The following is a 223,329-nucleotide window of genomic DNA, read 5'->3' as shown; positions in this document are numbered from 1 at the left end:
GCGTACATCACGGCTTCCTGCAGGGCGGTGGCGCCGATGCCGAAGCCGTAGCGCAGCACCACCACGATGGCGGTGCCGAGCACCAGGAACAGGGTCAGCCAGGCGCAGGCGCGGCCGAGCAGGGCGTTCGCCGCGCCAAGCGCGTCGGCGATGCGAAGTAGCGGGGGAGTGGACATCGTGGGTCCTTCTTGTTGTCGGTGCGGGCGAGGCGGGCCGTTCGTGGCGGCCGGGTCGGCGATTCTCGCAGCCGCGGGGCGGCTGCGGCAATCTACCTACGACTTTAGTCGAAGCGTCTAGGCTAGAGAGTCGGTAACCCCTAAGGTTATGGGGCTCAGTTCGACCCGGGCGATCCTCTGGTCAGACCATTTGAACCGCGTCGCCGGTTCCACAACAAGAAATAAGGAGTCTTGCATGAAACGTCGTGACATCCTCGCCGCCGCCGGTGTCGGCCTCGCGGCTACCGCGTTGGCCGGCTGCAACAAGCAGGCCGAGACCAGCTGCGAGCCGCAGCAGGGCGGTGGGGGCGAGACCTTCACCTGGAAGATGGTCACCTCCTGGCCGAAGAACTTCCCCGGTGTCGGCGTCGGCGCCGAGCGTTTCGCCAAGCTGGTCAACGAGATGAGCGGCGGGCGCCTGACCGTCAAGGTCTACGCCGCCGGCGAGCTGGTGCCGGCCCTGGAGGTGTTCGATGCGGTGTCGCGCGGCACCGCCGAGCTGGGCCATGGCGCGCCCTACTACTGGAAGGGCAAGGTGCCGGCCGCGCAGTTCTTCTGCGCCCTGCCGTTCGGCCCGAACGCCGCCGAGATGAACGCCTGGCTGTTCAAGGGCGGCGGCATGCAGCTGTGGGAGGAGGTGTACAAGCCGTTCGGCGTACTGCCGATCCTGTGCGGCTCCACCGGGGTGCAGACCGCCGGCTGGTTCAACAAGGAGATCAACTCGCCGGCCGACTTCCAGGGCCTGAAGATGCGCACCCCGGGCCTGGGCGGCGAGGTGCTGACCAAGATGGGCGGCACCGTGGTCAACCTGCCGGCCGGCGAGATCTTCACCGCCCTGCAGACCGGCGCCATCGACGCCACCGAGTGGATCGGCCCGTACAACGACCTGGCCCTGGGCCTGCACAAGGCAGCCAAGTACTACTACACCCCGGGCTGGCAGGAGCCCAACGTGACCTTCGAGCTGGACGTCAACCTCAAGGCCTGGGAGACCCTGCCGGCCGACCTGCAGGCCATCGTCCGCGCCGCCGCCCGCGACGTCAACGCCGACATGCTCGACGACTACAACGCGCGCAACATGGAGGCCCTGGAGACACTCAAGAGCGAGGGCGTGGAAGTGCGCCGCCTGCCCGACGAGGTGCTGGCCAGGCTCAAGCAGGTGGCCACCGAAGTGGTCGAGGCCAGCGCCGCCGCCGACCCGGCCGCGGCCAAGGTCTACGAGGCGCAGAGCGCCTACTTCAAGCGCCTGCAGGCCTATGCCAAGGTCGCCGAGGAGGATATCTACCAGATCCGTGGCTGATCGGCGGCGCAGTAACGAGAAGGCCGGTGGAGCGATCCACCGGCCTTTTTCATGTCTGCGCCAACCCTCTCGCGGCCATCCGGGCCGTTCGCCCCTCTACGCAACGATTCCGTTCGCCCTCCTGCAAGGGGCGTTTGCTGCTGCCTGAAAGGCCGCGCGGGCACAGCAGGACAGCCGATGGCTGAACGCGCGATGTGTCAGGCGGTGCGGAGCCGAGTCCCCGTCAGGAGGCCGAGTGGAGGTGTCGCGCAGGGGAGCGAGCCGCAAGGATGCGGCGAGAGGCATAACGGGCCAGGGATGGCCCGTGTATGCCGGCCCCCGGAGCGGCGCCGGAAGGAGGGAAGTCTGGCCGCAGGCCAGACCCGGATGTCGGGGTGCCCTTCTTCTTTGGTTACTTTCTTGTTGGGCAAGCAACAAGAAAGTGACTCGCCCGGTGGGGCGAAAACAGAACCATCCGCCAGCACGGAAAGCGGCAAACAGGCCACTAGGGGCACACAATCTTGCCTGCCCTGGTCCTCGCACTGGCGCGAAGCCTCTTCCCCATTACCCCGCAGGCGGGCCTCAGATCGCCTCGCTCCACAGGCTCAGGCGCAGCTCGTGGCTGGCGCCGGGGGCCAGCTCGATGCAGTCGTCCCAGGCGTTGGCCGTCTCGATGCACAGCATGCGCTGCCAGGCGTCCTCGGCGAACTGCGACAGGCGCTGGGCCTTGCCGATCCAGGGGTTCCACAGCACCGCCGAACGCGAGCCCTCGGCCTCCAGCAGGATGCGCCGGTTCCAGCCGGCATCGACCAGGGCCAGGCGCGTCGGCACGTCCAGGTAGATGCGGTCGGTCTCGCCGGCGAAGGCCAGGGCGCCGGCCTGGCGGCGTTCCTGCCAGCCGTCCAGGGTGTCGATGTAGCGGCAGCCGTCCAGGCCCAGCACGCGGCTCTGGCGGATATCGCTGACCGCGAAGTAGCTGTGCAGGGCCTGGCTCAGGTGCAGCGGGGCGTCGTCCAGGTTGCGGCTGTTCAGGCTCAGGTGCAGACGCTGGTCGAGGCGGATGTCCAGGCGCAGCTCGGCGGCATGCGGCCAGTGCGGCAGCGGCTGCTGGCGGGTGTCGCAGAGGAACTGCAACAGCACCGCCTCGCCCTGCTGCTCGATGCCCAGCAGTTGCCAGTCCAGGCCGCGCACGCCACCGTGGGCCGGCGCCTCGCCGAGGCTGTCGTGCAGCGCCTGCACCGGCAGGGGATTGCGCGCCAGGTCGCCGAACCAGGGCCAGCACAGCGGCACGCCACCGCGCACCGCCTGGCCATGCTGGTAGCCGGCCTGCTCGCTGAGCCAGATGATCGGCGGCTGATCGCCGTGCTGGTAATGCAGGACCTGCGCGCCCTGCTGGGCCACCAGCAGTTCGCTGTCGCCCAGGTGCACGCGCCAGCAGGTCAGCTCACCCAGGTCCACTCGTTCGATTTGCGCTTGGCTCATGGCCGGCTCCAGAGGGTCGATGACCCATTTGAGCGCAGCTCGGGGCAAAGGCCAAGGGCCATGCAATATGCCGACACGCGGTCGGCGTATTGCGCGGCTCAGCCGCGGCGCTGGGGAACCGGGCGGGTGCGGCCGCTGCCGTCGATGGCGACGAAGACGAACACCGCCTCGGTGACCTTGCGCCACTCGCTGGACAGCGGGTCCTCGCTCCACACCTCGACCAGCATCTGGATCGAGCTGCGGCCGATCTCCAGCACCTGGGTGTAGAAGGACAGCTGCGCGCCCACCGCCACCGGCACCAGGAAGGCCATGCGGTCGATGGCCACGGTGGCCACCCGGCCGCCGGCGACCCGGCTGGCCATGGCGGTGCCGGCCAGGTCCATCTGCGACACCAGCCAGCCGCCGTAGATGTCGCCGAAGCCGTTGGTCTCGCGCGGTAGGGCGGTGATCTGCAGGGCGAGGTCGCCCTGGGGGATGGGATCTTCCTGTTCGAGTTCGATCATGGCGGGTGCTGCCCCAGATTTTCTTATGATTGGGAGCGGCCAGCGGGCCTGGCTGGCCAGAGGCGCAGTATATAGGGCCGCGCGGCGGCGCACGACCGAGCGCTTGCGCATTTCTGTCGAAGGATAGAGCGAATCTGCGCAATTCCGGGGGCGTTCATGTAATTGTCACAATCCATTCATAGAGTGTTCATGCGGCCTGTCGATACTTGGGCCCGTTCCATCCAACCCCTTCCTGCTAGGAGCAAGGCATGAAACTCAAGCGTTTGATGGCGGCCCTGACCTTCGTCGCCGCTGGCGTAAGCGCCGCTACGGCGGTGGCCGCCGTCGACCCGGCCATCCCCGCCTACGAAAAGACCTCCGGCGTGTCTGGCAACCTGTCCAGCGTCGGCTCCGACACCCTGGCCAACCTGATGACTCTGTGGGCCGAGGAGTACAAGAAGAACTACCCGAATGTGAACATCCAGATTCAGGCCGCCGGTTCTTCCACCGCGCCGCCCGCTCTGACCGAGGGTACCTCCAACCTCGGCCCGATGAGCCGTGAGATGAAGGACAACGAGCTGCAGGCCTTCGAAGAGAAGTTCGGCTACAAGCCGACCGCCATTCCGGTCGCGGTCGACGCCCTGGCCGTGTTCGTGCACAAGGACAATCCGATCAAGTCCCTGGACATGGCTCAGGTCGACGGCATCTTCTCCGCCAACCGCCTGTGCGGTGGCAGCAACATCAAGACCTGGGGCGACCTGGGCCTGAGCGGCGAGTGGGCCGACAAGCCGATCCAGCTGTTCGGTCGCAACTCGGTATCCGGCACCTACGGCTACTTCAAGGAAGCGGCCCTGTGCAAGGGCGACTTCCGCGGTAACGTCAACGAGCAGCCGGGTTCGGCTTCGGTGGTGCAGTCCATCTCCAGCACCGTCAATGCCATCGGCTACTCCGGCGTCGGCTACAAGACCGCCAGCGTGCGGGCCGTGCCGCTGTCGAAGAAGGGCGGTGAAGCTTTCGAGGCCAACGAGGCCAACGCCCTGGCCGGCAAGTACCCGCTGTCGCGCTTCCTGTTCGTCTACGTGAACAAGGAGCCGAACAAGCCGCTGAGCCCGCTGGAAGCCGAGTTCATCAAGCTGGTGCTGTCCAAGCAGGGTCAGGAAGTGGTGCTCAAGGACGGCTACATCCCGCTGCCGCTCAAGGTGATCGAGAAGGCCAAGCAGGACGCCGGTCTCTAAGCCGAGCCGTCTAGGCATAGCGCCGGACTGAGCCCGCCACCCCTCACGGGGCTGGCGGGCTCAGTCGCGTCGTCTCTCTGTAATGTTTCTGTCACAAAGGCTCGCTAAATTGTGCCCTCCTGCACAGTAAGCGGTGCCGCACCCGTGGCGCCCCGAGAAATCCTCATGAATGACCTGGCTAGTAACGGCATGAGCGCGACATCGAACGGGCAGCGAATCGATTTCGATACCCCGGCCCTGCAACGCAAGCGGCGCATCCGTGCCCTCAAGGATCGTCTCGCCCACTGGTATGTGTCCATCGGCGGTCTGGCCGTTCTGGGCACCATCACCCTGATCTTCTTCTACCTCGCCTATGTGGTCGCTCCGATCTTCTCCGGTGCCGAGTTGGAGGCGCGCAAGGCCCAGCAGCCGAGCTGGCTGAACGGCCAGGACGAGGCCCTGTTGCTCTATGTGGAGGAGCAGAACAAGGTGGCCATGCGCCTGGCGCGCAGCGGCCAGGTGCAGTTCTTCGCCCTCAAGGATGGCGCGCCGCTCAATAGCCAGCAGCTGCCGTTGCCGGCCGGCGTCGACATCGTCTCCGTGGGCCAGGATCAACCGGCCAGCCACCGCGTGGCGCTGGGGCTGTCCAACGGCCAGGTGCTGGTATTCGAGCACCGCTACAAGGTCACTTATCCGAACAACGTCAAGACCATCACCCCGGTGCTGGAGTACCCCCTGGGCGAGGTGCCTGTCACCATCGATCCCCAGGGCCGTGCCCTGGAACACGTGACCGTCAGCAAGGGCGAGGACGGCGTGCTGCTGGTCGGCTCGCATGGTGCCGAACTGCAGGTGCTGTCGATCACCCGCGAAGAGAACATGATGACCGGCGAAACCACGATCAGCGAGGAGCGCATCGCGCTGCCGCAGATCGCCGAGCCGATCAAGGCGCTGGTCGTCGACCCGCGCCAGTTGTGGCTGTACGTGATCAATGGCAAGGCCAACGCCGATGTCTTCGATCTGCGCAGCAAGCAACTCAACGGCCGCTACAAGCTGCTGCAGGGCAACGCCGAAGTCACTGTGGTCAGCCCGCTGCTCGGCGGTATCTCGTTGATGATCGGCGACAGTCGCGGTGGCATCGCCCAGTGGTTCATGGTCCGCGACGCCGACGACAAGTCCGCGCTGACCCACATCCGCTCCTTCCAGCAGGGCGATGCGGCGATCACCCAGATCCTCCCCGAGGAGCGCCGCAAGGGCTTCGTCGCCCTCGACGCCGAGGGCAAGCTGGGCATCTTCCACAGCACCGCGCAGCGCACCCTGCTGGTCGAGGCGGTCGCCGAGGGCTCCGCCATCGCCGCCCTGTCGCCGCGTGCCAATCGTATCCTGGTGGAGGCGAACGGCCAGCTGCAGCGCTTCGTGGTCGACAACCCGCACCCGGAGATCTCCTGGAGCTCGCTGTGGAGCAAGGTCTGGTACGAGAGCTACGACGAGCCCAAGTACGTCTGGCAGTCGACTTCGGCCAACAGCGACTTCGAGCCCAAGATGAGCCTGGCGCCGCTGACCTTCGGCACCCTCAAGGCGGCCTTCTACGCCATGTTGCTGGCCGCCCCGCTGGCCATCTGCGCGGCCATCTACACCGCCTACTTCATGGCCCCGGCCATGCGCCGCAAGGTCAAGCCGATGATCGAGCTGATGGAGGCGCTGCCGACGGTGATCCTCGGCTTCTTCGCCGGCCTGTTCCTCGCCCCCTATGTGGAGGGTCATCTGCCGGGTATCTTCAGCCTGCTGCTGCTCACCCCGGTCGGCGTGCTGCTGGCCGCCTATGCCTGGAGCCGCCTGCCGGAGCGCGTCCGTCTAGTGATTCCGGATGGCTGGGAAGCGGCCCTGCTGGTGCCGGTGATCCTGCTGGTCGGCACCTTCTCGCTGAGCATGAGCGGCCACCTGGAGAACTGGTTCTTCGGCGGCGACATGCGCATGTGGATCAGCAACGACTTAGGGATAACCTTCGACCAGCGCAACGCCCTGGTGGTCGGCCTGGCCATGGGCTTCGCGGTGATCCCGAACATCTTCTCGATCGCAGAAGACGCCGTGTTCAGCGTGCCCAAGAGCCTGACCCAGGGTTCCCTGGCCCTCGGTGCCACGCCCTGGCAGACCCTCACCCGGGTGGTGATCCTCACCGCCAGCCCGGGCATCTTCTCCGCCCTGATGATCGGCCTCGGTCGTGCGGTGGGCGAAACCATGATCGTGCTGATGGCCACCGGCAACACGCCGATCATGGAGGTGAATATCTTCGAGGGCCTGCGCACCCTGGCCGCCAACGTGGCGGTGGAAATGCCCGAGTCCGAGGTTGGCAGCAGCCACTACCGCGTGCTGTTCCTCTCCGCGCTGGTGCTGCTGGCCTTCACTTTCGTGATGAACACCCTGGCGGAGCTGATCCGCACCAGCCTGCGCAAGAAGTACGCCTCGCTCTGAGAACTGGGAGTAGTCCGTGAAACGCAAAGAACAAACCTTCAAGGCCTGGTTCAAGAGCGGCGCCCCCTGGGTCTGGATGACCGGCGGCGGCGTGGCCATCTCGGTGATCATGACCCTGGGCCTGCTGGCCGTGATCGCCGTGCGCGGCCTCGGCCACTTCTGGCCGGCCGACATCATCGAGGCCGATTACCAGGTGCCGGGCGAAGCCGCCCGCATCATGGCCGGCGAGCTGGTGCAGGAAGAGCAGGTGCCGCGCGCACGCCTGGCCGCCGCCGGCCTGCCGGTGGACGTTCAGGGCGGCGAGTTCATGACCCGTGAGCTGTTCAAGGTCGGCAACCGCGAAGTCTATGGCGCCGACTTCAGCTGGGTGGTCGCCGAATGGCTGAATGATCCGCGCACGCCGGCAAACATGCTGGCCATGGAGCGCCGCGAGTGGGGCAACTTCTACGGCTATCTGGTCAACGTCAAGGAGCGCGGCCAACTGGTCGGTGAGGGCGAGGCCGCCTGGGACGAGCTGCAGGAGCGCATCGCCCGGGTCGACGAGCTGCACGGCAAGCTGGTCAGGCTGGAGAAGAAGGACATCGGCCGGATCAACGCCGCGCTCGAGCGCCTGCGCCTGGAGAGCCGCGGGCTGGAGCTCAAGGGGCAGCTGGACGCCACCGCCCAGGCCGACCTGGACGCCCGCCGCAGCGAGCTCGATGCCCAATACCAGGTGCTCGAGGCCCAGCTGATCGAACTCAACCAGCAGTTGGCGCGCGACAGCGTGACGGTGAGAACCGCCGACGGCCGCGAGCAGGAAATCGCCCTGAGCAAGGTGGTGCGCGCCTATCAGCCCAACGCCATGGGCCTGGGCGCCAAGTTCGGCTTCTACTTCGCCAAGCTGTGGGAGTTCGTCAGCGACGACCCGCGCGAGGCCAACACCGAGGGCGGCGTGTTCCCGGCCATCTTCGGTACCGTGATGATGACCCTGATCATGGCGGTGATCGTCACCCCGTTCGGCGTGCTGGCGGCCATCTACCTGCGCGAGTACGCCAAGCAGGGCCCGCTGACCCGCATCATCCGCATCGCGGTGAACAACCTGGCCGGCGTGCCGGCCATCGTCTATGGCGTGTTCGGCCTGGGCTTCTTCGTCTATGTGCTGGGCGGCTCGATCGACCGCCTGTTCTTCCCCGAATCCGCGCCGGCGCCGACCTTCGGCACCCCGGGTCTGCTGTGGGCCTCGTTGACCCTGGCGATCCTCGCCGTGCCGGTGGTGATAGTCGCCACCGAGGAAGGCCTGGCGCGTATCCCGCGGGCCCTGCGCGAAGGCTCCCTGGCCCTCGGCGCGACCAAGGCCGAGACCCTGTGGAAGGTGGTGCTGCCGATGGCCAGCCCGGCCATGATGACCGGCATGATCCTCGCCGTGGCCCGCGCCGCCGGCGAGGTGGCGCCGCTGATGCTGGTGGGTGTGGTCAAGCTGGCGCCGAGCCTGCCGCTGGATGGCAACTACCCTTACTTGCACCTGGACCAGAAGATCATGCACCTGGGCTTCCACATCTACGACGTCGGCTTCCAGAGCCCCAACGTCGAGGCCGCGCGGCCGCTGGTGTACGCCACCGCGTTGCTGCTGGTGCTGGTGATCGCCACCCTGAACATGAGCGCGGTGTTTATCCGCAACCACCTGCGCGAGAAGTACAAGGCGCTGGACCATTAACAGCCGCTGCAAGCCGCCAGCTTCAAGTGGAAGCGACCCCGGCTTGGCTTGTAGCTTGAAGCTTGCAGCTTGCCGCTGCGAACGGAGTGAGCCCCTATGCAACACGAAGTACAGACCCACGGTATCGACATGGCCGCCCTCGGTCGGCAGAAGCAGGGCCTCAACCTGGCCGAGGAAACGGTCGCCCTCGAGGTGCCGAACCTCAACCTGTTCTACGGCGAGAAGCAGGCGCTGTTCGACGTGTCGATGAACATTCCCAAGCAGCGCGTGACCGCCTTCATCGGTCCGTCCGGCTGCGGCAAGTCGACCCTGCTGCGCACCTTCAACCGCATGAACGATCTGATCGACGGCTGCCGCGTCGCCGGCGAGATCCGTCTCGACGGCCACGACATCTATCACAAGGGCGTCGATGTGGCCGAGCTGCGCCGGCGCGTCGGCATGGTGTTCCAGAAGCCCAACCCCTTCCCCAAGAGCATCTACGAGAACGTGGTGTACGGCCTGCGCATCCAGGGCATCAACCAGAAGCGCGTGCTCGACGAGACGGTCGAGTGGGCGCTGAAGAGCGCGGCGCTGTGGGACGAGGTCAAGGACCGCCTGCACGAATCCGCCCTCGGCCTGTCCGGTGGCCAGCAGCAGCGCCTGGTGATCGCCCGTACCGTGGCCGTGCAGCCGGAAGTGCTGCTGCTCGACGAACCTTGCTCGGCGCTCGACCCGATCTCCACCCTCAAGGTCGAGGAGCTGATCTACGAGCTGAAGAGCAAGTACACCATCGTCATCGTCACCCACAACATGCAGCAGGCGGCGCGCGTGTCGGATTACACCGCCTTCATGTACATGGGCAAGCTGATCGAGTTCGGTGACACCGATACCCTGTTCACCAACCCGGCGAAGAAGCAGACCGAGGACTACATCACCGGCCGTTACGGCTAGTCGCGCAGAGCGCGACAGCTCCAAGCTTCAAGCCACAAGCTGCAAGAGATGCGATGAGCGAGAAGCCGAAGAACGATACGAACCACTTGAAGCTTGCGGCTAATGGCTTGCAGCTTTCGCGGAGCGAACCCCGATGATCAACAAAGACAGCCTCACCCATCATATCTCCCAGCAGTTCAACGCCGAGCTGGAGGAAGTGCGCAGCCACCTCCTGGCCATGGGCGGTCTGGTCGAGAAGCAGGTCAACGACGCGGTCACCGCGCTGATCGAGGCCGACTCCGGCCTGGCCCAGCAGGTGCGCGAGATCGACGATCAGATCAATCAGATGGAAACCAATATCGACGAGGAGTGCATCCGCATCCTCGCCCGTCGCCAGCCGGCCGCCTCCGACCTGCGCCTGATCATCAGCATCTCCAAGTCGGTGATCGACCTCGAGCGCATCGGCGACGAAGCCTCGAAGATCGCCAAGCGCGCCATCGAACTGTGCGAGACCGGCGAGGCGCCGCGCGGCTATGTCGAGGTACGCCATATCGGCGACCAGGTGCGCAGGATGGTGCAGGAGGCGCTGGACGCCTTCGCCCGCTTCGACGCCGAGCTGGCGCTGTCGGTGGCGCAGTACGACAAGACCGTCGACCGCGAATACAAGACCGCCCTGCGCGAACTGGTCACCTACATGATGGAAGACCCGCGCGCCATCAGCCGCGTGCTGTCGATCATCTGGGTGCTGCGTTCGCTGGAGCGCATCGGCGACCACGCGCGCAATATCGCCGAGCTGGTCATCTACTTGGTGCGCGGCACCGACGTGCGCCACATGGGCCTGGCGCGCATGCAGGAAGAGGTGCAGGGCGGCAAGAGCGAGTGAGGCGGGGCCGTCCGAGCGCTTGCGCGCCCGGGCGGTTGGCCTTGGGCCAGCATACACGGCTATGCTTGTCGCCAATGAGGGCGGGAGTGGCCGATGAGCAAAGTCAGTGTAATGGTGGTGGACGACGCGACCTTTATTCGCGATCTGGTGAAGAAGGGTCTGCGTGATCACTTCCCCGGCATCCAGATCGAGGAAGCGGTGAATGGGCGCAAGGCCCAGCAGATGCTCGCTCGTCAGCCGACCGACCTGATCCTCTGCGATTGGGAGATGCCGGAGATGTCCGGCCTCGAACTGCTCAGCTGGTGCCGCGAGCAGGACAGCCTGAAGACCGTGCCCTTCATCATGGTCACCAGCCGCGGCGACAAGGAGAACGTGGTCCAGGCCATCCAGGCCGGGGTCTCCGACTACATCGGCAAGCCCTTCTCCAACGACCAGCTGGTAACCAAGGTGAAGAAAGCCCTGCACCGCGCCGGCAAGCTGGCCGCCCTGGCCGCCGGCGCGTCGAGCAAGGCGCCGCTGACCTCGGCCCTGGCCAATGACTCGCTGGCCGCCCTGACCGGTGGCAAGGCCGAGGTGGTCAAGCCAGCCGGCAAGCCGGCCAAGCCCTCTGCCGCCGCGACCGAGGCCGCCGCGGCTTTCGCCAAGCCGGCGAGCAAGCCGGCGGCCAAGCCCTCCGCCAGCAGTGGCGGGCGTGGCCAGGGCCAGCTGCGCCTGCCCGGCGGCAGCATGGCCTGCGTGATCAAGGCGCTGAGCCTCAAGGAGGCGTTGCTGGTGGTCAGGCGTGGCGAGCCGCTGCCGCAGGTGCTGGAAAGCGCGGTGCTCGACCTGGAGCAGGGCGAGGCGGCCGAGACCGCGCGCCTCAACGGCTACCTGCACGCGGTGGCGGCGCTGGAGCCCAAGCCCGACAGCGAGTGGCTGCAGCTGACCTTCAAGTTCGTCGACCGCGACCCGCAGAAGCTCGACTACCTGTCGCGCCTGATCGCTCGTGGCACGGCGCAGAAGCACTTCGTGCCGGGCGCCTAATGGCGTTCACGTTCGGGTGCCTGTGCGGTGCGCGCGGCGAGGGGCGTGAGTCCGGCGCCAAACTGGGCTGTTTGATCAGCCAGTAGACCTCTGACCGACCGACGGCGGTGAGGTGCTTCACAGCCCGGCCGCCGCCTCCTCGCATGGGGCCCATGGCGCTGCTAGTCTTGCCAGTCCCGGATACCAATAACCACTCGATCCGTGAAGTCATGCTAGGGCGTACATTGCTTTTCTGCGCAGCGTTGCTGGTCGCCGGCCAGGCCAGTGCGCTGACCATCTACAAATATGTCGACAGGCACGGCACCGTGACCTACAGCGACAAGGCCGTGCCCGGCGCCCAGGTGTTCGTGTTCCGCGACCGCATGGTGGAGAAGCTGGACAACCTGGTGAAGCTGGAGACCAAGAAGCACGCCGCCGGCGAGACCCTGCTGGTGCGCAACGACCTGTACGCCCCGGTGGAGATCGAGCTGCGCCTGGGCCGGCTGGTCAACGCCGTCGGCGCTCCGGACGAGCCGATTCGCTGGGTGCTGCCGCCGCGCAGCCAGATCCGCCTGGCCACCCTGGCGCCGCGCGAGGCCGGCCAGCCGATGAGCTACAAGCCCAGGCTGCGCTACGCCATGGGCGATCCGCGCCTGCAGCCGCTGCTCTATCGCTACCCGCTGCCCTGGCGCGGCGGGCCGTTCCGCCTGACCCAGGGCGCCAACGGCAAGTACAGCCACTTCACCCCCAAGGGGCGCTACGCCATGGACATCGCCATGCCCGAGGGCACGCTGATAGTCGCCTCGCGCGGCGGCATGGTGGTGAAGACCGAGAACCATCAGAGCGGGCGCGGCAACAACCCCTCGGGCAACTACGTGCGCATCCTCCACGACGACGGCACCATGGGCGTCTACCTGCACCTGATGCGCGGCTCGGTGGCGGTGCGCGAGGGCCAGCGGGTGGCGGCCGGCACGCAGATCGCGCGTTCCGGCAACACCGGCAACAGCACCGGCCCGCACCTGCACTTCGTGGTGCAGCGCAACGTCGGCCTGGCCCTGGAGTCCATCCCCTTCAATTTCGCCCAGCCGGTGGACAGCCTGCCCAATTTCGCCGTGGGCGGCGAATAGACCTTTCGTCGGTGCGCGCGGCCGGTGCCGCGTCGAGGTCTTATGGTGGTCCTTGCGTGGCAAGCGCCCGGCGCTTGCAGTTCGGCCGCCCGGTGCGGCGCTCAGCAGGGAGGTTCAGCCCATGAACAACATGCACTGTGTCTATCGCGAGCACGCCATCCAGGCCCGTGTCTTCGAGCACCCCGGCCTGCCCACGCCCTGGGAGGGCGCCTGTCAGATCACCCTGCCGGACGGGCACAGCACCCGGCGCATTCCCCTGCCGCTGAACTACGGCTTCCTCTCCGACCTGGAGAGCGCCCAGCGCGCCTCGCTGGCCCACGGCAAGTGGCTGGTCGACCAGCACCTGGACCGCGGGCGCGAACTGCCGAGCTGATCAGCCCAGCTTGAGCACCTTGGCCAGGACGATCTTGGGCCCCTTCATCTTCTTGATGACGATGTTCAGGCCCTCGGTCTCCAGCACCTCGTCCTCTTCCGGCACCCGGTTGAGACTCTCGTAGACCAGCCCGGCCAGGGTCTCGGCCTCGATATGGTCGAGGTCGATGCCGAGCAGGCGCTCGATCTTGAACAGCGGGGTGTCGCCGCGTACCAGCAGCTTGCCCGGCTGGTAGGCGAGCACGCCGCGCTCGGCCTTGTGGTGCTCGTCCTGGATGTCGCCGACCAGCACCTCCAGCACGTCCTCCATGGTCAGGAAGCCGACCACCTTGCCGTCGGCCTCCTCGACCAGGGCGAAGTGCGCGCCGCCCTGACGGAACTGCTCCAGCAGGCTGGACAGCTGCATGTGCTTGGTCACTCGCTCGAGCGGCCGCATCAGCTCGGCCAGGTTGAACTTGGACGGCAGCATCTCCAGCAGCGACAGCTGCAGCAGCAGGTCCTTGATGTGCAGCACGCCGACGAAGTTGCCGCTGCCCTCGTCCCACACCGGGAAGCGGCTGAACTTGTGGCGGCGGAACAGGGCGAACACCTCGTCGAGTCCGGCGTTCTGTTCCAGGTAGATCAGGTCCTCGCGTGAGTTGGCGCAGTCCACCACTTCCAGCTCGCCCATTTCCACGGCCGAGGCCAGCACGCGCATGTCCTGGTCGCTGGGGTCGCGGGCGCGGCTGGAGTGCAGGATCAGCTTCAGCTCGTCGCGGCTGTAGTGGTGCTCGTGGTGCGGCCCCGGTTCGCCCTGGCCGGCGATGCGCAGGATGGCGTTGGCGCTGGCGTTGAGCAGGTAGATGGCCGGGTACATCAGCCAGTAGAAGGCGTACAGCGGCGCGGCGGTCCACAGCGACAGCAGCTCGGGCTTGCGGATCGCCCAGGACTTGGGCGCCAGCTCGCCGACCACTATGTGCAGGTAGGAGATGATGAAGAAGGCGACGAAGAAGGCGATGCCGTGCACCAGCTTCGCCGACTCGATGCCGAGGGCCGACAGCAGTGGCGTGAGCAGTTCGGCGAAGGCCGGCTCGCCGACCCAGCCGAGACCGAGGGAGGCCAGGGTGATGCCCAGCTGGCAGGCGGACAGGTAGGCGTCCAGCTGGTTGTGCACGGTGCGCAGGATGTGCCCGCGCCAGCCGTGCTGTTCGGCGATGGCCTCGACCTTGGTCGCGCGCAGCTTGACCATGGCGAATTCGGCGGCGACGAAGAAGCCATTGAGCAGAACGAGGAGGAGGGCGAACAGGACGAGGCCGAGATCGGCGAAGAGGGAGGAGAGGCTAAGACTGGAGGGGTCCATGGTGGATGACGGTGGCGAAAGATCGCTACAGGGTGGCGGCTGCCGGCGGCGATTGCAAGCCGCTCAAGCCAGCGCGTTGCGCCGGCTGAGCTGCTGCACCGGGAAATGGCAGGTGAAGGTGCTGCCCTGGCCCGGCACGCTGGCGATATCCAGGCGTGCACGATGGCGCAGCAGCACGTGCTTGACGATGGCCAGACCGAGCCCGGTGCCGCCGGTATTGGAGGCGCGGCTGGAGTCGACCCGGTAGAAGCGCTCGGTCAGGCGCGGCAGGTGCTTGGCCTCGATGCCGATGCCGCTGTCGCTGACGCTGAAGTGGCCGCCGTGCTCGTCGCCCCACCAGCGGATGCGGATCTCGCTCTCGTCCGGGCTGTACTTGACAGCGTTGAACACCAGGTTGGAGAAGGCGCTGCGCAGTTCCGCCTCGCTGCCCTTGAGGCGCAGGTGGGCATCGGCCTCCAGGACGATCCTGTGGTTGCGCGCGCCGGACAGGGCCTGGGCATCGTTCTTGATCGACAGCAGCAGCAGGTCGACCGCCACCGGTTGGCTGTCCGAGGGGTAGTCGGTGGCCTCCAGCTTGGCCAGCAACAGCAGGTCATTCAGCAGGTTCTGCATGCGCGCGCCCTGCTGCTGCATCTGCTGCAGGGCGCGCAGCCACCTGGGGTTCACTTCTTCGACGTTGTCCAGCAGGGTCTCCAGGTAGCCGGTGATCACCGTCAGCGGTGTGCGCAGCTCGTGGGAGACGTTGGCCACGAAGTCCTTGCGCATCTGTTCCAGCTGGTGGATGCGGGTGACGTCGCGGACGAACATCAGGTGCTCGTTGTTACCGTAGCGGGTGATCTGCATCTGCAGGCGCAGGCGGTCGTTGATCGGCGAGGGCAGCTCCAGGGCCTCCTGGTACTGGCCGGCCTCGAAGTACTCCTTGAAGCGCGGATGGCGCACCAGGTTGGTGATGGCCTGGCCGCTGTCCTGCGGGGTCTTCAGGCCGAGCAGCTGTTCGGCGGCGCGGTTCCACCACTCCAGGTTGCCGTCGCTGTCGAGCATGATCACCGCGTCGCGCAGGGCGGCGGTGGACTCCTGCACGCGGTCGATCACCGCCTGCAGGCGGCCGCGCACGCGCTGGTCGCGGCGTTGCAGGTGATAGATGCTGTCGAACACCTCGCCCCACAGGCCGTAGCCCTCGGGCGGCGCGTCGTCCGGCTGGCGTTCGCGCAGCCAGCGATGCAGGCGCAGCAGTTGCTTGAGGTGCCACAGCAGGTAGCCGCCGAGGCCGAAGGCCAGGGCCCAGGCGTATTCGCCGCTGACCAGGCCGACCAGCCCGCAGGCCGTTATCAGCAACAACAGGCGGCGCGCCAGGGCGCCGCGCCAGTTTTGGTTCACCTAGCGCATCCTTTCTCTGTGCAGGCGGGAGAAGAGGCTCAGCTCTTGGTGGAGAAACGATACCCGGTGCCGCGCACCGTCTGCACCAGATTTTCGTAGGCCTCGCCGAGGGCCTTGCGCAGGCGACGGATGTGCACGTCGACGGTACGCTCCTCGACATAGACGTTGCCGCCCCAGACCTGGTCGAGCAGCTGGCCGCGGGTGTAGGCCCGCTCCTGGTGAGTCATGAAGAACTGCAGCAGGCGGTATTCGGTGGGGCCCATCTCGGCCGGCTTGCCGTCGATGGTGACGCGGTGGCTGATCGGGTCGAGCAGCAGGCCGCCGACCTCGATCGGCGCCTCGCCGTCGCTCGGCGCGGTGCGGCGCAGCACGGCCTTGAGGCGGGCCACCAGCTCGCGCGGCGAGAACGGCTTGGTGATGTAGTCGTCGGCGCCGACTTCCAGGCCCTGGATCTTGTTGTCCTCTTCGCCCTTGGCGGTGAGCATGATGATCGGGATGTCGTCGGTCAGCTCGTCGCGCTTGAGCCGGCGCGCCAGCTCGATGCCGCTGGTGCCCGGCAGCATCCAGTCGAGCAGGATCAGGTCGGGCTTGCGGTCGACGATCAGGGCGTGGGCCTGCTGGGTGTTTTCCGCCTCCAGGCAATCGTAGCCGGCCATCTCCAGGGCCACTGCGATCATCTCGCGGATGGGAGCTTCGTCGTCAACGATCAGGATGTTCTTGCCAACCATGGGTCGAGCCTCGGGTCGTCTGTCATGCCGCCGCATTAGATAACGGAATTATTGCAGCGATATGACAGCTCTGCGGCGGGCTTTTGCTCAGCGCAGCCCATAGTCCAGCACTATGCCGCCGAGTATCGCCAGGCCGGCCCAGTGGTTGTGCAGGAAGGCGGCGAAGCAGGCCTGCGGTTCGCGCCCGCGGGTGCTCCAGAACTCCCAGGCGAAGCAGGCGGCGGCGGCGAACAGGCCGCACAGGAACCACAGCCCCAGGCCGAAGCGCGCCCCGGCCATGGCCAGGCACAGCAGAGCCAGGCCCTGCAGGGTGAGGATGATCACCCGGTCGGCCTCGCCGAACAGGATGGCGGTGGACTTCACGCCGATCTTCAGGTCGTCCTCGCGGTCGGTCATCGCGTAGTAGGTGTCGTAGGCCACAGTCCACAGCAGGTTGGCGATGTACAGCAGCCAGGCCTCCGGCGGCGGCAGATGGCCGCTGACCGCGCTGAAGGCCATCGGCATGCCCCAGCTGAAGGCCGCGCCCAGCACCACCTGCGGGTAGTAGGTGTAGCGCTTCATGAAGGGATAGCAGGCGGCCAGGGCCAGGCCGCCGAAGGACAGCAGGATGGTGGTCAGATTGGTGAAGAGCACCAGCACGAAGCTCATCGCCACCAGCACGGCGAACAGCGTCAGGGCCTCGCGCGGCGTCACCCGGCCGTCGGCCAGCGGCCGCGCCCGGGTGCGCGCCACGTGACCGTCGAAGTGGCGATCGGCGTAGTCGTTGATCACGCAGCCGGCGGCGCGCATGAACAGGGTGCCGAGGACGAAGATCAGCAGCAGCTTGAAGTCCGGCAGACCCTTGCTCGCCACCCACAGGGCCCACAGGGTCGGCCACAGCAGCAGGTAGATGCCGATCGGCTTGTCCAGGCGCATCAGCTGGACGAAGTCCCAGCTGCGCGGGTGGACGCGGTTGAGGGCGAGCAGGAAGGATTGGTACATCGGCGGGTCTCCGGGCCAGATGCGGCGATTATAGGGGCAGTGCCCGCCATGGCAGCGAGCCTCGCGCGCGAAGCGGGGCGGCCCGCACAAATTGCGCCTGCCGCGTAGGGTGAATGTCCGCGGGGCGCGTCGTGGCCGCAAGCTGCGCGCGGTTTTCGGGCTAGGCCTGGGCCGCGCGCTCCCAGAACGGCGGCAGAAACACCTCGGCCACCAGCACGCCGAGGCCGTCGCGGCGGAAGCACGAGCGTCGCCCCCAGAGCTGCTCGGCGCGCGCCTCGGGTGGCAGCCAGGCGGCGGGATAGCGACAGGCCTGCAGCTCGCCGCGGACGAAGGCGCGGTCGCTGAACAGCAGCTCGCCCAGCGAGCGGCTGCCCAGCTTGCCCAGCTCGAAGCCGGAGCCCTCCAGGCCCTGGCGCGGCGCCACGCTGCGGGCGAATACCCAGGGCTGGCCGGCGCCGAGCAGGAACACCTCGCGCACCCAGCCCTGGCTGCCGTCCGGCACCCGCAGGGCGGCGCATTCGTCGGCGCGCAGCACCTGCCAGCCCTGCTGCAGCGGCCGCACGGCGAAGCGCTCGGCGCTCAGGGCGGTGAGGCGGCGGGTCAGCGAGCCCTGGTCGAACAGCCAGTCGCGCAACAACGGCGCGGGGGCCGGGTGCAGTTGCGCGGCGCTGAGCCAGCGGGGCGGGTGGGCGAGGGCGGAGGAGGGCACGACAGCAGCTTCGACGACCGTGGAAGGCGGCGAGCTTAGCACGACGAGGCCCGACGCCAGACACTTGCGCGCTGGCGCCCATATCAGTACAAAGCCTGTTGTTTTTTTGACCAGGGCTGGGTCCGCCAGAGACCGCCCGCGATGAGGTAGAGCATGAAGAAGTGGCAATGCGTGGTCTGTGGCCTGATCTATGACGAGAGCCAGGGTTGGCCCGACGACGGCATCGCCGCCGGCACCCGCTGGGAAGACGTGCCGGCCGACTGGCTGTGCCCGGACTGCGGTGTCGGCAAGGCCGATTTCGAGATGATCGAGATCGCCTGATCGCCTAGCGCAGCGCGACCAACGGCGGCCATGGCCGCCGTTTGCTTATGCGCGCCCGGCGCAGCGAGCGCGCCGGGCATTTCGGGAGGTCGATCAACTTTTGGCTGAAATGGCGCATGTTCTGTCGTGTTCGACGTGTTCATGCCCGGTTTAAGCGCTCGGCAGCACTGGCGCAGTGCCGGATGGCGTGCCATCCTCCCCGGGTCTGCCGCAGCGCAGAGCCGTTGCGGCGCCTTTGGCGCTGTTCCGGACGGACAGCACGGACACAACAACAACAAACCGTCGAAGAGGCATCTATGCGCAAACCTGAACTCGCCGCGGCCATCGCCGAGAAGGCCGACCTGACCAAAGACCAGGCCAATCGAGTACTCAACGCCGTGCTCGAAGAAATCACCGGCGCGCTGAACCGCAAGGACAGCGTCACCCTGGTTGGCTTCGGCACTTTCCTCCAGCGCCACCGCGGTGCCCGCACCGGCAAGAACCCGCAGACCGGTGCGCCGGTCAAGATCAAGGCCAGCAACACCGTGGCCTTCAAGCCGGGCAAGTCCCTGCGCGACGCCGTCAATTAATCGCAGAGCGCTTTATCCTCTGTGGATGGGTAGCTAAAGGCGCTGGCTAAGCGGTAGCTCTGTTCACTTAGGAATTTGAGCTACAACCGAGGCTTCCCCAAGAATCCGATGCCAGATTCCCTGGCATCGGATTTTTCATGCCCGTTCAACCGCCGTGCATTGGGCCGGCGGTGTCTTTAACGTCGGCGCCCAGGGTTTCGTCTCGGATTGCCTGCCGGCTAAGAGTGACGGGACGGAGGGGCATCCCGGTTGAATGGCTGGTAAAGGAAGGCACAGGCCATCGCCACGCCTGCGTGATTCTCATGAGCTTGTCGAGTCGCTATCGCTTCAGTCGAGCAATGTCGCCTGCTACCTGAGATGGCCTGAGCCGCAGACTCTAGGCCAACTGTTTTCATAACCGGACGCTCTACCAGCGATGGCAATTGGCCGTATCGCGCCTGCATTTCGAACGACGTTTGCTCGAAAAATCATACTTAAGAATGACCTGAAAAATCCCAATTCTGATCACTTATCAGCCTACTGGTCGGGGAGTAGGTTTCACGGCGCATCCTGCAAATTTTGGAGAGCCGTATGAGAACAACAATAGGCCCCGGAGCCTTCCAGCCGCACATTCTCGCTCTGGCCGTTGCCCTAGGCTGCACCGCCCAAGCGCAAGCCGTCACATTCAATCTTGGTGAAGTCGAAGGGCAGCTCGACTCTGCGTTGTCGATCGGTGCCAGTTGGTCGATGCGCAGCGCCGACCGCGATCTGATTGGCCCCAACAATGGTGGCCAAGGGCAGTCGCAGACTGCCGATGATGGCCGTCTCAACTTCAAGAAGGGCGAGACCTTCTCGAAGATCTTCAAGGGCATCCACGACTTGGAGCTGAAGTACGGCGACACTGGCGTCTTCTTGCGTGGCAAGTACTGGTATGACTTCGAGTTGAAGGATGAGGAGCGTCTGTTCAAGGACATCAGCGATAGCAATCGCAAGGAGGGGGCCAAATCCTCGGGTGCGGAGTTGCTCGACGCTTTCGTCTACCACAACTACGCACTAGGCGATTCGCCCGGTTCGGCGCGACTCGGAAAGCAGGTGGTCAGCTGGGGCGAGAGCACCTTCATTGGCAACAGCATCAATGCCATCAACCCGCTTGACGCTGCCGCCTTGCGCCGCCCCGGTGCCGAGATCAAAGAGGGGCTGATTCCTGTCAACATGTTCTATGTCTCTCAGACGTTGACCGACAGCCTCTCGGCCGAGGCGTTTTACCAACTAGAGTGGGATCAAACGGTCGCCGACAACTGTGGAACCTTCTTCGCCACATCCGACGTCTCGGCCGATGGTTGCGACCGTAACAACACCGTAGGCTCATCGGCGATTGCGCCACTGCAACCAATCGCAGCTGCCCGGGGGCAGGGGTTCGAGGTGACGTCGGAAGGTGTGGTCGTACCGCGCGGTGGAGACCGCGATGCGCGTGATTCTGGCCAGTTTGGCTTGGCATTACGCTGGTTGGGGGATGAGACCGAGTACGGCGCCTACTTCATCAACTACCACAGTCGAACTCCCGTCTTTAGTACACAAACTGCGGGCTCCGGAACTCTCGCTGCATTGCCGGGGATACTCGCCGCGACACCAGCGCCAGCCCGCTCCGGGTTGGCGCAGAGCGTAATGCTCGGCAATGGCAGCTACTTCCTCGAGTATCCAGAAGATATCCGTCTATACGGATTGAGCTTTTCCACCAGTCTGCCCACGGGCACTGCCTGGTCCGGAGAGTTGAGCTACCGGCCGAACATGCCGTTACAGCTGAACAGCACCGACCTCACGCGGGCGCTGCTCAACCCGATCGCCGGCGGCGCCGCGTCACCCATCGAGACCGCGCCGGGAGCAGAGAACACCGGCTACCGTCGCAAGGAGGTGACCCAGGTACAAACCACCTTCACCCATTTCATCGATCGAGTCATGGGTGCTTCTCGCCTGACTTTGGTGGGCGAGCTCGGCGCTACCCGTATCGGCGGGCTCCCCAGCTCCGAAGCCGACGGGCTGCGTTTCGGCCGAGACTCGGTGTTCGGTAGCTTCAGCCAGGATCCGCATGGCTTTTATACCTCGACCTCCTGGGGGTATCGCGCCAAGGCAACCTGGGACTACAGCAACGTCATCGCCGGAATCAATCTCAGGCCCAGCCTGTCCTGGTCGCATGACGTGGATGGTTACGGCCCGGTGTTCAATGAAGGTAGTAAGGCGGCCAGCATTGGGCTTGATGCCGAGTACCGCAATACCTACACGGCCAGTCTGTCCTACACCGACTTCTTTGGTGGCGAATACAACTCGGCCATCGATCGTGACTTCCTCGCCATCAGCTTCGGCGTGAACTTCTGATCCAGCCTTCACAGAGAATTAGTCATATGAAAGCAATCAACAAACTCGTCACGGCCTTCGCCTTGTCCATGCTAACGAGCAGCGTCGTCGCCGCAGTGTCGCCCGAGGAGGCAGCCAAGCTCGGGGCCAGCCTGACGCCCCTGGGGGGCGAGAAAGCCGGCAATACCGACGGCAGCATTCCGGACTGGAACGGTGGCCTCGGCAAGGGGGCGGGCAAGGCCGATGAGCGAGGCTTTCTTGCCGACCCCTTCGCCGACGAGCGGCCGCTGTTCACCATTACGATCCAGAATCTCGACCAATACAAAGAACGGCTTTCCGCGGGTCAGGTAGCGATGTTCAAGCGCTACCCGGAGACCTACAAGATGCCGGTCTATGTCACGCATCGCACGGCGGCGGCGCCGGCAGCGATCTACGAGGCGGCCAAAATTAGCGCAACCCGAACCGAGCTGATCGAGGGAGGGAATGGGCTGAAAAACTTTACGGATAGCCGCTACTACCCTTTCCCCATCCCGCAGAATGGACTGGAGGTGATCTGGAACCACATGACCCGTTACCGCGGTGGTAACCAGGTGCGCAGTACGGTGCAGGCGACGCCGCAAACCAACGGCGACTTCACACCGGTGTACTTCGACGAAGAGGTCGCGTTCCCGGACGGTATGCCGGACCTGTCGGCGGACAAGGCCGAGAACGCTTTGTTGTTCTTCAAGCAACGAGTCACCGCACCGTCGCGCTTGGCGGGTAACGTACTGCTGGTGCACGACTCCCTCGACCAGATCAGGGAGCCGCGCATGGCCTGGCTCTACAATGCCGGCCAGCGCCGTGTCCGCCGCGCTCCCCAAGTGGCCTACGACGGCCCCGGCACGGCCGCCGACGGACTGCGTACTTCGGACAATCTGGACATGTTCAACGGTGCCCCGGATCGCTACGAGTGGAAGCTGGTAGGCAAGCGGGAGATGTTCATCCCCTACAACAACTACCGCCTCGAGTCCCCGCAGTTGAAGTACGCCGACATTCTCAAGGCCGGCCACACCAACCAGGAGTTGGCGCGCTACGAGTTGCACCGGGTGTGGGAAGTCGAGGCGACCTTGAAGGCCGGCGAGCGGAATATTTATGCCAAGCGCCGCTTCTTCGTCGATGAGGACTCCTGGCAGATCGCCGTGTCCGAACTCTATGACGGCCGAGGCCAACTGTGGCGAGTCGGCCAGAGCATGTTGTTGCAGAACTACGCTGCCGAGACACCTATCAATGCCTTCGAGGCACTCTACGACCTGATGAACGGGCGCTATGTGGCGTCCGGTCTGAAGAACGAAGAGAAACGATCCATCACGTTCGGCACCCAGGCCTCGATCAAGGATTTCACTCCTGCGGCATTGCGCAACGCCGGCGTGCGCTGAACCTTTGCGGTTGCTCCTGTATTTGGCGGCCCTTTGGGGCCGCTTTTTTCTGTGCGGGGCCGACAGGCATAATCGGGGCAATGGCTATCGGTCAAACTGGCAGCCGAACAAGAGGCGGCCAAAGCGATGTCAGACGAGGTTCATGCTATTTACCCGCTGAGCGAGGCTAATCTGCAATCCTGCACGCTACCCCAACTGCCGGCAGCCTGTGTTTCCCGGCCACGGTTGAGCCAGCGCATGCTCGCTCGCGATTGTCGGTTGAGCCTGATTTGTGCTCCCGCCGGTTATGGCAAAAGCGTGCTGCTCAACGAGTGCATGCGCCAGGCCAGGCCCAATACTCGTCTGATCTGGATCGACTTGTTGGGGCATCCGACCGGCGTGGCCGAATTGTTGATGCGCATGGCTACTGCCCTGCATCAAGAAGTTGGCGATGGTGCTCCCGAGGTTGAGCTTGCCCAGTTGCTCGTCCGCCAGGAGCAGCCGCTTTGGATAGTGCTGGATGACTATCCCAGACAACCCAGCGAAGAACTCGATGCATGCTTGGGGCAGCTGCTTGAGCGTGCCCCCCACAACGTGCGCTGGTGGATCAGTGGGCGCCGGCGGCCTACTTGGAGCTTCCCGCGCCTGCTGCTGCAGGGCGATCTACTGGAACTCGGCGCCCATGATCTGGCTCTCGATCAGCAGGAGCTGGCGGCTCTGCTGGACAGGCATCGAGTGAAACTACCCGTCGAGCAGCGCACCGCGCTGCTGGAGTTCAGCGAGGGGTGGTTAGCAGCTATCTGTCTGCCGCTACTCCAGGGCGAGTCGGAGAATCTGGCCGAGCGTCTGGCGGCCTGTCCATCTCTGCTGGAGGAGTACATCGCTCGCGAAGTGTTGGCCGATCTTTCCCCCTGCCTGCGCCAGGAACTGGCTGTGTTGGCCTACATGCCAAGCTTCTGCGTAGAGCTATGCGCATGCCTGGAGACAGGTGATGGGCAGGCCTTCGTCGAACTGCGCCAACGCCAACTGTTGATTCATGACCAAGGTCGCCCTGGCGACTGGTTTCGCCTGCCGCGGCCATTACTGGCAATGCTCAAGCGCCAGCCGGGCAGCCTTGCACCGCTCGTCGCCCACGAGCGGGCGAGCCGTTGGTTTGCCGCCCGGGGGGAAGTGCGTGAGGCGGTGGAACATGCGCTCTGGGCCGGGCAGCCGGAAGTGGCCGCAACCTATCTGCAGCAATTCGGCCAGGACAAACTGCTGCTCGGGCAGAACGTCGCACAGTTTCTTGGTTGGCGCGACGAACTGCCGGCCGGCGTGTTCGCCAGCACGCCACGACTGATCACGTTGCAGGCTTGGGCGTTGATCATCTGTGCCCGGCTGGATGAGGTGGACGCCTGCCTCGTTGACCTCGCTCGCTTCCTGCCGCAACCCGATGCCCGCCGTCAGCAACAACTGCTGGCACAGTATCAGACGGTGCAGGCGGTGCTGCAGCGCCAACTCGCCCGCCGGGGGGCGCGCCAGCATGCCCTAGAGGCCTTGGCGATGCTGGCGCCGACGGCTTGGTCGGAGCGCGTGCTGTGCTTCCAGGTCCTGACTCAGCAAGCGTTGGCCGAGAACGATTTGCCGGCCGCCCGACAGTACAACAATGACGGTCTACGACTGGCCCGCCAGCGCGGCAACTTGCCATATGAGTCGCTGCTCAGTATCGAGCGCGTTCACCTGTTGATGCTTCAGGGCGAGAGCGATAGGGCGCTTGAGCAGGTCGAGCAGTCGCTGCAGGACATGCTGGAGGTCGGGCGGCGTGGGCCGGTGCTGGTGCGTTTGATGGTGCTGCGCGGCAAGCTGCTCGCCAGTCGGGGGCGGGACGAAGAGGCGGAGCATGCCCTGCGCGCGGCCCTGGTAGAGGCCGAGCGCTGCCAGGATGCCTATCTGCTGTACGGTTACCTGGGCTTGGCGGAGCTCGCGGCAGAGCGGGGCGAGTTCGATCGGGCGCAGCAACTACTGCGCAAAGTCGAACGACAGATGCACTGGCTGCAAGTGCCGGAGGTGCGCTATTACGGGGCGCTGCAACACGTCCAGGGGCTGCTGTGGCTGCATCAAGGGGAGGCCGGCAGAGCGCTCGAATGTTTCCAGCAGGTTCAGCGGCATGCCCAGAGTCTCGAGTTGCTGGCGCCTTCTGGCTTCTATGATCTGCCGTTGCGCAATCGCCTCTGTCTGCATTTGGCGGAGGCCCGACTGGGGAGTGGCGTGCCCTCCGTTACCGCGCTTCAGACTCTCGAACAGGAGTGTTTGGACTCGGACCAGCGGAGCCTGGCTTGTGAGTGCGCGGTGGCTCTGGCCGAAGCACAGTTGCTCGCCGGGCAAGCCACGGTCGCGAACAGGTTGTTGCAGCAAGCCTTGGATGTGGCGCGAGGCCTCGGCCTGCTGCGCCCGTTGCGCGGGTTGCTGCGACATCAGCCCGAGTGGCTGAGCGCTGCGCTTCCGCCCCCAGGCGAACGACAGGGCTGCCTCGCCCTGCTCGACCCTTCTCCTGGCGAGTCCCCGCTGAGCAAGCGCGAGGATGCGGTGCTTCGCTTGATCGCCCAAGGCTATTCGAACCAGCAGATAGCCGAGCAGCTCTGCGTCTCCTTGCATACGGTGAAGAGCCATGCGCGGCATATCAACGTCAAGCTGGGCGTCGAGCGTCGTACCCAGGCGGTCGCACACGCCAAGTCCCAGGGTTGGCTGAGCTAAGCGCCCGGCTCTTACCGTCCCCCTTCCCGCCCCGACGAAACAGGGTGCCGCCAATAGCGGTTACCCCTGCCGCCTCTGCTCGTTTGGTCGGACTGGATAGGAGTATGTGCGAGGAAATTTCTGACGAAACCGTAAAAAATCTTGCATAAGTTTCGCAGTGCGAAATATATTTCCGAAAAATTCGGAGGTGTTTATGTCTGCGATAGTGCATTTCGAGCGACGGGCCAACCTGGCCTTGATCACCGTGAACAATCCGCCGGTCAATGCTTTGGGATTGGCGGTTCGCCAAGGCCTGCTGCGAGCCTTCCATGAAGCCGAAGCGGATTCCCAGGTTGAGGCCATCGTGCTGCTCTGCGCCGGCAATACCTTTATGGCCGGCGCCGATATCAAGGAATTCGGCCTGCCGCCCCAGGCGCCGAGCCTGCCCGAGGTAGTTGCCGCCATCGAGGCCTGCAGCAAGCCGAGCGTGGCGGTGCTGCATGGCAGCGCCCTGGGCGGAGGTCTGGAGGTGGCCATGGCCTGCCATTACCGCGTGGCCCTGAGTAGCGCTCGGCTCGGTCTGCCGGAGGTCAAGTTGGGGTTGTTGCCGGGGGCGGGCGGCACCCAGCGCCTGCCGCGTTTGGCAGGTGTGGCCAAGGCCCTGGAGATGATCGTCGGCGGTGCGCCGATCACCGCGGGCGAGGCGCTGGAGTGCGGCATGCTAGATGCCTTGGTCGAGGGCGAACCGGCCGAGGCCGGCCGCGCCTTCGCCGAGCGTCTACTGCGCGAGGGCCACGGCGTGCGCCGCACGGGTGAGTTGCACCTGGCCGCCGACGCGGAAACGGCGGCGCTGCTGACGGCCAAGCGCACCGAGGTGATGCAGCGTATGCCGGGGTTGTTCTCGCCGCTGCGCTGCGTGGCGGCGGTCGAGGCCGCCTTGCTGCTGCCGTTTGCCGCAGGGCTCAAGCGCGAGCGCGAACTGTTCCAGGAGTGCCTGGCTTCGTCGCAGCGTGCCGCCCTGGTGCACGCCTTCTTCGCCGAGCGCCGGGCCGGCAAGGTGCCCGGCCTGGCGGTCGACACACCGATCCGCGCGGTCGCCAGCGCGGCGGTGATCGGCGGCGGCACCATGGGCGTGGGCATCGCCCTGTGCTTCGTCAGCGCGGGTATCCCGGTCAAGCTGCTGGAGGTCGATCGGGCGTCCGCCGAGCGTGCCCTGCAGCGCGCCCGCGATACCCTGGCCGCCAGCGTCAAGCGCGGCAGCCTGAGCCAGGAGACGCTGGAGCAGCGGCTGCAGCTGATCGACGGGGTCTGCGATTACCAGGCCCTGGCCGAGGTGGACTTGGCAATCGAGGCGGTGTTCGAGGACATGACGGTCAAGCGCCAGGTGTTCGAGCGCCTGGACGCCGTGTGCAAGCCGGGGGCCGTCCTCGCCTCCAACACCTCGTCGCTGGATCTGAACGCGATCGCCGCCTTCACCCGTCGCCCGCAAGATGTAGTCGGCCTGCATTTCTTCAGCCCGGCCAACGTCATGCGCTTGCTGGAAGTGGTGCGTGGCGAACAGACCTCGGACGAGGTGCTGGCCAGCGCCCTAGCCCTGGCCAAGCGCCTGAAGAAAGTCGCCGTGGTGGTGGGCGTGTGCGACGGTTTCGTCGGCAACCGCATGATCTTCCAGTACGGCCGCGAGGCAGAGTTTCTGCTGGAAGAAGGCGCTACTCCCGAGCAGGTCGATGGCGCACTGCGTGACTTCGGCATGGTCATGGGGCCGCTGGCCATGCGCGACCTGTCCGGCCTGGATATCGGCCTGGCGATCCGTCAGCGCCAGCGTCAGGCCCTGTCCGCCGAGTACCCGCTGCCGCGCCTGCTGGACAAACTGTGCGCCGCCGGCATGCTCGGGCAGAAGAGCGGCCAGGGCTTCTACCGCTACGAGGCCGGTTCGCGCACGCCGCAGCCCAACCTCGAGCTGCAGCCTCTGCTGGAAGCCGCCTCGGCGGAGCAGGGCATCGAGCGCCGGGCGCTCGACGAGTCCTACATGGTCGAGCGCCTCGTATTCGCCCTGGTCAACGAGGGCGCCAAGATTCTCGAAGAAGGCATCGCCCAGCGCGCCAGCGACATCGACCTGATCTACCTGAACGGTTACGGCTTCCCGGCCCATCGCGGCGGGCCGATGTTCTATGCCGACCAACTCGGCCTGGACGAGGTGCTGGCGCGCATCCGCGAATTTCACGAGCGCTTCGGGGCCTGGTGGCAGCCGGCGCCGCTGCTGCAAAGACTGGCCGCCGAAGGCCGCACATTCAACGACTTGGAGGCCGGCCAATGACCGATGCCGTGATCGTCTCCACCGCACGCACGCCGATCGGCAAGGCGTTTCGCGGTGCCTTCAACAACACCCATGGCGCGGTTCTGGCCGGCCATGCGATTCGTCACGCGGTGGCGCGCGCGGGTATCGATCCGCAGCTGATCGAGGACTGCGTACTGGGCTGCGGCCTGCCCGAGGGCGCCACCGGCAAGAATATCGCCCGCCTGGCCGCGGTGGCCGCCGGCCTGCCGCTGGGCGTCGCCGGGGCCACGGTCAACCGCTTCTGCGGCTCTGGCCTGCAAGCCATTGCCCAAGCCGCCCAGGCGATTCGCAGTGAAGGCGTGGCGGCGATGATCGCCGGTGGCGTCGAGTCGATCAGTCTGGTGCAGCCGCACCTCAACCAACAGCACCTTCAGGAGGCCGGGCTGATGCGGCTCAAGCCCGACCTGTGGCTGCCGATGATCGACACCGCCGACATAGTCGCCCAGCGCTATGGCGTCAGTCGCGAGGCGCAGGATCTGCTCGCCCTGCAAAGTCAGCGGCGCACCGCCGCGGCCCAGGCCGCCGGGCGTTTCGCCGCGGAGATCGTTCCGCTGCCCTCAATCAAGCTGGTCAAAGACAAGGACAGCGGCGAGATCAGCGAAGAAGCCGTGACCCTCATCCAGGACGAATGCAACCGCCCATCCACCAGCCTCGACGGCCTGCGCGCCCTGGAACCGGTGCGCGGTGAAGGCAACTTCGTCACCGCCGGCAACGCCAGCCAGCTGTCCGACGGCGCCAGCGCCTGCGTGCTGGTCGAGGGACGTTTGGCCGAGCGCCTCAACCTGCCAGCGCTGGGCATCTTCCGCGGCTTCGCCGTGGCCGGTTGCGAGCCGGACGAGATGGGCATCGGCCCGCTGCTGGCGGTGCCGCGCCTGCTCAAACGTCACGGCCTGACGGTGGACGACATCGGCCTGTGGGAGATCAACGAAGCCTTCGCCTCGCAGGTCATCCATTGCGCCGAAAAGCTCGCCATCGACCCGCAGAAACTCAACGTCAATGGCGGCTCCATCGCCATCGGCCACCCCTATGGTATGACCGGCGCGCGCATGACCGGCCACGCGTTGCTCGAAGGCAAGCGGCGTGGCGTGCGCTTCGTCGTGGTCAGCATGTGCATCGCCGGCGGCATGGGTGCCGCCGGCCTGTTCGAAATCGCCTGAACACCGGGCAACGAGGAGACTCCATGAACATCAACTATTCAGCCGAGGAGCTGGCCTTCCGCGACGAGGTCCGCGCCTTCCTCGCCGCCGAACTGCCCGCCGACATCGCCGCCAAGGTACGCCTGGCCAAGCACCTGTCGAAACAGGACCACCAGCGCTGGCAGAAGATTCTCAGCGCCAGGGGCTGGTATGCGCCGGGCTGGCCGGTGGCCTACGGCGGCACCAACTGGGGCGCCGTCGAGAAGCACATCTTCGACGAGGAATGTGCCGCCGCCGGTGCGCCGCGCCTGGTGCCGTTCGGCGTCAACATGGTGGCTCCGGTGATCATCAAGTTCGGCAGCGAGGCGCAAAAGGCCCACTATCTGCCGCGTATTCTCGATGGCACCGACTGGTGGTGCCAGGGCTATTCCGAGCCGGGGGCCGGCTCCGACCTGGCCAGCCTGAAGACCCGTGCGGTGCGCGATGGCGATCACTACATCGTCAACGGCCAGAAGACTTGGACCACCCTCGGCCAGCACGCCAACTGGATCTTCTGTCTGGTGCGCACCGACCCCGAGGCGCAGCAGCAGCGCGGCATCAGTTTCCTGCTGATCGACATGGCCACGCCGGGTATCAGCGTGCGGCCGATTATCACCCTGGATGGCGAGCACGAAGTCAACGAAGTGTTCTTCGACAACGTGCGGGTGCCGGTGGAAAACCTGGTGGGCCGCGAGAACGACGGCTGGACCTGCGCCAAGTACCTGCTCACCCACGAACGCACCGGCCTGGCCGGCATCGGCGCGTCCAAGGCGTCGCTGGCTCACCTCAAGCGCATCGCCAGCCGCGAACTGCGCGATGGTCGCCCGCTGCTCGACGACCCTCTGTTCCGTGCCCAGGTGGCCGAGGTGGAGATGCAACTGCGCGCCATCGAGATCAGCACCCTGCGCATCTGCGCCGCGGCGGCCCAGGGCGGCGTGCCGGGCACCGAGAGCTCGGTCCTCAAGGTCAAGGGCACCGAGATTCGTCAGGCCATCAGCCACCTGCTGCGCAAGGTGATCGGCCCCTACGCCCTGCCGTTCCTCGAAGACGAACTGAATCTGGAAGGCAGCGCCGAGCCGCTGCACACCGAGTACAGCGCTGGCCTGGCCGGGCAGTATTTCAACCTGCGCAAGTTGTCGATCTTCGGCGGCTCCAATGAAATCCAGAAGAACATCGTCGCCAAGATGATGCTCGAGCTGTAAGGGGGAAAATATGGACTTCAAACTCAGCGATGAGCAGCAGATGCTGCAAGACACCGCCGCCCGCCTGGTGCGCGATACCTACAGCTTCGAGGCGCGCGAACGGCACGCCAAGAGCGAGCTGGGCTACAGCGCCGAATTCTGGGCGCAGCTCGGCGAGCTGGGCCTGACCGCCGTACCCTTCAGCGAGGAGCTCGGCGGTTTCGCCGGTGGCGGCGTGGAAACCATGTTGGTGATGACCGAGTTGGGCCGCGGCCTGTGCCTGGAGCCGTACCTAACCTCCGTCATTTTCGCCGGCGGCCTGCTGCAGCAACTCGGCAGCGCCGAGCAACAGGCCGAACTGCTGCCCGGTATCGCCAGCGCTAGCCTGCAGGTGGCGGTGGCCTGCGAAGAGCCGCAGAGCCACTATCAGCTGCATGACGTGCAGACCCGCGCCAGCCAGCGGGACGGCGGTTGGACCCTGACCGGGCGCAAGGCCGTGGTGGTCGGCGGGCACAGCGCCGACTGGTTGCTGGTCAGTGCCCGCACCGCGGGCGCGGATCGCGACGAGTCCGGCATCGGCCTGTTTCTGGTCGATGCCCAGGCTGCCGGGGTGACGCGCCGCGGTTACCCCTGCGCCGATGGGCCGAAAGCCTGCGAACTGTGGCTGGACAATGCCCCGGCGCAAGTCGTCGGTGAGCCGGGCGCGGCCTTGGCGGCGCTACGCTACCAGCAGGGCCGCGCCATCGCCGCCCAGTGCGCCGAGGCCCTGGGCAGCATGCAGGAGGTCTGTGATCTGACTCTGGACTACCTGAAGACGCGCAAGCAGTTCGGCCTGCCCATCGGCAAGTTCCAGGTACTGCAGCACCGCATGGTAGACATGCGCACCGAGCTGGAGCTGGCGACCTCCATGGTCATTCTCGCCGCCTGCGTCGCCGACCAGGCAGACAGCGTCGAGCGTTCGCGCGCACTGAGCAACGCCAAGTTCATCTGTGTCCGCGCCGGACGCCTCATCGCCGAGCAGGCGGTGCAGTTGCACGGGGGCATCGGCATGACCTGGGAATACGTGCTGGCCCACCACGCCAAGCGCCTGGTGCTGCTCAGCCATCAGTTCGGCGACGACGATCATCACCTCAGAGCCTATTCGGCGTTGCTGGACGTCGCCTAGAGCCGCGTCCGTTTCCGCGTCATCGGGTACCGGGCCGTGCAGGGCCCGGTTCTTTTTAAGGAGTTGCCAATGAAAGTCCTCGTAGCCGTCAAACGAGTGGTCGACTACAACGTCAAGGTCCGCGTCAAAGCGGACAACTCCGGCGTCGACCTCGCCAACGTCAAGATGTCGATGAACCCCTTCTGCGAGATCGCCGTGGAAGAAGCCGTGCGCCTGAAGGAAAAGGGCGTGGCGAGCGAGATCGTTGTCGTCACCATCGGCCCGAACGCCGCTCAGGAGCAGCTGCGCACCGCACTGGCCCTGGGTGCCGACCGCGCCATCCTGGTCGAGACCGGCGAAGAGCTGAATTCCCTGGCCGTCGCCAAGCTGCTCAAGGCCGTGGTCGACAAGGAGCAGCCGCAGCTGGTCATCATGGGCAAGCAGGCCATCGACAGCGACAACAACCAGACCGGCCAGATGCTGGGCGCCCTGACCGGCTTCGCCCAGGGCACCTTCGCCTCCAAGGTCGAAGTGGCTGGCGACAAGGTCAATGTCACCCGTGAAATCGACGGCGGTCTGCAGACCGTTGCCCTGGCCCTGCCGGCGATCGTCACCACCGACCTGCGTCTGAACGAGCCGCGCTACGCTTCCCTGCCGAACATCATGAAGGCCAAGAAGAAGCCGCTGGACGTGGTCACCCCGGACGCCCTGGGCGTTTCCACCGCCTCCACCGTCAAGACCCTGAAAGTCGAAGCTCCGGCTGCCCGCAGCGCCGGCATCAAGGTCAAGTCCGTGGCCGAACTGGTCGAGAAACTGAAGAACGAGGCGAAGGTAATCTAAATGGCTATCCTGGTTATCGCTGAACACACCAATTCCGCCCTGGCCGCTGCCACTCTGAACACCGTGACCGCTGCCGCTAAGATCGGTGGCGACATCCACGTTCTGGTCGCAGGTAGCGCCTGTGGCGCCGCCGCCGAAGCCGCCGCCAAGGTCGCCGGCGTGTCCAAGGTCCTGGTCGCCGACAACGCCGCCTTCGCTCACCAGCTGCCGGAGAACGTCGCTCCGCTGATCGCCGAGCTGGGCAAGGGTTACAGCCACGTGCTGGCCCCGGCCACCACCAACGGCAAGAACTTCCTGCCGCGCGTCGCTGCCCTGCTGGACGTCGACCAGATCTCCGAGATCATCGCCGTCGAGAGCGCCGACACCTTCAAGCGTCCGATCTACGCCGGTAACGCCATCGCCACCGTGCAGTCCAGCGCGGCTGTGAAGGTGATCACCGTGCGTACCACCGGTTTCGACGCCGCTGCCGCCGAAGGCGGTTCCGCTGCCGTCGAGGCCGTTGGCGCTGGCGCCGATGCCGGCAAGTCGTCCTTCGTCGGCGAAGAGCTGGCCAAGTCCGACCGTCCGGAACTGACCGCTGCCAAGATCGTCGTATCCGGCGGCCGTGGTATGGGTAACGGCGACAACTTCAAGCACCTGTACGCCCTGGCCGACAAGCTGGGCGCCGCCGTCGGTGCCTCGCGTGCCGCCGTCGACGCCGGCTTCGTGCCGAACGACATGCAGGTCGGTCAGACCGGCAAGATCGTCGCGCCGCAGCTGTACATTGCGGTCGGCATCTCCGGTGCCATCCAGCATCTGGCCGGCATGAAGGACTCCAAGGTTATCGTCGCCATCAACAAGGACGAAGAGGCGCCGATCTTCCAGGTCGCCGACTACGGCCTGGTGGCCGACCTGTTCGAAGCCGTACCGGAGCTGGAAACGCTAATCTAAAAGTGGCGGCCCGCCTGGCGGGCCGCCTACAACAATCAGGATCGGCCCACGATCCGCCGATAGCCCCCAAAGCCAGGATTTCTGGCCTGTGGAGTCGTGTATGTCTGGCTATCCTTTGCTGCCCAAGATGCGTGCGGTTCTACTCTGCTTGGTTTGTCTCGGCTGTATGTCGGCCGTGGCGAGTGAGACTGTGGACTGGTACGTCTGGCCGATACCGGGTGTGGTTAACGTCGAACATGGCGAGCCAACGGATGGCCTGGCCATGGAAGTGCTTGCCCAGGTGCTGGAGCATTTGCCGATGTCGGCCCGCTTTCACTTGGGCAATCGCGCTCGTCTGCAGCAGGACATGGCCCAAGGCGTATCGCTCTGTTCCCTGCCGTTGCTGCCCGAGGCGCGCAGCGATGCCATCGGTTATTTCATCCCGTTGTTCGCCAGCACGCCGATTCAGGTGGTGGTACGTCAGAGTCAATTGGCCGAATTCCCAATAGCCCAGGGGCAATTGTCGCTGGCCGACTTACTGGCCGACCCGGCTCTGCGCGGCGGTCTGGCCAAGGCCAGAACCTATCCGGCCAAGTTGCAGCAGCAGATTGAGGAGGGCGTGCGACAGGGGCGCATTCAGCGCATTGCGACGGCCATGAGCGGCGACAATCTGCTGCTGATGCTGGCCCATGGTCGCTTCGACTTCGCTCTGGAGTACGCCAGCATCATTCAAGCGTTGCGTAGCCGTCAGAGCAGCGGCGAGCCACTGGTCAGCGTGCCCATCCGCGAGGATCGCGAACTATCGAGCATCGGTATCTACTGCACCCGTAATGCTTGGGGGCGGCAGTTGGCCCTGCAGTTGGATGCGGCCATACGGCAGGCCTTTGCCGATCCCGCCAGAGTGCTGGCGCTGCATGCGAAGTGGCTGCCGGCGGAGAGCTACCAGGTCTACCTCGGTGACTTCGAGGCGTTCTATCGTCAGCGTGCGCAACGGCCGCTGGAACTGCTGCCGGACTGAGGCTGCCGGCGCCTTCGGTACGGCAGCCTCGCGTGCAGTCTCGCTTAGCTGGCTCGCACTACGTCGGCATGCGACTGAGACGAGGCTGGGCGCCATTGCTGCAGCCGGTCCAGGCTGTCGCGATAGTGCTTCAGGCCAATCCCCAGCAGCAGCAAGGCGCCGATCAGGACGGTGCTGGTGACGATCAGCAGCGAGTAGCGCAAGGCCTGGTCGTCGCCGAAGACGAAGTCGGTGACGAGCGCCACGGCCGTGGGGCCGACCCCGAGGCCGATCAAGGTGATGATGAACAGGTAGATGGCCGATGCCTGGCCGCGCATGGAGTTGGGCATGATCTCCTGGATAGCCGCCGGGCCGACGCCGAAGGGCATGGCGATAAAGAACACATGCATGGCCATCAGCGCCATGGCCAGCGGACCGCTGCTGGCCAGGTACAGCAGGTTGAGCGGCAGGGTGCAGAGGGCCGCGATCATCGCCACGCGCAGCGGTGCGTCGCTATGGCCACGACGTTGCAGCAGGTCGGACAGGCGCCCGCCGACTATGATGCCCAGCGAGCCGAACACCGCCACCACCGAACCGTAGAGCATGCCCACCTCGCTGGCCGACCAGCCGTAGGTGCGGATAAAGAAGGTGGGAATCCAAGTGGCGCCACCGTAGGCGGCGAAGGCCAGGCAGGCGAAGCCGAAGTTGTGGCACAGCACGGTGCGGCGATTGAGCTTGAGGTAGCCGGCCACCTCGCTCAGCGGCACTTCGACGCCGGCGCCCACGCCCTTGCGCGAAGGCTCCTTGATCGCCAGCAGCACCAGGGTGAACAGCGCCCCGGCCGCCCCCAGCACCAGAAAGATCAACTGCCAGGGGCGCACTTCGCCGAGAACCGGCAGCATCACATCACCCTGGGCCGAGGCGAACTTGATCACCAGGCCGCCGAGCAGGAAGGCTAGGCCGGAGCCGATATAGATGCCCATGGAATACACGCTCATCGCCGTGGCACGCAGGCTAGGCGGGAAGCTGTCGGCGATCAGCGAATAGGCCGAGGGCGATAGCGCCGCCTCGCCGACGCCGACGCCGACGCCGACGCGGAAGGTGAGAAATTGCCAGAAGGTTTTCGCCGTGCCGCACAGGGCGGTCATCAGGCTCCAGAGCAGCACGCCGCCGGCGATCAGGCCACGGCGGCTCCTGCGGTCGGCCAGGCGCCCCAGGGGGATGCCGCACACCGTGTAGAACAGGGCGAAGGACAGCCCCATCAGCAGGCTCATCTGCGTGTCGTTGATTAGCAGGTCGCGACGAATCGGCTCGACCAGCAGGTTGAGGATCTGCCGGTCGATAAAGGACAGCACGTAGGCCAGCATCAGGATGGCGACCGTCAGCCAGGCGCGGGTGCTCGATGGGTAGCCGTTGTTGTTGTGCATGGAAAGGCTCCAAGGGAGAGCGGGTGTACCGCGGAGCCGCCACTTTCTCCTAGAAAGCCCAGTGCATCAATACAAAATGGCACTAAATTCCATTTTTTGTATTTATGATTTCGCTGTGCGGAATGTGTTAGGCGCCAAGGCTCTCGATATCCCGCGCCAGCATAGCCAGTTGCTGAGCCAGGCCGCCTTTCAGGGCCTGCTCGCTGAGCTGGAAGGAGGGGGCCCCGCAAGTCAGCACCATGATGTTGCCGTCGGCCAGGCGCAGCGGCACACCGGCGGCGATCACGTTGCGATCCCAGTCGCCCAGGGAGAAGCAGTAGCCGTGCTCCTCGTACTCATGGAAAGAGGCCTGCAGAGAAGCCAGCAGAGGCGGCCAATCGTCGCCGTGTTTGGTGGCCAGGGCATCGAGCAGGTGCCCGCGTTCCTGCTCCGGGGTCGCCGCCAGGTAGGCCCGGCCGGCTGCCGTGGTGGCCAGCGGCAGGCGTACGCCGGCGTCCATACGCAGGGTGGTCAGTTCCGCCGGCCGGCAGTTCTCCACATAGATCATCGACAGGCGGTCGCGGCAAGTCAGCCCCACCGTGGTGTTGGTGCGGCGGGCGAAGTCATCCATATAGGGCTTGGCCAACTGGCGGATGCGCAGGTTGGAGACATAGGCGTAGCCCAGGGCCAGTACCCCCGAATCCAGCTGGTACTTCTCCAGATGCGGCGCATAGCTGAGGTAGCCGAGCTTGGTCAGGGTGTAGGTCATGCGCGACACCGTGGGCTTGGGTAGCCCGGTGAGCCTGGCGATGTCCTGGTTGCCCAGCACCACCGAGCCGTGGGTGAAGGCGCGCAGCACGTCCAGGCCGCGGGCCAGGGCCTCGACGAACTTGCGGTCTTTGGCTTCGAGGTTGTCGTCAGTGTCTTCGCTCATGGGGTGTCCGGCTAGAGGTTGAGGCGTGCGCACCTTAGCAGATCATATCCATTCGGGCAGCGCATCGCGGAGTTGTAGAGATAAAGGTCTATCCAATTTCTGTTATTTTGGTATTTTATTCCGCAGAGCAAAACAATAATTCACAGAGGTGAGCGTCATGTCTACTCCTGCTCAGGGCTATGTGACCAAGGAACTGGCTTGCCAGGGCTGGCAGAACATCCACGACCTGCTCGACCGGGCCTGTGCCAGGCATCCGCAGCGGGTCGCCTTCTCCTGTGCCGAGCAGTGCCTGACCTACGCGCAGTTGCAGGCCCATGCCGATGCGTTCGCCCGCTACCTGCGCCATGCTCTTGGTTTGCAGCCGGGAGATCGTCTGGCACTGCAGCTGCCTAACGGCCTGCACTATCCAATCGTCACCTATGGCACGCTCAAGGCCGGCCTGGTGTTGGTCAATACCAATCCGCAGTACACCCCGCTGGAAACCGCGCACCAGCTGCGCGACTCCGGGGCCAGGGCCATCGTCGTGCTCGACCGCCTACTGCCGCAAATGCGCGCGCTGCAAGGCGAAACTGCCATCGAGCACCTCATTCTCTGCCGCGTGGACGAGCTGGATAATCCCGGCCACGACGGCGCCGAAGCCGATGCCCCGTGGTTGATGCAGGCGCTGCGTCTGGGCCGAGGACTGCCCGCGGTAGAAACCGTGGCTGGGCTGGAGCGCCTGGCGTTGTTGCAATACACCGGCGGCACTACCGGGGTCGCCAAGGGGGCGATGCTCAGCCACTACAACCTGCTGGCCAACGTGGCGCAGACCCTGGAGCTGTTTGATCGCCCCGGCCTGCTGGAGCCGGAAATCGACGCGCGCATCGCGCCGCTGCCGCTGTACCACATCATGGCCTTCGCCACCAACTGCCTCAGCGCGGTGGCCATGGGCCTGCACACCATACTGATCCGCGACGGGCGCAACTTGGACGAAATTATCGAAGCCATGCAGCGCCATCCTTTCAGCCTGCTGACCGGGATCAACACCCTGTTCGTCGGCCTGATGAGTCACCCCGGCTTCTCCTCGATCGATTTCTCCCGGCTGAAATGGGTCACCGCCGGTGGCGCACCGCTCAACCAGGAGGTGGTGCGGCGCTGGCTGGAGCTGACCGGCGCGCCGATCCGCGAAGGCTTCGGCCTGACCGAGACCTCGCCGATCGTGTCTACTTCCACCAGCGTCAGCCCCCATCGCGAGGGCTATATCGGCCTGCCACTGGTGGACACCGAGCTGCGCACTGTGGATGACCACGGCGCCGACTGCCCGCCCAACGAGCCGGGCGAGCTGTGGATACGTGGCCCGCAGGTGATGCGGGGCTACTGGCAGCGTCCCGAGGACAGCGCCCAGGTGCTCACCGATGACGGCTGGCTGAAGACCGGCGACGTCGCGGTGCTGGACGAGTCGGGTTTCCTCAAGATCGTCGACCGCAAGAAGGACATGATTCTGGTGTCCGGTTTCAACGTCTATCCCAACGAGATCGAGGACGCGGTGATGCGCCATCCCGGCGTGCGCGAGTGCGTGGCCGTGGGCGTGCCGGACGCGCGCAAGGGCGAGGCGGTCAAACTCTATGTCAGCCTCAAGGACGTCGGCCTCGATGCCGCCGCGCTGCTGGCCCACTGCCGCCTGTTCCTCACCGGCTACAAGGTGCCGAGCAGCATCGAGATCCTCGATGAGTTACCGAAAAGCGCGGTGGGCAAACTGCTGCGCCGCGAGTTGCGCGATCTCGCCCGCCGAGGGTAGAGCGCAGGGCGGACATGCCGGGGTTGCCAGCCATGGGCCAAATTGAGCGAGGCATGGCGTCACTACAACTGGGCCAAGCCCGGCAACAGCAGCAGGAACGGCAGCGCCATCAGCGCCAGTCGGCCGTTCCAGCCCAGGGACAGCTCGCGCGCGGAGATGCCGCTGAGGCGCTCCAGCAGCAGCGCCGAGGGGCCGAATGGCGATAGCAGCATGGCCAGGGCGAAGCCACTGACCAGCGCGATGGCCGGACCCAGCGGGGCGATACCGAGATGCGCCAGTTGCGCCAGCAGCGCGGCCAGCAGATTGAGACTGACGATGGGCGCGATGCCGAACAGGGCCAGGGCGGGGATGCCGAGCAGCAGGCCGATCTCCAGTGCATGCAGCAGCCAGGGGGCCTTCAGCAGCGGCGCGGCCAAGCCCTGCAAGGGGACAAGCTGGGCAACTAGGCCGCCGAGCAGTGCCGAACACCCGAAAATGAATACCTCGTTGCGCTGGCCGTCGAGGGTACGGGTCAGTTCTGCCTGCGCCTTGGCGACGGATGTCCAGTGCAGCAGGCAGCCGAGTACGCCGATGGGGATGGTCAGCATCGCCGCCTGACTCGGATTGAGCGGTGTGTACAGCGCCAGCAGGACAATTGCCGTGCAGCCGAGCAGCGCCCCCGCCAGCGGTTTGCCCCAGGCCACTCGTGCTGCGGGCCAGGGTAGTTCGGGCAGGGCGCGCAGGTTTCGGTGCTCGCCGCGCCAACTGAGTAGTAGCAGGAGCAGTGCGGTGATGGCGCCGAAGGGCAGCAGATCGATCCAGCCCAGATGGGGGATTTCCCGCCCGATGATCGCCATGGTCACGCTGGTGGGGGCCAGTAGCGGCACCAGGGCGAAGCCGCGCAGAGCGCAGCTGATCACGCCGCGCTGGGCGTTTCGGCGGGTCTCGGCTCCGACGCCGGGAGCATCCAGCTGTGGCCGGAGGGTGGCATAGAGCAGGTTGAGCATGCCGAAACTGAGTAACGCCCCCAGTGCCAGTGCGCCGCCCAGATAGCGCGGATAGAGCAGTGCTCGCGGACCATTGAGCAAGGCCCGATGCAGTTCGCCGAGTTGTGGCAGGCGGGCTATCAGGCACTGGATAAGCCCCAATGCGGCAACGAAGCTGGCGTAGTAGGCGAAGGTCGCCGCCAGCCCCCGTGTCGCTGCCAGGCTGGGCTGGTGCAGGCCCCACAGGCCGGCGACTGCCAGGGTTATCAGGCCCAGCCGGCGCGGGTAGGGCAACAGCGAGCGCCAGTGCGCCAGAAAGAACGCCCCGTAAAGGCCGGCGGACAGCATCGACGCCCAGTCCAGCCCGGTGGATAACGCCAGCAGTTCGCAGGCCAGGGCACTGAGCAGCAGCGAGACTGTGGCGGTCGAGCCGAAGGTGTGGGCTGAGGGTGGGGGGCTCGGCATATCTACCTGATTTATTCCGGTTGGCTCTTGTAAAGACGGCGACTTTTCTTAATTATTAAAACGTAGTTTTGCACAGTGAAACAAATGTCGCGTTTTATCGTTGCGAGGGGCGGATGATTTCTTCCATTGGGGTAATCGGTGCGGGTGCTATGGGGCGGGGTATTGCCCAGCTATTCGCCAGTGCCGGACGGCAGGTGCTGCTGTTCGATCAGAATACCGAGGTGCTGGAGCAGGCGCTGACCTTCAACCGTCAACTGCTCGAACGCAGTCAGGCCAAGGGGCGTCTGAGCGAAGACGAACTGCAGGCGGTTCTGTCTCGCATGCAACCGGTGTCCAGCTTGGACGAATTGGCCGATTGCGATCTGCTGATCGAGGCGGTGGTGGAGCGGCTCGAGGTCAAGCAGGCACTGTTCCTCGAGCTGGAGGACAAGGTGCCGGCTGACACGATCCTCGCCAGCAATACCTCGTCGCTCTCGGTGACCCGCATCGCCAGCGCCTGTCGGCACCCCGAGCGAGTGGCCGGCTTCCACTTCTTCAACCCGGTGCCGCTGATGAAGCTGGTCGAGGTGGTGCGCGGCGAACGCACCGATCCTCAGGTAATAGTGCGCTTGGTGGAACTGGCCGAGCAGGCCGGGCACTTCCCGGCCATCACCCCGGACACTCCCGGCTTTCTGGTCAACCATGCCGGGCGCGCCTATGCCACGGAAGCCCAGCGTCTGCTGGTTGAGGGTATTGCTACGCCGCAGCAGATCGACCGCATCCTGCGCGACGGCCCGGGCTTTCCCATGGGGCCCTTCGAGTTGGCGGACCTGACCGGTTTGGATATCTCCCATGCGGTGATGGAATCGATCTTCGAGCAGCACTACCAGGACCCGCGCTACAGCCCCTCCAACTTGGCTGCGCAGCGGGTGGCCGCGGGTCTATTCGGGCGCAAGAGTGGCGAGGGCTATTACCGCTACGAACAGGGGAAAGCCCTGCGCGAGATGGAAATCGCGGTCCCGCGGGTTGCGCTGGAACGACCGTTCTGGCTGGACTGCGCCGATCCGGCGTTGCGCGCTCGCCTGCGGCAGCTGTTGCAGGCTGCCGGCGTGCAGTTGGAAGAAGGGCACGAGCCTTCGGTCAGCGCCATCTGCCTGGTGACGCCGCTGGGCGAGGATGCCAGCAGCTGCATCCAGCGCCTGGGGCTGCCGGCGCAGAGCACCCTGGCTGTGGAGACCCTGTGCGATTTCGACAAGCGCCGGGTGCTAATGCGCCAACCTGCGCTCGATCCTGCTGTGCTGGCCCAAGCTCGCTGGGCGCTGGGCCACGATGGCGTGCCGGTAGAGGTGATCAACGATTCGCCTGGCTTCGTCACCCAACGGGTGATCGCCAGTGTCGTCAACCTGGGCTGCGAGATCGCTCAACGGCGCATCGCCGACCCTTACACCCTGGAGCGTGCCATTCCCTTGGCGCTTGGTTATCCACTCGGGCCGCTGGGCTTCGGCGAGCACTATGGCGCGGCGCGCATCCTGCGAATTCTGCAGAACATGCAGGGCTGCTACGGCAATGAACCGCGCTACCGCCCCAGCCCCTGGCTGCGCCGTCGTGTGCAACTGGGCTTACCCCTGACCACCGCCGAGGAATAGAAGATGCTTGATGCCTACATCTATGCCGGACTGCGCACCCCCTTCGGTCGCCATGGCGGTGCGCTGGCCAGTATCCGCCCGGATGATCTGGCCGCCGAGGTGATCCGCGCCCTACTGGCCCGCACCGGTATCGCAGGCGAACAGATCGAGGACGTGCTGCTGGGCAACACCAACCAGGCTGGCGAGGACAGCCGCAACCTGGCCCGGCATGCCGCGCTACTGGCCGGTTTGCCGCCCAGCGTGCCCGGGCAGACGGTCAACCGACTGTGTGCCAGCGGTCTGGCCGCGGTGGTGGATGCGGCGCGGGCGATCAGCTGCGGCGAGGGCGAACTGTATCTGGCCGGTGGGGTGGAAAGCATGTCGCGCGCGCCGCTGGTGCTGGCCAAGGCGGATAAGGCCTACAGCCGCGACTTCCAGATGTATGACAGCACCATCGGCGCACGCTTCCCCAATCCACGTCTGGTCGCCCAGTACGGCAACCACAGCATGCCCGAGACCGCCGATAACGTGGCCCGCGATTACGGCATCGATCGCGAGCAGGCCGATCTGTTTGCCGCTGCCTCCCAGGTCAAGTACGAGGCCGCGCGCCGGGATGGCTTCTTCGCCGGCGAGATTGTGCCGCTACAAGTGAGCACCGGACGCAAAACACCGCCGTGCCTGGTCGAACGGGACGAGCATCCGCGTCCGGACAGCAACCTGGAGGCCCTGGCCCGCCTGCAGCCGCTGTTTGAGGGCGGCGTGGTGACTGCGGGCAACGCCTCCGGAGTCAATGACGGCGCCGCCGCACTGCTGATCGGCAGCCTGCAGGTTGCCGAACTCTATGGCCTGCAACCCATGGTGAGGATTCTCTCGGCTGCGGCGGTAGGGGTCGAGCCGAGGGTCATGGGTATCGGCCCCGTGCAGGCGATCGTCAAGGCACTGGCGCGGGCCGGGCTTGAACTGGCGGACATGGACGTGATCGAGATCAACGAAGCCTTTGCCGCCCAGGTGCTGGGCTGTCTCAAAGGGTTGGGCCTGGCGCTGGACGACCCGCGGGTCAACCCCAATGGTGGTGCCATCGCCCTGGGCCACCCCTTGGGTGCATCCGGCGCGCGTCTGGCGTTGACCGCGGCGCGGGAGTTGCAGCGCCGCGGCGGGCGTTATGCCGTGGTCAGCCTGTGCATCGGTGTCGGCCAAGGGCTGGCCATGGTGATAGAGAGGGCTTGAGGATGGGAGAGCCGCAACTGCCCGGGCCCGGGGCGATATCCATGCCATCGGCTCAGGGCGAGGCGACCAGCGCACGCATTCGCCGTGCGGCTATGCATTTGATCGGGCAGCAAGGCTTCGCGGCAATGAGCATGCGCCAGCTGGCGGTGCGGGTCGGTGTTCAAGCTGGGAGTTTGTATCGCTATTTTCCCAGCAAGCACTGCCTGCTCTTCGAGCTGCTGTGCGAGCAGTATCACGACTTATTAACCGCCTGGCAGCATGCCCAACCCGTGGGCTCATCTGTTGAGCACACCTTGGGTGCTTTCGTGGAACACCATCTGACTTGGCATGAAGAGCGGCACCGGCAGGGGGCGCTTCTCGATCCGCTCGAAGTGCGCAGCTTGGCGGGACGGGACAGGGCTATGGTTCTGCAGCTGGCCCGACGCTACCACGAACAGCTTCAGCGGCTCATCGAGAGTGGGGTGCGTCAGGGGTGCTTTCGCTGCACTGACGTAGCCCTCGTTGGCGATGCCATTCTGACAATGCTTCAAGGCGCTTGTCGTGACGGTACGGAATACCTCGCCATCCGCCGTGCCGACTATCGCTTGCTGACGCTCAAGCTGCTGAGTTAATGGTGGTCTGTTCACATCGATGCGCGACCGAGCGCCCAGGTGGTTTGTCTGGTCCTATCCAGCGTCGTTGAAAGGATGAGTGGATCGTGAGCGACCAGGTCTAAACGCTCGTCAGCCGATACCTGATAGGTATCGGGAGCGTGCGCATGAGTTCAACGCACTTGTCACTGGCTTTATCGTGGGCGATGCAGGACTTGCGAAGTAGAAGCCCGCACGCGCCCGCCAGACGGGATGTAGTGCGCCGCGCCATCCGCTACAATGCGCCGCCGATTTCACCACCCCGAGGCCGCGCGTCATGAAATTCCGCTTTCTTCTCTGGATGCTGGGCCGCCTGATGGCCAAGGCCAGCCGCACCAATGCCGAGTTCCGGCAGCAGCTGGAGGGCAAGGAGCTGGTCTTCCAGCTGCACACTCTGGACGGCAAGCTGGCCCGCCACTACCGCATCCGGGGTCAACGTGTCAGCAGCCATGCCGGGGAGGCCGCCGAGCCGGCCTTCGCCATTGGCTTCAAGGACGCCGCCTACGGCTTCGCCACCATGAACGCCAAGAACAAGCAGCTGGCCTTCATGCAGGGCATCCAGAACAAGGACATCCAGATCCAGGGCAACCCGGCGCTGGTGATCTGGTTCCAGGGCCTGCTCAAGCATGTGGTGGCGAAGAAGAAAAACAAGACCGAGCCCAAGAAGGCGGCCTGAGTCGCAGTCCCGCTCTGGTTCGCCTGGGGCTTGTTGCGCCGTGGCGCCGGCTGCCCCTAGGCTGGGCCTTTTCCCCGGAAGTACCCCTATGCGCCTGCCCCTCGCCCTCGTCTTGCTGCTGTCTCTGGTCGGCCCCGCCCGCGCCGCCGATGCCACGCTCGAGCGCGTGCTGGAGCTGGCCGGCGTCACGCTGCTGTGCGAGCAGACCGCGCCACTGCTGCAGCGCGGCATGAGCGCCGAGCAGCAGAAGGCCCTGGGCCGGGCCTTCGCCGCCGCGCCGCTGTGCGCCGATCTGACTAGGCGGGTGGCGCCCGCGCTCAAGCCTGCGCAGCTGCAGGAGGCGCTGCAACTGCTGGAGAGCCCGCTGGCCCGGCACCTCACCGCCGCCGAACGGGCGGTGGGCGAGGATGGCGGCCTGGCCGTCTATCGCCAGCAGCTGCAGGAGCGCCCGCCATTGGGCAGGCGCGTGGAGCTGGTGCGGCGTTTGGACAAGGCCGCCCACACCACCGAGCTGGCCACCCTGCTGCGTTACGAGGTGGGCAAGACCCAGGCCCTGCTGGCCCTGCGCGCCCGTGGCGGCGATCTCGACGAGCAGGCCCTGGGCGAGCAGACCGCCGCCCAGCTGGCGCCGCTGCGCGCGTCCAGCGCCCAGGGGGTGGAGGCCTTCATGCTCTACGCCTACCGGCAGACCCCCAGCGACCAGCTCGAGGAGTACGCCGCGCTGTACGAGCAGGCGCCCCTGCGCGCGGTGCTGGAGGCCAGCGCCAAGGCGCTGCCGGCAGTTTTCGCGGCGAGAAGGGCGCAGCTGAAATGAGATCACCCCTCTCCCAGCGGGAGAGGGGTGAGGGATTTCCGGACTGCTCCGGGTTGCCTGTGGCGCCCTCACCCCAACCCTCTCCCAGAGGGAGAGGGAGCAGTCAGTGCGGGTGGTTGAACTGCGAGGCCAGCTCGCGCAGCGCCACCTCGGCCTGCAGCACCTTGTTCAGCGCCTCCTCGGCCTTGTCGCGGCTCAGCCCCAGGCGCTCGAACAGCTCGTCGGGCAGCTCGTGCTGCGGGCCGGTGCCGATGCCGTGGCTGCGCAGCAGGTTGACCGCCAGGCACACCAGGTTGGGGTAGGCGGCGTGGGGGCCGTCGTAGTCCGGGTCGTGCTGGAAGCGCAGGGCGCTGGCCAGTTCCTCCGGCATGTCCCAGAAACGCATCAGCCAGGCGCCGATCTGCTCGCGGGTGATGCCCAGTAGGTGCTGCTCGATATAGCCGGCGGTGAGGTGCGGGTTGACCTCCAGATGGCGGCAGATCAGCGAGAAGTGCGGCGGGAAGACGTGGGCCAGGACCAGATAGCCGAAGTTGTGCAGCAGCCCGGCGAGGTAGGTCAACCCGGCCTCCGGGCGCTGCGCGCGGGGCATGGCGCGGGTCAGGCCCTCGATCACGGCGGCGGTGTAGATCGCCTGTTGCCAGTAGGGCGTGGCCTGCTGCGGCTGGTCCTTGGGCAGGCTGAGGGTCTTGCCCAGGGCCAGGCCGAGGGCCAAGTTGATCACCAGGTCGAAGCCCAGCACGCGGACGATGGCGTCCTCCACCGAGCGAATCTTGCCCGGCGCGGCGTAGTAGGGCGAGGCCGCCCAGCTAACCACTTGGGCGGCCAGGGCCGGGTCGGTCTCGACCACGCCGGTGATGTCGTCCACCGTGGCGTCCGGGTCGACGCGCAGCTTGATGATCTTCTGCGCGGTCTCCGGCAGCGGCGGAATCTCGATGGTCTCCTCCAGGCGCTGCTGGATGCGCCGGGCGGTGAAGGCCTGCACCGCCTGGGTGATCTCGGCGCGGTCGTCGTCCGGGCGGTCCAGGTTCGGGCTAATGTCGGCGAGCGGCTCGCCGAAGCGCGCGGCGCTGGCCTTGGCCAGGAGGATGGCCTTGTAGTGTTCGCTGCCGATCTCCAGCAGCACGCCCGGCTGGCCGGACTCCACCAGCAGGCTGGGTTCCTGCAGCAGGCGCTCGTCGTACAGGCAGGGTGAACTGGTCAGCGGCGGCAGGCCGGGCAGCACGCCGAGGCTGTGCTTGGCCAGCATGCGTTCCATGCGCTCGGGTTTGACCGCCACCAGCTTGCGCCCGGTCAGCTCGGCCAGGCGGTTGAGGTCGAGCAGCTGGCTCTGCGGGAACAGCACCAGCAGGGCGCCGACCGCGTCCTCCAGCAGTGCCGCCTGGACCCGGCGGCTGGCGGCCAGCGCCGGATGCTCGGGGCGGATATGGCAGGGCACGCCGAGCTTCTCCAGCAGCTGGAGGATCACCGCCGGCGGGCGCGGCGCGGTGTCTGGGGCGAAGGCGACTTCGGTCATGGGCGGTATCCGGCGGAAACTACGTGTCGTCCTGAAGTATAACCAGCGCATCCGCGGTGGCGCTCGGCCACCGGACGGGCGACCAACGGTAGTCCGTGCGCCGCGTCACACCTGACCATACTGCTGGCCGTGGCGCAACCAGCGCTCGAGCAGCGGCGCCACATGCTGCGGCCAGCGCGCCAGCAGCTCCTGGGCCGCCTCGCGCACGGCCGGCAGCAGCTCGGCGTCGCGCATCAGGTCGGCGACCTTGAACTGCAGCAGGCCGGTCTGGCGGGTGCCGAGCATCTCGCCGGGGCCGCGCAGTTCGAGGTCCTTCTCGGCGATGACGAAGCCGTCGCAGGTCTCGCGCATGATGCCCAGGCGCTCGCGGCCGAGTTGCGACAGCGGCGCGTGGTAGAGCAGCACGCAGTGGCTGGCGGCGCTGCCGCGACCGACCCGGCCGCGTAGCTGGTGCAGCTGGGCCAGGCCCAGGCGCTCCGGGTTCTCGATGATCATCAGGCTGGCGTTGGGCACATCGACGCCGACCTCGATCACCGTGGTGGCGACCAGCAGCTGCAGCTCGCCGCGCTTGAACTCATCCATCACCGCGGCCTTCTCGGCCGGCTTCATGCGTCCGTGGATCAGGCCGACGCGCAGCTCGCCCAGCGCGGCGGAGAGCTCCTCGTAGCTGGTCTCGGCGGCCTGGCAGGTGAGTTCCTCGGATTCCTCGATCAGGGTGCATACCCAGTAGGCCTGGCGCCCCTCGCGGCAGGCGGCGCGGACCCGCTCGATCACCTCGCTACGGCGGCTGTCGGCCACCAGCAGGGTGTTCACCGGGGTACGCCCGGGCGGCAGCTCGTCGAGGATCGAGGTGTCCAGATCGGCGTAGGCGCTCATCGCCAGGGTCCGCGGGATCGGCGTGGCGGTCATGATCAGCTGGTGCGGGCAGAGGCGGCCGTCGACGCCCTTCTGGCGCAGCGCCAGGCGCTGCTGCACGCCGAAACGGTGCTGCTCGTCGATGATCACCAGCGCGAGTTTCTGGAAGCGCACTTCCTCCTGGAACAGCGCATGGGTGCCGACCACCATGGGCGCGCCCTCGGCGATCTGCGTAAGCGCCGCCGCGCGGGCCTTGCCCTTGAGCTTGCCGGCCAGCCAGGCGACCTCGATGCCGAGCGGCGCGAGCCACTTGCCGAAATTGAGGTAGTGCTGCTCGGCGAGGATCTCGGTGGGCGCCATCAGCGCCACCTGGTAGCCGGCCTCCAGCGCCTGCAGCGCGGCCAGCGCGGCGACCACCGTCTTGCCGGCGCCGACGTCGCCCTGTACCAGGCGCAGCATGGGCTCGGCCTGGGCCAGGTCGTAGGCGATCTCGGCGCCGACGCGCTGCTGGGCGCCGGTCGGGGCGAAGCCCAGGTTGGCGAGGAAGCGCTGCGGCAGCTGGCGGGCCGGCGGCAGCACCGGCGCGGCCTGGGCGCGGATCTGCTCGCGCAGGCGCTGCAGCGACAGCTGGTGGGTCAGCAGCTCCTCGAAGGCCAGGCGCTGCTGGGCCCAGTGCTGGCCCTCGGCCAGCTCCGCGACGTCGGCGTCCGGCGGCGGCCGGTGCAGGTAGCGGATGGCCTGATCCAGCGGGCCCAGCTGGTAGTCGCGGGCCAGCTCCGGCGGCAGCCAGTCCGGCAGGCTGTGCGGGCCGAGGCGGGCCAGGGCCAGCTGGCTCAAGCTGCGCAGGCGCTGCTGGGTGAGGCCCTCGGTGGTCGGGTAGATGGGCGTCAGGCTCTGTTCCACCGGCGCCGGCTCGTCGCCGCTCTGCGCGCGGTATTCCGGATGGTAGATCTCCAGGCCGGTGGCACCGGGGCGCACCTCGCCGTAGCAGCGCAGGGCGGTGCCGCGCTTGAGACCGTCCTTCTGCGCCTGGCTGAAGTGGAAGAAGCGCAGGGAGAGGGTGCCGCTGCCGTCCTGCAAACGTACCAGCAGGCTGCGCCGCCTGCCCATGACCACGTCGGCGCCGGCCACCACGCCCTCGACCACGGCGTCCTGGCCGGGGCGCAGGGCGCCTATGGGGGTGATGCGGGTGCGGTCCTGGTAGCGCAGCGGCAGGTGGAACAGCACGTCCTGCAGGCTCTCCAGGCCGACCCGGGCGAGTTTCTCCGCCAAGGCGGCGCCGACGCCCTTGAGCGTGGTGACCGGGACCCGCGCCAGCTCGGTCATGCCGAAACGGCTTCACCCTGGGGGCGGGCCACCGAGCACAGGCGGATGGAGTCGGCCAGCACCTCGATGGCCTTGGGCCGCGGGAAGCTGGCGCGCCAGGCGATGGCCACGGTGCGGTAGGGCGCCGGCGCGGTCAGCGGGCGCACGGCGATCACTCCGGCGGCGTAGTGGTGGCTGTCCACCGCGGAGAACGGCAGGATCGAGATGCCCAGGCCCGAGGCGACCATGTGGCGGATGGTCTCCAGCGAGCTGGACTCCACCGTGGTGTGCTTGGCCGAGTCCTCGCCGCCCTTGCGCAGGCTGGGGCAGGCCTCCAGCACCTGGTCGCGGAAGCAGTGGCCTTCGCCGAGCAGCAGCAGGCTCTTGTCGTTGAGCATCTCGGTGTCGATGCTCTCGCGCTCGGCCCAGGGGTGGCCGGCCGGCAGCAGGGCGAAGAAGGGTTCGTCGTACAGCGGCTTGGTCAGCACGTCGGCCTCCTGGAACGGCAGGGCGATGATGATGGCGTCCAGCTCGCCGGTCCTGAGCTTGTCGCGCAGGGTGTGGGTGAAGTTCTCCTCGATATACAGCGGCATCTGCGGGGCGACCCGGTGCAGCTGCGGGATCAGGTGGGGAAACAGGTAGGGCCCGACCGTGTAGATGGCGCCGATCTTCAGGGGCGCGGTCAGCTGGTTCTTGCCGGCCTGGGCCAGCTCGCGGATGCCCTGGGCCTGCTCCAGCACCTTCTGCGCCTGGGTGACTATGCCCTCGCCGACCGGGGTCAGGCGCACCGCGCTCTTGCTGCGCTCGAAGATCAGCACGCCGAGCTCGTCCTCCAGCTTCTTCACCCCAACCGACAGGGTCGGCTGGCTGACGTGGCAACGCTCGGCGGCGCGGCCGAAATGCTGCTCCTGGGCGAGGGTGACGATGTAGCGCAATTCGGTGAGGGTCATAGTCAAATTCCATTGAGATGCGCTCAAGCATAGCGAGTGCATTCGATGGAACCAACCGGCCGGCCGACAAAGATGCGGCCGCTTCGGGAGAAGTGCCCGCCGCGTGGCTCAGCGGGTCAGGGTGAAGTTGAGCGGATAGTCGACCGACAGGCTGTTGCCGCTCAGCACCTTGGCCGGCGGCGGCGGCACCGGGCTGGCCTGGCGCAGCTGGCGCTGCACGTCGCGGTCGAAGGCGGCGCGCGCGGTGGAACTCTTCACCTCACTGGCGAGGATGCGGCCACGGCCATCGACGGTGAAACTGACCAGCAGGGCATGCTTGCTGCCGGCACGGTTGAAGCGGCGCTCGCGCTCCGGATAGTGCAGGCGCTTGCTCAGGTAGGCCTGCAGCTTGGCCATCCACAGGGCCTTCTCGCGGTCGATCTCGCCCTGGGTGTTCTGCCGCTGCGTCGGCGCTTTCACCGGCGCGGCGCTCTGCTCCTGGCTCGCCACCTTGGGCGCCTCGGGCTGCGGCTTGACCTCGGGCTTGGGCGCTTGCGGCTCGACCTTGGGCTTGGGTTTGGCCACGACCAGCCTGGGTTTGGGCGCCTCGACCAGCTCGGGGATGGGGTCGGGTTGCGGTTCGGGCTCGACCCGCGGCTGTGGTGGAGTGGGCTGCGGCGGCGCCACCGGTTCCAGCTCGACCAGCATGGCCGCCGGCTCCAGCAGCACCGGGGTGGCCGCCGGGCGCCACAGCAGGGCGGCCTGGTACAGGGCGATGTGCAGCCCGACCACGGCGAGCAGGCTGAGGGCCCAGAGCGGCAGACGACGCGCCTGGCTCATCGAGTGCCGACCGTTTCCAGGCCGACCAGGCCGATCTTCAGGTAGCCGGCGCCGCGCAGGCCGTCCATCACCTGCATCAGGTCGGCATAGTCCACGCCCTTGTCGCCGCGCACGAAGATGGTCTTGTCCTTGTCGGCGCCGGTCAGCTTGTCCAGCGCGGCGCCGAGCTGGCTCGGGTCGATCTGCTGGTCGTCCAGGTACAGGCTGGTATCGGCCTTGATGCTCAGGTAGACCGGCTTGTCCGGCCGCGGCGTCGGCTGGGCGGTGGAGGCCGGCAGGTCGATCTTGACGTCCACCGTGGCCAGTGGCGCGGCGACCATGAAGATGATCAGCAGCACCAGCATCACGTCGATGAAGGGGGTGACGTTGATCTCGTGGTTTTCCTGGAGGTCGTCACCGCCCTCGTGCAGATGCAGGCCCATGCCTCATACCGCCTTGGCGATCGGCTGGGCGCGCTCGCCGCTCGGCTGGTCGAGGTCGCGGCTGACCAGCAGCAGGACCTGGGCCGAGGCGTCGGCGACCTGCGCCTTGTAGCCGGCGATGGAGCGGGCGAAGACGTTGTACACCACCACGGCCGGGATCGCCGCGACCAGGCCCAGGGCGGTGGCCAGCAGGGCCTCGGCGATGCCGGGGGCGACCACGGCGAGGTTGGTGGTCTGCGACTCGGCGATGCCGATGAAGCTGTTCATGATGCCCCAGACGGTGCCGAACAGGCCGACGAAGGGCGCGGTGGAACCTATGGTGGCGAGCACGCCGGTGCCCTGGCTCATGGCGCGGCCGCTGGCGGCGACCAGGCGCTCCAGGCGGAAGCTGACGCGCTCCTTGATGCCTTCCTTGTCGCGGCAGCCGGCGGACAGGCGCAGTTCCTCGCGGGCGTCCTCGATCAGCAGGGCGCTGAAGCTGTGTTTGGCGCGCGCCCGCTCGGCGGCCTGGGCCAGGCTGCGGGCGGCCTTCAGGTCGGGCAGCTCGCGGCGCAGGCGGCGGCGGGCGACCAGCAGTTCCAGCCCCTTGGCGACCCATACGGTCCAGGTGAGGATCGAGGCCAGTACCAGGCCGATCATCACGCCCTTCACCACGCGGTCGGCGTTCTGGTACATGCCCCAGGGCGAGAGGTCGTGCAGCACGGGTTCCTCGGCCGGCTCGGCGCTGGCGCCGTCCAGCGCCTCGACTGCGGCGAGCAACTGCTCGGCGTCGGCGATGTTGTTCTGTTGCAGGAATGCCTGGCGAGCGGTTTCGATTTGCTTGGCGCTGGCCTGCTCGCCCAGGGCGTCCAGCCTGGCCTTGAGGGCCTCGGCCTGCGGATGGGCGGGCGCCAGGGGCTCGGTGGCGCTGGCGGGCCCTGGCTGGGCGAGCGCGGCGGCCTCTTCGGCCAGCGCGCCGAGCGGCAGCAGCAGCCCCAGCAGCAGGGCGGCCAGGGACAGGCGAGGGGCGAGGGTTGGCTGGGCGCGGAGGGCGGTAGAATTCATGCTGGCCGGACCTGAAGTGGGGGAGCGAGGGCGAGGCGAAACGCGACCCCGCGCAAAGACGGCCTGCATTATTGCAAGTAATTCTTGTTTATGAAAGCGACGCCCGGCTGCCGGGTGCCCCGAGACACAGGCTCTGCGAGGTTCTTCGAGATGGTTCCAACCCTGATGATTGTCGGCTGCGGCGATGTCGGCGGCCGCCTGGCGCGCCGCATGCTCGCCGCCGGCTGGACCACCCATGGTCTGCGCCGCGATGTGGCGCGCCTGCCGGCGGGCGTGCTGGCGGTGCCCGGCGACCTGCAGAGCGACCAATGCCCCGCGGCCTGGCCGCAGGGCGAGCTGGATTACCTGGTGTACTGCGTAGCGGCCAGTCAGCACGACGAGGCCGGCTACCGCAGCGCCTACGTCGACGGCCTACGCCGTGCACTGGCCTGGCTGGCCGAGCGCGGCCAGCGGCCGCGGCGCCTGCTGTTCGTCTCCAGCAGCGGGGTCTATGCCCAGCGCGGCGGCGAGTGGATAGACGAGGACTCGCCGGCCGAGGCCGAAAGCTATTCGGGAAGGATCATGCGCGAGGCCGAACGTCTGGCACTCGACTCGGGTCTGCCGGCCAGCCTGGTGCGCCTGACCGGCATCTACGGGCCGGGCCGCGAAAGGCTGCTCAACCAGGTGCGCCAGGGCTACCGGGTGGCCTGCGAGCCGCCGCTGTACGCCAACCGCATCCATGCCGAGGATGCCGCCGGCCTGCTGGCCCATCTGCTCCAGGCCGATGCCGCCGACACGCCGCTACAGCACTGCTATCTGGGCGTGGACGACGAACCGGCGCCGCTGCATGAGGTGGTCGGCTGGCTGCGCGAGCGCCTGGGCGTGACCGCATGGGCGGAGCAGGACAGCGTGCGCCGCGCCGGCAGCAAGCGCTGCAGCAACGCGCGGGCCAGGGCCCTGGGCTGGGCGCCGCAGTATCCCAGCTACCGCGAGGGCTATGCGGCGGTGCTGGCGGGGGAGTTCGGCTAAGGCTGGCGCTGGTTTCCCTCTCCCCTCGGGAGAGGGTGCCCGCAGGGCGGGTGAAGGGCGGTCTGCAGTGCCCTCACCCCGGCCCTCTCCCGGAGGGAGAGGGGGTTGGTCCTACCATGCGGGGCATACCGAAGCGGCCAGAAACAATCCGCCCGCCCCGGAGCAGTGCTCAGTCGCGCTGCAGCAGCCAGGCCTGGCGCCCGGGGCTGTATTCCGGCACTTCGTCCGGCGCGGCGCGGTTGAGCGCCTGGAAGATGCGCAGCCGATCGCCGTCGCGCTGGAACAGCCAGGGCGCGCCCCGCTCGCCCAGTTGCAGCCACAGGCTGTCGTGCTCGCCGGCCATCGAGGCGCAGTCGCCGGCCAGGCACAGGGCATAGCGTTCGGCGCCGGGCAGGCCCTCCAGGCGACCGTCCGGGTGGAACAGCACCAGGCCGCCCTGGCCGACGCCCTCGCGGATGCTCCACTCGCCGCCCAGGTAGGCCTGGTACAGCGCCCACTCGAAGCTGCTGCCCAGCGGCGCGCCGGGTTCGGCCGCGTGGGCGGGGCGGGCGAACTGCTGCTCGGGGCCGTAGGCGCTGGCCTCCTGGGTCAGACGCTCGCCGTGCAGGCGCAAGCGCTCCTGGTAGTTGCCCGGGTAGTCCACCGTCAGCTGGCCGTCCTCGCTCATGCCGAGGCGCCCCTCGGGCGCCTCGAAGCCATTGCTGTAGCTGGCCAGACCGCGTTGGGCGTCGAGCCGCCATTCGAGCACCGGGCCATAGGCCAGCAGCGCCTCGCGCAGCGGCCCACCCTCACGGGCGGCCTCGACTATCGGCTGGTTGATCCAGGTGCCGTCCGGGCTCTGCGGTCCGGCACAGCCGGCCAGCAGGCCGGCGCAGAGGGCGATTGCCAGCGTGTGGCGCATGGCTCAGTCGATGACCAGGATGCCGTCCATCTCCACCTGCGCGCCGCGCGGCAGGGCGGCTACGCCGATGGCGGCGCGGGCCGGGTAGGGCTGCTCGAAGTAGCGGCCCATGATCTCGTTGACCTTGGCGAAGTGGGACAGGTCGGTGAGGAAGATGTTCAGCTTGACCACGTCCTTGAAGCTGCCGCCGGCCGCTTCGATCACCGCCTTGAGGTTCTCGAACACCTGCACGGTCTGCTCCTCGAAGCCCTGCACCAGCTCCATGCTCTGCGGATCCAGGGGGATCTGCCCGGACAGGTAGACGGTGTTGCCGGCCTTGATCGCCTGCGAGTAGGTGCCGATGGCGGCGGGGGCGTTGGGCGAAGTGATGACGGTCTTGCTCATGGGAACTCCGATTCCGATGGGGTTGTTGTTCTGCGGCAGCGTGCCCTCAGGCGCGCATGCGGGTGATGCGGATGACGCCGGCCAGGGAGCGCAGCTTCTTGATGACGCGCGCCAGGTGCACGCGGTCATGCACGCTGATGACCAGCTGGACCACGCTGATGCGGCCGTCGCGCTCGTCCATGCCGATCTTCTCGATATTGCCGTCGGCGGCGGCCACCGTGCTGGCCAGCACGGCGATCAGGCCGCGCTGGTGCTCCAGCTCGACGCGCAGTTCGACGTTGAACTCGCCGGCCACGTCCTTGGCCCAGTTGAGCTGGATGCACTTCTCTGCGTTGTGGCGGATCTCGGCGATGTTCTTGCAGTTCTCCAGGTGCACCACCATGCCCTTGCCGGCCGACAGATAGCCGACGATGGGGTCGCCGGGGATCGGCGTGCAGCACTTGGCGTAGCTCAGCACCAGGCCCTCGGTGCCACGGATGGCCAGCGGCCCGTCCGGGCTCGGCGCCGCCTCGCCGTTCTCGGCCAGCAGGCGGCGGGCGACCACGTAAGCCATGCGATTGCCCAGGCCGATGTCTTCTAGCAGGTCCTCGAGCACTTCCAGGCGGTACTCGCCGAGCACGGCCTGGATGCGCTCCGGCGCGATCTTCTCCAGGTGGCTGTCGAAGCCGGTGAGGGTCTTGTTCAGCAGGCGCTCGCCCAGGCTGATGGACTCGGAGCGGCGCTGCAGCTTGAGGGCGTGGCGGATATGGGTGCGCGCCTTGCCGGTGACCACGAAGTTGAGCCAGGCCGGGTTCGGTCGTGCGCCGGGGGCGGTGACTATCTCCACCGTCGAGCCGCTCTCCAGGGCCTGCGACAGCGGCGCCAGGCGGCGGTTGATGCGGCAGGCGATGCAGCTGTTGCCGACGTCGGTGTGCACCGCGTAGGCGAAGTCGACCGCGGTGGAGCCCTTCGGCAGCTCCATGATGCGGCCCTTGGGCGTGAACACGTAGACCTCGTCGGGGAACAGGTCGATCTTCACGCTCTCGATGAATTCCAGCGAGTTGCCGGCGCGCTGCTGCATCTCCAGCACGCCCTTGACCCACTGGCGCGCGCGCGCGTGGTTGCCCTTGGGCGCCTCGTCGGCATCCGACTTGTACAGCCAGTGGGCGGCGATGCCGTTGTTGGCCATCTCCTCCATCTCGCGGGTGCGGATCTGGATCTCGATGGGCACGCCGTGCATGCCGAACAGGGTGGTGTGCAGCGACTGGTAGCCGTTGGCCTTGGGAATCGCGATGTAGTCCTTGAAGCGGCCGGGCAGGGGTTTATACAGGTTGTGCACGGCGCCGAGCACGCGGTAGCAGGTGTCGACCTTGTCGACCACGATGCGGAAGGCGTAGACGTCCATGATCTCGTTGAACGCCCGGCGCTTGCCGCGCATCTTCTGGTAGATGCTGTAGAGGTGCTTCTCGCGGCCGATCACCTCGCCGTGCAGGCCCTCGCGGGCGAGGCAGGCGGTGATCGATTCCTCGATCTTGGCGACGATTTCCTTGCGGTTGCCCCGCGCGCGGCGGACCGCGGCGCGGATGCGCTCGGAGCGCATCGGGTGCATGGCCTTGAAGCCGAGGTCCTCGAACTCCACGCGCATGCTGTGCATGCCCAAGCGGTTGGCGATGGGCGCGTAGATTTCCAGGGTTTCCTTGGCGATGCGCCGGCGCTTCTCGCCGGACAGCACTTCCAGGGTGCGCATGTTGTGCAGGCGGTCGGCCAGCTTGACCAGGATCACGCGGATATCGCGGGCCATGGCCATGGCCATCTTCTGGAAGTTCTCGGCCTGGGCCTCGGCCTTGGTCTCGAAGTTCATCTGGGTCAGCTTGCTGACCCCGTCGACCAGCTCGGCCACGGTTTCGCCGAATTGCGCGTGGAGCGCCTCCTTGGCGATGCCGGTGTCCTCGATCACGTCGTGCAGCATGGCCGCCATCAGGCTCTGATGGTCCATGTGCATGTCGGCGAGGATATTGGCGACGGCGAGCGGATGGGTGACGTAGGCCTCGCCGCTGCGGCGGCGCTGGCCGTCGTGGGCCTGCTCGGCGTAGAAGTAGGCGCGGCGGACCAGGTTGACCTGATCCGTGGCCAGGTAGGTCGAGAGTCGGTCGGCGAGGGTGTCTATGCTCGGCATGGGTTCACCCCTTGCCGAGACGGCGTTGTACCCGGAGCCGCAAGACGTCGACCAGGCATAGGCTTACAGAGGCTCGTTGGCCTCTTCCTCGAAGGCGGCGGCGAACAGCGGCTCTTCCTCGACGATGTCTTCCTGGGCGACGAACTCGGCGTCGACCAGGTTGCCGGCGATCTCGCGCAGGGCGACCACGGTCGGCTTGTCGTTTTCCCAGGCGACCTTCGGCTCCTTGCCGCCGGTGGCCAGCTGACGGGCACGCTTGGTGGCCAGCATGACCAGCTCGAAGCGGTTGTCTACGTTCTCCAGGCAGTCTTCAACGGTAACGCGGGCCATGATGTTCCTCGTGGCAAATAGCAGATAAGGCTGGGCCCGGATGGGCGAGCGGACTGAATATTGTAAAGCAGCGACAAGCGACAAGCTACAAGCAGGCGTTGAACGGCCTTGCTTTTACTCGCGGCTTGTGGCTTGCGGCCGCTGTCAGGCCAGCAGCTCGCCCAGCAGCCCGGCATGGCGCTGCGACTGGGCGTTGACCAGCAGCTGGTTGGCACGGAACACCGCGCGCAGGTCCTCCAGGGCGTGGCCGAAGTCGTCGTTGATCACCAGGTAGTCGTACTCGACATAGTGGCTCATCTCGGCGACCGCGTCGCGCATGCGCCGCTCGATGATCTCGGCGCTGTCCTGGCCGCGCTGAGTCAGGCGCTGGCGCAGCGCCTCCTGGGTCGGCGGCAGGATGAAGATCGACTTGGCCTGCGGCATCAGCTTGCGTACCTGCTGCGCGCCCTGCCAGTCGATCTCCAGGATCAGGTCGAAGCCCTCGGCCAGGGTCTGCTCGACCCACTTCTGCGAGGTGCCGTAGAAGTTGTCGAAGACCTGGGCGTGCTCGAGGAACTCGCCGCGCTCGATCATGGCGGTGAAGCTCGCGTGGTCGACGAAGTGGTAGTTGACCCCGTCCTGCTCGCCCGGGCGCATGGCGCGGGTGGTGTGCGACACCGACACGCGGGTGCGCGGCTCGCTGTCGAGCAGGGCCTTGACCAGGCTGGTCTTGCCGGCGCCTGAGGGGGCGGAAACGATGTAGAGGGTGCCGGTAGTCACGGTCATCTGTCTGTCCTGAGTGGGCCGGGGCTTATTCGATATTCTGGACCTGCTCGCGCATCTGCTCGATCAGGACTTTCAAGTTGACCGCAGCCTGGGTGCTGCGCGGGTCGAAGGCCTTGGAACCGAGGGTGTTGGCCTCGCGGTTGAGTTCCTGCATGAGGAAGTCCAGGCGCCGGCCGGCGGCGCCGCCGGCCTTGAGCACGCGGCGCACCTCGGCGACGTGGGTGGCGAGGCGATCCAGCTCCTCGGCCACGTCGCTCTTCTGCGCCAGCAACACCAGCTCCTGCTCCAGGCGCTGCGGGTCCAACTCGGCCTTCATCTCGGCGAAGCGCGCTTCGATCTTCTGCCGCTGGCCCGCCAGCATCTCGGGGATCAGCGTGCGCAGGGCGGCGACTTCCTCGAGGATGGCATCCAGGCGCTCGCCCAGCAGCTTGGCCAGCTCGGCGCCCTCGCGGGCGCGGCCGTTCTTCAGCTCGCCCAGGGCCTGCTCGAACAGTTTGAGGGCGGCGGCGTTGAGTGCCTGCGGGTCGGCGGCGTCGGCCACCAGCACGCCGGGCCAGGCCAGCACTTCCAGGGGGTTGAGCGGGGCCGGCTGGCGGATCAGCGCGGCCACCTGCTCGGCGGCGTCGACCAGCTGGCGGGCACGCTGCTCGTCCACCTGCAGGCTCTTGCCGGCGTTTTCCTCGGCGAAGCGCAGGGTGCACTCCACCTTGCCGCGCGACAGGCCCTGGCGCAGGGCCTCGCGCACCGCGCCTTCGAGATCGCGGAAGGCGTCCGGCAGGCGCAGGTGCGGTTCCAGGTAGCGGTGGTTGACCGAGCGCAGTTCCCAGCTCAGGGTGCCATTGGCTTCGGCGCCTTCGGTGCGGGCGAAGGCGGTCATGCTGTGCACCATGGGAAGACCTCGTGGCGATGAATGAGGCGCCGGATTGTAGCGCAGAGCGACGGCCGGCCCAATCTGGCCCGACGCGGCGCTATAATGCCCGCAGGTTCGGGCGTCGCCGCGTCCGAGATTTCCGCTTTTCGATAGGTACCAGCAGATGAAACGTCCCAGCGGCCGCGCTTCCACCCAGTTGCGCTCCGTGCGCATCACCCGCAACTACACCAAGCACGCCGAGGGTTCGGTGCTGGTCGAGTTCGGCGACACCAAGGTGGTCTGCACCGCCAGCGTCGAGGCCGGCGTGCCGCGCTTCCTCAAGGGCCAGGGGCAGGGCTGGCTGACCGCCGAGTACGGCATGCTGCCGCGCGCCACCGGCGAGCGCAACGCGCGCGAGGCCAGCCGCGGCAAGCAGGGCGGCCGCACCCTGGAGATCCAGCGCCTGATCGGCCGCTCGCTGCGCGCCGCGCTGGACATGAGCAAGCTGGGCGAGAACACCATCTACATCGACTGCGACGTGATCCAGGCCGACGGCGGTACCCGTACCGCCTCCATCACCGGTGCCATGGTGGCGCTGGCCGACGCCCTGAAGGTGCTGAAGAAACGCGGCGCGCTCAAGGGCGAGCCGCTCAAGCAGATGGTCGCCGCCGTGTCGGTGGGCATCTACCAGGGCGAGCCGGTGCTGGACCTGGACTACCTGGAAGACTCGGCCGCCGAGACCGACCTCAATGTGGTGATGACCGACAAGGGCGGCTTCATCGAGGTGCAGGGCACCGCCGAGGGCGCCCCCTTCCAGCCGGAAGAACTCAATGCCATGCTGGCGCTGGCCCAACAGGGCATGCGCGAGCTGTTCGAGCTGCAGCGCGCCAGCCTGGCCGACTGATTCCCATCAACCGCGGAGAGTCCCATGGAAGAGCAGAACCTCAGTTCCACCCCGAGCCCGGAAGCCCGTCAGTGGGCGATGTTCTGTCACTTCGCGGCTTTCGCCGGGTTGCTGATCCCCTTCGGCAACCTGCTCGGCCCGCTGATCGTCTGGCAGCTCAAGCGCGACCTCGACCCCTTCGTCGACGATCAGGGCAAGGAGGCGCTGAACTTCCACATCACCGTGTCTCTCGCCGCGCTGGTCTGCCTGCTGCTGGCCGTGGTGGTGATCGGCTTCCTGCTGCTGCCGCTGCTCGGTCTGGCGGCCCTGGTGCTGACCATCATCGCCGGGATCAAGGCCAACGAGGGCCAGACCTACCGTTACCCACTGTGTTGGCGGCTGGTCAAATGACGCCAAGGCCCCGCTCGCGGGGCCTTTTCATGCAATCACCGATACAAGGAAGGCAGTAAGTGGCCGGAGCCAGTCTGTTAACTCTGCTCGACGACATCGCCAGCGTGCTGGACGATGTCGCAGTCATGACCAAGGTGGCGGCGAAGAAGACCGCCGGGGTGCTGGGCGACGACCTGGCGCTGAACGCCCAGCAGGTCACCGGGGTGCGCGCCGAGCGCGAGCTGCCGGTGGTCTGGGCGGTGGCCAAGGGGTCGCTGCTGAACAAGGCCGTCCTGGTGCCGGCGGCGCTGCTGATCAGCGCCTTCGCGCCCTGGCTGGTGACCCCGCTGCTGATGCTCGGCGGCGCCTTCCTCTGCTTCGAGGGCTTCGAGAAGCTGGCGCACAAGTTCCTCCATAGCGCGGAAGAGGACCGCCAGCACCACGCCGAGCACCTCCAGGCCCTGGTCGACCCGGAAGTGGACATACAGGCTTTCGAGCGGGACAAGATCAAGGGCGCGGTGCGCACCGACTTCATCCTCTCCGCCGAGATCATCGCCATCACCCTCGGCGTGGTGGCCGAGCAGGCTTTCCTGCAGCAGGTGATAGTGCTGTCCGGCATCGCCGTGCTGATAACGCTCTGCGTCTACGGTCTGGTCGGCGGCATCGTCAAGCTGGACGACGCCGGCCTGTACTTGAGCCAGCGCGCCAGCGCCGCGCTGCAACGTCTGGGGCATGGCCTGCTATGGCTGGCGCCCTGGCTGATGAAGCTGCTCTCGGTGGTCGGCACCGCGGCCATGTTCATGGTCGGTGGCGGCATCCTCACCCACGGCATTCCCGGCGCTCACGCGCTGATCCATCACTGGGTCGAGGCAATCGATGCGCTGCCCGCCATCGGCGGGGTGTTGGCCGTGCTGACGCCGACCCTGGTCGACGCCCTGTTCGGCATTCTGGTCGGCGCCCTGGTGCTGTTGCTGGTGAGCGCCGCCGGCAAGGCCTGGGGTGCGCTGCGCGCCGTACGCTAAAGCGGGGGGCGTGACCGCCCTCAGCTCTCGTCCTTCAGCTCGGCGCCCGGCGCGTGCTGCTGCACCGACTCCACGCCGCGCACCGCGCCGGCATGGCTGGCGTACTGCTGGCTCTGCCCGACCACCTGGCCGTTGCCGGCCTTGAGCACGAAGTGGTGCTTGCCGGCGGCCGTCTCCTTGATCTCGAAGGCGCTGTCGTGCTGCGAGTTCTCGCGCACCGACGCGATGCCGTCCAGGGCCGACTGCTTGGCCCTGTACAGCTCGCTGCTGAGGATGACCTCGCCGTTGCCGGCGAGCAGGTTGAAGTGGAACTGACCGTCGCTGGCTTTCTTCAGGTGGAACTTGCTGGCCATGGCCCGACACTCCTGTGGTGGGGAAGGATCAGCTAAGCCTAGCCCTCTGCCCGCGGATGAGTGATTGCCAAGGCTTCGCGAGCAGAGCTCGCTCCTGCGGGGCCTTGAAGGGCCTCCGTGGCGGACCGCTCAGGCCGGGTCGAGCAATCCCTTGAGACGGTCGCGGAAGCTCTGGATCAGCGGTTCGCGCGAGCGTCCGCGGCGCAGGGCCAGGCTGAACGGCGCCTGGTAGCCGAAGGTGGTGGGCAGCAGCACCTTGAGCCGGCCCTGCTCGACCCAGGGCTGCGCATAGTGCTCCGGCAGGTAGCCGATATAGGCGCCGGACAGCACCAGGATCAGCTGCGCCTCCATCGACTCCACCGTCGCCGCGCTGTGCTTGAAGCCGTGCCGGGCCAGCTCGCTCTGGCTCCAGTAGCCGCGGCCGACCATGCGCTGCTGGGTGATCACCTCGGCGGGAATCTTGCGCTGGGCGAACAGCGGGTGGCGGTCGCTGCAGTACAGCCAGTGCTGTTCGCGATACAGGGCCTGGTAGCTCAGGCCGTTCATCCGCGTATAGAAGGCGCCGATGGCCAGGTCCAGGCGGTTCTCCAGTACCGCCAGCTGCAGCTCGGCCGGGCTCTGCACCACCAGGTGCAGGTGCACGGCCGGGTGCTCCTGGCTGTAGGCGCCGATCACCTCGGCCAGCGGCAGCGCCGGGTCGCTCACCGTGGAGTCCAGCACGCCGAGGTTGAGGGTGCCGCGCAGCTCGCCCTTGAGCGCCGCCGAGTAGCGTTCGAAGCCCTCCAGCTCGGCGAGCAGGCGCAGGGTCTCCTGGTGGAACAGCTCGCCCTTGCTGGTCAGGCTGAAGCCGCCGCGGCCGCGGTGACAGAGCACCAGGCCCAATTGCGCCTCCAGCTGGCTCATATAGGTGCTGATCGCCGAGGTGGACAGGTTGAGCTCCTGCTGGGCCGCGGCGAATCCCTGGCAGCGCACCACGCTGGCGAAGATGCGCAGCAGCTTGAGATCGGGCAGGGCGAGGGCCATGGCGGATTCCGGCTCGTAGGATGGGTTGAGCGCAGCGATACCCATGCGGCAAGCGATGGGTTACGCCGCTACGCGGCAAACCCATCCTACGGTGCCGGCGATTAGTTTAGGAATTCATGAAGTAATTATTTCGCCACAGCGATTCTTTTTGTCGCCCCGGCGCAGAAGAATCGGGCCCACGCTTCGCCCGGGTCGCTCGACCGCTCCGGGTTCATTACAAGACAACACCGTGAGGCCCACCCGTGGACAAGATCCTGCACCAGCCCCTGGGCGGCAACGAAATGCCCCGTTTCGGCGGCATCGCCACCATGATGCGTCTGCCGCATATCCAGAACCTCGAAGACAAACGCCAGCTCGACGCCGCCTTCGTCGGCGTGCCACTGGACATCGGCACCTCGCTGCGCTCCGGCACCCGCTTCGGCCCGCGCGAGATCCGCGCCCAGTCGGTGATGATCCGCCCCTACAACATGGCCACCGGCGCCGCGCCGTTCGACTCGCTCAATGTGGCCGACATCGGCGACGTGGCGATCAACACCTTCAACCTGATGGAAGCCGTGCGCATCATCGAAGAGGCCTACGACGAGATAGCCGAACTCGGCATCAAGCCGCTGACCCTCGGCGGCGACCACACCATCACCCTGCCGATCCTGCGTGCCCTGCACAAGAAACACGGCAAGATCGGCCTGGTGCATATCGATGCCCATGCCGATGTGAACGACCAGATGTTCGGCGAGAAGATCGCCCACGGCACCACCTTCCGCCGCGCCCAGGAGGAAGGCCTGCTCGACAGCCAGCGCGTGGTGCAGATCGGCCTGCGCGCCCAGGGCTATACCGCCGAGGACTTCAACTGGAGCCGCAAGCAGGGCTTCCGCGTGGTGCAGGCCGAGGAGTGCTGGCACAAGTCGCTGGAGCCGCTGATGGCCGAGGTGCGCGAGAAGGTCGGCGGCGGCCCGGTGTACCTGACGTTCGACATCGACGGCATCGACCCGGCCTGGGCGCCGGGCACCGGCACCCCGGAGATCGGCGGCCTGACCACCATCCAGGCGATGGAGATCATCCGCGGCTGCCAGGGCCTGGACATCATCGGCGGCGACCTGGTCGAGGTCTCGCCGCCCTACGACACCACCGGCAACACCTCGCTGCTGGGCGCCAACCTGCTCTACGAAATGCTCTGCGTGCTGCCGGGCGTGCAGCGCCGCTAGGCGCCGCCCCGATTTTGCTTTCACCGCTCCATTCGCCAATAACAACAAGCGGCTTTCCAGCCTGAACAGGAGTCACCGATGAAAAACCGTCCGCTGCAACTGGCCACCGCCGTGCTGGCCGCCACTCTGAGTACCACGCTACTGGCCGCCGACAAGCCGTCTTTCGTCGAGTCGGGCAGCTTCCAGGTCTGTTCCGACCCGACCTACCCGCCGATGGAGTTCTTCGCGAAGACCGGCGACCGCGAACCGAGCGGCTTCGACGCCGATCTGATCCGTGCCCTGGCCAAGCACTGGGGCGTGCAGCCGCGCTTCATCGTGACCGAGTTCACCGGCCTGCTGCCGGGCCTGGACGCCAAGCGCTGCGATGCGGTGATCAGTGGCACCCTGGTGACGCCCGAGCGCACCCAAAAGCTGCATGCCGTGCCCTATCTGAACACTGCAACCATCGTCTTCGGCAGCGGCAAGGGCGACCTCCGGTTGAGCTCGCTGGACGACCTCTCCGGCAAAGTGGTGGCCGTGCAATCCGGTACCCAGTACGTGGCCATCATGGAGAAGCTCAATGCCGATCTGACGGCCGCCGGCAAGACCCCGGCCACCCTGCAGACCTACCCCAAGGGCAGCGACGTGGCCCAGCAGGTGCTGGTCGGCCGCGCCGCCGCCGGTCTGTCCCAGGACACCGAACTGGCCTACCGCGAACTGCAGACCCCGGGCCAGTTCAAGACCCTCTACAGCTTCCCGGACAAGGACATCTTCGGCGCCTACATGCGTCCGGACGATGCCGACAAGGCGGCCGTTCAGGCCGCCGTCGAGGCGCTCAAGGCCAACGGCACGCTCAAGGCCATCGCCGAGAAGTGGAAGCTCGACCCGGCCAACCTGGCCACCGCCCAGTAAGGATCTGCCCCCTTCTCCCATCCGAGGGAGGGGGGCAGTGGCCCGCGCAGGGCCGGGGGCTGCCTTGCCCTCACCCCAGCCCTCTCCCGACGGGAGAGGGAGCCTTGACACCACTGCGCCCGATCATCTGGCGCTCGCTTCCTTCACGCAGGACACGCACATGAACTTCGATGTCGCCGTCTTCTGGGATGCCCTGACCTCCTACCATTTCTTCCGGGGGGCCTGTATCACCCTGGTGCTGGCGCTGGTCTCGCACTCGGTGGGCATTCTCATCTCGATCCCCGCCGCCCTCGCCCTGGATGGCCCTGGCAACCCGGCACGTACCGCCCTGCGCGGCGTGCTCAGCGTATTCCGTGGCGCGCCGACCCTGCTGCAGCTGCTGTTCGTGTGGAACGCCCTGCCGCAGTTCTTCCCGGCCTTCCGCGAGGAGTGGTTCACGCCCTTCATCGCCGCCTGGATCGCCCTGTCGCTCAACGAGGCGGCCTACCAGGTGGAGATCAACCGCGCCGCGCTCAAGGCGGTGGACCGTGGCCAGTATGCTGCCGGCCATGCGCTCGGCCTGTCGCGCTGGCACACCTTCCGTTACGTGATCCTGCCGCAGGCGGCGCGCATCGCCATCCCGCCGACCTCCAACGAATTCATCACCCTGCTCAAGATCACTTCGCTGGCCTCGGTGATCTCCCTGCAGGAACTGATGGCGGTGACCTCGCAAACGGTCTCCACCACCTTCCAGTTCTCCGAGTACTACGCCGTCGCCCTGGTCTACTACCTGGCCATGGTCTACAGCCTGACCTGGCTGCAGTCCGGCCTGGAGCGCCGCCTGTCCTGGGACGCGGCCGCCGCCGCGCCGGTCGGCCTGGTGCAACGTACCCTGGCGCGCATGCGCCGCATCTGAGGAGTCCGCCATGAGCGAAATCATCCGTCTGCACCAGGTCGGCAAGCGCTACGGCAGCTTCCAGGTGCTGCAGGGCATCGACCTGTCCGTCGAGCAGGGCGAGAAGATCGTCATCTGTGGGCCATCCGGCTCTGGCAAGTCGACCCTGATCCGCTGCATCAACCGTCTCAACCCGCACGACAGTGGCAGCATCACCGTCGAGGGCCAGGACATCGCCACCCGCGCCGGCGGCGAGCATGTGCGCCGCGAGGTGGGCATGGTGTTCCAGAACTTCAACCTGTTCCCGCATCTGACCGTGCTGGACAACTGTACCCTGGCGCCGATGAAGGTGCGCGGCATGTCGCGCCAGGACGCCGAAGCCCTGGCCATGAAGTACCTGGGCCGCGTGCATATCGGCAGCCAGGCGCACAAGAAGCCCGGCCAGCTTTCCGGTGGGCAGCAGCAGCGCGTGGCGATTGCCCGAGCCCTGTGCATGAACCCCAAGGTGATGCTGTTCGACGAGCCGACCTCGGCCCTCGACCCGGAAATGGTCGGCGAGGTACTGGAGGTGATGACCGAGCTGGCCCAGGACGGCATGACCATGCTCTGCGTGACCCACGAGATGGGCTTCGCCCGCCAGGTGGCCGACCGCGTGGTGTTCATGGACGCCGGACAGATTGTCGAGACCGCCACTCCGGCGCAGTTCTTCGACAATCCGCGGCACCCACGCAGCCGTGCCTTCCTCTCGCAGATCCGCCACTGATGGACAGGCTCGAGGCTCAGCTGCGCCACGACCTGGCCGCGGCCTACCGGTTGGCCGCCAGGTTCGGCTGGGACGACACCCTCTATACGCACTTCTCGGTGCGCCTGCCGGGGGTGGCGCCGCGCTTCCTGATCAATCCCTTCGGCCTGCTGTTCGAGGAGATCCGGGCCAGCGACCTGCTGGTGGTGGATATGGACGGCCGCGTGCTGGGTGGCGAGGCCGACTACAACGTGGCCGGCTTCACCATCCACAGCGCCGTGCACATGGCTCGCGCCGACGCCCACTGCGTGATCCACACCCATACCCTGGCGGGCATGGCGGTGGCCGCGACGGATGGCGGCCTGCAGCAGCTCAACCAGATCAGTGCCGAGTTCCACCGCCGGGTCGGCTACCACGACTACGAGGGCATCGCCCTCGACCTGGGGGAGCGCGAGCGCCTGGTGGCGTCACTGGGCGACAACATCGGCATGATCCTGCGCCACCACGGCCTGCTCAGCGTCGGCGCCAGCGTGGCCGATGCCTTCTATGTCATGTACTACCTGAACAAGGCCTGCGAGATCCAGCTGGCCGCCGCGCCCCTGGCAGGCGTGCGCGAGATGCCCGAGGCCCTGAGCCTGCATGCCTGCGAACAGTTCCAGGGCTGCGAGTGGCAGCGTCCGCTGTTGTGGCAGGCCTGGTTGCGCAAGCTGGAGCGCGAATGCCCGGAGTACCGGAGTTGAATGTGCGAATGCCGAAGCACCTCCCCCATGTCGGGTGCCCGGCCCTGGCGACCGTGGCCCGCGTGGCCGGGGTCGCGTTTTTATCCCGCGTCATCGGAAGGAACAGACCATGACCACCTGCGGCGAATTCCTCGTCAAGCAACTGGAAGCCTGGGGCGTCGACACCGTGTTCGGCATTCCCGGCGTGCACACCGTCGAGCTCTATCGCGGCCTGCCGGGCAGCTCCATCCGCCATATCACCCCGCGCCACGAGCAGGGCGCCGGCTTCATGGCCGACGGCTACGCGCGTGTCAGCGGCAAGCCGGGGGTGTGCTTCATCATCACCGGCCCGGGCATGACCAACATCCTCACCGCCATGGGCCAGGCCCATGCCGACTCGATCCCCATGCTGGTGATCAGCAGCGTCAACGAGCGCAATCGCCTCGGCCTGGGCAATGGCTACCTGCACGAACTGCCCAACCAGCGCACCATGGTCGCCGGGGTGTCCGCCTTCAGCCACACCCTGATGAGCGTCGAGGAGCTGCCGGCGGTGCTGGCCCGCGCCTTCGCCGTGTTCGACAGCGAGCGCCCGCGCCCGGTGCATATCGAGCTGCCGCTGGACATCATCACCGCCGATGCCAGTCATATGCGGCTGGCGCCGAGGCGCCGCGTCGAGCGCCCGGCGCCGGCGCGCTCGCCGCTGCACGAGGCTGCGTCCAAGCTGGCCAAGGCCGAGAAACCGCTGCTGCTGCTCGGCGGCGGCTGCGTCGAGGCCCAGGCCGAGGCCCGCGCCCTGGCCGCCGCGCTGGATGCACCGACCGCGCTGACCATCAACGCCAAGGGCCTGCTGCCGCCCGGCCACCCGCTACTGCTGGGCAGCAACCAGTCGCTGGTGCCGGTGCGCGAACTGGCGCTGGAGGCCGATGTGGTGCTGGCGATCGGCACCGAGCTGGGCGAAACCGACTACGACGTGGTGTTCGACGGCAACTTCAAGCTCGGCGGCGAGCTGATCCGCATCGACATCGACCCGCAGCAACTGATGCGCAACCATGCGCCGAGCATCGCCATCCACAGCGATGCGCGCAGCGCCATGCGCGCCCTGCTGGAACTGCTGCCGGCGCGCAGCGCCGACCCGGACAGCCCCGGCGCCCGGCGCACCGCCGCCGTGCAGGCCCGGCTGGCCGAAGGCTTCAGCGGCTGGGCGCACTACCGCGAACTGTTCGACACCATCCTGCAGACCCTGCCGGACGCCCGCTTCGTCGGCGACTCCACGCAGACCGTGTACAGCGGCAACCACCTGGTCGAGCTGGACGGCGCGCGGCGCTGGTTCAACGCCTCCACCGGCTACGGCACCCTGGGTTACGGCCTGCCGGCGGCCATCGGCGCCAAGCTGGCCGAACCGGCGCGCCCGGTGATCAGCCTGATGGGCGACGGCGGCATCCAGTTCACCCTGCCCGAGCTGGCCAGCGCGGTGGAGGCCGGGGTTGGCATCATAGTGCTGCTGTGGAACAACTCGGGCTATGGCGAGATCAAGCGCTATATGGAGCGCCGCGACATCACCCCGATCGGCGTGGACATCTACACCCCGGACCTGATCGCCATCGCCCGCGGCTTCGGCTGCGCGGCGGAGCGGGCGCGCGACTTGGCGCACCTGGCCGAGTTGCTGAAGGCGGCGCCGAGCGACCGGCCGCTGCTGATCGAGGTGCTGGAGGCGCCGCCCTTCGCGCTTTGAAACGAAAAACCGGCCTGGGCCGTAATGCTGTTCACTTAAGAAAGCGCCGCGATTTCTTTGCAGAGTCGCGGCGTTCTTCTGGCTTGGCCAGCAGCGAAGGACAGTGCGCAATACCATGACGCTGGATGTAGCGGTGTCTTGAGAGTGCTCCCCTCTCCCGCCGGGAGAGGGGCTGGGGGTGAGGGACTATCGCCTACTCGTTGCCTGGCCCTCACCCCGGCCCTCTCCCAGAGGGAGAGGGAGAACAACAGACGCGGTGCCGACTCAATCAAAGTTCGGCCGAGCGCGATGTCGCTAAGTGAACAGCATTACGGCCTTGGCCGGGTCCTTTCGCGCTGGGGCGATCAGACCTTCAGCGTCTTCACGCCCTCGGCGGTGCCGAGCAGCAGCAGGTCGGCCGGGCGCGCGGCGAACAGGCCGTTGGTGACCACGCCGACTATGGCGTTGATCTCGCGCTCCAGGCTCACCGGGTCGGTGATGCTCAGGTTGTGCACGTCGAGGATGATGTTGCCGTTGTCGGTGACCACGCCCTCGCGGTACACCGGGTCGCCGCCCAGCTTGACCAGCTGACGCGCCACATGGCTGCGGGCCATGGGGATCACCTCCACCGGCAGTGGGAAGGCGCCGAGCACCGGCACCAGCTTGCTGGCGTCGGCGATGCAGACGAAGGTTTTGGCCACCGCCGCGACTATCTTCTCGCGGGTCAGCGCGGCGCCGCCGCCCTTGATCAGGTTGAGGCGCTCGTCGCTCTCGTCGGCGCCGTCGATGTAGAACTCCAGGCCGTCCACGGCATTGAGGTCGTAGACCGGGATGCCGTGACCCCTGAGCCGCGCGGCGGTGGCTTCGGAGCTGGCCACGGCGCCGTCGAAGGCCATCTTGTGCCGGGCCAGGGCGTCGATGAAACAGTTGGCGGTGGAGCCGGTGCCGACGCCGATCACGCTCTTGCTGTCGAGGAAGGGGAGGATATGGTCGACGGCGGCCTGGGCCACGGCCTGCTTGAGCTGATCCTGAGTCATCGCGGGTTCTGCGTGTGGAGAGGGGGGAAGCGAATTATAGGGGCTTAAGCCGCCGAGCGGCAGGCGAAAAAAAGCCCGCGGACAGCGGGCTACAAGGGTGACGCAGGATGAAAGGGTGAAGCGCCGTTTCAGGCCTTGCTTTCGAACATCACATAGACCTTGCGGCAGGGCTCCAGCACTTCCCAGGTGCCCTTGAGGCCGGCCGGGATGACGAAGCGGTCGCCGGCGCGCACGGTGCGGGCGTTGCCGTCCTGATCGCGGATCACCGACACGCCCTGGAGGATCTCGCAGTACTCGTGCTCGGTGTAGTTGATGGTCCACTGGCCCACGGCGCCTTCCCAGACGCCGGCATGGAACTGGCTGCAGGGGCTGCTGTAGTGGTTGCGCACGCTCTGCTCGGGGTCGCCCTTGAGGATCTTCTCGGCGGCCGGGCGGTAGTGCTCCGGTGCGGTGGTGGCGCTGGCGAAGTCGAGGATCTGGGCGACATTCATGGGAGCTGTTCCTGTTGTTGTGGGGCTATGGATGGAGGGCAGTCTATGTTTGATAAAATGAACATTCAAGGCGTTTGACCGGCGGCGTGTCAAAAATATTGAAAATCCCGCGCGCTCTGGTTTAGTGTTGCCAACAACTATGGCCGGCAACCGGCCTGGCAGAATAATTGACAGCGCGTGTTGCCTATTTGCCACACGCTTCCACCGAGGATACTCGCATGACCACCCTGACCCGAGCCGACTGGGAACAGCGCGCCAAGAACCTGAAGATCGAGGGCCGCGCCTTCGTCCACGGCGAATACACCGACGCGCTGTCCGGCGCCACCTTCGAGTGCATCAGCCCGGTCGACGGCCGCGTGCTCGGCCTGGTGGCCAGCTGCGACCTGGCCGACGCCGAGCTGGCGGTCAAGGATGCCCGCGCCACCTTCGAGTCCGGCGTGTGGTCGCGCATGGCGCCGGTCAAGCGCAAGGAGATCATGATCCGCTTCGCCGATCTGATCGACGCCCACGCCGAGGAGCTGGCCCTGCTGGAAACCCTGGACATGGGCAAGCCGATCGGCGACTCGCTGAACATCGACGTGCCGGCCGCCTCGCGCGCCATCCGCTGGAGCGGCGAGGCCATCGACAAGATCTACGACGAAGTGGCCGCCACTCCGCACAACGAGCTGGGCCTGGTCACCCGCGAGCCGGTCGGCGTGGTCGCCGCCATCGTGCCGTGGAACTTCCCACTGCTGATGAGCTGCTGGAAGCTGGGCCCGGCCCTGTCCACCGGCAACTCGATCATCCTCAAGCCGTCCGAGAAGTCGCCGCTGACCGGCATCCGCATCGCCCAGCTGGCCATCGAGGCCGGCATCCCGGCCGGCGTGTTCAACGTGCTGCCGGGCTTCGGCCACACCGTTGGTAAAGCGCTCGCCCTGCATATGGACGTCGACACCCTGGTGTTCACCGGCTCGACCAAGATCGCCAAGCAGTTGATGGTCTACGCCGGCGAATCCAACATGAAGCGCGTGTGGCTGGAGGCCGGCGGCAAGAGCCCGAACATCGTGTTCGCCGACGCCCCGGACCTCAAGGCCGCCGCCGAAGGCGCCGCCGGCGCCATCGCCTTCAACCAGGGCGAAGTCTGCACCGCCGGCTCGCGCCTGCTGGTGGAGAACTCGATCAAGGACAAGTTCGTGCCCATGGTGGTCGAGGCGATCAAGGCCTGGAAGCCGGGCAACCCGCTGGACCCGGCGACCAACGTCGGCGCCCTGGTCGACACCACCCAGATGAACAACGTGCTGGCCTATATCCAGGCCGGCCACGACGACGGCGCCAAGCTGGTGGCCGGCGGCAAGCGGGTGATGGAAGAGACCGGCGGCACCTACGTCGAGCCGACCGTGTTCGACGGCGTGACCAACGCCATGCGCATCGCCAGCGAGGAAATCTTCGGCCCGGTGCTGGCGGTGATCGGCTTCGACAGCACCGAGGAAGCCGTGGCCATCGCCAACGACACTATCTACGGCCTGGCCGCCGGCGTGTGGACCAGCAACCTGTCCAAGGCGCACCTGGTCGGCAAGGCCCTGCGCGCCGGCAGCGTGTGGATCAACCAGTACGACATGGGCGACATGACCGCGCCGTTCGGCGGCTTCAAGCAGTCCGGCAACGGCCGCGACAAGTCGCTGCACGCCTTCGACAAGTACACCGAGCTGAAGGCCACCTGGATCAAGCTCTGAACGTAGCTGCAAGCTACAAGCTGCAAGTACACGCGGCTGTTGCTTGTAGCTTGAGGCTTGCAGCTTGAACTGGCTGACCTATTTCGCCGTGACCGCGGCGGTGATCATAGTCGGGCTGGCGCTGGGGGTGACCCTGCCGCTGGTGTCGCTGCGCCTGGAGGGCTGGGGCTACGGACCTTTCGCCATCGGCGTGATGGCCGGCATGCCGGCCGTCGGCGTGCTGCTCGGCGCGCGCCTGACCGGGCGCCTGGCAGGCGCGCTGGGCACGCCGCGCAGCCTGCGTCTGTGCCTGCTGGCCAGCGCCCTGTCGGTCGGCCTGCTGGCCGTGCTGCCGCACTACCCGTTGTGGCTGCTGCTGCGCCTGCTGATCGGCATTTCCCTGACCGTGGTCTTCGTCCTCGGCGAGAGCTGGATCAACCAGCTGGTCGAGGAGCGCCTGCGCGGCCGCCTGGTGGCGCTGTACGGCACCGGCTTCGCCTTGAGCCAGCTGGCCGGGCCGCTGCTGCTGAGCCTGGTCGGCAGCACCAGCGATCTCGGCTTCTGGCTGTCCGCCGGCCTGCTGGTGGCCGGCAGCGCGGTGCTGCTGGGGCATGGCGGGGCGCCGCGGGTGGATGCGCACAGCGCCTCCGGGCGCGGCTTCGTCGCCTTCTGCCGGCGCCTGCCGGCCATCGCCTGGGGCGTGACCCTGTTCGCTGCCTTCGAGGCCATGGTCCTGACCCTGCTGCCGGTCTACCTGCTGCGCGAGGGCTTCACCCAGCAGACGGCGCTGCTGATGGCCAGCGCGGTGGTGGTCGGCGACGCCCTGCTGCAACTGCCGCTGGGGCTGCTCGCCGACCGGGTGCCGCGCGGCCTGTTGTTCCGCACCTGCGGCGTGGTCCTGCTGCTGTCCAGCCTGGCCATCCCGGCGCTGCTGCACACGCCGCTGATCTGGCCGCTGCTGGTGCTGTTCGGCGCCTCGGCCGGAGGCCTCTACACCCTGGCGCTGATCCTGGTCGGGCAGTTCTACCGCGACGATGCGCTGGTCCGCGCCAACGCCCATATTGCGCTGCTGTGGGGCCTGGGCTGCCTGCTCGGGCCGCTGTCCACCGGCGCCGCCAGCCAGTGGCTGAGCGGCCACGCGCTGCCCATGCTGATGGCGGCAGGAGCCGCGCTGTTCGTCTGGCTGGCCTGGCGCCGCGAGGCTTTCGCGGCGCCGCTGGCGGGCCCCGGGGTGGCGGACTAGGGTTTCTCCCAGGCCCATCCGCCGGGAGACCCGCATGTTCGCCAGAGTGCTCGCCCTCGCGTCGATCCTCGCCGCCACCGCGGCCGCTGCTGCCGATATCGCCGGCAGCGCCGATCACCCGGCCATCCCGCGCTACGAGGGCGCGGAGCTTTACGCCTACCAGACCCAGGCCTTCACCGACTGGCGCTTTCTCAAGGCACCGGCGCAGGCCTATGGCGGCCTGCAGGAGAACCTCGACGCCACCGAGACGCTGGAGGGCAGGCTGACCCGCCTGACCTATCGCGCGCCGGCCGAGCGCACGCCCCTGGAGATCTACCGCAACTACCAGCAGGCCCTGGCCGATGCCGGCTTCGAGACGCTGTTCGCCTGCGAGCGCGAGGCCTGCGGCGGGCGCAGCTTCAACCATGCGGTCACCCTGGACATGCACTTTCGCGAGTACCAGCAGGATCAGCGCTATCTGTATGCCCGCCTCGCGCGGCCGGAGGGCGATCTGTATGCCTCGCTCTACGTGGTGCTCAACCAGTCCGGAGGCGGACCGAACAGGGGGCGCAGCCTGATCCAGCTGGACGTGCTGGAGCAGAAGGCCATGGAGCAGCGCATGGTGGTGGTCGAGGCCGGCGAGCTGCAGAAGGGGCTCGACCGCCAGGGGCGGGTGGCGCTGTATGGCCTGTACTTCGACACCGACAAGGCGCAGATGCGTGCCGACTCGGCGCCGCAGCTGGAGGAGATCGCCAAGCTGCTCAAGGCCAGTGCGACGCTACAGGTGCTGGTAGTCGGCCACAGCGACGCCCAGGGCGCGCTGGAGTACAACCGCGAGCTGTCGCAGCGCCGCGCGCAGTCCATAGTCGAGGCCCTGTCCGGCCAGCATGGCATCGCCCGCGAGCGCCTGACCGCCGTCGGCGTGGGCATGGCCGCGCCGGTGGCGAGCAACCGCGACGAGGCGGGCAGGGCGCTCAACCGCCGTGTGGAGCTGGTCGACCGCGCCCAGTAATCAGGGCCGTTCGGCCAGCAGCTCGGCCGCCGTCGCGCCGACCCGCCGTACCGCCGCCTCGATGCCCGCCTGCTGCCAGGTGGCGAAGTTCAGGCGCAGGCAGTTGCGGTACTTGCCGGCGGCGGAAAAGATGCTGCCCGGCGCCACCTGGATCCTGTGCGGCGCCAGCAGGCGATTGAGGCGCTGGCTGTCGAAGCCCTGGGCCAGCTCCACCCACAGCATGAAGCCGCCCTGCGGCTGGCTGACCCGGGTGCCGGCGGGGAAGGCCTGGCTGACCCAGGCGGTCATCTGCTCGCGGCCGCGCGCGTACTGCCCGCGCATGCGCCGCAGGTGCGGCTGGTAGAGGCCCTCGCCGATGAACTCGGCCAGCGCCAGCTGCGGCAGCTGGGCGCTCATCCCGGTGCCCATGTACTTCATGTGCAGCACCCGCTGCAGGTAGCGGCCGGGGGCGATCCAGCCGATGCGCAGGCCCGGCGCCAGGGTCTTGGAGAAGGAGCTGCAGAGCAGCACGCGGCCGTCCTCGTCGAACGACTTGATGCTGCGCGGGCGCGGGTAGCGGTAAGCCAGGTCGCCGTAGATGTCGTCCTCGATGATCGCCAGGTCGTAGCGCTGCGCCAGCTCCAGCAGGGCGTGCTTGTTGGCCTCGGGCATCACGTAGCCGAGCGGGTTGTTGCAGCTCGGGGTGAGCTGGATGGCCTTGATCGGCCACTGCTCCAGGGCCATCTCCAGGGCTTCCAGGTTGATCCCGCTGAGCGGGTCGGTGGGCAGCTCCAGGGCCTTGAGGCCGAAGCCCTTGAGCGCCTGCATCACGCCGTGGAAGCTCGGCGAGTCCACCGCCACTATGTCGCCGGGCTGGCAGATGGCGCGCAGCGCGGCGGACAGTGCCTCGTGGCAGCCGGTGGTGATGACGATGTCCTCGGGCGCCAGCCGGGTGGCCGAGTCCAGCGCCAGGCGCGCGACCTGCTCGCGCAGCAGGATCTCGCCCTCCACGCAGCCGTAGCTAAGCTCGCGCAGGCTCTGCCGCCGGCTCAGGCGCGACAGGCTGCGCAGCAGCGGCTTGAGGGTCGGCGCCGAGACGTCGGGAATGCCGCGGCCGAGCTGCAGCACCTCGCCATAGGGAGGGGTGCCGACCAGCTCCAGCACCTGGTCCCACTGCGACACCTCCACCGGGCGCTGCGCCGCGCGGCCGACCTGCGGCAGCGCCGGCTTCTGACGGCTCAGCGGCACGAAGTAGCCGGACTTCGGCCGCGGCTCCACCAGGCCGTTGTCCTCCAACTGGCGATAGGCCTGCTGCACCGTGCTCAGGCTCACCCCGTGCTCCTGGCTGAGCGCGCGCACCGAGGGCAGGCGCTCGCCCGGGCGGTACAGGCCCTGCTCAATGCGGGTGCCGAGCAGCTCGGCCAGATTCATGTAGAGGGTCATGACAGTCGCCTTTCCCGCCGAGGGATAGCCATACAGATGCCGGCAGGATAGACCATTCAGTGGCCTTTTCGAGCCTTCTGTATGTAGCTAATAGATTATTTTTGAATCTGTATTGGCTGTATGGTCGCCGCCATCATGGTCTCCCAAGGGCAGAGCCTGGAACGGAGGGCGGATCATGCGCGAAGTCGGAGACCTGTATGTGGCGCTGCAGGAGCGTCGGGAGAGTGGCGCGCGCCAGCCGCTGCGCGAGCTGGGCCGGCGCTGGCGCCTGCTGCACAGGCGCCTGAGCACGCGGCGCAGCCTGCTGCAGCTGGATGCCAGTCAACTGGCCGATATCGGCCTCACCGCCGAACAGGCGCGGGCCGAGGCGACCCGGCCGTTCTGGAGGTTGTTGCGGTAGACGTCCTGTGGGGCGGCGTCCCGCTCGGGGCATAGCGACACTCCACCAACGGCTTTGGTGTACTGCCCTGCGGGCGAGTACACCCTACTTGTTGCCGCGGCAGACCGTAGGGTGGATCGAGCGGCGTCCCGCTCGGAGCGCAGCGACAATCCACCAAGGGTTCCGGGCGCGCGGCCTACGTTGAGCGTCTCAGACCAGCCCCACCGCTTCCTTCAATCGATACCAGGCCATGCCCAGCGCCAGCAGCGGCGAGCGCAGGTGCTTGCCGCCGGGGAAGGTCATGTGCGGCACCTTGTCGAACAGCTCGAAGCCGCCGCCCTGCTCGCCGGCGATGGCCTCGGCCAGCAGCTTGCCGGCCAGGTGGGTGGCGTTGACCCCGTGCCCGGCATAGGCCTGGGCGTGGTAGACGTTGGGCTGGTCCTTGAGGCGGCCGATCTGCGGCAGGCGGTTGGCGCCTATGCCGATCATCCCGCCCCACTGGAAGTCGATCCGCACATCCGCCAGGCCGGGGAAGACTTTCAGCATTTTCGGCCGCATATAGGCGGCGATGTCCGCCGGATCGCGACCGGAGTAGTGGCAGGCGCCGCCGAACAGCAGGCGGTTGTCGGCGGACAGGCGGTAGTAATCCAGGGCCACGCGCTGGTCGCACAGCGCCATGTTCTGCGGGATCAGCGAGCGGGCGCGGGCCTCGCCCAGCGGCTCGGTGGCGATCACGTAGCTGCCGGCGGGCAGTACCTTGCCGCCCAGGGTCGGGTCGAGGCCATTGAGGTAGGCGTTGCAGGCCAGCACCAGGGTCTTGGCGCGCACCTGGCCGTGGGCCGTGTGCACCCTGACCTCGGGGCCGTAGTCGATGCGCGTCACCGGCGAGTTCTCGAACAGCTGCACGCCCAGCGAGGCGGCGGCGGCCGCCTCGCCGAGGGCCAGATTGAGCGGGTGCAGATGGCCGGAGCCCATGTCGATCAGGCCGCCGCAGTAGCGCTCTGAGCCGACCACCTGGTGCATCTGCTCGGCCTGCAGCAGGCGCAGTTCGTGGCGGTAGCCGAGGCTCTCCAGCTCGGCCTTGTCCTCGGTGAAGCCGGCCAGGTGCGCGGGCTTGTTGGCCAGGTCGCAGTAGCCCCAGGTCAGGTCGCAGTCGATGCGGAATTCCTCGACGCGGCGGCGTACCAGCTCCACCGCCTCCAGGCCCATCAGCTTGAGCTGGCGCACGCCGTCGGCGCCGATCAGGTTCTCGAACTGCTCGACGCCGTGGCCGACCCCGCGGATCAGCTGGCCGCCGTTGCGCCCGCTGGCGCCCCAGCCGATCAGGTGCGCTTCCAGCAGCACCACCGAGAAGCCCTTGCGGGCCAGCTCGATGGCGGTATTGAGGCCGGAGAAGCCGCCGCCGACCACGCACACGTCTGCCACCCGCTCGCCGCCCAGGGGCGGCTGGGCCAGCTGGCGGTTGGCCGTGGCCGCGTAGTAGGAGGCGGCGTGCTGGTCGCTGTGGACGGGGGCGTTCATGTGCGAAATCCTGAGTGGGCTGTTGTTAAAATTTGACGCAGGATAAGCGCGGCCCCCGCACCTCGCCAAGGGGGCCGCGGGAAAAACTCTTTTTCAGTCCGGCACCGGCAGGTTGAGCGACTCCTTGACCTCTTCCATGACGATGTAGGACTTGGACTCACGCACGTGCGGCAGCTTGAGCAGGATGTCGCCGAGCAGCTTGCGGTAGCTGGCCATCTCGTTGATCCGTGCCTTCACCAGGTAGTCGAAGTCGCCGGACACCAGGTGGCATTCCAGCACGTGCGGCAGCTTGAGCACGGCGCGGCGGAAGTCCTCGAAGGTGTCGCCGGACTTGTAGTCCAGGCTGATCTCGACGAACACCAGCAGGCTGGCCTTGAGCTGCTGCGGGTTGAGCCGGGCGTGGTAGCCCATGATGATGCCCTCGCGCTCCAGGCGCCTTACCCGCTCGGTGCAGGGCGTGGTGGACAGGCCGACGCGCTCGCCCAGTTCGGTGAAGCTGATGCGGCCGTCCTCCTGGAGGATGCGCAGGATGTTGCGGTCGATCTTGTCCAGTTCGCGGCGGCTCTGGTGCTGGGTGCGCATGGCGGTCTCCGTATGGAATAACTCAACGCGATAATTCACTGGCAGTATGGCGTAAATATAGCCATATCGCCTGGATGTGCTCCTGTGAAACAGCTCTGCATCGCGAACTTACGCCAAATGCAGGGATATAAACAGTGAATACGCCTGCTCTCTACTTCCTATACTTGGCCTGTCTACGGTCAAAATAACAAACGCTCGCGGGGACGCCCCGTGAGCGAGGAGGCGAAGATGCGTGTTCTGGTGCTCGGCAGCGGCGTGATTGGTACCGCCAGTGCCTACTATCTGGCCCGTGCCGGATTCGAGGTGGTGGTGGTCGACCGGCAGAACGGCCCGGCCCTGGAGACCAGCTTCGCCAACGCCGGCCAGGTGTCGCCGGGCTATGCCTCGCCCTGGGCCGCCCCGGGCGTGCCGCTGAAGGCCATCAAGTGGCTGCTGCAGCACCACGCGCCGCTGGCGATCAAGGCCACCGCCGATATCGACCAGTATCTGTGGATGCTGCAGATGCTGCGCAACTGCACCGCCGCCCGCTACGCGGTGAACAAGGAGCGCATGGTGCGCCTGTCCGAGTACAGCCGCGACTGCCTCGACGAGCTGCGCGCCGAGACCGGCATCGCCTACGAAGGCCGCCAGCTTGGCACCACCCAGCTGTTCCGCACCCAGGCCCAGGTCGACAACGCGGCCAAGGACATCGCCGTGCTGGAGGCCTCCGGCGTGCCCTACGAGCTGCTCGACCGCGACGCCATCGCCCGTGTCGAGCCGGCCCTGGCCGGGGTCAAGCACAAGCTGGCCGGCGCCCTGCGCCTGCCCAACGACCAGACCGGCGACTGCCAGATGTTCACCAGCAGGCTGGCCGAGATGGCCAAGGGCCTCGGCGTGGAGTTCCGCTTCGGCCGCAACATCGAGCGCCTCGACCACGCCGGCGACCGCATCAACGGCGTGTGGATCGACGGCAAGCTGGAGACCGCCGATCGCTACGTGCTGGCCCTCGGCAGCTACAGCCCGCAGCTGCTCAAGCCGCTGGGCATCAAGGCGCCGGTCTACCCGCTCAAGGGCTACTCGCTGACCGTGCCGATCACCAATGCCGAGATGGCGCCGACCTCGACCATCCTCGACGAGACCTACAAGGTCGCCATCACCCGTTTCGACAACAGGATTCGTGTCGGCGGCATGGCCGAGATCGCCGGCTTCGACCTGTCCCTCAACCCCAAGCGCCGCGCCACCCTGGAGATGATCACCCAGGATCTCTACCCGCAGGGCGGCGACGTCGAGCGCGCCGAGTTCTGGACCGGCCTGCGCCCGGCCACCCCGGACGGCACCCCGATAGTCGGCGCCACGCCCTATCGCAACCTGTTCCTCAATACCGGGCACGGCACCCTTGGCTGGACCATGGCCTGCGGCTCCGGTCGCCTGCTCGCCGACCTGATGGCCAAGAAGCGCCCGCAGATCAGCGCCGAGGGCCTGGATATTTCCCGTTACGGCAGCACCAAGGAGAGCCACAAGCATGTCCATCCAGCGCCTGCGCACTGAGAAGCGCTTCAGCGAGATCGTCATCCACAATGGCACCGTCTATCTGGCGGGGCAGTTGGCCGACGACTACGCCGGCGACATCCGTGAGCAGACCCGCCAGACCCTGGCCAACGTCGACCGTTTCCTCGCCGAGGCCGGCAGCGACAAGGCGAAGATCCTCTCGGTGACCATCTACCTCAAGGACATGGCCGACTATGCCGGCATGAACGAGATCTACGACGCCTGGGTCGCCGAAGGCGCCGCCCCGGCCCGCGCCTGCGTCGAGGCCAAGCTGTACGACCCGCGCGTGCTGGTCGAGATGACGGTCGTCGCCGCCCAGCACTGATTCTTCCCTGATTCGCCCGGCACCCCCAGCCGGGCTTTTTTTAACCGAAACGAAGTAGCCGTCATGCGTCCCGCCCGTGCCCTGATCGACCTCGAAGCCCTGCGACACAACTATCGCCTCGCCCGCGAAATCAGTGGGGCCAAGGCCCTGGCGGTGGTCAAGGCCGATGCCTACGGCCACGGCGCGGTGCGCTGCGCCCAGGCCCTGGAGGGCGAGGCCGACGGCTTCGCCGTGGCCTGCATCGAGGAGGCGCTGGAGCTGCGCTATGCCGGCATCCGCGAACCCATCCTGCTGCTGGAAGGCTTCTTCGAGGCCAGCGAGCTCGGCCTGATCGACCAGCACCGTCTGTGGTGCGTGGTGCACTCGGCCTGGCAGGTCGAGGCCATCGAGCAGGCGCGTATCGCCCAGCCGCTGCGCGTCTGGCTCAAGCTCGACTCCGGCATGCACCGGGTCGGCCTGCATCCGGCCGAGTACCGCGACGCCCACCAGCGCCTGCTGGCCAGCGGCAAGGTCGAGCAGATAGTGCTGATGAGCCACTTCGCCCGCGCCGACGAGCTGGACTGCCCGCGCAGCGCCGAGCAGCTGGCGCTGTTCCACGAGGCGCGCGGCGACCTGCAGGGCGAGATCAGTCTGCGCAACTCGCCGGCCATCCTCGGCTGGCCCGAGATACCCAGCGACTGGGTGCGCCCCGGCATCATGCTGTATGGTGCCACCCCCTTCGAGCAGGAGCAGGTCCAGGCCAGGCGGCTCAAGCCGGTGATGACCCTGGAGTCGAAGATCATCAGCGTGCGCGAGCTGCCGGCCGGCGAGCCGGTGGGCTACGGCGCGCGCTTCATCGCCGAGCGGCCGACCCGCGTCGGCGTGGTCGCCATGGGCTATGCCGACGGCTACCCGCGCCACGCCGCCACCGGCACCCCGGTGACGGTGGATGGCCAGCGCACCCGCCTGATCGGCCGGGTATCGATGGACATGCTCACCGTCGACCTCACCGATCTGCCCCGGGCCGGGCTCGGCAGCCGGGTCGAGCTGTGGGGCCGCGAGGTGCTGGCCAGCGAGGTGGCCTACGGCTGCGGCAGCATCCCGTACCAGCTCTTCTGCAATATCAAACGGGTGCCACGGCTCTATTCCGGGGGTTAGCCGCCTGGCGGCGGGGCAATTGCGTTTGCGGTGTTGTAAATACTGAACACTGGCCGCATGATACGGCCACCCAAATGCTCCGTTCCCAAGGAGGACCCCCGCATTGGACGTCGGTGTTCGACTGCAGTCTATTCGCAAGCTCAAAGGCCTTTCCCAGCGTGAACTCGCCAAGCGGGCGGGCGTCACCAACAGCACCATCTCGATGATCGAGAAGAACAGCGTGAGCCCCTCGATCAGTTCGCTGAAGAAGGTGCTCGGCGGCATTCCCATGTCGCTGGTGGAGTTCTTCTCCCTCGACCTGGAGCAGGACAACCACACTCAGGTGGTGTACCGGGCCGACGAACTGACCGACCTCTCCAGCGGCGCCGTGACCATGAAGCTGATCGGCAAGGCGCACCCCAGCCGGGCCATCACCTTCCTCGACGAGACCTACCCGCCGGGCACCGACACCGGCGAGGAAATGCTCAATCATGACGGCGAGGAGGCCGGCATGCTGGTCGACGGGCGCCTGGAGCTGACCGTGGGCGCCGAGGTGTTCGTCCTCGAGCCGGGCGACAGCTACTACTTCGACAGCACCAAGCCGCACCGCTTCCGCAACCCGTTCGACAAGCCGGCGCGGTTGATCAGCGCCACCACGCCGGCCAACTTCTAACGGTGGGGCAATGCCCCTGCGACAAGTTGGGTTGTTTCGGCCCGGCGGCCTAACCGTTATACTGCGCCCGCTCGCGAAACCGTGGCCGCGGGCGTGTCTAGCCAATGAGGGTGTACCGTGAACCTGATCAAGAAGATGCTGGCGGCCCAAGCCGCCGTATTGGCCCTGTGGGCAGTGAGCGCTCAGGCTGCGACCAACGAAGAGATCGCCGAGCGCATCAAGCCGGTGGGCGAGGTCTGCATCCAGGGTGAGGAGTGCAAGGGTGTCGGCACCGTGGCCGTGGCCGCCGGTGGCGGCGCCAAGTCGCCGGACGACGTGATTGCCGCCCACTGCGGCGCCTGCCACAGCGCCGGCGTGCTGGGTGCGCCGAAGATCGGCGACGGCGCCGCCTGGAAGGCCCGTGCCGACAAGGAAGGCGGTCTCGACGGCCTGCTGGCCAAGGCCATCTCCGGCATCAACGCCATGCCGCCGAAAGGCACCTGCGCCACCTGCTCGGACGACGAGCTGATGGGTGCGATCAAGAAGATGTCCGGTCTGTAAGGACTGCGTCTGCTTGATAAAAAGCCGCCTTCGGGCGGCTTTTTTATGGTTTATCGCGGTTGGCGGGGAGCCGTGTCTTGATGCCGGACTGGCAAGATAGTGTGTGTAGCTTGGTGTCTAACCGCTTTCCGAGTCGGTTGAAGGCACTGGTTTCGCCCTTCCCGGGCGACTCACTTTTCTTTGTTTGCGCAAAGAAAAGTAAGCAAAAGAAAGCGCACCCCGACATCCGGCCCTACGCTGCGCTCCGGGTCCCCTCGCTCCGGTGCCGCTCCGGGGGCACGTCACGAAGGGACGTCCCTGTCCCTTCGTTCCTCGCTCGGCGTCCTGCCTCGCGTCCCCCTGCACAACACCTCCACTCGGCCTACTGACGGGGAGTTGGCTCCGAGCTGCTTGATGTTTTTCTCTTCTTTTCGCTCTACCCTCTCGAGCTGTCAGGCAGCACCAAACGCCCCTTGTAGCCGGGTGAGCGGAATCGCTGCGTAGAGGGTTGAGCCGCAGGGATGGCGAAAGGCTTAAAGGGCCATGAATGGTCCTTGTAAGCCGACCCTCGGAGCGACCCTCGGAGCGACGATGGAGCGCAACGTAGCGAAGCGGAGTAACAGCCGCAGGCTGGCCCGAAGGGCGAGCGAAGCGAGTAACGGACCCGGAGCGCAGCGTAGGGCCGGATGAAGGGGCAAGCGTTTTGCCTACTTTTCCGGGGCCGGCCATCCGGCGACTGGAAAAGTAGGTCGCCCGAGAAGGGCGAAACAGGAGGCATCGGAAGGCACAGAAACCGGCTTGGCGACCCCACACCATCTTGCCAGTCCGGCATCAAGAAGCGCCTCACTGAGAAAACGCGAAGAGCCTTCCTGTGCCCAGCCGTTGCGGCCTAATTGTCGCGTCTCAGCGCTTGAGCATGGCGCGGATATCGGCCAGGGCCGACTTGCCGCTGGCCTGCTTGACCTCGCGCGGGGTGTCGTCGAGGCCTTCCCAGACCAGGTCTTCCTGCGGCAGCTCGTCGAGGAAGCGGCTCGGCGTGCAGTCGATGATCTCGCCGTACTGCTTGCGCTTGGCGGCATAGGTCAGCGCCAGGTTGCGCTTGGCGCGGGTGATGCCGACATAGGCCAGGCGGCGCTCCTCCTCGATGGTGTCGGCCTCGATGCTGGAGCGGTGCGGGAGTATCTCCTCCTCGAAGCCGATGATGTACACCGAGGGGAATTCCAGGCCCTTGGAGGCGTGCATGGTCATCATCTGCACGCCCTCGGCGCCTTCTTCCTCTTCCTGCTGGCGTTCCAGCATGTCGCGCAGCACCAGCTTGCCGATGGCGTCCTCGATCGTCATGTCGCCATCCTCGTCCTTGTCGAGGGTGTTCTTCAGCGCCTCGACCAGGAACCAGACGTTGCCCATGCGTGCCTCGGCGACCTTGTCGCTGGAGGCGTTGGTGCGCAGCCAGGTCTCGTAGTCGATGTCCATGATCATGCTGCGAATGGCGCCGATCGGGTCGTCGCCGGCGCACAGCTCGCGGGTCCTGTCCATGTAGCGCTTGAAGCGCGAGAGGCGCTCGGTGTAGCGGGCATCGAGCAGCTCGGCCAGGCCCAGCTCGTCGCTGGCGGCGTACATGCTGATCTTACGCTCGCTGGCGTAGTTGCCGAGCTTCTCCAGGGTGGCCGAGCCGATCTCGCGGCGCGGCACGTTGATCACCCGCAGGTAGGCGTTGTCGTCGTCCGGATTGACCAGCAGGCGGAAGTAGCTCATCAGATCCTTCACCTCCTGGCGGGCGAAGAAGCTGGTGCCGCCGGACAGGCGATAGGGAATCTGGTGGTGCTGCAGCTTCAGCTCCATCAGCTTGGCCTGGTAGTTGCCGCGGTAGAGGATGGCGAAGTCGCTGTACGGGCGGCCGGTGCGCAGGTGCTCGGTGAGAATCTCCAGGGCCACCCGCTCGCACTCGGCCTCCTCGTTGCGCGTGCGGATCACGCGGATCTCGTCGCCATGGCCCATCTCCGACCACAGCTGCTTCTCGAACACGTGCGGGTTGTTGGCGATGAGGATGTTGGCGCATTTCAGGATGCGGCTGGTCGAGCGGTAGTTCTGCTCCAGCATCACCACCTTCAGCGAGGGGTAGTCTTCCTTGAGCTGGTTGAGGTTCTCCGGCCGCGCGCCGCGCCAGGCGTAGATCGACTGGTCGTCGTCGCCGACCACGGTGAACTGGTGGCGCATGCCGACCAGCAGCTTGACCAGCAGGTACTGGCTGGCGTTGGTGTCCTGGTATTCGTCGACCAGCAGGTAGCGGATACGGTTCTGCCACTTCTCCAGGATGTCGGCGTGCTCCTGGAACAGCATCACCGGCAGCAGGATCAGGTCGTTGAAGTCCACCGCGTTGTACGCCTTGAGCGTGCGCTGGTAGTGCAGGTAGACGATGGCCGCGGTCTGCTCCTTGGGCCCGCGCGCCTGGTCGAGCGCCTGCTGCGGCAGGATCAGGTCGTTCTTCCAGGCGTCGATCAGGTTCTTGATCTCGTCGACGCCGTCGTCGCCGGCGTACTCCTTCTGCATGATGTCGCTCAGCAGGGCCTTGATGTCGCCGTCGTCGAAGATCGAGAAGCCGGGCTTGTAGCCGAGGCGGGCGTATTCCTTGCGGATGATGTTCATGCCCAGGTTGTGGAAGGTCGACACGGTCAGGCCGCGCGCCTCGCCCCCCTTGAGCAGGCTGCCGACCCGTTCCTTCATCTCGCGCGCGGCCTTGTTGGTGAAGGTCATGGCGACGATATGGCGGGCCTGGATGCCGCACTGCTGCACCAGATAGGCGATCTTGCGGGTGATCACGCTGGTCTTGCCGGAGCCGGCGCCGGCCAGCACCAATAGCGGGCCGCCGACGTAGTTCACGGCTTCCTGCTGCCGGGGATTGAGTCGGGACATGGGAAGGGCATCGGTCGGGAGAATCGGGCCGGCATTCTAACAGCCGGGCACGCCCGGCGGGGCGCCGAAACGCCGCCGCCGGGCGGCAGCCGGCGACGATAAGAGACTAAGGATTGTGTGCTAAGTCACTATTTATGCTCATCAAGTACGGGAGTACCAGTAGTCCCCGGTTGCCCCTGCCACGGCTTTCGCGCAGGATGCGCAGAAATCTGCACAGGGACGGGCAGAACAGAACACCGACAAACGGTGCAAGCAGGCGGAGCCGGTCCGCCTTTTCGACCTTGGGGAGGTCATTTGTCCGCGCACGTCGAACCCATGCGCCTGATCCTGCTGGCCGATGAGCCTGCCTGGGCGGCCTTGCTGCGCGCGCGTCTGGCGGCTTTGGGCGGCGGCTTTCCGCTGATCACCGCGCCCAGCTGGGAGGCGGCCAGTAGCCTGTTCGACGATGGCCGGCCCGGCCTGCTGCTGACCACCCCGGCCTGCCAGCCGGCGCCCGGACGCTGCCCGCTGCCCACCGTGCTGCTGCTGGAGGCGGAGCCGACCGAGGTGCCTGCCGATGTCTGCGACTGGCTGGTGCGCGACCAGCTCAGCGTCGACCTGCTGCGTCGCTGCCTGCGCTATGCCGGCGAGCGCGGTCGTTTGCAGAGCACCCTGCTGCGCCTGGCCGAGCAGGACGCGCTGACCGGCATCGCCAATCGCCAGGGCTTCCACACCCTGCTGGCGGCGCGCCTGGCCGAGCACCAGGGCCGTGGCTTGGCCCTCGGCCATCTCGATCTGGACAACTTCAAGCACGTCAACGATGCCCTCGGCTACCAGGCCGGCGACCGCCTGATCCTGCAGGTGGTGGCGCGCCTCAAGGCCCAGCTGGAGGGCGGCGACGTGCTGGCGCGCCTGGGCAGCGACGAGTTCGCCCTGCTCCTGGATACCCGTCGCGACCCGCAGCGCGCCGAGCGTCTGGCCGAGCGCATCGTCGAGGCGCTGTCCGAACCCTACTGGGTCGACGGCGAGAGCCTGTTGCTCGGCTGCAGCCTGGGTCTGGCCCATGCCCGCGCCGATGCCGGCGCCGACCCGTTGATGTGGCACGCGCACATCGCCATGCAGCAGGCCAAGGCGACCCAGGGCTGCACCCTGCATTTCTACGACGAGCGCATCCACCGTGGTGCGCGCAACATGGCCGACCTCGAGGGCGAGCTGCGCCGCGCCCTGCGCCGCGACGAGCTGGAGCTGCACTACCAACCGCGCCTGTGCCTGCAGAGCGGGCGCATCGTCGGCCTGGAGGCGCTGGTGCGCTGGAACCATGCCGAGCGCGGCCTGCTCGGCCCCAACGAGTTCGTGCCGCTGGCCGAGGAGAGCGGCCTGATCGTGCCGCTGGGCTACTGGGTCATCGCCCGTGCCCTGCGCGACATGCAGTGGCTGCGTGGGCGCGGCCTGCCGACCCTGCACATGGCGGTCAACCTGTCGTTCCGCCAGTTCCAGGACAGCCAGCTGCTGGCCACCCTCGGCCGGCTGATCGAGGAGCGCGGGGTCGATGCCCAGTGGCTGGAATTCGAGCTGACCGAGACGGCGGTGATGCGCCGCAGCGAGCAGGTGCAGCAGACCATGCACGCGCTCGGCCGGCTCGGCGTGCGCTTCTCGCTGGACGATTTCGGCACCGGCTTCTCCTCCTTCGTCCACCTCAACAACCTGCCGATCACCCTGCTGAAGATCGACAAGAGCTTCGTCGGCGGCATGGGCGCGCGGGCGGAGAACCGCCAGCTGGTGCGCGCCATGATCAACCTGGCGCACAACCTGAACCTGGACGTGGTCGCCGAGGGCGTGGAGAACGCCGAGCAGCTGGCGCTGCTACGCCAGTTCGGTTGCGACCAGGTGCAGGGCTACCTGATCAGCAAGCCGCTGCCGCTGGCCGAACTGGCGCGCTTCCTGGTATTCGGCATGCGCCAGCCGTTGCTGTCGGGCTTGCCTTCCTGAGCTGCAATGCGGGATCGGAGTCGCCCGCTTCCCGGATTGCATCCGGGCCACGCCTGACGTTCCCTCTCCCTCTGGGAGAGGGCTAGGGTGAGGGAGTGCCGGCACCGACCCCTGACCCGGCGGGAGAGGGGAGTCTAGAGCCCGCAATCCTGCGCCAGCTCGCCCCGCGCAACCACTGCCTGCGGCCGCAGCAGCCGCGCCATCTTCAATTCGAAGCCCAGGCTCAGGCCGACGGCCGCGCAGGCCAGGCCACCGGCCAGGCCCCACCACACGCCGTGGGCGCCCCAGCCGAGGGCGAAGGCCAGCACCCAGGCCAGCGGTGCGCCCACCGCCCAGTAGCAGAACAGGCCGACCAGGAAGGTGGTGTTGCCGTCCTTGAGGCCGCGGATGGCGCCCATGGCGATGGTCTGGATGCCGTCGAACAGCTCGAACCAGGCCGCCACCGCCAGCAGGCCCACGGCCAGCGCGACGATCTCGGCGAAGGCCGGGTCGGCGCGGTCGAGGAACAGCCCCACCACCCACTCCGGTGCCAGCCAGAACAGCAGGGCGAAGCCGAGCATGCACAGGGCGCCGCTGGCGATGCCCAGGCGTCCGGCGCGGCGCGCGTCCACCAGGCGCCCGGCGCCATAGTGCTGGCCGATGCGGAAGGTGGTGGCGTAGGAGATGCCCACCGGCACCATGAAGGCCACGTACACCGACATGATCGCCACCTGATGAGCGGCCAGCGCCTGGCTGCCCAGCGCGCCCATGCACAGGGCGGCGAAGGCGAACAGGCCCGACTCCACCGCGTAGGTGCCGCCGATCGGCAGGCCCAGGCGCAGCAGCTCGCGCCAGTCGTCCGGGCGCAGGCGCAGCAGGCCCTGACGCAGCGAGTAAGCGGCGTAGGCCGGATGGCGGGTCAGGTGCCAGGCCAGCAGCAGGGCCATGGCGTTGCTGACCAGGGCGGTGACCAGGCCGATGCCGGCCAGGCCCAGCGCCGGCAGGCCGAACCAGCCGTGGATCAGCGCCCAGTTGAGGACGAAGTTGGCCGCCGCGCCGCCGATGCTGATGGCCATGATCGGCCCGGGCCGGCCGATGGCGGCGCTGAAGCCGCGCAGGGCCATGAAGCTCAAGTAACCGGGCAGGGCGAGCACCAGAGTGGAGAGGAACTGCATGGCGCCGGCGATGTTCTGTGGCGCCTGGCCGAAATGCGCTAGCAGCGGGCCGAGGTTCCACAGCAGCAGGCCGCTGAGCAGGGCCAGGGCCCAGGCCAGCAGCAGGCCGGAGCGGGTCAGGCGGCTGACCCCGGCGTCGTCGCCGGCGCCGTGGCGAATGGCGACCAGGTTGCCCACCGCCGCCAGCACGCCGACGCAGAAGATCGACACGAAGGAATAGCTGGCGGCGCCCAGGCCGCCGGCGGCCAGCTCGGCCGGGCCCAGCTTGCCCATCATCAGGGTGTCGGTGAACACCATCAGCACATGGGCCAGTTGCGCGGCGATCAGCGGGCCGGCGAGGCGAAAGAGGGCGACCAGTTCGGCGCGAACGGACTGCGACATGATGAGTCAGGCTCACTAGAGGGACTTGCCGGAGGAAAACCGGCTGGCGGAGAATGTGGCCATTCTCAGGAGCCACGGCGGCGCGCACAAAGGGAAAAAAGCGATGCCTGGCATGATTAATACTCATAGGTGAGTCACATGGGCCGTCGCCTGCCGCCGCTCTATGCCCTACGCGCCTTCGAGGCCGCAGCCCGGCATGCCTCCTTCACTCGCGCCGCCGAGGAACTGGCCATCACCCAGAGCGCGGTGAGCCGACATATCCGCACCCTGGAAGAGCACTTCGCCTGCCGCCTGTTCGAGCGCAGCGGCCGCCACCTGCAGCTGACCGAGACGGCGCGCGGCCTGCTGCCCGGCGTGCGCGAGGGCTTCGATGCCCTGGAGAAGGCCTGCGCCACCCTGCGCAGCGAGGACGCCTGCCTGCGCCTGAAGGCACCCTCGACCCTGACCATGCGCTGGCTGCTGGCGCGCCTGTCGCTGTTCCGCCTGGGCAACCCGGACAGCGAGGTGCAGCTGACCAGCGCCTGGATGGACGTGGACAAGGTCGACTTCCGCCACGAGCCCTTCGATTGCGCGGTGTTGCTGGGCAGCGGCGACTTTCCCGAGGAGTGGGACAGCGTCCTGCTGTTCGAGGAATGGTTGATCCCGGTATGCGCCGCCGAGGCGGTGGTCGACGGCCCCTGGAGCCTGGAACGCCTGGAGCGGATCGAGCAGCTGCACCCGACCCCGGACCGTCGCGACTGGCGCCTGTGGCTGCAAGCCACCGGGCTGAGCGACCGGGTGCCGCTGAAGAGCGGCCAACTGTTCGACATGCTGGAGCTGGGCATAGTGGCCGCCGCGCGCGGCTACGGGGTGTCCATCGGCGACCTGCTGCTGGTGGCCGAGGACGTCAATGCCGGGCGCCTCGGCCTACCCCTGCCGACCGCCGTGTACAGCGGTTGCAGTTACTACCTGGTGTGGCCCAAGGCGCATCGGGCGCAGGCGCGCCTGTGCCGCCTGCGCGACTTCCTGTTGGCCGAGGTGGCGCAGATGCGCCTGCCCGAGGTGCGGCGCATCGAGCCCTGAGGCATTCAGGATTTCGTTCGGCATGCGTAAAAAATAATGGACCCTAATGGCGTCGATCTGCAGGCCGTCTGGTCTGTGTGCGCCTTCTGATGGCGCCTATAACCCATTGGGCGATCATGAATTTTTACGCGCTCGGCGGGAAATGTTTGACATATTTTACGGCTCTGGAGAGACTGTGCCCGCGGTTCGACTGTTATGCGGCCGTCGCGGGTGGTCCGTTACCTCCCATTCCCATGCCTCCAGGCGAGGCCCAGCTACGCCGCCGACAGACGGAACCGTGCCAAACAGGTAGCGCGTCGATCTCCCGACCCACCTGCACAGCAACGGCAGGCCGACCTGCCCCAAGGTGACGTATGTCCAACAACAACAGTGCAAAAACTTCCACTGCCAAGCGCAAACCCGTCGTGTTGATGTCCATGGGCTCCCAGGAGCGCAAGGGGCACGACTACCAGGTAATGACCCACAAATACATCACGCCGCTGGTGGAGATCGCCGGTTGCGTACCCGTCCTGGTGCCCACCTGCTGCGGCACCGACGATCTCGAGCAATACCTGGAAATGGCCGACGGCGTGTACCTGACCGGCGCCGGCTCGAACATCGACCCGGCCCTCTACGGCCAGGAGAACCTCACTCCCGAGAAGGGCCAGGACCGCGATCGCGACCTGTTCGACCTGCCGCTGATCAAGGCGGCCATCGCCCGCGGCCTGCCGATCTTCGGCATCTGCCGCGGCATGCAGGAGATCAACGTGGCCCTGGGCGGCGACATCCACCAGAAGGTGTATGCCGAGCCGGGCTTCAACGACCACCGCGAGAACCCCGAGGACCCGGTGGCCGTGCAATACGGCGAGGCGCACAAGGTGCGCATCGAGCCGAGCAGCTGGCTGGCTAAGGTGCTGGGCCGCGAGGAGATCGCTGTCAACTCGCTGCATGGCCAAGGCATCAAGACCCTGGGCAAGGGCCTGGAGCCGCTGGCCCGCGCCGAGGACGGTCTGATCGAGGCGATCCACGCGCCGAGCCTGTCGCCCTTCCTGTTCGCGGTGCAGTGGCACCCGGAGTGGCAGGCGGCGCAGAACCCTGACTCGGTGAAGATGTTCCAGGCTTTCGGCGAGGCCTGCCGCCAGCGCACGCAGCGCAACCAGCGCAGCGCGGCCTGATCCGCAGGTGCAGACCGCCTGGCCGGGCCAGGTGAGCTGGGCCGCCCAAACACCCTGTGAAGCCATGCCTTCACAGGGTGTTTTCTTTCCGGAATTATCGGCGCACAGTCATGCAGGGCGGTATTGGCCTGGGCACAGTTCCGTCCGCAGGCGCAGAAGACTGTGCCCCTGGCCTCGGCGATCGTCGAGCGGCCGATGCTGTGAGCTCCGCACGACAAGTAGCCCACTCTTCAGGGGCCAGGTGCCGCGCTTGTATTGACGCGTGGCATGCACCATATAAGGGTGTCGGGAACCCCCGTCACCGATCGCTACTGCCAGATTTCTGAGCTCGGGCTGGACGCTGCGCCAGACCCAGTGTTACATTCGGGCCTGCAGCGGGTTCCCCGTTGCCCTCCAAGCCGTCGCCGACGCACTCTCCCATAAGATCGAGCGATTCAGTCGCCTTCTCCGCGGCGCGGCCAGCAAAGCCCCAGTGCTTTCCCTCCCTTCTCTCATATCTACGTCATTCCTATGAATCTGACCGAACTCAAGCAAAAGCCGATTGCCGAACTGCTGGACATGGCCGACCAGGCTGGTCTGGAAAACATGGCCCGTTCGCGCAAGCAGGACATCATCTTCGCCCTGCTCAAGAAGCACGCGAAAAGCGGCGAAGAGATCTCCGGCGACGGCGTGCTGGAGATTCTCCAGGACGGCTTCGGCTTCCTGCGCAGCGCGGACTCTTCCTACCTGGCCGGCCCGGACGACATCTACGTCTCGCCCAGCCAGATCCGCCGCTTCAACCTGCGTACCGGCGACACCATCATCGGCAAGATCCGCCCGCCGAAAGAGGGCGAGCGCTACTTCGCCCTGCTCAAGGTCGACACCATCAACTTCGACCGCCCGGAAAACGCCAAGAACAAGATACTGTTCGAGAACCTGACCCCGCTGTTCCCGACCAAGCGCCTGACCATGGAAGCCGGCAACGGCTCCACCGAGGACATCACCGGCCGGGTGATCGACCTCTGCGCGCCGATCGGCAAGGGCCAGCGCGGCCTGATCGTCGCCCCGCCGAAAGCGGGCAAGACCATCATGCTGCAGAACATCGCGGCCAACATCACCCGCAACAACCCCGAGTGCTACCTGATCGTCCTGCTGATCGACGAGCGCCCGGAGGAAGTGACCGAGATGCAGCGCACCGTGCGCGGCGAAGTGGTCGCCTCGACCTTCGACGAGCCGCCGACCCGCCACGTGCAGGTCGCCGAGATGGTGATCGAGAAGGCCAAGCGCCTGGTCGAGCACAAGAAGGACGTGGTCATCCTGCTCGACTCCATCACCCGCCTGGCGCGTGCCTACAACACCGTGATCCCGAGCTCCGGCAAGGTGCTGACCGGTGGTGTCGACGCCCATGCCCTGGAGAAGCCCAAGCGCTTCTTCGGTGCCGCTCGTAACATTGAGGAAGGCGGTAGCCTGACCATCCTCGCCACCGCGCTGGTGGAAACCGGCTCGAAGATGGACGAGGTGATCTACGAGGAGTTCAAGGGCACCGGCAACATGGAGCTGCCGCTGGACCGCCGCATCGCCGAGAAGCGCGTGTTCCCGGCCATCAACATCAACAAGTCCGGCACCCGCCGCGAGGAGTTGCTGACCGGCGAGGAAGAGCTGTCGCGCATGTGGATCCTGCGCAAGCTGTTGCACCCGATGGACGAGATCGCCGCCATCGAGTTCCTCATCGACAAGCTGAAGGACACCAAGACCAACGACGAATTCTTCCTCTCCATGAAGCGGAAGTAAGCAGCAGTCGTTGCAGACGAGGCCGGGGAAACCCGGCCTCGTTGTTTCGGAATACCCGAGCCTGACGCTAAACTTTAGCTCCCGATCTCTGAGGCCCAAGCATGCAGTACCGCGACCTGCGCGACTTTATCCGCGAACTCGAAGCGCGCGGCGAACTCAAGCGCGTGCGGACCCCGGTCTCCCCCGTGCTGGAAATGACCGAAATCTGCGACCGTACATTGCGCCGCGGCGGGCCGGCGCTGCTGTTCGAGAAGCCGAGCGGCTTCGAGGTGCCGGTGCTCGGCAACCTGTTCGGCACGCCCAAGCGCGTGGCCCTCGGCATGGGCGCCGAGGATGTCGGCGAGCTGCGCGAGATCGGCAAGCTCTTGGCCTTCCTCAAGGAGCCGGAGCCGCCCAAGGGGCTGAAGGACGCCTGGAGCAAACTGCCGATCTTCAAGAAGGTCATCAGCATGGCGCCCAAGGTGCTCAAGGACGCACCCTGTCATGAAGTGATCGAGGAGGGCGACGACGTCGACCTGAGCAAGCTGCCGGTACAGACCTGCTGGCCGGGCGACGTGGCGCCGCTGATCACCTGGGGCCTGACCATCACCCGTGGGCCGAACAAGGAACGGCAGAACCTCGGCATCTACCGCCAGCAGGTGATCGGTCGCAACAAGCTGATCATGCGCTGGCTCAGCCATCGCGGCGGCGCGCTGGACTACCGCGACTGGTGCCAGAAGCATCCTGACCAGCCTTATCCCGTCTGCGTGGCGTTGGGCGCCGATCCGGCGACCATTCTCGGCGCCGTCACCCCGGTGCCGGACACCCTCTCCGAATACGCCTTCGCCGGCCTCTTGCGTGGTCATCGCAGCGAACTGGTCAAGGCCATCGGCTCCGACCTGCAGGTGCCGGCCAGCGCCGAGATCGTCCTGGAAGGGGTGATCCACCCGGGCGAGACTGCGCCGGAAGGCCCCTACGGCGACCACACCGGCTACTACAACGAGGTCGACACTTTCCCGGTGTTCACCGTCGAGCGCATCACCCGCAGGAAGCAGCCGATCTACCACAGCACCTACACCGGCCGGCCGCCGGACGAACCGGCCATTCTCGGCGTGGCGCTCAACGAGGTGTTCGTGCCGATCCTGCAGAAGCAGTTCCCGGAGATCACCGACTTCTACCTGCCGCCGGAAGGCTGCTCCTACCGCATGGCGGTGGTGACCATGAAGAAGCAGTACCCCGGCCATGCCAAGCGGGTGATGCTCGGGGTGTGGAGTTTCCTGCGTCAGTTCATGTACACCAAGTTCGTCATAGTCACCGACGACGACGTCAACGCGCGCGACTGGAACGACGTGATCTGGGCCATCACCACGCGCATGGACCCCAAGCGCGACACGGTGCTGATCGACAACACGCCGATCGACTACCTCGACTTCGCCTCGCCGGTCTCCGGCCTGGGCAGCAAGATGGGCCTGGACGCCACCCACAAGTGGCCGGGCGAGACCAGTCGCGAGTGGGGCAGGGTGATCGAGAAGGATCCGGCGGTGGTCGCTCGTGTCGATGCGTTGTGGCAAGAGTTGGGCATCGACTGATGAACGCATCATCTGCTGCTGCGCTCGATTGGGCTGTGTTGAAAGGCCGCTCGGGCTGCTCATTTACTCGGTGTAAACTCCGCGCCCTCGCGCCCTTTCGCCTTGCCCACCCTTCGCTCGCGACGCAGCTGAAGGCATTCATGTCATGAAGGTCACCCTGCAACCCTCGGGCGCGGTGCTCGAACTCCAGCCCGGCGAACGCATCCTCGATGGCGCCCGGCGCCTCGGCTACGACTGCCCGCAGAGCTGCCGCAACGGCAACTGCCATATCTGCGCGGCGCTGCTGGTGGAAGGCCGGGTGCGCCAGGCAGGTGCCGAACTCGACCACGGCGAGCTGTTCACTTGCCTGGCCGAGCCGCTGCAGGACTGCGTGCTGCACTGGGACGGCGTGCTCGCCCCCGGCGAGCTGCCGGTGCGCACCTTCGGCTGCCAGGTGCTCGACCTCGCCGACCTGGGCGGCGATGTCTGTCGCGTGCTGCTGCGCGCGCCGGCCGGCAAGACGCCGCGCTACCACGCCGGCCAGTACCTGCTGCTGCAGCGCGACGACGGCGAGTGGTCGGCCTTCTCCCTGGCCTCGGCGCCGCACCAGGGGCGCGACCTGGAGCTGCATATCCTGACCCGCGAGAACGGCAGCCGGCAGATAGTCGCGCAATTGCAGCGCACGCGCCTGGCGCGGGTGCAGATGCCGTTCGGCGACACGCACCTGGCCGAGCTGCCGGACGGCCCGCTGGTGCTGCTCGCCGCCGGCACCGGCATGGCGCAGATGCACGGCTTGATCGAGCATTGCCGCGCCGTCGGCTTCCACCATCCGATTCACCTGTACTGGGGTGTGCGCCAGCCGGACGACTTCTACCGCCTGGAGCACTGGCCAGCCTGGGAACGCCAGCCTGGCCTGTTCCTGCATCGGGTGGTCAGCGACGATGCGGCCTGGAGTGGCCGGCGGGGCCTGCTGCACGAGGCGCTGTGCCAGGACTTTCCCGACCTCAAGGCCCTGCATGTGTATGCCAGCGGCTCGCCGGCCATGGTCTACGGCACCCTGGACGCCCTGGTCGCGGCGGGCATGGACCCGCACCAGATGCGCGCCGACGTGTTCGCCTACGCGCCGCGCGAGTGATCCGTCGCCGAGTCAGGCCGGCAGCTTCCAGGCCCGCCGCAGGCTGACCAGCGCTTCGGTTATCTGCGCCTCGGGCACCGCGGCGAAGCCCAGCACCAGGCCGGCCCGCGCCGTTTCGCCGTTCGCCTCGCTTGGCAGCCAGTAGTCGCTCAGGCCGTTCATTTCCACGCCGGCGGTATGGGCGGCGCTCAGCAGTTCGCGCTCGCGGGCCACGCCGGCCACCGGCACGCACAGGTGCAGGCCAGCCTCCACCGCCGGCAGCGGCGCGCAGCCCGGCACCTCTGGCCAGCCCTGCAGCAGGGCATCGCGGCGCGCTCGCGCGGCCTGGCGCATGCGCCGCACATGGCGCAGGAAGTGGCCGGCGGCGATGAACTCGGCCATCACCGCCTGGGTGCCGATCTCCGAATGGCGCATGTCCAGCGCGCGGCGGCGGGCGAAGGGTTCGACCAGTGCCGGCGGCAGCACCAGATAACCCAGGCGCAGGGCGGGGAAGGCGATCTTGCAGAAGGTGCCGACGTACAGCACCCGGCCTTGGCGGTCCAGGGCGGCCAACGGTGCCAGCGGCACGCCGCTGTAGCGGTACTCGCCGTCGTAGTCGTCCTCCACTATCCAGCCGCCTTCGCGCTCGGCCCATTCGAGCAGTTCCAGGCGCCGCGCCAGCGACAGGGTCACCCCGGTCGGGTACTGGTGCGAGGGCGTGACGTAGGCCAACCGACAGCGCTCGATGGCGGCCAGCTCGCGGGTGTCCAGGCCCTCGCCGTCCACCGTTACGCCGCGCAACTCGGCGCCGGCCACGGCGAAGGCATGGCCGGCGGCGCGATAGCCGGGGTTCTCGATCGCCACCCGGTCGCCGGGGCGCACCAGCAGCTGGGCACACAGGGCGATGGCCTGCTGGGCGCCGCAGGTGATCACCACCTGCTGCGCGCTGCAGTTCAGCCCGCGACCGCTGCGCAGGTAGGCGGCCACCAGCTCGCGCAGGCGCGGGTCGCCGGCCGGGTCGCCGTAGCCCAGGCAGGCCGCCGGCGGCCGTCGCCAGAAGCGCGCCTGCAGGCGCGCCCAGGTCTCGAAGGGGAACAGATCGAAGGCCGGCACGCCGATACGGAAGGCCCGTGGCGCGCCGTCCGGTGGCGGCGGCAGATGCTGTTCGCGCAGGTAGGCCATGGCCGCGCTCGGCCTGGGGTCGGCGGCCGTGTTGCGTGGCTCCGGGCGGATGCTGGCCAGCTCCGTCACATAGGTGCCGGCACCCACGCGGCCCTCGACGTAACCCTCGGCATATAGCTGGTCGAGGGCGCGCGTCACGGTATTGCGCGAGATATCCAGCAGCCGCGCCAGATCGCGGCTGGCCGGCAGGCGCGCGCCACCGGCCAGACGACCGTCGAGGATGCGCTCGCGCAGCGCCCGGTACAGCTGGCGCGCCAGGCCCAGGGCGGGGTCGAGGCGGATGCCGGACAGATCGACGGGCAGCGGCGGCGAAGTGGGCATGAATTGGCTCCATGAAGTTGCCTGAAAGTGGATCTTACAGCGATCCAATATCCTGCCTAGCATGCGCTCATTGCCCCAGGAGAGCCCGCCATGTTCAGACCCACCGCATTCCGCCAGGACGACCTGGCGACCCTGCACGCGCAGATCGACGCCTGTGGCCTGGCCCTGGTCAGCAGCGCCGGGCCGCAGGGCCTGCAGGCCAGCCACCTGCCGCTGCTGCTGGAGCCGGGCGAGGGCGAGTTCGGCACCCTCTACGGCCACTTCGCCCGGGCCAATCCGCAGTGGCGCGACCTGGCCGCCGGCGCCGAGGTGCTGGTGGTGTTCAGCGGCCCGGAGGCCTACGTGCACCCCGGCTGGTACCCGAGTAAGGCCGAGCACGCCAAGGTGGTGCCGACCTGGAACTACATCGCCGTGCATGCCTGGGGGCGGGCCGAGGTGTTCGACGACGCCGAGCGCCTGCTGAACCTGGTGAGCCGCCTCAGCCAGCGTCACGAGGCGGCGCAGGCGCGGCCCTGGTCGGTGGACGATGCCCCGGCGGACTACCTGCAGGCCATGTTGCGCGCCATCGTCGGCTTCGCCCTGCCGATCCGCCGTATCGAGGGGCAGTGGAAGCTGTCGCAGAACCGCACGCCCGCCGACCGCGCCGGCGTGCGTGAGGGCCTGCAGGCCTCGGCCCAGCCGCGCGACCGCGAACTGGCCGCGCGCATGAGCTGAGCCGCGCTGAGTTCCCTCTCCCTCCAGGGGAGAGGGCCAGGGAGAGGGGATTGCTAAGCCCCCCGCATTCACCTACCCAGGAGGAACCATGCTCGAAGTCCGCCCCATCACGACCGCCGACCAGACCGCCTGGCTGCCGCTCTGGCAGGGCTACCAGCGCTTCTACCAGACCGAGATCGCCGCCGAGACCAGCGCGCTGACCTGGCGGCGCTTCCTCGACCCGGCCGAGCCGATGCACGCGGCGCTGGCCTGGCGCGACGACGAGGCCGTCGGCCTGGTGCATTTCATCTACCACCGCAGCTGCTGGACCGCCGGCGACTATTGCTATCTGCAGGACCTCTATGTCGCCGAGCGGGTGCGTGGCGGCGGCATCGGCCGCGCGCTGATCGAGCACGTCTATGCCGCGGCGCAGCAGGCCGGCGCCAGCCGCGTGCACTGGCTGACCCAGGAGCACAACTACCCCGGGCGCATGCTCTACGACCGCATCGCCGAGCGCTCCGGCTTTATCCAGTACAGGAAAACCCTATGACCTGCGACCTCGGCCAATGGCAGGCGCGTCCCTTCCCTCCGCACCAATCGCTGCAGGGGCGCCTCGTGCGCCTGGAACCGCTCGATTCCGCGCGCCATGGCGACGATCTGTGGGCCGCCCTGCAGGGGCCCGACCCGGCGCTGTGGGACTATCTGCGCTATGGCCCCTTCGCCGAGCGCGCGGCCTTCGATGCCTGGCTGGCCGGCAATGCCGCCAGCCGCGACCCGCAGTTCTACGCGGTGATCGAGCAGGCCAGCGGCCGCGCACTCGGTGTCCTGAGCTACCTGCGCATCGTGCCCAGGGATGGCTGCATCGAGATCGGCCATATCGCCTTCGGCGCCGCCCTGCAGCGCACCCCCGGCGCCAGCGAGGCGGTCTACCTGCTCGCCGCGCGGGTGTTCGACGACCTCGGCTACCGCCGCCTGGAATGGAAATGCGACGCGCGCAACACTCGCTCGCTGCGCGCCGCCGAACGCTTCGGCTTCGTCCATGAGGGGCTGTTCCGCCAGCACATGGTGGTCAAGGGCGAGAACCGCGACAGCGCCTGGTTCGCCATCCTCGACGGCGAATGGCCCAGCCGTCGCGCCGCCTTCCGGCGCTGGCTGGCGGCGGACAACTTCGATGCCGCAGGAAGGCAGAAGCGGCGGCTGGAGGAGCTGCGCGGCTGAGGTCGCGCTATTCGATCTCGAACAACCCATTCTTCAGCGGCGTATCGGCCAGGCGCTGGCGCACATCGTCGTCGATGCGCGCGTCGTCCGGGCGGTACAGGCGCACCTGGCGGAAGGCGTTGATGCGGTTGATCTCGCTGCCCAGGTACTCCCAGACCACGCGGGTGCAGGCCGGGTTGCGCCGGTCGCCGCTGGAGACGCCGGTCTTCAGACCGTTCAAGCGGGTGATGCGGCTCTTGTAGCTGGGGATGAGGATGGTCTGGCTCATCTCGTTGAGGGTCAGCGACTCGTAGTCCATCAGGAACAGGCGGTCGTGCAGCTGGAAGGCGGCACCCAGGTAGCGGCAGCGCACCCAGTCCTCGGCGTCGCCGGCGCCGGCGCGTTCCTGGCGTTCCTGGCGCTCGAAGAGGAACTCGCCGTCCTCCTCCCACAGCTGTACCAGCGACAGCAGCACGTAGCCGGGCACCGACATGCAGTTGGAGTACTCGAAGTAGTAGCCGCAGTAGCGCCGCAGATCGCCGGCCTGCTCGCGCAGGGGCTGCAGCAGCTTGAGCAGCGGGTCGGCGGCCGGGGCGCGGCCGGCCTCGTTGGCGCGCGCGCCGATCAGGCGGGCGAACTGCTCGGGCGGCAGGCCCAGCTCGTAGTCCTCGACGCCGAAGAAGTCGCCGATGCGCTTGAGGTTGTAGGGCGTCGGCCGGCTCTGCCCGGCCAGGTACTTGTTGAACTGGGCGCGGTTGATGGCGAGCTTGCGGCAGACCTCGGCGATCGAACGGTAATGGCCGCAGAGCAGCCTGAGGTTGGCGCCGAGGTGTTCGGTCATGGCGGGGTTCCGGGTGATGCTAGCGCTGCGATTCTAGCATCGACTCGCGCCATATCGCCGCAGGGTGCGAAATTGCCCGGGGCGGGCGAGGGGCCGACCATGCGCCGGCCGCGCGTGCTGTACCGGCGGTCATCACGCATAACTACAAGAGAGACATCCATCATGCTCGATCTCCTCAACGACCTGCTGTGGAGCAAGGTCCTCATCGTCGCCCTGGTCGGTCTCGGCCTGTACTTCACCCTCGCCTCGCGTTTCGTCCAGCTGCGTTACTTCGGCAGCATGTTCCGCATCTTCGCCCAGGCCTTCCAGCGCAAGGAGGGCCAGCTCAGCTCGTTTCAGGCCCTGATGCTGTCGGTGGCCGGGCGCGTCGGCGCCGGCAATATCGCCGGTGTGGCGGTGGCCATCACCCTGGGTGGTCCGGGTGCGGTATTCTGGATGTGGCTGGTGGCCCTGCTGGGCATGTCCACCAGCTTCTTCGAGTGCTCGCTGGCACAGCTGTTCAAGCGCCGCACCGAGGATGGCGGCTACCGCGGCGGCCCGGCCTTCTACATCGAGCATGGCCTGGGCCTGCGCTGGCTGGCGATCGTCTTCTCGATCCTGCTGCTGGTGACTTTCGGCTTCGGCTTCAATGCCCTGCAGGCCTACACCGTGGCCAGCTCGCTGCACGACACCTTCGGCCTGCCCACCCACTTCAGCGGCATCGCCCTGGTGGTGGTGATCGGCCTGATCATCTTCGGCGGCATCAAGCGCATCGCCAGCACCGCCGATGTGTTGGTGCCGGTGATGGCGCTGTCCTACATCATCATGGCCCTGGTGGTGATCGGCATGAACATCGAGGCGGTGCCGGCCACCCTGGCGCTGATCGTCAAGAGCGCCTTCGGCCTGGAACCGGCCTTCGCCGGCGGCATCGGCGCGGCTATCGTCATGGGCGTCAAGCGCGGCCTGTTCTCCAACGAGGCTGGCCTGGGCAGCGCGCCGAACGTGGCCGCCGTGGCCGAGGTCAAGCACCCGGCCGCCCAGGGCATCGTGCAGTCGCTCAGCGTGTTCATCGACACCCTGCTGATCTGCACCAGCACCGCGCTGATCATCCTGCTCTCCGGCGTGTACCAGCCGGGCGCCGAGATCGGCGGCGTGATCCTGACCCAGACCGCCATGGCCGCCGTGCTCGGCGAGTGGGGCCGCATCTTCGTCAGCCTGGCGCTGCTGCTCTTCGTTTTCACCACCCTGGTGTACAACTACTACCTGGGCGAGAACGCGCTGGGCTTCTTCAGCGGCAAGAAGCCGCTGCTGATCGGCTACCGCGTGCTGGTGATCGCCCTGGTGATGTGGGGCTCGATGCAGGACCTGTCCACCGTGTTCGCCTTCGCCGACGTGACCATGGGCCTGCTGGCGCTGGTCAACCTGGTGGCCCTGGCCCTGCTGTTCAAGGTCGGCCTGCGCCTGATGCGCGACTACGACCGGCAGATCGCCGAGGGCGTCGAGGAGCCGGTGCTGGACGCCAAGGCCTTCGCCGATCTGAACCTCGATCCGAGTGTGTGGAATGCCGAGCAGGCTCCTGGCGTCAGCGCTAGCGAGCGCGCCGAGATCGGCCACAGCCTGCATCAGCGCTAAGCGCCGCGGTCGAAGGAGGAGGGGGCCCAGGCCCCCTTTTCTCTGCCCGCTGCCGTTACACTCGATCGAACATCACTGCTGGATCATCCTATGAGTCCTTCGCACAACCTGCTGGTGCTCTACACCGGCGGCACCATCGGCATGCAGATGAGCGCGGCCGGCCTGGCTCCGGCCTCGGGCTTCGAGGCGCGCCTGCGCGCCGAGCAGGCCGCCCATCCCGAGCGCCCGGTGCCGGCCTGGCGCTTCCAGGAGCTGAGCCCGCCGATCGACAGCGCCAACATGCGCCAGGCCAACTGGCTGGCCATGCGCGACGCCATAGTCGCCGCGGTGGACGAGCAGGGCGTGGATGCCGTGCTGCTGCTGCATGGCACCGACACCCTGGCCTACAGCGCCGCGGCGCTGAGCTTCCTGCTGCTGGGCATCCAGGTACCGGTAGTGCTGACCGGCTCGATGCTGCCGGCCGGCAGCCCGGACAGTGACGCCTGGCCCAACCTGTTCGGCGCCCTGGAGCGGCTGAGCGCCGGCGTGGCACCCGGCGTGCACCTGTACTTCGCCGGCAAGCTGCTGCATGGCGCGCGCGCCGGCAAGCTGAACAGCGAGGCCTTCGATGCCTTCGCCGAGCTGCCGCGGCCGCGCCATGGCCAGCGCCTGGACGGCCTGCCGGCGGCGCTGCACTACCGCATGCCGCGCCGCGAGGTGAGCCTCGCCGTGCAACCGCTGTTTCCCGGCCTGTGTGCCGAGCAACTGCGCGCGGTGCTGACCGGCGGCGCCGAGGCGCTGTTGCTGGAGTGCTACGGCAGCGGCACCGGCCCCGCCGAGGATGCCGAGTTCCTCGCCGCGCTGCGCGAGGCCCACGAACGCGGCGTGGTGCTGGCGGCGATCAGCCAGTGCCCGCAGGGGCATATGGACTTCGGCGTGTATGCCGCCGGCAGCGCCCTGGCCGGCGCCGGGCTGGTCAGCGGCGGCGGCATGACCCGCGAGGCGGCGCTGGGCAAGCTGTTCGGCCTGCTCGGCGCCGGCCTGCCGCCCGCCGAGGTGGAGCGGCTGTTCGGTCTTGACCTGTGCGGCGAGCTGGCCGACTGAGCCTCAGGGGCAGCCGAGCTCGCCGGCGAAGGCCGCCACGTTCAGGCGGCGCCCGCCTTGCACGAAGCCCTGCAGATTGGGCTCGACGCTGGCCTGCGCCAGCAGCGCGGCGCGAATCTGCGCCGCGCTGGCGCAGCGGTTGAGCGAGGCGTATAGCGCGGCGGCGCCGGTCACGTGCGGCGTGGCCATCGAGGTGCCGCTGTAGTAGGCGTAGCCGGCCTGGCCCTTGCGCGTGGGCACGGTGGACAGCACGCCGACCCCGGGCGCGGCCAAGTGCACCGAGTTCGCTCCATGGTTGGAGAAGCTGGCCAGGCTGCCGTCGGACTGCAGCGCCGCCACGGCGAGCATGTTGCTCAGGCCGTAGCTGGCCGGGTAGCTCGGCGCCTGGTCGATGTCGCCCCCGGAATTGCCGGCCGCGGCGATGAACAGAATGTCCTTGCTGCCCGCCTCGGCGATGGCGTCGGCCAGGGCCTGGGAGTAGCCGCCGCCGCCCCAGGAGTTGTTGGTCGCCACCAGGCGCAGGTTATGCCGCTGCTTGAGGTCGCTGATGTACTTCACGGCCTTTACCGCGTTGGCCGTGGTGCCACCGCGCCGGCCTAGAAACTTGGCGCTGATCAGCTTGGCCCGCGGGCACACCCCGAACACGCCAAGGCCGTTGTCGGCGCTGGCCGCCACGGTGCCGGCGACATGGCTGCCATGATCGTCGCTGCTACCGTCGTAGACGCTGGCGTTGTTGCCGTCGAAGTCCCAGCCGTTGATGTCGTCGACGTAGCCGTTACCATCGTCGTCCACGCCTGCCTTGCCATTCTTCTCGGCCAGATTGACCCAGACATTGGCCTTCAGGTCGGGGTGGCTGGTCATCAGGCCCTCGTCGATGATGCCCACCACCACCTCGTCGGTGCAGCGAAGATCGGCGTTCCAGACGCTCAGGGCGCCGCTGCCGTAGGGGTGGCTGGGCGCGCTGGTGGCACCGAGCATGCCCCACAGGTTGGCCAGGTAGGGGTCGTTGGGGTTGGCGCTGAGCGCGTGCTGGTAGATCCAGTTGGGCTCGGCGTACAACAGCTCCGGCTCGTCGCTCAGACCCTGCAGCAGGCTCTGGTCGATTACGCGCCCGCTCAGGCGCACGCGCAGCAGGCCGCCACGCCCGGCGCCGGCCGCCGCCAGGCGCTCCAGGGGCTGCGCGGCATAGCGGCGCAACAGGGCGTCCTGGGCCGGGCGGGAGTCGGAGCGAAACTGCAGCAACAGCTCGCCGACCACGAAAGGCCGGCCGGCCTGCAGGGACTGGCGCAGGGGCTCGGGCAGCGGCGCGGCGCCGCTCGGCAGGGGCAGGGGCAGGGCGAGGGGCAGGAGCAATGCTAACAGGCGAGACGACATGGCGAGGGTCTCCAGCGCTGGCGATCATGCCCGCACTGTTCATCCCTGTCGCACAGGCACGGCTTTCCCACTGTATCGGCCGGCGGGTCCGGATTCTTTCAGCACATCACAGAATGACCGCCGCGCCAGTCGACCCTGGCGGTGGCAGACCGGCGGCACTACCGCCGGTCGTGGTCGCCCTCACATGGGCGCGAACACCGACCAGCCGATGCGCTGGCTGAGCGCCTCCAGCGCCGCCATGCCGGCCAGGGAGTTGCCGGCGGCGTTCAGCTCCGGCGACCACACGCAGACGCTGAAGCGCCCCGGCACCACCGCGACTATGCCGCCACCGACCCCGCTCTTGCCCGGCAGGCCGACCCGGTAGGCGAAGTTGCCAGCCTCGTCGTACAGCCCGCTGGTGGCCATGATGGCGTTGACCTGCTGGGTCTGGCGCGCCGTCAGCACCCGCTCGCCGCTGCGCGGGCACACCCCCTGGTTGGCCAGGAAGCCGCAGGCGCGCGCCAGGTCGGCGCAGCTCATGGCCAGCGCGCAGTGGTGGAAGTAGCTGCGCAGCACCGTCTCCACCTCGTTGTGGAAGTTGCCGAAGGACTGCATCAGGTAGGCCGCCGCCGCGTTGCGCGCGCGGTGCTGGTACTCCGACTCGGCCACCCTGGCGTCCGCCACCAGCAGCGGGTTGCCGGACAGGCGGCGGAGAAAGTCGCGCATCGACAGCGCCGGCGCGGCGAAGCGCGACTGGTTGATGTCGCAGATCACCAGGGCGCCGGCATTGATGAAGGGGTTGCGCGGGCGGCCGCGCTCGAACTCCAGCTGCACCAGCGAGTTGAACGGCTGGCCCGAGGGTTCGTGACCCAGGCGCTGCCAGATGGCCTCGCCGGAGTGCTGGATCGCCTGCACCAGACTGAACACCTTGGATATGCTCTGGATGGAGAAGGGCTCGGCGGCGTCGCCGGCCATGTGCAGGCTGCCGTCCACGCCGAACACGGCGATGCCCAGGCGGTCGGCCGGCGCCTCGGCCAGGGCCGGGATGTAGTCGGCCAGCCTGCCCTGACCCAGCAAGGGCCGTACCTGTTCCAGTATTTCTTCCAGCAACGCCTGCATGCATAGCCTCCCGCATCCGCTGGCGAGGTAGACGCTCGGCCATGCCTCCCCATCACAGCCTGGCAGGCGCATACCACAATGGCCGGAATTATCCCTTTGTTGGCCGGCCCTATCGTTCTCCCGAAGGCCGGTGGCCGCCAACAATGCGGCCAGACCTTGCGGAGAGCGACCAGATGCTGACCTTCTACAGCGACGACCACCGCCTGCACCACGCCCGCGGCGAGATGGTCGGCGGCGAATTCAAGCCCTGCTTCGAGATGCCGGCGCGCGCCGACCATGTGCTGGCGCGGGTGTGCGAGCGGGCTGTCGGCGAGGTGCTGCCTCCGGCGGACTTCGGCCTGGCGCCGATCGCCCGCATCCACACCGATGACTATCTGCAGTTTCTGCAGAGCGCCTGGCGGCGCTGGACGGAGCAGGGCAACAGCGCCGACTTCCTGCCCGGCGTGTTCCCGGCGCGGCATCTGCGCGGCAAGCGCCCGGACGACCTCTACGGTCAGTATGGCTTCCACAGCTTCGACTGTTTCGCCCCGATCACTTCCGGCACCTGGCAGGCGGCCTACGCCTCGGCCCAGGTGGCGCTGAGCGGCCAGCGCGAGATCGCCGCCGGGGCGCTCTGCGCCTTCGCCCTGTGCCGGCCGCCGGGCCACCACGCGGCGGCCGACGTGATGGGCGGCTACTGCTACCTGAACAACGTCGCCATCGCCGCCCAGGCCTGCCTCGACCAGGGCGCCGCGCGGGTGGCCATCCTCGATGTCGACTACCACCACGGCAACGGCACCCAGGCGATCTTCTACGACCGCGCCGATGTGCTGGTGGTCAATATCCACGGCAGTCCCAGCTTCGAGTATCCGCACTTCCTCGGCTATGCCGACGAGACCGGCACGGGCGCGGGCGAGGGCTGCAACCTCAACCTGCCGCTGGCCGCCGGCAGCGCCTGGGATACCTGGGGCAACGCGCTGGAGACCGCTTGCCGGCGCATCGCCGCCTATGCTCCCGAGGTGCTGCTGATATCCCTCGGCGTAGACACCTACAAGGACGACCCCATCTCCAGTTTCAGGCTCGACAGCCCGGACTATCTGCGCATGGGCGAGCGCATCGCCGCGCTCGGCGTGCCCACGCTGTTCGTCATGGAGGGCGGCTACGCGGTCGCCGAAATCGGCGTCAACGCCGTCAACGTACTCGAAGGTTTCCAGGGCGCCTGAGCCCGACTCAACCAGGGGAGACAACCGCTATGAAAAGAGCCACTGCGCTGCTGTTCGGCGCCTCGTTGTGTGCCGGCGCGCTGCAGGCCGCTGCCGCCGAACTGCGCGTGTACAACTGGGCCGACTACATGCTGCCCGAGGTGCCCAAGGCGTTTGCCAAGAACACCGGCATCGAGCTGACCTGGGACACCTACGAGTCCAACGAGGCCCTCGAAGCCAAGCTGCTCACCGGCAACTCCGGCTATGACCTGGTGGTGCCGACCAACACCTTCCTGGAAAACCAGCTCAAGGCCGGCGTCTACCAGAAGCTGGACAAGTCCAGGCTGCCCAACTGGCGGCACCTCGACCCCGACCTGCTCGAGCTGATGAGCGCCAACGACCCCGGCAATGAACACGCGGTGCCCTACATGTATGGCACCGTGCTGATCGGCTACAACCCGGACAAGGTCAAGGCCGCCCTCGGCGACAGCGCCCCGGTGGACAGCTGGGACCTGGTGTTCAAACCGGAGAACATGGAGAAGCTCAAGAGCTGCGGCGTGGCCATGCTCGATTCGCCCGGCGAGATCCTGCCGATCGCCCTCGGCTATCTGGGCCTGGACCCGAACAGCACCCGTTCGGCCGACTACGACAAGGCCGCCGAGCTGCTGCTGAAGGTCCGCCCCCATGTGGCCTACTTCCACTCCGCCAAGTACATGACCGATATCGCCAACGGCGACATCTGCGTGGCCATCGGCTATTCCGGCAGCTTCTTCCAGTTCGCCAACCGCGCCAAGGAGGCGGGCAACGGCGTGGTGGTGAAGTGGAAGCTGCCGAAGGAAGGCGCGCCGCTGTGGTACGACTCCTTCGCCATCCCGGCCGACGCGAAGAACGTCGAGGAGGCGCATGCCTTCCTCGACAACCTGCTGGACCCGAAGGTGGTGGCGCCGATCAGCGACTTCCTCGGCTACCCCAACCCGAACAAGGATGGCATGGCGCTGGTCAGTGCCGAGATTCGCGACGACGCCGACCTGACCCCGCCGGCGCAGGTGCAGAAGAACCTCTATGTGCTCAAGCCGCTGCCGCAGAAGATCGAGCGGGTGCGCACGCGGGTCTGGAGCAAGATCAAGACCGGTAACTGAAGGGTTGTGGCGGGCGCCTCCCATGGGAGCGAGCTCTGCTCGCGAAGCTCTTGCGTGCGACCGTTCGCGAGCAGAGCTCGCTCCAACGGACATGGGGCATAGCCCTTCCGCCAGAAGCGAAGAAGCCGGTCGATCGACCGGCTTCTGTTTTCTCGGCGGCGAAGGATCAGTCCTTCTTGTAGCCGCTCTCGGTGCAGCCCAGGCAGCGCACGAAGGCGGCCATGCCCGGCTCCACCACCAGCGCTTGGCCGGCTTCCTTGACGTTGCCGCCGGCGGCGGTGAAGGGCAGGCTGATCAGGAACATCCCCGCCCCGATCACGGTGCCGGCAATCAGCAGCGGGCGGGCGATGATCAGGTCGCCGGCCATGGCATAGCCTTTGGGGGTATTGACAGTGTATGTGGGATCGCCACTGACGTTTTGCTGGACCACTTCCTGCGCCTGCGCCGGCAGGGCCAGCAGGCCAGTGGTCAGAGCCAAGACAGCGGCGGTGGTGCGGAACAGGTTCATGGCGCGATCCTTCATTGGTGTCGTTATGGCAGAACGTGCAGGTAACTATAACAGCGCCCACGCAAATGTCAGCGTGAACCCCGTCAATCGCCGTGGAAGGCGTATTCCGGCTTTTTCGGCACATAGGGGCGGAAGAAGGCCAGCAGCGCCTTGAGGTCGGCCGCCTCGTCGCCGGTCGGTTGAAAGGGCGGGCCGATCACCACCCGCCGGTTGGCGAAGTCCAGGGCGCCCGGGACTATCGGCACGCCGGCGCCCAGGGCGATGTGGTAGAAGCCCATCTTCCAGCGCGCCACCTTCTTGCGCGTGCCTTCCGGGGAGAGCACCAGGATGAACTCGCGGTGCTCGCGAAAGCGCTGGATGGCCTGCTCGACCCTGTTCAGGCGCAGATGGCGTTCGATCGGGATGCCGCCCCAGCGGCGCATCAGGCCGCCGAAGGGCCAGCGGAAGATGCTGTGCTTGCCGAACCAGCGGGCGTTCAGCCTCAACACGAACTTCAGCGCGATAAAGATCACGAAGTCCCAGTTGGACGTGTGGTGCGCGCCGATCACGACGAACTTGTCGAGCTGGGGCAGCTGGCCCTCGATGCGCCAGCCCATGAGGCGCAGGGCTGTGCGCCCGACCCACTCGGCGAGCGGGTTTGGCGGCAGGTAGTTGCCGGACATCTTTCACCTCTTATTGTTGTTCTCGGCTGTATGGCGCTCAGCGCTGGCACTTGGGGCAGTAGACGCTGGCGCGCTGGCCCAGCTTCATCTCGCGCAGGGTGGCGCCGCAGAGCTTGCAGAACTCGCCACCGCGGCCGTAGACGAACAGCTCCTGCTGGAAGTAGCCGGGCTGGCCGTCGCCGCCGACGAAGTCGCGCAATGTGGTGCCGCCGCGTTCGATGGCCTGGGCCAGGATGCGCTTGATCGCCTCGGCCAGCTTCGCGTAGCGGGCGCGGGAGATGGAGCCGGCCTCGCGGCGCGGGTCGATGCCGGCGGCGAACAGCGCCTCGGTCGCGTAGATATTGCCCACCCCGACCACCACGGCGTTATCCATGATGAAGGGCTTGACCGCCATGCTGCGCCCGCGCGACTGCCGGTACAGCAGCTCGCCGTCGAAGGCCTCGGTCAGCGGCTCGGGGCCCAGCCTGGCGAGCAGCTCGTGGTTGAGCGGGTCCTCGCTCCAGAGCAGGGCGCCGAAGCGCCGCGGGTCGGTGTAGCGCAGCGCCAGGCCCGACTCCAGCTCGATGTCGACATGTTCGTGCTTGCCCGCCGGGGTGCCCACCGGCACCAGGCGCAGGTTGCCGGACATGCCCAGATGGCCGATCAGGGTGCCGCTCTCGGCCTGGATCAGCAGGTACTTGGCGCGCCGCTCGACGCACTCGATGCGTTGGCCGGACAGGCGCACGTCGAGGTCTTCGGGGATCGGCCAGCGCAGGCGCCGCTCGCGCACCAGCACGCGACTGACGCGCTGGCCGACGAGGTGCGGGGCGATGCCGCGGCGGGTGGTTTCGACTTCGGGTAGTTCGGGCATGGGGTGACTCGGTACTTCTTGAGCAGGGCGCCACCCTAGCAGGAAGGGCCGGGGCGGGGAATCAGCCCGGGCCCAGCTCGCGGATCGACTCCTTGAGATTCTCGAAGTCGTACTCGGACAGGCCCACGTACTCCAGCACCTGGTTCTGGATGCAGTTCCACTCGTGGTCCTCTGCCTGGTTACCCAGCACTTTGTAGCTGGAGCAGATGTGCTCGGCCATCTTGAGGATGGCCATCAGCGTCTTCAGCTGGGCGTCGCGGCCGCCCTCCTCCTCGAAGAAGGACAGCGCGTTGTGGTGGTTGGCGATGGCCTCGCACAGGTGCAGCGGCAGGTTCCACGACTTGGCGGTGAAGTAGCCGACCACCGCATGGTTGGTGTTGAGCAGGCGGTTCTCGGTGTCCACCACGCGGCGCTCGCTGCCGGCGTTGTAGTAGGCCTCCTCCAGCACCGTCATGTAGTTGGGGAAGCGTTTGAGCATCAGCGGGATGCCGCAGTTGTGGAACAGGCCGAGGGTGTAGGCCTCGTCCGGCGACTGGTAGCCGATGCGCTTGGCCAGGGTCAGGCAGGTCATGGCCACGTCCTGGGCGCTGTCCCAGAAGCGGTTGAGGGTGACGATGGCCTCGTCGGTCAGCTCGCCCTTGATCGACTGGGCGTTGATCAGGTTGATCACGGTGTCGCAGCCGAGCAGGTTGACCGCCTGCTGGATCGAGGCGATGCGGTTGGCCAGACCGAAGTGCGCCGAGTTGACTATCTTCAGCAGCGCGCCGGACAGGCCAGGGTCCTGGCTGATCAGCCTGGCGATGGTGCGCAGGTCCGGATTGGGCAGGAACTGCTCCATCTGCAGGTCGACCATGATTTGCGGTTGCGGCGGCACGCTGATGCCCTGCAGCACCTGCTGGATTTGTTCGGCGGAGAGTTCTTGGGCCATGACGGGAAGGTCGGGAAAGATGAGAGGTTCGCCACAGTTTAGCCAATGGGTTTCCGACTCTGCAGCCAAGTTTTTGTAACCGCCGCGCGTCCGAATAGCCGGCTATAATCTCGCCCTTTTTCCTGCGGAGCCCGCCATGTCCCTGCCCAGCCTGCGCCTCAAAGCCAACGCCGATCGTCGCCTGCGCGCCGGCCACCTGTGGGTCTACAGCAACGAGATCGATGTGGCCGCCACGCCGCTCGCCCTGTTCCAACCCGGCGACCAGGCCGTGCTGGAAGCCGCCGGCGGCAAGCCGCTGGGCATAGTGGCGATGAGCCCGAACAACCTGATCTGCGCCCGCCTGCTGTCGCGTGACGTCAAGCACGTGCTGGACAAGTCGCTGCTGGTGCACCGGCTCAACGTCGCTCTGAGCCTGCGCGAGCGCCTGTTCGACACCCCACACTACCGCCTGGTGTACGGCGACTCCGACCTGCTGCCGGGTCTGGTGGTCGACCGCTTCGGCGACCACCTGGTGGTGCAACTGGCCTCGGCCGCCATGGAGCGCGCCAGGGAGGCGGTGATCGAGGCCCTGGTGCAGGTGCTCAAGCCGCGCGGCATCCTGTTCAAGAACGATTCCGCCGCGCGTGACGCCGAGGGCCTCACGCGCTACGTGGAGACCGCCTTCGGCCTGGTGCCGGACTGGGTGGCGCTGGAGGAGAACGGGGTGAAGTTCGAGGCGCCGGTGCAGGGCGGGCAGAAGACCGGCTGGTTCTACGACCACCGCATGAACCGCGCGCGCCTGGCGCCCTACGTGCAGGGCAAGCGCGTGCTCGACCTGTTCAGCTACGTCGGCGGCTGGGGCGTGCAGGCCGCCGCCTTCGGCGCCAGCGAGGTGTTCTGCGTGGACGGCTCGGCCCTGGCCCTGGACGGCGTGGAGCGCAACGCCACGCTCAACGGCGTGGCCGAGAAGGTCACCTGCATCGAGGGCGACGTGTTCGCGGCGCTCAAGGAGCTGAAGGCCGCCGAGGAACGCTTCGACGTGGTGGTCGCCGACCCGCCCGCCTTCATCAAGCGCAAGAAGGACATCAAGAACGGCGAGGCCGCCTACCGCCGCCTCAACGAGCAGGCCATGCGCCTGCTGGGCAAGGACGGCATCCTGGTCAGCGCCAGCTGCTCCATGCACCTGGAGGAAGACCACCTGCAGAACATCCTGCTGACCAGCGCCCGCCACCTGGACCGCAACATCCAGCTGCTCGAGCGCGGCGCCCAGGGCCCTGACCATCCGGTGCACCCGGCCATCGCCGAGACCCGCTACATCAAGAGCCTGACCGTGCGCCTGCTGCCCAACAGCTGACCGGCGGCGCATCGTGCCGATGCGCGTCGCATCTCAGGAGTGCGACGCGCGAGTGGATTCTCCCCAACGCGTCACCGCATGCCACACCTGCGTGCAGCCCGGGCCTCTTGGTCTAGGCTCTAGACGTGGCCGCATCTGCGTTTCCGGTTGTGGCCTGCTTATTGCCTTTGGTTATGAATACGGCAAGCGCCAGTACACACTGGTGCGAGAATCCGGTGCGGCGCCACGAGTGCCGTGCCCAGGCGGAGAGTTTGGGGAGTACCGATGGCTGACTCGGCTGCGGACAAGGCGTTCCTGCGTTTCACCGGCGTCAAGAAGACCTACGATCACAAGACCCTGGTGGTCAAGGATTTCAACCTCGATGTGGCCAAGGGCGAGTTCATCACCCTGCTCGGCCCCTCCGGCTCAGGCAAGACCACCTGCCTGATGATGCTCGCCGGCTTCGAGGACGTGACCAGCGGCGAGATCCTCATCAACGGCCGCAGTGTCACCAGCATCGCCCCCTATCAGCGCAACATCGGCATGGTGTTCCAGCAGTACGCGCTGTTCCCGCACATGACCATCCGCGAGAACCTCGCCTATCCGCTGAAGATCCGCAAGAAGCCCGCCGCCGAGATCCGCGCCAAGGTCGACGAGTACCTGGCCCTGGTCGAGCTGCAGGACTTCGGCGGGCGTTACCCCGGCCAGCTCTCCGGCGGCCAGCGCCAGCGCGTGGCCCTGGCCCGGGCGCTGATCTTCGCCCCGGACATAGTGCTGATGGACGAGCCGCTCGGCGCTCTGGACAAGAAGCTGCGCGAGCAGATGCAGTTCGAGATCAAGCGCCTGCACGAGCAGCTCGGTTTCACCGTGATCTACGTGACCCATGACCAGACCGAAGCGCTGACCATGAGCGACCGCATCGCCGTGTTCAACAACGGCGTGGTGCAGCAGTGCGCGCCGCCGCATGTGCTGTACGAGCGCCCGGCCAACCTGTTCGTCGCCGACTTCATCGGCGAGAGCAACAAGCTCAAGGGCACCATCGAGGCGGTCGAGGGCGAGCGCGTGCGGGTGCGCCTGGACGATGGCAGCCAGGTCAGCACGCTGCTGGCCAACTGCAGCGAGGTCGGTCAGCCGACCACCGTCTCGGTGCGCCCGGAAAAACTCACCTTCACCACCCGCCTCGGCGAGGCCGGCAACCGGGTCAAGGCCCGCTTCGTCACCCGCCACTACGTCGGCGAATACATCCGCTATCACTTCCAGACCACCGACGGCAGCGAACTGGTGGTGAAGAATCTGAACGACAGTTCAGCCCCGCGACTCAGCGCCCAGGAGGAGGTCGCCCTGGCCTGGCTGCCCGAGGACAGCCAGGCCCTGGACCGGCAGGAAGTCCCCACGACGCTCTAACGAACCAACGACAAGCAATGGAGCACAGCAATGGTTAGATCACTGAGTACCGGCCTCTCCACCCTTGCCCTGGCCGCGTCCATCGGCCTGGCGGCCACCCAGGCGAGCGCCGCGGACAGCCTCACCGTGGTGTCCTGGGGGGGCGCCTACGGCGCCGCACAGCAGAAGCATGTGATCGACCCGTTCCAGAAGGACACGGGCGTCAAGGTGCTGTTCGAGGACTACTCCGGCGGCGTGGCCGAGATCAAGGCGCAGGTCGAGTCCGGCAATATCCAGTGGGACGTGGTCGACTTCGAAGTGATCGACCTCGAGCGCGCCTGCTCCGAGGGCCTGCTCGAGTTCATCCCGCGTGACATCCTGCCGGCGGGCATCGACGGCACTCCGGCCGACAAGGACTTCATCCCCGAGGCCCTGGACAGTGAATGCGCCATCGGCAACATCGTCTGGTCGGTGGTGTTCGCCTACAACGAGAAGACCATAGGCGCGACCAAGGCCGCGACCATGGCCGACTTCTTCGACACTAAGAAGATCCCCGGCAAGCGCGCCATGCGCAAGCGCCCGCAGGTGAACATGGAGTGGGCCCTGCTGGCCGACGGCGTGCCGGCCGACCAGGTCTACGAAGTGCTGGCCACTCCGGAAGGCCAGCAGCGTGCCTTCGACAAGCTGGCCAGCATCAAGGGCGACATCGTCTGGTTCGACTCCTGGTCGCAGGCCCCGCAGCTGCTCAACGACGGCGGCGCGGTGCTGGTGCAGTCGGCCAACGGGCGCTTCTACGACGCCATCCGCCAGGAGAAGAAGCCCTTCGTGATCGTCTGGGACGGCCATGTCTACGACCTCGACGCCTGGGCCGTGGTCAAGGGCAGCAAGAACAAAGACCTGGCCATGAAGTTCATCGCCTACGCCACCGGCTCCAAGCCGCTGGCCGGCATGCCGGACGTGGCCTACGGCCCGACCCGCAAGTCGTCCATGCCGCTGGCCGACCAGAGCGCCACCCCGCACCTGCCCACCGCCCACCTCGACAAGGGCATGCAGGCCGGCTCGGAGTTCTGGGCCGACTACGGCGAGTCGCTGGGCGAGAAGTTCAACGAGTGGCTGCTCAAGTAAAGGCCGCGATAGCCCCTCTCCCCTTGGGAGAGGGGTTGGGGTGAGGGCGCTGCCCTCACCGGGATTTCCGGAGTAATGCCTTGTCTACCCTGACCACTCACGAGGCCGGTCAGGCCTCCAGCGCCCGGCGCAGGAAGCGTTTAGCCGCGTTCCTGTTCGTGGTGCCGCTGCTGCTGTTCATTATCCTGACCTTCGTCGCGCCCATCGCCAGCATGCTCTGGCGCAGCGTGCACCACCCGACGGTGGCGGAACTGATTCCCGAGACCCTGAGCGCGCTGCAAGGCTGGGATGGCCAGCAACTGCCCGAGCGCCAGGTGTTCGACACCTTCGCCGTGGAACTGCACGGCCTGGCCAAGCAGCGCCTGTCCGGCAAGCTGGCCGAAGAGTTCAACCGCGCCTACGCCGGTATGTCCAGCGTGGTCAAATCCAGCGCCCGGCGCCTCGGCCGGCTGTCGCCCGCCGAGCTCGAAAGCAAGGGCGCCGAGACCCTGCTCGCCGCGCACCGCAACTGGAGCAAGCCCGAGCTGTGGTTCGCCATCGCGCGCGCCGGCAAGGTCTACACCTACGATTACTACCTCACCGCGCTGGACCTGGAGCTGCACCCGGAGCAAGGCCTGCAGGTGCGCGAGGACACCCAGATCTACCTGCAGCTGTACAGCAAGACGCTGAACATGGCGCTGGTCATCACCCTGCTCTGCGCGCTGCTCGGCTATCCCCTGGCCTACTACCTGGCCGGGCTGCCGGAGAATCGCGCCAACCTGCTGCTGGTGCTGGTCCTGCTGCCGTTCTGGACCTCGCTGCTGGTGCGCACCACCGCCTGGATCGCGCTGCTGCAGACCAACGGCGTGATCAACTCCTTCCTGCTCGGCGCGGGCCTGCTCGACCAGCCGTTGGAGATGCTCTACACCTCGTTCGCCACCGTGGTGGCGATGACCCATATCCTGCTGCCGTTCATGATCCTGCCGCTGTACAGCGTGATGCGCGGCATCGACCCGAGCTACCTGCGCGCCGCCCTTTCGCTCGGCGCCAGGCCGATCCCGGCGTTCGTGCGCATCTACTTCCCGATGACTCTGCCGGGGCTCAGCGCCGGCGCCTTGCTGGTGTTCATCATCTCGGTCGGCTACTACATCACCCCGGCCCTGGTCGGCGGCACCGACGGGCAGATGATCAGCAACATCATCGCCTTCCACATGCAGCGCTCGAACAACTGGGAGCTGGCCGCCGCGCTCGGCTCGCTGCTGCTGGGTCTGATCCTGCTGCTGTACTGGGTGTACGACCGCTTCGTCGGCGCCAGCAATATCAAACTCGGATGAATGGAGCGGCAAGCGGCAAGCCACAAGCTTCAAGCCAAGGCCGCTCCGCCTCGAAGCTTGCAGCTGCTTTTTTGGGATGACACAGCATGAAAATCCCCGCCTACTATGGCTTCTGGCACCACCTCGGCACCTGGCTGCTGCGCGGCAGCTCCTGGCTGGTGCTGCTGTTCCTGATCCTGCCGATTCTGGTCATAGTGCCGCTGTCGTTCAACAATGAACCGTTCTTCAGCTTCACCGAGGGCATGCTGCGCCTGCAGCCGGAGGCCTACTCGCTGCGCTGGTACCGGGAGATCTTCGGCGACCAGAAGTGGCTGCTGGCGATCCAGAACAGCTTCGTCATCGGCATCTTCGCCACCCTGATCGCCACCGTGCTCGGCACCTGCGCGGCCGTGGGCCTGGCCCGCGACGAGATGCCCATGCGCCGGCTGATCACCGCGCTGCTGCTGTCGCCGATGATCGTGCCGCTGATCATCACCGCCGCCGGCATGTTCTTCTTCTACTCGGACCTGGGCCTGGCCGGCAGCTATGCCGGGGTGATCCTGGCCCACGCCGCGCTCGGCACGCCGTTCGTGATCATCACCGTCACCGCCACTCTGGCCGGCTTCGACTACAGCCTGGTGCGCGCGGCGCTGAACCTCGGCGCCACGCCGCTGCGGGCGTTCTTCGACGTGATCATGCCGCTGATCCGCCCCGGGGTGATCAGCGGCGCGCTGTTCGCCTTCATCACCTCGTTCGACGAGGTGGTGGTGATCCTGTTCATGGCCGGCCCGCAGCAGCGCACCATCCCGCGGCAGATGTTCTCGGGCCTGCGCGAGCAGATCAACCCGAGCATCCTGGCCATCGCCACCCTGCTGATCCTGGTGTCCATCGCCCTGCTGGTGACCATCGAGCTGCTGCGCCGGCGCGCCGCGCGCCTGCGCATGGCGCTCGACGAGTGATGCGCGCCGTCGCCACGGCCTTCCGCCGGCGCCGCGCCTGGGATTAGAATCGGCCCCTGCTGCCCCCATCCCAGGCGGACTCCCGAGCCCGGCCGAGCCAGCGGTGATCCCGTTCGGCTTCGCGCCCCCGTACCCCCGGCAACCGTTACCTGCATTTGCCAGCGGCCCGCGGCGCGCTCACCATACGCCTAACAGCGGGCCGCTGCCCGCGTCGTGATTCAGTCTGCAGGACCGCCGCCATGCCCGATTACCGTTCGAAAACCTCCACCCACGGCCGCAACATGGCCGGCGCCCGCGCCCTGTGGCGCGCCACCGGGATGAAGGACGAAGACTTCAAGAAGCCGATCATCGCCATCGCCAACTCCTTCACCCAGTTCGTGCCCGGCCACGTGCACCTGAAGGACCTGGGTCAGCTGGTCGCCCGCGAGATCGAGAAGCACGGCGGCGTGGCCAAGGAATTCAACACCATCGCCGTCGACGACGGCATCGCCATGGGCCATGACGGCATGCTCTATTCGCTGCCGAGCCGCGAGATCATCGCCGACTCCGTGGAATACATGGTCAACGCCCATTGCGCCGACGCCATCGTCTGCATCAGCAACTGCGACAAGATCACCCCCGGCATGCTGATGGCCGCGCTGCGCCTGAACATCCCGGTGGTGTTCGTCTCCGGCGGGCCGATGGAGGCCGGCAAGACCAAGCTGGCCAGCCACGGCCTGGACCTGGTCGACGCCATGGTGGTGGCCGCCGACGACTCCTGCTCCGACGAGAAGGTCGCCGAGTACGAGCGCAGCGCCTGCCCGACCTGCGGCAGCTGCTCGGGCATGTTCACCGCCAACTCGATGAACTGCCTGACCGAGGCCCTGGGCCTGTCGCTGCCGGGCAACGGTTCGACCCTGGCCACCCACGCCGACCGCGAGCAGCTGTTCCTGCGCGCCGGGCGGCTGGTGGTCGAGCTGTGCCAGCGCTACTACGGCGAGGGCGACGAGTCGGTGTTGCCGCGCAACGTCGCCAACTTCAAGGCGTTCGAGAACGCCATGGCCCTGGATATCGCCATGGGCGGCTCGACCAACACCATCCTGCACCTGCTGGCCGCCGCCCAGGAGGCCGAGCTGGCCTTCGACCTGCGCGACATCGACCGGCTGTCGCGCAAGGTGCCGCAGCTGTGCAAGGTGGCGCCGAACATCCAGAAGTACCACATGGAAGACGTGCACCGCGCCGGCGGTGTGTTCTCCATCCTCGGCGAGCTGGCCCGTGGCGGCCTGCTGCACACCGACGTGCCGACCGTGCACAGCCCGAGCATGGCCGATGCCATCGCCCAGTGGGACATCACCCAGACCCAGGACGAGAAGGTGCACACCTTCTTCAAGGCCGGCCCCGCCGGCATCCCGACCCAGGTGGCGTTCAGCCAGTCGACCCGCTGGGACACCCTCGACGACGACCGCGAGAACGGCTGCATTCGCAGCGTCGAGCACGCCTACTCGCAGGAAGGCGGCCTGGCCGTGCTGTACGGCAACATCGCCTTGGACGGTTGCGTGGTGAAGACCGCCGGCGTGGACGAGTCGATCCATGTGTTCGAGGGCAGCGCCAAGATCTTCGAGAGCCAGGACAGCGCCGTGAAAGGCATCCTCGCCGACGAAGTGAAGCCGGGCGATATCGTCATCATCCGCTACGAAGGCCCGAAAGGCGGCCCGGGCATGCAGGAAATGCTCTACCCGACCAGCTACCTGAAGTCCAAGGGCCTTGGCAAGCAGTGCGCCCTGCTCACCGACGGCCGCTTCTCCGGCGGCACCAGCGGCCTGTCCATCGGCCACGCCTCGCCGGAAGCGGCCGCCGGCGGCGCCATCGGCCTGGTACGGGACGGCGACAAGGTGCTGATCGATATCCCCAACCGCAGCATCAACCTGCTGGTGTCGGATGAAGAACTGGCCGCCCGCCGCGCCGAGCAGGACAAGAAGGGCTGGAGGCCGGTCGCTCCGCGCGCGCGCAAGGTGTCCACCGCCCTCAAGGCCTACGCCCTGCTGGCCACCAGCGCCGACAAGGGCGCCGTGCGCGACAAGGCACTACTCGAAGGCTGATTGCCACCTACTCCCTCTCCCTCCGGGAGAGGGCCGGGGTGAGGGACTTCCAGCCAGCACACAGCAAGCCCGGCTCCGCGCCGGGCCTGTGCTTTCTCCCCTCCCCGTTCAGAGGAAAGGGAAGGCCATGAAGGTCGGCCTGATCGCTCGCGGGGCGAGCCAGCACGGCGAGCCACGCTCGCACTCGGCATCGCGCAACCTCATCAATGTGCCGGGCAGGCTTGCTATGCCCCGCTGGTACCGGGTTAAATGCGCCACGGATTTTCTCGCGCTCAAGGACTGAGTGCATCGCGTGCCACTTCCGCACATCAGTCCAGGGCGTTTCCCAGCCCCAGCCGACTGACGCAAACGGAGTGCCCATGCCCCAATTCACACGAACCGCCGTCTTCTCGCTGAGCGCCGCCATCGCGCTCGGTGGTTGCGCCAACATGGCGCAAAACGAGTGGCTGAATCAGGAGAATGTCGGCACCCTGGCCGGCGCCGCCGTTGGCATCCTGGTCGGCAGCCAGATCGGTGATGGCAATGGTCGCACCGCCGCCATGATCGCCGGCGCCCTGGCCGGCGGCATGCTCGGCAAGACCATCGGCGCCAAGCTCGACCAGCGCGATCGCGAGGCCCTCGCCGCGCAGACCCAGCAGGCGCTGGACTTCAGCCAGGACGGCCAGTCCACCTCCTGGACCTCCAGCCACAGCGGCGCCACGGCGCAGATCACCCCGGTCAGCACCCAGACCCAGTCGCGCGAAATCACCGTCAAGCGCAGCGCCCAGGTGCAGGCGGTGCCCAACATGACGCTGCTGAACAAGCCCTATCAGGCCATCAAGTCGGCCAACGTGCGCAATGCGCCCAGCACCGATGCCAGCAAGGTCGGTGGCCTGGCGCCTGGCAGCACCTTCACCGCCATCGGCCGTACCGACAACGACTGGATCATGGTCGGCCGCCAGGGCGTCAGCATCGGCTACGTCTACGCCCCGCTGGTTCAGCCGGCCAAGCCCGCGCAACTGGCCAGCCAAGGCGCCACCGGCGGCGCCAGCAGCGCGGCTCCGGTCGCCGCCGCTACCGATCTCGACAGCATGGACCTGGCCAGCGCCAAGCAGCAGGGCTTCGACCTCGACAGCATCGCCGTGGTCGACGACAAGGTCACCGCGCAGACCAGCTGTCGCACCGTGAACTACAGCGTCAATGCCCAGGGTTCGCAGCAAACGCAGACCGTGCAGGCCTGCCAGGCCGGCGACGGCGCCTGGGAGTTGATCTGAGGTGGAGCGCAGGATGAACAAGACCCTACTCGGCCTGCTGCTGCTTAGCAGCGCCGTGCACGCCGCCAGCGAGAGTCATCGCCTGGCGTTTTCCAAGGCCGAGAACGTCGAGGTGTTCGTCGACCATGCGGCGGGCCAGCCCTGGTGCGGCGAGCAACTCAAGATGCGCTTCGCCTTCGCCGGCGAGGCCAGCCTGGAGTCGGTCCAGCGCCTGCTGCCCAAGCTTGGCAGCCTGCTGCAGAGCCAGTGCGCGGCGGCCAGCAGCCTGACCTGGCAGAGCCTGGACCGACAGCAGACACTCGCCGCCCAGGGCACCGCCAGCAAGGCCAGCGCCTGGCAGGCGCTGCCGAACCAGGCGGTCGCGCCGTCGGCGCCAGCCACTGCGCCCGAGGCGCCGTCAGCCGCGCCAGAGGCGGCCCCGCAGGTCGCCGCCAGCCAGACGGCAGAGCCCGTTACAACGCCCGCGCCTGCTACCCCGAGCGCTACGCCCGCAGTCAGCCAAGCCGCCTCGGACGAACGCGCTCCGGCCGAGACTCCGACGCCGGCAATGGCCTTCGCTATCGCCGGCTGGCAGCCGAGTCCGCCCAGTCAGTGGCTGGGCGGCGTCGAAGGGCTCAAGACCGTGCAGGATCAGAACGGCTGCCGACTGCGCGTCATCTATCCGGATGAGCCGAGCACCCAGGGCCTGAGCGTCGACAGCCAGGGTCTGAGCTGTGACGGCGAGGGCTACCTGAGCGGCAAGGGCAAGGCATCGATCACCCGTAGCGATGGCGCCGTGCTCAAGCGCTACGACGGCTACTTCCAGCATGGCCTGCCGCTGGGCGGCGTCGCCGTGGACCTGCCGATCGTCGGCATCGACAAGGGGCAGAACCTGCTGCTGCTGCTTGGCAGCGATCCCTCGCAGCGCATCCACTTCCTCGCGCGCGCCGGCTTCGACAGCTACAACGCGCGCTGGGGCATGACCGACGACATCATCGCGCTGACCGACAACGCCGATCTGTTCCGCGCCGCCGAGAGCATTCGCCATGCCGTGATGGCGCATGTGCCGACCATGCAGCGCCTGCTGCCGCAGGAGAGCTCGCTGCATTTCCAGGCGGTGCGCAACATCGATGCCCTCAGTGGCTATGAGCGTGACGACTGGCTCTACGAAGTGCATGTGCGCAAGCCCTGGCGCAGCAAGACCTGGAGTTTCGACCCGAGCGCCGCCAACAATCACCTGTTCAACTTCGAGCGCAGGCAGGCCGAGATCGCCCAGCGCGAGGCCGAGGAGCTGGCGCGCCAGCAGCAGTACCAGCGCCAGCAGCAGGCCCGCGCCGCCGAGGAGCAGCTGCGCCAGTACCAGGCCCTGAAGGAGCAGCAGCGAGATCCGCAGCAGATGCTCGCCAACCTGATCCGCGACATCCGCCCCGGTGGCGCTTACCGCGCGCTGATGCGCGGCGAGTCCTACGAGATTCGTCAGATCGTGCACGTCGATGGCAGCGATGGCGACGACTGGCGCCTGGACTACCCCTACGAAGCGCGCCTGATCAGCGCCGACGAGGTCGACGCCGGCTGGTATCTGGTCAGTGGCAAGGTCAGCCTCGACCCGCAGCGCCTCGACCAGCAGGACCTGCCGCTGACCCTGATCGAGGCGCAAAGCCTGCAGGCCTGCCAGGACGATGGCTGCCTGGACATGACCGACCCGCTCGCCCTGACCCGCCAGCGCCTCAATCAACCCGACTGGACGCCGCAAGCCGCACAGGCGCTGGTCAACAGCGTGTGGCCCGACCGCTATCCGCAGGCCCAGGAGTGAATTCCATGGACAAACGCACGTTCATCATCCCCGGCGCCGCCGTGGTCGTCCTGGCCGCCGGTTACTTTGGCCTCGGCGCCTACGCGGCCAGCCAGAACGAGAAGCAACTGGAGGACTGGCTCTACGATCACGAACTCGATGGCCTGCTGCGCTGGGACTCGATCAGCGCCAGCCCGTTCAGCAACGGCTACACCCTGCATGGGGTGAGCATCAGCGGCAAGGACAGGTTCAAGGGCCTGGACATCGATGTCGACTCCATCCGTTTGGCGGATCTGGCCGACGAGCGTGACTTCAAGAGCATCCGCCTGGAGTTGCGCGGTATCCGCCCGGCGGGCAGCGAGCGCGGCCCGGCCGCCGCGCTCTACGAGTTGCTGCACGAGTCCGGCCGCCAGGAGCTGGAGCCCTTCGACCTCAGCCTCAGCGGCCACTATGACGCCGAGGACAAGCAGGCCAGCCTGAACCTCAGTTTCGACATTCCACAACTGTTCGTCGGCGAAGGCCAGCTGCAGCTCAACAACGCCCGCAACCTCGATCGTGAGCTGGAATCGCTTGGCGCCTCCGCGGCCCAGGCGGCGCTGCTCGGCCCGCTGGGGCTATTCGCGCTGGCCGAGAGCATCGGCAACCTGCAGGGCGTCGAGCTGGGCGAGTCCGGTTTCAGCCTGCGCGACAATGGTTACTTCAAGCGCCTGGATGCCCTCAACCAGCGCTATGCCTACCCGCTCGAGCCTGGCAAGGCCAGCGCCGAGGAGCAGCGTCAGCGACTGGCCGAGCATGAGCAGCGGCAATGGCAGCAGCAGTGTCTCAAGACCTGGGAGCGCGCCTACAAGGACGCCGAGGAGGCCTGTGATAACTGGTGGCGGGCACGGCACGGGCAAAGCCAGGGCATACGCCTGAGCATCGAGCCGGAAGGCCGCGTGCGCCTCAGCGATCTGGATGAGATCAAACGCAATCCGGAGCGCGCCGAGCGTCTGCTGGCGCGTCTGAATCTCAGTTTGGACACGCTCTGAGCCTCTGCCAGGGGACGGCGAAGCCGACCCCTGGCCTCACTCGCAGGTCAGCGCTGGGCGCGTATCTCCGGCGCGCGCCGTGCAGCCGGTCGAGCATGAATCCGTCAGCTCACCCCGACATAACGGTCGGCGCGGTGATTCAGCGCCAACACCAGGTTGAGCATCACCGCGCCCAGCACCGACAGGGCCACCTTGTCCGGCGCCACCACGAAGACCGCGCCCAGCACGATCAATGCGTCGATGCCCATCTGCACCGTGCCGGCGCGCAGGGCGAAGCGCTCCTGCACGAACAGCGCGAGGATGTTCACCCCGCCCAGGCTGGCGCGGTGACGGAACAGCATCAGCAGGCCAAGGCCCATGGTCGCGCCGCCGAACAGCGCGGCATACAGCTCGTTGAGATGGGCGAAGGCGATCCAGCCCGGAGTCAGCTCGGCCAGCAGCGACACCAGCAGCACGGCGCAGCCGGTGCGCAGGGTGAAGCCCCAGCCCAGGCGCCAGATGCCGAGGGCGTAGAAGGGCAGGTTGACCAGACAGAACACCAGGCCGAAAGGCCAGCCGGCCAGGTACTTGGCCAGGAAGGCGATGCCCACGGTGCCGCCGGTGAGCAGTCCGGCGTGGCCGTAGAAGGCGATGCCCAGGGCCACCAGGGCGGTACCGAAGAGCAGGGCCAGGGCATCCTCCCACAGCGGATGGCGGACGAAGATGGCGGCGATGCGGTCGGTCTGGGCGGGGGCGTCGGTCTGGTCGGTCATGGTCGGGTTCGGCGGAAAAAGTCGAAAGCACAGGGGCGCCGCCTACGGGCGCAGGCGGCGTCGGTCAAGCACAGTGAAGAAGGCCTCTAGGCGCGGCGCCAGGTCTCGAAGCGGAAGGCCGGCTTGCCCTCGGCGGCGGCGTGCTCCTCGCTCTCGCAGCAGCGCCAGATGGTCTGGTCGAACTCCGGGAACCAGGCGTCGCCCTCCGGCTGCAGGGCCACGCGGGTCAGGTACAGGCGCTCGGCCCGGGCCAGGCCCTGCTCGTAGAGCTGGGCGCCGCCGATCAGCATCAGCTCGTCCACGCCCTGTTCGCGGGCCCACTGCTCGGCGCGGGCGATGGCGGCGTCCAGGTCGGCGAACACCTCGCCGCCTTCCAGCCGCAGGTCCGGCTGGCGGCTGACCACCAGATTGAGGCGCCCCGGCAGCGGACGGCCGAGCGAGTCCCAGGTCTTGCGTCCCATGATGATCGGCTTGCCGAGGGTCTTGGCCTTGAAGTGCTTGAAGTCCGCCGGCAGGTGCCAGGGCAGCTGGTTGTCGCGGCCGATCACGCGGTTGTCGGCGAGGGCGGCGATCAGGCAGAGGGGCAGGGTCTTGTTCATGGCGGCGAGGATAACGACTCGCGGCGTGACCGGCCATGCTCGGCCGGTGATTTTTCCCGCGCGGTGGGGCAGGGGTTATGCTTGGGCTTCACTTCGCCGATGGGACGCCGCGTGACCGACAGCCGCCTACAATGCCTCTGGCTCTGCGAAGCCATCCGCCTGCGCGAGGAGCACGCCGGGCCGCTGGAGGACGCCGAGGCCAACCGCCTGGCGCGCCAGTCCGGTGCCGACCTGGCCGGGCGCATCGAGGCCCGCGCGCTGTTCCTCGCCCGCCGCGACGGTCAGTGGCAGGCCCTGCAGCACTGGCTGCAGGGCGCCCGCCTGGCGCTGCTGGTGCTGGCCGCCCTGGCGCTGGTCGGCGGCTGCGGCCTGGCGCTGGCGGCGCTGGGCGACGGCGGCCGTCCGGTCAATGTGTTCTGGGCCCTCGGCAGCCTGCTCGGGCTGCACCTGCTGAGCCTGCTCGGCTGGTTGCTCGGCCTGCTCTTAGCCGGCGAGCACCGGGCCGTCCTCGGGCGCCTGTGGCTGTGGCTCGGCGAGCGGCTGGCGCGCGACGCCGCGGCCGCTCAGCTCGGCCCGGCGCTGCTCCTGTTGCTGCAACGGCGACGGCTCAATCGCTGGCTGCTCGGTCTGCTGGTGCACGGCCTGTGGCTGCTGGCGCTGCTCGCCGCGACGCTAATGCTGGTGCTGCTGCTCAGCACCCGGCGCTATGGCTTCGTCTGGGAGACCACGCTGCTGTCCGGCGACACCTTCGTCGCCCTGACCCAGCTGCTGGGCGCGCTGCCGGCCCTGCTCGGCCTGCCGCTGCCCGACCCCGACACCATCCGCGCCAGCGGCGAGGGGGCCCTGGGCCATGAGGCGGCGCGCCATGCCTGGGCCGGCTGGCTGCTCGGCGTGCTGCTGGTGTTCGGCCTGCTGCCGCGCGCGCTGTTGCTGCTGCTGTGCCTGCTGGCCTGGCAGCGCGGACGCGCCGGCCTGGCGCTGGACCTCCAGGCGCCGAGCTATCGCCTGCTGGCCGAGCGCCTGCAGCCGTCCTGCGAGCGCCTGGGCATTGTCGATGCCGCGCCCGGCGAGCTGCACCGGCACGGCGCCGGCAGCAACGAGCTGGCCGCCGCCGGCGCCGTGCTGGTGGCGGTGGAACTGGACGATGCGCGGCCCTGGCCGCCGGCGCTGCCGCCGTCGGTGGCCGATGCCGGGGTGCTGGACAGCCGCGAGCAGCGCCACCACCTGCTCGACCAGCTCGGCCGCTTCCCGCCGGCGCGCCTGGCGGTGGCCGTCGACCCGCGCCGCTCGGCGGACCGCGGCACCCTGGCGCTGCTCGGCGAGCTGTCGCGCACGGCCGCCGCCACGCGCATCTGGCTGCTGCCGGCGCCGCCCGGTGCGGCGCTCGACGGCGCGCGTCTGGGCGACTGGCACGAGGCGCTGCAGCGCCTCGGCCTGCCATTCGCCGACAGCTCGCCGTTGCCATGGCTGGAGAATGGGCATGACTGATCGCCTGGCCCGGATGGAATCCGGGAAGCAGAAGGTGATTGCATCCGCGCCGTGCGCGGGGCGGGCGCCGGCGGGCGCTCCCTCACCCCGGCCCTCTCCCGGAGGGAGAGGGGGCAAGAGCGGCGCGACCATGAGGCACTTGTGTGGGCGTGGGGGGCGAGCATGAGCAAGCCACTGAAGCTGGCCGTGGTCGGCCACACCAATGTCGGCAAGACCTCGCTGCTGCGCACCCTGCTGCGCGACGTCGATTTCGGCGAGGTGTCGCCGCGCGCCAGCACCACCCGCCATGTCGAGGGCGCGCGCCTGTCGGTAGAGGGCGTGGCGCTGCTGGAGCTGTACGACACGCCGGGCCTGGAGGACGCCATCGCCCTGCTCGATCATCTGGAGCACCTGGATCGCCCCGGCGAACGCCTGGACGGACCGGCGCGCATCCAGCGCTTTCTCGACGGCGCCGAGGCGCGCCAGCGCTTCGAGCAGGAGGCCAAGGTGCTGCGCCAGTTGCTGGCCAGCGATGCCGGGCTCTATGTGATCGACGCCCGCGAGCCGGTGCTGGCCAAGTACAAGGACGAGCTGCAGGTGCTGGCCGGCTGCGGCAAACCGTTGCTGCCGGTGCTCAACTTCAGCGCCGGCCAGGCGCAGCGCGAGGACGAATGGCGCGAGGCCCTGGCCCGCCTCGGCCTGCACGCGCGGGTGGCGTTCGACAGCGTGGCGCCGCCACTGGATGGCGAACGCCGGCTATTCGAGAGCCTGGCCCTGCTGATCGAGGCGGCGCGGCCGCGCCTGGAGCGGCTGATCGCCGACCACGAGGAGCAGGCCCTGGCCCGCCGCCAGGCCGCTGCCCAGCTGATCGCCGAGCTGCTGATCGACTGCGCCGCCTGCCGCCGCAGCGTGGCCGCCCAGGCGCAGATCGAGCGCGAGGAGATCGCCGCCCTGCACCAGGCCGTGCGCCAGCGCGAGCAGCAGTGCGTGGAGGCGCTGCTGCGCCTGTATGCCTTTCGCGAAGGCGATGCCTGCGCCGAGGACCTGCCGCTGACGGATGGGCGCTGGGGCGACGATCTGTTCAATCCCGAGACCCTGCGCCAGCTGGGGGTGAGAGTCGGCGGCGGCATGGCCGCCGGCGCCGCCACCGGAGTGGGCATCGATCTGCTGGTCGGCGGCATCACCCTGGGCGCCGCCGCGCTGCTCGGCGCACTGGCCGGTGGCGGCCTGCAGACCGCGCGCAACTACGGTGGGCGCCTGCTCGGCAAGCTCCGGGGTCAGCGCGAGCTGACGGTCAGCGACGACGTGCTGCGTCTGCTGGCCCTGCGTCAGCGCCAGCTGCTGGCCGCTCTGCTCGCCCGCGGACATGCCGCAATCGGTGTCATCCAGCTCGATAGCGTCGGCGCCGGCAGCTGGCGCGACGGCAAGCTGCCAGAGGCCCTGAGCCGCGCGCGGGCGCATCCCGAGTGGTCGTCGCTCAATCCGGATGCGCACCTGGAGCAGGTCGAACGGCGCGCTCAGGTAGCTGCCCTGGCTGCCGGGCTTGCCACCTAACGGCCGAAGTTGACGCGGATGACGCTGTCGATCAGCCCGGCACCGGGGAAGTCGGCGAACACTATGCCGACGTGGCCAAGCTTGCCGCGCTGGGTATCCAGCAGGTTGCGGGTCAGGTCGTTGGTGCCCTCGAAGGCGATCGAGCAGATGCCGATGAAGCAGCCGACCCGCGGGAAGTCCGGATAGCTGTTCTTCCAGCCCGGCGTGGTGCGCCCGGTGAGCAGGCGCGGCGCGCCGGTCTGCGGGCTGGAGTGGCCGCTGGCGACGAAATAGGGGAAGGAGCCGCCGGAGCCGGAGAGGAAGTTGATCGAGCTGTGGCCGCGGCCGTTGGCCCGCCAGATCTGCGCCTTGACCTTCTCCCACTTGCCGTACAGGTCCCAGTTGCTGCTCAGGCTGTAGGCGTCCTGGGTGTCGAACGAGCCGGAGTAGTCCAGGCCATAGGTGGCGCCGGCGAAGTTCTGCAGTATCACTATCTTGCCGCGCACCTCGTCGAGCAGCGGGTCCTGGCCGGTGGGTTGCCAGATGTAGCCGCTGTAGCGGGCGTTGTATTCGGCGAAGGTGGCCTCGAAGCTGCGGCTGACGTTCTGCTCGGTGTGCTCCGGCTTGACCCGTACCAGCAGCGTCTCGCCCGGGTGCTGGGCGAGGAAGGCGACCATGGTGTCGAGCACGTCGCCGAACATGGTGCGCTGGAACACCGGGCCATGGTGGATGGCGAATACATTCTCGATATGCCGGGCGCGCACGTCGAAGGCGCGGATGCCCGCCTCCAGCTGGGTGCGCAGCGGCAGCGACTGGGTGCGTACTATGTCGCCGCCATAGAAGGACAGCGAGTCGTGGGTGCCCGGCAGCGACAGCGCGCGCACGCGCTTGGCGCCGTCCAGGGCGGCCATCCAGTCGCTGTTGCGGTAATTGAGGTTGCTATCGCTGGAGTAGGCATTGCTCGAATGAGCGGCGGCGGTGAGCGGTGCGAGCAGGCAGACGCAGGCCAGCGCGCGGCGCAGTAGGTGGAAGTCCATGGTGAGGTTCCTTGTGGTGCCTGTTGTCGTTGTTGATGGCTAACCACTACCCGGTCCGGCGGAGCGCTTTCACGTGAGCGCGACGGCGAACGGAAATAGCCCCGGCAGTGAAGTCCGCCGCCGCGCATCGCGCCAGGTCCATCCGTGCCAGGCGCACGAGCCAATCGCGACAAGACGCGGCTTAACGCCGCGCCAGGCTGGTCCACAGGGTCGCCGCGACTATCAGCAGGCCACCGAGCCAGGCCTGCAGATTCAACGCCTCGTTCAGCCAGAGCACGGCGAACAGCGCGCCGAACAGCGGCTCGCTGCCCATCAGCAGGCTGACCCGGGTCGGGCTGCTGCGCGCCAGCGCCCAGTTCTGCACATAGAAGGCGAACAGGGTGGCGAACAGCACCAGATACAGACTGCCGAGCCAGAACGCCTGCGCCGTCGGCAGCGGCGGCAGGCCGCCGGGCAGAGCCAGGCCGATCAGCAGGCAGCCAAGGCCGGCGACGCCGGTCTGCATGGCCATGAAGGCCAGCGGCGGCACCTGGCTGTCGGCGGTCAGGCGGCGGATCAGGCACACGCCGAAGGCGCGTATCCCGGCGGCCAGCAGCATCAGGCCGTCACCCAGGTTGAACTGCAGGTCGACGCCGCCACTGAGCAGCCAGGTGCCCAGCAGCGCCGCCGCCACCGCCGGCAACAGGCGCGGATCCGGGCGCTGGCCGAGCATCAGCCACTCGACGAAAGGCGTGAACACCAGACACAGGCTGATCAGGAAGGCGGCGTTGCTGGCCGAGGTGTGCAGCACGCCGTAGGTCTCGCAGACGAAGATCGCCAGCATCACCAGCCCCGAGGCCAGCCCCGGGCGCAGGGCGCGGCGGCCGGCGCCGCGCAGCTGCGGAGCCAGCAGCAGGAAGGCAATGCCCAGGCGCACGGCGAGAAAGCCCAGCACCGGGTAGTAGTCCAGCGCCTGCTTGGCCACGCCGTAGCTGGTGCCCCACACCAGCGCCACCAGCAGCAGAAGCAGGTCGCTGGCCTGCAGCAGACGGGAGGGTTGGGAGAGGGTCAGGCTGGTCATGGCAAGGGCTCGCATATGGAATGGGCCGATTGTCCATTGCCATTCGCACCGCGATAATCAGGTCATTCTGTACGAGACTCATTCTTTATGAGCATGAATCACCTGCTGCCGCTGATGGCCAGCTTCGTTCGCGTGGTGGAGTGCGGCAGCTTCTCCGCCGCCGCGCGCCAGCTGCATACCAGCGGCTCGGCGCTCAGTCGGCAGCTGGCCCAGCTGGAGGCGGCATTGGGCCTGCGCCTGCTGCAGCGCACCACCCGCCGCCTGCGCCTGACCGAGGCCGGCGGCGAGGTGTTCGAGCGCTGCCGCGAGATGCTCGGCGCCGCCGAGGCGGCCGTGGCGGTGGGCGAGCGGCTGATGAGCGATGCCCGCGGCCAGGTGCGCCTGTCGGTGCCCAAGGCCTTCGGCAAGTACCTGGTGGCGCCGCTGATGGCCGACTTCCTGGCCAGGCATCCGGAAGTCGACGTCAGCCTCAACCTCAGCGACCGCAGCCCCGACCCCATCGCCGAGGGCTTCGACCTGATCATCCGCATCACCGAGCAGCCGCCGGAGCAGATGGCCGGGCGGCCGCTGTGCCAGGTCGAGCATGTGCTGTGCGCCACCCCGCAGTACCTGGCGCAGCACGGTGCGCCGCAGCATCCGCAGGAGCTGGTGCGGCATGCCTGCCTGTATCTGGACGAGCGCGCGGACGACCACCGCTGGCACTTCTCCAGGGACGGCGAGCAGTGCAGGGTCGCCGTGCGCGGCCGCTTCGCCAGCAACCACAGTGAGGTGCGCCTGAACGGCGCGCTGAGTCACCTGGGCATCGCCTGCCTGCCCAGCTTCACCGCCGCCGCGGCGCTGGCCGATGGCCGGCTGCAGCAGGTGCTCGGCGACTGGCGCTACACCGGCTACTACCACGGCACGGCCTGGGCGCTGTACCCGTCCAACCGCCATCTGCCGCCGAAACTGCGGGTGCTGATCGACCATCTGGCGGCGGGGCTGGCCGGCTAGGCGGCTTGCCGCACGCGCAGGGCCAGCGCCTCGATCCAGGCCAGATCGACCGGCCGCCCCGGCACCTTGGCCGCCTCGTCCCAGCGGCGCAGGCGCAGGATATCGGCGCACAGCGGATCGGCTTCGAAGGCACTGGCCTCGGCTTCGCTCATCGGCCCGCCCTGCCAGTCCAGGGTCTGCCGGCTGGCCGGGCTGAGCGCGGCCAGGTAGCCCGGCTCGCGGGCGCACAGGTAGCGCTTGGCATCCACGTGCCCGGCTACCAGCTCGCACAGCCGAGCGGGAAAGCCCAGGCCACGCAGCCAGTGCGCGCCGACCCGCTCGTGGCCCTGGCGGCCCAGCTCGCCCATGCGGTTATCCGCCGTCAGCGGCGCGCAGAAGTGACCGACATCGTGGCAGAAGGCGGCGAGGATCAACTCCTCGTCGGCTCCTTCGTCACGCGCCAGTTCGGCGGCCTGGACCATATGCTCGAGCTGACTGACCGCCTCACCGATATAGTCGGCCTCGGCCTGGGCGCGGCACAGGGCGAACAGCTCGCTCACCGCCTGCCGCGCGCTCATGCGGCATTGGCCTCGGGCCAGGCGCCTTCGTTCAGCAGCGCGGCCACGGTGCGCTCGCCCAGGCCGAGGCCGACGCTCATGCCCAGGCCGGTGTGCATCAGCACGGCGGTCACCCCCTCGGCGGCGCGCAGCACGCTGAACGGCCCCGGCCCGCGCGCGCCGTAAACGCCCTGCCAGCGCTCCAGCACCTGCAGGCGGCCGCCTAGGGTGTGCTCGGCCAGCTCGATCAGCAGCTGGTCGACGACCTCGGCATTGAACGGCGAGGCGTCGCTGCCGTAGTCGTGCGAGTCGCCGATGATCAGCTCGCCATGGGGCGTCGGGCTGACCAGCAGATGGATGCCGTGCTGCTCCAGCGCCGGGTAGTCGCGGCGGATCTCGGCGCGGATCGCCTCGGCCTCGGGCAGGTCGGCGAAGGCGCCGTAGTGCACGCAGCTGAGGCCGGTGAGCACCGCGTGTTGCAGCTCCAGTGGACGCTCCAGGCGCGCGCGCAGCATCTGCAGGCGGCACACGGAGGGCTTGAGCGCGGCCATCGGTTCGGCCAGCAGGGTCTGGTAATCGTGACCGGAGCAGACCAGGATGTGCTGGGCCGAGAAGCGCCCGGCGCTGGTCAGCGCGCTGCCCGACTCGACGTCGCGCACCAGGGTGGAGAAGTGGAACTCGACGCCGAGGCCGCGCAGGTACGTGACTATCTGCGGCAGCGCCTCGCGCGAGTACAGCTGCTGGTCGTCCAGCCCGTGCAGGGCGGCGCGGTGGTGGGCGAAGCGGCCGGCGTACAGGCCGTCCAGGGCGGCGCCGCGCAGCAGTTCGGCGCGGTAGCCGAGCTCACGCGCGCGGCCGGCGCAGAAGGCTTCGAGCATGGCCTCCTCGGCCTCGGTACGGGCGAATACCAGCGAGCCCTGCTGCTTCAGCGCCAGGCCGGCGGCGGCGCCCAGTTCGGCCCACAGGCCGTGGGTCTGGCGCGCCAGCTCGAGCATCGGCCCCGGCGCCTGGCCGGTGACCAGGGCCTGGCCGAAGTTGCGGATGGAGGCGCCGAGCGGCGTGGCGCTGCGCTCGAAGACCTTGACCCTGAGGCCGCGCTTGACGCCGGCCCAGGCATGGGCGAGGCCGAGCATGCCGGCGCCGACGACCAGCAGGTCGCAGTCGTGCTGACTCATGGGGAAACTCCTGAAAATTCTGCGGGCTACTTGACTCCCTCTCCCTCTGGGAGAGGGCTGGGGTGAGGGGCTGATAAGCAGCTCGGTGCTGCCCGGTAAACCCTCACCCCCGGCCCCTCTCCCGGCGGGAGAGGGGTGGCGCGGTCTTACTGGGCGATTGGCTCGGACTTGCCGTCGTAGCGCTTGCGCCACTCGGCGAGGATGCGCTCGCGGTTTTCCGAGGCCCAGGCGAAGTCGTTCCGGATCAGGCGCTGCTCGTAGTCGGCCGGCAGCTCCTGGAACGGCTCGGCGATGCCCGGCTGGGCCAGCACGGCGAAGTTGGCCTTGTACAGCTCCATGGCCTCGCGGCTGGCGGCGAAGTCGGCGAGCTTCTTGGCCGCGTCCAGCTGGTCGGTGCCCTTGACGATGCCGGTGGCCTCGATCTCCCAGCCCAGGCCTTCCTTGGGCAGCACTATGTCCAGCGGCGCGCCCTTGCGCTTGAGCTGCACGGCCGGGTACTCGAAGGAGATGCCGATCGGGAACTCGCCGGCGGCGGCCAGCTTGCACGGCTTGGAGCCGGAATGGGTGTACTGGCCGATGTTGCCGTGCAGCTTGTCCATGTAGGCCCAGCCGCCGTCCTGGCCGAAGGTCTGCAGCCAGGCGCTGACGTCCAGGTAGCCGGTGCCGGAGGACGCCGGGTTGGGCATGACGATCTTGCCCTGGTACACCGGGTCGGTCAGGTCTTCCCATTTGGTCGGCTTGGGCAGGCCCTGCTTCTCAGCCTCGATGCGGTTGAAGCAGATGGTCGCGGCCCACACGTCCATGCCGACCCAGGCCGGTGGGTTGGCGGCGTCGCGGTAGTTGGCGCCGATCTTGTCCAGGTTGGCCGGGGCGTAGGGCAGCAGCATGTCCTGCTGTTTGAGAATCGCCAGGCTGGAGCCGGCCAGGCCCCAGACCACGTCGGCCTGCGGACGATCCTTCTCGGCCAGCAGCTTGGCGGTGACGATGCCGGTGGAGTCGCGCACCCACTTGATGCGGATGTCCGGGTTCTGCTTCTCGAACGCTTCCTGGTAGGGCTTGAGCTGCTCGACTTCCAGCGCGGTGTAGACGGTCAGCTCGGTGCTGGCCTGGGCCTGCAGGGCGCAGGCGGCGAGCAGGCCGGCGGCCAGGGCGGTGCGTTTGAACATGGTGGAGCTCCTGATGGTGTTGGCGTTGGTTGTCTGGGTTAGCAGGCCTGCGGGCTTTCGCCGCGGGCCAGGCGTGCGTTGATGTGGTCGATCAGCGCGGGCAGCTCGGCGATGGTGTCGATCAGGTAGTGCGGGCGGCTGGCGGCGAACAGACCGTCGATGCGCGCGCGCTCGGCGGTGCGCTGTTCGGCCGCCAGCGCCTGGTAGGCGTCCCAGGAAAGGCCCAAGAAGTTGCCGGAGAAGCGCAGGGCCACGGTCCACATGCCGGCGGCGCGGCCCTCGAGGATGCCCGGCGCGGTGTCGTCGACCTTGACGCAGGCGGCCACGTCGTCGAGGCCCAGGGCGATGACGTTGGCCAGCGCCTGCGCCGGGCTCGGCCGGCCCTTGGGCACCTCGTCGGTGGCCACCACGTGGTCCGGGCGGTAGCCCTCGGCGGCGGCCAGTTCGACCACCTTGCCCATTACCGCCAGCGGGTAGCCGGAGCAGCTGCCGATGCGCAGGCCGCGCTCGCGCAGGGCGGCGATGGCGTCCAGCGCGCCGGGAATCAGCGCCGAATGCTCGCCGACTTTCTCGATCTGCAGCGGCATGAAGCGCTCGTAAATCGCCGTCACGTCGGCGTCCGTCGGCAGGCGGCCGAAGCGGCGCTGGTAGCGCTCGGCGATGGCCGGCACGTCGCACAGGCTGCGGATATGCTCCCACTTGCCCATGCCCATCGGGCCGCGCGCTTCCTCCAGGCTCAGCTCGATGTCGAACTGGGCGAAGGCCTCGACGAAGATGCGGGTCGGCGCGAAGGAGCCGAAGTCGACCACGGTGCCGGCCCAGTCGAGGATGGCGGCTTGCAGGCGGGTGGGATGTTGGTAGCGCATGAGGACTCTCCTTGGAATCAGTGGCCGGGCGCCGCGCGCCAGGCCTGGGAGCGGCGCAGCAAGCCGCGCGAGGCCCCGGCCAGCAGCAGCGAGACGGCGGCGGAAGTGAGCAGGATCAGGGTGGACATGGCGGCGGCGCCGCCGACGTTGCCGGCGTCGTCCATGTTCAGCACGGCGATGGCGGCCAGCATGCTGTCCGGGCTGTAGAGGAAGATCACCGCCGACACCGTGGTCATCGCCGAGACGAACAGGTAACGCACGATGTCGAGCAGCGCCGGCAGGCAGATCGGCAGGGTCACGCGCAGGAAGTGGCGCAGCAGCGGCACCTTCAGCGACAGCGCGGCGGCCTCGAACTCGCCGTCGAGCTGGCGCAGGGCGGCGCTGGCGGTCATCTGCGCGGTGGTCAAAAAATGCGCCACGGTGCAGATCACCAGCAGCGCCAGGCTGCCGTACAGGCCGTGCAGCGGGTTGCCCGGCAGGTTGAAGAAGAACACGTAGCCGAGGCCGAGCACCAGGCCGGGCACCGCCATGGGAATGAAGCACAGCAGGCGCAGCAGCTGGGTCAGCGGGCTCTGCCGGCTCTTCTCCAGCAGGTAGGCGCCGGTGAAGATCAGCGCGCCGCCGAACAGCGCGCTGCAACCGGCCATCAGCAGGCTGTTGCGGTAGGCCAGCCAGCCGCCCGGCAGATCGGAGAAGGCGTAGTGGTCGAGCACCAGGCTCAGGTCGTAGGGCCAGAATTTGACCAGCGAGGAGTACACCGCCATGCCGAACACGCCGAGCAGGCCGGCGCAGACCAGCAGCAACAGCAGCAGGAAGGCGCCATCGCGGCCACGGCTGGGCTGCGGGTGGTAGACCTGGGCGCGGCCGGCCATGGCGTCGCGCTGGCGGCGACGCAGCCAGAGGTCGACGGCGAAGCTGAGCAGCGCCGGCAGCAGCAGGAACAGGCCGATCAGCGCGCCGCGGCCGAACTGCTGTTGGCCGACCACCGCCTTGTAGGCCTCCAGGGCCAGCACCTGGTAGTCGCCACCGACCACCACCGGCACGCCGAAGTCGGTGACGCACAGGGTGAACACCAGGCAGGCGGCGGCGAACACGGCCTGACGGCTGCCCGGCCAGGTGATGCTGCGAAACGCCCGCCAGTTTGATGCGCCCATGCTCGACGCCGCGTCGAACAGCCGCGCGTCGGCCAGCGCCAGGGCGCTGAGCAGCACCATCAGGGCGTGGGGGAAGGTGTAGATGGCCTGGCCGAGGACGATGCCCCAGAAGCCGTAGATGTTGTCCGTCAGCAGGTGGCGCAGCACGCCCTGGTTGCCGAACAAGTAGATCAGCGCGATGCCCGGCAGCATCGACGGCGCCAGCAGCGGCAGCAGCGAGATGCCGCGCCACAGGCCCTTGTCCGGCACGCAGGTGCGCTGCAGGGCATAGGCGAAGGCGTAGGCCAGTGGCAGCACGATGGCGACCACGGCCAGGGCGCTCTTCAGGCTGTTGCCGAGCAGCCAGCGGAAGTTGGCGCTGCTCACCAGCTCGCGCGCAGCAAGCAGGCCGCCACCCTGGCTCGGATCGCCGCCCAGGCCGCGCCAGAGCATGGCCGCCAGCGGCAGCAGCACGCCGAGCAGCAGCAGCGCCAGCAGCAGCCACTGGCCGCCGACCATGAACAGGCGGTCGGCCAGATCGGCCGGCCAGCGCCGCGCGGGCATGCGCGGGGACGCCAGCGCTTCCATCAGGCAAACACCTGCAGGCTGCGCGGCGGCAGGGCCACCCAGATGTCGGCGCCGCTCAGGCGCGGCATGGCTTCCGGTGCCAGCTCGGCGAGCAGGGCGTGACCCGGCAGGGCGTCCAGCTCGAAGCTCAGGCGGCAGCGGTTGCCGAGGAAGGTGATCTCGCGCATCTGCGCCGGAAACAGGTTGTCCTCGTGCACCGGCGGGTTGATCACCACCGCCTCGGGACGGCAGAACAGGCGGCCACGCTCGCCCGGCTGCTGGCCGTGCAGGCGCAGGCTGAGCTCGCCGACGCGGGCGTGCTCGCCGTCGCGCTCGAACGGCAGCCAGTTGCCCTGGCCGACGAACTCGGCGACGAAGGGCGTGGCCGGCGCGCGGTAGATGTCCCGGGGCGAGGCGTACTGCTCGACGCGGCCGTGGTGCATCACGGCGATGCGGTCGGCCATCAGCATGGCCTCGTCCTGGTTGTGGGTGACCATCAGGGTGGTGATGCCGAGCTGGCGCTGCAGGGCGCGCAGCTCGCCGCACAGATGCTCGCGCACGCGGGCGTCGAGGGCCGACATCGGCTCGTCGAGCAGCAGCAGCGAGGGGCTGGGCGCCAGCGCGCGGGCCAGGGCCACGCGCTGCTGCTGGCCGCCGGACAGCTGGGCCGGGTATTTCTGCCCGCTGCCGGCCAGGCCGACCAGCTCCAGCATCTCCTCGACCCGCGCGCGGATCGCCGCGCGGCCCTGCCCGGCCAGGCCGTAGGCGACGTTCTGCGCCACCGTGAGGTTGGGGAACAGCGCGTAGGACTGGAATAGGATGCCGTAGTCACGCGCCTGCGGCGGCAGCGCGGAGACGTCGCGGCCGGCGAAGCGGATGGCGCCGCGGTCCTGGCGCTCCAGGCCGGCGATGCAGCGCAGCAGGGTGGTCTTGCCACAGCCGGAGGGGCCGAGCAGGCACACCAGCTCGCCGGCGGCGATATCCAGCGACACGCCGTCCAGCGCCTGGAACGCGCCGAAGCCTTTGTGGATGTCGCGCAGCTGCAGATCGACGGTGGCCATGGTGGAACCTCGTGAGAATCGGTACGAGGTTCATGCTGCGGGCGCCGTGCTAAGGCTTTATGGCAGTTGGGCAAAAGCTGCCGATAGTGCTATCGGCGGATTTGGGTATGGGCTCCCTCTCCCTTGGGAGGCGACTGCATGGATGCAGGAGGTAGGGCGACGCAGGAAGCCAAAGCCGAGGGCCGGGGTGAGGGAAGAAGCGAGTTGACCTGGAAGACCCTCACCCCTGGCCCCTCTCCCAAGGGGAGAGGGGAAGCATTGCCTAGGCGGTTTCCCGTGCCAGGGCTAGGAAGGCCGCCGGCAGGCGCGCGCCGCGGCGCTCCTTGAGGCAGTAGAGGTATTCGGGGATCAGCGGCGCGTCGTCCAGCGCGATCACCCGCAGCTCGGGGTTGTCCGGCACCTCATGACGGGCGATCACGCTGACGCCGAGATTGCGCAGCACGCCCTCGCGGATCGACTCGCGGCTGCCGATTTCCAGCACCGCGCCGGGCACGGCGCCGGCATCGCGCAGCATCTGCTCGGTGAGCACCCGGGTGGTGGAGCCGGCCTCGCGCATCAGCAGGCACTGACCGGCCAGCGCGCTGGGCGACAGGGCCTTGTGAACGGCCAGTGGGTGATTGCGGTGCGCCGCCAGCACCAGGGGATCCTGGCCCAGCACCAGGCGGGTGAAGCGCGCGTCCTGCTCCAGCTGCGAGGAGGCGGCGAGGTCGACGCGGTATTCCTCCAGCGCCTCGATCACCTGCTGCGAGTTGCCGATCTCCAGGCTCACCTGCACTTGCGGCAGGCGCTCGCGCAAGCGTCTGATCAGGTCCAGCACGTAGTAGGGCGCGGTGGCGGCGATGCGCAGGCTGCCCTGCAGCTGGCCGCAGTTGCGCAGGAAGAACTCGATGTCGGCCTCCTGCTGCAGCAGACGCCGCACCATCGGCAGCAGGCGCGCGCCCTCGTCGCTCAGGGTCAGGCGGCGGCCGCCACGGTAGAACAGCTCGACGCCGTACTGCGCCTCCAGATTGCGAATCTGCGTGGTGACGGTGGGCTGACTGAGGCCGAGCTTCTTCGCCGCCTGGGTGATGCTGCCCAGGCGGGCGACCATGTGAAAGGCCTTGAGCTCGGCCGCCAGCATGGCTTACACCGCGACCGGCGCGGGAATGTGCGGGTGGGCCTGGTAGTTCTGCAGCTCGAAGTCCTCGAACGTGAAGGCGAACAGGTCCTTCACCTCGGGATTCAGCTTCATGGTCGGCAGCGGCAGCGGCTCGCGGGTCAGCTGTAGGTCGGCCTGCTCGATATGGTTGGCGTACAGGTGGCAGTCGCCGCCGGTCCAGACGAAGTCGCCCGGCTCGAGGTCCGTGACCTGGGCGATCATCATCGTCAGCAGGGCGTAGCTGGCGATGTTGAACGGCACGCCGAGGAAGATGTCGGCCGAGCGCTGGTATAGCTGGCAGGACAGCTTGCCGTTCGCCACGTAGAACTGGAACAGGGCATGGCATGGGGGCAGGGCCATTTCATCGACCAGCGCCGGGTTCCAGGCGGAGACGATCAGGCGGCGCGAGTCCGGGTTCTTCTTGATCATCTCGATCAGCTTGCTGATCTGGTCGATCGATTCGCCGTTCGGTGCCGGCCAGCTGCGCCACTGGTAGCCATAGACCGGGCCGAGGTCGCCGTTCTCGTCGGCCCACTCGTCCCAGATGCGCACGCCGTTGTCCTTCAGGTACTTGATATTGGTGTCGCCGGCCAGGAACCACAGCAGCTCGTGGATGATGGATTTCAGGTGGCACTTCTTGGTGGTCACCAGCGGGAAGCCGTCGGCCAGGTTGAAACGCATCTGGTGGCCGAACACCGAATAGGTGCCGGTGCCGGTGCGGTCGCTCTTGAAGGTGCCGGTCTCGCGCACCAGGCGCATCAGGTCGAGGTACTGTTTCATCTCAGCTCCGCTGGGAAGGTCACGGGTGCCCGCCCAGGCACCCGGAAAAAGCGCGCAGTTTAACCAAATCGCCGACGCTTCAGGCCCTGGCCCGACGATACGCCCAGAGCATCAGGCCGAGGCCGCCGAGGATCATCGGCACGCACAGCACCTGGCCCATGGTCAGCCAGCCCCAGGCCAGGTAACCGAGCTGGGCATCCGGCACGCGGACGAACTCGACGATGAAGCGGAACACCCCGTAGCAGGCGGCGAACAGGCCGGACACCGCCATGGTCGGGCGCGGCTTGCGCGAGTAGGCCCAGAGGATGACGAACAGCGCCACGCCTTCCAGGGCGAACTGGTACAGCTGCGAGGGGTGGCGCGGGTCCGGCCCGCCGTTGGGGAAAACCATGGCCCAGGGCACGTCGGTGACCTTGCCCCACAGTTCGGAGTTGATGAAGTTGCCGATGCGCCCGGCGCCCAGGCCGATCGGTACCAGCGGGGCGATAAAGTCCATCAGCTCGAAGAAGCTCTTGCCGTTGCGCTTGCCGAACCACCAGGTGGCCAGCATCACGCCGATCAGGCCGCCATGAAAGGACATGCCGCCCTCCCACACGCGGATGATCTTCAGCGGCTCGGCGATATAGGCGGACAGGTCGTAGAACAGCACGTAGCCCAGGCGGCCGCCGAGGATCACGCCCATGGCCACCCAGAACACCAGGTCGGAAAGCTTCTCCTTGCTCCAGCCGGCGTCGAAGCGGGCGAGGCGGCGCGAGGCCAGCCACCAGGCGCCGCCGATGCCGACCAGATACATCAGGCCGTACCAGTGGATTTTCAGCGGGCCCAGGGCGATGGCCACCGGGTCGATCTGCGGATAAGGCAGCATTCAAAACTCCTTAGATCAGGAAATTCACGCCCACGCCCAGCAGCAGCAGGGCGAACAGCCGTTTCAGCAGGCGCGGCGACAGCCTGTGCGCCAGGCGCGCGCCGAAGCGGGCGAAGAACATGCTGGTGATGGCGATACCGGCCATGGCCGGCAGGTAGACGAAGCCGAGGCTCCACTGCGGCAGCCCCGGCTCCTGCCAGCCGATCAGCATGAAACTCAGGGCGCTGGCCACCGCGATGGGCAGGCCGCAGGCGGCGGAGGTGGCCACCGCCTGCTGCATCGGCACGCTGCGCCAGGTCAGGAAGGGCACGGTCAGCGAGCCGCCGCCGATGCCGAAGATCGCCGAGGCCCAGCCGATCACCCCGCCGGCGGCGGTCAGCCCCAGCCTGCCTGGGACAGCGCGGCCGGCTTTGGGTTTCAACTCCAGGCCCATCTGCAGGGCGATGACGATGGCGAACACGCCGATGATCTTCTGCAGCAGCGGCCCCTGGATGGCCGCCGCCGTCAGCGAGCCGAGGCCGGCGCCGAGCAGGATGCCGAGGGTCATCCAGGCGAAGATCGGCCAGCGCACCGCACCCTTGCGCTGATGCTCCAGCACCGAGTTGATCGAGGTGAAGACGATGGTGGCCAGCGAGGTGCCCACGGCCAGGTGGGTCAGCACCGCCGGGTCGATGCCCTGGGCGGTGAAACTGAACACCAGCACCGGCACTATGATGATGCCGCCGCCGACGCCGAACAGACCGGCCAGCACGCCGGCCGCCGCGCCCAACAGCAGATAGAGCAGAAATTCCATGAGCCCCCCCGGATCAGGCGGGCATGGTAGCGGAGCGCATTCGGGCATGGCCAGAACCGGCGAAACTTCCGTACAGTGGAGGCCCCGAGAGCCGGAGTCGCAGCATGTGCCTGATCGCCTTCGCTTGGCGCCCCAATCACCCGCAGCCGTTGGTGCTGGCGGCCAACCGCGACGAGTTCTACGACCGCCCCAGCCTGCCGCTGGGCGAGTGGCCGGACGCGCCTGGCCTGTATGCCGGGCGCGACCTGCAGGCCGGCGGCACCTGGCTGGGGGTGAGCCGCGACGGCCGTTTCGCCGCCCTGACCAATATCCGCGACCCGCGCCAGGCCCAGGGCCGACGCTCGCGCGGCGAGCTGCCGGTGGAGTTCCTGCGCGGCGCGCTGGATGCCGAGTCGTTTCTCGCCGGGCTGCTGCCGCGCCTCGACGACTACAGCGGCTTCAACCTGCTGCTCGGCGACCGCCGCCAGCTGTTCTTCCTCAATTCCGAGGAGGGTTGGGCGCGGCGCCTGCAGGCGGGCCTCTACGGCCTGTCCAACGCCCAGCTGGACACGCCCTGGCCCAAGGTGCTGCGGGCCACCGCCCATCTCGCCGGCTGCCTCGACGACCCGCGGCCGGAGCGCCTGCTGGCGCTGCTGCAGGACGACCAGCAGCCGCCGCGGGTGCTGCTGCCGGACACCGGCATAGGCGTCGACTGGGAGCTGCTGCTGGCCTCGGTGTTCATCGTCGGCCCGGGCTACGGCACCTGCGCCAGCAGCGCCCTGCTGCTGGACGCCGACGGTGGGGTGCGGCTGATGGAGCGGCGCTTCGATGCCCAAGGCCAGGCCACAGGCGACGTGGACATTCGTCTAGGCCCCCCCAGCTAGTCGCCCCGCTCCCAGTCGCAGAAGCAGCCTGCCGCCAGATTGCTCTCGGAGCGCACCGGCCGCCCGGCCAGCAGGGCCTCGAGTATGGGCTCGATGAAGCTGTTGGCCGAGGTGCATTGGGCCCCCTCGCTGTAGGGGCCGAAGTAGGCCAGGCGGCCCTGCTGGTCCCAGATCGCCACCGCCGGGCTGGCCGGCAGCCCGGCGCTGCCGCGCAGCTCTTCGAGGGGGCGCAGGGCCTGCAGGTTGGCCGGCAGGCGGCCGTGGCTGCCGGCCTTCTGCACCGCATAGAACTCGACGCCTCGCGGCGCGTAGGTGGCGAGCAGCTCGCCGAGGTGCTGCTGGTTGCCGACGTTGCACGGGCAGGCCGGGTCCCAGAAGTGCACCAGGCGGATCGGCCCGGGGCCGGCCAGCTCCGCCGGCAGGCGCAGCTCGGCGCCGGAGAACAGCTCGGTACGCGGCTCGAAGGGGCGGATGTAGCGGCTCTGGAACCACCAGTAGGCGACCAGCAGGGCGCCCAGCCAGAGCAGGGCGAGCAGGCCGGCGAGAAGGGTCTTGCGACGCGGTGACATGGACGGGCGACGGCGGGAGAAGGGCGCCTAGCTTGCCACGCCTGCGCGCACAGCTGAATATCGACTGTCCGAAAGCCCGCAGCGAAACCGCCCATGACCGCCATGCCCCAGCCCGTTCCGTTCCAGCCCGAGCGCCTGCGCGCCGCCCTCGGCCCTCTGGCCCTGGCGAGCGGACCGCTGGTCGAGGAGGCGCGCGCCTACCAGCGCTACTACGGCCTGGAGCTGGGTGTGCAGCGGCGCCTGGGGCGCTTGCACTGCGACGGCCTGGAGCTGGTGGCCCAGCTGTGGCTGCCGGCCGCGCCGCAGGCGACCCTGATCCTGGTGCACGGCTATTACGACCATATGGGGCTGTACCGCCATGTGATCGACTGGGCGCTGGGGTTGAACCTGGCGGTGCTGTCCTTCGACCTGCCGGGGCATGGCCTGTCGGCGGGGCCGCGTGCCAGCATCGACGACTTCGCCGCCTACCAGCGCGCCCTGCAGTGCCTGTTCGCCGAGGCCGCCGGCCTCGACCTGCCGCAGCCCTGGCACCTGTGCGGGCAGAGCACCGGCGCCGCCATACTGCTGGACTTGCTGCTGCTCGGTGCGCCGCGCCCGGAGCCCGGCGCCACCCTGCTGCTGGCGCCGCTGGTACGGCCGCGCGCCTGGGGCCTGTCGAAGCTCAGCTACCACCTGCTCGGGCCCTTCAGGTCGGAGCTGCCGCGGCGCTTCTCGGCCAACTCCAACGACGCCGAATTCCTCGACTTCGTCCGCCGGCGCGACCCCCTGCAGCCGCAGACCCTGCCCACGGCCTGGGTCGGCGCCCTGGCCAAGTGGATTCCGCGCATCGAGCGGGCGCCACGCAGTGCCCAGCGGCCGCTGATCGTGCAGGGCGAGGAGGACATGACGGTGGACTGGCGGCACAACCTGCGGGTGCTGCAGGACAAGTTCGACCGCCCGCAGATACTGCGCATCCCCGGCGCCCGCCATCATCTGGCCAACGAGAGCGAGGCGATCCGCCGGCAGTATTTTGCCTTCCTTAGCGAGCACCTGCGTTAGCGGGACGCCCGCCCGGCACCTGCTTGGCGCTGACGCCGAACTCAAATGCCCTGTTGCGCCGGCTGCAGTTCGGAGGCCGGCTCGCCGGCCGCCAGGGCCGCGCGCAGGGCGGCCAGGGCGGCCCGGTAGTAGGCCTGGCCGTCCGCCGACTGGGCGAAGCTGGCGAATTCCTCCAGCTCGGGATCGGACAGGTCGCGGTAGACGTGCAGCAGGATGTTGTCGATATCCGCCTCGATCTGCTGCTGCAGGCGTTCGCGCTGGCTCTGCACCAGCATCTGCGTCTGCGCGCCGCCGAACAGGCCGGGCAGCATGGAGCTGAGGCTGTCGGCGGCGACGCTGGCCAGCGCCAGGCTGACCTCGGCGCCGGCCTCGGTGGCCGGCAGGGCCTGGGCCAGATGGCGGATCAGCAGGCGCCGGGTGGCGTCCGCCGGGGTCGCGGGCAGGCCGTTGGCGTTGGCGGCCAGTTGTTCGCGCGAGGTGGCGTGGGTCTCCGCCGCGACTATCTTGCGCCCCAGCGGCGACTCGAAGAAGCGCAGGGCCGGCCGCGGGTCGCCCAGCTGCATGCGCAGCGCGGCATCGGCGCGCTGGTCCATGGCCGCCGCGGCGAAGCGCTTGTTGCTGTTGTCCACCAGGGCCTGGTACACCGCCGGCGGCAGGCTGCCGCGATAACGCTGCTGGGCGGCGCTCAGCGCCTCGCCGAAGTGCGCACGCTGCAGCGGCCAGCCGGCGCTCTGGTAGAGGCGGGCATGGTCGTCGGCGAAGACGGTGAGGCTGCACAGCAGCATGAGGGTGGCAAGCACGGCACGCATGAAAAACTCCTGTCTGGCGCGGCTATTGTAGGGGCCCGCAGGCGGCGCTGGTAGAATCGGCGCATGACCGATACCTCCCTGCAGCGGCGCCTGCCGCAGATCATCGACGAACTGGCCACGCGCGGCTGGGCGCGGCTGGACGACTTTCTGCCACTGCCTCTGACCCGCGAACTGGCCGAGGAGTGCCGCAAGCGCGCGCAGACGGGCGCCCTGAGCCCGGCCGGGGTCGGCCGGGGCCAGGCCCTGGCGGTGCGCGAGGGCATTCGCGGCGACCGCATCCAGTGGCTGGAGGCGGGCCAGGACGCGGCCTGCGACCGCTATCTGGCGGCCATGGACGAGCTGCGCCAGGCGCTCAACCGCGCCTTCTACCTGGGGCTGGAGGACTACGAGAGCCACTTCGCCCTTTATCCGCCGGGCGCCTTCTACCGCAAGCATGTGGACCGCTTTCGCGACGACGACCGGCGCACGGTATCGGCGGTGTTCTACCTCAACGACGACTGGCGGGCCGAGCAGGGTGGCGTCCTGCGCCTCTACCCGCGCGATGGCGGCGAGCTGGACGTGCTGCCGGCGGCCGGCACCCTGGTGCTGTTCATGTCCGCCGAGCTGCCCCACGAAGTGTTGCCGGCGACGCGCGAGCGCCTGTCGTTGACCGGCTGGTTCAGACGGCGCTGATGGTTATCCCTTGTGCGCCCCTGCCCGCAGGGCGGGTGAGGGTGGCTCTGCAGCCCCTCACCCCGGCCCTCTCCCACAGGGAGAGGGGGACACTGTGCTTCGCCCCTCAGGAGGAGTGATGGAAAAACTGCTGGTCAGCCGCTGCCTGCTCGGCCACAAGGTGCGCTACGACGGCGGCGCTCACGGGCCTTTCGATTTGCTCCAGCAGTGGCAGGACGAGGGCCGCATCGTTGCCCTGTGCCCGGAGGTGGCCGGTGGCCTGCCCACCCCGCGGCCGCCGGCGGAGATTCCCGGTGGCCAGGGCGGCGGCGTGCTGGATGGCCGCCTGCCGGTGTTGACCGACGGCGGCGAGGACGTCACCGCCGCCTTCGTCGCCGGTGCCGAGACCGCCCTGCGCCTGGTGCGCCAGCATGGCCTGCGCGTCGCCGTGCTCAAGGCGCGCAGCCCGTCCTGCGGCAACAGCCATACCTACGACGGCAGCTTCGGCGGCGTGCTGGTCGCGGGCGAGGGCGTCACCGCCGCGCTGCTCGCCCGTCACGGGGTGCAGGTGTTCAACGAGAGCCAGCTGGCCGAGGCCGCCGCCGAGCTGGCGCGCCTGGAGCGGGGCGACGGCTGACCGGGCGAGTCGCGCGAGATCGCCTAAGGTCAGTGCTGGACCCTAACGCGAGGAACCTGCCATGAGTCCTGTTGCGCGACTCCTCGGGCTTGCCGCCCTGCTCTGCGCCCTGTCGCCCGCGGCCCTGGCCGACTCACATCGGCAACCGGCGCCGGCGCAGGCTCGGGTGTACTTCATCGAGCCGCTCGACGGCGCCAGCGTGGCGCAGACCTTCACCGTCAAGTTCGGCCTCAAGGGCATGGGCGTGGCGCCGGCCGGCGTCGACATGCCCGACACCGGTCACCACCACCTGCTGGTCGACGTCGAAACCCTGCCCCCGCTCGATGCGCCGCTGCCGGCCACCGAGCAGATCCGCCACTTCGGCAAGGGCCAGACCGAGACTCAGCTGACCCTGACGCCGGGCAGCCATACCCTGCAGCTGCTGATCGGCGACAAGCAGCATATGCCGCACGCAGAGCCGGTGATCTCCGAGAAGATCAGCATCACCGTGCAGTAGCGGGCACCAGCAGCAGTTCGCTGCGGGTGTTGGCGGCCACGTCGTCCTCGGCCAGATGCATGGGCAGGTAGTCGCCGCGCATATAGACCTCGGCCTGGTCGGCGTAGTGCGCATCGAACAGCACGCCGCTCTGGCCGACCGGGTTGATGCCCAGCGCCCGCTGCGGCGCGGCCAGATCGATCAGGCGCCGCGTCGAGGGGCCGTAGACCACCTCCCAGGGCGCCGGGCCGACCCGATGCGACAGGTTGTTGGGCGTCTCGTGACCGCCCGGCGCGGCGAATGGGCCGACGTTGAACAGCCGGTCCAGCGGCTTCTGCAGGCCCAACGGGTGGCTGTGGCTGAGGCGGTGCGTCTGGCCCCACTGCCACTGCGCCGGATCGGCGCCGAACTGCTCGCGCAGGTGGGCCAGGGTCTGCTGCCAGGCCGCCTCGACCACCTCGGCGCGGCTCTCGCGCGCCTCGCTGCCGCGCACGTCCCACCAGGGCGAGTCGGCGTCGGCGGCCAGGCGCGGCAGGGCGCTGTCCAGCGCGCGGGTGAGGAGCAGGTTGTCGAAGAAGGCATCGCCCAGCTCGTCGTGCAGGGCGCCGCGGGCCAACTGGTAGAGAAACTGGTTGAACAGGCTGGCGGCGACCGAGTCCAGGCGGTGGTCGCCGTCCCAGGCCGCCAGGCGTTCGACCAGCGCGCGCTCGGCGGCGTCGCCTGCGGCCGCGCGCAGCTCCGCCAGCAGCGGCGCCAGCAGGCGCGGGGCGTAGCCGCTGCCGTTGTCCAGTTGCAGGGCCTGGCTGTTGCTCAGGCCCCACTTCACCGCCGGGTCGCGCAGGCGCTGGTCCAGGCGCCGGGCGCGATCGGCCAGGTTGTAGTAGCCCGGCACCTCGACGCCGTTCTGCGGCTGGTGGTTGGCCGAGAGGATGTAGCCACGCGGCGGGTTCTCCTCCTGCGGGTTGGCGGCGAAGGGGTGGAAGCCGGGCTTGTCCGCCTCGTCGCTGGCGCCATCGAGGATAAAGGCGGGATTCACCCCCGCCGGGCGTCGCGGCAGCTTGGCCGCCGCCCACCAGGCGATGTCGCCGGCGGCGTTGGCCCACACCAGGTTGAGGCCGGGCGCGTGGATCTGCGCGGCGGCGGCGCGGGCCTTGTCCAGGCTGTCGGCGCGGTTGAGCCGGTAGAAGGCCTCGAGGATCGGATTGTCGGTTTCCAGGAAGGCCCACCACAGGGCGATCGGCGTCTTGCCGGCGGCCTGCGCCACGGCGTCGTTGACTATGGGGCCGTGCGGCGAGCGGCGCAGGGTCAGGTGCACGTCGGCGCCGTCCTTGACCCGGATGACGGTCTCGCTGCGCTGCAGATCGACCCAGCCGCCCCGGTACCAGACCTGTTCGGGGTTGTCCGGGTTGGGTCGTTCGGCGACCAGGTCGAGGTCGTCGTTCTGCAGCATGGTCAGGCTCCAGGCGAAGTCGCGATTGAAGCCCAGCGAGGCGGTCGGGTTGAGCGCCTGGAAATGGCCGTAGAGGTCGAAGCCGGGCGCGCTCAGCTGCGCCTCGTACCATACCGCCGGCACGGCGAAGCGGATATGCGGGTCGCCGGCCAGCAGCGGCTTGCCGCTGACGGTGCGGCTGCCGGAGATGGCCCAGGCGTTGCTGCCCTCGAACTGCGGCAGGCCGGCCTGGCGGAAGGCCTCGTGACTGACCCGGGCCAGCGCGTCGAGGTCCTGCCAGTCGCTGTCGGCCAGTGGTGCGGCGATGACGCCCTGCGGGTGCCAGTCCAGATCGAAGATTTCCAGGTAGTCGGCGCCCAGCCGATCGCGCACCCGGGTCAGCACCGGCTCGGTGCGCAGGGCGGCGGCGAAGCTGTAGGCCATATAGCCGGCCACGGCCAGGGTGTCCTCGGCGCGGAAGTCGCGGCTGGGAATGCCCAGCAGGTCGAACTCCAGCGGCTTCGGCCGGCTGGCCTGGTAGGCGTTGATGCCGTCCAGGTAGGCTTGCAGGGCCTGCCAGGCCGGGCCGCTGCGCTCGGCCCGGCGCACATGCTCGCGGGCGTGCTCGGCCAGGCGCAGGGTGCGGAACAGACGGTCGCTGTCGACCAGCCTGGCGCCCAGCACCTCGGCCAGCTCGCCGTTGGCCAGGCGCCGCAGCATCTCCATCTGGAACAGGCGGTCCTGGGCCTGCACATAGCCCAGGGCGCGGTACAGGTCGGCCTCGTTCTGCGCGCGGATATGCGGCACGCCGCGCTCGTCGTAGCGCACGCTGACCTCGGCGCTCAGGCCGGGCAGCGCGAGACTGCCGTCGCGGCGTGGCTGCTTGCCGTCCAGGTACCAGAAGCCGCCGGCCGCGGCGCCCAGCAGGGCGACGGCGAGCAGGGAAAGACTGCGTTTCATGCTGCGTTCCGTTCTTGTCGTTGTGGCGCCGATTGTGCGCAGCCGTGGCGAGTGTCACATTGACCCAAAAATCGCCAGCGGCAAATATCTGGTCACCATGATCCCACCCCTCGACCTGCCCCTGACCCACTCTTCCACATTGCGCCTGCTGCTGTACGAGGCGCTGGCTGCGCTCGGATTCGAGCCGGGGGAGATCTACCGGAGCGCCTTCCGCGATATTCCCTTAGGGCCGCCGAGCAGCGAGGCACGCGAGCCTCACGACCTGGCACCGCCGTTCTGGCAGGCGCTACCGCGCCTGACCGGAGACCCCGATATCGGTCTGCACCTGGGCGAACTCATGCAGCCAAGGCCGCTGGACGTGGTCAGCTACCTGCAATTGGCCAGCCGCGATCTGCGCGAGGCGCTGGAGGTGTTCGTGCGCTACCAGCACATCGTCTCCGGCGGTTTTGCCGCGGCGTTGCAGGTGGAGGGCGAGCGGGCTCGTCTGGTGATTGACCTCAACTATCTAGGCCATGGCTCGCTGCGCCAGCAGATGGAATGTCTGGCGGTGCTGTTTGGCAAGCACCTGGCGCAGCTCTGCGGTCAGCCCGTGCCGCTGCTCGGGCTGAGCCTGCGGCATGCCGCGCCACGGCGACTGCAAGAGCATCGCCGGCTGTTCGGTTTGACCCCGCGCTTCGAGGCCGAGCACGATGCCCTGGAGTTTTCGGTCGCCTGGCTGAGCAGGCCGTCGCGCAATGCGGCGCCGGGCATCTTCGCGGTGCTGCGCCGACATGCCGACGAGCAGTTGGCCGAGCTGGCGGGTAACTCGTTGATCAATCGCGTGCGCTACTGGCAGGCCAGTCGGCTGGGCCAGGGGGTGTGCGATCTGGGTGGTTGCGCCGAAGCCCTTGGCTTGCCGCGCGCGGTTCTGCAGAGGGCTCTGCTGGTGCATGGCACGGGTTTTCGACCGCTGCTGGAGGAGCTGCGTCGGCAGCGCTCGCAGACGTTGCTGCACCAGGGTTGCAGCATCCGTGACGTGGCCAGGGCATGCGGCTTCGCCGAGCTGTCGCCCTTCTACCGGGCTTTTCGCCGTTGGTGGGGCTGCACGCCACAGCAGTGGCTGAGGCTGCAGTGCCGAATGTAGCGGGGGCGGGGGAGTTGCACATGCAGCCTAGGGCTGATCGAAACGCCCTCAGGCGGGAAAGGAGGCCGGCGTAGGTCAGTGCAAGCGCATGGGAAAGTCGCATAAAAAATCCGATGCCCGAAACAGGCATCGGATTCTGTGTGGACTGCCAGGCGTCAGGACCTGTGGCCCGCTTACTTGCGGGTCAGCAGCGCCGGCTTCTCGCCGCGCGGGCGGCTTTCCTGCAGGCTCTCCAGCTGCTCCAGGGTCGGCAGGCGCTCACCCTTGCGGATGATCAGCGGCTGCTTGGTCGCGCGGTTGTCCTGTACCGCCGGTTCCTGGCGCTCGTAGCGCGGCTCGTCGCGACGGCCACCGCCGTTGCTGCGCTGGCCCTGGCCACCGCGATTGCGGTTCTGCCCTTGCCCCTGGCGCTGGCCGCCCTGACCCTGCTTCTGGCCGCCTTGGCCACCTTGGCGTTGACCCTGGCCACCCTGGCGCTGGCCGCCGCCCTGGCTGCGGCCCTGAGCGCCCTGGCCCTGACCGCCACGACGCTGGTTGCGCCCCGCTGCCTTGGGTGGGTTGGGGCTGACGTAGTCGGCGCGGTTGCCGAAGTTGTCGTAGTCGTCGTCGAGGAACTCCTCGGGGTCACGCTCCGGTGGCAGCTCCAGCGGCGAGGCCGGCTTGCGCGCCTGGCGCGGCTGGTTCTGTTGCGGCTGCTGGCCGGCTTCGGCCTGGCCCTTGCCCTTGCCACGGCGACGCTTGCGCTTCTTGCCCTGGCCCTCGCCGGCTTCGCCGTCGGCCTTGGGCTCGTGCTTGGCCTCGTGCTTGGGCTTGTCGGCGCGCGGCTGGCGCTCCGGACGCGGCGGCCGCGCCTCGGGTTTCTCCACCTCGACGCTGGCCGGGTCGAAGCCCTGCATGTCGCCAGCGGGAATCTGCTGTTTGGTCATGCGCTCGATCGACTTGAGCAGCTTCTCCTCGTCCGGCGCCACCAGCGAGATGGCCTCGCCGCTACGGCCGGCGCGACCGGTACGGCCGATGCGGTGGACGTAGTCTTCCTCGACGTTGGGCAACTCGTAGTTGACCACGTGCGGCAGTTGGTCGATGTCCAGGCCGCGGGCGGCAATATCGGTGGCCACCAGGATGCGCACCTCGCCCGCCTTGAAGTCGGCCAGGGCCTTGGTGCGCGCGTTCTGGCTCTTGTTGCCGTGGATCGCCGCGGCCGGCAGGCCGTGCTTGCACAGGTATTCGGCCAGGCGGTTGGCGCCGTGCTTGGTGCGGGTGAACACCAGCACCTGTTCCCAGGCGCCGAGGGTGATCAGGTGTGCCAGCAGGGCCCGCTTGTGTGTGGCCGGGATGCGGAATACGCGCTGCTCGATGCGCTCGACCGTGGTATTCGGCGGCGTCACCTCGATGCGCTCGGGGTCGCGCAACAGCTTGTTGGCCAGGGCGATGATGTCCTTGGAGAAGGTCGCCGAGAACAGCAGGTTCTGGCGCTGCGCCGGCAGCCTGGCCAGTACTTTCTTAACGTCGTGGATAAAGCCCATGTCGAGCATGCGGTCGGCTTCGTCGAGGACCAGGATCTCCACGCGGGACAGATCGACGCTGCCCTGGCCGGCCAGGTCGAGCAGGCGGCCCGGGCAGGCCACCAGCAGGTCGACGCCCTTGGCCAGGGCCTGCACCTGCGGGTTCATGCCGACGCCGCCGAAGATGCAGGCGCTGACCAGCGGCAGGTCGCGGGCGTAGACCTTGAAGCTGTCGTGTACCTGTGCCGCCAGCTCGCGGGTCGGTGTCAGTACCAGCACGCGCGGCTGGCGCGGGCCGTGGCGGTGCTCGCGGTCCGGATGGCCGCCGGGGAACAGGCGCTCCAGGATCGGCAGGGCGAAGCCTGCGGTTTTACCAGTACCCGTCTGGGCGGCGACCATCAGGTCGCGACCTTGCAGCACGGCGGGAACGGCCCGCTGCTGCACCGGAGTGGGCTGGGCGTAGCCGGCGGCCTCAACGGCACCGGCCAATGCCTCGGAGAGACCGAGGGAAACAAAGGACATGAGTCATCCTGTCAAAAGTGGGGCGAAGGCCCGATGGGGAAGTAGCCTGGCTTGAATCGCTCTCGCTGAACGATCCCGTCCGGTACTGCTGGGCGATGGCTTGCCGAGCATCCGGGCGCAAGCCTGGCGGGTTTCCGGAGTATAACAGAGCAATATGGTGTGGCCGCTAGCTACCCGTCGGCCGATTTTCGTGGCCTGGGTCAATCCTTCGCGGCCTTTGGCGCATCGGCCGGCTCGGCGTAGCGCGCCTGCAGCCGGGCGTAGGCCTGCTCCTGCTTGAAGCGGCGCAGCTCCAGGGCGAAACGCCCGGCCAACTCGGCCATCTCGGGCGTGCGGCGCAGGGCCAGGTACAGGCGGTCCTCGCCGACCACCTTGGGGTTGTAGCCGAGCTGGCTGCCCAGGCCCATCCGCGCGGCCAGGTAGAGGCCGGCGCGGCGGTCGTTGAGTACCAGGTCGACGCGCTGGCGCACCAGCTTGCCCAGGTTGGCCTCGTGGCTCGGCGCTTCCTCGCGGCTGAACAGCTGCGAGTCGCGGAAGGCCTGGTCGTTGTACCAGTAGCCGGGCGAGGTGCCGATCAGCAGGTCGCGCAGGTCTTCCAGTTTGCGATAGGGGTAGGGCCTGTTGCTGGCGAAGAACAGGACGAACTCCACCTGCGACAGCGGCTCCTCGACGAACAGCATGTGCGCCTCGCGCTGCGGCGTGCGAAAGATATCGAGGATGCCGTCGGCCTGGCCCTGTTCCAGGGCCAGCAGGCAGCGCTTCCAGGGCAGGAACTGCCACTGTGCCTCGACGCCCAGGCGGCGCAGCACCTCGACGCTTATTTCGTAGTCGAGCCCGCTCGGCTGGCCGTTGTCCTGATAGACGTAGGGCGCCCAGGCCTCGGTGACCAGGCGCAGCGGCTCCGCCCGCGCCGCGAGGGCGAGGCCGCAGAGCAAGGCGGCGATAATCTGGCGCTGGAATAGTGGCATTGCGCCAGATTAGCGGCTTTGCCCCCGGCGCAAAAGGTCCTAGCCGACCACCCGATAGCAGGGCACGTAGGCACTGCCGCCCGGCAGCTTCATGCGGTGCTGCTCGACGAAGGCCTGCAGCAGCCGGTCCAGCGGGCGCATGATGTCGGGATCGCCCTTGAGCTCGTAGGGACCGTGCTCCTCGATCAGGCGGATGCCGTGGGCCTTGACGTTGCCGGCGACTATGCCGGAGAAGGCGCGGCGCAGGTTGGCCGCCAGCTCATGCAGCGGCTGCTCGCGGGTCAGGTTGAGCGCGGCCATGTTGGCGTGGGTGGCCTCGAAGGGGCGCTGGAAGCCCTCGTCGATCTTCAGCAGCCAGTTGAAGTGGAAGGCGTCGTTGCGCTCGCGGCGGTACTGCTCCACTTCCTGCATGCCGGTGGCCATCTGCCGGGCCACCTCGGCCGGGTTGTTGACTACCACCCGATAGCGCTGCTGGGCGGCCTCGCCGAGGGTGGCGCCGATGAACTCGTGCAGCAGCTGCAGGTAGGGCGAGGCGCTCTTCGGCCCGGTCAGCACCACCGGGAAGGGCAGGCCGGCATTGTCCGGGTGGGTGAGGATGCCGAGCAGGTAGAGGAATTCCTCCGCCGTGCCGACGCCGCCGGGGAAGATGATGATGCCGTGGCCGACGCGGACGAAGGCCTCCAGGCGCTTCTCGATATCCGGCAGTATCACCAGCTCGTTGACGATCGGGTTGGGCGCCTCGGCGGCGATGATGCCCGGCTCGGTCAGCCCCAGGTAGCGGGCGCCGCTGATGCGCTGCTTGGCGTGGGCGATGGTGGCGCCCTTCATCGGCCCCTTCATCACGCCGGGGCCGCAGCCGGTGCAGACGTCCAGGCGGCGCAGGCCGAGCTCGTGGCCGACGCGCTTGGTGTACTTGTACTCCTCGCTGCTGATCGAGTGGCCGCCCCAACACACCACCATCTTCGGCTCGACGCCGCTACGCAGGGTGCGGGCGTTGCGCAGCAGGTGGAAGACGTAGTCGGTGATGCCTTCGGAGCTGTCCAGGTCGATGCGCTGGTTTTCCAGTTCGCTCTGGGTGTAGACGATGTCGCGCAGGGCGCTGAACAGCATCTCGCGGGTGCTGGCGATCATCTCGCCGTCGACGAAGGCGTCGGCCGGGGCGTTGCGCAGTTCCAGGCGGATGCCGCGGTCCTGCTGGTGGATGATCACCTCGAAGTCCGGATAGGCCTCGAGAATGGTCTTGGCGTTGTCGCTGTGCGAGCCGGTGTTGAGGATCGCCAGGGCACACTGGCGGAACAGGGCGTAGACATTGCCCGAGCCGGTCTCGCGCAGCTGTTGCACTTCGCGCTGGGAGAGGGTTTCCAGGCTGCCCTTGGGGCTCACCGAGGCGTTGATCTTGTTGCGCGCCAGAGTCATCGGGCTTCCTTGTCTGTCGCATGCCGGGGCGATGCGGTGGGCGGTTGTCGCGGCGGCGGGCCGCCGCGCTCCGGGGAACGCCTCAGCGCGGCAGCTTGAGGTTGTTCCAGATGGCCAGGCTCGGCTCGGCCTGGTTCAGGGTGTAGAAATGCAGACCCGGCGCGCCGCCTTCGAGCAGGCGCTCGCACATCTCGGTCACCACCTGCTCGCCGAAGGCCTGGATGCTCTCCAGGTCGTCGCCGTAGGCTTCCAGCTGCTTGCGCAGCCAGCGCGGAATCTCGGCGCCGCAGGCGTCGGAGAAGCGCGCCAGCTTGCTGTAGTTGGTGATCGGCATGATGCCCGGCACGATCGGTAGTTCCACGCCCAGCTTGCGCACGCGCTCGACGAAGTAGAAGTAGCAGTCGGCGCTGAAGAAGTACTGGGTGATGGCGCTGTTGGCGCCGGCCTGGCACTTGCGCACGAAGTTCTTCAGATCGTCCTCGTAGTTGCGCGCCTGCGGGTGTACTTCCGGGTAGGCCGCCACTTCGATGTGAAAGTGGTCGCCGGTCTCGGCGCGGATGAACTCGACCAGTTCGTTGGCGTAGCGCAGCTCGCCGCTGGCCATGCCCATGCCCGACGGCAGGTCGCCACGCAGGGCGACGATGCGCCGGATGCCGGAGTTCTTGTACTGGCTGAGCAGGCTGCGCAGCTCGTCCTTGCCGTCGCCGACGCAGGACAGGTGTGGCGCGGTCGGCACTTTGATCTCGCCGTCCAGCTGCAGCACGGTGTTCATGGTGCGGTCGCGGGTCGAGCCGCCGGCACCGTAGGTGCAGGAGAAGAAGTCCGGGTTGTAGCCGGCCAGCTGACGCGCGACGTTCAGCAGTTTTTCATGCCCGGCTTCGGTCTTGGTGGGGAAGAACTCGAAGCTGTAGCGACGTTCTTGGCTCATGGAGAAGGTTCCCTTCTCAGCCTCAAGCCTCAAGCCTCAAGCTGCAAGTGGGGCGCTGGGCTCCTGCTTGTCGCTTGTGGCTTGTGGCTTGTGGCTGCTGGTTAGTAACGGTAGCTGTCCGGCTTGAACGGGCCTTCCACGGTCACGCCGATGTACTCGGCCTGCTTGGCGGTCAGCTGGGTGACCACGCCGCCGAAGCCCTTGACCATCTCCAGCGCCACTTCCTCGTCCAGCTTCTTCGGCAGCACCTCCACGGTCAGGCGCTCGGCCTTCTTCTCGGCGGGGAGCTCGGCGAACTTCTGCTCGAACAGGAAGATCTGCGCCAGCACCTGGTTGGCGAAGGAGCCGTCCATGATCCGGCTCGGGTGGCCGGTGGCGTTGCCCAGGTTCACCAGGCGGCCTTCGGCCAGCAGGATCAGGTAGTCGTCGTTGCGCGGATCGAATTGGCCTGGGCCGGTGCGGTGGATCTTGTGCACCTGCGGCTTGACCTCTTCCCAGGCCCAGTTCTTGCGCATGAAGGCCGTATCGATTTCATTGTCGAAGTGGCCGATGTTGCACACCACGGCGCGGGCCTTGAGGGCCTTGAGCATGTTGGCGTCGCACACGTTGACGTTGCCGGTGGTGGTGACGATCAGGTCGATCTTGCCCAGCAGGTCGCGGTCGATGCAGGCCTCGCTGCCGTCGTTGACGCCGTTCTTGTACGGCGAGACGACTTCGAAGCCGTCCATGCAGGCCTGCATGGCGCAGATCGGGTCGACCTCGGAGACCTTGACGATCATGCCTTCCTGGCGCAGCGACTGGGCCGAGCCCTTGCCCACGTCGCCGTAGCCGACCACCAGGGCCTGCTTGCCGGACAGCAGGTGGTCGACGCCGCGCTTGATGGCGTCGTTGAGGCTGTGGCGGCAGCCGTACTTGTTGTCGTTCTTGCTCTTGGTCACCGAGTCGTTGACGTTGATCGCCGGGACTTTCAGGGTGCCGGCCTTGAGCATGTCGAGCAGGCGGTGCACGCCGGTGGTGGTTTCCTCGGTGATGCCGTGGATCTTGTCCAGCATGGCCGGGTAGCGCTCGTGGATGATCTGGGTCAGGTCGCCGCCGTCGTCGAGGATCATGTTGGCGTCCCACGGCTTGCCGTCCTTGAGGATGGTCTGCTCGATGCACCACTCGTACTCGGCCTCGGTCTCGCCCTTCCAGGCGAACACCGGGATGCCGGCGGCGGCGATGGCGGCGGCGGCCTGGTCCTGGGTCGAGAAGATGTTGCAGCTGGACCAGCGCACTTCGGCACCCAGGGCGATCAGGGTCTCGATCAGCACGCCGGTCTGGATGGTCATGTGGATGCAGCCGATGATCTTGGCGCCGCGCAAAGGCTGGCTGGCGGCGTACTTGCGACGCAGGCCCATCAGGGCCGGCATCTCGGACTCGGCGATGATCAGTTCCTTGCGGCCCCAGTCGGCCAGGGAAATGTCGGCGACCTTGTAATCGGTAAAGGCAGCGCTCATGCGAAAGCTCTCCATTCGTTGTCTGCGAATGGGCGCCGTTGATGCGTTCGGATAAACGCCCCGGGCGAGCCTGACAGGAGCGGGTCTGATGCGCGTCAGATCCTGGAGCCTGCTGCAGCGCCCCTCGACCGGGAGGCGGGCACGGCCGGGCTGAGCCGGCCGTGTGAAACCCGGCGATTATAGCCAGCCTGCTGCGTCAACCCAAGGTCTTCCGTCGTGCCGACTGAGCGCCTCGATGGTGCGCTCGCATCGCCTTGGTGCGCGCCGTGCACCGCTTCTGCACTCCCGGCCGCTGTGGAGGACGTTTCGTCCGCTCTGGCGGCGCGGCTGGCGGAGACGGACTAGTGTTCTCGTCGATGGCGGACTGGCCATCGATTCCAGCCGGGAGGGAGACCATGTTCGCGACCCGAGTGTTCGACCAGCTGCTGCGGGCCATCGGCCTGCGTACCCTCAATCAACAGTTCCTGTTCTCTTACGCACTGATGTTCATCTTCGCGGTCACGGCCTCGGTGGCGTTGTACCTGAGCATGTCGGTCTCGCCGGAGACCATCAATGTGGCCGGCGCCCAGCGCATGCTCAGCCAGAAGATGACCAAGGAGGCGCTGCTGTTGCGCCAGGGCGCCCTCGAGCGCAAGGCACTGGACACCACCATCGGCCAGTTCGACCAGGCCCACCACGACTTACTGGCCGGCAACCGCGCGCGCAACATCAGCGTGATCGAGACGCCGGCGATTCAGGCGCAGATGGCCAGGGTCGGTCAGCTGTGGGGCACCTTCCGTCCGCGTCTGGAGCAGGCCGCAGCTGGCGGCGAGACCGACCTGGCGGCCTTGGAGGCGGCCTCGGTGACCCTGCTCAAGGAGATGAATCAGGCTGTCGGGCTGATGGCCGCGCACGCCGAGAGTTCCCAGCGCCGTCAGATGTGGCTGGCTTTTGCCTGTGTGCTGGCCATCCTGGTCCTGGTGGTGCTCGGTCGGCAGTTCGGCCTCAGTCCGCTGATGCGCGATCTGCACGCGGTGGAGATGGCCCTGACCCGGGTCGGTGGCGGCGACTTCACCGGCGCTCTTCGCGGTGGCCAGGTGGATAACGAGATCGGCCGCATCTTCGCCGGCTACAACCGCATGCAGGAACAGGTGCGTGCCTTGCTGGCGCAGGTCAAGGACAGCGGCGAGTGCACCCGTGGCCACGTCGACCGAGCCGCAGGGGCCGCAGGGGCCGCGGGCGAAGGAGTGCGGCAACAGCACGAGGACCTGGATCAGGTGGCCACGGCGATGAACGAGATGAGTGCCACGGTGGCCGAGGTGGCCCGCCATGCGGCCGGCGCCGCCGATTCGGCTCGCGGCGCCGACGGCTATGCCCGTAGCGGGCAGCAGGTGGTGCGGCGCAGCGCCGAGCTGATCGAGGCCCTGGCCGGGCAACTGCAGCACAGCGGCATCCAGGTGCAGGCGCTGGAGGCGGAGACCGCCGGGGTCGGCAAGGTGCTGGAGGTGATCACCGGGATCGCCGAACAGACCAATCTGCTGGCGCTGAATGCGGCTATCGAGGCGGCGCGGGCCGGCGAGGCCGGACGCGGCTTCGCCGTGGTCGCCGACGAGGTGCGTACCCTGGCCAGCCGTACCCAGCAGTCCACCGGCGAGATTCAGGCGATCATCCAGCGCCTGCAGGAAGGTGCGCGCCAGGCGGTACAGGCCATGCAGGAGAGCGCCGGCATGGCGCGGGAGAATCAGGCGCATATCGGCGAGGCCACGACGGTGCTGGAGCACATAGTCGGCGCGGTGGACAGCATCAATGCGATGAATGCGCAGATCGCCACCGCTGCCGAGCAGCAGAGCCAGGTGGCGGCCGAGATCGACCAACGCATCGTGCACATCTCCAGCCTGGCCGAGCGCAGCCATGGCGATGCCGACCGGGTGGTGGCTGTCAGTGCGGAGATCCAGGCCGAGGTGCGCAGGCTCAACGAGCAACTGGATCGTTTCCGGACCTGAGGCCGGCGTCGAACGCATGGCGTGCCCGCAGCAGGCGCTGGGAGGGCGATGACGCTGCACAGGCCCATGGCGTGAGGTCATGGGATGCCTCATGTGGCGGGGCCAGACCGGAGCACCTGCGACAGCCTGGCGCTTGGCGGCCGGGCGCGGACTGGCAATACTGTCGCCCCCTTTCGCCCCTATTGGCCGTAGATGATGAAGTCGAAACTGCTGCTTGGCCTGCTGGCCTGTGCCCTGGTGGCCGCTTGTGAGCGGGTCGATCCGGACTCGCCGCTGGGCAAGCGCCAGGCACTGTTCAAGGACATGCTGCGCACCAGCGAGGACCTAGGCGGCATGCTGCGCGGCCGGCTGGCCTTCGACGAGCGGCGGTTCGCCGAGGGCGCGGCCCGCCTCGACGAGCTGTCGCGTCAGCCCTGGCAGCACTTCCCGCAGGCGCGCGAGGCCGGCGCCGACAGCCAGGCGCGCGACGAGGTGTGGCAGCGCCAGGAGCGTTTCCAGCAGCTGGCGCGCGAACTGGAGGCGGCCACCGCCGAGTTGCGCACGGCGGCCCAGGTCAGCCCGCTGCAGGCGCGGGCGCTGACTGCGCCGGTGGCCCGGGTCGAGGCGGCCTGCGAGGGTTGCCACGAAGAGTTCCGCATCTACTAGAAACCCTCGACAGCGGCGGCCCGTAGTCGCTCGCGCAGCTTCAGCACCTCGGGGTGGCGGAAGAAGGCGGCCAGCTGTGCGGCGCGGGTCGGCCCGACGCCGGCATAGGCATCCCAGTCGGCCGCATCGCGTGCCGCCAGCTCGTCCCAGTTGCCGGCGAGCGGCGCCGAACCGCTGGGCGGCAGGCCCAGGGCGCGCAACCATTGGGCGAAGGGCCGCTGCCGGGCGCTGGCGAGACTCTGGTGCAGGGCGGCGGCGCTGCGTTGCCCCAGTCCCGGTCGAGCGGCCAGCTCGCTCTCCTGCAGCTCCAGCCAGTCCAGCAGGCCCTGCGGCCGTAGCTTGCTCCAGGTGCCGCTGCCGACGCCGGGCAGGGCCAGGCCACGCTTGCCGCTCAGCCAGGCGAGGCGGGCGGCGAACTGGCTCTCGCAGCCGGGTGTCGGATGCCAGCAGCTGAGCGTGTGGTAGTGCGCCGGATCGGGTGGCTGCAGGGCGCCGCGCTGTTGGCCGCGCCAGGCGACGGCCTCCAGGCGCGGGATGGTCAGGCCGGCCAGGGTGACCGTCACCTGGTCGCCGGGGCGGATGTCCAGGCTCCGCCAGCGCTGCAGCGAGCCGAGGCCGACCCGGCGCAGCGTGCGGCCGTCCAGCTCCACCGGCTGCAGCTGCAGCAACGGAGTGATGCGGCCCGTGCGGCCGATCTGGAACTGCACCGCGCGCACCTCGGCGAGCGCCCGGCGCGGCGAGTATTTCCAGGCGGCCGCCCAGTTCGGTGGTTCGGCGAGCCAGTGGGTGCCCGGCGGGCGCCGGCCCTGGCGCAGCACCACGCCGTCGCTGGCGAATGGCAGCGCTTCGTGATACCAGCGTTGGCGCCAGCGCCGCGCCTCTTCCGGCGAGCGTAGCGGCAGGGTCAGCTCGACACTGTCGGCGAAACCAAGCTCGCGCAGGCCCTGCAGGCGCTCGGCCATGCCGGCCGGACCATTGGGCCAGTCCCAGACGAACAGGCCGATCTGCGCCGCCCGCGCCGCATCCAGTCGGCCGCGGGCCATGGCGCCCGCGGCCTTGCCGCGCAGCCCGTCGCTGCCGTCGCGCGCCTGTACATGGCCGGGCGCGCGCCAGTACAGCTCGCCCTGCAAGATCAGCTCGTCGCGGCGCGCGAGGCGTTGGGGGATGGCCTGGATCAGGCGGGCGCGGGCGGTCCAGTCCCGGCCGCTGCGCCCGTCGCCGCGGCTGATCGCCTGCTGCAGCCGGCCATCGCGGTAGACCAGGGTGACCGCCACGCCATCGACCTTGGGCTGGATCCACAGCTCTTCGCGGGCGGCCATCCAGGCGCGCACGGCGGCCTCGTCGCGCAGCTTGAACAGGCCGGTCTGCGGCACCGGGGAGGGGAGCGGTCCGCCGGCGGCGAGCAGCGGTGAGTCGTCCGCTGCGCTCGCTACGCTCGCCAGCGCGGGAAAACAGCCACGCCATTGGGCGAGGCGTTCGCGGCTCTGGTCGTAGAGCTCGTCGGCGACCAGGGCCCGGCCCTCGACGTGGTAGGCCCGTTCCCACTCGGCCAGGCGCCGCTCGAGGGCGCCGATCTCGCCGCTGGCCCGCTCGGCCGGCCAGTCTGGGCAGGGTGCGGCCTGCAGGGTGCAGGCGTATAGCAGCAGGAGTGGGGCGGCGCGCGGTGACATGGCGAGCGTCCTTGCTCGGGGGGATAGGCTAGAGCTTAGCCGCTCCCCCTGAGCAACGACTGCCCGCAGGGTTACTGGGCCGGACGCGCGTAGCTGGCGGTGAGGCTGGCCTTGCCCAGGCTGTTGGCGTTGAGCAGGTAGCCGACCAGCGCCGGCATGGCCTTCTCGTCCAGGTCCAGGCGCGGCACTTTCAGCGCATGCACGGTGAAGACGTAGCGGTGCGGCTTGTCGCCCGCCGGCGGGCAGGCGCCGCCGAAGCTGGTCTGGCCATAGTCGTTCAGGCTCTGCACGGCGCCCGCCGGCAGCGCGGCGCCGCCCGTCTGCCCGGCGCTGGCGGGCAGGCTCCGGCTATCCGCCGGCAGATTGAACAGCACCCAGTGCCACCAGCCTGAGCCGGTCGGCGCGTCGGGGTCGTAGACGGTGATGGCGAAGCTCCGGGTGCCCTGCGGGGCGTCCTTCCAGGCCAGCGCCGGGGCGCGGTTGCCGCCGTCGCAGCCGAAGCCCTGGAATTCCTGCGCGCGGCCCAAGGGCTGACCGTCGGCGATGTCCGGGCTGCTCAGCTCGAAGGCCTGGGCGCCGGCGCTCAGCCAAAGGCCGCACAGCGGCAGGGCGAATCGGGAAATCTTCATGGGTGCCTCCTCGTGTTCGGATGGCCCCACTATGCCGAGCCGCGTCGGCGGCCGCGCGCCCGTGTCGCGCAAGGATTAGCCCGATTCGCTCATCTGCCGCAGAACGCTGGGCGCGCTGCCGAACTGGCGCTGGAAGGCCGCGGCGAAGCGCGACGGCGACTGGTAGCCGCAGGCGGCGGCCACCTCGCCGAGGGGCCGGCGCGAGGCGTTGACCAGGGCCAGGGCCTGCTCCATGCGCGCATCCTGCAGCAGGCGGCGGAAGGAGATGCCCTCGCCGGCCAGCTTGCGCCGCAGGGTCGCCGGGCTCATGGCCAGCTGTGCCGCCACCGCCTCGGCCTGCCAGTCGCGGCCGAGGTCGCCGCGCAGCAGTGCGAGGACGCGTTCGCGCACCTGGTACGGTCGCCGGTTGAACAGCACGCCAGCCTGGCCGGCCTCGGCCAGGGCCAGCATCAGTCCCTGCCAGGCATGCTCGGCCTGGGCCGCCGGCAGGCCGCCGCGCTCGGCCAGCGGCAGCAGATCGAGCAACCGGGCGAAGGCCGTACGGGCCGTGTCGGCGGGGGCGAACACCTGGGCCGGCGCGGCGCGCCCGCGGTCGGCCAGCTGGGCACCGAACAGTTCGTGCAGGCGCCGCTGCCAGCCCTCCTGCTGGCCCAGGGCCCAGGCCTGGTAGGTGCCGCGCGAGCCGGGGCGGTTGATCAGCTGCACGCGCTGCTGCCCGGCCAGGGCCAGCCAGCTGCCGGCGGGGCAGCGCCATTCCTGCTGGCCGACGCGCAGCCACTTCTCGCCCTCGATCACGCTCACCAGCAGGGGCGAGAGGATCGGCGTGCGGTTCAGCCGCTGCTCGGCATAGCTGTGGAAGGAGAGTAGGGGCAGTGGCTGCATGGCGGTCTCGCGGCGGGTCGGCGCAGTGAAAACTTCGCGGCCCGGCCTGTCAACCGGGCAACGATAAGCCCCGCCGGGGCGTAATGCTGTTCACTTAGCGGCATCACGGCCATGGCCGGACTTTTCTGGGTTCAGGTCTGCGGCTGTCGTTCTCCCTCTCCCCCTGGGAGAGGGGAGCGCTCTCAAGACACCGACGACAGCCAGGCTATGGCATTGCGCAGTGCCCCTCGCTGCCGGTCCAAGCCAGAAAAAACGCCGCGACTCCGTAGAAGTCGCGGCGTTTCTCAAGCGAACAGCATTACCGCCGGGGCGGGCCTCAGAGGCCGGCGGCGGCGCGCAGGGCCTCGACCTTGTCGGTCTGCTCCCAGGTGAAGGTGGTGAAGCTGTCGCCGCCCACGGTCTTCTGCTGCGGGGTGCGGCCGAAGTGGCCGTAGGCCGCGGTGTCGCGGTACATCGGGTGAAGCAGGTCGAGCATCTTGGTGATGGCGTAGGGACGCAGGTCGAAGACTTCGCGCACCAGCTTGATGATGCTGTCTTCGCTGACCTTGTTGGTACCGAAGGTGTTGACCGAGATGGAGGTCGGCTGGGCCACGCCGATGGCGTAGGACACCTGGATCTCGCAGCGGTCGGCCAGGCCGGCGGCGACTATGTTCTTGGCCACGTAGCGGCCGGCGTAGGCGGCCGAGCGGTCGACCTTGGACGGGTCCTTGCCGGAGAAGGCGCCGCCGCCGTGGCGGGCCATGCCGCCGTAGGAGTCGACGATGATCTTGCGTCCGGTCAGGCCGCAGTCGCCCACCGGCCCGCCGATCACGAAGTTGCCGGTCGGGTTGATGTGGTACTGGGTGTCCTTGTGCAGCAACTCGGCCGGCAGGCTGTGCTTGATGATCAGCTCCATCACCGCCTCGCGCAGGTCGGCGAGGGAGACCTCCGGGCTGTGCTGGGTGGACAGCACCACGGCGTCGATGCCGACCACCTTGCCGTGCTCGTAGCGGCAGGTGACCTGGCTCTTGGCGTCCGGGCGCAGCCACGGCAGCAGGCCGGACTTGCGCGCCTCGGCCTGGCGCTCGACCAGGGCGTGGGAGAAGCGGATCGGTGCCGGCATCAGCACGTCGGTCTCGTTGCTGGCGTAGCCGAACATCAGGCCCTGGTCGCCGGCGCCCTGGTCTTCCGGCTTGGCGCGGTCGACGCCCTGGTTGATGTCCGGGGACTGCTTGCCAATGATGTTCATCACGCCGCAGGTGGCGCCGTCGAAGCCGACGTCGCTGCTGGTGTAGCCGATGTCGCAGATCACGTCGCGCACCAGCTGCTCCAGGTCGACCCAGGCGCTGGTGGTGACTTCGCCGGCGACTATGGCCACGCCGGTCTTGACCAGGGTCTCGACGGCCACGCGGGCGTGCTTGTCCTGCTCGATGATGGCGTCGAGCACGGCATCGGAAATCTGGTCGGCGATCTTGTCCGGATGGCCCTCGGACACGGATTCGGAGGTAAACAGGGAGTATTCGCTCATTTCAAAATCCTATTCCTATTCATACCTGGTTTGGCGGGTTTGCTTCGCATCCGGCTTGGCGAAGTGCCGTACCTGAATCTGAAAGCCGTTCTTGAGGCCGATATAGAGGCTCTCGCCGGGCGCGAGCCCGGCGGCGTCGGCCCAGCGGGCCAGTTCTTCCTGGTCGAAGCCGAGCCAGAGATCGCCGCAGGCCGTCCTGGCCCAGCTCTGGTCGTGGCTGCATAACTCGGTGATCAGCAGGCTGCCGCCGGGGTTCACCAGGCGCGCCAGCTGCCTGAGCGCCTCGGCCGGGACGGCGAAATGGTGCAGCACCATGTTCACCACCACGCAGTCGGCGGCGCCGATCTCGTCCTGCAGGGCATCGGCGAGGCGCAGCTCGACATTGCCCAGGCCATCCTCTGTGCAGCGCTGGCGCGCCAGTTCCAGCATCGCCTCGCTATTGTCCAGGGCGAGCACGGACTTGAAACGGCGGGCCAGCTCGGGGAGGAAGCCGCCGTCGCCGGGGCCTACCTCCAGCGCCGTGCTGCCGGCGGCGAAGCCCAGTGCATCGAGCAGGGCCAGCACGCTGTCGCGGTATTGCGGCAGGCCGGCGATCAGGTCCTGCTGGGCCTGGAACTTGTCCGCCGCGCGGGCGAAGAACTCGCGGCTGGCGGCGGCGCGCTGGGCATGCACGGCGGCGATGCGTGCGCGCACCTCGTCCGGCAGGCGCAGGCCGTCGACTTCCTCCAGCAGCGCGCCGTGCAGGGCGCCCTGGGGCAGGGCGCGGCGATAGAAGATCGCGTTGCCCTCGCGGCGGGTGGCCACCAGGCCGGCCTGGGCCAGCACCTTGAGATGGTGGCTCATGCCGGACTGGCCGATGGCGAAGATCTGCGCCAGTTCCAGCACGCCGAACGAGTCGTTGGCCAGCGCGCGCAGCACGTTCAGGCGCAGCGGGTCGCCGCCGGCCTTGCACAGGGCGGCGAGCTCGTCGGCGGGCTCGAAGGGGAGCTGGGAGGCGCGCAGGTTCATAGGAGCGGCAGTCTAGTCGCTCAATTTTCATCCAGCAACAGCAATATCAAAAAGTTTTGATATTGCCCGTGAGCTGTTCCAGGAAGGCCGCCGGCGCCGGGCTCAAGCGGCAGCCCTGGCGCCACAGCACGTGCAGGTCGCGCTCGATGCGCAGGTCGCGCACGTCGAGGCGCAGCAGGCGGCCGTCGGCCAGCTCGTCTTCGATCACCAGCTGCGACAGCCAGGCGATGCCGTGGCCGCCGGCGATCAACCGCTTGAGCGGCTCGGTGCCGCCGCCGACCAGCGCCGCGCGGGCCTCCAGGCCATGCGCCCGGTAGGCCTGCTCGATGCTGGCGCGGGCCCCGGAGCCGGGCTCGCGCATGTACAGCTCGTGCTCCTGCAGCTCGGCGGCGCGCAGGCCGCGGCGCCCGGCCAGCGGGTGGGCGGGGCCGACCACCGGCAGCAGGCGGTCGCGCGCCAGCAGGTGGTGGGCGTAGTCCGCAGCGGGGAAGGGGCCTTCGACGAAGCCCAGGGCGATGCTGCCGTCGTCCAGTTGCTGGGTGACTTCGCGGGTGTTGCTCACCCGCAGGTCGACGAACACCTGCGGGTGTCGGCGGCGGAAGCGATTGAGCAGCGGCGGCAGCCAGTAGCCGCCGAGGGTGGCGCTGGCGCCCAGCTGCAGCTCGCCCTGGTCGAGGTTGGCGAAGGCGCGCAGGTCGCGCTCGGCGGCCTGCTCCAGGGCGAAGATGCGTTCGGCGAACTGCTGCAGGCGCAGGCCGCCCTCGGTCGGCGTCACGCCACGCGGATGACGTTCGAACAGCGCCAGGCCGAGGTTGGCCTCCAGCTCGCGGATCTCGCGGGTCACCGCCGGCTGGCTGATATGCAGGCGCGCGGCGCCGGTGCTGATGCTGCCGGCCTGGGCCACGGCGAGGAAGACCTTGAGATGGTGCAGGTTCATGGCAGACATTCATAAATAGAAAGTATGCAATGCATGCTGAATATGTATTTTTCATATGGCAAGCGACTCCCTAGCCTGGGTGCTCCCGTAGTCATCGTTCGTGATCGCCATGCCGCGTCCCTTTACCCGCCTGCCCGAACCCTGGGCCTTCGTCCGTCACTTCTCGCCCAACTGGTTCGCCATGACCATGGGCACCGGCGTGCTGGCCCTGGTGCTGGCCCGCCTGCCCTGGACCCTGCCGGGGCAGCTGGCCCTGGCCGAGGCGCTGTGGTGGTTCGGCGTGGCGCTCTTTGCGACCTTCGGCCTGCTGTTTCTGGCTCGCCTGCTGCTGCATCGCGACACCCTGTGGCCGATGCTGCTGCACCCGGTGCAGTCGATGTTCCTCGGCGCCATCCCCATGGGCCTGGCCATGCTGATCGGCGGGCTGGTGCAGTTCGGCCCGGCGCACTGGGGCGCGGAGGCCTACCGGGTCGCGCATGGGCTGTGGTGGCTGGATGCGGCCATGGCGCTGGCCAGCGCCCTGCTGGTGCCCTACCTGATGTTCACCCGCCAGCAGCACGCGCTGGAGAAGATGACCGCGGTCTGGCTGCTGCCGATCGTCGCGCCCGAGGTGGCGGCCGGCGCCGCCGGTGGCCTGGTGCCGCACCTGGACCCGGCCGCGGCACGGGCGATGCTGGCGCTTGGCTTCGTGCTCTGGGGCCTGTCGCTGGCCCTGGCCTTCTCGCTGATCACCCTGGTGCTGTTGCGCCTGGCCCTGCACAAGCTGCCGGACACCGACTTCGCCGCCACCAGCTGGCTGCCGCTGGGACCGCTGGCCACCGGTTGCCTGGGCCTGCTGACCCTGGGCCAAGACGCCCCGGCGGCCTTCGCCGGCACCGCCCTGGCCGGCGCCGCGGAGCTGGCGCCGGGCCTGGCCCTGGTCGGCGGCCTGGCGCTGTGGGGCGCCGGGTTGTGGTGGCTGGTCACGGCGGTCCTGTTCACCCGCCACTACATCCGCGACAACATGGCCTTCAACCTGGGCTGGTGGGGCTTCACCTTCCCGCTGGGGGTGTTCGCCCTGGCCACCTTCGAGCTGGGGCGGCTGACCGAGCTGCGCTTCTTCGTCCTCATCGGCCTGGTGCTGAGCGTGCAGCTGGCCGCCATCTGGCTGTTGGTGCTGCAGCGCACGCTGCGCGGCGCCTGGCATGGCGAGCTGTTCCAGGCGCCCTGTCTGGCCGGGCCGAGCGCGCCGGCGCACGGGGTGCTCAGGGCGGACTGAGCGCGTTCGACCATCTGTCATTGCCCCCGTGGCGCCTGCTGGGCGAAAATACGCGCCTTTTCCGTGAACAGTCCCCGCAGGAGATTCAACGATGCCCAGCCGTCGTGAGCGAGCCAATGCCATTCGTGCCCTCAGCATGGATGCCGTGCAAAAGGCCAACAGCGGCCACCCCGGCGCACCCATGGGCATGGCCGACATCGCCGAAGTGCTGTGGCGCGACTATCTCAAGCACAACCCGCTGAACCCGAACTGGGCCGACCGCGACCGCTTCGTGCTGTCCAACGGCCACGGCTCGATGCTGATCTACTCGCTGCTGCACCTGACCGGCTACGACCTCGGCATCGACGACCTCAAGCAGTTCCGCCAGCTGCACAGCCGCACCCCGGGCCACCCGGAGTACGGCTACACCGCCGGCGTCGAGACCACCACCGGCCCGCTGGGCCAGGGCATCGCCAATGCCGTCGGCTTCGCCATCGCCGAGAAGGTGCTGGGCGCCCAGTTCAACCGCCCCGGCCACCAGATAGTCGACCACTTCACCTACGCCTTCCTCGGCGACGGCTGCATGATGGAAGGCATCAGCCACGAGGTCTGCTCGCTGGCCGGCACCCTGGGCCTGGGCAAGCTGATCGCCTTCTACGACGACAACGGCATCTCCATCGACGGCGAAGTGCACGGCTGGTTCACCGACGACACCCCGGCGCGCTTCGAGGCCTACGGCTGGCAGGTGATCCGCAATGTCGACGGTCACGACGCCGACGAGATCAAGACCGCCATCGACACCGCACGCAAGTCCGCCGACCGTCCGACCCTGATCTGCTGCAAGACCGTGATCGGCTTCGGCTCGCCGAACAAGCAGGGCAAGGAGGAGTGCCACGGCGCCCCGCTGGGCAACGACGAGATCGCCGCCACCCGCGCCGCGCTGGGCTGGAACCACGGCCCCTTCGAGATCCCCGCCGAGATCCGCGCCGAGTGGGACGCCAAGGAAGCCGGCGCCGCCCGCGAGGCCGCGTGGAACGACAAGTTCAAGGCCTATGCCGCCGCCCACCCGGAGCTGGCCGCCGAGTTCAAGCGCCGCCTGGCCGGCGAGCTGCCGGCCGACTTCGCCGAGAAGGCCGCCGCCTACATCGATGAAGTCGCCGCCAAGGGCGAGACCATCGCCAGCCGCAAGGCCAGCCAGAACGCGCTGAACGCCTTCGGCCCGCTGCTGCCGGAGTTCCTCGGTGGCTCGGCCGACCTGGCCGGCTCCAACCTGACCCTGTGGAAGGGCTGCCAGGGCGTGTCCGCCGAGGATGCCAGCGGCAACTACCTGTTCTACGGCGTGCGCGAATTCGGCATGAGCGCCATCATGAACGGCCTCGCCCTGCACGGCGGTTTCATTCCCTATGGCGCCACCTTCCTGGTGTTCATGGAGTACGCCTGCAACGCCGTGCGCATGGCCGCGCTGATGAAGCAGCGCGTGCTGTTCGTCTACACCCACGACTCCATCGGCCTGGGCGAGGACGGCCCGACCCACCAGCCGATCGAGCAGCTGGCCAGCCTGCGCAGCACGCCGAACCTGGACACCTGGCGGCCGTGCGACGCGGTGGAATCGGCGGTGGCCTGGAAGCACGCCATCGAGCGCGCCGACGGCCCCAGCGCGCTGATCTTCAGCCGGCAGAACCTGCCGCACCAGCCGCGCGACGCCCAGCAGCTGGCCGACGTGGCCCGTGGCGGCTATGTGCTCAAGGACTGCGCCGGCGAGCCGGAGCTGATCCTGATCGCCACCGGCTCGGAAGTCGGCCTGGCCGTGCAGGCCGCCGACAAGCTCGCCGAGCAGGGCCGCAAGGTGCGCGTGGTGTCCATGCCGTCCACCTGCGTGTTCGACCGCCAGGACGCCGCCTACAAGCAGGCCGTGCTGCCGCTGCAGGTGGGTGCGCGCATCGCCATCGAGGCCGCCTATGCGGACTACTGGTACAAGTACGTCGGCCTGGAAGGGCGCATCATCGGCATGACCACCTTCGGTGAGTCCGCCCCGGCGCCGGCGCTGTTCGAGCACTTCGGCTTCACCGTCGACAATATCCTGGAAACCGCCGCCGAATTGCTGGAGGGCTAAGGCCAGCCACAAGCTGCAAGCTTCAAGCGCCAAGCAGAGCCCCCTCGCTTGCCGTTCCGACTTGCAGCTTGCAGCTTGCCGCTTGCAGCTATGTCCAACCGCCCCTACAAAGTCGCCCTCAACGGCTACGGCCGCATCGGCCGCTGCGTGCTGCGCGCCTTGCACGAGCGCGGTGCTGCGGCCGGCTTCGAGATAGTCGCGCTGAACGATCTGGCCGACCAGGCCAGCATCGAGTACCTGACCCGCTTCGACTCCACCCACGGCCGCTTCCCCGGCGAGGTGCGGGTCGCCGGCGACTGCCTGCATATCAACGGCGACTGCGTGAAGGTGCTGCGCCAGAGCGAGCCCGAGGCCATCGACTGGGCCGGCCTGGGCATCGACCTGCTGCTGGAATGCTCCGGGGTCTACCACAGCCGCGCCGACGGCGAGCGCTTCCTCAGGGCCGGTGCGCCGCGGGTGCTGTTCTCCCAGCCGATGGCCGGCGAGGCCGACGTCGACGCCACCGTGGTGTTCGGTGTCAACCAGCAGCGCCTGAGCGGCGCCGAGCGTCTGGTGTCCAACGCCTCCTGTACCACCAACTGCGCGGTGCCGCTGCTCAAGCTGCTCGACGAGACGCTGGGTATCGAGTACGTCTCGATCACCACCATCCACTCGGCGATGAACGACCAGCCGGTGATCGATGCCTACCACCACGAAGACCTGCGCCGCACCCGTTCGGCCTTCCAGTCGGTGATTCCGGTCTCCACCGGCCTGGCCCGGGGCATCGAGCGCCTGCTGCCGGAACTGGCCGGGCGCGTGCAGGCCAAGGCCATCCGCGTGCCGACGGTCAACGTCTCGTGTCTGGACATTACCCTGCAAGTGGCCCGCGATACCAGCGCCGCCGAGATCAATGCCTTGTTGCGTGGCGCGGCGGAGAAGGGCGCGCTCAAGGGCCTGCTGGCCTATACCGAGCTGCCGCATGCCAGCTGCGATTTCAACCACGACGCCCACTCGGCCATAGTCGACGGCAGCCAGACCCGGGTTTCCGGCCCGCGCCTGGTCAATCTGCTGGCCTGGTTCGACAACGAATGGGGCTTCGCCAACCGTATGCTCGACGTCGCGCAGCACTTTCTCGCCGTCGCCAACCCCTCAAAATAACCAGCCCCCGTGAAGGACTGAGCATGACCGTTCTGAAGATGACCGACCTCGACCTCGCCGGTAAGCGCGTGCTGATCCGCGAAGACCTCAACGTGCCGGTGAAGGATGGCGTGGTGAAGAGCGACGCGCGCATCCTCGCCGCCCTGCCGACCATCCAGCTGGCCCTGGAGAAGGGCGCGGCGGTGATGCTCTGCTCGCACCTGGGCCGTCCGACCGAGGGCGAGTTCTCCGAAGAGAACAGCCTGGCGCCGGTCGCCGCCTATCTGTCCAAGGCCCTCGGCCGCGAAGTGCCGCTGGTCCGCGACTACCTGGGCGGCGTCGAGGTCAAGGCCGGCGACATCGTGCTGTTCGAGAACGTGCGCTTCAACAAGGGCGAGAAGAAGAACGCCGACGAGCTGGCGCAGCAGTACGCAGCGCTGTGCGATGTGTTCGTGATGGACGCCTTCGGCACCGCCCACCGCGCCGAGGGCTCGACCCACGGCGTGGCCAAGTTCGCCAAGGTCGCCTGCGCAGGCCCGCTGCTGGCCGCCGAGCTGGAGGCGCTGGGCAAGGCCCTGGGCAACCCGGCGCGGCCGATGGCCGCCATCGTCGCCGGCTCCAAGGTCTCGACCAAGCTCGACGTACTCAACAGCCTGAGCCAGATCTGCGACCAGCTGATCGTCGGCGGCGGCATCGCCAACACTTTCCTCGCCGCCGCCGGGCACAAGGTCGGCAAGTCGCTGTACGAGGCCGACCTGGTCGACACCGCCCGTGCCATCGCCGCCAAGGTCAGCGTGCCGCTGCCGGTCGACGTGGTGGTGGCCAAGGCCTTCGCCGAAGACGCCGAAGCCACCGTCAAGCCGATCGGCGAAGTGGCCGATGACGACATGATCCTGGATATCGGCCCGCAGACCGCCGCGCAGTTCGCCGAGCTGCTGAAGTCGTCCAAGACCATCCTGTGGAACGGCCCGGTCGGCGTGTTCGAGTTCGACCAGTTCGGCAACGGCACCCAGGTGCTGGCCCAGGCCATCGCCGAGAGCCCGGCGTTCTCCATCGCCGGCGGCGGCGACACCCTGGCGGCCATCGACAAGTACGGCGTGAACGAGCAGATCGGCTATATCTCCACCGGTGGTGGCGCCTTCCTCGAGTTCGTCGAGGGCAAGGTACTGCCGGCGGTCGAAGTGCTGGAACAGCGCGCATAAAAGCAGCGACAGGCCTCGAGTTATAAGCTGTAAGCAAGAGCAACGCCGAGCGATCTCTCTCTTGCAGCTTGAAGCTTGTAGCTTGCCGCTGGTCTACACACTTAAACGAACCCTACTGGGAGCTTCATCATGGCACTTATCAGCATGCGCCAGATGCTCGACCACGCCGCCGAATTCGGCTACGGCGTGCCGGCCTTCAACGTCAACAACCTCGAGCAGATGCGCGCGATCATGGAAGCGGCCGACAAGACCGACTCGCCGGTGATCGTCCAGGCCTCGGCCGGTGCGCGCAAGTACGCCGGCGCGCCCTTCCTGCGCCACCTGATCCTGGCCGCCATCGAGGAGTTCCCGCATATCCCGGTGTGCATGCACCAGGACCACGGCACCAGCCCGGACGTGTGCCAGCGCTCGATCCAGCTGGGTTTCAGCTCGGTGATGATGGACGGCTCGCTCAAGGAAGACGGCAAGACCCCGGCCGACTATGACTACAACGTGCGCGTGACCCAGCAGACCGTGGCCTTCGCCCATGCCTGCGGCGTGTCCGTGGAAGGCGAGCTGGGCTGCCTGGGCAGCCTGGAAACCGGCATGGCCGGTGAAGAGGACGGCGTTGGCGCCGAGGGCGTGCTCGACCACAGCCAGCTGCTGACCGACCCGGAGGAGGCCGCCGACTTCGTCAAGCGCACCCAGGTCGACGCCCTGGCCATCGCCATCGGCACCAGCCACGGCGCCTACAAGTTCACCAAGCCGCCGACCGGCGACGTGCTGTCGATCGAGCGCATCAAGGAGATCCACAAGCGCATCCCCAACACCCACCTGGTGATGCACGGCTCCAGCTCGGTGCCGCAGGAGTGGCTGCAGGTGATCAACGAGTTCGGCGGCGACATCAAGGAGACCTACGGCGTGCCGGTCGAGGAGATCGTCGAGGGCATCAAGCACGGCGTGCGCAAGGTCAACATCGACACCGACCTGCGCCTGGCCTCCACCGGCGCCATGCGCCGCTTCATGGCCCAGCACCCGAGCGAGTTCGACCCGCGCAAGTTCTTCGCCAAGACCATCGACGCCATGCGCGACATCTGCATCGCCCGCTACGAAGCCTTCGGCACCGCCGGCAATGCCTCCAAGATCAAGCCGATCTCCCTGGAAGGCATGTTCAAGCGCTACGCCAGCGGCGAGCTGGCCGCCAAGGTCAACTGAGGCGCCGTGCCCTACCCGAAAGCCCCGCGTCGCGGGGCTTTCGCTTATCCGGAGAGGGGAAATGGCGTCACGCATTCTGGCGCTCGCCGTCGCCTTGCTGCTGGCTGGCTGTGCCAACCGGGTACCGACCGAACCGGCGACTGTGCCGGTGGCCACGCCGCCGGTCGATCCGCAGCGCTGCGGCACGCGTGCCGAGTGCACCACCAAGGTCTCGCGCACCCTGCTGTTCGTCTTCGACTATGCCGCCGCCGGCGGGCAACTGGTGCAGCGCCGCGAGCGCCTGCTGTTCACCCCGGCCGATGCCGCGCCCGGCGATTGGCCGGCCCTGCGCATCCAGCTGGCCGCGCCGGTCGACGGACGTTTCCAGTTCGCCGCCGAATGCCGGGCGCAGTCCTGTCGCTATAGTGGCGAGCAGCTGCTGCGGGTCTATCGCAGCTATCTGGCCGGCCGCCCCTGCTCCCTGCTGCTGGACAGCGCCGTGCGCGACTGTGCCGAGCCGCCGTAGCCCTGGCGGCGCCAGGGCGCTATCCGCAGCCTCGGCTTCAAGTCGGCCGGGCAGCTACCGATAACTTGGATATTCTGAAACAGGGGCCCATCCCGGGCCTGCCCCGCCCTGAGCCGTGGCGCGGGAATCGCAGTCGGCAGCAACAGGAGCAACCATGGGCTCGATAAAAACAATCCAGGCCCGCTACACCCTGATCGTCCTGGCCTTCATCGCGGCGGTCTTCCTGCTCACCGAGGAGGGCATCCGTCATTTCGTCACGCCCAAGCTGAAGGCAGCGGAGGAGCAGCTGGTGCTGGGCAAGGTCAGCAAGATCTCCGAGACCATCCTGTTCGAGCTGGCCAAGGTCGAGGCGCAGTCGCGCAGCATCACCCAGACCGTGCCGCTGCTCGACAGCGACAGCATCGACCTGGTGGTGCCCGGCCTGGTCGACCAGTATGGCGACCCCAAGGTGTTCGGCGGCGGCATCTGGCCGCTGCCGCAGAAGCGTTCCGAGCGGGCCAAGCACAGCACCTTCTTCCACCGCGACGGCAGCGGCAGGATGACGGTGAACACCTACTGGAACTCCGCCGAGTCGCTCAACTACTACGAGCAGCCCTGGCACCGCGCCGGCATGCAGGCGCCGCCCGGCAAGTGCGCCTGGGCCGCCGCCTACAAGGACGACGCCAGCGCCCAGCCGCGCACCAACTGCGCCATGGCCATCGTCAAGGATGGCGCGCCTTACGGCGTGTCCACCATCGACGTGACCCTGGGCTTCTTCAACAAGCTGGTGGCCGAGAAGGAGAAGGAGATCCAGGGCGAGGTGATGATAGTCGAGCCGGACGGCAAGATTCTCAGCAACCAGGCGCGCATCGGCGGCGAGATAGTGCTGAGGAACGTCGCCGACCTGGCCCGCCAATCGGCCTTCGTCGGCGAGATCCAGGCCGGTCTCGGCAAGATCGGCCGCGAGGCCCTGTTCAAGCAGGAGTACCGCAGCGCCGAGGGCGAGGACTGGACCTTCTACCTGCAGCCCATCGAGGGCACGCCCTGGCTGCTGGCCGCCGCGCTGCCGAGCCGCCTGCTGGCCGTGAACAGCTCCGACGTGCTCAAGACCCTGGCCCTGATCCAGGTGCCCATGGTGGTACTGCTGCTGCTCATGATGCTGTTCGCCCTGCGCCAGCTGATGCAGCGCCTGCATGTGCTGCGCAGCAATATCGATTCGCTGTCGGCCGGCGATGCCGACCTGACCCGGCGCATCGCCCTCAAGGGCGAGGACGAGATGGACGCGGTGGGCGAGTCGGTCAACCGCTTCATCGCCTACCTGCAGAACATGATCGCCGACGTCACCCAGGCCTCGGCGGTGATCGCCGAGGAGCTGGCCCAGCTGCAGCAGCAGTCGCGCCACAGCAACGAGGTGCTGACCCGCCACGCCAGCGAGACCGACCAGGCGGTGACCGCCATCACCGAGCTGAGCTCGACCGCCGACACCGTGGCGCAGAGCGCCACCGAGACGGCCAGCTTCACCCGCAACGCCAACGACAACGCCGAGCAGTCCAGGCAGGTGGTGGCCGAGGCCTCGGCCAGCGTGCTGGCCCTGGTCGACGAGGTGGAGAGCTCCATGGCGCGGGTGCTGGCCATGCAGCAGGATGCCCAGCGCATCAACGACGTGCTCGGGGTGATCGGCGAGATCGCCGGGCAGACCAACCTGCTGGCGCTCAACGCCGCCATCGAGGCGGCGCGCGCCGGCGAGCAGGGCCGCGGCTTCGCCGTGGTGGCCGACGAGGTGCGCGCCCTGGCCGGGCGAACCCAGCAGAGTACCTCGGAGATCAACGAGATGCTGGCCAAGCTGCAGCAGGGCGTCGGCTCCGCCGTGCAGGCCATGGAGCAGACCAAGGCCAGCTGCCAGGCCACCGCCGACCGCACCGCGCGGGTCAATGTCGGCCTCGACGACATGGCCTCGGCGGTCGGCCGCATTCACGATCTCAGCGCGCAGATCGCCACCGCCGCCGAGCAGCAGAGCGCGGTGACCGAGGAGATCAACCAGAACATGGTCGCCATCCGCCACATGGTCGACGAGTTGGTCGGCAGCGGCCAGCAGGCGGACAAGAGCACCGATGCGCTGCTGGCCTCCAACCGTCGCCTGGTGGAACTGGTCAACCGCTTCAAGGTGCGCTGACCGTTCGCCGCCGACGGCTGCCGGAAGGCGCCCGTCGGCGGTTACACTGGCGCTTCATTCACGCGGCGTCAGTTCATGGCCACTCCCTTCAAATACCTCCAGGGCTACCCGCCGCACCTGCAGCAGCAGGTGACGCAGATGATTGCCGAGGATCGCCTGGGTGTTTACCTGGCCAAACGCTACCCGGGTCGCCATCAGGTGCAGAGCGACAAGGCCCTGTACGGCTACGCCATCGACCTCAAGCAGCAGTACCTGCGCAGCGCGCCGGCCATCGACAAGGTGCTGTACGACAACCGCCTGGACCTGACCCACCGGGCGCTGGGGCTGCACACGGCGATCTCGCGGGTGCAGGGCGGCCGGCTCAAGGCGAAGAAGGAGATCCGCGTGGCCGCGCTGTTCAAGGAGGCGGCACCGGAGTTCCTCAACATGATAGTGGTGCACGAGCTGGCGCACCTGAAGGAGGCCGAGCACAACAAGGCCTTCTACCAGCTGTGCCGGCACATGCTGGCGGATTACCACCAGCTGGAGTTCGACCTGCGCCTGTACCTCACCTGGCGCGAGCTGTCGGGGCAGGCCTGAACGGGCTGGGCAATCGCTGAGCAGAGCGCGCGAAGGCGCGCCGCGCCTGGGCCGCAGGCATTTGTCCCGCTGTTATGCACAGCTTCATCCCCGCCTTCTGTGGGCAATTCCCCCCCCATGGCGCGCTGTGCAAAGCCTGAGCGGAGGCCTGCGGCCCCCGTACCGCCCGGGTTTCGGCCACTCTTCCCGAGCTTATGCACAGACTAATCCACGGGGCCTGTGGGCAACTCGTCTGCCGCGCGGCGTTCTTCCCCCGCGCGGCTGGTCGCGAATTGAGCAAAGGGGGCGAGCCCGCGCGGTATCTGGGCCGTGGCCGTTGTTCCCGGCCTTATGCACAGCTTCATCCCCAGATGCTGTGTGCAACTCATTGAGCAGGAAGATATTTTTCCGCCGTATTGAGCAATAACTGAGCGCTCCTCGGCGGCCCGCGTCGGGCCTGGGCTTTAGCCATTCTTCCCGGCCTTATCCACAGAGTCATCCCCGTACTCTGTGCGCAACTCGGCCGGGATGACCATCCGACCGGCGCCCATGGCGGGCGGATGGCAAAGCGCTATGGTTAAGGCATGCCCAGGCAAAGGAACATTTTTCCAGGCAAGGCCGCGTCGTCCCGCGGAGGTTCACCATGAGCCGCATCACGCTCAGTCCCGAGCAGCTCGCCAGCTTCAGTCCGATGGACTTCCTCACCCCGCATTACCGTCAGCAGCTGCATGCCAGCCTGAACTACCTGCAGCGGCCGGCGGGCACCCTGTTGCTGCAGAAGGGCGAGCGCTCGCTGGCCCAGTACTATCTGCTGGCGGGCAAGGTCAGCGTGGATGGCGGGGCCGGCAAGCAGCAGATCGAGGGTGGCTCGCCCGAGGCTCATCTGCCGCTCAATCCCGGGCAGAGCAATCCCGCCACGGTACGCGCGGTCAGCGACGTGCAGCTGTTCGCCGTCGAGCATCAGCTGCTCGAGCGCCTGCTCGGCTGGAGCCAGGAGGCGGCCTATCAGGTCAGCAGCCTGGGCGACGGCATGGTCGAGGAGGTGGACGAGGACGACTGGCTGGCGCGACTGCTGGCCACGCCACTGTTCGGCCGCCTGCCGCCGTCGCACCTGCACGCCCTGCTGGCGCGCTTCGAGTACGTCGAGGTGCGGGCCGGCGAGGAGGTGGTGCGCTACGGTGAGCCGGGCGAGCACTTCTATGTGCTCAAGCACGGGCGGGCCCGGGTCAGCCTGCCGGCGGCCTATCGCGAGCAGCCGGCGCTGGTGCTGGAGAGCGGCGACTTCTTCGGCGAGGAGGCCCTGGTCAGCGGCGCGGTGCGCTCGGCCAGCGTGATCATGGAGGAGGACGGCGAGCTGGCGCGCCTGCATCGCGACGACTTCGTCGAGCTGGTGCGGCCGACCCTGATCCCGCGCATCAGCCCGCAGGATCTGCGGCAGCTGGCGCTGCAGGGGCAGCGCAAGCATCTGCTGCTGGACGTGCGCCTGGCCGCGGAATACCGCCTCGGCCATCTGCCGGAGAGCCTCAACCTGCCGGTGGCCAATCTGCGCACCCATGCCGACAGCCTGGATCGCGCGACCTGCTATGTGGTGACCCCGGAGGGCGGCATTCGCAGCGAACTGGCGGTACACCTGCTCAACCAGCTAGGCTTCGATGCCTATCTGCTGGGTGACGAGGCACCGATCGCCGCCTGAATCGAGGAGAGCCCTATCGTCCGGAGTCGTCAACGGAGTCTGCTGCGCCTGCTGCTGGTCGGTGCTCTATGGCTGCTGGGCGACGGCGCGGCGGCGCGCGACTGGGTGGTGGTGGGCACCCACTTCCCGAGGGTCTACGAGCAGAGCGAGGCCGGCGAGTTCGTCGGCCTGGGGCCGGCGATACTGCGCCAGCTGGCCGAGGAGCTGGGCGGCGGGCTGCGTTTTGAACTCCATCCCTGGGCCCGCGCCCAGTTGATGGTCGAGTCGGGACAGGCGGATATCCTGGTCGGCCCCTACCGCACCGCCGAGCGCGAGGCGCGCTTCGCCTTCGCCGCCGCGCCCTTCTACGAGGATCGCATCCTGTTCTACGCACTGCGCGAGCGCAAACTGCACTGGCGAGGCGACTATGCACAGCTGCGCGGCCTGCGCATCGCCGTGGTGCGCGGCTGGGCCTATGGCGAGCGTTTCGAGGCCGAGCGCGAGCAGCTGCAGCCGGTCACGGTGGAGACGGTACGCAATGGCCTGCTGATGCTGCAGGCCGGGCGCATCGACCTGCTCGCCAGCAACCAGCGCAATACCCGCCCGCACCTGCTCGACTTCGACCTGGATGCGCGGGTCGGCGAGTTGCGCCCACTGATCGATGTGCAGCGCGGCTACTTCGCCTTCCCGCGCGATGCGGCCCACGGCGAGCTGCGCCGGCGTTTCGACCGGGCCTTCGCGCGGCTCGTCGAGTCGGGACGGCTGGCGCGGCTGGCGGCGCCGCTCGGGGTCGACCTGCCCTGAGCCGCGGCCGGCTCACTCCACCCGCAGCACCTGCCATGTGCTCGTGCCGGCCCGCACCTCGTCGCCCGGCCCACGGCCGAGCAGCTGCTGGCCGAGCGGCGCGTGCGGGGTGATCAGGGTGACCTCCTCGTCGCCCTGGGCGAGCTTCTGCCCGGCGCCGTCCGGCCCCAGCAACAGCCACTGGCGTTGTCCGTCCTCATTCGTCAGCAGGATCAGCGCGCCGAGCTGGATGCCGCGCTCCTCGTCGTAGGGGCGCAGCTGCAGGGCGCGCCAGGCGGCCAGGGCGCGGCGGATCTGCTCGGCCCGGCGCGACTGCCCCGCGGCCAGGTAGGAGGCCTCCAGGCCGCGGGTGTCGTATTTGTTCTCGGCCTTGCTCTGCTCGTGGGTAGCGGCCTGGCGGGCGGCCTCGGCGGCGGCGCTGAGCAGGGCCAGGTCGTCTGCGAGGCGCTGGCACACCAGTTGTTGCAGGGAAAGCTTGTCCATGGCGGCTGACCGGTAGGGCGGGGCGTGCAGGTTACCCGCGTGCGCCGTTCGCCGCGAGCGCCGCCATGCTCCGCGCCAGCGCCTAGACTGCAAGCGAACGAGGCAAGGTGAACACGATGCGTACTTCCCGCTGCCGCTGGCTGGGATGCCTGCTCGCCCTGTGCTTGGCCCATGGCCTGCACGCCGCGCCCTTGCAGCTGTACACCGAGGAATATCCGCCGATGAACTTCGCCCGCGAGGGGCGTCCGGCGGGGCTGGCCGTCGATCTGGTGCGCGAAATCCTCGCGCGTACCGGGCGCGGTGCGCGGATCAGTCTGGTGCCCTGGGCGCGGGGCTACCAGGCGGCCCAGGTCGATCCCGACAGCGGCCTGTTCGTCACCATGCGCACCGCCGAGCGCGAGCCGCTGTTCCAGTGGGTCGGCCCGGTGATGGTGGTGGTCACTAGCTTCTATGCCCTGCGCGGCTCGGGTATCCGCATCGACAGCCTGGAGGATGCCGCGCGGGCCGGCACCATCGCCGTGCCGCGACAGTGGTACAGCTTTCAGGAGCTCAAGGCGCGCGGCCTGGCCAATGTCTACGGGGTGATAGGACCGCGGCAGATGATGAGCATGCTGCGCCATGGCCGGGTGCAGGTGGCGGTGGCCGACAATGTGACCCTGGAGAGCCTGCTGGCGCTGGGCGGGCTCACGCCGGCGGAGGTCGAGCCGCTGCATGCCTTCATGCGCAGCGAGGCCTATATCGCCTTCTCGCCGAGCACCGACCCGGGGCTGGTGGCCGAGTGGCAGCAGACCCTGGACTCGATGAAGCGCGATGGCAGCTTCGCCCTGATCTACCGGCGCTGGCTGCCGGGCCAGGCGTTGCCGGAGGGTCTGCTGAACGTCCGTGGGCAGTGATCGCCCGGCGGGGCGCCTACACTGCCCCTAGGGGCAGCATGGAGGATGCGCGGTGGGCGAGACTTCGGACTATTCGATCTACCGCAGGGTGGTATCGCAGCTGATGCAGGGGCAGGAGCAGCTGCCCAGCCTGCCGACACTGACCCTGGAGATCCGCCGCGCCCTGAGCGACGGCGGCATGAGCATGGCGCAGCTGTCCCGCCTGATCGGGCGCGACCCGGCGCTGGCGGCGCTGCTGATGAAGCATGCCTCCTGCGCCCTGTACCGGCATCCGACGGCGCCCAAGACCCTGCAGGACGTGCTGATCCTGCTCGGCCTGGGCGAGGTCGACCGCATCACCATGGTGCACAGCATTAAGAGCCTGTTCACCCTGCACAGCCCGGCGCACAAGCGTCTGTTCATGGAGGTGTGGGGGCGCCTGGTGCTCAAGGCCGGCACCTGCGCCATGCTCGCTCGCCTGCTCGGCCATGTCTCGGCGGAGCACGCCCTGCTGGCCTGCCTGCTCAGCGAGGTGGGCACCCTGGCGGTGCTCTCGGCGTTCAAGGACGAGGCGGACATCCCCTCCGGCGAGCTGTACTACAAGCTGTGTCGCGAATACAGCAAGTCGCTGGGCGTGATAGTGCTGAAGAAGTGGGCGGTGGACGACGAGTACATCGGCGTGATCCGCGCCGCCGGCAACTGGGGCCACAGCGAGGGCTGGGACCTGGGGCTGATCGACCTGGTCAACCTGGCCCTGTTCCATGCCATCAAGGAGGGCAACGCTCAGGCCGACCTGCCGATGCTGGTGGAGCTGGCGGCCTACCACAAGCTGCTGCCGCCGCTGAACTTCATCGGCGACAACGGCGAACTGGAACTGGTGATCAACCACCGGGAGGACATCCATGCGATTGCCGAGAGCCTGCGCTGACCGGTTGCTCGGCCTGCGCGTGCTGGCGGTCTGGGTCCTGTGGGCTGGCGTGCCGGGTGTGTGGAGGCGGGGCGGCAACTGCTATGGTTTGTGACCCTAGCCCCGTACGAGAGCCAGCCATGCCCGCACCCTGTGTCCTGATGCCCCTGCCGCGCCGTGATTACGACCCCAGCGAGGCCGCCCTGGCCTGGCGCCTGCTGCGCCGGGCCGGCTACCGGGTGTGCTTCGCCACGCCGGACGGCCAGCCGGCCCTGCCGGACCCGCAGATGCTCAGCGGCGAGGGCCTGGATGCCTGGGGCCTGATCCCCGGACTGCGCCGCCTGCGCCTGCTCGGCCTGCTGCTGCGCGCCCGCGGCGATGCCCGCGCGGCCTGCGCCGAGATGCGCGCCGACCCCGACTATCTGAAGCCCTTGCGTTACCAGGAGTTGCGCGTGGAGGACTTCGCCGGCCTGATGCTGCCCGGCGGCCACTGGGCGCGGGGCATGCGCGAGTATCTGCAGAGCGAGACGCTGCAGGCGCTGGTGGCGGCCTTCTTCGCCGCCGACAAGCCGGTGGCGGCGGTCTGCCATGGTGTGCTGCTGGCGGCGCGCAGCCGGGGCGCGGACGGCCGCTCGGTGCTGCACGGGCGCAAGACCACCGGGCTGACCTGGAAGATGGAGAAGACCGCCTGGGACCTGACCCGCTTTTACGGGCGCTGGTGGGACGGCGATTACTACCGCACCTACTCCGAGGCGGCGGGTGAGCCGGCCGGGCATATGAGCGTGCAGGCCGAGGTGGGCCGGGCGCTGGCCAGCCCGGACGACTTCCTCGATGTACCGCAGGACGCCCCCGACTTCTGGCGCAAGACCAGCGGCCTGTACCGCGACACGCCGGACGACAGCCGCCCGGCCTGGGTGGTGTGCGACGGCCACTATGTGTCCGGGCGCTGGCCGGGCGACATGCACGAACTGATGCGGCGCTTTATCGAGCTGTTGCCGGCCGTTTCCTGAGCGACTCGGTGCTCGCCAAACGTCCGGCTGCCCTCACCCCAGCCCTCTCCCGGAGGGAGAGGGTGCTAGAGCGGTGCGGGCTGGGTCTCCCCTCTCCCCGGGGAGAGGAGAGGGTACGGAGCCTCAGACGTATTCCGCCGCCGCGTGCGCCGAGGCCCAGGCCCACTGGAAGTTGAAGCCGCCCAGGTGGCCGCTGACGTCGAGCACCTCGCCGATGAAGTACAGCCCCGGCGATTTCTGCGACTCCATGGTCTTGGACGACACCTCGCGGGTGTCGATGCCGCCCAGGGTCACCTCGGCGGTGCGGTAGCCCTCGGTGCCGGCCGGCACCAGGGTCCAGGCCGACAGCCGGGTCGCCACCGCCTCCAGTTCCGCCGGGCTGTACTGCTTGAGCGGCTTGCTGACGAACCACTGCTCGGCCAGCAGGCTGGCCATCTTCTTGGTGAACAGCTCGGCGAGCAGGGTCTTCAGCTCGGTATTCGGCCGTTCGCGCTGCTGGGTGGCCAGCCATTCAGGCAGGTCGAGGTGCGGCAGCAGGTCGATCTCGATGGCGTCGCCCGGCTGCCAGTAGGAGGAGATCTGCAGAATCGCCGGGCCGGAGAGGCCGCGGTGGGTGAACAGGATGTTTTCCTTGAAGCTCTGGCCGTTGCAGCTGACCACGCAGTCCTCCACCGAGGTGCCGGACAGTTCCGTGCACAGCGCCTTGAGCTGCGGCTCGGTGATGGTGAAGGGCACCAGGCCGGCGCGGGTCGGCAGCACGCTGTGGCCGAACTGCCGGGCCACCTGGTAGCCGAAGCCGCTGGCGCCGAGGGTGGGGATGGACAGGCCGCCGGTGGCGATCACCAGCGACTGGCAGGCGAACTCGCCGGCGCTGGTCGTCAGGCGGTAGCCGACCTCGCTCTTGGCGATGGTCTCGACAGCGGTGTCCAGGCGCAGGTCGACGCCATGCGCGTCGCACTCGGCCAGCAGCATGTTGAGGATGTCGCTGGCCTTGCGGTCGCAGAACAGCTGGCCGAGCTTCTTCTCGTGGTAGGGCACGTCGTGCCTGACCACCAGCTCGACGAAGTCCCACTGGCTGTAGCGGGCCAGGGCCGACTTGCAGAAGTGCGGGTTGGCCGAGAGGAAGTTGCCCGGCTCGCAGTACATGTTGGTGAAGTTGCAGCGCCCGCCGCCGGACATGAGGATCTTCTTGCCCGGCTTGTTGGCATGGTCCAGCAGCAGCACGCCACGACCGCGGGCGGCGGCCTTGGCCGCGCACATCAGGCCGGCGGCGCCGGCGCCGATGACGATGACCGGGAAGAAGGACAAGGGCGAAACCTCGGTAGGGGGCGGAAGGCGCGCATTCTAGCGGAAAGCGCCGGCGGGCCTGAGGACAGTCGTCGTGTCGCCACGGCCTAGCAGTAGGATGGGGGGAGGCGCTTTGCGCCGATACCCATCGCGGGAGCGGGCGATGGGTATCGCTGCGCTCAACCCATCCTACGTGGCTGCGCGTCGAGGGGCGGGCGAGTCTCCCCTCTCCCTCAGGGAGAGGGGCCGGGGGTGAGGGGGCCAAGGACTGCACGGCATTTCCCTCACCTCAAGGGGAGAGGGGGCTGCCCTACGCGGTCTTGGCCTCGGCCCGCTCCGGTTGCTTCTGCAGGTGCGCCACCAGGGTGCGCAGCGGCGCCAGCTGGCGGCAGATCAGGCCGAGCTGCACCTGCACCAGGCGGTGGCCCTCGTCCATCTCCTCCGGCAGCTGCTCCAGCTCCTCGGCCAGGCTCTGGTCGGCGTCGTCGTACACCGCCACCGGGGTGCCGGTCTGCAGGCCGCTGGCGATGGCGTCGAGGCTCTGGCTGATATGCGCCACGGCGCGCTCGTGCAGGGCGTCGCTGGCATCGTCGGCCAGGCTGGCGCGATGCGCGCCGAGGGCCGAGAGGTAGCTGAGCAAGGTGTGCGACAGCACCAGGAAGCGGAAGCCGGTCTCGGCGTCCTTCCTGAAGTGGCCGGGCTCCAGCAGCATGTTGGACAGGGTGGTCGACAGCGCCGCGTCGGCGTTGTGCGCGTTGCGCCGGGCCAGGCGGTAGCTGAGGTCGTCGCGCGCGCCGGACTCGTACTGCTGCATGATCTGCAGCAGGTAGCGGCTGTTGCTGCTGAGGGTGTTGGCCAGCACCCGATTGAGCTTGCGCCCCTGCCAGTCGGGCAGGATGAGGAACACCGCCAGGCCGGCGATCAGCGTGCCCAGCACGGTATCCACCAGGCGCGGCCAGAGCAGGGTGTAGGCGTCGCTGATCTGGTTGAAGCAGAGCACCACCACCAGGGTCATGGCGCTGGTGGCCAGGGTGTAGCGGTCGACCCGGTTGGTGAAGAACAGCACCCCGGCGGCCACGGCGAACAGCGACTGCAGCAGCGGGTCGGGGAACAGGCGGATCAGCGCCCAGCCCAGCACCAGGCCGATCAGCGTGCCGCCGACCCGCTGCACCAGGCGCAGGCGGGTGGCGCCGTAGCTGGGGCGGCAGACGAACAGGGTGGTCAGCAGAATCCAGTAGCCCTGCTGCGGGTGGATCCAGTGCAGCAGGCCGTAGCCGGCGAGCAGCGCCAGGGCCAGGCGCAGGGCGTGGCGGAACACCAGGCTGGTCGGGCTGAAATGCTGGCGCAGGCGCTCGCCGGCGTCCTTCAGGCTCTGCGGCGAGCGGTCCAGCAGGGCGCTGTCCTGTTCCTCGGCCAGGGCGTCGGGGTTGCTGGCGCTGGTCAGCTTGCGTTCCAGGGTGGCGAGGTTGCCGGCCAGGCCGCCGAGCGCGCGCAGCAGGCGGCGCCAGGCCGGGTTGTTCTGCTCGCGCAGATGAGCCATGGAGGCCTCCAGGTCGGCCATGGCCTGGCTGTTGTCGTTGTAGTCGAACGGCTGGCGCAGGCGGATGGCCCGGCCCAGGGCCTGGCAGGCCTTGCCCTGCTGGCTGATCAGGCGGCCGCAGCGGAACATCACGTCGCTGTGGAAGAAGGCCTCGGCCAGGGCGTTGTAGGGGTAGTGCGAGGAGCTGGCGCGTTCGTGGATGTCCTGGGCGATGAAGTACAGCTTGAGGTAGCGGTTGGTCTTCTGCCCGCCGCGCTTGCGGCTCATGCGGTTGAGGATGACGTCCTTGGCCAGGTTCAGCGCCGTGACCACCCGGCCGTTCTGCCGCGCCAGCTCCAGGCGCCGGGCCTCGATGTCGAGCTTGCGCACCGGCTCGAACAACGAGGCCTTCAGGCGCAGGTAGGCGCCCAGCTCGTCGAACACCCGTGCCAGCGCCTGCTGCACCGGCTGCTGGCTGAACAGCAGGCTCCACAGGATGCCGAGCAGGCCGTACCAGGCGGCGCCGCCGATCAGCAGCAGCGGCTCCTGCCAGAAGCCACCGGCCAGGCCGGCGCGGTGCTCCAGGCCGATGGCGGTGTAGATGGCCAGGATCAGGGTGGCCTGGGCCACGGCCGCGTAGCGCTCGCCGATGCCGCCGAGCAGGGTCATGGCGAAGGCCGCGAACGCCAGGCCGGCGCCGAACAGCCAGGGGTAGGGGAACAGCAGCTGCACCGCCGCGGCGGTGGCGGCGAAGCAGGCCAGGGTCACCAGCAGCGCCTGGCTGCGCCCGCGCCAGTGGTCGTCGCTCTCGGCCAGGGCACTGGCGATGCAGCCGAGGAACAGCGGGATGACGAAGGCGATGCGGTCGAGATACCAGCACAGCGCCATGGCCCCGGCCAGGGCGATGAACACCCGCACGCCGTAGGTGAATTTCTCGCGCGCCCACAGCTGGCGCAGTGTGTGTTGCAGCGATGAAGGCATGGACCCGCCGGGCGGAAAGGATAGGTTTGCCGAAGAAGACGGCAGCGCCTGTATTCAGGGCACCATTTTATTGACCTTTCGCCCAGAGGATAGCCATGTGGCTTATCCCCCTCTCCCTTTGGGAGAGGGTTGGGGTGAGGGTTTTTCAGGCCGCTCCGGGTCACCTGTGGCACCTTCACCCTACGCGGGCCGCCCCGGCCCTTCTGGACTCGCCACGCCCCTGTGGCTCGGCCTGCGGCCAGCTGGCGCTGCCCAAATCGGCTGTCCTGCCGATTTGTCCAGGGGGAGGGGGGAGGCTTCAGTGGGGGGCTGCGGCCATCCACCCTACGCCAATAACGTTGCGGCCATGAAAAAACGGGCCCGCAGGCCCGTTTCGTTCAACCAGCGCTGGGGTCAGTCCTCGCCGTCGTCATCCTCGCCGCCGTCGACATTCATGCCCAGTTCCTTGATCTTGCGGGTCAGGGTGTTGCGGCCCCAGCCCAGCAGCACGGCGGCATCGCGGCGGCGGCCGGCGGTGTGCTTGAGCGCGGTCTCGATCATGATCCGCTCGAAGGCCGGCACGGCGCTGTCGAGCAGGTTGGACTGGCCGCGGCCGAGGGCCTGGTCGGCCCACTGGCGCAGGCCCTGCTCCCAGTTGGTGGCCGGGGCGTTCTCCTGCGGCTGGGTGAGCAGCTCCGGCGGCAGGTCGTCGGTGTGCACTTCGCGGCCGGAGGCCATCACGGTGATCCAGCGGCAGGTGTTCTCCAGCTGGCGCACGTTACCCGGCCAGGGCAGGTGTTTGAGGTAGTCCTCGGTCTCGCTCTTGAGCAGCTTGGGCTCGACCGCCAGTTCCTGGGCGGCGCGGCCGAGGAAGTGGCGGGCCAGGGTGGGAATGTCCTCGCGGCGGTCGGCCAGGCGCGGAATATGGATGCGGATGACGTTGAGGCGGTGGAACAGGTCCTCGCGGAACTTGCCGGCCTGCACCAGGGATTCGAGGTTCTGGTGAGTGGCGGCAATGATGCGCACGTCGACCTTGACCGGGGTGTGGCCGCCGACCCGGTAGAACTCGCCGTCGGCCAGCACGCGCAGCAACCTGGTTTGCGTATCGGCCGGCATATCGCCGATCTCGTCGAGGAACAGGGTGCCGCCGTCGGCCTGCTCGAAGCGGCCGCGGCGCTGGTTGGCCGCGCCGGTGAAGGCGCCTTTCTCGTGGCCGAACAGCTCGGACTCCATCAGGTCTTTCGGAATCGCCGCCATGTTCAGCGCGATGAAGGGCGCGGCCGCACGCGGGCTGTGGCGGTGCAGGGCATGGGCGACCAATTCTTTACCGGTGCCCGACTCGCCGTTGATCAGCACGGTGATGTTGGAGTGGGACAGGCGGCCGATGGCGCGGAACACCTCCTGCATCGCCGGCGCCTCGCCGATGATCTCCGGGGTGCGGGAGAGCGCGGCCGGCGCCTCCAGGCCCTGCTGCTCCTGGGCATGCTGGTTGGCGCGCTTGACCAGCGACACCGCCTCGTCGACGTCGAACGGCTTGGGCAGGTACTCGAAGGCGCCGCCCTGGTAGCTGGCCACCGCGCTGTCCAGGTCGGAGTGGGCGGTCATGATAATCACCGGCAGGCGCGGGTGCATGTCGCGAATCCGCGCCAGCAGGTCGAGGCCGCTGGCACCGGGCATGCGAATGTCGGAGATGATCACGTCCGGTTGCTGGCGGCTCAGCTTGCTCAGCACGCCGTCGGCGCTGTCGAAACTCTGGGTGGTCATGCCCTCCTGCTGCAGGGCCTTCTCCAGGACCCAGCGGATGGAGCGGTCGTCGTCGACTATCCAGACGGTTTCACTGCGGCTCATGACTGTGTGGCTCCTTGGTCCAGGGGCAGGAAGATCGAGAACACGGTGTGGCCGGGGTGGCTCTCGCATTCGATCAGGCCCTGATGCTGGCTGATGATGTTCTGGGTGATGGCCAGGCCCAGGCCGGTGCCGTCCGGGCGGCCGCTGACCATGGGGTAGAAGATGGTTTCCTGCAGCTCCGGCGGAATGCCGGGGCCGTTGTCGATGATCTCCATCTTCACCACCAGGCGGTGGCGGGTGTGGCCGATGGTGAACTGGCGCAGGGTGCGGGTGCGCAGGCTGATGCGGCCCAGGCGCAGGTCGCTCTGCGCAGATAGCGCCTGCAGGGCGTTGCGCACTATGTTGAGCACGGCCTGGATCAGCTGTTCGCGGTCGATCAGCAGGTCGGGAATGCTCGGGTCGTAGTCGCGCACCAGGGTGATGCTGCCCTGGGCCTCGGCCTCGATCAGGCTGCCGACCCGCTCCAGCACCTCGTGGATATTGGTCATGGCCAGGCTCGGCAGCTTGTTCGAGCCGAGCATACGGTCGACCAGGTTACGCAGCCGATCCGCCTCCTCGATGATCACATTGGTGTAGTCGCGCAGGCCCTCTTCCGGCAGCTCGCGGGCCAGCAGCTGGGCCGCGCCGCGGATGCCGCCGAGCGGATTCTTGATCTCGTGGGCCAGGCCGCGCACCAGCAGCTTGGTGGTCTCCTGCTTGGACAGCTGCGCTTCCTCCTTGGTGATGCGCAGCAGGCGGTCGCGCGGGTGCACTTCCAGCAGCAGCAGGGTCTGGCCGCGGTTGAGGATGGGCGTCACCGCATAGTCGACGGTGAGGGTCTGGCCGGCCAGCGAGGTGAGCATGGCCTCGCGCTTGGTGAAGGGGTGGGCCTGGGCCACCGCCTGGCGCAGCGAGGCGAGCGCCTCGGGCGATTCGGTGAACAGCTCGCTGATGAACTGGCCGTGGCTGCGCTGGCCGCTGACCGCCAGCAGCATCTCGGCGGCCGGGTTCATGTACTCCAGGCGCAGCTCGGCGTTGAGCAGGATGGTCGCGGTGGTCAGGTTGTCCAGCAGGAGGCGGTGCAGGGCGTCGTTGATCATGGCAGGGTCCTGGCAATGACCGGGAAAATGCAAGAAGCAAACCAAGGCCCCGAAAAAACGCGGGCACGGGGTCGAAGCCGCCTTTCGGCGCAGTCGGCCGGGCGATGTGTGAACCAAAACGGGGAGCGAATAGAAATCGGTGCAGGCATATGCACCATATTAGTGCATATGCCTGCCGATCAGATGAAGGGGATCAGCGGGATGTCCTTCGGCGGGTCCTTCGGCTTGTCCTCAATGGGGCATTCCGGGCGCACGCCCCAGTCCTTCTTCTTGCAGGGATTGGTTCTGCGCTTCTCGGCCAGGGAGATGCGCTTCAGATGGAAAGGCTGGGCCGGGGTGCGTTCGACGATGCGGCCCTGGGCGTCGAGAATTTCCACCGAGATCTGGTGGGTGCCGCGGTCGAGGTTCTTCAAGGGGAACACCGGGCTGCGGTCGGCCTGGCCCTGGGGTTGACCGTCCAGGATGAGGCGGTAGCCATGCCCGGGGTGCAGGCCCGGCTCACTGTCGGCGGTGACGATCAGGTCGCCGCTAGCCTCGCGCACCACGGAGTCGGGTGTCGGGGTGAGGATGCGCAGGATCTGGTAGCTGGGTTCGGGCGGCTGCTTGGCCGGGGGAGGCGCAGTCGGTAGGGCTTTATTGGCCGGCATGGCGTTGGAGGGGGCCAGCTCGATGCGGCTGGCGCTGCCGGAAGGCGGCTGGTCAGTGAAGACCCGGTTGCCGTCGGCATCTATGTAGGTATAGACGCCGGCATTGGCCGTGAGGCTAAGCAGGGCGAAAACTAGGGCGGGCAGCAGAGGGCGCATGGCGATTCTGGTATCAGGGAGCGGAGTTGGTCCGGGCGGGGCTGTTGACGCTGACGCGCTGCACGGTGAAGGTCAGGCTGGCGCTCTGCTGTATCTGGCGCTCGCCGCTCAGCACCTCCACCGCCAGGCTGTGCTCGCCGCGGTCGATGTTGACCAGCTGCAGGCGCGGCACATTGGTGCGCTGGCCATAGGGCTGGCCATCCAGCAGCAGGCGCAGGCTGTGGCCGGGGCTCAGGCGTGGTTCGATCAGCACGCCGACGCTGAAGGTACCGTTGTTGGCCCGCAGCGCCTCGTCGGAGGGGATGTCGGTCAGCTCCAGGGTCCGGTAGGGCGGCTGGTTGGCCTCGGTCTTGCTCTCGGCTTCGGCGGGCTGCTCGACGGGCGGCAGGGGCTGAGCTTTCACCGTGTTGGTCGGCTGGAGTTCGACGCTTTCCGCCGCCTGGCCTTCCGGGGGCTGGTTGGTGAATACGGTGTTGCCGTTGGCGTCGGTGTACTTGTAGATCTGTGCGCTGGCCGGCAAGGCCAGGGCGCAGAGCAGGCAGGCAGTGAGCAGGCGCATCGCAGGGCTCCCGAGTGATCCTCGCACAAGGGTTGCATCGCTCCGCGTGCCTGGCAAGTTCGCGGCGCCATCGGCGTGGCCTGGTGCACCAAATCGGCTCCGTCAGCGGGGGCTGGCCAGGCACTCCAGCAGGGCGTCGTGCCAGTTCGGCAGGCTGATCCGCCAGTCGCGCCGCAGACGTGAGCAGTCCAGGCGCGAATTGAGCGGGCGCTGTGCCGGGGTCGGGTAGGCGCTCGACGGAATCGGCACAACGCGCGCACAGGACTTGCCTCGTGCATGCAGCTGCGCGGCGATGGCCTCGGCGAAGCCGAACCAGGAGGTCTGTCCCTGGCCGCTGAGATGATAGATGCCCCAGGGGCCCGCGTGACCATCGCGCCAGTGGCGGATCAGCTCGGCCGTGGCGCGGGCAATGCTGCCGGCCCAGGTCGGCGCGCCGATCTGGTCGGCCACCACGCGCAGTTCCTCGCGCTCCTGCAGCAGGCGCTGCATGGTCAACAGGAAGTTCCTGCCATGCAGCGAATAGACCCAGCTGGTGCGCAGTATCAGATGCGCGCCGCCGACCGCGCGGATGGCCTGCTCGCCGGCCAGCTTGCTGCGCCCATAGACGCCCAGCGGTGCGGTCGGGTCGTCTTCGCGATAGGGCGAGTCCTTGCGGCCGTCGAACACATAGTCGGTGGAGTAGTGGATCAGCGGTACGCCCAGCTCAGCCGCCTCTTCGGCCAGCACGCCAGGCGCCGTGGCGTTGATCGCGAAGACCAGTTCCGGCGCGCTCTCGGCCTGGTCAACGGCGGTATACGCAGCCGGGTTGATGATCAACTCGGGGCGCAGCGCGCGAACCGCTTGCCGAATGCCCTCGGGCGCGTTCAGGTCCAGCTGTTGGCGATCCGGCAGCAGCAGCTCGTGCTCCTTGCCCAGGGCCAGCTGCAGCTCGCGGCTGACCTGGCCGTGGCGCCCGACGATCAGGACTCTCATGGGAACAGCTCGGCGTCGTTCAGGGCCAGGCCGGCAAGGTCCTTGGCCGACAGCAGCGGGGTGCCGTCGAACTGCCAGTCGATGGCCAGTGTCGGGTCGTCCCAGCGGATGCAGCGCTCAAAGGTAGGAGCGTAATAATCGGTGGTCTTATAGAGCACTTCGGCCTGTTCGCTGAGGGTCAAGAAGCCGTGGGCGAAGCCCTCGGGCACCCAAAGCTGGCGTTTGTTCTCGGCGGACAGGCGTACCGCCACCCACTGGCCGAAGGTCGGCGAACGCCTTCTGATATCCACCGTCACATCGAGAATCTCGCCAAGGCTGACGCGCACGAGCTTCCCCTGGGGCTGCCTGACTTGATAGTGCAAACCGCGCAACACGCCACGCTGCGAGCGCGAGTGGTTGTCCTGGACGAACTGGCGCTGCAGGCCGGTGGCCTCGGCGAAGGTGCGGGCGTTGAAACTCTCGAAGAAGAAGCCGCGCTCGTCGCCGAACACCCTGGGTTCGAGGATCAGAACCTCGGGTATGGTGGTGGCGATGGCTTTCATGTCGACTCCCCGGCGAGGCGGTAGAGATATTGGCCGTAACCCGTCTTGCCGAAGGCCTTGGCCTGCTCCAGCAGGCGTTCGCGGTCGATCCAGCCCTGCTGGTGGGCGATCTCCTCCAGGCAGGCGACCTTCAGGCCCTGACGGTATTCGATGGTCTGCACGTACTGCGAGGCCTCCAGCAGGCTGTCGTGGGTGCCGGTATCGAGCCAGGCGAAGCCGCGGCCGAAGCGTTCCACGCGCAGGTCGCCGCGCTGCAGATAGGCGTTGTTGATGTCGGTGATCTCCAGTTCGCCACGTGGCGAGGGTTTGATCGTCTTGGCGATCTCGATCACGTCGTTGTCGTAGAAGTACAGGCCGGTGACCGCATAGCTGGACTTCGGCCGCACGGGCTTTTCCTCGATGGAGATGGCCTTGCCTTGGTCGTCGAACTCGACCACGCCGAAGCGTTCCGGATCGCGTACCCAGTAGCCGAATATGGTGGCCCCTGCGACCTCGGCCGCCGCCTTGAGCAGCTTCTCGGTGAAGTGCTGGCCGTGGAAGATGTTGTCGCCGAGGATCAGGCACACCGAGTCGTCGCCGATGAACTCTTCGCCGATCAGGAAGGCCTGGGCCAGGCCGTCCGGCGAAGGTTGCTCGGCATAGCTGAAGCGCACGCCGAACTGGCTGCCGTCGCCGAGCATCTTCTCGAACTGCGGCAGGTCGTGGGGTGTGGAGATGATCAGGATGTCGCGGATGCCGGCCAGCATCAGCACCGAGATCGGGTAGTAGACCATCGGCTTGTCGTAGATCGGCAGCAGTTGTTTCGACACGCCCAGGGTGATCGGGTGCAGGCGGGTGCCGGAACCGCCGGCCAGTACTATTCCCTTCATGCGGAGGCTCCCAGGCGTTCGCGTTGATAGCTGCCGTCCTGCACATGGCGGCACCACTCTAGGTTGTCCAGATACCACTGCACCGTCTTGCGCAGGCCGCTGGCGAAGGTTTCCTGCGGCACCCAACCCAATTCGCGCTGGATCTTGCCGGCGTCTATGGCATAGCGCCGGTCGTGGCCGGGGCGGTCCTTGACGAAGGTGATCAGGTCCTCGTAGCGCGCCACCCCGGACGGCTTGTGCGGCGCCAGCTCTTCCAGCAGGGCGCAGATGGCGCGCACCACCTCGATGTTCTTCTGCTCGTTGTGACCGCCGATGTTGTAGGTCTCGCCGACCCTGCCCTCGCTCACCACCTTGAGCAGGGCGCGGGCGTGGTCCTCGACGAACAGCCAGTCGCGTACCTGCGAACCGTCGCCGTAGACGGGCAGCGGCTTGCCTTCCAGGGCGTTGAGGATCACCAGTGGAATCAGCTTCTCGGGGAAATGGTAGGGGCCGTAGTTGTTCGAGCAGTTGGTGATCAGCACCGGCAGGCTGTAGGTGCGCTGCCAGGCGCGTACCAGGTGGTCGGAGGCCGCCTTGCTCGCCGAATAGGGCGAGCTGGGCGCATAGGCTGTGGTCTCGGTGAACAGGTCGTCCGCATCGTGCAGGTCGCCGTACACCTCGTCGGTGGAAATATGGTGGAAGCGGAAAGCGCCCTTGCGCTCCTCAGGCAGCGTCGACCAGTAGGCCCGGGTGGACTCCAGCAGGGCATAGGTGCCGACTATGTTGGTCTGGATAAAGGCTGCGGGACCATCGATGGATCGGTCCACGTGCGACTCGGCGGCCAGATGCATGATGGCGTCGGGTTGAAACGTCGCGAGGGTGCGACTGACTGCCTGGCTGTCGGCGATATCGGCCTGGAGGAACTGATAGTTCGGGTGGCCTTCGATACAGGCTAGAGACTCCAGGTTGCCGGCATAGGTGAGCTTGTCGAGATTGAGCACGCTGTGCTCGGTGTGCCGCAGAATATGGCGGACAAGTGCCGAGCCTATGAAGCCTGCTCCACCGGTTACCAGAATGCGCATGCAGGGCCTGCTGTGTCGGATTTAATTCTGAAGGTAACCAGCTTGTCCGGCGCAACTGCGCTTTGCAAGAGAGCCACCTTGCTCTCCTGCTACAGGCGAGATGCAAGTGTCGAAGCATTGCTGGCCGGCTTGCAAAGGGCTAACGCGAAAGTCACGCGGTAGGTTGCTGAAACAGGCTGAGCAAAGTGGTAAGCAAAAACGAAAAAGGCCCGCATTGCTGCGAGCCTAAGTCTTTGATCTAGATGGTGCCGGCACCAGGAATCGAACCCGGGACCTACTGATTACAAGTCAGTTGCTCTACCAGCTGAGCTATACCGGCGAAGGGGCCGCCATTATAGCCATTGCTTCGACCCTGTAAACCGAGCCGCGCGATTCCGTTGTGCGCGCGGTTCAGCTTTCCGCCGAGCCGGGGCGGACCAGCATGCTGGTGCGGTTGCGGCCCTGGTTCTTCGAGCAGTACAGGCCCTGGTCGGCCAGTTGGATCAGCAGCTGGCAGGACTCGCTCTGCTTGGGCACCAGGGTGGCGCCGCCGACGCTGAGGGTGATGAAGGAGCCGCGAGTCGGGTAGTTGTGCGGGATATGGCGGATTTCCACGGCCTCGCGGATTTTCTCCGCCACCGCCTTGGCGCCGGCCGCCTCGGTGCCGGGCAGGACCACGACGAATTCGTCGCCGCCATAGCGTGCGGCCAGGTCGGCGGGGCGCGCGGCGTTGTCGCGTAGGATGCAGGCCAGCAGGCGCAACAGTTCGTCGCCCTCTAGGTGGCCGAGATCGTCGTTGTAGCCCTTGAAGTAGTCGATATCGATCAGCAGCAGGGAGATGGGCGTGCGCTCGCGCTGGGCGCGCAGCCATTCCATGCCCAGGTAGTCGTCGAAGTGGCGCCGGTTGGACAGGCCGGTGAGGCCGTCCGAGTTCATCATCCGCTGCAGCACCAGGTTGGTGTCGAGCAGGCGCTGCTGGCTCTCGCGCAGGGCGCGGTAGGCCTCGTCGCGCTGGATCAGGGTCTGGTAGGAGCGCGAGTGGTAGCGCACCCGGGCGATCAGCTCGATGGCGTCCGGCAGCTTGACCAGGTAGTCGTTGGCCCCGGCGGCGAAGGCGGCGCTCTTCACCTTGGGGTCCTCCTTGGTGGACAGCACGATGATCGGGATATCGCGGGTCGCCGGGTGCGCGCGGTAGTCGCTTACCAGGGTCAGGCCGTCGACGCCCGGCATCACCAGGTCCTGGAGTATCACCGTCGGCTTGATCTGGATCGCCTGTTCGATGGCCTGCTGCGGGTTGGCGCAGAAGTGGAAGTCGATGTTGTCCTGCTCGGCCAGATCGCGGCGCACCGCCTCGCCGACCATGGCCTGGTCGTCGACCAGCAGAACCATGACGGCGTTCTCGTCGACTGTCACCAGGGGGCTTTTCTCGTCCTTTTCGCTCATGCTGGCCTCGCCTGCACTCAGACCAATAGTTCCCGCAAACGTGACGCGATGGCGTCCAGCGGGCGGATTTCGCTGGCCGCGCCCAATGCCGCGGCCGCCTTGGGCATGCCGTAGACCGCACTGCTCTGCTGGTCCTGGGCGATGGTGGGAAAACCGCGCTCGCGCAACTGCTTGAGCCCGCGGGCGCCGTCGCTGCCCATGCCGGTCAGCAGCACGCCCACCGCGTCGCCACGCCAGTGGCGGGCCACGCTGTCGAAGAACACATCGATCGAGGGCTTATGTACAGCGTAGTCGTCGGGGCCGCTGTCGTAGCCGAGCAGGCCGTCGCGGCGCAGGCGCAGGTGCTGCTCGCTGCCGGCCAGCAGCACGGTACCGGCCTGCGGTGCCTCGCCGTCGCGGGCCACCCGCACCGGCACGCCGGACTCCTGGGTCAGCCAGTCGGCCATGCCGGCGGCGAACACGGCGTCGACGTGCTGCACCAGCACCAGCGCGGCCGGGAAGTTCGGGGTCAGGCCCTTGAGCAGCACGGCCAGGGCCGCCGGGCCGCCGGCCGAGGCGCCGACCGCGACCAGGCGCCGGTTCGCCGCGGGCGGCGGTGGGGGCGGTGGCGGGGGCGGCTCGGCATCGCGGCGGTCGAGCAGCAGGCCGAGGTTGTGGATCTTGCGCAGCAGCGGCGCCGCCGCCTGGGCCGGGTCGGCGCCGCCCAGCGCCGGGGTGTCGACCACGTCCAGGGCGCCGTGGCCCATGGCCTCGAACACCAGGCGCATATTGCGTTCGCTGTCGGTGGTGACCAGGAGGATGGCGCAGGGGCTCTGCGCCATGATCCGCCGGGTCGCCTCGACGCCATCCATGACCGGCATCAGCAGGTCCATCAGCAACAGGTCGGGCGTCTGTTCGGCGCAGCGCCGCAGCGCCTCGGCGCCATCGCCGGCGACCCACAGCAGTTGGTGTTCGGGGGCCTGCGCCAGGGCCCGGCGCAGCGCTTCCACCGCCAGCGGCATGTCGTTGACTATGGCGATTCTCACAGCGGCCCCCCGATCAGCTCGGCCACGGCCTCCAGCAGGGTCTCGTCGTGGAAGCTGGCCTTGGTCAGGTAGTAGTCGGCGCCGGCCTCCAGGCCGCGGCGGCGATCCTCCTCGCGGTCCTTGTAGGACACCACCATGACCGGCAGCGACTGCAGGCGATGGTCGCGGCGCAGCAGGGTGACCAGCTCGATGCCGTCCATGCGCGGCATGTCGATGTCGGTGATCAGCAGGTCGAAGTGCTCGGCGCGCAGGGCGTTCCAGCCGTCCATGCCGTCCACCGCCAGCGCCACCTCGTAACCCCGGCCGGCGAGCAGCTTGCGCTGCAGTTCGCGCACGGTCAGCGAGTCGTCCACCACCAGCACCCGCTTGCGCGTCGCGCTGGCATCGCCGCTGCGGGCGATGCGCTCCAGGCGGCCGCTGCCGAGCAGCTTGTCCAGCGAGTGCTGCAGGTCTTCGAGGTCGAGAATCAGCACCGGCGTGCCGTCGTCCAGCAGGGCGCCGGCACTGACGCTCTGCACCTTGCCCAGGCGCGGGTCGAGCGGCATGACCACCAGGCTGTGCTCGCCGAGGATGCGCTCCACGGCGATGCCGTAGAGGGTCTCGCGGGCGCTGACCAGCACCAGCGGGATGCGCTCCTCCGCGCTGTCGCCGGCGGGGCGCTGGAGCAACTGGCTGGCGGCCACCAGGCCGACCGGACGTTCGTCCAGGGTGAAGTGCTGGCGCCCCTCCAGCTGGACTATGGCCTGCGGTTCCAGGCGCAGGGTGCGCTCGATGTGGGCGAGGGGGAAGGCGTAGGCCTCGCCGCCGATCTGCACCACCAGGCTGCGCACCACCGAGAGGGTCAGCGGCACCTCGATGAGGAAGCGCGAGCCCCGCCCGCGCTGTTGCTGCAGTTCGACGCCGCCGCGCAGCTGGCGCAGGTCGTGCTGCACGGCGTCGAGGCCGACGCCGCGGCCGGACACGGCGGTGACCTGCTCGCGCAGGCTGAAGCCGGGCAGGAACAGGAAGCTCAGCAGCTCCTCCTCGCTCAGCCGCTCGGCGGTCTCGGCGCTGGCCAGGCCGCGCTGGAGCACCGCGGCGCGCAGGCGCTGTAGGTCGACTCCGGCGCCGTCGTCGCGCACTTCCAGCAGCAGCTGGCCGGCCTGCTGGTGCGCGCGAATGCCGATCAGGCCCTCGCTCGCCTTGCCCGCCGCGCGGCGTGCCTCGGGCGTCTCGATGCCGTGGTCGAGGGCGTTGCGCAGCAGGTGGCCGAGGGGCGCCTCCAGGCGCTCCAGCACGTCGCGGTCGACCTGGGTCTTGTCGCCTTCGATCTGCAGGCGCACCTGCTTGCCCAGGCTGCGGGCCAGGTCGCGGAGCATGCGTGCCTGGCCGCCGAGTATGTCCGCCAGCGGGCGCATGCGGCAGGCCAGGGCGTTGTCGTACAGGCGCCGGGCGCGCTGCCCGGCCTGCCAGGCGAACTCGTCCAGCTCGCCGCCGTGGCGTTCCAGCAGTTGCTGGCACTCGCCGAGCCGGCGGCGAATATCGCTCAGCGCCGCCGGGTCCGCCGTCGCGCCGCCGCGCAAGCCTTCCTCGAAGCTCTCCAGGGCGCGCCCGACCTGGGCCTGCAGGCGCCGGCCGCGCTGCAGCGAGGCGAGCAGAGGTTGCAGGCGCTGGGCCTCGACCAGGGCCTTGCTGGACAGGTCGAGCAGGTGGTCGAGGCGCTGGGCGGTGACCCGCAGCACGCGCTCGTCGCCGTCCTGAGCGACAGGGCGTGCGGGCTCGGGGGGTGGCTGGGCATGCTCGACGGGCACCGGTTCCGGTTTAGTCTCCGGCTCCGGCTCCGGCTCCGGCTCCGGCTCCGGCTCCGGTGCGGCGGCGCTCGGCGCCTGGGGCTCGTCCGTGGCGCGTCCTTGCAGGCGGGCGAGCATCCGTTCGACATCCGCCTCGCCGACGCTGGCCGGTGCGCTGGCGATGCGCAGCAGCAGGTCGCTGCCCTGCAGCAGCGCATCGATCTGCTGCGGGCCCAGGTGCAGGCGGCCTTCCTGGGCGGCCACCAGCAGCTCCTCCATCTGGTGCGCCACCAGCACCCCCTGTTCGACCCCGACTATGCGCGCCGCGCCCTTGAGCGAGTGGGCGGCGCGCATGCAGGCTTCCAGCTGCGCGGCCTGGGTCGGCTCCTGCTCCAGCTGCAGCAGGCCCTCGCCGAGCACCCGGGTCTGCGCCTCGGCTTCCTGGCGGAACAGCTCCAGCAACGAGGCATCGCGCATCTCGTCGGGCGTCATGCCAGGCTCCTCAGCAGGCTCTGCAGCAGTTGTTCCTCGTCCAGCAGGCGCAGGCTGCGGCCCTGCCACTGCAGCACGCCGCGGCTGCACTTGGCCGGGTCCAGGCGATTGTCGCGTTCGGCCGCGGTCAGTTGCTCCAGGGCGATGCGCTGGATGCCCTGCACCTCGTCCACCGGCACCAGCAGATGGCCGCCGGGCGCGTCCAGCACCAGCAGGCGCGCGGCGATCCTGGCGTGCGCCTCGGGCGCCGCCGGGGCGCAGGGCTCCAGGCCCAGCAGCTCGCTCAGCGACAGGCAGGCGACCAGGGCGCCGCGCACGTTGGCCACGCCGAGCAGGGCCCGCGTGCGCTGGTGCGGCAGGCTGTGGATGGGGGCCAGCGGCGCCACCTCCACCAGCACCCGGGTGGCCAGGGCCAGCCACTCCTCGCCGAGGCGAAACAGCAGCAGCGAACGGCTCGCCACGGCCTGCTCGGCTATCTCGACGCTCGCGTCGTCCTCGTCGTGCTGCAGGGCGTAGCGGTCCAGCAGGCGCAGGGCGGCGCTGGAGTAGACCGGGCAGTTGCGGCAGTGGATGTGCTCGGCGAGCAGCGGGCAGGACTGGTCGCCGCGCACGCCGATGCGGTTCCAGCAGTCGTCCAGGGGCTCAGCCATCGCCGTTCGCTCCACGGTTGGCGCGCTGCTGCAGGCGCTTGGCCCCGGCCAGGTCGCCGCGGGCGGCGAGCAGGGCGGCCAGCTGGCCGAGCGCCTCGCGGTGCTGCGGCTCCAGGTAGAGCGCCTTGCGGTAGAAGTCCTGGGCCTCGCTCGCCTTGCCGGCCGAATCGCTGATCAGGCCCAGCCAGTAGAACAGTTCCGCCGAGGGGGAGCCGCTGCGCAGCAGGCGCTCGCAGCGCTGGCGGGCCTCCTCCAGCCGGCCCTGGTCGGCCAGGCCGGCGATGGCGCTCAGCTCGTCGCCGGCAGCGCTCGCGGGTGGCGCGGCACAGGGCGCGGGACTGCTGCGCCGCGGGGGCGCAGGCGGGCGGCGGGCCTCCCGGCGCGGCGTCGGCGGAACGCTGGGCGGGGCGGGGCGCGGAGCGGGTGCTGGCTGCTCCTGCGGGTGCTGGAAGGCGAAGGCCTGGGCGATGCCCAGGCTCTGCATGCCCAGGCGCGAGAACAGGCTGGCCTCGGCGGGGCCGATGAACAGCACGCCGTCCAGGCGGGTCAGGCGCTTGAGCACTTCCAGCACCCGCTCCTGGGTCGCCTGGTCGAAATAGATCAGCAGGTTGCGGCAGAACAGCAGGTCGTAGGCCGGCTCCTCGGCGAGCAGGCCAGGCTCCAGCAGATTGCCGCACTGGAAACGCACCAGTTCGCGCACGGCCTCGTGCAGCAGGTAGCCGTCGTCCCTGGCCGCGAAGTGCCGCGCGCGGTAGGCCAGGTCCTCGCCGCGAAAGGAGTTCTTGCCGTACAGGCCGCGTTGCGCCCGCTCGATCACCCTGGGGCTGACGTCCAGCGCGTCGATGTGCAGCAGCGGTGCGGCGACGCCGGCGTCGAGCAGGGCCATGGCGATGGAGTAGGGCTCCTCGCCGGTGGCGCAGGGCAGGCTGAGGATGCGCAGCGGGCGGGCGCCGGCGAGCCTTTCCAGGCGTGGCCGGGCCAGGCGCACCAGGGCGGCGAAGGACTCGGGATAGCGGAAGAACCAGGTCTCCGGGACTATCACCGCGTCGATCAGCGCCACCTGCTCCTGCTTGGACTGCTGCAGCAACTGCCAGTAGCCGTCGTGGTCGGCGGCCACGCCGCAGGCCAGGCGCTGGGCCACGGCGCGGGCCACCACCGGCGCGCCGACCGAACCGACGTCCAGGCCGATGCGTGCCTTGAGGAAGTCGCAGAAACGCTGCTCGCCGTTCATGGCGCGGGCTCCGCCGGGAACAGCAGGGCGCGCACCGCATAGTCAAGCAGGTCGGCCACCCGCACCCGCTGCACCAGGCCGCGGGCGTCCTGGTAGACCGGGCCCAGGTAACGCGCCTCGGGGTTGTCCAGGCCATAGTCGCGGAAGTCCTGCGCGGCGCAGCGCAGGGTCTCACCGGCGTGCTCCAGGATCAGCCCGAGCAGTCGCGCCTCGCCCGCGTCCGCCACCCGGTAGTGCACCAGCGCCAGGCGCGTGCTGGTGCGCCGGGCGGCGGCCTGGTCGAGCAGCAGCTGGCTGAGGTCGAGCACCGGCAGCAGCTCGCCGCGGTGGGCGAGCAGGCCGGCGACCCAGGCCGGCGCCCGCGGCAGCGGCCGGAGCCGGCGCAGCGGCAGCACCTCGGCCACCTCGCGGGCCTCCAGCGCGTAGCGCTCGGCGCCGACGGCGAACAGCAGGAACAGGCTCTCGGCGCGGGCCATGATCACACCTGGAAGCGCGAGACCCCGGTGCGCAGCCCGCTGGCGACCTGGCTCAGCTCGTCGATGGCGCCGCTGGTCTGGCGCAGCGACTCGACGGTCTGCCCGGTGACCTCGGCCAGCTGCACCAGCGCCTGGCTGATCTGTTCGGCGCCGCTGGCCTGGGCCTGCATGCCCTCGTTGACCATGGACACCCGCGGCGCCAGGGCCTGGGTCTGCTGGATGATCTGCACCAGCTGGTCGCCCACCAGCTGTACCTCGGCCATGCCGCGGCGCACCTCCTCGGAGAACTTGTCCATGCCCATCACCCCGGCCGCCACCGCCGACTGGATCTCGCGCACCATCTGCTCGATGTCGTAGGTGGCCACGGCGGTCTGGTCGGCCAGGCGGCGCACCTCGTTGGCCACCACGGAGAAGCCGCGGCCGTACTCGCCGGCTTTCTCCGCCTCGATGGCGGCATTCAGCGAGAGCAGGTTGGTCTGGTCCGCCACCTTGACGATGGTGGTCACCACCTGGGTGATGTTACCGGCCTTCTCGTTGAGGCTGGCGAACTTGGCGTTGATCAGCTCGGCGGCGGCTATCACCTGGTGCATGGTGTCTTCCATGCGGGTCAGGCCGTGCTGCCCGGAGTCGGCCAGGCTGGCGGCCTGCTCGGCGGCGCTGGAGACTTCGCCCATGGTGCGCAGCAGGTCGCGCGAGGTGGCGGCAATCTCCCGCGAGGTGGCGCCTATCTCTGTGGTGGTGGCCGCCGTCTCGGTGGCGGTGGCCTGCTGCTCCTTGGAGGTGGCGGCGATCTCGGTGACCGAGGTGGTGACCGAAATCGCCGAACGTTGCGATTGCGCCACCAGGGCCGACAGGGCTTCGACCATGGCGTTGAGGCCGGTCTCCAGCACGCCGAACTCGTCGCGCCGGGCCAGGCTCAGGCGCGTGCTGAGGTTGCCGCCGCGCAGCCGTTCGAGGGCGGCCAGCACTTGTTGCAGCGGGCCGAGGATGGCGCGCATCAGCAGGTAGGCGCAGCCCAGGGCGGCCAGCACCGCCAGCAGCAGGGCCAGCAGCATGCTGTTCTCGGCGCGAGTGATGGCGGCCAGCATGCCGGCGGTCAGCGCGTCGGCATCGCCGTGGTTGAGCGCGACCAGATGGTCCAGCAGTTCCTGGCCGTGCTGCCAGTCCGGCAGCAGGCGCTCGTGCATGTGTCGGCGCGCCTGCTCGAGCTGGCCGGCCTCGTGGAGCGCCAGCAGCTGCGTCTGCAGTTCCTCGTATTCGTGGACATGCTCCTGCAGTTCGGCGAAGGCGGCGAGTTCCGCCTCGCCGCTGGCGATCTGCCGGTACTTGTCCAGCAGTTCCCGCAGGGCCTGGTCTTGCTGGCGCAGCTGCTGCAGCAGGGTCTTGCTCGTCTCGGTGGCCGGCGCGCTGGCCAGCAGCCGTTGCAGCAGCAGCAGGTTGCTGGCGATATTGCCGCGGATATCGTCTGTGTATTGCAGGCCCGGCAGGGCATTGGCCTGCAGCTCATGCTCGCGCTGTTCGATGTTGAGCAGGTGGACATAGGCCATGCCTGCCATCAGCAGCATGATGGCGATGAGCAGGGCGAAACTGGCGAGGATGCGTTGGCGAAGAGTCCAGTTTTTCATTCTTGCTCCTGCGGGCCTGCGTGTGCCGGTGGCCCGGTCCGTTCAGGTATAGCAGTTGGAGCGCGAGGGCGGCGGCGAGGCGGCTAGCGAGCGGTCTGGCTATCAGCAGCCTTGTGCTTATGCACAAAGGAGAGTCGGGGCGTCGGGGTGTCGCACGCATTTTGTGCTGTGCGCCAACAAACGGCATAACAAGCTGTTTTTTATAGGTTTTTATTTTTGATCAAGAAGTGTTCAGGCGGCGCGGGGGCAGGCGCGACCGGGGCTTCGGCGACTTCTGCAGAAACTGCGCACAGAGTTATCCACAGCTTCTGTGGATGAGCCTTCAGGGCCGTTCGGCGAGCAGCAGCAGGTTGCGGGGGGTCAGTCGATGGGCGCAGAAGCTGCCCAGGCGTACCCGGTAGCCCTGCTCTTCAAGGAACAGGGCGCGGTCCAGCAGCAGCCAGACCTCCAGCGGGCGGCGGAACAGGCCGCGCAGCAGCTCCAGGTTGCGCACCTGGGCCAGGCGCTGCCAGCCGGCCGCCTCCAGGCCGGGCCAGGCGATGGCACCGTGCAGCGCCACGCCCCGGAGTTCGGCCAGCTCGCGGCAGTAGCTGGGGAAGTCCTTGTCCAGCCAGGCGACCGGCAGCGAGGGCGTCGGCAGGTACTCATCCACGCCGCGCTGCTCGCGCTGCAGCAGATCGAAGGCCAGGCGCCGGGCCATGGACAGGTCGCGCTGGCGGCGCAGGCGCTGGCCGGCGGTGACCGTTTCGGCCAGCGGCAGGCGCAGATCGTCCTGGGACAGCTGCAGCGAGGAGCCCCTGGCGGGCGCCGAGAGGGGCTGGTAGTGCGTGGCGGCGATGCGGTTGTAGCAGCAGGGCGCCACCGCCAGTTGCCGGCAGCCGGCGGCGCTGGCCAGTTGCAGCAGGCGCACGTGCAGGTCGCCGCAGGCGTGCAGGGCCACCGGGCAGTGCTCGGCGTGCAGGCGCTGGCCGGCATCGGCGGCCAGCACGTCCTGCTGCAGATGCTCGGCCGGCAGGCGCAGGCGTTCGCTCAGGCGCTGGCCGGCCGCCACCAACTGGGCGTCGTACTCCAGGCAGGTCAGACGCTGGCCGCCTTGGGCCAGCAGGCGGCCGAGGTGGCCCTTGCCGGCGCACCAGTCCAGCCAGTGGCGCGGTTGCTCGCGGAACTGCAGGCGCTCGGCGAAGGCTTCGATCTGCTGCCACTTGCGTCCCGGCACGTCGACGCTGAGGCGCTCGGGCAGCGGGCCCAGCGCGTGCCCGGGCAGCTCGCCGAGGGCGGCGAGGGCGGCGGCCTGCTGCGCCAGTTGGGGAAAGGGCGCCGGGGCCGGCAGCCGCTCGGGGTGATTGTGCGCGGCCTCGGCCTGCTCCAGGCTGCGGCCGCGCAGCCAGGCAGCCAGCTCGGGGTGCTCGGCTTCCCAGGGCAGGGTCGGGCAGGTGAAGGGCTTGGGCCGCCACAGGCCCTGGTGGGCGACGAGGAAGTCGTCCAGGGCCTGGAAGCGTTCGCCCAGGGCGGGGCCGGTAAGGATCATGGCGAAAGAACTCCCTCACCCCGGCCCTCTCCCGAGGGGAGAGGGGGCACGGCGAATCAGCGACCCTGGCAGGCGTCGACCCGCAGGCGGCGCTCCAGTAGCTTGAAGGCGCGCACCAGCACGTAGGCGATCACCAGGTAGAACACCCCGGCGGCGAAGAATATCTCCACCGGCAGGTAGGTGCGGGCGATGATGGTGCGCGACATGCCGGTCAGCTCCAGCAGGGTCACGGTGCTGGCCAGGGCGCTGGCCTTGAGCATCAGGATCACTTCGTTGCTGTAGGCCGGCAGGCCGATGCGCGCGGCGCGCGGCAGGATGATGTAGATCATCGCCTGGGCGCGCGACATGCCCAGCGCGCGCGCCGCCTCGATCTCGCCGGGCGGCACTGCCTGGATGGCGCCGCGCAGGATCTCGGCGATATAGGCCGCGGTGTGCATGGTCATGGTGATGATGGTGCACCAGTAGGGGTCGCGCAGGTAGGGCCAGAGCGGGCCGTTGCGCACCGCGTCGAACTGCGCCAGGCCGTAATAGACCAGGAACAGCTGCACCAGCAGCGGGGTGCCGCGGAAGAAGAAGATGTAGCCGTAGGGCAGGGCGCGTACGTACCAGTGCCTGGAGGCGCGGGCGATGCCCATCGGCAGGGCGAGGATCAGCCCGGCGACCACGGCGATGGCCACCAGCTCCACGGTCAGCCAGGCGCCTTCGAGCAGCCTGGGCATGTACTTGATGATCACTTCCCAGTTCATCAGGCGCTCCTCACGAATCCGCGGCTGGCGCGCTTTTCCAGGAAATGCATGCCGGTCATGGCGATGATGGTCAGGCCCAGGTAGATGAAGGCGGCGACCATATAGAAGGTGAAGGGCTCCTTGCTGGCGGTCACGGCGATCTGCGAGCGGCGCATGATCTCTTCCAGGCCGATCACCGAGACCAGCGCGGTGTCCTTCATCAGGATCATGAACAGGTTGCCCAGGCCGGGTAGGGCGATGCGCCACATCTGCGGCAGGATCAGCGTCCACAGGATGCGCGGGCGCGACAGGCCGAGGGCCAGGCCGGCCTCGCGGTGACCCTTGGGAATGGCCAGGATGGCGCCGCGGAACACCTCGGTGGCGTAGGCGCCGAAGCACAGGCCGAGGGCGATGCTGCCGGCGGCGAAGGGGTTCAGCTCCAGGTGGCCGACGCCGAGGAACTCGCCCAGGGCGGCCAGGCCGTTGACGGTGCCGAAGTAGATCAGCAGTACCCAGAGCAGCTCGGGCACGCCGCGCACTATGGTGGAGTAGCTGCCGCCAAGCCATTGCAGCGGCTTGTACGGGGAAGTCTTGCCTAGCGCACCGAGCAGACCGAGCACCAGGCCGATGGCCAGGGCGGACAGGGCCAGCTGGATGGTCACCAGCGTGCCGGCGGCGAGGGCGGGGCCGAAGCCATGCAGGTCTAGGATCATCTGGAATTACTGCGGAGGGACGGCCGCCGCCCGCAGGCGGCGGCGGTCGGGCGCATCAGTAGATGCTGAACGGGAAGTACTTGTCGTTGATCTGCTTGTAGGTGCCGTCTTCGACTATGGCCTTCAGCGCGGCGTTCAGCTTCTCGCGCAGGGCGTCGCCCTTGCGCACTGCGATGGCGATCTGGTCGTTGTCGAACACCGGATCGCCCTTGAACTCGAAGTCCTTGCCGGCGTCGCTCTTGAGCCATTCCCAGTTGACGAATTTGTCGGCCAGCACGCCGTCCAGGCGGCCCGAGGAGAGATCGAGGTAGGCGTTTTCCTGGGTGTCGTACAGCTTGATCTCGACGGTGTCGGCCAGGTTGTCTTCCAGCCAGGTGCCGGCGATGGTGGCGCGCTGGGCGCCGATCACCTTGCCCTTGAGGCTGGCCTTGTCGGTCTTGAAGTCGCTGCTCTTCGGTGCGATGAACTGCAGCTTGTTGGTGTAGTAGGGCTCGGTGAAGTCCACCGCCTGCTTGCGCTCCTCGGTGATCGACATGGAGGCGATCAGGAAGTCGAACTTCTTGGCGTTCAGCGCCGGGATGATGCCGTCCCAGTCGGAGGTGACCACTTCGCACTCGGCGCCCATCTTGGCGCACAGGGCCTGGCCGATCTCCACGTCGAAACCGCCGACCTGGCCGCTGGCGTCGATCAGGTTGAAGGGCGGATAGGCGCCCTCGGTGCCGAGCTTGAGTTTGTCCGCGGCAACTGCCTGGGTGCCGAAGGCCAGAGTGGCGGCGGCCAGCAGGATCTTCTTATAGTTCTGCATGCGTGTTGCTCCGTTTTCAGTGATTGCTGGACATGAATTGTTTACAGCGAGCCGATTGCGGGTTGGTGAACACCTGCTCGGGCGTACCCTGTTCCTCCACCAGACCCTGGTGCAGGAACACCACCTCGCTGGACACCTGGCGAGCGAAGTTCATCTCGTGGGTGACCAGCAGCATGGTGCGACCCTCATCGGCCAGCGCGCGGATCACGTTAAGCACTTCCTGTACCATTTCCGGGTCGAGCGCCGAAGTCGGCTCGTCGAACAGTATCACCTTGGGCTGCATGGCCAGGGTACGGGCGATGGCCGCGCGCTGCTGCTGGCCGCCGGAAAGCTGGTTGGGGTAGGCGTGGCGCTTGTCGGCGATGCCGACCTTGGCCAGCAGTGCCTCGGCCACTTCGGTGGCCTCGGCACGGCTCTGGCCGAGCACGCGGCGCGGCGCCTCGATGATGTTGTCGAGCACGCTCATGTGCGGCCACAGGTTGAAATTCTGAAAGACGAAGCCGATCTCGCTGCGCATGCGGTTGATCTGCTTGCTGTCGGCGGCCACCAGGTCGCCGTTCTTCGCCGCCTTCAGCTTGAGCTCCTCGCCGGCGACCAGGATCTGGCCCTGGTGCGGGTTCTCCAGCAGATTGATGCAGCGCAGGAAGGTGGACTTGCCGGAACCGGAGGAGCCGAGGATGGAGATCACGTCGCCGTCGCGAGCGGTCAGCGAGATGCCCTTGAGGACCTCAAGGTCGCCATAACGTTTGTGCAGGTTGCGGATTTCCAGCGCGGGCGTTGCCTCGGCCATGGGGGGTCCTCTTGGTTTGCGGATGCGCTCCGGCTATTGACCGCCTTCCTAGCGTGCGGCTGAACCTAGCATAGCGTTCGCGGCAGCGCCAAGCCGCCAGCCGGCGCTGCGGGCCCTGCCTGCGGCGGGTTGTCGCATCGTTACAGTTGCGTGTCGCGCCCAAACAAAAAACGCCGGGAGCCATGTGCGGCGTCGCCCGCGACGCCCCGCAAGGGGCTCCGCCGGATGGTGGAGCCCAGCGGTCCGATGGGGCATCTGGCCTGGCGAGCCCCGGCCGGGGCGAAGGGCGCGCAGTGTACTGGAGCTCCTGGTGCGGATGAAGCGCGGCAAGGCCGGCTGCTCCCCGCTAGTCTGCTAGGGACGGCGCACCCGGGGGCGCCTCGGTAGGAGTGTCCATGGCGCAGCGCTCATCCAGATCCTTTCGCCGCAACCTGTGGCTGATCGCCGTGCTGGCGTTGGCGCTGCTGCCACTGCTGCAGCAATGGCCGCCGCTGCTGCGCTGGAGCAATGCCCAGGGCGACTGGCTGATCCGCCAGCGCGCCGCCCAGCAGACACCCGATCCGCGCATCCTGGTGGTCGATATCGACGACCTCAGCCTGCAGGCCCTGGCCGGCGAGGCCGGCAAGTGGCCCTGGCCGCGCTCCGTGCATGCCGAGTTGCTGGAGCATCTGCTGGCGCAGCGGGTCGAGGCGGTGGTGTTCGATGTGCTGTTCAGCGAGGCGGACCGTTTTCACCCCGATGCCGATGCCTATTTCGCCGAGGTGCTGGCCGGCAGCGACAGGGTCTACCTGGCCGCCCTGCAGCAGCAGGCGGTGGACCCGGCCAAGGCGCCGCTGCTTTCCGGCTACCCGCCGAGCGCCGGCCTGCTGCCGGGCGGCGACCCCCTGCAGCGTGGCGTGCTGCTGCTGCCCTGGGCCGTCGATCCGCGGCACTGGAAGACCGGCACCATCAACTTCACCCAGGACGCCGACGGCGTCGGTCGACGCTACGACATCCATCGACGCATCGGCGCCTGGCGCATGCCGTCGCTGCCGGCCCGCGTGGCGCGGGATCGCGGCGTGCGGCTGCCGGCCGCCGACAGCTTCCTGCTCGACTGGCGCAGCGCCGAGCGCGTGCCCTATCCGCGCATCCCCTTCGCCGAGGCATTGGCCCAGGCCCGCGGCGAGGCGGGGGCGCTGCCGGCCGACTACTTCGCCGGCAAGATAGTGGTGGTAGGCACCACCGCCGCCGGCCTCTACGACCTGCGGCGTACGCCGCTGGACGATCTCTACCCGGCGGTATTCATCCTCGCCACGGCCATCGACAACCTGCTCAACGGCCAGCAGCTGCGGACGTTGCCGGGCTGGGCCATGGCGTTGCTGGGTGGCGTCCTGCTGCTGGCCCTGCAGCTCTGCCTGCTGCGCGAGCGCCTGCTGCTGGCCAGCCTGTTCACCCTCGGCGCCAGCCTGGCGTTGTTGCTCGGCGCCTGGCTGGCGGTGCTGCAGGGCGTGCTGGTGGCGGTGCTGCCGAGCCAGTTGGCGCTGTGGCTGCTGCTGGCCCTGGCCCTGGCCCTGTTCTACCGGCGCCGGCGCCAGCAGCTGTCCGACACCATCAGCATGTTCAGTCGTTTCCTCGACCCGCAGGTGGTGGCGCAGCTGGTGGCGCGCGAGGACCCGCAGGCGCTGCTGGCCAGCCGCGAGTGCCAGCTGACGGTGCTGTTCTCCGATATCCGCAACTTCACCACCCTCTCCGAGCAGCGCAGCGCGGTGGAGATCATGCGGATACTGGAGAACTATTTCGCCGGCCAGGTCGACGTGCTGTTCAAGCATCGCGCCACCCTCGACAAGTTCATCGGCGACGCCATCATGGCCTTCTGGGGCGCGCCGCAGGACAACCCGGCGCAGGCGGTGGACGCGGTCAACGCGGCGCTGGAGATGATCGACAACCTCGAGCGCTACCGCCGCGATTTCGACCATCCGGACTTCGATATCGGCATCGGCCTGCACACCGGACCGGCGGTGGTCGGCATGGTCGGGACCAGCAAACGCTACGACTACACTGCAATTGGCGACACGGTGAACCTGGCCAGCCGCATCGAGGGGCTGACCAAGGGGCGTGCCCGCCTGTTGGTGTCGGCCGCGACCATGCAGGCCTGTGGCGATGCCTTCGACTTCGTGGCGCACGGCGACTTTCAGGTCAAGGGCCGCGTCGAGCCGGTGACTCTGTTCGAACCCAGGAGAAAACCATCATGAGGAATTCGCTTGCCATCGTCTTGTTGCTGATGGGCTGGCTGGTCGCGCCCGCCTACGCCGAGGTGCGTAGCGGAGTGACGGTGCAGGCCACCGCCCTGCGCGAGTCGCCTGCCAACGACGGCGCGCTGCTGCAGCAGCTGCCGGCTCAGAGCCGTTTGAACATTCTCAAGCGTCAGGGCGGCTGGTATCAGGTGCAGACCGGCGCCGGCCAACAGGGCTGGGTGGCGCTGCTGGCGGTGCGCTTCGACAAGGCCGCCGGGGCCAAGGGCGGCAGCATAGGCGCGCTGTTGCAGGGCAGTACCGCGGTGGAACCGGCCAGTGGCGTGGCCACCGGCGTGCGCGGCATCAGCGACGACCAGCTGGCGGGAGGCACCGGCGGCGGCAGCGTGGCCCTGCAGCAGCTGGACCGCTATGCCGCATCCACGGGCAATGCCCGTGCCTTCGCCCAGCAGGGTGGTCTGCGTAGCCAGACCATTGCCTACCCACAATGAGCGGGAGTCGAGTCATGCACAAGAGTCTCTATCGCGGCCTACTGCTGTCCCTGTGCGCCATCCTGGCCGGTTGTCAGGCCATGGAGGGCATGCAGATCCAGGGGGTCGACCTGTCATCCCTGGCCAACGTCGGGCGCAACCTCGGCGAGATGGGCGACAAGAGTCAGGACGAAGAACTGGTAATAGGCGCCAACACCGCCGAGCTGCTGTTGCAGCAGGCGCCGCTGCTCAATGCGCCGGCCCTGCAGGCCTATGTCAATCAGGTCGGGCGCTGGGTGGCGCTGAACAGCGAGCGCCCGGACCTACCCTGGCGCTTCGGCGTGCTCGACAGCCGGGTGGTCGGTGCCTACGCCGCGCCGGGCGGTTACGTGTTCATCACCAGCGGCATGCTGGCGCAGATGAACAGCGAGGCCGAACTGGCCGGGGTGCTGGCGCATGAGGTGGCGCATGTGGTGCAGAAGCATCACCTGGAGGCGATCAAGCAGAGGGCCGGCGCCGGCGTGCTGGCCAACCTGTCGCGCTTCGCCCTGCAGGCCAGCCAGGCCAACTCCGGTAACTACGGCGGCAGCGACCCGGCGGCGACGGCGAAGTTCGACCAGCTGGTGACCAACCTCTATGCCCGCGGCCTCGATCGCGGCGACGAATACGAGGCCGACCGCATGGGCGCGGTGATCGCCGCCCGCGCCGGTTACGACCCCTATGGCCTGGCCACCGTGTTGCAGGGCATCGGCACCATGAAGCAGGACGACGCCACACTGCTGACCTTCCTCAAGGTGCACCCGAACATCGGCGACCGCCTGGAGCGCCTGCAGCCGACCTATCAGTACCTGGACAAGGCCGCCGCCAGCGCCGGCCTGCAGACCCTGGAGCAGCGTTACCAGAAGGCCCTGTCGGCCAGATAGTAGGCCATGTGGCGTTGAGCGGGGGCATGCCGTCCCTGCTCAGTGCTGGTGCTTCTCGCTGGGCTCGAAGTCGCAGACGTGGTGGGCGTAGGCCGGTGCGCCGCTCGGCAGTGTCGGGGGCGGCGCCAGGGCCGGAGTCTGCGCCGGGTTGAGGTAGCAGCGCGAGTCGATGAACACCTTGACCAGATCGCCGTCCAGCAGGCCGGTCTTCACCTCCGACTGCAGAATGTCCAGGGCGTGCTCGACCGGCACCGCCGGCTTGTAGGGGCGGTCGGCCGCGGTCAGGGCGTCGAAGATGTCGCAGATGGTCATGATCCGCGAGGGATAGGGGATCTGCTCGCCGACCAGGCCCTTGGGATAGCCGCTGCCGTCGAGCTTCTCGTGGTGCGCCGCAGCGATCTCGGGGATGCGCTGCAGGGCCGGGGTCCAGGGGATCAGCCTGAGGAAGTCACGGGTGTGCACCACGTGGCGCTCGATCTCGGCGCGCTCCTCCTGGGTCAGGCTGCCGCGACGAATGGCCAGGGCGGCGAACTCGCTTTCCGAGATCAGGCCGATCAGGCCCTCGTCGTGGCTCCTCACCACATGCCCCTGGATCTCCTGCAGGTGATTGAAGTCGCCCTCGCTCAGCACGCTCGGCTCATTGGCCTTGAGGATGTCCTGCAGATACTGATCGAGGCGCTGGCACTCCACGGCCAGCTCGGCCTCCCACTGCAGGCGCAGCTGCTCGTCCAGCGCGCCATGCTGCCGGTAGGCATTGAGCATGCGCCGCAGAACCTGGTTCTGCAGATTTTCCTTGGCCAGCGCCACCCGATAGCGCAGGTTTTCCACCACCGGATCGGCCAGCTTCTTGGCCTTGGTCAGCACATGCTCGCGTACTCCGACCTTGCCGAAGTCGTGCAGCAGGGCGGCGTAGCGCAGCTCGCGCAGGGCCTCGTCGTTCAGCGCCTGCTGGCGCAGGTGGCTCATGGGTGCCATGGGCAGCTGGCGGGCCAGGGCGATGCACAGGTCGGCGACGCGGAACGAATGGCCCGCCGAAGTGGGGTCGCGCTGCTCGATGGCGAACACCGAGGCCTGCACGAAACCGTCGAACAGCTGGCTGATGTCGTCCAGCAGCTGGCGGTTCTCGATGGCCACGGCGGCCTGGCTGGCCAGGGCGCGCAAGGAGGAGGCCATCACCTCGTCGAAGGCGATGAGCTGGCCGCTGTCATCCTGGCAGTTGATGAACTCCAGCACGCCGACCACGTCGCGCCTGTGGTTGAGCATGGGGATGGCCAGCAGCGACATGGTGCGGTAGCCGACCTGCATGTCGAAGGAACGGTTGAAGCGGTAGGGCGCGTCGGGCGGGATGGCGTAGGCGTCGGCGATGTTCAGCTCGGTGCTGGTCAGCGCCACGTAGCCGGCGATCGAGGCCTTGGTCAGCGGCATGCGCTGTTCCTGGAAGCGGGTCGGCAGCGAGCTGTTCTGCGTCAGCTTGAACAGCAGCTGCGGCTGCTCGCCCTTGTTGTCCACCAGGAACAGCGAGGCGGCATCGCTGTTGGACAGGCGCCGGCCCTCGGTGAGTATCTTGCTCAGCAGGCGCTCCAGATCCTTCTCGGCGGACAGCGCCAGGCCGACATCGACCAGTTTCTGCAGGTCGCCATCCTTGTCCTGCAGGGCGGTGGCCAACTGCTCGGTCTTGCGTCTGAGGCGGAACTGTTCGGCGGCGAAGTCGAGCAGGGCGAGCAGTTCGGTGTCGCTGGCCGTGCCGGGCAGTGGCAGCACGCCGGACGGCGCGTCGAAGGCCACCAGGCTGGCGCCGCAGGCTTGCCACTCGGGCAGGGGGCAGGCGTCGAGCAGGCTGCCGTCGAGCAGCAGCACCTCCAGGGCGCCGGGCTGTACCTCGGCGGCCTGCGCCAGGCAGCGCAGCTGCACGCCTGCGTGGCAGAGCCGGGCGTGCAGCTCGGATTCGGCAAAGAGTGGGCTGTGCCCTACCGTGAAACTGGCTGTCATCACTGGATACCCCGAGGCCGGCGGGATGAGCGCTCGCCTGAGTATTGCACCAGTGCCGGCCCCCTTCCAGGCCGATCGGCCCGCTAGTCGAGCGTCGCGCCGGTGATGCGCCGCCCGTGGGCAATCAGCCCCATGCGCAGGGGGGCGAGCATGTCGGCGACGGCGAAGTTGCTGCGGGCGGGAAAGCGCAGCGCCTCGCCTTTCTGCAGGTCGATCAGCTCTATCTTGCCGTCTCGCAGGCCGCTGGGATCGAGGGTGCCGGCCAGCACCAGCCAGGGCATGCCGTCGGCGAAAGTGGCCTGGTGTGCCCATTGCAGCGTGCTGGGAATGTCGCGTTCCTTGCTCAGGTCCGCCGTGCGCCACTGGGCCACGGCGCCGTGGCGATTGGCGCTGATCAGGCTCTTGCCATCGGCGCCGAAGCTCAGGGCGAGGAGCCAGTTGCCCGCCTCATAGGGTTTGCTCTCCCGCTGCAGGCGCAGCTGCAGCTGCTCGTCCTGCTCCACCACCTGCCACAGCTGGAGTTCGCCGGAGGCGTTGCCGACGGCGATCAGGTCGCCCCGCGGGCTGCTGGCGAGGGCGGTCACGCTATCCAGGGTCTTGCTACGCCCCGGCAGGAGCTGGCGCCGCTCCAGGTCGTAGAGCAGGAGCTCGTTATCGTTGCCGGCGATCAGGTACAGGTCTTGCCGTGGGCCGGGTGCGACAGGGCCGCGAGCCCGGGGAATGGTGGCGAGCAGCTCGCCGCTGGCGCTATCCCACAGGCGGGTGTCGTCCTCGAAATAGGAGTTGCTGAAGAAGCTGGAACCGTCGCGGCTGAACAGCAGCTGGTTCACCCGATACTGATGGGCGCGCAGGCTCAGGCGACTTTCGCGCCGGGTCGTATCCCAGACATGCACGACTCCCGACTCCATGCCCACCAGCAAGCGCTTGCTACGCTCGTGAAAGCGCAGCGAGGCCGCACGATCACCGTTGGCGAAGCGCTGCCCGAACAGGGCCTGGGTGAATTCGGGGTGAATCGGCGGAAACAGGACGAAGCGCCAGAGCAGGGTGGCGCCGCCGGCAAGCACCAGCAGGACGAGGGCAGAGACCGGCAAGAGACGGCTGTTGGTTTGCATCGACGCTTCCTTGCGTTTTTTCGAGCCAATGCAAAAGGCCCGCACTGCTGGCGGGCCTTTCGCTGATTTTGGTGCCCAGGGACGGAATCGAACCGCCGACACGGGGATTTTCAATTACACCACTACTGAGTGTCGTTGGCGGAGGTTAGCGATGTTTAGCAGTGTTTACAAGCGTTAAGGGCTTTCAAAACAGGGTGTTAGCCGTTGTTTAGAGGTGTTTCGTGGTCTTTGCGAGTGCACCTATTTTCACCAGTTGCGGGGCGGAACTGCACCTGTCGCGCACCTCATTGTGAGAGATAGAGGCGGGCGAATGGAGGGGGCTTTAGCCGCCGTAGTGCAGCCTGCCCGACAAGCGCAGCGCGTCAGTAGCAAGGTGCTCAAGATGTTCAAGGCGCTCATGATGTTCAATTTGAGCAAGGCTCACCGGAGATAAACCTGAGTGATTTCGGGCCGGAAGTGTCCCATTTCCTGTGAAACGATCCGCAAGGTGCGTTCGGGATCGCCGACTAGTCGCTGGACTTCATAGTGGCGCTGCTGGGCGTAGCTGTGACGAACGCCATGAATACCGGTCGAGTAGCCCAGGACGGCCTTGCTGGCTGCGCTAAATGCCTGGCTGAGCGCCTGGCCACCTCCGACCGCGTAGTGTTGTTTGTAGAGAATGCCTCGATCTCGGATTGTGCGTGGTTCATCGAGGCGCACTGCCTCTAGCCGCGCGACCAACTCATTCGGAATGCTTACTTCTCTGGTTAAACCGCCTTTTCCGGTAACTACGTATCGGGAGTGATCGTCACGGGCAGAAAATTTTTCACTGTCTGCAGGTCTTTGGTCAGGGGTGAGCTCATCTCTCCTGGCCAGCGTGAAGAGTTCATGCGTGCGGAGCCCTCCGGCTTGGGCGATCTCAAGCCCAAGGGCGTTATGGGGCGCGAGCCTTTCGCGGATGGCATGCACCTGCTCGGGTGTATAGGCGCGTGGCTGTAGGTTCTGTTGCCGCTCAGCTTGAATGATTTTGAGGGTTTGATCAGAACCTAGTTTTCCGGTGTGCTGCAGTAGCGCCTGAATCGCCTGTCGATCTCGATCAAGGGTGGACTGACTGACCTGAGTAGCACGTTCCGCTAGATACTGGCGTGCTCGCTTAATCGAGAGCTGCTCTAGGGCGCCTCCCCCGTTTTTTCGCATCCAATCGCTTACTAACTTCAGGCCATCCTCATAAGTCCTGGACGTACCTAGCCCTGCGATATTCCCGCGTTGCCATAGGGTGCGTGCGGTTTTCTTTGCCTGGGTCCGTGATTTGGCAAACGTCCTTCCCTTGGCCATCACCGCGCTTCCAGTTCTCGACGAATCGTACGGATTGAGGCGGACACGCCGTGCTTTTTCAGATCGGCCTGGATCTCCGTGAGACTGCTACCTCGTTGGCGTAGATGCTCGATGTGGCCGCGCCACCGAGACAACGTCCGTCGATACCGGCGCGGGGTTAGGCCAAGTGCGGCGAGCTGCTGGTACCGCTGGAGCTCTTCATCAGGAGGAAGATCTACCGTGACAGAGTGAGCGGAGAGCCATCGAGAGAGGGAAGGCTGGGAGACGTGAAGTAGCTTCTCGTGCCGCAGGTACAGGCACAACATGCGCTGCGTATATCCCTGGCGAGCTCGTAGCAGTAGCTCCGCTGCATGGGGATCGAGGACGGACTTATTCATGGTGCGTGCTGTAAGTTGAACACGACACAAGCAAGCCTTCGTGGGTGATGAGCTGCAAGCCAAAACCTGCGCTCGAACCACCGCTGCGGTGACCTTCCTGTATCTGCCGAACAGCTGAAAAGCTGTCCTCGCCCATTTCGCGAATCGTTGATTCGCCAGCTGGACTGCCTGCCCAAATTTTTGGCCAGGGGCGCGTAGCGCCTCCACTGTTTTGCTCATGAGTCGCGCTCGTTCTGCAAGTGTCAGGAATCCAGAGGACTCCAGCATCAGCGCTAGCTGATGGACGCCTCCACTCGGAGTGCGGTGCTCGGTGTTGCTCCGTTGGGTCGCTGAGCTAGCAATCCGCGGGGCTGGGGATTTAACGACAACCAGCAGCGTCGAGCCCGGTACTGCTACTGATCCAGGTGGGCAGATCCTGGATCGGTTGTGCCGGTTCTTCAGCTCCGAGATTTGGGTCTGAAAAACCGGCGGTAGGTGCAGGCGCGAGTGCGCGCTTTGCACCTCCCCTCTGCTATCAGCTCGCGAGAGCGCGAGCGAGATAGCAGGTGAGCGCTGCTGATGGCGAGCGCTCGTTGGGATGGGTTCATCCTAACGAGCGGATAAGCGCGGTCAATGTGGCGGATGAAATATACGCAGATGGTTGTGGAGGCACGCTATGTAAGGGCCCGAGCGTAGCGAAGGCCCCTGACATAGCGTGCCTCCGGCACGCGTGCCTTCGGCACAGCGGCGCGTAAAGCGCCGCCATCCGAGCTTCGCTCGGCTTTTTCGCTAGGAGGGATATGCGGCCCGTAAAACTGAGTTTTTTACCGATGCAAAGGTGGGGGCATTTGGCGAGGCCAGTTTGGGTGGCGGGTACTTTATTCGCGGCTGATGATGCTCTTAATCAAGAGAGAGGACTCCTCGATGCATCGTATTGGCCAGGTGGCAGGTTGGTGTGCGTTAGGCGTGTTTGGTCTGGTTCTGCTGGCAGCTGGTTACGCAGGATCCTGGTACTTCAACCCGATTTTCAGGCTGGCTTGGATCGTCCTGTTCTGCGTCGGGGTGGTGTCATTTTTGATCTGGGTTATTTGTCTGCTTGGCGGTGTTAGTCGACGCAGCATCGCATCGTGGCGGGCTAGGGGACTCCAATGAGCCCCGAGGATCTCGCCGGCTTTGACTGGATGCTCAAGGGATTCGATCAGCTCGTTGCTGACCTGATGATTTTGACCGCTCCCATGTTCGAGTCGATTGCGAGCTCTGTGCGTCCGATAGTTCCAGGAATCAGTTATGCGATGCTGGCTCTTGCTGTACTAAACGTCGCGCGAGCTAGAATTTTTCGCACTCTCGGTTTTTGCGCTGTTACCTGGTTCGTCCTGGGCTGGGGGCTCAACCCGTCGAGTATTCAGATATCCGAGAGTGCGAGCGTTCAGACCCCGAAAATCGTCTGGGCCGGCTATCAGCTGGCGATCGGTACCAGGCAGGTACTGGGCTTAGGTGTGTCGGGGCTCGCTGAAAGGATGGGCGCCAACGGGGCGATCATGCCCAGTGCAGCGATTAAACAAGCCGCGGCCGACCGTGCCGCGGCGGTTTTCCAGGGAACGGATCTCGCTCGCCTCGTACGTGACTACAACGCGCAATGCACACCGGACGGAGCTGTCGTGCAGGATGGCAGCATCAGCCTGGAGGCTTTACATGCGATCGGGCTCGCCGGCGGATCTGGGCTAGGCATTCCTGATGAAGAGGTTGGTTTCCTCGCGCAAGCGACTGCAACCTATAGCGGTGCGCTCAGCGCGATAAAAGTGGCCAGCGGCAACCTGCTCAATATGGATGGCGTCTGGGATGGGGTTAATAAAGGCCTCGATGTATCTGCTATCCGTAGCCGGCGTGCGCAGGGACGGGAATTTCTAGAGGAGCAGGGTCGAGGTTTTGAGCCGTCCGATAGCCGCCCATACCTTCTGCCCACGCAGCAGCACTGGGAGGGGGTGTATGAGAAGAGATCTACCGCAGAATCCGAAAACTCATATTTGTCCCTAGCGGATGCGCCATTCGAGCTTGAGTCTGTTGCCTGGCCCGCTGGCGGAGCGCAAGGTGAATCTCAGGGCTTTTATCCAGGATCATGCGTAGAGGCCTACAAGGCAGCCCAGTTTGCCGCTGAGCAGGCATATCAGGCCTTGCTTGCGAGTGGAGGTAAGCCTTCCTCAGGTCAGCGTGCTGATGCCGAGGGGGGGCGTGTTGCTGCGGCACTGGCGTGGCAGCGAACGCTTAACCGATCGATGACAGGAAATGCTGAAGGAGAGGGAGCGTGGTCGGCAGTGACCGGTGGTGTTGCCGTCGTCCAGGGTCTCAAAAATGAGAAGGCTTGGCTGGAAATGTATGCGTACCTGCCGGCTTACGTTACTGGCTTAGCGGTTCTGCTGTGGTTGCTTCTGTTGATTGCACCGATCTTCATGCTCAGTACCGCCGTGCTGGGTTTCAGAGGTTTTCAGACCTGGTTGGGCGGGATCTTCTTTACAGCGCTCGCAATAGTTTTCACCCAATTCCTGGTTATCGGAACCTCGTTCGCTATGTCTGGAGCTGCGGTTTACCAGTCTGCTCTTGCTAGCGGGTGGTCGGGAAACGGGACTGACATCGATTCGATCATGGGCGTACTGCAATGGGCGGGGATGTTCATTATCTGTGCGTCCTTTGTGGCCGCCGGCTGGGTGACAGGCTTTTCGATCGGGCCATTGGCAGCAGCTGCTACGGGAGCGGTGGCCACCGTCTCCACTCTGGCTAGCGGGATAGCCAGCGTAGCTGGCGGTCTGCTAGGGGCGAGCAAGATGGTGAAGCGTGCTGGATCAGGCAGAGCGCCTAAGGAACGTCCAGGTGGAGGAGATGGCGGTGGGAATCCAGGTTCTGGCGGTGGAGCTGGGGCAGCTGCTGCTAGTCGAACAGTTCGAGCCTTGCATCAGCGCACAGCCATGACGTCCCACCACACCTCTCACCCTCGAACTGGTGGCGATGCAAGTAAAGGCAGGCAGAACTGGGAGCAGAGGAAGAGGCGTCTGCGAGAGAAGATTTCGCTTAACCCACCGAAGGATACTGAATGATGAACCTGGTACAGATTGATGATCCGCTAGTAGATGGTGTGATGCTGACTCTCAATGCCGAGGCCGACACAAAAGGGCCTCAGCTGAGCTCGGCCTATGTGCTTCGAGCGCTCGCTTTGGCCGCTGATAACGATGCATTTTCCATGGAGGTTCTGGCCGTGCTCGGTGAGTCCCGTGAGCAGGCTCTGGCAAGTCTGCGTGCGAGCTGCTGGGAGGAGGATCTGCACGACGACGAATCACTACAGCGTAGTGCACTCAGGGGATCTCTGGCGGCTCTGGTACCTGAGCATCTGCGGCCAGCGGGCTGGCCTGGTGGCACGCAATAAACTGGCGAGGATAGGGCCTCCAAGCTTTCGGAGGCCTTATGACACTTGTTCCGCCACACGTACCCGATCACTGGATCACTGAGCTCGATGCGCAGTTGTCGTCACTAGGTTGTAGAGCCATTCACGTATTGCCTGGGCCGCGTCTAGCGGCCATTTCCTGGGCATCAGTTTCGATCGTTTCCCTTGAGCATCAGTCACTCGATTCCTACCTGCAGGCCGAGCAGATCGCTGTGAGGGTCAATCGGTTAAGAGGTGTCTCCGATGCAGAACGCTCCGCCATCCTGGAGTACTTCATATGAGTTTGGCGGACTTCATTCTGTCCAGGGCGGCAATACGCCTCGATGCCTCGAAACTTGTTTTGCATGCCAGTCCTCTCTCGGTTGTGCAGATGCATCTGGATCTGAGCAATTGGTTTCAGATGCTGGGCCGACCTGTGCCTATGCGTGTAGCGGTGAGGATCTGGTGGTGGGCGTTCTGCCTGGAGCGGAGTGCATACCACTTTGCCAAAGCAGAGGGATGCCGGCGATGAGATATCTCGACCAGGTCGATTTGAGGTATTTGCAGGATCCAGGATTCAAGCCCGGGGCGCGTTCTTCTTGGAGCTGGCCGGTGAATGTTTTTGAAGCTCGCATGGGGGCTAACGCGCACGGTGGCCAGGTGCTGGAGTTGAAGCTCGAGGTCGCGATTCGAGTCCTAGGCGCGGTTGCGCTTGTTGCACCAGGAAGAAGGACTGTTTTTGTGGATCTGCACCTATGCCGAGGACGGGTCAGGCTGTGCGTGATCTCCTGCAGCTGTGTAATGCCGCCGATTAATGCTGATGAGGCCGGCAACCTGTTGCCTGCGTTGCAGTGGTATCAGCGGCAGGGCATTGAGCGACTTCGAGTGGCACTAATGAAACCGAGTTTTTTCTGGCTGCCGCTGATGGAAGGAGCCGAGTGACCCGTCGTTTTCCGTGAGCTTCCGTCATTTTCCGCGTGTGTGGGGCGTATGAGTACGTGCATGGGGCTGTGGGTTGGTCGAAAGACCCTGAATTCAGGGGATCTTTTCCGTTATTACCCGCCGCTTTCCGTTGGCCTCCGTTGTTTTCCGTGATCTTACGTGGAAATCCGTCATTTTCCGTGAGCGGCGGAAGTTTCTTCTCTGGGTCTACTGGCACGCACGAGATCGGGCGAGGGTGATGCCTCATTCAACGTGGAGGTTTTCATCATGACCCATGCTGCTGCTCGCCCTGTTGCCCTCGGTTTTGCTGCCTATTTTTGCACCCATGTAGCGTTGTTCTCGTTGGTAGGCCTGCTAGGTCTACCCATGCCGGCGCTGTGGTGGGCGACGGCTGCGCTGATTCCCAGCTGGGGGCTGATGCAGTGGCTAGAGCGGCTAGGCCGTCACCAGTTAGCCATGCTTGTAGGTATTCATGCGTGCGCCCTTGCTGGCGGGGTGCTTGGGCTGCATGGGCGCGACCTTTTCTGTGTTGCTCGAGCGCTGGTAGCTCCGGGCGTATTTGTCCTGGGAGGGGCTGTATGAGAAAGGGTTTACCAGTACTGGCTGCGTGTGCTGCTTTGGCAGGGTGCGGCGATAGCTATGATGGCGTTTATGCTGGGGGAACTGGCTTCATGATGGTGGCGGTAATGGAGCTCAGGGGCGACACCGCTACCATTGAAACGGTGAACACAGCGCTTCGCCGGGTGGTGGCTACGCGTGAGCTCGAGGCTGAGATCAAGTCGGGGAAACTCCACCTCCTTCGAGAGGATGGCCTGCGCTTCGTATATGGACTGGCGAACGACCAAGAGTCGCTGGAGTGCCTTTCCAATTCCTGCCAGGGGCTCGCCGGGCTGGGTAGAAACGATATGCCTAGAGCATGGAACCCTCATCGAGGAGGATGATTGCGAAGGGTATTGCGAAAGCATAATGGCTAGGTAAGATGAGCCATCCGGCATATGCGGTGAGTCATAGAGGTAGCTTCGGCTCAGGGGTGATTCGCTGCCGGCACTGAGGGGCGGTACGATCTATGGGCATGGTCCCGTAGGGGTACTGCCCCCTTTCATTTCTGTGCTGAAAACTTGTACTCGGGTCAGGGAGAGAAGAGTGAAAAAAGTAGTCCCCTTTTTGGCTGGCGCCTTGATGCTGTCTGGCTGCGGTTCTGATGATCAGGTGCAAGATTTGGCCAAATGGATGAGCCCTACGGAGGACGGTAATTACGTATTGCTCTTCAGTCCCAGCGTTAAGGGACCTGAGGTGGCCTATAGGGTTATCAAAGGCGGGAAGGTCGTTACTAATGTGGAAGCTCAGTGGATCGGCGAGGTGCCGGGCATTGGGGGAACTCCAGACTTCCTGACAAAGGCGAGTTGCGGTGAAATATTCCTCAGTTCGATGAATGGGAAGATGTTTGTTGATGCACTGCCCGAGAGCGGCCGTCGCATAGGATATGAGCGCTGTGGGCTTTCTGATATCCAACCGCTGAGTTGGCAGATACGAGTCGATAAGCGAACCTGAATACCGTGCAGGGGAGGGCGACTCACTGCGCCCCCCCTTCCGAGGTCACTGAGTTTGCACTCATGAGTTGGGGACTCTGATGCCGTTGTTGCTTTGGTTTGACTCGCTGGGGCGCGCGAGTTGACCGTGAGGCTGAATGCGAATTGCATTGACTTGACCAGATCACACCTCAGCTACGATCGGCAGAGGCCAAGGGAGGTTATTGGTTGCATATATGATTCCATGCACATGTAACGACCTATCCAGATATGCCGGTGGAGTCGCAGACTAGGGATAGCTGGGTGAGCAACAAGACAGCTTGGGAGAAAGCAGCTGAGGCACAGGGCACGACCGATTCTGAGCGTGCCCTTGCGCGGCTCGCCCGCAAGGCGTTCCTAAGCCTGTGGAGTTACTCAAACGTCCACAGCGACGAAGGTAGGCCAAACGGCAAGGGTGATGGCAAGGAGTTGGTAGACCTGCTCGTGGTCTTTGGTAACGACGTACTGCTGTTCTCCGACAAGCACTGCGCGTTTCAGTCGGACGTCGACATCAAGGTTGCTTGGCCTCGTTGGTACAAGCGGGCGATCGAGAAGTCTGCAAGGCAGCTTGCAGGTGCTGAGAGCTTTCTACGTCGGTACTCAGACCGAGTGTTCGTTGACAAGTCATGTCAGACGAAGCTGCCCGTGGCACTCCCAGACCCAAGCTCGGCCCGTTACTTCTTGATCGCTGTCACTCGTGGCGGCCATGAGGCTGCGGTTCGGCACTTCGGCGGCGGAAGCAGCGGCAGCCTAATGCTCAATAGCATGCTTGAGGGGAATGCCCACTACGAACACCCCTTCGAAGTCGGCTTCCCGCTTAAAGGCCGCCGCTTCGTCCACGTCCTCGATGAAGTGACAGTCGACACTCTCTTAGAGGAACTGGACACCGTCCCGGACCTTGTCGACTATCTAGCCTGCAAGGAGCGCTATTTCGGCGCAAACGGCGTACTCATGCACGCAGCAGGTGAGGAAGAGCTGCTGGCGCAGTACATGTGCACGATTGAGAACGGCCGGCACGCTTTGCCCAAGGTGCCGTCTGGCGCTGGTGCTGTCGCCCTCCTAGAGGGGGATTGGCGGTTCTATCGCTCAAGTCCTCAACGAGTGGCCAAGCGTAAGGCTGACCAGGGCAGTTACATGTGGGACGCGCTCATTGAGTACCAAGCGTCCTTCGTCCGCGCGGGGACAGCGATTGGGCTCCCTGCGCTCACCGAGATGCCACCGGAGACCATCGACCACGAGCGAATCCTGCGTGCCCTCGCAGCAGAGCCCCGACTGGCAAGGCGGGAACTCGCCGTCCAGTTCCGCTTCGCGCTCTCGAAGAGCGAGCCCGGCAAGAAGTTTGCCCGCATGATCCTGAGCCGCGGCAACATGTCCCGCGCGTACGTTTTCCTGACGGCTCCAAAGCCGCCGGATGTCGACTACCAAACTTATCGGGAGATGCGCTCGGCCGCACTGCTCGCGTACTGCCACGGCATCAAACTGCGCTTTCCCCACGTGATCGAAGCGATTGGCATCGCATCTGAACCCTTCACTGAGAAGGTGGCCTCACAAGAATTTTTGTACGTCGACCTTACTCTCGAGGTGAGTCCAGAGGAGTCCGCCGTTTGGAAGGGCGCACTGGAAGAGCTCGACGTACTACAGACACCGAGCAAGGATGTACAGTACTTCGGCGGAAGAAGTCACGAATTCCCGATGCCATTCAAATTTGGTGGTCCCAAGTTCTACGATCACGAGTCTGGCACCCCAATGAACCGAGCCGAGCGACGCAAAATGGCGAAAGAGGCTCGGAAAGAAGCCAAGAAGGCGAACAAGAAAGCGCTAGACGCTGAGGTTCAGACGTTGGAAGTGCGAAAGAGGGCCCGCGGTTGGGTTGGCTTTTAGCGTCCTTCTAGGGGTTTGGGGAGCAACGGAGCAGAAAGTGCACTTAAGCCACGCCGCTGACCGCAAGCCTCTGCGCTGTGCGGGTAGTTCGGGAAAACCACCGTTTACCGAACCCGAACCCGGAAAGCTTTCGAGCCTGCGAAATACGCCGATAGCGGTACAGAAAACCCGTTCCGCGAATCAAAGTCCTGAAAACCACCAACGCCCACGGCTGCACCGAGCTCTAATCGGGCCTTACGTTGGACTTTGGTTCCATTGTTACCCGAACCCCATCCTTTACTGTGGAACAGGGCAGCTTTTGGCGGCGGCCTGGAGCGCCTTGGCGTAGTCCACGTAGGTTTCGGGATCATAGGGTTCGGCGGTTATGTCAAAGCTCGACTCGCCGTCATAGCCAATCTCTTGCCAGACTCTCAAAGCCCACGTCCGCCCGTCATGCTTGGCTAGCAAGTCAAAGACGTGACTATTCAACTCACTGTTTTCGCCTAGGACGGAGTAGCGATAGCGCAGGCTCTTGTACCAGTCAGGCATCGCCGTGATCTCCCGGATAGCCGCCTTCGCGAGTAGTTCATCAGCACCACTCAGCGAATACATATCGCCGATCGTGAGCTTGTTTGCCCGCTCCAGCGCCGCCAATGGCACTGGTAGCGGCTCTCGACTGATGAGTCGTGAGCGGCCGCAGTGGAAAACCCAGCGTCCAGTCTTCACGTAATCGTCGGCATAGATCACTACCCCGTTGCCCATGTCCGTCTTGTATACGCTCGTCATCACCTTGAATCCGTAGTTGGCTGCAATCAGCAGCAAAGGAGAAAAAATGGCGAAGGCAATCCAGAAGCCTTTACTTCGGTAGAAATTCAAAGTGTCCTCCTGGTACGCCAATGGGTGTGTCACCTGAGATCACGGGATTGATTGCGCCCATCGTCTGGTAGGTGAATTCCAGCATGTCGTCATTGTTCTTTCGCTCCCTGGCCAACTGAGCCCATTTCTTGCACCACTCTTCACCAGGCGCCGCGTTATCACTGATCCCACACAGCTTTCCCAACTGGCGCTCTTCGAATGTCCCCCAGGTGTTCTTGTAGTCCGACCGGCGAACATAGGCGCGCACCTTGATTTGCAGGTGATCGGCCAGCAACTGCGCCAGGCTCTCGTTGGTCTGCGGGAAGAACTGAATGCCATCCTCGATAGGGAACTCCGAGCGGTTACCCATGCCGGTCCGGCAGGCGTAGCTGTCGATTCGCGCCGAGCTGGAAAACGCCAAAGGTGAGATCTTGTCGTAGGTGAGCACGTCGAGGGACATCTGGAAGTCCCCGGCGAGCTGATAGCCGAAGGCGATCCGCTGCGGAACACCGTGGCTGAACAGCGACAGGTGCTCGATAGGCGACTGCTTCCGGTCCTTGCCTTGGTTCAGGTAATCGATCAGCTCCTGAGCGTTCGTGACCTCCACAAAGCCTGCCCCATAGGCGCCGGCAGAACTGCGCGCCGCGCTGAGCATCGTCGGGTCATACGACGGGGTGAACACCACCAGCGTTCGTGTTTGCGCGGGCTTGTTGTGCTTGAATTCGGCCAACTCTCGCACGGCCTGGCCGATGAACATCATCTTGTTGCCCGAGCCTTTATCGTGTTGGCTGCCGGCGACGGCGATTAGTTCGGGAGTCAGCGGTTTCTTGGTAGTTGTAGGGGTAGAGCTGCCCGGTTGCACCAGAGCCCCCGAGAGCAAGGCGCGCTGCTCCAGTTGCGGGTCGGCCAGTAGCTCGGCCATGAGCCGATCATCCACCGAACCATCCGGGCGCACGGCGCCGAGCTTGGCGAAGTCGACGATGGCCTGGGTTGCCGCGCCACCGAACTGAAAGCCGCCGAAGGTGTCGGGGCTGCCCGAGACGATGCTGCCACCATGGCTGGTCGGGCTGCCCAGATACGCCAAGGGCCGGTAGTCGACGATGATGGACGGGAAGCCCGTGGTGATGGCGGCGCCACAGCCGCAGACATCGCCAACGCGGGCGGCGCCCAGAACATTGACTTGGGTATCGGGTGAGGCGGAGGTGATGGGCGAGGTGCCGTGGCCGGGGATCGGACAAGCGTGCATATCGCCAAGTCGAGCGACGGGGATCATGCCATTCCTTGGTGATAGTCAGAAGATGGGCGAATGATAAACGACCTCAATTGAGCAGCTTTTTGCTCAATCGGTCTGTAAGCCACGCCGGGTAAGGACTAGAAATTTTTTGGGGTGCTCAGAATGCCCTCTCCATGTCCCTGGCGCGTGGCGCGCTCATGGTGATCTGGTCTTAAGAGCACTTTCTGTTCCATTGCTCCCCAAACCCCTTCTATCACATGAGGTATGGGCGAACGGCCACTTTGGGTCGCTCTCAACCAGTCAGGGTCACGAAGCATGCTGGTCAAATCCGGTGCAAATACCTGATCAGGTCGAACGCAAATGGGTGGTGGGTAAGTCTGTGCAATTACCCAGTTGAATGCCTGAGGCTCTTGCCTCAGGCTCATTTTGGTCACGCTAACGCGCGCCTTGAGAAGTTTGAGCAGTTTGACCACCTTCGTTTCGTAGCGCCCAAACCCACGAACCCCCAACTCCATTTTTCCGGGCCACTGCAACCTTGCGATGGGCGCGACGAACTGTTGCCCATGCAAGTCCGGCTGTCTCTGCAGCTTGCTCTAGCTCCGTCGTGGGCACAGGGCCATCTGCCAATACCTCACGTAGGAACTCTATAGCGAGTTCAAGCTGACTCCTCGGGCCCTCATCCGGGAGCTCGCATTCAGCCAATAGCTCGCGCGCCGAACCATCGACAGTCTCGCCCCAGGTAACGCGCGTCGATGTAAGGCCTGCCGGGAGGTCTGTTTCCTCCACCTCGTACCTAAGGCCTCCATGATCGGGCCCAATGTTCGATTTGGCTCGTACGAGAATGCGAGAGGTTCCGCTCTCCTGCTGAGAGGCGATCAGCACTGTCCTGGCCAGAGCGGAGAATGCCTGGCTCCCGATGATACGGTCGGCGGGCGAGCTCAGTTGCGCTCCCTTCGCGAGGTGCGTAATGCCTAAGGAAATTCTGAAGAAGACTTCCCGAATCTGGTGAAATACGCCGATCCCGTTGCCCGAGTTTCCCGATGAAGCAGATGACCTTCGCCGATGCCGAGTACGCCGGCAAGCGCAAGCAGACCCGCA

General features: G+C 67.4%; 197 protein-coding genes, 1 tRNA gene and 1 riboswitch (1 of these 199 only partly in view). Of the genes, 101 read left to right on the top strand and 97 right to left on the bottom strand.

Annotated features, from left to right (window positions below):
- Positions 1-176, bottom strand: the start of a protein-coding gene (locus AAFN46_RS07650; RefSeq protein WP_347808100.1) for a TRAP transporter small permease subunit. Its footprint begins 364 nt before the window's first position; the window shows 176 of its 540 coding nt (coding positions 1-176); its start codon is at positions 174-176; the stop codon falls past the left edge of the window.
- Positions 177-411: 235 nt separating this feature from the next.
- On the opposite strand from AAFN46_RS07650, the gene AAFN46_RS07645 reads away from it, so the two are divergent.
- Positions 412-1,512 (top strand): TRAP transporter substrate-binding protein, encoded by a 1,101-nt coding sequence (locus AAFN46_RS07645; RefSeq protein WP_347808099.1) that lies wholly within the window; start codon positions 412-414, stop codon positions 1,510-1,512.
- Positions 1,513-2,073: 561 nt separating this feature from the next.
- On the opposite strand, the gene AAFN46_RS07640 is transcribed toward AAFN46_RS07645, so the two are convergent.
- The gene (locus AAFN46_RS07640; RefSeq protein ID WP_347808098.1) at positions 2,074-2,973 is read right to left on the bottom strand and encodes a D-hexose-6-phosphate mutarotase; all 900 of its coding nucleotides are present in this window, start codon (positions 2,971-2,973) and stop codon (positions 2,074-2,076) included.
- A gap of 98 nt (positions 2,974-3,071) precedes the next feature.
- Positions 3,072-3,476 (bottom strand): acyl-CoA thioesterase, encoded by a 405-nt coding sequence (locus tag AAFN46_RS07635; RefSeq protein ID WP_347808097.1) that lies wholly within the window; start codon positions 3,474-3,476, stop codon positions 3,072-3,074.
- A gap of 248 nt (positions 3,477-3,724) precedes the next feature.
- On the opposite strand from AAFN46_RS07635, the gene AAFN46_RS07630 reads away from it, so the two are divergent.
- The 8 genes from AAFN46_RS07630 (at position 3,725) to AAFN46_RS07595 (ending at position 13,125) form a co-directional block, all read left to right on the top strand.
- Positions 3,725-4,690 carry a phosphate ABC transporter substrate-binding protein PstS family protein gene (locus AAFN46_RS07630; protein ID WP_347808096.1) on the top strand — a complete coding sequence of 322 codons (966 nt, stop codon included), beginning with the start codon at positions 3,725-3,727 and terminating at the stop codon, positions 4,688-4,690.
- A 165-nt stretch (positions 4,691-4,855) separates the two neighbouring features.
- Positions 4,856-7,138 carry an ABC transporter permease subunit gene (locus tag AAFN46_RS07625; RefSeq protein WP_347808095.1) on the top strand — a complete coding sequence of 761 codons (2,283 nt, stop codon included), beginning with the start codon at positions 4,856-4,858 and terminating at the stop codon, positions 7,136-7,138.
- Between the two features lie 16 nt (positions 7,139-7,154).
- Positions 7,155-8,831: a phosphate ABC transporter permease PstA gene (gene pstA, locus AAFN46_RS07620; protein WP_347808094.1), complete on the top strand. Its 1,677-nt coding sequence runs from the start codon at positions 7,155-7,157 to the stop codon at positions 8,829-8,831.
- Positions 8,832-8,927: 96 nt separating this feature from the next.
- Complete coding sequence (gene pstB / locus AAFN46_RS07615; RefSeq protein ID WP_347808093.1) at positions 8,928-9,761, top strand: phosphate ABC transporter ATP-binding protein PstB; 834 nt, start codon at positions 8,928-8,930, stop codon at positions 9,759-9,761.
- A gap of 133 nt (positions 9,762-9,894) precedes the next feature.
- On the top strand, positions 9,895-10,623 hold the full coding sequence (gene phoU, locus AAFN46_RS07610) for a phosphate signaling complex protein PhoU (RefSeq protein ID WP_347808092.1): 729 nt from the start codon (positions 9,895-9,897) through the stop codon (positions 10,621-10,623).
- 93 nt (positions 10,624-10,716) lie between these two features.
- The gene (locus AAFN46_RS07605) at positions 10,717-11,646 is read left to right on the top strand and encodes a response regulator (protein ID WP_347808091.1); all 930 of its coding nucleotides are present in this window, start codon (positions 10,717-10,719) and stop codon (positions 11,644-11,646) included.
- A gap of 209 nt (positions 11,647-11,855) precedes the next feature.
- Positions 11,856-12,752: a peptidoglycan DD-metalloendopeptidase family protein gene (locus tag AAFN46_RS07600; protein WP_347808090.1), complete on the top strand. Its 897-nt coding sequence runs from the start codon at positions 11,856-11,858 to the stop codon at positions 12,750-12,752.
- Between the two features lie 121 nt (positions 12,753-12,873).
- Complete coding sequence (locus AAFN46_RS07595; RefSeq protein WP_347808089.1) at positions 12,874-13,125, top strand: hypothetical protein; 252 nt, start codon at positions 12,874-12,876, stop codon at positions 13,123-13,125.
- Here the strand turns inward: AAFN46_RS07595 and AAFN46_RS07590 are convergent, their stop codons facing one another.
- From AAFN46_RS07590 to AAFN46_RS07570, 5 genes are all read right to left on the bottom strand, one after another.
- Complete coding sequence (locus AAFN46_RS07590; protein ID WP_347808088.1) at positions 13,126-14,463, bottom strand: hemolysin family protein; 1,338 nt, start codon at positions 14,461-14,463, stop codon at positions 13,126-13,128.
- 63 nt (positions 14,464-14,526) lie between these two features.
- Positions 14,527-15,840 (bottom strand): phosphate regulon sensor histidine kinase PhoR, encoded by a 1,314-nt coding sequence (phoR, locus tag AAFN46_RS07585; protein WP_347808087.1) that lies wholly within the window; start codon positions 15,838-15,840, stop codon positions 14,527-14,529.
- A 38-nt stretch (positions 15,841-15,878) separates the two neighbouring features.
- Positions 15,879-16,568 (bottom strand): phosphate regulon transcriptional regulator PhoB, encoded by a 690-nt coding sequence (gene phoB, locus AAFN46_RS07580; protein ID WP_061902709.1) that lies wholly within the window; start codon positions 16,566-16,568, stop codon positions 15,879-15,881.
- An 87-nt stretch (positions 16,569-16,655) separates the two neighbouring features.
- A complete protein-coding gene (gene ubiA, locus AAFN46_RS07575) occupies positions 16,656-17,549 on the bottom strand; it encodes a 4-hydroxybenzoate octaprenyltransferase (protein ID WP_347808086.1) in 894 nt (297 codons plus the stop codon).
- A gap of 160 nt (positions 17,550-17,709) precedes the next feature.
- Positions 17,710-18,258 carry a chorismate lyase gene (locus AAFN46_RS07570; protein WP_347808085.1) on the bottom strand — a complete coding sequence of 183 codons (549 nt, stop codon included), beginning with the start codon at positions 18,256-18,258 and terminating at the stop codon, positions 17,710-17,712.
- A gap of 153 nt (positions 18,259-18,411) precedes the next feature.
- Here AAFN46_RS07570 and AAFN46_RS07565 point away from each other — a divergent pair, with 153 nt between their 5' ends.
- From AAFN46_RS07565 to AAFN46_RS07510, 12 genes are all read left to right on the top strand, one after another.
- The gene (locus AAFN46_RS07565; RefSeq protein ID WP_347808084.1) at positions 18,412-18,579 is read left to right on the top strand and encodes a rubredoxin; all 168 of its coding nucleotides are present in this window, start codon (positions 18,412-18,414) and stop codon (positions 18,577-18,579) included.
- 296 nt (positions 18,580-18,875) lie between these two features.
- Entirely contained in the window at positions 18,876-19,148 is a 273-nt protein-coding gene (locus AAFN46_RS07560) for an HU family DNA-binding protein (protein ID WP_137974570.1), read from the top strand.
- 570 nt (positions 19,149-19,718) lie between these two features.
- Complete coding sequence (locus AAFN46_RS07555; protein ID WP_347808083.1) at positions 19,719-21,500, top strand: DUF1302 domain-containing protein; 1,782 nt, start codon at positions 19,719-19,721, stop codon at positions 21,498-21,500.
- Positions 21,501-21,526: 26 nt separating this feature from the next.
- Entirely contained in the window at positions 21,527-22,894 is a 1,368-nt protein-coding gene (locus tag AAFN46_RS07550; protein ID WP_347808082.1) for a DUF1329 domain-containing protein, read from the top strand.
- 237 nt (positions 22,895-23,131) lie between these two features.
- Positions 23,132-25,606 carry a LuxR C-terminal-related transcriptional regulator gene (locus AAFN46_RS07545; protein WP_347808081.1) on the top strand — a complete coding sequence of 825 codons (2,475 nt, stop codon included), beginning with the start codon at positions 23,132-23,134 and terminating at the stop codon, positions 25,604-25,606.
- A 193-nt stretch (positions 25,607-25,799) separates the two neighbouring features.
- Positions 25,800-27,902, top strand: a complete 2,103-nt coding sequence (locus tag AAFN46_RS07540) for a 3-hydroxyacyl-CoA dehydrogenase NAD-binding domain-containing protein (RefSeq protein ID WP_347808080.1) — start codon at positions 25,800-25,802, stop codon at positions 27,900-27,902.
- A complete protein-coding gene (locus AAFN46_RS07535; RefSeq protein ID WP_347808079.1) occupies positions 27,899-29,080 on the top strand; it encodes an acetyl-CoA C-acyltransferase in 1,182 nt (393 codons plus the stop codon). The genes AAFN46_RS07540 and AAFN46_RS07535 overlap by 4 nt, the downstream gene beginning before the upstream one ends.
- 23 nt (positions 29,081-29,103) lie before the next feature.
- Positions 29,104-30,300: an acyl-CoA dehydrogenase family protein gene (locus AAFN46_RS07530; RefSeq protein WP_347808078.1), complete on the top strand. Its 1,197-nt coding sequence runs from the start codon at positions 29,104-29,106 to the stop codon at positions 30,298-30,300.
- Positions 30,301-30,310: 10 nt separating this feature from the next.
- On the top strand, positions 30,311-31,444 hold the full coding sequence (locus AAFN46_RS07525; RefSeq protein ID WP_347808077.1) for an acyl-CoA dehydrogenase: 1,134 nt from the start codon (positions 30,311-30,313) through the stop codon (positions 31,442-31,444).
- A 69-nt stretch (positions 31,445-31,513) separates the two neighbouring features.
- The gene (locus tag AAFN46_RS07520; RefSeq protein WP_347808076.1) at positions 31,514-32,263 is read left to right on the top strand and encodes an electron transfer flavoprotein subunit beta/FixA family protein; all 750 of its coding nucleotides are present in this window, start codon (positions 31,514-31,516) and stop codon (positions 32,261-32,263) included.
- Positions 32,264-33,193, top strand: a complete 930-nt coding sequence (locus tag AAFN46_RS07515) for an FAD-binding protein (RefSeq protein WP_347808075.1) — start codon at positions 32,264-32,266, stop codon at positions 33,191-33,193.
- Positions 33,194-33,293: 100 nt separating this feature from the next.
- A complete protein-coding gene (locus AAFN46_RS07510; protein ID WP_347808074.1) occupies positions 33,294-34,190 on the top strand; it encodes a hypothetical protein in 897 nt (298 codons plus the stop codon).
- Positions 34,191-34,234: 44 nt separating this feature from the next.
- Here AAFN46_RS07510 and AAFN46_RS07505 read toward each other — a convergent pair whose 3' ends face one another.
- Both AAFN46_RS07505 and AAFN46_RS07500 read right to left on the bottom strand, forming a co-directional pair.
- The gene (locus AAFN46_RS07505) at positions 34,235-35,596 is read right to left on the bottom strand and encodes an MFS transporter (RefSeq protein WP_347808073.1); all 1,362 of its coding nucleotides are present in this window, start codon (positions 35,594-35,596) and stop codon (positions 34,235-34,237) included.
- Positions 35,597-35,723: 127 nt separating this feature from the next.
- Complete coding sequence (locus tag AAFN46_RS07500) at positions 35,724-36,509, bottom strand: IclR family transcriptional regulator (RefSeq protein ID WP_347808072.1); 786 nt, start codon at positions 36,507-36,509, stop codon at positions 35,724-35,726.
- A 157-nt stretch (positions 36,510-36,666) separates the two neighbouring features.
- Between AAFN46_RS07500 and AAFN46_RS07495 the strand changes: the two genes are divergently transcribed.
- On the top strand, positions 36,667-38,286 hold the full coding sequence (locus AAFN46_RS07495) for an AMP-binding protein (RefSeq protein WP_347808071.1): 1,620 nt from the start codon (positions 36,667-36,669) through the stop codon (positions 38,284-38,286).
- 62 nt (positions 38,287-38,348) lie between these two features.
- Here the strand turns inward: AAFN46_RS07495 and AAFN46_RS07490 are convergent, their stop codons facing one another.
- Positions 38,349-39,716 carry a hypothetical protein gene (locus tag AAFN46_RS07490; RefSeq protein WP_347808070.1) on the bottom strand — a complete coding sequence of 456 codons (1,368 nt, stop codon included), beginning with the start codon at positions 39,714-39,716 and terminating at the stop codon, positions 38,349-38,351.
- Positions 39,717-39,829: 113 nt separating this feature from the next.
- On the opposite strand from AAFN46_RS07490, the gene AAFN46_RS07485 reads away from it, so the two are divergent.
- From AAFN46_RS07485 to AAFN46_RS07465, 5 genes are all read left to right on the top strand, one after another.
- Complete coding sequence (locus AAFN46_RS07485) at positions 39,830-41,341, top strand: 3-hydroxyacyl-CoA dehydrogenase (RefSeq protein WP_347808069.1); 1,512 nt, start codon at positions 39,830-39,832, stop codon at positions 41,339-41,341.
- A 3-nt stretch (positions 41,342-41,344) separates the two neighbouring features.
- The gene (locus AAFN46_RS07480) at positions 41,345-42,547 is read left to right on the top strand and encodes a 3-oxoadipyl-CoA thiolase (protein WP_347808068.1); all 1,203 of its coding nucleotides are present in this window, start codon (positions 41,345-41,347) and stop codon (positions 42,545-42,547) included.
- A gap of 41 nt (positions 42,548-42,588) precedes the next feature.
- On the top strand, positions 42,589-43,158 hold the full coding sequence (locus tag AAFN46_RS07475; RefSeq protein ID WP_347808067.1) for a TetR family transcriptional regulator: 570 nt from the start codon (positions 42,589-42,591) through the stop codon (positions 43,156-43,158).
- Between the two features lie 295 nt (positions 43,159-43,453).
- A complete protein-coding gene (locus AAFN46_RS07470; protein WP_347808066.1) occupies positions 43,454-43,852 on the top strand; it encodes a helicase in 399 nt (132 codons plus the stop codon).
- Positions 43,853-43,940: 88 nt separating this feature from the next.
- Positions 43,941-44,666, top strand: a complete 726-nt coding sequence (locus tag AAFN46_RS07465) for a hypothetical protein (RefSeq protein ID WP_347808065.1) — start codon at positions 43,941-43,943, stop codon at positions 44,664-44,666.
- A gap of 103 nt (positions 44,667-44,769) precedes the next feature.
- Here the strand turns inward: AAFN46_RS07465 and AAFN46_RS07460 are convergent, their stop codons facing one another.
- The 6 genes from AAFN46_RS07460 to exbB all read right to left on the bottom strand — a co-directional run bounded on the left by AAFN46_RS07460 (position 44,770) and on the right by exbB (position 51,574).
- A complete protein-coding gene (locus AAFN46_RS07460; RefSeq protein ID WP_347808064.1) occupies positions 44,770-46,179 on the bottom strand; it encodes an HDOD domain-containing protein in 1,410 nt (469 codons plus the stop codon).
- Between the two features lie 105 nt (positions 46,180-46,284).
- Positions 46,285-48,360, bottom strand: coding sequence for an ATP-dependent DNA helicase RecG (gene recG, locus AAFN46_RS07455; RefSeq protein WP_347808063.1), 2,076 nt, complete (start codon positions 48,358-48,360; stop codon positions 46,285-46,287).
- Complete coding sequence (locus AAFN46_RS07450) at positions 48,357-49,289, bottom strand: hydrogen peroxide-inducible genes activator (RefSeq protein ID WP_347808062.1); 933 nt, start codon at positions 49,287-49,289, stop codon at positions 48,357-48,359. The genes recG and AAFN46_RS07450 overlap by 4 nt, the downstream gene beginning before the upstream one ends.
- 108 nt (positions 49,290-49,397) lie before the next feature.
- Positions 49,398-50,108 (bottom strand): TonB family protein, encoded by a 711-nt coding sequence (locus tag AAFN46_RS07445; RefSeq protein ID WP_347808061.1) that lies wholly within the window; start codon positions 50,106-50,108, stop codon positions 49,398-49,400.
- A complete protein-coding gene (gene exbD, locus AAFN46_RS07440; RefSeq protein WP_347808060.1) occupies positions 50,105-50,530 on the bottom strand; it encodes a TonB system transport protein ExbD in 426 nt (141 codons plus the stop codon). The genes AAFN46_RS07445 and exbD overlap by 4 nt, the downstream gene beginning before the upstream one ends.
- Before the next feature lie 3 nt (positions 50,531-50,533).
- Positions 50,534-51,574: a tonB-system energizer ExbB gene (gene exbB / locus AAFN46_RS07435; protein ID WP_347808059.1), complete on the bottom strand. Its 1,041-nt coding sequence runs from the start codon at positions 51,572-51,574 to the stop codon at positions 50,534-50,536.
- Between the two features lie 150 nt (positions 51,575-51,724).
- Here exbB and AAFN46_RS07430 point away from each other — a divergent pair, with 150 nt between their 5' ends.
- Positions 51,725-52,582 carry an NAD-dependent epimerase/dehydratase family protein gene (locus AAFN46_RS07430; RefSeq protein ID WP_347808058.1) on the top strand — a complete coding sequence of 286 codons (858 nt, stop codon included), beginning with the start codon at positions 51,725-51,727 and terminating at the stop codon, positions 52,580-52,582.
- 169 nt (positions 52,583-52,751) lie between these two features.
- Here AAFN46_RS07430 and AAFN46_RS07425 read toward each other — a convergent pair whose 3' ends face one another.
- The 6 genes from AAFN46_RS07425 to AAFN46_RS07400 all read right to left on the bottom strand — a co-directional run bounded on the left by AAFN46_RS07425 (position 52,752) and on the right by AAFN46_RS07400 (position 58,006).
- A complete protein-coding gene (locus AAFN46_RS07425; RefSeq protein ID WP_347808057.1) occupies positions 52,752-53,483 on the bottom strand; it encodes a hypothetical protein in 732 nt (243 codons plus the stop codon).
- A 3-nt stretch (positions 53,484-53,486) separates the two neighbouring features.
- Positions 53,487-53,867, bottom strand: a complete 381-nt coding sequence (locus AAFN46_RS07420; protein ID WP_347808056.1) for a RidA family protein — start codon at positions 53,865-53,867, stop codon at positions 53,487-53,489.
- 46 nt (positions 53,868-53,913) lie between these two features.
- Positions 53,914-56,022 carry a bifunctional GTP diphosphokinase/guanosine-3',5'-bis pyrophosphate 3'-pyrophosphohydrolase gene (gene spoT, locus AAFN46_RS07415; protein ID WP_347808055.1) on the bottom strand — a complete coding sequence of 703 codons (2,109 nt, stop codon included), beginning with the start codon at positions 56,020-56,022 and terminating at the stop codon, positions 53,914-53,916.
- Positions 56,023-56,085: 63 nt separating this feature from the next.
- Positions 56,086-56,352 carry a DNA-directed RNA polymerase subunit omega gene (gene rpoZ, locus AAFN46_RS07410; RefSeq protein ID WP_347808054.1) on the bottom strand — a complete coding sequence of 89 codons (267 nt, stop codon included), beginning with the start codon at positions 56,350-56,352 and terminating at the stop codon, positions 56,086-56,088.
- Between the two features lie 144 nt (positions 56,353-56,496).
- A complete protein-coding gene (gene gmk / locus AAFN46_RS07405; protein ID WP_347808053.1) occupies positions 56,497-57,117 on the bottom strand; it encodes a guanylate kinase in 621 nt (206 codons plus the stop codon).
- A 25-nt stretch (positions 57,118-57,142) separates the two neighbouring features.
- On the bottom strand, positions 57,143-58,006 hold the full coding sequence (locus AAFN46_RS07400; RefSeq protein ID WP_347808052.1) for a YicC/YloC family endoribonuclease: 864 nt from the start codon (positions 58,004-58,006) through the stop codon (positions 57,143-57,145).
- Positions 58,007-58,151: 145 nt separating this feature from the next.
- Between AAFN46_RS07400 and rph the strand changes: the two genes are divergently transcribed.
- Genes rph through AAFN46_RS07385 form a run of 3 tightly spaced genes read left to right on the top strand, consistent with a single transcriptional unit; the run spans position 58,152 to position 60,262 of the window.
- On the top strand, positions 58,152-58,871 hold the full coding sequence (gene rph / locus AAFN46_RS07395) for a ribonuclease PH (RefSeq protein ID WP_347808051.1): 720 nt from the start codon (positions 58,152-58,154) through the stop codon (positions 58,869-58,871).
- Between the two features lie 24 nt (positions 58,872-58,895).
- Entirely contained in the window at positions 58,896-59,261 is a 366-nt protein-coding gene (locus AAFN46_RS07390) for a DUF4870 domain-containing protein (RefSeq protein ID WP_347808050.1), read from the top strand.
- 59 nt (positions 59,262-59,320) lie between these two features.
- Complete coding sequence (locus tag AAFN46_RS07385; protein ID WP_347808049.1) at positions 59,321-60,262, top strand: DUF808 domain-containing protein; 942 nt, start codon at positions 59,321-59,323, stop codon at positions 60,260-60,262.
- Positions 60,263-60,282: 20 nt separating this feature from the next.
- On the opposite strand, the gene AAFN46_RS07380 is transcribed toward AAFN46_RS07385, so the two are convergent.
- Both AAFN46_RS07380 and AAFN46_RS07375 read right to left on the bottom strand, forming a co-directional pair.
- Positions 60,283-60,615, bottom strand: a complete 333-nt coding sequence (locus tag AAFN46_RS07380) for a YegP family protein (RefSeq protein ID WP_347808048.1) — start codon at positions 60,613-60,615, stop codon at positions 60,283-60,285.
- A 129-nt stretch (positions 60,616-60,744) separates the two neighbouring features.
- Complete coding sequence (locus tag AAFN46_RS07375) at positions 60,745-61,638, bottom strand: LysR family transcriptional regulator (protein ID WP_347808047.1); 894 nt, start codon at positions 61,636-61,638, stop codon at positions 60,745-60,747.
- Positions 61,639-61,880: 242 nt separating this feature from the next.
- On the opposite strand from AAFN46_RS07375, the gene speB reads away from it, so the two are divergent.
- From speB to AAFN46_RS07345, 6 genes are all read left to right on the top strand, one after another.
- A complete protein-coding gene (gene speB / locus AAFN46_RS07370; RefSeq protein WP_347808046.1) occupies positions 61,881-62,840 on the top strand; it encodes an agmatinase in 960 nt (319 codons plus the stop codon).
- A gap of 78 nt (positions 62,841-62,918) precedes the next feature.
- Positions 62,919-63,731, top strand: a complete 813-nt coding sequence (locus AAFN46_RS07365) for an ABC transporter substrate-binding protein (protein ID WP_347808045.1) — start codon at positions 62,919-62,921, stop codon at positions 63,729-63,731.
- Positions 63,732-63,891: 160 nt separating this feature from the next.
- On the top strand, positions 63,892-64,626 hold the full coding sequence (locus tag AAFN46_RS07360; RefSeq protein WP_347808044.1) for an amino acid ABC transporter permease: 735 nt from the start codon (positions 63,892-63,894) through the stop codon (positions 64,624-64,626).
- 10 nt (positions 64,627-64,636) lie between these two features.
- On the top strand, positions 64,637-65,368 hold the full coding sequence (locus AAFN46_RS07355) for an amino acid ABC transporter ATP-binding protein (RefSeq protein ID WP_347808043.1): 732 nt from the start codon (positions 64,637-64,639) through the stop codon (positions 65,366-65,368).
- Positions 65,368-66,087, top strand: a complete 720-nt coding sequence (locus AAFN46_RS07350; protein WP_347808042.1) for a class II aldolase/adducin family protein — start codon at positions 65,368-65,370, stop codon at positions 66,085-66,087. Before AAFN46_RS07355 ends, AAFN46_RS07350 begins: the two co-directional genes overlap by 1 nt.
- Positions 66,088-66,196: 109 nt before the next feature.
- Positions 66,197-67,798: a 5-guanidino-2-oxopentanoate decarboxylase gene (locus AAFN46_RS07345; protein ID WP_347808041.1), complete on the top strand. Its 1,602-nt coding sequence runs from the start codon at positions 66,197-66,199 to the stop codon at positions 67,796-67,798.
- 344 nt (positions 67,799-68,142) lie between these two features.
- Here the strand turns inward: AAFN46_RS07345 and rpiA are convergent, their stop codons facing one another.
- Positions 68,143-68,814, bottom strand: a complete 672-nt coding sequence (rpiA, locus tag AAFN46_RS07340; RefSeq protein WP_347808040.1) for a ribose-5-phosphate isomerase RpiA — start codon at positions 68,812-68,814, stop codon at positions 68,143-68,145.
- A gap of 128 nt (positions 68,815-68,942) precedes the next feature.
- On the bottom strand, positions 68,943-69,305 hold the full coding sequence (locus tag AAFN46_RS07335) for a cupin domain-containing protein (RefSeq protein ID WP_347808039.1): 363 nt from the start codon (positions 69,303-69,305) through the stop codon (positions 68,943-68,945).
- 218 nt (positions 69,306-69,523) lie between these two features.
- Here AAFN46_RS07335 and AAFN46_RS07330 point away from each other — a divergent pair, with 218 nt between their 5' ends.
- The 3 genes from AAFN46_RS07330 to AAFN46_RS07320 all read left to right on the top strand — a co-directional run bounded on the left by AAFN46_RS07330 (position 69,524) and on the right by AAFN46_RS07320 (position 73,230).
- On the top strand, positions 69,524-71,017 hold the full coding sequence (locus tag AAFN46_RS07330) for an aldehyde dehydrogenase (RefSeq protein WP_347808038.1): 1,494 nt from the start codon (positions 69,524-69,526) through the stop codon (positions 71,015-71,017).
- Positions 71,018-71,081: 64 nt separating this feature from the next.
- Entirely contained in the window at positions 71,082-72,239 is a 1,158-nt protein-coding gene (locus AAFN46_RS07325; protein ID WP_347808037.1) for an MFS transporter, read from the top strand.
- 34 nt (positions 72,240-72,273) lie between these two features.
- Positions 72,274-73,230: a DUF4892 domain-containing protein gene (locus AAFN46_RS07320; RefSeq protein ID WP_347808036.1), complete on the top strand. Its 957-nt coding sequence runs from the start codon at positions 72,274-72,276 to the stop codon at positions 73,228-73,230.
- Here AAFN46_RS07320 and AAFN46_RS07315 read toward each other — a convergent pair whose 3' ends face one another.
- Positions 73,231-74,652, bottom strand: coding sequence for a PLP-dependent aminotransferase family protein (locus AAFN46_RS07315; protein ID WP_347808035.1), 1,422 nt, complete (start codon positions 74,650-74,652; stop codon positions 73,231-73,233).
- A 175-nt stretch (positions 74,653-74,827) separates the two neighbouring features.
- Between AAFN46_RS07315 and AAFN46_RS07310 the strand changes: the two genes are divergently transcribed.
- On the top strand, positions 74,828-75,052 hold the full coding sequence (locus AAFN46_RS07310; RefSeq protein ID WP_347808034.1) for a DUF1127 domain-containing protein: 225 nt from the start codon (positions 74,828-74,830) through the stop codon (positions 75,050-75,052).
- A gap of 189 nt (positions 75,053-75,241) precedes the next feature.
- Here the strand turns inward: AAFN46_RS07310 and AAFN46_RS07305 are convergent, their stop codons facing one another.
- Positions 75,242-76,552 (bottom strand): FAD-binding oxidoreductase, encoded by a 1,311-nt coding sequence (locus AAFN46_RS07305; RefSeq protein WP_347808033.1) that lies wholly within the window; start codon positions 76,550-76,552, stop codon positions 75,242-75,244.
- Between the two features lie 93 nt (positions 76,553-76,645).
- Positions 76,646-77,134, bottom strand: coding sequence for a transcriptional regulator DadR (gene dadR / locus AAFN46_RS07300; protein ID WP_347808032.1), 489 nt, complete (start codon positions 77,132-77,134; stop codon positions 76,646-76,648).
- A gap of 228 nt (positions 77,135-77,362) precedes the next feature.
- Between dadR and dadA the strand changes: the two genes are divergently transcribed.
- The 5 genes from dadA to AAFN46_RS07275 all read left to right on the top strand — a co-directional run bounded on the left by dadA (position 77,363) and on the right by AAFN46_RS07275 (position 81,315).
- A complete protein-coding gene (gene dadA, locus AAFN46_RS07295) occupies positions 77,363-78,661 on the top strand; it encodes a D-amino acid dehydrogenase (RefSeq protein WP_347808031.1) in 1,299 nt (432 codons plus the stop codon).
- A complete protein-coding gene (locus AAFN46_RS07290) occupies positions 78,636-78,986 on the top strand; it encodes a RidA family protein (protein WP_347808030.1) in 351 nt (116 codons plus the stop codon). Before dadA ends, AAFN46_RS07290 begins: the two co-directional genes overlap by 26 nt.
- A gap of 63 nt (positions 78,987-79,049) precedes the next feature.
- Complete coding sequence (gene alr, locus AAFN46_RS07285) at positions 79,050-80,123, top strand: alanine racemase (protein WP_347808029.1); 1,074 nt, start codon at positions 79,050-79,052, stop codon at positions 80,121-80,123.
- A 103-nt stretch (positions 80,124-80,226) separates the two neighbouring features.
- Positions 80,227-80,775, top strand: a complete 549-nt coding sequence (locus tag AAFN46_RS07280) for a cupin domain-containing protein (protein ID WP_347808028.1) — start codon at positions 80,227-80,229, stop codon at positions 80,773-80,775.
- Positions 80,776-80,892: 117 nt separating this feature from the next.
- Positions 80,893-81,315, top strand: coding sequence for a c-type cytochrome (locus AAFN46_RS07275; protein ID WP_347808027.1), 423 nt, complete (start codon positions 80,893-80,895; stop codon positions 81,313-81,315).
- 882 nt (positions 81,316-82,197) lie between these two features.
- Here AAFN46_RS07275 and rep read toward each other — a convergent pair.
- On the bottom strand, positions 82,198-84,207 hold the full coding sequence (gene rep, locus AAFN46_RS07270) for a DNA helicase Rep (RefSeq protein WP_347808026.1): 2,010 nt from the start codon (positions 84,205-84,207) through the stop codon (positions 82,198-82,200).
- A 294-nt stretch (positions 84,208-84,501) separates the two neighbouring features.
- Here rep and AAFN46_RS07265 point away from each other — a divergent pair, with 294 nt between their 5' ends.
- Positions 84,502-86,175 (top strand): bifunctional diguanylate cyclase/phosphodiesterase, encoded by a 1,674-nt coding sequence (locus AAFN46_RS07265; RefSeq protein WP_347808025.1) that lies wholly within the window; start codon positions 84,502-84,504, stop codon positions 86,173-86,175.
- Between the two features lie 134 nt (positions 86,176-86,309).
- On the opposite strand, the gene AAFN46_RS07260 is transcribed toward AAFN46_RS07265, so the two are convergent.
- Entirely contained in the window at positions 86,310-87,710 is a 1,401-nt protein-coding gene (locus tag AAFN46_RS07260; RefSeq protein ID WP_347808024.1) for a NorM family multidrug efflux MATE transporter, read from the bottom strand.
- Between the two features lie 138 nt (positions 87,711-87,848).
- Here AAFN46_RS07260 and AAFN46_RS07255 point away from each other — a divergent pair, with 138 nt between their 5' ends.
- The 5 genes from AAFN46_RS07255 (at position 87,849) to AAFN46_RS07235 (ending at position 94,378) form a co-directional block, all read left to right on the top strand.
- Positions 87,849-88,772: a LysR substrate-binding domain-containing protein gene (locus AAFN46_RS07255; RefSeq protein ID WP_347808023.1), complete on the top strand. Its 924-nt coding sequence runs from the start codon at positions 87,849-87,851 to the stop codon at positions 88,770-88,772.
- Between the two features lie 353 nt (positions 88,773-89,125).
- On the top strand, positions 89,126-89,926 hold the full coding sequence (locus AAFN46_RS07250; protein ID WP_347808022.1) for a type 1 glutamine amidotransferase: 801 nt from the start codon (positions 89,126-89,128) through the stop codon (positions 89,924-89,926).
- Positions 89,927-90,436: 510 nt separating this feature from the next.
- The gene (rho, locus tag AAFN46_RS07245; RefSeq protein WP_347808021.1) at positions 90,437-91,696 is read left to right on the top strand and encodes a transcription termination factor Rho; all 1,260 of its coding nucleotides are present in this window, start codon (positions 90,437-90,439) and stop codon (positions 91,694-91,696) included.
- 101 nt (positions 91,697-91,797) lie between these two features.
- Entirely contained in the window at positions 91,798-93,264 is a 1,467-nt protein-coding gene (ubiD, locus tag AAFN46_RS07240) for a 4-hydroxy-3-polyprenylbenzoate decarboxylase (RefSeq protein WP_347808020.1), read from the top strand.
- Between the two features lie 145 nt (positions 93,265-93,409).
- The gene (locus tag AAFN46_RS07235; RefSeq protein WP_347808019.1) at positions 93,410-94,378 is read left to right on the top strand and encodes a CDP-6-deoxy-delta-3,4-glucoseen reductase; all 969 of its coding nucleotides are present in this window, start codon (positions 93,410-93,412) and stop codon (positions 94,376-94,378) included.
- Between the two features lie 12 nt (positions 94,379-94,390).
- On the opposite strand, the gene AAFN46_RS07230 is transcribed toward AAFN46_RS07235, so the two are convergent.
- On the bottom strand, positions 94,391-95,860 hold the full coding sequence (locus AAFN46_RS07230; RefSeq protein WP_347808018.1) for a PLP-dependent aminotransferase family protein: 1,470 nt from the start codon (positions 95,858-95,860) through the stop codon (positions 94,391-94,393).
- A gap of 90 nt (positions 95,861-95,950) precedes the next feature.
- Here AAFN46_RS07230 and AAFN46_RS07225 point away from each other — a divergent pair, with 90 nt between their 5' ends.
- From AAFN46_RS07225 to AAFN46_RS07215, 3 genes are all read left to right on the top strand, one after another.
- The gene (locus tag AAFN46_RS07225; protein WP_347808017.1) at positions 95,951-96,574 is read left to right on the top strand and encodes an FMN-binding negative transcriptional regulator; all 624 of its coding nucleotides are present in this window, start codon (positions 95,951-95,953) and stop codon (positions 96,572-96,574) included.
- Positions 96,575-96,662: 88 nt separating this feature from the next.
- Entirely contained in the window at positions 96,663-97,103 is a 441-nt protein-coding gene (locus AAFN46_RS07220) for a GNAT family N-acetyltransferase (protein ID WP_347808016.1), read from the top strand.
- On the top strand, positions 97,100-97,771 hold the full coding sequence (locus AAFN46_RS07215; protein WP_347808015.1) for a GNAT family protein: 672 nt from the start codon (positions 97,100-97,102) through the stop codon (positions 97,769-97,771). Before AAFN46_RS07220 ends, AAFN46_RS07215 begins: the two co-directional genes overlap by 4 nt.
- 7 nt (positions 97,772-97,778) lie before the next feature.
- Here the strand turns inward: AAFN46_RS07215 and AAFN46_RS07210 are convergent, their stop codons facing one another.
- The gene (locus AAFN46_RS07210; RefSeq protein WP_347808014.1) at positions 97,779-98,591 is read right to left on the bottom strand and encodes an XRE family transcriptional regulator; all 813 of its coding nucleotides are present in this window, start codon (positions 98,589-98,591) and stop codon (positions 97,779-97,781) included.
- A 162-nt stretch (positions 98,592-98,753) separates the two neighbouring features.
- Here AAFN46_RS07210 and AAFN46_RS07205 point away from each other — a divergent pair, with 162 nt between their 5' ends.
- Positions 98,754-100,202, top strand: coding sequence for an alanine/glycine:cation symporter family protein (locus tag AAFN46_RS07205; protein WP_347808013.1), 1,449 nt, complete (start codon positions 98,754-98,756; stop codon positions 100,200-100,202).
- A gap of 90 nt (positions 100,203-100,292) precedes the next feature.
- A complete protein-coding gene (locus AAFN46_RS07200) occupies positions 100,293-101,285 on the top strand; it encodes an asparaginase (RefSeq protein WP_347808012.1) in 993 nt (330 codons plus the stop codon).
- Between the two features lie 3 nt (positions 101,286-101,288).
- Here AAFN46_RS07200 and AAFN46_RS07195 read toward each other — a convergent pair whose 3' ends face one another.
- Positions 101,289-102,659, bottom strand: a complete 1,371-nt coding sequence (locus tag AAFN46_RS07195; RefSeq protein WP_347808011.1) for a S8 family peptidase — start codon at positions 102,657-102,659, stop codon at positions 101,289-101,291.
- Positions 102,660-102,839: 180 nt separating this feature from the next.
- A complete protein-coding gene (glsB, locus tag AAFN46_RS07190; RefSeq protein ID WP_347808010.1) occupies positions 102,840-103,757 on the bottom strand; it encodes a glutaminase B in 918 nt (305 codons plus the stop codon).
- A gap of 173 nt (positions 103,758-103,930) precedes the next feature.
- Between glsB and AAFN46_RS07185 the strand changes: the two genes are divergently transcribed.
- Together AAFN46_RS07185 and AAFN46_RS07180 are read left to right on the top strand one after the other, a co-directional pair.
- Complete coding sequence (locus AAFN46_RS07185) at positions 103,931-104,959, top strand: histone deacetylase family protein (protein ID WP_347808009.1); 1,029 nt, start codon at positions 103,931-103,933, stop codon at positions 104,957-104,959.
- A gap of 29 nt (positions 104,960-104,988) precedes the next feature.
- Positions 104,989-106,077 (top strand): polyamine ABC transporter substrate-binding protein, encoded by a 1,089-nt coding sequence (locus tag AAFN46_RS07180; RefSeq protein ID WP_347808008.1) that lies wholly within the window; start codon positions 104,989-104,991, stop codon positions 106,075-106,077.
- Positions 106,078-106,243: 166 nt separating this feature from the next.
- On the opposite strand, the gene AAFN46_RS07175 is transcribed toward AAFN46_RS07180, so the two are convergent.
- The 4 genes from AAFN46_RS07175 to AAFN46_RS07160 all read right to left on the bottom strand — a co-directional run bounded on the left by AAFN46_RS07175 (position 106,244) and on the right by AAFN46_RS07160 (position 108,971).
- Entirely contained in the window at positions 106,244-106,585 is a 342-nt protein-coding gene (locus AAFN46_RS07175) for a multidrug transporter (protein ID WP_347808007.1), read from the bottom strand.
- A gap of 83 nt (positions 106,586-106,668) precedes the next feature.
- Positions 106,669-107,247 (bottom strand): lysophospholipid acyltransferase family protein, encoded by a 579-nt coding sequence (locus AAFN46_RS07170; RefSeq protein ID WP_347808006.1) that lies wholly within the window; start codon positions 107,245-107,247, stop codon positions 106,669-106,671.
- Positions 107,248-107,284: 37 nt separating this feature from the next.
- On the bottom strand, positions 107,285-108,097 hold the full coding sequence (gene mutM, locus AAFN46_RS07165) for a bifunctional DNA-formamidopyrimidine glycosylase/DNA-(apurinic or apyrimidinic site) lyase (protein ID WP_347808005.1): 813 nt from the start codon (positions 108,095-108,097) through the stop codon (positions 107,285-107,287).
- A 61-nt stretch (positions 108,098-108,158) separates the two neighbouring features.
- Complete coding sequence (locus AAFN46_RS07160) at positions 108,159-108,971, bottom strand: HDOD domain-containing protein (RefSeq protein ID WP_347808151.1); 813 nt, start codon at positions 108,969-108,971, stop codon at positions 108,159-108,161.
- A gap of 190 nt (positions 108,972-109,161) precedes the next feature.
- On the opposite strand from AAFN46_RS07160, the gene AAFN46_RS07155 reads away from it, so the two are divergent.
- The 10 genes from AAFN46_RS07155 to AAFN46_RS07110 all read left to right on the top strand — a co-directional run bounded on the left by AAFN46_RS07155 (position 109,162) and on the right by AAFN46_RS07110 (position 121,226).
- A complete protein-coding gene (locus AAFN46_RS07155; RefSeq protein WP_347808004.1) occupies positions 109,162-110,358 on the top strand; it encodes a class I SAM-dependent rRNA methyltransferase in 1,197 nt (398 codons plus the stop codon).
- 264 nt (positions 110,359-110,622) lie between these two features.
- The gene (locus tag AAFN46_RS07150; protein WP_347808003.1) at positions 110,623-111,741 is read left to right on the top strand and encodes an ABC transporter ATP-binding protein; all 1,119 of its coding nucleotides are present in this window, start codon (positions 110,623-110,625) and stop codon (positions 111,739-111,741) included.
- 30 nt (positions 111,742-111,771) lie between these two features.
- Positions 111,772-112,845, top strand: coding sequence for an ABC transporter substrate-binding protein (locus AAFN46_RS07145; protein WP_347808002.1), 1,074 nt, complete (start codon positions 111,772-111,774; stop codon positions 112,843-112,845).
- 80 nt (positions 112,846-112,925) lie between these two features.
- Positions 112,926-114,158 carry an ABC transporter permease gene (locus AAFN46_RS07140; RefSeq protein ID WP_347808001.1) on the top strand — a complete coding sequence of 411 codons (1,233 nt, stop codon included), beginning with the start codon at positions 112,926-112,928 and terminating at the stop codon, positions 114,156-114,158.
- A gap of 86 nt (positions 114,159-114,244) precedes the next feature.
- The gene (locus AAFN46_RS07135; protein ID WP_347808000.1) at positions 114,245-115,096 is read left to right on the top strand and encodes an ABC transporter permease; all 852 of its coding nucleotides are present in this window, start codon (positions 114,245-114,247) and stop codon (positions 115,094-115,096) included.
- A gap of 239 nt (positions 115,097-115,335) precedes the next feature.
- Positions 115,336-117,174, top strand: coding sequence for a dihydroxy-acid dehydratase (gene ilvD / locus AAFN46_RS07130; protein WP_347807999.1), 1,839 nt, complete (start codon positions 115,336-115,338; stop codon positions 117,172-117,174).
- A 127-nt stretch (positions 117,175-117,301) separates the two neighbouring features.
- Complete coding sequence (locus tag AAFN46_RS07125) at positions 117,302-117,457, top strand: hypothetical protein (RefSeq protein WP_347807998.1); 156 nt, start codon at positions 117,302-117,304, stop codon at positions 117,455-117,457.
- A gap of 76 nt (positions 117,458-117,533) precedes the next feature.
- Positions 117,534-118,427, top strand: a complete 894-nt coding sequence (locus AAFN46_RS07120) for an SH3 domain-containing protein (RefSeq protein WP_347807997.1) — start codon at positions 117,534-117,536, stop codon at positions 118,425-118,427.
- A gap of 13 nt (positions 118,428-118,440) precedes the next feature.
- Positions 118,441-120,219: a hypothetical protein gene (locus tag AAFN46_RS07115; protein WP_347807996.1), complete on the top strand. Its 1,779-nt coding sequence runs from the start codon at positions 118,441-118,443 to the stop codon at positions 120,217-120,219.
- Between the two features lie 5 nt (positions 120,220-120,224).
- Complete coding sequence (locus AAFN46_RS07110; RefSeq protein ID WP_347807995.1) at positions 120,225-121,226, top strand: hypothetical protein; 1,002 nt, start codon at positions 120,225-120,227, stop codon at positions 121,224-121,226.
- Positions 121,227-121,330: 104 nt separating this feature from the next.
- Here the strand turns inward: AAFN46_RS07110 and AAFN46_RS07105 are convergent, their stop codons facing one another.
- Together AAFN46_RS07105 and AAFN46_RS07100 are read right to left on the bottom strand one after the other, a co-directional pair.
- A complete protein-coding gene (locus tag AAFN46_RS07105; RefSeq protein ID WP_347807994.1) occupies positions 121,331-121,978 on the bottom strand; it encodes a YitT family protein in 648 nt (215 codons plus the stop codon).
- Positions 121,979-122,064: 86 nt separating this feature from the next.
- A complete protein-coding gene (locus AAFN46_RS07100; protein ID WP_347807993.1) occupies positions 122,065-122,577 on the bottom strand; it encodes a dihydrofolate reductase in 513 nt (170 codons plus the stop codon).
- Positions 122,578-122,676: 99 nt separating this feature from the next.
- Between AAFN46_RS07100 and AAFN46_RS07095 the strand changes: the two genes are divergently transcribed.
- Together AAFN46_RS07095 and AAFN46_RS07090 are read left to right on the top strand one after the other, a co-directional pair.
- Positions 122,677-124,065, top strand: a complete 1,389-nt coding sequence (locus tag AAFN46_RS07095; RefSeq protein ID WP_347808150.1) for a DUF2868 domain-containing protein — start codon at positions 122,677-122,679, stop codon at positions 124,063-124,065.
- A 162-nt stretch (positions 124,066-124,227) separates the two neighbouring features.
- Positions 124,228-125,598, top strand: a complete 1,371-nt coding sequence (locus AAFN46_RS07090) for a GTPase/DUF3482 domain-containing protein (protein ID WP_347807992.1) — start codon at positions 124,228-124,230, stop codon at positions 125,596-125,598.
- On the opposite strand, the gene AAFN46_RS07085 is transcribed toward AAFN46_RS07090, so the two are convergent.
- Both AAFN46_RS07085 and AAFN46_RS07080 read right to left on the bottom strand, forming a co-directional pair.
- Positions 125,595-126,614 carry a phosphatidylinositol-specific phospholipase C gene (locus AAFN46_RS07085; RefSeq protein ID WP_347807991.1) on the bottom strand — a complete coding sequence of 340 codons (1,020 nt, stop codon included), beginning with the start codon at positions 126,612-126,614 and terminating at the stop codon, positions 125,595-125,597. The genes AAFN46_RS07090 and AAFN46_RS07085 overlap by 4 nt on opposite strands.
- A gap of 181 nt (positions 126,615-126,795) precedes the next feature.
- Entirely contained in the window at positions 126,796-127,674 is an 879-nt protein-coding gene (locus tag AAFN46_RS07080) for an EamA family transporter (RefSeq protein ID WP_347807990.1), read from the bottom strand.
- 87 nt (positions 127,675-127,761) lie between these two features.
- Here AAFN46_RS07080 and AAFN46_RS07075 point away from each other — a divergent pair, with 87 nt between their 5' ends.
- Positions 127,762-128,664 (top strand): LysR family transcriptional regulator, encoded by a 903-nt coding sequence (locus tag AAFN46_RS07075; RefSeq protein WP_347807989.1) that lies wholly within the window; start codon positions 127,762-127,764, stop codon positions 128,662-128,664.
- Here AAFN46_RS07075 and AAFN46_RS07070 read toward each other — a convergent pair.
- The 10 genes from AAFN46_RS07070 to AAFN46_RS07025 form a co-directional block, all read right to left on the bottom strand.
- The gene (locus tag AAFN46_RS07070; RefSeq protein ID WP_347807988.1) at positions 128,661-129,221 is read right to left on the bottom strand and encodes an HD domain-containing protein; all 561 of its coding nucleotides are present in this window, start codon (positions 129,219-129,221) and stop codon (positions 128,661-128,663) included. The two genes, AAFN46_RS07075 and AAFN46_RS07070, sit on opposite strands and share 4 nt — an antisense overlap.
- Complete coding sequence (locus tag AAFN46_RS07065; RefSeq protein ID WP_347807987.1) at positions 129,218-130,375, bottom strand: TIGR03364 family FAD-dependent oxidoreductase; 1,158 nt, start codon at positions 130,373-130,375, stop codon at positions 129,218-129,220. The genes AAFN46_RS07070 and AAFN46_RS07065 overlap by 4 nt, the downstream gene beginning before the upstream one ends.
- A gap of 146 nt (positions 130,376-130,521) precedes the next feature.
- Positions 130,522-131,541, bottom strand: a complete 1,020-nt coding sequence (locus AAFN46_RS07060; RefSeq protein WP_347807986.1) for a putative 2-aminoethylphosphonate ABC transporter substrate-binding protein — start codon at positions 131,539-131,541, stop codon at positions 130,522-130,524.
- A 38-nt stretch (positions 131,542-131,579) separates the two neighbouring features.
- Positions 131,580-132,407, bottom strand: a complete 828-nt coding sequence (gene phnX / locus AAFN46_RS07055; protein ID WP_347807985.1) for a phosphonoacetaldehyde hydrolase — start codon at positions 132,405-132,407, stop codon at positions 131,580-131,582.
- 17 nt (positions 132,408-132,424) lie between these two features.
- Positions 132,425-134,128 (bottom strand): putative 2-aminoethylphosphonate ABC transporter permease subunit, encoded by a 1,704-nt coding sequence (locus AAFN46_RS07050; protein WP_347807984.1) that lies wholly within the window; start codon positions 134,126-134,128, stop codon positions 132,425-132,427.
- Positions 134,128-135,168 (bottom strand): putative 2-aminoethylphosphonate ABC transporter ATP-binding protein, encoded by a 1,041-nt coding sequence (locus tag AAFN46_RS07045; RefSeq protein WP_347807983.1) that lies wholly within the window; start codon positions 135,166-135,168, stop codon positions 134,128-134,130. Before AAFN46_RS07045 ends, AAFN46_RS07050 begins: the two co-directional genes overlap by 1 nt.
- A gap of 262 nt (positions 135,169-135,430) precedes the next feature.
- Positions 135,431-136,288 carry a LysR family transcriptional regulator gene (locus tag AAFN46_RS07040; RefSeq protein WP_347807982.1) on the bottom strand — a complete coding sequence of 286 codons (858 nt, stop codon included), beginning with the start codon at positions 136,286-136,288 and terminating at the stop codon, positions 135,431-135,433.
- A 3-nt stretch (positions 136,289-136,291) separates the two neighbouring features.
- Entirely contained in the window at positions 136,292-137,086 is a 795-nt protein-coding gene (locus tag AAFN46_RS07035; RefSeq protein WP_347807981.1) for a thymidylate synthase, read from the bottom strand.
- A gap of 79 nt (positions 137,087-137,165) precedes the next feature.
- Entirely contained in the window at positions 137,166-137,951 is a 786-nt protein-coding gene (gene lgt / locus AAFN46_RS07030) for a prolipoprotein diacylglyceryl transferase (protein WP_347807980.1), read from the bottom strand.
- A 10-nt stretch (positions 137,952-137,961) separates the two neighbouring features.
- A complete protein-coding gene (locus tag AAFN46_RS07025; protein ID WP_347807979.1) occupies positions 137,962-138,744 on the bottom strand; it encodes a sulfite exporter TauE/SafE family protein in 783 nt (260 codons plus the stop codon).
- 104 nt (positions 138,745-138,848) lie between these two features.
- Between AAFN46_RS07025 and AAFN46_RS07020 the strand changes: the two genes are divergently transcribed.
- Positions 138,849-139,607, top strand: coding sequence for an NRDE family protein (locus AAFN46_RS07020; protein ID WP_347807978.1), 759 nt, complete (start codon positions 138,849-138,851; stop codon positions 139,605-139,607).
- On the opposite strand, the gene AAFN46_RS07015 is transcribed toward AAFN46_RS07020, so the two are convergent.
- Entirely contained in the window at positions 139,604-140,176 is a 573-nt protein-coding gene (locus AAFN46_RS07015; protein ID WP_347807977.1) for a DUF6436 domain-containing protein, read from the bottom strand. The two genes, AAFN46_RS07020 and AAFN46_RS07015, sit on opposite strands and share 4 nt — an antisense overlap.
- 93 nt (positions 140,177-140,269) lie before the next feature.
- On the opposite strand from AAFN46_RS07015, the gene AAFN46_RS07010 reads away from it, so the two are divergent.
- Positions 140,270-141,214 carry an alpha/beta hydrolase gene (locus tag AAFN46_RS07010; RefSeq protein WP_347807976.1) on the top strand — a complete coding sequence of 315 codons (945 nt, stop codon included), beginning with the start codon at positions 140,270-140,272 and terminating at the stop codon, positions 141,212-141,214.
- Positions 141,215-141,255: 41 nt separating this feature from the next.
- Here the strand turns inward: AAFN46_RS07010 and AAFN46_RS07005 are convergent, their stop codons facing one another.
- A complete protein-coding gene (locus AAFN46_RS07005) occupies positions 141,256-142,023 on the bottom strand; it encodes a hypothetical protein (protein ID WP_347807975.1) in 768 nt (255 codons plus the stop codon).
- A gap of 63 nt (positions 142,024-142,086) precedes the next feature.
- On the opposite strand from AAFN46_RS07005, the gene AAFN46_RS07000 reads away from it, so the two are divergent.
- The 3 genes from AAFN46_RS07000 (at position 142,087) to AAFN46_RS06990 (ending at position 143,807) form a co-directional block, all read left to right on the top strand.
- Positions 142,087-142,695, top strand: coding sequence for a 2OG-Fe(II) oxygenase (locus AAFN46_RS07000; protein ID WP_347807974.1), 609 nt, complete (start codon positions 142,087-142,089; stop codon positions 142,693-142,695).
- A 118-nt stretch (positions 142,696-142,813) separates the two neighbouring features.
- Positions 142,814-143,311, top strand: a complete 498-nt coding sequence (locus AAFN46_RS06995; protein WP_347807973.1) for a DUF523 domain-containing protein — start codon at positions 142,814-142,816, stop codon at positions 143,309-143,311.
- Positions 143,312-143,372: 61 nt separating this feature from the next.
- Positions 143,373-143,807: a DUF4399 domain-containing protein gene (locus tag AAFN46_RS06990; RefSeq protein ID WP_347807972.1), complete on the top strand. Its 435-nt coding sequence runs from the start codon at positions 143,373-143,375 to the stop codon at positions 143,805-143,807.
- Here the strand turns inward: AAFN46_RS06990 and AAFN46_RS06985 are convergent.
- Complete coding sequence (locus AAFN46_RS06985) at positions 143,794-146,175, bottom strand: penicillin acylase family protein (RefSeq protein WP_347807971.1); 2,382 nt, start codon at positions 146,173-146,175, stop codon at positions 143,794-143,796. The two genes, AAFN46_RS06990 and AAFN46_RS06985, sit on opposite strands and share 14 nt — an antisense overlap.
- A gap of 97 nt (positions 146,176-146,272) precedes the next feature.
- On the opposite strand from AAFN46_RS06985, the gene AAFN46_RS06980 reads away from it, so the two are divergent.
- Positions 146,273-147,298, top strand: a complete 1,026-nt coding sequence (locus AAFN46_RS06980) for an AraC family transcriptional regulator ligand-binding domain-containing protein (protein WP_347807970.1) — start codon at positions 146,273-146,275, stop codon at positions 147,296-147,298.
- 173 nt (positions 147,299-147,471) lie between these two features.
- On the opposite strand, the gene AAFN46_RS06975 is transcribed toward AAFN46_RS06980, so the two are convergent.
- From AAFN46_RS06975 to ahcY, 5 genes are all read right to left on the bottom strand, one after another.
- Positions 147,472-149,322, bottom strand: a complete 1,851-nt coding sequence (locus AAFN46_RS06975) for a DEAD/DEAH box helicase (protein ID WP_347807969.1) — start codon at positions 149,320-149,322, stop codon at positions 147,472-147,474.
- Between the two features lie 200 nt (positions 149,323-149,522).
- Positions 149,523-150,290 carry a transporter substrate-binding domain-containing protein gene (locus AAFN46_RS06970; protein WP_347807968.1) on the bottom strand — a complete coding sequence of 256 codons (768 nt, stop codon included), beginning with the start codon at positions 150,288-150,290 and terminating at the stop codon, positions 149,523-149,525.
- Between the two features lie 39 nt (positions 150,291-150,329).
- The gene (ppnN, locus tag AAFN46_RS06965; RefSeq protein ID WP_347807967.1) at positions 150,330-151,706 is read right to left on the bottom strand and encodes a nucleotide 5'-monophosphate nucleosidase PpnN; all 1,377 of its coding nucleotides are present in this window, start codon (positions 151,704-151,706) and stop codon (positions 150,330-150,332) included.
- An 82-nt stretch (positions 151,707-151,788) separates the two neighbouring features.
- Positions 151,789-152,634: a methylenetetrahydrofolate reductase [NAD(P)H] gene (gene metF, locus AAFN46_RS06960; RefSeq protein WP_347807966.1), complete on the bottom strand. Its 846-nt coding sequence runs from the start codon at positions 152,632-152,634 to the stop codon at positions 151,789-151,791.
- 101 nt (positions 152,635-152,735) lie between these two features.
- Positions 152,736-154,145: an adenosylhomocysteinase gene (gene ahcY / locus AAFN46_RS06955; protein ID WP_347807965.1), complete on the bottom strand. Its 1,410-nt coding sequence runs from the start codon at positions 154,143-154,145 to the stop codon at positions 152,736-152,738.
- 8 nt (positions 154,146-154,153) lie between these two features.
- A riboswitch (S-adenosyl-L-homocysteine riboswitch) is annotated at positions 154,154-154,262 on the bottom strand.
- Between the two features lie 263 nt (positions 154,263-154,525).
- Between ahcY and AAFN46_RS06950 the strand changes: the two genes are divergently transcribed.
- Both AAFN46_RS06950 and AAFN46_RS06945 read left to right on the top strand, forming a co-directional pair.
- Positions 154,526-156,112, top strand: coding sequence for a methyl-accepting chemotaxis protein (locus AAFN46_RS06950; protein WP_347807964.1), 1,587 nt, complete (start codon positions 154,526-154,528; stop codon positions 156,110-156,112).
- Positions 156,113-156,304: 192 nt separating this feature from the next.
- A complete protein-coding gene (locus AAFN46_RS06945) occupies positions 156,305-156,757 on the top strand; it encodes a cytochrome c (RefSeq protein WP_347807963.1) in 453 nt (150 codons plus the stop codon).
- Here AAFN46_RS06945 and ligB read toward each other — a convergent pair.
- The 6 genes from ligB to AAFN46_RS06915 all read right to left on the bottom strand — a co-directional run bounded on the left by ligB (position 156,754) and on the right by AAFN46_RS06915 (position 163,390).
- A complete protein-coding gene (gene ligB / locus AAFN46_RS06940) occupies positions 156,754-158,427 on the bottom strand; it encodes an NAD-dependent DNA ligase LigB (RefSeq protein WP_347807962.1) in 1,674 nt (557 codons plus the stop codon). The two genes, AAFN46_RS06945 and ligB, sit on opposite strands and share 4 nt — an antisense overlap.
- Positions 158,428-158,498: 71 nt before the next feature.
- Positions 158,499-159,056, bottom strand: coding sequence for a YbhB/YbcL family Raf kinase inhibitor-like protein (locus AAFN46_RS06935; protein ID WP_347807961.1), 558 nt, complete (start codon positions 159,054-159,056; stop codon positions 158,499-158,501).
- A 75-nt stretch (positions 159,057-159,131) separates the two neighbouring features.
- Positions 159,132-159,938 carry an AraC family transcriptional regulator gene (locus AAFN46_RS06930; RefSeq protein WP_347807960.1) on the bottom strand — a complete coding sequence of 269 codons (807 nt, stop codon included), beginning with the start codon at positions 159,936-159,938 and terminating at the stop codon, positions 159,132-159,134.
- Between the two features lie 316 nt (positions 159,939-160,254).
- Positions 160,255-161,445, bottom strand: a complete 1,191-nt coding sequence (metK, locus tag AAFN46_RS06925; RefSeq protein ID WP_347807959.1) for a methionine adenosyltransferase — start codon at positions 161,443-161,445, stop codon at positions 160,255-160,257.
- Positions 161,446-161,460: 15 nt separating this feature from the next.
- Entirely contained in the window at positions 161,461-162,453 is a 993-nt protein-coding gene (locus tag AAFN46_RS06920; RefSeq protein ID WP_347807958.1) for a metalloregulator ArsR/SmtB family transcription factor, read from the bottom strand.
- Between the two features lie 46 nt (positions 162,454-162,499).
- Positions 162,500-163,390, bottom strand: coding sequence for a LysR family transcriptional regulator (locus AAFN46_RS06915; RefSeq protein WP_347807957.1), 891 nt, complete (start codon positions 163,388-163,390; stop codon positions 162,500-162,502).
- Positions 163,391-163,499: 109 nt separating this feature from the next.
- Between AAFN46_RS06915 and AAFN46_RS06910 the strand changes: the two genes are divergently transcribed.
- From AAFN46_RS06910 to AAFN46_RS06865, 10 genes are all read left to right on the top strand, one after another.
- The gene (locus AAFN46_RS06910; RefSeq protein WP_347807956.1) at positions 163,500-164,648 is read left to right on the top strand and encodes a TDT family transporter; all 1,149 of its coding nucleotides are present in this window, start codon (positions 163,500-163,502) and stop codon (positions 164,646-164,648) included.
- 91 nt (positions 164,649-164,739) lie between these two features.
- Positions 164,740-166,740, top strand: a complete 2,001-nt coding sequence (gene tkt / locus AAFN46_RS06905; RefSeq protein WP_347807955.1) for a transketolase — start codon at positions 164,740-164,742, stop codon at positions 166,738-166,740.
- Between the two features lie 90 nt (positions 166,741-166,830).
- Positions 166,831-167,877 carry an erythrose-4-phosphate dehydrogenase gene (epd, locus tag AAFN46_RS06900; RefSeq protein ID WP_347807954.1) on the top strand — a complete coding sequence of 349 codons (1,047 nt, stop codon included), beginning with the start codon at positions 166,831-166,833 and terminating at the stop codon, positions 167,875-167,877.
- Between the two features lie 23 nt (positions 167,878-167,900).
- Positions 167,901-169,058 (top strand): phosphoglycerate kinase, encoded by a 1,158-nt coding sequence (locus tag AAFN46_RS06895; RefSeq protein WP_347807953.1) that lies wholly within the window; start codon positions 167,901-167,903, stop codon positions 169,056-169,058.
- 129 nt (positions 169,059-169,187) lie between these two features.
- Positions 169,188-170,252 (top strand): class II fructose-bisphosphate aldolase, encoded by a 1,065-nt coding sequence (gene fba, locus AAFN46_RS06890; RefSeq protein WP_347807952.1) that lies wholly within the window; start codon positions 169,188-169,190, stop codon positions 170,250-170,252.
- A 61-nt stretch (positions 170,253-170,313) separates the two neighbouring features.
- Positions 170,314-170,757, top strand: a complete 444-nt coding sequence (locus tag AAFN46_RS06885) for a hypothetical protein (RefSeq protein ID WP_347807951.1) — start codon at positions 170,314-170,316, stop codon at positions 170,755-170,757.
- A gap of 154 nt (positions 170,758-170,911) precedes the next feature.
- Positions 170,912-172,909: a methyl-accepting chemotaxis protein gene (locus AAFN46_RS06880; protein WP_347807950.1), complete on the top strand. Its 1,998-nt coding sequence runs from the start codon at positions 170,912-170,914 to the stop codon at positions 172,907-172,909.
- A gap of 75 nt (positions 172,910-172,984) precedes the next feature.
- The gene (locus tag AAFN46_RS06875) at positions 172,985-173,488 is read left to right on the top strand and encodes a M48 family metallopeptidase (protein WP_347807949.1); all 504 of its coding nucleotides are present in this window, start codon (positions 172,985-172,987) and stop codon (positions 173,486-173,488) included.
- A 622-nt stretch (positions 173,489-174,110) separates the two neighbouring features.
- On the top strand, positions 174,111-175,160 hold the full coding sequence (locus AAFN46_RS06870; RefSeq protein ID WP_347807948.1) for a cyclic nucleotide-binding domain-containing protein: 1,050 nt from the start codon (positions 174,111-174,113) through the stop codon (positions 175,158-175,160).
- A gap of 111 nt (positions 175,161-175,271) precedes the next feature.
- A complete protein-coding gene (locus tag AAFN46_RS06865; RefSeq protein ID WP_347807947.1) occupies positions 175,272-175,943 on the top strand; it encodes a transporter substrate-binding domain-containing protein in 672 nt (223 codons plus the stop codon).
- Positions 175,944-175,955: 12 nt separating this feature from the next.
- Here AAFN46_RS06865 and AAFN46_RS06860 read toward each other — a convergent pair whose 3' ends face one another.
- Positions 175,956-176,426, bottom strand: coding sequence for a transcription elongation factor GreAB (locus AAFN46_RS06860; protein ID WP_347807946.1), 471 nt, complete (start codon positions 176,424-176,426; stop codon positions 175,956-175,958).
- A 116-nt stretch (positions 176,427-176,542) separates the two neighbouring features.
- Between AAFN46_RS06860 and AAFN46_RS06855 the strand changes: the two genes are divergently transcribed.
- The 3 genes from AAFN46_RS06855 to AAFN46_RS06845 all read left to right on the top strand — a co-directional run bounded on the left by AAFN46_RS06855 (position 176,543) and on the right by AAFN46_RS06845 (position 179,215).
- A complete protein-coding gene (locus AAFN46_RS06855) occupies positions 176,543-177,319 on the top strand; it encodes a transporter substrate-binding domain-containing protein (RefSeq protein ID WP_347807945.1) in 777 nt (258 codons plus the stop codon).
- A 52-nt stretch (positions 177,320-177,371) separates the two neighbouring features.
- Positions 177,372-178,226 (top strand): HDOD domain-containing protein, encoded by an 855-nt coding sequence (locus AAFN46_RS06850; protein WP_347807944.1) that lies wholly within the window; start codon positions 177,372-177,374, stop codon positions 178,224-178,226.
- Between the two features lie 119 nt (positions 178,227-178,345).
- On the top strand, positions 178,346-179,215 hold the full coding sequence (locus AAFN46_RS06845) for a type 1 glutamine amidotransferase domain-containing protein (protein WP_347807943.1): 870 nt from the start codon (positions 178,346-178,348) through the stop codon (positions 179,213-179,215).
- Between the two features lie 123 nt (positions 179,216-179,338).
- Here the strand turns inward: AAFN46_RS06845 and AAFN46_RS06840 are convergent, their stop codons facing one another.
- The 23 genes from AAFN46_RS06840 to AAFN46_RS06730 all read right to left on the bottom strand — a co-directional run bounded on the left by AAFN46_RS06840 (position 179,339) and on the right by AAFN46_RS06730 (position 203,965).
- Positions 179,339-180,523 carry an NAD(P)/FAD-dependent oxidoreductase gene (locus AAFN46_RS06840; protein ID WP_347807942.1) on the bottom strand — a complete coding sequence of 395 codons (1,185 nt, stop codon included), beginning with the start codon at positions 180,521-180,523 and terminating at the stop codon, positions 179,339-179,341.
- Between the two features lie 289 nt (positions 180,524-180,812).
- A complete protein-coding gene (yccS, locus tag AAFN46_RS06835; protein WP_347807941.1) occupies positions 180,813-183,002 on the bottom strand; it encodes a YccS family putative transporter in 2,190 nt (729 codons plus the stop codon).
- Positions 183,003-183,395: 393 nt separating this feature from the next.
- A complete protein-coding gene (gene ntrC, locus AAFN46_RS06830; protein ID WP_347807940.1) occupies positions 183,396-184,829 on the bottom strand; it encodes a nitrogen regulation protein NR(I) in 1,434 nt (477 codons plus the stop codon).
- Positions 184,826-185,908, bottom strand: a complete 1,083-nt coding sequence (gene glnL / locus AAFN46_RS06825; RefSeq protein ID WP_347807939.1) for a nitrogen regulation protein NR(II) — start codon at positions 185,906-185,908, stop codon at positions 184,826-184,828. The genes ntrC and glnL overlap by 4 nt, the downstream gene beginning before the upstream one ends.
- Before the next feature lie 179 nt (positions 185,909-186,087).
- Positions 186,088-186,711: a DUF4124 domain-containing protein gene (locus AAFN46_RS06820; RefSeq protein WP_347807938.1), complete on the bottom strand. Its 624-nt coding sequence runs from the start codon at positions 186,709-186,711 to the stop codon at positions 186,088-186,090.
- 13 nt (positions 186,712-186,724) lie between these two features.
- Entirely contained in the window at positions 186,725-187,270 is a 546-nt protein-coding gene (locus AAFN46_RS06815) for a DUF4124 domain-containing protein (RefSeq protein WP_347807937.1), read from the bottom strand.
- A 102-nt stretch (positions 187,271-187,372) separates the two neighbouring features.
- On the bottom strand, positions 187,373-188,242 hold the full coding sequence (rfbD, locus tag AAFN46_RS06810) for a dTDP-4-dehydrorhamnose reductase (protein ID WP_347807936.1): 870 nt from the start codon (positions 188,240-188,242) through the stop codon (positions 187,373-187,375).
- Complete coding sequence (rfbC, locus tag AAFN46_RS06805; protein ID WP_347807935.1) at positions 188,239-188,784, bottom strand: dTDP-4-dehydrorhamnose 3,5-epimerase; 546 nt, start codon at positions 188,782-188,784, stop codon at positions 188,239-188,241. The genes rfbD and rfbC overlap by 4 nt, the downstream gene beginning before the upstream one ends.
- The gene (rfbA, locus tag AAFN46_RS06800; RefSeq protein WP_347807934.1) at positions 188,781-189,653 is read right to left on the bottom strand and encodes a glucose-1-phosphate thymidylyltransferase RfbA; all 873 of its coding nucleotides are present in this window, start codon (positions 189,651-189,653) and stop codon (positions 188,781-188,783) included. Before rfbA ends, rfbC begins: the two co-directional genes overlap by 4 nt.
- The gene (rfbB, locus tag AAFN46_RS06795; protein WP_347807933.1) at positions 189,650-190,714 is read right to left on the bottom strand and encodes a dTDP-glucose 4,6-dehydratase; all 1,065 of its coding nucleotides are present in this window, start codon (positions 190,712-190,714) and stop codon (positions 189,650-189,652) included. The genes rfbA and rfbB overlap by 4 nt, the downstream gene beginning before the upstream one ends.
- Positions 190,715-190,957: 243 nt before the next feature.
- Positions 190,958-191,033, bottom strand: a tRNA-Thr gene (locus tag AAFN46_RS06790).
- A 71-nt stretch (positions 191,034-191,104) separates the two neighbouring features.
- Positions 191,105-192,136, bottom strand: a complete 1,032-nt coding sequence (locus AAFN46_RS06785) for a diguanylate cyclase (RefSeq protein ID WP_347807932.1) — start codon at positions 192,134-192,136, stop codon at positions 191,105-191,107.
- Positions 192,137-192,153: 17 nt separating this feature from the next.
- A complete protein-coding gene (locus AAFN46_RS06780; RefSeq protein ID WP_347807931.1) occupies positions 192,154-193,161 on the bottom strand; it encodes a chemotaxis response regulator protein-glutamate methylesterase in 1,008 nt (335 codons plus the stop codon).
- Positions 193,158-195,422: a hybrid sensor histidine kinase/response regulator gene (locus AAFN46_RS06775; RefSeq protein WP_347807930.1), complete on the bottom strand. Its 2,265-nt coding sequence runs from the start codon at positions 195,420-195,422 to the stop codon at positions 193,158-193,160. The genes AAFN46_RS06780 and AAFN46_RS06775 overlap by 4 nt, the downstream gene beginning before the upstream one ends.
- Entirely contained in the window at positions 195,419-196,072 is a 654-nt protein-coding gene (locus tag AAFN46_RS06770; RefSeq protein WP_347807929.1) for a chemotaxis protein CheW, read from the bottom strand. The genes AAFN46_RS06775 and AAFN46_RS06770 overlap by 4 nt, the downstream gene beginning before the upstream one ends.
- The gene (locus tag AAFN46_RS06765) at positions 196,065-197,303 is read right to left on the bottom strand and encodes a protein-glutamate O-methyltransferase CheR (RefSeq protein WP_347807928.1); all 1,239 of its coding nucleotides are present in this window, start codon (positions 197,301-197,303) and stop codon (positions 196,065-196,067) included. Before AAFN46_RS06765 ends, AAFN46_RS06770 begins: the two co-directional genes overlap by 8 nt.
- On the bottom strand, positions 197,300-197,779 hold the full coding sequence (locus AAFN46_RS06760) for a chemotaxis protein CheW (RefSeq protein ID WP_347807927.1): 480 nt from the start codon (positions 197,777-197,779) through the stop codon (positions 197,300-197,302). Before AAFN46_RS06760 ends, AAFN46_RS06765 begins: the two co-directional genes overlap by 4 nt.
- A gap of 2 nt (positions 197,780-197,781) precedes the next feature.
- Positions 197,782-199,404: a methyl-accepting chemotaxis protein gene (locus AAFN46_RS06755; RefSeq protein WP_347807926.1), complete on the bottom strand. Its 1,623-nt coding sequence runs from the start codon at positions 199,402-199,404 to the stop codon at positions 197,782-197,784.
- A 322-nt stretch (positions 199,405-199,726) separates the two neighbouring features.
- Positions 199,727-200,932, bottom strand: a complete 1,206-nt coding sequence (locus AAFN46_RS06750; RefSeq protein ID WP_347807925.1) for a methyltransferase — start codon at positions 200,930-200,932, stop codon at positions 199,727-199,729.
- A 56-nt stretch (positions 200,933-200,988) separates the two neighbouring features.
- Positions 200,989-201,678: an ABC transporter permease gene (locus AAFN46_RS06745; protein ID WP_347807924.1), complete on the bottom strand. Its 690-nt coding sequence runs from the start codon at positions 201,676-201,678 to the stop codon at positions 200,989-200,991.
- Positions 201,678-202,370 (bottom strand): ABC transporter permease, encoded by a 693-nt coding sequence (locus AAFN46_RS06740; RefSeq protein WP_347807923.1) that lies wholly within the window; start codon positions 202,368-202,370, stop codon positions 201,678-201,680. The genes AAFN46_RS06745 and AAFN46_RS06740 overlap by 1 nt, the downstream gene beginning before the upstream one ends.
- Positions 202,371-202,425: 55 nt before the next feature.
- The gene (locus tag AAFN46_RS06735) at positions 202,426-203,175 is read right to left on the bottom strand and encodes an ABC transporter substrate-binding protein (protein ID WP_347807922.1); all 750 of its coding nucleotides are present in this window, start codon (positions 203,173-203,175) and stop codon (positions 202,426-202,428) included.
- A gap of 16 nt (positions 203,176-203,191) precedes the next feature.
- Positions 203,192-203,965, bottom strand: coding sequence for an ABC transporter ATP-binding protein (locus AAFN46_RS06730; RefSeq protein ID WP_347807921.1), 774 nt, complete (start codon positions 203,963-203,965; stop codon positions 203,192-203,194).
- Positions 203,966-204,360: 395 nt separating this feature from the next.
- Here AAFN46_RS06730 and AAFN46_RS06725 point away from each other — a divergent pair, with 395 nt between their 5' ends.
- Genes AAFN46_RS06725 through AAFN46_RS06715 form a run of 3 tightly spaced genes read left to right on the top strand, consistent with a single transcriptional unit; the run spans position 204,361 to position 207,589 of the window.
- Positions 204,361-206,196: an adenylate/guanylate cyclase domain-containing protein gene (locus AAFN46_RS06725; RefSeq protein ID WP_347807920.1), complete on the top strand. Its 1,836-nt coding sequence runs from the start codon at positions 204,361-204,363 to the stop codon at positions 206,194-206,196.
- Positions 206,193-206,687 (top strand): SH3 domain-containing protein, encoded by a 495-nt coding sequence (locus AAFN46_RS06720; RefSeq protein WP_347807919.1) that lies wholly within the window; start codon positions 206,193-206,195, stop codon positions 206,685-206,687. Before AAFN46_RS06725 ends, AAFN46_RS06720 begins: the two co-directional genes overlap by 4 nt.
- 14 nt (positions 206,688-206,701) lie before the next feature.
- Positions 206,702-207,589, top strand: coding sequence for a M48 family metalloprotease (locus AAFN46_RS06715; RefSeq protein WP_347807918.1), 888 nt, complete (start codon positions 206,702-206,704; stop codon positions 207,587-207,589).
- Between the two features lie 39 nt (positions 207,590-207,628).
- Here the strand turns inward: AAFN46_RS06715 and AAFN46_RS06710 are convergent, their stop codons facing one another.
- The 3 genes from AAFN46_RS06710 to AAFN46_RS06700 form a co-directional block, all read right to left on the bottom strand.
- The gene (locus tag AAFN46_RS06710; RefSeq protein WP_347807917.1) at positions 207,629-209,578 is read right to left on the bottom strand and encodes an HD domain-containing phosphohydrolase; all 1,950 of its coding nucleotides are present in this window, start codon (positions 209,576-209,578) and stop codon (positions 207,629-207,631) included.
- An 83-nt stretch (positions 209,579-209,661) separates the two neighbouring features.
- On the bottom strand, positions 209,662-210,690 hold the full coding sequence (locus AAFN46_RS06705) for a hypothetical protein (protein ID WP_347807916.1): 1,029 nt from the start codon (positions 210,688-210,690) through the stop codon (positions 209,662-209,664).
- A 420-nt stretch (positions 210,691-211,110) separates the two neighbouring features.
- Positions 211,111-212,004: a site-specific integrase gene (locus tag AAFN46_RS06700; protein ID WP_347807915.1), complete on the bottom strand. Its 894-nt coding sequence runs from the start codon at positions 212,002-212,004 to the stop codon at positions 211,111-211,113.
- A gap of 1,504 nt (positions 212,005-213,508) precedes the next feature.
- Here AAFN46_RS06700 and AAFN46_RS06695 point away from each other — a divergent pair.
- The 5 genes from AAFN46_RS06695 (at position 213,509) to AAFN46_RS06675 (ending at position 220,163) form a co-directional block, all read left to right on the top strand.
- Positions 213,509-215,449, top strand: coding sequence for a hypothetical protein (locus tag AAFN46_RS06695; RefSeq protein WP_347807914.1), 1,941 nt, complete (start codon positions 213,509-213,511; stop codon positions 215,447-215,449).
- Positions 215,446-215,775: a hypothetical protein gene (locus AAFN46_RS06690; protein ID WP_347807913.1), complete on the top strand. Its 330-nt coding sequence runs from the start codon at positions 215,446-215,448 to the stop codon at positions 215,773-215,775. Before AAFN46_RS06695 ends, AAFN46_RS06690 begins: the two co-directional genes overlap by 4 nt.
- A gap of 525 nt (positions 215,776-216,300) precedes the next feature.
- Positions 216,301-216,714, top strand: coding sequence for a hypothetical protein (locus AAFN46_RS06685; RefSeq protein WP_347807912.1), 414 nt, complete (start codon positions 216,301-216,303; stop codon positions 216,712-216,714).
- A gap of 1,143 nt (positions 216,715-217,857) precedes the next feature.
- Entirely contained in the window at positions 217,858-218,265 is a 408-nt protein-coding gene (locus AAFN46_RS06680) for a hypothetical protein (RefSeq protein WP_347807911.1), read from the top strand.
- A gap of 281 nt (positions 218,266-218,546) precedes the next feature.
- A complete protein-coding gene (locus AAFN46_RS06675) occupies positions 218,547-220,163 on the top strand; it encodes a hypothetical protein (RefSeq protein ID WP_347807910.1) in 1,617 nt (538 codons plus the stop codon).
- A 276-nt stretch (positions 220,164-220,439) separates the two neighbouring features.
- On the opposite strand, the gene AAFN46_RS06670 is transcribed toward AAFN46_RS06675, so the two are convergent.
- Complete coding sequence (locus AAFN46_RS06670; protein ID WP_347807909.1) at positions 220,440-221,018, bottom strand: hypothetical protein; 579 nt, start codon at positions 221,016-221,018, stop codon at positions 220,440-220,442.
- Positions 220,999-222,270 (bottom strand): PAAR domain-containing protein, encoded by a 1,272-nt coding sequence (locus tag AAFN46_RS06665; protein WP_347807908.1) that lies wholly within the window; start codon positions 222,268-222,270, stop codon positions 220,999-221,001. The genes AAFN46_RS06670 and AAFN46_RS06665 overlap by 20 nt, the downstream gene beginning before the upstream one ends.
- Between the last annotated feature and the right edge of the window lie 1,059 nt (positions 222,271-223,329).

Origin of the sequence: Pseudomonas sp. CAU 1711 (assembly GCF_039888625.1) — a bacterium.
Taxonomy (GTDB): domain Bacteria; phylum Pseudomonadota; class Gammaproteobacteria; order Pseudomonadales; family Pseudomonadaceae; genus Aquipseudomonas.
The sequence above is the reverse complement of the archived record's forward strand: the minus strand, read 5'-3'. Positions and strand labels throughout refer to the sequence as shown.

Excerpts from the sequence above, each read along its gene's own strand:
- AAFN46_RS07645 (WP_347808099.1), top strand. The coding sequence starts at position 412 with ATGAAACGTCGTGACATCCTCGCCGCCGCCGGTGTCGGCCTCGCGGCT.
- AAFN46_RS07640 (WP_347808098.1), bottom strand. The coding sequence starts at position 2,973 with ATGAGCCAAGCGCAAATCGAACGAGTGGACCTGGGTGAGCTGACCTGC.
- AAFN46_RS07635 (WP_347808097.1), bottom strand. The coding sequence starts at position 3,476 with ATGATCGAACTCGAACAGGAAGATCCCATCCCCCAGGGCGACCTCGCC.
- AAFN46_RS07630 (WP_347808096.1), top strand. The coding sequence starts at position 3,725 with ATGAAACTCAAGCGTTTGATGGCGGCCCTGACCTTCGTCGCCGCTGGC.
- AAFN46_RS07625 (WP_347808095.1), top strand. The coding sequence starts at position 4,856 with ATGAATGACCTGGCTAGTAACGGCATGAGCGCGACATCGAACGGGCAG.
- pstB (WP_347808093.1), top strand. The coding sequence starts at position 8,928 with ATGCAACACGAAGTACAGACCCACGGTATCGACATGGCCGCCCTCGGT.
- phoU (WP_347808092.1), top strand. The coding sequence starts at position 9,895 with ATGATCAACAAAGACAGCCTCACCCATCATATCTCCCAGCAGTTCAAC.
- AAFN46_RS07605 (WP_347808091.1), top strand. The coding sequence starts at position 10,717 with ATGAGCAAAGTCAGTGTAATGGTGGTGGACGACGCGACCTTTATTCGC.
- AAFN46_RS07600 (WP_347808090.1), top strand. The coding sequence starts at position 11,856 with ATGCTAGGGCGTACATTGCTTTTCTGCGCAGCGTTGCTGGTCGCCGGC.
- AAFN46_RS07595 (WP_347808089.1), top strand. The coding sequence starts at position 12,874 with ATGAACAACATGCACTGTGTCTATCGCGAGCACGCCATCCAGGCCCGT.
- AAFN46_RS07590 (WP_347808088.1), bottom strand. The coding sequence starts at position 14,463 with ATGGACCCCTCCAGTCTTAGCCTCTCCTCCCTCTTCGCCGATCTCGGC.
- phoB (WP_061902709.1), bottom strand. The coding sequence starts at position 16,568 with ATGGTTGGCAAGAACATCCTGATCGTTGACGACGAAGCTCCCATCCGC.
- ubiA (WP_347808086.1), bottom strand. The coding sequence starts at position 17,549 with ATGTACCAATCCTTCCTGCTCGCCCTCAACCGCGTCCACCCGCGCAGC.
- AAFN46_RS07565 (WP_347808084.1), top strand. The coding sequence starts at position 18,412 with ATGAAGAAGTGGCAATGCGTGGTCTGTGGCCTGATCTATGACGAGAGC.
- AAFN46_RS07560 (WP_137974570.1), top strand. The coding sequence starts at position 18,876 with ATGCGCAAACCTGAACTCGCCGCGGCCATCGCCGAGAAGGCCGACCTG.
- AAFN46_RS07555 (WP_347808083.1), top strand. The coding sequence starts at position 19,719 with ATGAGAACAACAATAGGCCCCGGAGCCTTCCAGCCGCACATTCTCGCT.
- AAFN46_RS07550 (WP_347808082.1), top strand. The coding sequence starts at position 21,527 with ATGAAAGCAATCAACAAACTCGTCACGGCCTTCGCCTTGTCCATGCTA.
- AAFN46_RS07545 (WP_347808081.1), top strand. The coding sequence starts at position 23,132 with ATGCTCGCTCGCGATTGTCGGTTGAGCCTGATTTGTGCTCCCGCCGGT.
- AAFN46_RS07540 (WP_347808080.1), top strand. The coding sequence starts at position 25,800 with ATGTCTGCGATAGTGCATTTCGAGCGACGGGCCAACCTGGCCTTGATC.
- AAFN46_RS07535 (WP_347808079.1), top strand. The coding sequence starts at position 27,899 with ATGACCGATGCCGTGATCGTCTCCACCGCACGCACGCCGATCGGCAAG.
- AAFN46_RS07530 (WP_347808078.1), top strand. The coding sequence starts at position 29,104 with ATGAACATCAACTATTCAGCCGAGGAGCTGGCCTTCCGCGACGAGGTC.
- AAFN46_RS07525 (WP_347808077.1), top strand. The coding sequence starts at position 30,311 with ATGGACTTCAAACTCAGCGATGAGCAGCAGATGCTGCAAGACACCGCC.
- AAFN46_RS07520 (WP_347808076.1), top strand. The coding sequence starts at position 31,514 with ATGAAAGTCCTCGTAGCCGTCAAACGAGTGGTCGACTACAACGTCAAG.
- AAFN46_RS07515 (WP_347808075.1), top strand. The coding sequence starts at position 32,264 with ATGGCTATCCTGGTTATCGCTGAACACACCAATTCCGCCCTGGCCGCT.
- AAFN46_RS07510 (WP_347808074.1), top strand. The coding sequence starts at position 33,294 with ATGTCTGGCTATCCTTTGCTGCCCAAGATGCGTGCGGTTCTACTCTGC.
- AAFN46_RS07505 (WP_347808073.1), bottom strand. The coding sequence starts at position 35,596 with ATGCACAACAACAACGGCTACCCATCGAGCACCCGCGCCTGGCTGACG.
- AAFN46_RS07500 (WP_347808072.1), bottom strand. The coding sequence starts at position 36,509 with ATGAGCGAAGACACTGACGACAACCTCGAAGCCAAAGACCGCAAGTTC.
- AAFN46_RS07495 (WP_347808071.1), top strand. The coding sequence starts at position 36,667 with ATGTCTACTCCTGCTCAGGGCTATGTGACCAAGGAACTGGCTTGCCAG.
- AAFN46_RS07490 (WP_347808070.1), bottom strand. The coding sequence starts at position 39,716 with ATGCCGAGCCCCCCACCCTCAGCCCACACCTTCGGCTCGACCGCCACA.
- AAFN46_RS07485 (WP_347808069.1), top strand. The coding sequence starts at position 39,830 with ATGATTTCTTCCATTGGGGTAATCGGTGCGGGTGCTATGGGGCGGGGT.
- AAFN46_RS07480 (WP_347808068.1), top strand. The coding sequence starts at position 41,345 with ATGCTTGATGCCTACATCTATGCCGGACTGCGCACCCCCTTCGGTCGC.
- AAFN46_RS07475 (WP_347808067.1), top strand. The coding sequence starts at position 42,589 with ATGCCATCGGCTCAGGGCGAGGCGACCAGCGCACGCATTCGCCGTGCG.
- AAFN46_RS07470 (WP_347808066.1), top strand. The coding sequence starts at position 43,454 with ATGAAATTCCGCTTTCTTCTCTGGATGCTGGGCCGCCTGATGGCCAAG.
- AAFN46_RS07465 (WP_347808065.1), top strand. The coding sequence starts at position 43,941 with ATGCGCCTGCCCCTCGCCCTCGTCTTGCTGCTGTCTCTGGTCGGCCCC.
- AAFN46_RS07460 (WP_347808064.1), bottom strand. The coding sequence starts at position 46,179 with ATGACCGAAGTCGCCTTCGCCCCAGACACCGCGCCGCGCCCGCCGGCG.
- recG (WP_347808063.1), bottom strand. The coding sequence starts at position 48,360 with ATGACCGAGCTGGCGCGGGTCCCGGTCACCACGCTCAAGGGCGTCGGC.
- AAFN46_RS07450 (WP_347808062.1), bottom strand. The coding sequence starts at position 49,289 with ATGACCCTCACCGAATTGCGCTACATCGTCACCCTCGCCCAGGAGCAG.
- AAFN46_RS07445 (WP_347808061.1), bottom strand. The coding sequence starts at position 50,108 with ATGAGCCAGGCGCGTCGTCTGCCGCTCTGGGCCCTCAGCCTGCTCGCC.
- exbD (WP_347808060.1), bottom strand. The coding sequence starts at position 50,530 with ATGGGCCTGCATCTGCACGAGGGCGGTGACGACCTCCAGGAAAACCAC.
- exbB (WP_347808059.1), bottom strand. The coding sequence starts at position 51,574 with ATGAATTCTACCGCCCTCCGCGCCCAGCCAACCCTCGCCCCTCGCCTG.
- AAFN46_RS07430 (WP_347808058.1), top strand. The coding sequence starts at position 51,725 with ATGGTTCCAACCCTGATGATTGTCGGCTGCGGCGATGTCGGCGGCCGC.
- AAFN46_RS07425 (WP_347808057.1), bottom strand. The coding sequence starts at position 53,483 with ATGCGCCACACGCTGGCAATCGCCCTCTGCGCCGGCCTGCTGGCCGGC.
- AAFN46_RS07420 (WP_347808056.1), bottom strand. The coding sequence starts at position 53,867 with ATGAGCAAGACCGTCATCACTTCGCCCAACGCCCCCGCCGCCATCGGC.
- spoT (WP_347808055.1), bottom strand. The coding sequence starts at position 56,022 with ATGCCGAGCATAGACACCCTCGCCGACCGACTCTCGACCTACCTGGCC.
- rpoZ (WP_347808054.1), bottom strand. The coding sequence starts at position 56,352 with ATGGCCCGCGTTACCGTTGAAGACTGCCTGGAGAACGTAGACAACCGC.
- gmk (WP_347808053.1), bottom strand. The coding sequence starts at position 57,117 with ATGACCGTGACTACCGGCACCCTCTACATCGTTTCCGCCCCCTCAGGC.
- AAFN46_RS07400 (WP_347808052.1), bottom strand. The coding sequence starts at position 58,006 with ATGGTGCACAGCATGACCGCCTTCGCCCGCACCGAAGGCGCCGAAGCC.
- rph (WP_347808051.1), top strand. The coding sequence starts at position 58,152 with ATGAAACGTCCCAGCGGCCGCGCTTCCACCCAGTTGCGCTCCGTGCGC.
- AAFN46_RS07390 (WP_347808050.1), top strand. The coding sequence starts at position 58,896 with ATGGAAGAGCAGAACCTCAGTTCCACCCCGAGCCCGGAAGCCCGTCAG.
- AAFN46_RS07380 (WP_347808048.1), bottom strand. The coding sequence starts at position 60,615 with ATGGCCAGCAAGTTCCACCTGAAGAAAGCCAGCGACGGTCAGTTCCAC.
- AAFN46_RS07375 (WP_347808047.1), bottom strand. The coding sequence starts at position 61,638 with ATGGCCCTCGCCCTGCCCGATCTCAAGCTGCTGCGCATCTTCGCCAGC.
- AAFN46_RS07365 (WP_347808045.1), top strand. The coding sequence starts at position 62,919 with ATGAAAAACCGTCCGCTGCAACTGGCCACCGCCGTGCTGGCCGCCACT.
- AAFN46_RS07360 (WP_347808044.1), top strand. The coding sequence starts at position 63,892 with ATGAACTTCGATGTCGCCGTCTTCTGGGATGCCCTGACCTCCTACCAT.
- AAFN46_RS07355 (WP_347808043.1), top strand. The coding sequence starts at position 64,637 with ATGAGCGAAATCATCCGTCTGCACCAGGTCGGCAAGCGCTACGGCAGC.
- AAFN46_RS07350 (WP_347808042.1), top strand. The coding sequence starts at position 65,368 with ATGGACAGGCTCGAGGCTCAGCTGCGCCACGACCTGGCCGCGGCCTAC.
- AAFN46_RS07345 (WP_347808041.1), top strand. The coding sequence starts at position 66,197 with ATGACCACCTGCGGCGAATTCCTCGTCAAGCAACTGGAAGCCTGGGGC.
- rpiA (WP_347808040.1), bottom strand. The coding sequence starts at position 68,814 with ATGACTCAGGATCAGCTCAAGCAGGCCGTGGCCCAGGCCGCCGTCGAC.
- AAFN46_RS07335 (WP_347808039.1), bottom strand. The coding sequence starts at position 69,305 with ATGAATGTCGCCCAGATCCTCGACTTCGCCAGCGCCACCACCGCACCG.
- AAFN46_RS07330 (WP_347808038.1), top strand. The coding sequence starts at position 69,524 with ATGACCACCCTGACCCGAGCCGACTGGGAACAGCGCGCCAAGAACCTG.
- AAFN46_RS07320 (WP_347808036.1), top strand. The coding sequence starts at position 72,274 with ATGTTCGCCAGAGTGCTCGCCCTCGCGTCGATCCTCGCCGCCACCGCG.
- AAFN46_RS07315 (WP_347808035.1), bottom strand. The coding sequence starts at position 74,652 with ATGACCCTCTACATGAATCTGGCCGAGCTGCTCGGCACCCGCATTGAG.
- AAFN46_RS07310 (WP_347808034.1), top strand. The coding sequence starts at position 74,828 with ATGCGCGAAGTCGGAGACCTGTATGTGGCGCTGCAGGAGCGTCGGGAG.
- AAFN46_RS07305 (WP_347808033.1), bottom strand. The coding sequence starts at position 76,552 with ATGAACGCCCCCGTCCACAGCGACCAGCACGCCGCCTCCTACTACGCG.
- dadR (WP_347808032.1), bottom strand. The coding sequence starts at position 77,134 with ATGCGCACCCAGCACCAGAGCCGCCGCGAACTGGACAAGATCGACCGC.
- dadA (WP_347808031.1), top strand. The coding sequence starts at position 77,363 with ATGCGTGTTCTGGTGCTCGGCAGCGGCGTGATTGGTACCGCCAGTGCC.
- AAFN46_RS07290 (WP_347808030.1), top strand. The coding sequence starts at position 78,636 with ATGTCCATCCAGCGCCTGCGCACTGAGAAGCGCTTCAGCGAGATCGTC.
- alr (WP_347808029.1), top strand. The coding sequence starts at position 79,050 with ATGCGTCCCGCCCGTGCCCTGATCGACCTCGAAGCCCTGCGACACAAC.
- rep (WP_347808026.1), bottom strand. The coding sequence starts at position 84,207 with ATGTCCCGACTCAATCCCCGGCAGCAGGAAGCCGTGAACTACGTCGGC.
- AAFN46_RS07260 (WP_347808024.1), bottom strand. The coding sequence starts at position 87,710 with ATGTCGCAGTCCGTTCGCGCCGAACTGGTCGCCCTCTTTCGCCTCGCC.
- AAFN46_RS07255 (WP_347808023.1), top strand. The coding sequence starts at position 87,849 with ATGGGCCGTCGCCTGCCGCCGCTCTATGCCCTACGCGCCTTCGAGGCC.
- AAFN46_RS07250 (WP_347808022.1), top strand. The coding sequence starts at position 89,126 with ATGTCCAACAACAACAGTGCAAAAACTTCCACTGCCAAGCGCAAACCC.
- rho (WP_347808021.1), top strand. The coding sequence starts at position 90,437 with ATGAATCTGACCGAACTCAAGCAAAAGCCGATTGCCGAACTGCTGGAC.
- ubiD (WP_347808020.1), top strand. The coding sequence starts at position 91,798 with ATGCAGTACCGCGACCTGCGCGACTTTATCCGCGAACTCGAAGCGCGC.
- AAFN46_RS07235 (WP_347808019.1), top strand. The coding sequence starts at position 93,410 with ATGAAGGTCACCCTGCAACCCTCGGGCGCGGTGCTCGAACTCCAGCCC.
- AAFN46_RS07230 (WP_347808018.1), bottom strand. The coding sequence starts at position 95,860 with ATGCCCACTTCGCCGCCGCTGCCCGTCGATCTGTCCGGCATCCGCCTC.
- AAFN46_RS07225 (WP_347808017.1), top strand. The coding sequence starts at position 95,951 with ATGTTCAGACCCACCGCATTCCGCCAGGACGACCTGGCGACCCTGCAC.
- AAFN46_RS07220 (WP_347808016.1), top strand. The coding sequence starts at position 96,663 with ATGCTCGAAGTCCGCCCCATCACGACCGCCGACCAGACCGCCTGGCTG.
- AAFN46_RS07215 (WP_347808015.1), top strand. The coding sequence starts at position 97,100 with ATGACCTGCGACCTCGGCCAATGGCAGGCGCGTCCCTTCCCTCCGCAC.
- AAFN46_RS07210 (WP_347808014.1), bottom strand. The coding sequence starts at position 98,591 with ATGACCGAACACCTCGGCGCCAACCTCAGGCTGCTCTGCGGCCATTAC.
- AAFN46_RS07205 (WP_347808013.1), top strand. The coding sequence starts at position 98,754 with ATGCTCGATCTCCTCAACGACCTGCTGTGGAGCAAGGTCCTCATCGTC.
- AAFN46_RS07200 (WP_347808012.1), top strand. The coding sequence starts at position 100,293 with ATGAGTCCTTCGCACAACCTGCTGGTGCTCTACACCGGCGGCACCATC.
- AAFN46_RS07195 (WP_347808011.1), bottom strand. The coding sequence starts at position 102,659 with ATGTCGTCTCGCCTGTTAGCATTGCTCCTGCCCCTCGCCCTGCCCCTG.
- glsB (WP_347808010.1), bottom strand. The coding sequence starts at position 103,757 with ATGCAGGCGTTGCTGGAAGAAATACTGGAACAGGTACGGCCCTTGCTG.
- AAFN46_RS07185 (WP_347808009.1), top strand. The coding sequence starts at position 103,931 with ATGCTGACCTTCTACAGCGACGACCACCGCCTGCACCACGCCCGCGGC.
- AAFN46_RS07180 (WP_347808008.1), top strand. The coding sequence starts at position 104,989 with ATGAAAAGAGCCACTGCGCTGCTGTTCGGCGCCTCGTTGTGTGCCGGC.
- AAFN46_RS07175 (WP_347808007.1), bottom strand. The coding sequence starts at position 106,585 with ATGAACCTGTTCCGCACCACCGCCGCTGTCTTGGCTCTGACCACTGGC.
- AAFN46_RS07170 (WP_347808006.1), bottom strand. The coding sequence starts at position 107,247 with ATGTCCGGCAACTACCTGCCGCCAAACCCGCTCGCCGAGTGGGTCGGG.
- mutM (WP_347808005.1), bottom strand. The coding sequence starts at position 108,097 with ATGCCCGAACTACCCGAAGTCGAAACCACCCGCCGCGGCATCGCCCCG.
- AAFN46_RS07155 (WP_347808004.1), top strand. The coding sequence starts at position 109,162 with ATGTCCCTGCCCAGCCTGCGCCTCAAAGCCAACGCCGATCGTCGCCTG.
- AAFN46_RS07150 (WP_347808003.1), top strand. The coding sequence starts at position 110,623 with ATGGCTGACTCGGCTGCGGACAAGGCGTTCCTGCGTTTCACCGGCGTC.
- AAFN46_RS07145 (WP_347808002.1), top strand. The coding sequence starts at position 111,772 with ATGGTTAGATCACTGAGTACCGGCCTCTCCACCCTTGCCCTGGCCGCG.
- AAFN46_RS07135 (WP_347808000.1), top strand. The coding sequence starts at position 114,245 with ATGAAAATCCCCGCCTACTATGGCTTCTGGCACCACCTCGGCACCTGG.
- ilvD (WP_347807999.1), top strand. The coding sequence starts at position 115,336 with ATGCCCGATTACCGTTCGAAAACCTCCACCCACGGCCGCAACATGGCC.
- AAFN46_RS07125 (WP_347807998.1), top strand. The coding sequence starts at position 117,302 with ATGAAGGTCGGCCTGATCGCTCGCGGGGCGAGCCAGCACGGCGAGCCA.
- AAFN46_RS07120 (WP_347807997.1), top strand. The coding sequence starts at position 117,534 with ATGCCCCAATTCACACGAACCGCCGTCTTCTCGCTGAGCGCCGCCATC.
- AAFN46_RS07115 (WP_347807996.1), top strand. The coding sequence starts at position 118,441 with ATGAACAAGACCCTACTCGGCCTGCTGCTGCTTAGCAGCGCCGTGCAC.
- AAFN46_RS07110 (WP_347807995.1), top strand. The coding sequence starts at position 120,225 with ATGGACAAACGCACGTTCATCATCCCCGGCGCCGCCGTGGTCGTCCTG.
- AAFN46_RS07105 (WP_347807994.1), bottom strand. The coding sequence starts at position 121,978 with ATGACCGACCAGACCGACGCCCCCGCCCAGACCGACCGCATCGCCGCC.
- AAFN46_RS07100 (WP_347807993.1), bottom strand. The coding sequence starts at position 122,577 with ATGAACAAGACCCTGCCCCTCTGCCTGATCGCCGCCCTCGCCGACAAC.
- AAFN46_RS07095 (WP_347808150.1), top strand. The coding sequence starts at position 122,677 with ATGGGACGCCGCGTGACCGACAGCCGCCTACAATGCCTCTGGCTCTGC.
- AAFN46_RS07090 (WP_347807992.1), top strand. The coding sequence starts at position 124,228 with ATGAGCAAGCCACTGAAGCTGGCCGTGGTCGGCCACACCAATGTCGGC.
- AAFN46_RS07085 (WP_347807991.1), bottom strand. The coding sequence starts at position 126,614 with ATGGACTTCCACCTACTGCGCCGCGCGCTGGCCTGCGTCTGCCTGCTC.
- AAFN46_RS07080 (WP_347807990.1), bottom strand. The coding sequence starts at position 127,674 with ATGACCAGCCTGACCCTCTCCCAACCCTCCCGTCTGCTGCAGGCCAGC.
- AAFN46_RS07075 (WP_347807989.1), top strand. The coding sequence starts at position 127,762 with ATGAGCATGAATCACCTGCTGCCGCTGATGGCCAGCTTCGTTCGCGTG.
- AAFN46_RS07070 (WP_347807988.1), bottom strand. The coding sequence starts at position 129,221 with ATGAGCGCGCGGCAGGCGGTGAGCGAGCTGTTCGCCCTGTGCCGCGCC.
- AAFN46_RS07065 (WP_347807987.1), bottom strand. The coding sequence starts at position 130,375 with ATGAGTCAGCACGACTGCGACCTGCTGGTCGTCGGCGCCGGCATGCTC.
- AAFN46_RS07060 (WP_347807986.1), bottom strand. The coding sequence starts at position 131,541 with ATGTTCAAACGCACCGCCCTGGCCGCCGGCCTGCTCGCCGCCTGCGCC.
- phnX (WP_347807985.1), bottom strand. The coding sequence starts at position 132,407 with ATGCGCTACCAACATCCCACCCGCCTGCAAGCCGCCATCCTCGACTGG.
- AAFN46_RS07050 (WP_347807984.1), bottom strand. The coding sequence starts at position 134,128 with ATGGAAGCGCTGGCGTCCCCGCGCATGCCCGCGCGGCGCTGGCCGGCC.
- AAFN46_RS07045 (WP_347807983.1), bottom strand. The coding sequence starts at position 135,168 with ATGGCCACCGTCGATCTGCAGCTGCGCGACATCCACAAAGGCTTCGGC.
- AAFN46_RS07040 (WP_347807982.1), bottom strand. The coding sequence starts at position 136,288 with ATGCTGGCGGCCGAGCTCAAGGCCTTTCACATGGTCGCCCGCCTGGGC.
- AAFN46_RS07035 (WP_347807981.1), bottom strand. The coding sequence starts at position 137,086 with ATGAAACAGTACCTCGACCTGATGCGCCTGGTGCGCGAGACCGGCACC.
- lgt (WP_347807980.1), bottom strand. The coding sequence starts at position 137,951 with ATGCTGCCTTATCCGCAGATCGACCCGGTGGCCATCGCCCTGGGCCCG.
- AAFN46_RS07025 (WP_347807979.1), bottom strand. The coding sequence starts at position 138,744 with ATGGAATTTCTGCTCTATCTGCTGTTGGGCGCGGCGGCCGGCGTGCTG.
- AAFN46_RS07020 (WP_347807978.1), top strand. The coding sequence starts at position 138,849 with ATGTGCCTGATCGCCTTCGCTTGGCGCCCCAATCACCCGCAGCCGTTG.
- AAFN46_RS07015 (WP_347807977.1), bottom strand. The coding sequence starts at position 140,176 with ATGTCACCGCGTCGCAAGACCCTTCTCGCCGGCCTGCTCGCCCTGCTC.
- AAFN46_RS07010 (WP_347807976.1), top strand. The coding sequence starts at position 140,270 with ATGACCGCCATGCCCCAGCCCGTTCCGTTCCAGCCCGAGCGCCTGCGC.
- AAFN46_RS07005 (WP_347807975.1), bottom strand. The coding sequence starts at position 142,023 with ATGCGTGCCGTGCTTGCCACCCTCATGCTGCTGTGCAGCCTCACCGTC.
- AAFN46_RS07000 (WP_347807974.1), top strand. The coding sequence starts at position 142,087 with ATGACCGATACCTCCCTGCAGCGGCGCCTGCCGCAGATCATCGACGAA.
- AAFN46_RS06995 (WP_347807973.1), top strand. The coding sequence starts at position 142,814 with ATGGAAAAACTGCTGGTCAGCCGCTGCCTGCTCGGCCACAAGGTGCGC.
- AAFN46_RS06990 (WP_347807972.1), top strand. The coding sequence starts at position 143,373 with ATGAGTCCTGTTGCGCGACTCCTCGGGCTTGCCGCCCTGCTCTGCGCC.
- AAFN46_RS06985 (WP_347807971.1), bottom strand. The coding sequence starts at position 146,175 with ATGAAACGCAGTCTTTCCCTGCTCGCCGTCGCCCTGCTGGGCGCCGCG.
- AAFN46_RS06980 (WP_347807970.1), top strand. The coding sequence starts at position 146,273 with ATGATCCCACCCCTCGACCTGCCCCTGACCCACTCTTCCACATTGCGC.
- AAFN46_RS06975 (WP_347807969.1), bottom strand. The coding sequence starts at position 149,322 with ATGTCCTTTGTTTCCCTCGGTCTCTCCGAGGCATTGGCCGGTGCCGTT.
- AAFN46_RS06970 (WP_347807968.1), bottom strand. The coding sequence starts at position 150,290 with ATGCCACTATTCCAGCGCCAGATTATCGCCGCCTTGCTCTGCGGCCTC.
- ppnN (WP_347807967.1), bottom strand. The coding sequence starts at position 151,706 with ATGACTCTGGCGCGCAACAAGATCAACGCCTCGGTGAGCCCCAAGGGC.
- metF (WP_347807966.1), bottom strand. The coding sequence starts at position 152,634 with ATGAGCCAAGAACGTCGCTACAGCTTCGAGTTCTTCCCCACCAAGACC.
- ahcY (WP_347807965.1), bottom strand. The coding sequence starts at position 154,145 with ATGGAGAGCTTTCGCATGAGCGCTGCCTTTACCGATTACAAGGTCGCC.
- AAFN46_RS06950 (WP_347807964.1), top strand. The coding sequence starts at position 154,526 with ATGTTCGCGACCCGAGTGTTCGACCAGCTGCTGCGGGCCATCGGCCTG.
- AAFN46_RS06945 (WP_347807963.1), top strand. The coding sequence starts at position 156,305 with ATGATGAAGTCGAAACTGCTGCTTGGCCTGCTGGCCTGTGCCCTGGTG.
- ligB (WP_347807962.1), bottom strand. The coding sequence starts at position 158,427 with ATGTCACCGCGCGCCGCCCCACTCCTGCTGCTATACGCCTGCACCCTG.
- AAFN46_RS06935 (WP_347807961.1), bottom strand. The coding sequence starts at position 159,056 with ATGAAGATTTCCCGATTCGCCCTGCCGCTGTGCGGCCTTTGGCTGAGC.
- AAFN46_RS06930 (WP_347807960.1), bottom strand. The coding sequence starts at position 159,938 with ATGCAGCCACTGCCCCTACTCTCCTTCCACAGCTATGCCGAGCAGCGG.
- metK (WP_347807959.1), bottom strand. The coding sequence starts at position 161,445 with ATGAGCGAATACTCCCTGTTTACCTCCGAATCCGTGTCCGAGGGCCAT.
- AAFN46_RS06920 (WP_347807958.1), bottom strand. The coding sequence starts at position 162,453 with ATGAACCTGCGCGCCTCCCAGCTCCCCTTCGAGCCCGCCGACGAGCTC.
- AAFN46_RS06915 (WP_347807957.1), bottom strand. The coding sequence starts at position 163,390 with ATGAACCTGCACCATCTCAAGGTCTTCCTCGCCGTGGCCCAGGCCGGC.
- AAFN46_RS06910 (WP_347807956.1), top strand. The coding sequence starts at position 163,500 with ATGCCGCGTCCCTTTACCCGCCTGCCCGAACCCTGGGCCTTCGTCCGT.
- tkt (WP_347807955.1), top strand. The coding sequence starts at position 164,740 with ATGCCCAGCCGTCGTGAGCGAGCCAATGCCATTCGTGCCCTCAGCATG.
- epd (WP_347807954.1), top strand. The coding sequence starts at position 166,831 with ATGTCCAACCGCCCCTACAAAGTCGCCCTCAACGGCTACGGCCGCATC.
- AAFN46_RS06895 (WP_347807953.1), top strand. The coding sequence starts at position 167,901 with ATGACCGTTCTGAAGATGACCGACCTCGACCTCGCCGGTAAGCGCGTG.
- fba (WP_347807952.1), top strand. The coding sequence starts at position 169,188 with ATGGCACTTATCAGCATGCGCCAGATGCTCGACCACGCCGCCGAATTC.
- AAFN46_RS06885 (WP_347807951.1), top strand. The coding sequence starts at position 170,314 with ATGGCGTCACGCATTCTGGCGCTCGCCGTCGCCTTGCTGCTGGCTGGC.
- AAFN46_RS06880 (WP_347807950.1), top strand. The coding sequence starts at position 170,912 with ATGGGCTCGATAAAAACAATCCAGGCCCGCTACACCCTGATCGTCCTG.
- AAFN46_RS06875 (WP_347807949.1), top strand. The coding sequence starts at position 172,985 with ATGGCCACTCCCTTCAAATACCTCCAGGGCTACCCGCCGCACCTGCAG.
- AAFN46_RS06870 (WP_347807948.1), top strand. The coding sequence starts at position 174,111 with ATGAGCCGCATCACGCTCAGTCCCGAGCAGCTCGCCAGCTTCAGTCCG.
- AAFN46_RS06860 (WP_347807946.1), bottom strand. The coding sequence starts at position 176,426 with ATGGACAAGCTTTCCCTGCAACAACTGGTGTGCCAGCGCCTCGCAGAC.
- AAFN46_RS06855 (WP_347807945.1), top strand. The coding sequence starts at position 176,543 with ATGCGTACTTCCCGCTGCCGCTGGCTGGGATGCCTGCTCGCCCTGTGC.
- AAFN46_RS06845 (WP_347807943.1), top strand. The coding sequence starts at position 178,346 with ATGCCCGCACCCTGTGTCCTGATGCCCCTGCCGCGCCGTGATTACGAC.
- yccS (WP_347807941.1), bottom strand. The coding sequence starts at position 183,002 with ATGCCTTCATCGCTGCAACACACACTGCGCCAGCTGTGGGCGCGCGAG.
- ntrC (WP_347807940.1), bottom strand. The coding sequence starts at position 184,829 with ATGAGCCGCAGTGAAACCGTCTGGATAGTCGACGACGACCGCTCCATC.
- glnL (WP_347807939.1), bottom strand. The coding sequence starts at position 185,908 with ATGATCAACGACGCCCTGCACCGCCTCCTGCTGGACAACCTGACCACC.
- AAFN46_RS06820 (WP_347807938.1), bottom strand. The coding sequence starts at position 186,711 with ATGCGCCCTCTGCTGCCCGCCCTAGTTTTCGCCCTGCTTAGCCTCACG.
- AAFN46_RS06815 (WP_347807937.1), bottom strand. The coding sequence starts at position 187,270 with ATGCGCCTGCTCACTGCCTGCCTGCTCTGCGCCCTGGCCTTGCCGGCC.
- rfbD (WP_347807936.1), bottom strand. The coding sequence starts at position 188,242 with ATGAGAGTCCTGATCGTCGGGCGCCACGGCCAGGTCAGCCGCGAGCTG.
- rfbC (WP_347807935.1), bottom strand. The coding sequence starts at position 188,784 with ATGAAAGCCATCGCCACCACCATACCCGAGGTTCTGATCCTCGAACCC.
- rfbA (WP_347807934.1), bottom strand. The coding sequence starts at position 189,653 with ATGAAGGGAATAGTACTGGCCGGCGGTTCCGGCACCCGCCTGCACCCG.
- rfbB (WP_347807933.1), bottom strand. The coding sequence starts at position 190,714 with ATGCGCATTCTGGTAACCGGTGGAGCAGGCTTCATAGGCTCGGCACTT.
- AAFN46_RS06785 (WP_347807932.1), bottom strand. The coding sequence starts at position 192,136 with ATGAGCGAAAAGGACGAGAAAAGCCCCCTGGTGACAGTCGACGAGAAC.
- AAFN46_RS06775 (WP_347807930.1), bottom strand. The coding sequence starts at position 195,422 with ATGACGCCCGACGAGATGCGCGATGCCTCGTTGCTGGAGCTGTTCCGC.
- AAFN46_RS06770 (WP_347807929.1), bottom strand. The coding sequence starts at position 196,072 with ATGGCTGAGCCCCTGGACGACTGCTGGAACCGCATCGGCGTGCGCGGC.
- AAFN46_RS06765 (WP_347807928.1), bottom strand. The coding sequence starts at position 197,303 with ATGAACGGCGAGCAGCGTTTCTGCGACTTCCTCAAGGCACGCATCGGC.
- AAFN46_RS06760 (WP_347807927.1), bottom strand. The coding sequence starts at position 197,779 with ATGGCCCGCGCCGAGAGCCTGTTCCTGCTGTTCGCCGTCGGCGCCGAG.
- AAFN46_RS06755 (WP_347807926.1), bottom strand. The coding sequence starts at position 199,404 with ATGAAAAACTGGACTCTTCGCCAACGCATCCTCGCCAGTTTCGCCCTG.
- AAFN46_RS06750 (WP_347807925.1), bottom strand. The coding sequence starts at position 200,932 with ATGATCCTTACCGGCCCCGCCCTGGGCGAACGCTTCCAGGCCCTGGAC.
- AAFN46_RS06745 (WP_347807924.1), bottom strand. The coding sequence starts at position 201,678 with ATGAACTGGGAAGTGATCATCAAGTACATGCCCAGGCTGCTCGAAGGC.
- AAFN46_RS06740 (WP_347807923.1), bottom strand. The coding sequence starts at position 202,370 with ATGATCCTAGACCTGCATGGCTTCGGCCCCGCCCTCGCCGCCGGCACG.
- AAFN46_RS06735 (WP_347807922.1), bottom strand. The coding sequence starts at position 203,175 with ATGCAGAACTATAAGAAGATCCTGCTGGCCGCCGCCACTCTGGCCTTC.
- AAFN46_RS06730 (WP_347807921.1), bottom strand. The coding sequence starts at position 203,965 with ATGGCCGAGGCAACGCCCGCGCTGGAAATCCGCAACCTGCACAAACGT.
- AAFN46_RS06725 (WP_347807920.1), top strand. The coding sequence starts at position 204,361 with ATGGCGCAGCGCTCATCCAGATCCTTTCGCCGCAACCTGTGGCTGATC.
- AAFN46_RS06720 (WP_347807919.1), top strand. The coding sequence starts at position 206,193 with ATGAGGAATTCGCTTGCCATCGTCTTGTTGCTGATGGGCTGGCTGGTC.
- AAFN46_RS06715 (WP_347807918.1), top strand. The coding sequence starts at position 206,702 with ATGCACAAGAGTCTCTATCGCGGCCTACTGCTGTCCCTGTGCGCCATC.
- AAFN46_RS06710 (WP_347807917.1), bottom strand. The coding sequence starts at position 209,578 with ATGACAGCCAGTTTCACGGTAGGGCACAGCCCACTCTTTGCCGAATCC.
- AAFN46_RS06705 (WP_347807916.1), bottom strand. The coding sequence starts at position 210,690 with ATGCAAACCAACAGCCGTCTCTTGCCGGTCTCTGCCCTCGTCCTGCTG.
- AAFN46_RS06700 (WP_347807915.1), bottom strand. The coding sequence starts at position 212,004 with ATGGCCAAGGGAAGGACGTTTGCCAAATCACGGACCCAGGCAAAGAAA.
- AAFN46_RS06695 (WP_347807914.1), top strand. The coding sequence starts at position 213,509 with ATGAGCCCCGAGGATCTCGCCGGCTTTGACTGGATGCTCAAGGGATTC.
- AAFN46_RS06690 (WP_347807913.1), top strand. The coding sequence starts at position 215,446 with ATGATGAACCTGGTACAGATTGATGATCCGCTAGTAGATGGTGTGATG.
- AAFN46_RS06685 (WP_347807912.1), top strand. The coding sequence starts at position 216,301 with ATGAGATATCTCGACCAGGTCGATTTGAGGTATTTGCAGGATCCAGGA.
- AAFN46_RS06665 (WP_347807908.1), bottom strand. The coding sequence starts at position 222,270 with ATGATCCCCGTCGCTCGACTTGGCGATATGCACGCTTGTCCGATCCCC.